This is a genomic window from Brevundimonas sp. VNH65, from assembly GCF_049445955.1.
Lineage (GTDB): Bacteria > Pseudomonadota > Alphaproteobacteria > Caulobacterales > Caulobacteraceae > Brevundimonas.
Window position 1 is genome coordinate 120,897 of sequence record NZ_JBMSDX010000002.1, and the last position, 223,541, is coordinate 344,437.

Genomic DNA, 223,541 nt, shown 5'->3' on the forward strand with positions numbered 1-223,541 from the left:
ACGCCACCGTGACGCGCGGGGCCTTCACCTCGGCCGATGCGGCGCGGACGGCGGACGCCCTGAGACAGTTCGCCTGGGGCGTGCCGGCCTTCGTCCTGGCCAAGGTGCTGACCCCGCCCTTCTTCGCGCGCCAGGATACGCGGCGGCCGATGATCTATGCCGTGACGGCGGTGGTGTTCACCGTCGTGGTCGGGGCGGGGTTGTTCTATCTGTTCCGCCGCAACGGGATCGACGGCGTGCTGGGCCTGGCCATCGCCACCAGCCTGTCGGCCTGGCTGAACGTGGGTCTGCTGGCCGGGACGCTGATGCGTGAAAACGTCTGGCGCCCGTCGCCGGCCTTCATCGGGCGGATGAGCCGGGTCCTGGCCGCCGTGGCCGTGATGGCCGGGGCGCTGCTCCTGGCCGGATGGCAGTATCCACTGCTCAGCCGGCTGTTCCTAGCCAAGGAGATGGCGGTGCTGGTCGTCTGCGGCGGAGGGGCGGTCGTCTACGCCCTGGCCCTGCTGGGTCTCCGCGCGACCAGCCTGCGCGAGCTGAGAGGCGTGCTGCGGCGCGAACCCGGCGCGGCACCGGCGATCGACCTCTGACCCGGCGCCCGCGCGACCGCATAGGCTGTGCGGGCGGCCATCAGGACACTGGAAAGGTGGTGCCGCTTAGGTGACTCGAACACCTGACCCCCTCATTACGAATGAGGTGCTCTACCAGCTGAGCTAAAGCGGCTCCGGCGCGGGCGTGGCCCGGCGTGAGAGGAGGGCTCTTTATACGTCGGCGGGCGGCTTGCCAAGCGCCGCCTTGAGCGCGGCGAACATCGCCGGTTCGTCAGGCCGTTCGGCGACGAAGAGGGTCGCGAATCCCAGGCTGAACAGGGGTTCGGCGGCGGCCGGGGAGATGGCGACGGCGGCGCACGCTCCGGCGTTCTGCAGCGCGAGACGTGTCGCCAATGCCTGGGCCGCGCGCGGCGAGTGGATCAGCACGGCGTCGAACGCCTCAGGCGCGGGCGCCGCCGTCGGCTCGGCGCGATAGACGATCAGCGGGGCGACCTCCGCCGCGCCGCCGACGAGCGCCGACAGGTCGGCGGCCGGGCGATCGGCGCCGGGCGCCAGAAGGCGGGGGCCCGCTCCCCGTCGCCGGATCAGGACCGCCAGGTCCCGGGCGTCGCCGTCGGCCGAAACGACGGTCCGGAAGCCTGCCTGGGTCGCGGCCCGGGCCGTGGCGGCGCCGACGGCGAAGACCGGATGATCCAGCGTCGCCTCCGCGCCCGCGAGCGCGACGAAGGCGGCGACGCCGTTGGCGCTGGTGAAGACCAGGCCGTCGAAATGGTTCACGACGGGCAGGGCCGGCGTGAGGGGGACGATGTTCAGAAGGGGGGCGACGATCGGCGTGAAGCCTGCCGCCGCCAGTCGTTCGGCCGTCCGCTCGGCGCCGGGGCGGGCGCGGGTGACCCAGACCTTCAGCCGCCCGGTCAGGTCGACAGCTCCGCGTCGGTGATCTCCTGATCCCCGGACGCCGCATGGACCTCGCCGCCCAGCCGCTCGCCCAGGGCGCGGGCCTCGGCCAGGGCGTTCGCCGAGGTCGCCTGGGCCATCGCGCCGGATCGCCGCCAGCGGGCCGCGCCGTTGGGCGCCAGGATTTCGGTGGTCAGGGTCAGGACGTCGCCGTCGATGCGGGCGTGGGCCCCCACGGCGGTGCGGCACGATCCCTCCAGCGCGACCATGGCGCCGCGTTCGGCCGCGACGGCCGTCGCGGTCGGGCCGTGGTTCAGGGCGGCGATCCAGTCGGCATGGCGTTCCCGATCGGCGGCGCGCCCCTGGATCGCCAGCGCCCCCTGCCCGGGCGCCGGGAGAAAGTCGTCGAGCGAAAGGCGCTCGCGGATCACCTCCGAAAGGCCCAGCCGGTTCAGGCCCGAGGCCGCCAGCAGGATGGCGTCGAAATCCCCTTCCTGAAGACGACGCAGGCGGGTGTCGACATTGCCGCGCAACATCTCGATCTTCAGATCGGGACGCAGGGCCAGGGCCTGGGCCTGGCGGCGCAGACTGGCCGTGCCCAGTCGCGCGCCGATCGGCAGGTCGGCGAAGCTCGCGACCGCATGGGAGATGAACGCGTCGGCGGCGTCTTCCCGCAGCGGGACCGCCAGGATGTCCAGGCCCTCAGGCTGGTCGGCCGGCACGTCCTTCATCGAATGGACGGCCAGATCGACGCGGCAGTCCAGCAGCGCCTCCTCGATCTCCTTGGTGAACAGGGCCTTGCCGCCGATCTCCAGCAGGCGGCGATCCTGCACCCGGTCGCCCGTGGTGACGATCTCGACCAGTTCCACCCGTTCGGGCTCGACCTGCAACGCGCGGGCGATGGCGCGCTGCATCATGCCGGACTGGGCCAGAGCCAGCTTCGAGCGGCGCGTTCCGATACGCAGGACGGGAGAGAAAGAGGCGGGCATCAGGCGTTGCGCAGACCGAAGGGGGTCGCTACCTCGACCCGATGACGATGGGCGCGGACTATAGCAGCGAACCGGGCGCGGCAACTGACCCAGGTCAAGGCCGGGCGCTGACGGTGCTGGGTTTCGAGACCAGCTGCGACGAAACCGCCGCCTCGGTGGTGCGGTTGTCGCCGGACGGCGAGGCCGCCGTACTGTCCTCGGTGATCCACAGCCAGGTCGAGGACCATGCCGCCTTCGGCGGCGTCGTGCCCGAGATCGCCGCCCGTAGCCATGTGGAGATGATCGACGGCGTCGCGCGCCGCGCCATGGCCGAGGCGGGCCTCGACTATGGGGCGCTGGACGGGGTGGCCGCCACGGCCGGGCCGGGCCTGATCGGCGGAGTCATGGTCGGTCTGGGGTTCGGCAAGGCCGTGGCTCTGGCGCGCGGCCTGCCCTTCGTGGGCGTGAACCATCTGGAGGGGCACGCCGTGTCGGCGCGTCTGGCGCGGCGGATCGCCTATCCCTTCCTGCTGTTGCTGGTGTCGGGCGGCCATTGCCAGTTGCTGGAGGTGCGCGGCATCGGCGACATGAGCCGGCTGGGCACGACGATCGACGATGCGGCCGGCGAGGCCTTCGACAAGATCGCCAAGGCCATGGGGCTGGGCTATCCCGGCGGTCCTGCGCTGGAAAAACTGGCTGCGACCGGAGACGGCGCCCGCTTCGACCTGCCGCGCGCCCTTCTGGGCCGCAAGGACTGCGATTTTTCGTTCTCGGGGCTGAAGACCGCCGCCTCGCGTCTGGCCCAGACCTGCGAGACCGACCAGGATCGCGCCGATCTGGCCGACGCTGTCCAGACCGCCATCGCGCGTCAGTTGTCGGAACGCTCCGCGCGGGCGATGCGCGACTACGCCGAGCGGCACGCGCAGAAGCTCTTCGTCGTCGCCGGGGGCGTCGCCGCCAATCGCACGGTGCGTGCGGTGCTGGAGAAGACGGCGGCCGACCATGGCTTTGATTTCCTCGCGCCGCCCATGGCCTATTGCACTGACAACGCCGCCATGATCGCCCTGGCCGGGGCGGAGCGGCTGGCCCTGGGCCTGACGTCGGATATCGATATGGCGGCGCGCCCGCGCTGGCCGCTGGACGAAGCGCGGGCGCTGGTTGATCCTGCGCACAAACCGGGCCGCAAGGGCGCGAAGGCGTAAGGGTGGGAAGACGCATGGAGTTCAGCAGCGCAGGCGTGATCGGGGCCGGAGCCTGGGGCACGGCCCTGGCCCAGACGGCGGGATGCGCGGGGCTGAATGTCCTGCTTCAGGCGCGCGAGCCGGAGGTCGTGGACAGCATCCGCGCCCGCCGCGTCAACGATGCCTTCCTGCCCGGCGTGGTGCTGGGCGACCGGGTGCAGGTCACGCCGGATCTGTCCGACCTCGCCGATCGCGACCTCATCCTGGCCGTGCCGCCGGCCCAGCATCTGCGCGGCGTCATGCGCGCCTTCGCGCCCCACTATCGGCCGGGGACGCCGATCATTCTCTGCGCCAAGGGGATCGAGCGGGGATCGCTGAAGCTGATGACCCAGGTGCTGGAAGAAGAGATTCCCGGCGCGACCGTCGCCGTCCTGTCCGGGCCCAGTTTCGCCGCCGACGTGGCGCGCGGCCTGCCGACGGCGGTGACCCTGGCTTGTGAGGACGCCGCGCTCGGCGAGGCCCTGATGACCGCCCTGTCCGCCCCGGCCTTCCGCCCGTACCTGGCCACGGACCTGATCGGGGCGGAGGCCGGCGGGGCGCTGAAGAACGTGCTGGCCGTCGGCGCGGGCATCGTCGAGGGCCGCAACCTCGGGCGCAGCGCCCACGCCGCCCTGATCACCCGGGGCTTCGCCGAGATGACGCGGCTGGCCGTCGCCCTGGGCGGGCGGGCCGAGACCGTCGCCGGCCTGTGCGGTCTCGGCGATCTGGTCCTGACCTGTTCCAGCCCGATGTCGCGCAACATGAGCCTGGGTCTGGCCCTCGGCCAGGGCCAGACGGTCGAACAGGCCCTGGCCGGCAAACGGTCGGTGGCGGAGGGCTATGAGAGCGCGCCCGCCGTACGGGACCTGGCGGCTCGCCTGGGGGTGGAGACGCCCATCTGCGAAAGCGTCGCCGCCGTGCTGGCCGGAGAGACCACGGTCGAACAGGCGATGGAGGATCTGCTGTCGCGCCCCCTGCGCGCCGAACGGGATTGATCGCCGCCCGTGACCGACCCCGCTCCCGCCGAACGCCAACGCGTCTGGAAGACTCCGCCCGGCGTGGCCCTGTGCGCCCATGACGACCTCGCCGAGCCGGGGTCGCGCGGTTTCGTGCTGCAGATCGGCGAGGCCTTCTTTCACGGCTTCGTGGTGCGCAAGGATGGAGAGACGGTCGGCTGGGTCGATCGCTGCCCACACGCGGGCTTTCCCATCGCCGTGGAGTTGGATCGCTATCTGACGCCCGACGGCGCCCTGATCCTGTGCGGCTGGCATGGGGCGGTGTTCGAACCCGTCAGCGGCGCCTGTGTCGGCGGACCCTGCGCCGGCGGAAAGCTGACGCCCTGGCCGGTCACGGTGACCGACGGGATCGTGCGCACGGCCTGACGCCTTGTCGTCTCCATCGCTTGGAAAGGCCGGGCGGGGCTGGCACCCTGTGACGCGATGACCGAACGCTCACCCTTTCCTCCCGCAGCCCCGCCGCCCCGCCCGGTGTCGCCCGGCCTGTATCTTGTGGCGACGCCGATCGGCAACCTGAGGGACATGACCCTGCGGGCGCTGGACGTGCTGGCGGCGGCGGACCTGGTGCTGGCCGAGGACACACGGGTGTCGGCCAAGTTGCTGCAGGCCTATGGGCTCAAGGCCAAACTGGAGCGGTGCGACGATCACGCCTCCGCCCGCGCGGCCGAGGGGGCCGTGCAGCGGATCGCCGAGGGCCAGGTGGTGGCCCTGGTGTCGGACGCCGGAACGCCCATGGTTTCAGATCCCGGTTTCGTGGTGGCGCGGGCAGTGGTGGAGGCGGGCCTGCCGGTCCACCCGATCCCGGGCGCCTCCAGCTTGCTGGCGGCGCTGAACCTGGCGGCCCTGCCCTCGGACCGGGTGCTGTTCGCCGGCTTTCTGCCGCCCAAGTCCGGCGCCCGCCGGACGATGCTGGCCGAGCTAAAGCCGGGGCGGCAGACCCTGGTGCTGTTCGAAAGCGGGCCGCGCCTCGCCGACAGCCTGGCGGATATGGCCGAGGTGCTCGGTGACCGCCCGGCCGCCGTGACCCGCGAACTGACCAAGCTGCATGAAGAGTGCGTGCGCGGAACCCTGGCTGAATTGGCCGCCAATCCGCGCTGTCAGGCTCCCAAGGGCGAGATCGTCGTCGTCATCGGCCCGGGGGCGGTCGAGGCGACCAGCGAGGCCGACGCAGACGCGGCCTTGAGAGAAGCCCTGACGCGTTTGCCGCCCGGTGAGGCGGCGTCCGAGGTGGCGCGGGCCTTCGATCTGAACCGCAAGGCGCTGTATCGCCGTGCGCTGGAGCTGAAAGAGGCCGGATGAAGCCGGCCCGGCTTCGCCCTGTGCGGCCGAAGCGCCCGCCGACGACGGGCTGGCGGCGCGATCGGGGCGGCCGGGCGCGGCAGGACGGTCGCGGCGCCGAATGGATCGCGGTGCTGTGGCTGATGCTGCGCGGCTGGCGAATTCTCGGCTTTCGGCTGAAGGTCGCCGGGGCGGAGATCGACATCCTGGCGGCGCGCCGCGGCGTCCTTGCCGTGATCGAGGTCAAGCGGCGCGCGACCCTCGACGCCGCCCTGCTGGCCCTCACCCCCGCCCAGCACGCCCGCCTGCTGGCCGCAGGCCGCGCGGTGTTGCGCGGACGCCCCAGTCTGGAGGGCCATGTGTTGAGAATCGATATGGTGGCGCTGGCTCCCCGGCGGCTTCCGCGTCATCTTGCCGGCGTGGGCCCGTCCGGGAGGGATGACAGGTGACGCGCGACGAGGCGGAGGCGCAGCTGCTCGCATTCGGCCAAGGGCCGGACGACGACTTTCCCTTGCTGGAGGCGGCCATCGCCTGCGCCCTCCATGATCATCCGTTCCGCGACCCGGAGCCGGTGCGACGCCTGGCGGCCGCGGCGGCGGCGCGGCTGAGCGAGCGCATGGGCTGGGAGTCGCATGACGACGCCCTGACCGAGACCCTGGCGTCCGACTTCGGACTGGACGGCGACCTGCTGGACGACGGGGCGCTGGACGGCGGCGATCCGGCCAACACCGACATCATCGCCGCAGCCGGGCGGCGACGCGGTCTCTCGGGAACACTGGCGCTGTTCTATCTGCACGCGGCGCGGGAAGCCGGAATCCAGGTCCAGGGCGTCGATTTTCCCAACCACTTCCTCCTGCGGGTGGAAACCGAGGTCGGCCCGGTGGCGCTGGACCCCTTCAGCCACGGTCGCATCGTCCTGCCCAGCGAACTGACGCGACGGGCGCTGCTCGCCGGCCTGACGCCCTATGTGGCGGGCCGGCTGGACCTGCTGATGGCGCCGGTGACCGATCGCCAAGCGCTGATCCGCCTGCATGGGCTGCAGTTTCATCGCGCCATGCGAAGGGGCGACCATGCCGCCGCCGAACGGTCGGCCGTGCGGCGCGCGCTGTTGGGGCCGGAGGACCATCGGCCCTGGCTGGATGTGGCGGCGGCGCGTGAACGCCAGGGGGCGCTCGCCGGGGCGTTGCAGGCGCTGGACCGCGCCCGCGCCACGGCCGGAGAAGCGGTCTTCATGCCCCCGCCGGGCGTCGAACGGCTGAGGCTGAGGTTGAACTGAGCGCCCGCGCCCCTTAGCTGAGCGGCGCAGGTTCAGGAGCTCCCCATGCTGAAGGTCGCGGTCCAGATGGACCCCATCGAGGCGGTCAACATCGACAGCGACACGACCTGGTTGATGATGACCACGGCCCAGGAGCGCGGCCACGCCCTGTGGGTCTATGATTTTCGCACCCTGGCGCTGGAAGAGGGGCGGCTGTTCTGCCGGGCGCGTCCGGCCAAGCTGCGCCAGACGAAGGGCGACCATGTCAGCCTGGGCGAAGAGGTGAAGCTGGATCTCGGCGCCGACGTCGACGTCATCCTGATGCGTCAGGACCCGCCCTTCGACATGGCCTATGTGACGGCGACCTATCTGCTGGAGACGGTCCACCCGAAGACCCTGGTGGTCAACGACCCGGCGGAGGTGCGCTCGGCGCCCGAAAAACTGCTGGTGACCCGGTTCCCAGGCCTGACCCCGCCGACCCTGATCAGTTCGGACCCGGTCGCCCTCGTCGACTTCCACAGGCGGCATGGCGATGTGGTGCTGAAGCCCCTGCACGGCGCGGCCGGTTCGGGCGTTGTGCGGTTGAAGGCCGACGATCCCAATCTTGAGGCTCTCATCGAGATTCACGCCACAGGTTCGCGCGATCCTCTGGTGATCCAGAAATTCATCCCGGCGGTCAGCAAGGGCGACAAGCGGATCCTGCTGGTCGACGGCGAACCGGTCGGCGCCATCAACCGCATCCCGGCCAAGGATCAGGTCCGGTCCAACCTGCGCGTCGGCGGCGTGGCCGCCCCGGTCGAGCTGACGGCGCGCGACCTGGAGATCTGCAAGGCCATAGGCCCGACGCTGAAGGAACGCGGCCTGATCTTCGTCGGCATCGATGTGATCGGCGACTATCTGACCGAGATTAACGTCACCTCGCCCACAGGCGCCCAGCAGCTGAAACAGTTCACCGGCGTCGATGCGACCGCCGCCATGTGGGACGTGATCGAGCGGAAACGCGCCGCATAACGCGGGTCTTGCATTTCAATCTTGTTCGTGGTTCGTTCTCTTTCGGGAGAACGATGATATGCTGGCGAGCATCGCGACGGTGGCGTTCGAGGGGGTCGAGGCGCGGCGGGTGGACGTTCAGGTCCAGCAGCTGAACAGCGACCACGGCCATTTCAACATCGTCGGCCTGCCGGACAAGGCGGTGGCCGAGAGCCGGGAACGGGTGCGCGGCGCCTTCGCCGGGATCGGGCTGGCGCTGCCGGCGCGGCGGATCATCGCCAACCTGGCGCCCGCCGACCTGCCCAAGGAAGGCAGTCATTTCGACCTGCCGATCGCCCTGGCCTTGCTGGCTTCCATGCAGGTGGTGGCGCCGGACGCTCTGGACGGCTGGGCGGCGCTGGGCGAGCTGGGGCTGGACGGCCGGATCGCGCCGGTGGGCGGCAGCCTGCCCGCCGCCGTCGCCGTCTCGGCCATGGGGCTGGGCCTGATCTGTCCGGAGGCCAATGGGCCCGAGGCGGCCTGGGCGGGCGACGCCCGCATCCTGGCGCCCCGGTCGCTGATCGCCCTGATCAACCATTTCAAGGGGACCCAGATCATGGCCGCGCCCCAGCCGGGGCCGATGGCGGCCGGGACGCACGGACCGGACTTGCGGGAGGTCAAGGGTCAGGAAAGCGCCAAGCGGGCGCTGGAGCTGGCGGCGGCGGGTGGCCACAATCTGCTGTTCGTCGGCCCGCCGGGTTCGGGCAAGTCGATGATGGCGGCGCGTCTGCCGGGATTGTTGCCGCCGCTGACCCCGCCGGAGCTGCTGGAGACCTCGATGGTCTGGTCGATGGCCGGGCTGATCGAGCGCGGGGCCCTGACCCGCGACCGTCCGTTCCGCAGTCCGCACCATTCGGCCTCCATGGCGGCCCTGACCGGCGGCGGCCATCGCGCGAAGCCCGGCGAGGCCTCCTTGGCCCACAACGGCGTGCTGTTCCTCGACGAACTGCCCGAATACTCCCCCCAGGCCCTGGACAGCCTGCGCCAGCCGCTGGAGACGGGTGAAATCGTCGTGGCGCGCGCCAACCACCATGTGAGGTATCCGGCGCGGTTCCAGCTGATCGCCGCGATGAACCCCTGCCGTTGCGGCCTGGGCGGGGCGGGCAAGGGCGCCTGCGGCAAGGCTCCGAGGTGCCAGAAGGACTATCAGAACCGTATTTCCGGTCCGATGTTCGACCGCATCGACCTGACGGTGGACACCCCGCCCGTCACCGCCGCCGACATGGCCCTGCCGCCGCCGGCCGAGGGCACGGCCGAAGCCGCCGCGCGGGTGGCCGCCGCCCGCGCCGCCCAGATGGAGCGGGCCGCCGCCGCCGGGCTCGATGCGTCCCAGGGCTTGAACGCCCGCGCCTCCGGCGACGCCCTGGATCGTTTCGCCGCGCCGGACGAGGCGGGAAAGGCGTTGCTGATGCGCGCGGGCGAGGTCGGAGGGCTGACCGCCAGAGGATGGACGCGCACCTTGCGGCTGGCCCGCACGATCGCCGATCTCGAAGGGTCGACCGGCGTCCTCCGCCGCCATATCGCCGAGGCCCTGATCTACCGCCGCGCGACCGGCGAGGCGCAGGCGGGTTTCGACCGTCAGGCTGCGAAGAACGAGGCCGGCTGGCCCGCGTTCTGAACAGCGGTGTCGCCGAAGCTGACTTTGGGGTACGGCAAGGCGTCTTGCAGCGAGCCGTGCACCCGGTGTCCCAGCGCCGACCTCAGGTCAGGCGCGGTCCAGCCCCTACCTCGCTCCCATCGTCCCAGATCGTGTTGTCGTTGAGTCGTCATTAACCCTTGGACAGGCACCTTGGGCTGTCATCCCTCAGCGTGCGAAGGGCATCCGGCGTGAGCGCCTCAGGCGGTTCCCCCAGCTATCCCCGCCCCGTCTATCCGAGCCCCCCGCGCCCGGCGCGCCCCGACGCCTATGTGGCGCCGGGCGCCGACGCCGCCCCAGGCGTCTCCCAGCCCTCCGCGCCGAGCCGCCCGGCGAGCCCGGCCTCCTGGACCCGCCGCCCGGCCGAACCGGTCCAGGTCCAGGCGCCGGAACAGTTCCTGCGGCTGATGAGCCACGAGATGCGCACCCCTCTGAACGGGGTGATCGGCATGTTGGGCCTGCTGTCCCGCACCCAGCTGAACGGGGCCCAGAAGGCCTATGCCGAGGCGGCGCGGGAATCGGCCGAACACCTGCTGGGCCTCGTCAACGATCTGCTGGATTATGCGCGCCTCGACGCCGGAAAGCTGGATTTCGACCCGGCGCCGGTCGATCTCGAAAGCCTCGCGCGCGGCGTCGCCGAATTGCTCAGTCCGCGCGCCCACGACAAGGGGCTGGAGATCGTCTGGTCGGTGGCCGAGGACGCGCCCGATATCCTCGCCGACGAGGGCCGGCTGCGGCAGATCCTGTTCAATCTCGCCGGGAACGCGGTCAAGTTCACCGAAGCCGGCGGTGTCTCCGTCGCCGTGGAGCGGGCGGGCGGGACCGACGAACGGCCGCGCCTGGCCTTCATCATCGACGACACCGGCCCCGGCGTGCCCGAAGAGGCGCGTGAGCGCATCTTCGAGGAGTTCGGCCACGTCGACGCCTCGGACGCCACCCGTTTCGGCGGCGCCGGCCTGGGCCTGGCCGTCGTGCGTCGCCTGGTCCACGCGATGGACGGCCAGATCACCGTCATGGACCGTCCGGTCGCGGAACAGCCGTTCGGACGCCGCGCCCGCGCGCCCTCGCCCGGGTCCCGGTTCCGTTTCGAGGCTGCGTTCGACGCCGTGGCCGAACCCACGCCCCGCAGCCGCCCGCTGGAAGGTATGGAGGTCGCGGTCGTCTCGCCGCATCCCTTCATCCTGGCCGCCGCCGGGCGCCAGATACGGGCGTCAGGCGGTGCGGTCGCCGAGACGGCGCCTGTGACGTTGATCGACCACGCCGCAGCCGCGCCGGGGCAGTTGGCGGAACGTCCGGCCGAGGGGCGCGCCGTCGTTCTGTTGAAACCGACCGAGCGCGATCTGATCGACCGTTACCGCGCCGCCGGATTCCGGGGCTATCTGATCAAGCCGCTGCGTCGCGCCTCCCTGGCCGAGCGCGTTCTGGCCGCCGCCGGCCTTTCGTCCGCCCCGGGCGCGGCGCCGACGCCGGCCGACGACGATCGCGTGGCGCCGGCCAAGTTCGCCGGGACGCGTGTCCTGCTCGTCGAGGACAATCCGGTCGGCGCCCTTCTCGCCAAGACCCTGCTGCGCCGCGAGGGCTGCACGGTCGAGACGGCGGCGACGGGCCATGAGGCGTTGCAGGCGCTGAAGCGCGCCCGCTACGACCTGATCTTCATGGACATGCGGATGCCGGGCATGGACGGCCCGACCGCGACGCGCGCCATTCGGGAGGGCGGGGACCAGACGCCGATCGTCGCCCTGACCGCCAACGCCTTCGCCGAGGACCGCCGCGCCTGTCTGGAAGCCGGGATGGACGACCATCTGGTCAAGCCGCTGGAGCCCGACGCCCTGCGCCAGGCCCTGACCCGCTGGACGAACCGCGACAACCGTTTCATGGTCGCCGTCTGATTTGGCGCCCATGGGGCGTCGGGAGACGTCGATGACCGAAAATCCCAGCACCGGGTCCGCGCCGCGCAAGGCGGGGGCCGGCGATGTGTTGCGGGCGCTGGGGCGGGCTCGCGTGCTCATCACTCTGTTGCTCGGCTTCGGGTCCGGCCTGCCCTTCCTGCTGACCGGGGCCACCTTGAGCATTTGGCTGGCCGAAGGCGACGTCGCCCTGTCGGCCATCGGCTTCATTTCCTGGGTAGGCCTGGCCTACTCCTTCAAATTCATCTGGGCCCCTGTCGTTGATCGCTTCGATGTGCCGCTGCTGGGTCGGCTCGGCCGGCGACGGGGCTGGATGCTTCTGTCCCAATTGGTCGTCGGCGGCGCCCTGATCTCCATGGCGTTGATCGGGCCTGAAGGCGGCTTGACCGCCCTCGGCGTCGCGGCTCTCGTGACGGCCTTCGCCTCGGCCACCCAGGACATCGCCGTCGACGCCTGGCGGATCGAAAGCGCCGAGAGCGACGAGGACATGGGTCTGCTGACCTCGGCGTATCAACTGGGCTATCGCTCCGCCATCCTCGCCGGCAACGCCCTGATCCTGTTCTTCGCCAGTTGGTTCGGATGGAATGGGGCCTATGCGATCTGGGGCGCGGCCATGGCCATCGCCATCGTCGCCACCCTTTGCGCCAGGGAGCCGGTGGACCGGCGAGAGATCGCCGCCGCCACCGGGGGCGCCCCGCCCTGGACGCCGCGCGGCCTGTTTGATGCGGTGGTCGGGCCCTTCATCAACTTCCTGAAGACCCACAAGGCCGCCGCCTTCCTTATGTTGGCGGCGATCAGCCTGTATCGCCTGCCGGACTTCGTGATGGGTCCCATGGTCGGACCGTTCTACATCGACCTCGGTCTGACCAAGGAGGCCATCGGCGCGATGCGGCTCAGCGTCGGACTGGTCGCCGCCTTCCTCGGCATCGCGGCGGGCGGGCTGAGCGCCGTCCGCTTCGGCTTCGGGCCGACGCTTCTGCTAGGCGCCCTGATCGGGCCGATGTCGAACCTCGGCTATACGCTGATGGCTCTGACCGGCCTGTCCACGCCGATGTTCGGGGCGGTGCTGTTCGTCGAGAACTTCTCGGAAGGTTTCGCCGGCTCGGCCCTTGTCGCCTACATGTCCAGCCTGACCGGCATCGGCTATACGGCGACGCAGTATGCGCTGCTGAGCTCGTTCTACGCCCTGCTCGGCAAGTTCCTGAAGGGCTTCTCGGGCGTCGTTGTCGAGAGCCTGGAACAGGGGCACGCCCTGATGACCGCCTATGCGCTGTTCTTCGCCGGCACGGCCCTGGTCGGCGTACCGGCGGTCATCCTCTGCTGGTTTCTGGAGCGTCGAAACCAGCGGCTGAAACGACAGGTCGAGGCCGGGGGCTGAAGCCCGGGCCCGGCGTCGAAACCTATTCCACCGGTCCCGTTACCCCGTCGTAGGCGGCGAAGGTGGCGGCGGTGATGATCTCGCTCACCGAGGCGCCCAGGCTGACGATCTGGACCGGCTTCTCCAGCCCGACCAGCAACGGGCCGATCACCGTCGCGCCGCCCAGAGACTGGACCAGGCGCGTCGAGATTGAGGCCGAATGGATGGCCGGCATGACCAGGACATTGGCGTGGCCGGTCAGGCGCATGAACGGATAGGCGTCGCGCTGTTCCGGCTCCAGCGCCAGCTCGGGCGGCATCTCGCCCTCGTACTCGAAATCGGCCCCGCGCTGGTCAAGGATGCGGATGGCCTCGCGCACCTTTTCCGCCCGGTCGCCGGGAGGGTTGCCGAAGGTCGAATAGGACAGAAAGGCCACGCGCGGCTGACGGCCCAGCTTCTTGACGGTCTCGGCCGCCTGGATGGCGATCTCGGCCAGTTCCTCGGCGTTGGGCAGTTCGTGGATCGAGGTGTCGGCGACGAACAGGGTCCGCCCCTTGGACAGCAGGATCGACAGGCCGATCATCCGCTCCTTGACGTCCAGGACGCGGCGGATCTCTTTCAGCACCATGTTGAAGTTGCGGGTGGCGCCGGTCACCACCGCATCCGCATCGCCATGCGCGACCATGGCGGCGGCGAAATAGTTGCGGTCCTGGTTGATCATGCGCTGGACGTCGCGCTTCAGATAACCGCGCCGCTGCAGCTTGGCGTAAAGCCAATCCGTATACTGCGCATTCTTGTGCGAAACCCGGGCGTTGACGATCTCGATGCCCAGATCGTCGAAGTTCAGTCCGGCCTCGGCGGCGTTCTGACGGATCAGCTCCTCGCGGCCGATCAGGACCGGCGTGCCCAGTTCCGCCTGCTTGAAGCCCCAGGCGGCGCGGATCACCGAGGTTTCCTCCCCTTCGGCGAAGACGACACGCTTGTCCGGCGCAGCGCGCACGGCGGACGAGATCTTGTGCATCAGGGCGGCGGTCGGATCGACGCGACGCCGCAGGGAGGCCCGGTAGGCCTCCATGTCCTCGATCGGACGACGGGCCACGCCCGTCTCCATGGCCACCTGGGCGATGAAGGGCGGAATGTACCAGATCAGGCGCGGATCGAATGGCGTCGGGATGATGTAGTCCGGCCCGAACTTCAGCTTGCGGCCCGAATAGGCGGCGGCGACCTCGTCCGGCACGTCCTCGCGCGCCAGGGCGGCCAGGGCCTGGGCGCAGGCGACCTTCATCTCGTGATTGATCCGCCGGGCGCGCACGTCCAGCGCGCCCCGGAACAGATAGGGGAAGGCGAGCACGTTGTTGACCTGGTTCGGATAGTCCGACCGGCCCGTGGCGATGATGGCGTCCGACCGGACCGACAGCACGTCCTCGGGCGTGATCTCCGGATCCGGATTGGCCATGGCGAAGATGATGGGGTTGGGCGCCATGGTCGCCACCATCTCCTTGGTGATCGCACCCTTGGCCGCCAGGCCGATGACGACGTCGGCGCCGACCATGGCGTCCGCGAGCGTGCGATGAGACGTGTCGGTGGCGTGGGCCGCCTTCCACTGGTCCATCCCGGTGGGGCGGCCCTTGTAGACCACGCCGTCGCGGTCGACGATGACGGTGTTCTCGGCCCGGACGCCCGCCGCCTTCATCAGGGCGATGGACGACAGGCCGGCCGCCCCGGCGCCCGCAAGGACCACCTTCAGGTCTTCCAGCTTCTTGCCGACGATATGAGCGGCGTTGATCAGGCCGGCGGTGGAGATGATGGCGGTGCCGTGCTGGTCGTCGTGAAACACCGGGATGTCGAGCAGGTCCTGCAGCTCGCTCTCGATGACGAAGCATTCGGGGGACTTGATGTCCTCCAGATTGATGCCGCCCCAGGTGTCGCCGATGTTCTTCACCACGGTGACGAACTCATCGGGATCGGTGGTCTTCACCTCGATATCGAAGCTGTCGACGTCGGCGAACCGTTTGAAGAGGACGGACTTGCCCTCCATCACCGGCTTGGACGCCATGTGGCCGAGGTTGCCCAGGCCCAGAATGGCCGTGCCGTTGGAGATGACGGCGACCGTATTGCCCTTGGCGGTGTAGTCGTAGGCCAGGTCGGCATCCTGGGCGATGGCCAACACCGGCAGGGCTACGCCCGGCGAATAGGCCAGGGACAGGTCCCTCTGGGTCGCCATCGGCTTGGTCGGGGCCATGGAGATCTTGCCGGGCGTCGGCAGGCGGTGGAAATCCAACGCGTCCTGATCGGAAAAAGTCTGCTTGTCGGTCAGGTCGGGCATGGAGGGTCCGTCGGGCGCGGCGAAGGGGATCAACCTCCGTTCCTAGTGCGCCCCTTCCGTCGCGACAACCGGCCGCGCGGCGCCTGAGAGATGACACCGGTAGACAATTCTGGAGACAGTGGCGTCGGCCGGCCCAGAAGCCTAAACCGGAGACCATGAACACCCACCACAGTCACGACGTCATCATCGCCGGCGCGGGCCTGGCCGGGGCCAGTTTCGCCCTGGCGGCGGCGCACGGCGGGCTGAGCGTCGTGGTGATCGACCCCCAGCCGTTCAGCGCGCAGTTGGCGCCGACCTTCGACGGCCGCTCGACCGCCATCGCCTGGTCGACCTTCCGCATGCTGGAGACCTTGGGCCTGGGCGAGGCGCTGCGTCCGCACGCCTGTCGCATGGACCATATTCTGGTGACCGACGGCCGCCGGCCCGGCGCGGCGTCGAAGCCGCCGTCGTCCGCCTGGCTGCGGTTCGACGCCGACGAGATCGGCGACAGGAACGGCGGCGAGCCGCTCGGCTATATGGTCGAGAACCGCCGCATCCGTGTCGCCCTGGCCGAGGCGGTGGGTCGCTCCGACGTCGAGGTCCGGGCGCCGGCTCGCGTGCAGTCGGTTCAGGCCGGGCCGGGCGCGGCGACCGTGACCTTGGACGACGGTTCGATCCTGACCGCCCCTCTGGTCGTCGGGGCGGAGGGCCGGGGCTCGACCGTGCGCCGTGCGGCGGGCATCGGGACCACGGGCTGGACCTACGACCAGTCCGGCGTGGTCGCCACCGTCCGTCTGGGTCGCGACCATGGCAATGTCGCCCACGAATATTTCCTGCCCGGCGGGCCGTTCGCCATCCTGCCCCTGACCGACCGGCGCGCCAGCCTGGTCTGGACCGAACCGACGCGCCGCGCCGAGGCCCTTCGCTCCGCCTCCGATCCGGCGTTTCAGGCCCATCTGATGCGGCGTTTCGGCGAATTTCTGAACGGGGCGACGCCTGAGGGGCCGCGCTTCGTCTATCCCCTGTCGCTGGAGCTGGCCGAACAGCTTACGGCGCCTCGGGTCGCCCTGATCGGCGACGCCGCCCATGGCGTCCACCCGGTCGCCGGACAGGGGCTGAACATGGGGCTGAAGGACGCCGCCGCCCTGGCCGAGGTCCTGATCGAGGCGATGCGTCTGGGCGAGGACATCGGCTCGGAGCTGGTGCTGGACCGCTACGCCCGCTGGCGCCGGTTCGACAACACCGTCCTGGCCGCCGGTTTCGACGCCTTCGTGCGCCTGTTCTCCAACGACATCGCGCCAGTGCGCCTGGCGCGCGGCCTTGGCATGGCGGCGGTCAACCGCATCGGCCCCCTGCGCCGCGCCTTCATGCGCGAGGCCGGCGGCGCCACGGGCGACCTGCCGAAACTGCTCAAGGGTGAGCTGGTCTAGGTGCGGCCTCAGCCCAGTTGCCGGGCCTCTTCCGCCAGCATGATCGGCACGCCCTCGCGGATCGGGAAGGCCAGCTTCGCCCCCTTCGACACCAGTTCATTGGCGTCGCGGTCGTAAGTCAGCGGGCCACGCGTGACGGGGCAGACCAGCACCTCCAGCAGGCGAGGATCGACGGTGTTCGGGGTGTGGAAGGCATCGCTCATGGACGAGTGATGTAGGGCGGCCCGCAGCGATTGGCGAGGGGGCGGACAGGAGTGAAGAGTGAGTGGTGAGCAGTGATGGGGCGGGGTCGTTCTGGCATGTGGTCGCCTTCCCCCCGCCAAGCTCGCTACTCACCACTCACTCTTCACTACTCACCAACTCACTGCATCGGCCCCGGCGCGTCTCCGTCGCCCGGTTCGGCCGCGTCGATCCGCATCATGGCGGTCAGGATTCCGGCCCGCGCCGTCAGGTCCGTCGCCTCGATCAGGGCCTGTTTCTCGGCCGGATCGAAAGGCAGGGCCATGGACAGGCTGTTGACCAGGGCCTCGCGCGGCGCGGCCTCCGCCATTTCCCAGTCGATCTCCAGCTGACGTCGCCCCAGATAGGCGCGCAGGGCCGCCATAAAGTCCGGGCGATCGAAATCCTCTTCGGCTGGGGGCGTCAGGTCGGCCTCGAAATCGGCGAAGGCGGCCCGCACCTGACGATAGGGCGTCGGCGCGCCCAGCTCATTGGTCACGCGGAACCGCGACACCCCCGTCAAGGTGATCAGATAGCGCCCGTCAGACGTCTCGGCGAAACTGGTGATCCGGCCGGCGCAGCCGACCGCTGCCAGCGCCGGCTGGTGCGGCGGTCCGCCCGCGCACTGGATCATGCCGATGATCCGGTCTCCGGCCATGGCGTCGTCGACCATGTTCAGATAGCGCGGCTCGAAGATGTTCAGCGGCAGCTGGCCGCGGGGCAGCAGGATCGCCCCGTCCAGCGGAAAGACGGGAATGACCTGCGGCAGGTCGGACGCCTTTACATAGCCCTGGGCCATGCCGCCGGCCTTAGGCGAAAAGGATGGATGACAGGCGGCGCCGGCCGTCGCGGGCGATGTCCGACGCGCCGCCGGCGGCCTCGAACACGGTCAGGAGCTGTTTGCGCGCCGCCTGTTCGTTCCATTCACGGTCGGCGGCGACGATGTGCAGCAGGTTGTCGACGGCCGACTTGAGATCGCCGGACGAGGCCTGGGCCTGTGCCAGGTCGAACCGGGCCTGATGGTCGTTCGGATCGGCCCGAACGGCCGCCTCCAGCGCCGCCTGCTCGCCGGTCGGGGCCGCCGACGCCAGACTGAGGCGCGCGCGCACCGCCTGGACGGCGGGCTCCTTGCTGTCGGCCGGGGCCATGGCCAGGGTCTGGCGCGCCTGGTCCTCGTCGCCCTGGGCCAGATAGACCTGGGCCAGGCCGGCGATCGCCTTCTGGCTGTCGGGCTCGATGGCCAGAATCTCGGCGAAGGCCTGGGCCGCGCCGCCGAGATCCCCCAGCGACAGGGATTCCTCGCCCAGCGACAGCAGTTGTTCGACGTCAGCGTTGACGCCTTCTCCGCCGGTCAGCCGGTCGATGAAGGCCTTGATCTGGCTTTCAGGCACCGCGCCCCGGAAACCGTCCACCGGCTGGCCGTTGACGAAGGCGTAGACGGTGGGGATGGACTGCACCCGGAGTTGCCCTGCATAGGCCGGGTTCTTGTCGACATCGATCTTGACCAGCTTCACCGCGCCGCGCGCACCGCGCACCGCCTTCTCCAGTGCCGGAGTCAGGGTACGGCACGGCCCGCACCAGGTCGCCCAGAAGTCGACGATGACCGGACGGCTTTTCGACGCCTCGATGACGTCGGTCATGAAGCCGGCGTCGGAGCCCTCGACGATCACGTGTTCGTGATCTGCAACATTCGGGTTCGACTTCGGGTCGGCGAAGGTCATGGAAAGATCCTGAAACGCTTGGATTCATGGGGAACGCTTGACGCCTGACATGGTCCCGATGGCGAGGAATCTCAAGGATTTCGCCTCGCTTGCGGCGCCACTCCCTCACCAGGCGAAAAATATCGACGGTTTTCCTCTTGCCGGGTGCAAGCCAAACCGTTCTCATTCATGCTTGAGTAAGGTTTGGGTGACTGGGGAGACCATCAACGTGAAAGCAACTCTGTTACTGGCGCTGGGCGCCACTCTTGCAGCCGCCGGCTCCGCCGTCGCTGCCGAAAACGGCGCCGGTTCTCCGGCGACCATGATCAGCGGACCGGCTCAGGCCACCGCGGTTTCGCTGGAAACCTCGCGCTGGGCTGGCCCCGGTCGTGGTCCCGGCGGTCGGGATTGCGAATGCACGATCACCGACGTGATCAACGTGCCGTTCTACACGGTGCGTCCGCCGGCTCCGCCGGTCCGTGTCCGCGCTCCGGGCATGCGCATCTCTTCGGCTCCGGTGTTCGCGCCGTCGCCTGCCATCTACATCCAAGGCCCGCCGATCTATGTCGACGCCCCGCCGGTCCAGGTCGCGCCCGCTCAGGTCTATCTGGAAGCGCCCGACGTCCACGTTCGTCCGTCCGACGTGACCGTGGCCCCGCCGGAAATCCACTTCACCCCGGCCGGCCCGTCGCACCCCGACGAGCACTGCTGCGAGGTTGTGTCGCCTCCGGCCCACACCCTGAACCTGCCGCCGCCCTCGGGTTCGCCGATGGCCGCCACGGTTCCGTCGTCGACCACGGTCGTGGCTCCGGCCGCCGCCTATCCGTCCTCGACGACGGCCTATCCGGCCCCGACCTACACCGCTCCGGTCTCGACCGGTTCGGGCTACCGTCAGGAGCCCGGCGAGCGCGGCTGATCCAGCCGACCGTCAGGTCATACAGACTATCGGAAGGCGGCCGGAGCGATCCGGCCGCCTTTTTCCGTTTCGGCCTGCGCCAGCAGCCAGTTTCGCCGTGACGGGAGGTCGCACCCCCGATAAGACCGGCGAACGTGACCGACACCCTCGACGCCGCCAAACCCGTCCCGCCGCGCCCGCCCGAAGGCGACCCTGAAAGTCCGTGGGGCATCCGCGATTTCCGCCTGCTGTGGTTCGGCCGCGTGGCCGCCGTCCTGGCCATCCAGATCCAGTCGTCGGCACTGTTGTGGCAGGTCTATGAGATCGCCCGACGCGATCATCCGATCGAACAGGCCAGCCTGTACCTGGGCCTGGTCGGCCTGTGCCAATTCCTGCCGCTGCTGGCCTTCACCCTGCCCGCCGGGGCCATGGCGGACCGGCACGACCGCAAGCGCACGGTGTGGATTTCGATTCTGGTCGAGGCCGGATGCGCGGTCGCCTATCTGCTGATGGCCCTGCACGGCGCCCCGCCGCTGTGGGGGCTCCTGACCACGGCGGCCGTTTTCGGCGCCGCCCGCGCCTTCCTCGCCCCGGCCAGTCAGGCCTTTCTGCCGATGGTGGTCGGGCGTCGCGCCCTGCCTCCGGCCATCGCCGCCCAGGCCATCGCCTTCCAGACGGGGGCCATCGCCGGCCCGGCCCTGGGCGGATTGATCGTCGCTCGCGCCGTGCCCCTGGCCTATGCCGTCGCCCTGTCCCTGTTCCTGGCGGCCATCGCGGCCTTCCTGCTGATCCGCACCTCGGGCAGGCCGATTCTGGTCGAGGCGCCGCCGCCCGCCGTCCAGGCCGTCAAGGAGGGGCTGGCCTATGTGTGGAAGACCAAGATCGTCCTCGGCGCCATCTCACTGGACCTGGTCGTGGTCATGCTGGCGGGCGTGGCCCTGCTGACGCCCATCTTCGCGCGCGACATCCTGCATGTCGGCGCCGTCGGCTTCGGCCTGTTGCGGGCGTCGTTCGGGGTCGGCGCCCTCGTCATGGCGGTCTATCTCAGCCGCTATCCGATCATCCGCAACGGGGGGCGATGGATGTTCGCGGCGGTGGCGGTGTTCGGACTGGCCACGCTTGTCTTCGGAATCTCCCGCGCCGCCTGGTTGTCAGCCCTGGTGCTGTTCATCGGCGGCGCCGCTGACATGATCAGCGTCAACATCCGCCAGACCCTGGTCCAACTCGCCACGCCCGATCACATGCGCGGCCGGGTGTCCTCGGTCTCGATGCTGTTCATCGGCGCCTCGAACGAACTGGGCGAGGCCTATTGCGGCCTGATGGTTCGCATGCTCGGCGCCGTGGGCGCGGCCGTCTTCGGCGGGGCCGGCGCCCTGGCCGCCACCGGCGCCTGGGCCTGGATGTTCCCCGGCCTCAGGAAGGCGGACAAGCTGAGCTGAAGAAGTGAGTGGTGAAGAGTGAGTCGTGAGTAGAAGCAGTCGGGTGAATTTCATCGTCAGCAACTCATGGTGGGGTCTACTGCCCCCACCATCACTACTCACTACCCGCCCAGACCGCTCACCACGGCCTGAAATGCTTCGACAGCTTCAGGCCCTGGCTCTGATAGTGGCTGCCGCTCTCGCCATAGAGGCGTGAGGGGCGTTCGGTCAGGGGTTCGTAGACCAGCCGGGCGACGATCTGGCCGTGCTCCAGCAAGAAAGGCGTGTCGTGGGTGCGGACCTCCAGCACCCCCTTCGACCCCGCCCCGTGCGCCTCGTCCGTGCCGAAGCCGGGGTCGAAGAAGCCGGCGTAGTGAACGCGGAACTCGCCGACCGAGGGGTCGATCGGGGTCATCTCGGCGGCCTGATCCACGGGGATCTCGACATCATCCGACGAGGCCAGGATGTAGAACTCGCCCGGATCCAGCAGCAGTTCGCCGCGCCGCAGGGCCAGGGGTTCCCAGAAATCGCGCGGGTCGTGGCCGTCGATATGGTCCAGATCGACGACGCCGGCATGGCGGCGGCCTCGGAAGCCGACGATCTCGCCGCCCATCAGGTCCACGCCGACGCTGCGGGTCTCCAGACGCGGCGGCTCCCCGGCCTTGAGCCGCAACTGGTTCAGTCGCGTGCCGGGGCGGACCAGAATGGAGAAGGTCTGGGGCGCCACCTCCATGTACAGCGGCCCCTCATAGCCCTCGGCCACATCGTCGAACACCGCCCCGCGATCGGTCAGCAGGCGCACGAACACGTCCACACGGCCGGTCGAGGACTTCGGATTGGCGCGCGCGATCAGACCCTTCGGCAGGGACAGCCGCTCCTGAAGCCGCACGATGTAGACGCAGCCCTTTTCCATCACATAGCCGCCCGACAGGTCGATGGCGTGCATGGCCACGTCCTTGATCCGGTCCTCGACCAGACGCTGGCCCGGCAGGAAGGAGGCGCGCACCCGCCAGGCCTGGTCCGACAGGCGGAGGTCCAGACTGGCCGGCTGCACCTGGTCGGCGTCGAACGGCGTGTCGGAGGTCACCGCGCCGGCGGCGATCAGGGCCTCAATGGACTGGGCGGGCAGGATGCCGGGGCGCGGGGCGTCGAAGAGGCTCATGCGGTCTGTCTCTGAATTCGCCCAGGCCGCGCCACGACAGGGTTGCGGCCCGCGCGCGGCGGGGCGAGCATATAGCCCATGCACGACGGTCCTGCCTATAGCGCCGAAAGCCACGGCATCCTGGTAAAGGTCCGGCCCAGCTATCTGGCCGGGCAATCCGATCCCGAGGCCGGTCGATGGGTCTGGGCCTATCAGGTCGAGATCGTGAACCTGTCAGGCGTGACGGTTCAGTTGAAGCGCCGCCGATGGATCATCACCGACGCCCTGGGCCGGGTGGAGACGGTCGAGGGGCCGGGAGTCGTCGGCGAACAACCGGTCATCGCGCCGGGCGAAAGCTACGCCTACGCCTCGGGCTGTCCCTTGCCCACCGACAGCGGCGCCATGGTCGGCGTCTATCTGATGACCGACGCCGAAGGTCGCGACTTTGAGGCCGAAATTCCGGCCTTCTCCCTCGACACGCCCGGTGTGCGGCGAACGGTGAACTAGGCCTACTCGGCATTCGGCAAAATTCACCGTTCACCCCGGCTAAGGCCGGGGTCCAGACGGAGAACACGTTCTGATGACGAGAACTCCCGGTGCGAAGTCCCGGCCGTCACGGCCTTTGATCTGGACCCCGGCCTTCGCCGGGGTGCTCGGTGGAAACGATCCGCGTCCGATCAGCCAAATGCCCATCGAACCTAACCGGCCAAGGCACGGCGCAAGGCGCTGAACTTGGCCTCGGTCTCCTGCAGTTCGGCGTCGGGATCGCTGTCGGCGACGATGCCCGCTCCGGCCTGGGCGCGCCAGGCCCATCCCTCGTCGTCGCGTGTGAAGGCGGCCGTCCGGATCAGCACTGAGGCGCTGAGGCGGCCGTCCGGGTCCAGCAGGAACAGGGAGCCGCACCATGGCCCGCGCGGGGGCTCCAGATCTGCGATCACCTTCATCGCCTGATGTTTCGGGGCCCCGGTGATCGACCCCGGGGGGAAGGCCGCCGTCAGCACATCCGCTGCGCCCAGACCCGCTTTCAGACGCCCGACCACGGTCGAGACCAGATGATGCACCGTCGGCAGCCGCTCCAGTTCAAACAACCGCTCCACCGTCACCGAACCGGGCCGCGCGACCCGCGCCAGATCGTTGCGCATCAGGTCCACGATCATCAGGTTTTCGGCCCGATCCTTGGCGCTGGCCAGCAGGGCCTCGGCCTCGGCGGCGTCCTCGGCCGGATCGGCGCGGCGGGGGCGCGTGCCCTTGATTGGCCGGGTCTCGATCCGACCGCCGGGATCCAGCGTCAGGAACAATTCGGGCGAGTTGGAAACCAGCGCCCGTTCGCCCAGTCGCCAGAAGGCGGCGAAGGGAGCTCCGCCGCCCTCGGCCAGCCGCAGAAAGACGTCGAACGGATCGGCGCCGGCCTTCAGCCGGCCCGTCCAGCCGCGCGCGATATTGGCCTGGAACAGTTCGCCGGCGGCGATCCGCTCGGTCACCTCGGCCACCGCGCGACGATAGGCGTCCGGCGGGGTCTCGACCTGGGGCGAATGCGAAGGCGGGGCGGGGACAACGGGGGAAGCGGTCTGGTCTAGCCAGGCCTCGGCGCGCGACAGGGCCGTCTCGGCCTCCGCCCGGGATCGGCCCCGCCCCACGGCCTCGACCGAGGCCGACGCCGGATCGAACACCAGAAGGGCCGGGTATCGGGCCAGGATCAGATCGGGCCAGACCGACGGCCGCTCGCCCGTGGCCGCTCGCGCGCCCGCGTCATAGGCCGCCAGACCGACCACCCCGCGCGCCAGCGCCGGCTGGTCCAGATCGGCGAAAAGCGATCCGTCGATCCGATCTGCGGCATGCGTCCAGTCCGGCTCGGCGGCGATGAAGGACCGCTGTTCCCCGGCGTGCGCCCCATCAGACAGCAGGCAGAGGGCGCCGTCCCGATGGGCCAGACCCGCCGCGACGGCCAGCGGCGCGCGCCAGTCCCGCCTGCGTCGCAGTTCGATCGGCAGGATGTCCGGCGTCACGCCGACAGTCGCTCTACGATCCGGTCGCGCCGCGCCGGGTCGACCCCCAGGGCCGTCTCCAGATAGGCGTCCAACGACCCTGACCGGGCCTCGATCGCGCGGATCGCCGCCTCCAGAAACGCCGGTTCGACGCCCATGAACGCCACGACGGCGTCATCGGACGGACGACGCCCGGTCACCCGCTCGAGTTGCGCCGCCATCTCGGGCGCGCGGCCGACCAGATCGACGGCCGTATTGGTCAGCAGATAGTCCTCGATCAGATCGTCCCGTCCGACGCCCAGCAGGTGGTGGGTAAGGGCGGCCAGAAGGCCTGTCCGGTCCTTGCCCGCCGCGCAGTGGATCAGCACCGGGCCGTCGCTGTCGGCCAGGGCCTGAAAATAGGCCGCGAATATCTCCAGGTGCGACGGCGCATAGGCCATTTCGCCATAGAGGCCGGTCATGAACCGGCGGCCCGAATCCGGCGTCAGGTCGCCGGACTTCAGAAACGTGATGTGCGGCGCCTCGCCGACGGCGTCGAGATCGGAGACCAGAACCTGACCCGCAAACCCTGCCGGTCGCCTGGACGGCTGTCTGGCGCGCTCAATGGGACGGCGCAGATCGACCACCGTCGCCAGACCCAGGTCGCCGATCCGCGTCAGGTCGGCGTCGCTGGCGCGGGCGTGATGCCCCGAGCGGAACAGGGCGCCGGACCGGATCCGACGCCCTGCGGCGGTGTGGTAGTCGCCGAAATCCCGAAAGTTCTCGACGGCGTCGTAGGCGTGCAGGCGCGAGGTCATGCGCCGAGCTATAGGGCGCCGCCCGCTCAGGCGGAACCGCCCCCCGTGACCAACCCCTGCATGGCGTCCAGATAGGCGATGAAGGCGTCGCGGCCCTGGTCCGTCATCGTGGCTCGCGTAAGGGGCTTGCGACCCTGAAAGCTTTTCTCGATGGCCACGAAGCCGGCGTCCTCCAGCTTTCGCAAGTGAACGGACAGATTGCCGTCGGTGGTCTGAAGCCTGTGCTTGAGCTCGTTGAAGTCGGCCGTCCCCGCACCGGACAGATAGGCCATGATCCCCAGGCGGATGCGGCCGTGGATGACCTCGTCGATCCGGCCGATGTCGAAATCGTCGGCCATGATCAGACGATCTCCGAGGGTTCCTGACGGGTCAGGACGATGCCGGGAACCAGGGCGACGGCGACCAGCAGGACGGCGAACACCAGATAGCCGATCGTCATGTGGGACACCGCGCCCAGGACCACCGCTCCGGCGTAGGCGAAAAAGGCCACGCCCTTCATCCAGCCCGTGCGGCCCATGGCGCCGGCGATCAGCCAGGCCGAGCCGTAGGCGGCGAAGACAAGGCTGGGCATGATCCGCATCGCCGTCCAGTCGCCGGTGGTGAAGCCCATGGCCATCAGGCCGAGCCAGACCGTGAAGATCAGCAGGCCCACGCCGAACCAGGCTTCGCCGATCGCCTCGTTGCGAACGTGGCCATAGCCCGGCTTCGACTTCATCCGGTTGATCAGCACGGCCAGGGCGACGGCGAAGATCACGCCCGCGCCGACCCATATCCAAAGCTGCGCCCAGGGCGTGACGTCCAGAACCCCGGACTGAATAGCCCACTGGCCCACGCTGGCCGCGCCGAAGATCACGGCGGCGGCGATCAGGATCGGGCCGTTCAGCGGCGGGGCCGTGCGGCCCTCCTCGGCAAGGGCGCGGATATAGGCGATGTCGGCGGCGTCGGGCTTGCCGGTCATGGGTCAGTTCTCCTGTCTGTGATCCGACTCATAGCAAGTTACTTTGGTTTGTAAAGTCATTTATCAGTGCGTCGCGCGACCTGACGTCTACGACGGTCCCATGCGCCTGAATTTTCACCGCATCGCCTACGAGGCGCTCGAGGTCTGCAACGCCGTCGGCATGGAGCGCATCGCGGCGGCGATCGATCTGGCGGGCGTTCCGACCGGCGGCCGCGCCCTGGACATCGGGTGCGGCAATGCGGCGGTGACGGTCATGCTGGCCGAGCGGTTCGGCCTGCGCGTCACGGCGGTCGAGGCCGACCCGGCCATGGCCGAACTTGCCGGCGAACGCATCGCCGCCTCGCCGTCCCGCGGCGCGATCGTTCTGCATCAGGGACGGTCCGACGCCGCCCTGGCGACGGGCGCGCCCTTCGACCTGATCGTGGCGCTGGGGACCACCGAACCGGTCGGCGGCGGCGTCCGCGATCCTGAGGGCATGCTGCGGGGACTGCACGCCGGCCTGGCGCCTGGGGGGCGGCTGCTGTGGGGTGACCTGGTGTGGACAGCAGAACCGGCCGAGCCGCTGCGGCGCATCGTGGAGTTGAACAACCTCTACACGGACGACGACGGCTGGCGTCGTGCGGCGAACGCGGCCGGGTTCGACGTCCTGTCCGGCGAAGTCTCGTCCCAGGCCGAATGGGACGCCTACGCCGCCCGGATGACCGGCGCGGTCCAGGCCTGGATCGCGGCCCATCCCCACCATCCGGACGCCCCCGCTCTCGCCGCACGCGCGGGCCAGGTGCGGATGATGTTCGACTTCGGCCATGGCGTCATGAGCTTCGGCCTCTATCTGCTGGCCCCCAGAGGCTGACGCCGCCGGTTCTCGCCTTGCCCTCGCCCTGCGCCTTGCCCTCTTCCCGCGACTGGGGCATGTGCCGTGCCCATGTCCGAGACTGAAATTCCCGCCTATTCCGGCCCGCGCCGCATCCTTTCCGGCATCCAGGCCTCCGGCGCCCTGCATCTGGGCAACTACCTGGGCGCGCTGAAGCGGTTCACCGCCCTTCAGGACACCGCCCCGACCTTCGTCTTCGTCGCCGACATGCACGCCATCACCGTCTGGCAGGACCCGGCTCTGCTGACCGCCCAGACGCGCGAGATCGCCGCCGCCTATCTGGCCTCGGGCCTCGATCCGAAGAAGACGGTCATCTTCCCGCAGTCGGCGGTTCGCGCCCATGCCGACCTGGCCTGGATCTTCAACTGCGTCGCCCGCCTCGGCTGGCTGGACCGGATGACCCAGTTCAAGGAGAAGTCGGGCAAGCACAAGGAACGCTCTTCGGTCGGCCTCTATACCTATCCGGTGCTCCAGGCGGCGGACATCCTGCTGTACAAGGCCACCGACGTGCCGGTCGGCGAGGACCAGAAGCAGCATCTGGAGCTGACCCGCGACATCGCCGCCAAGTTCAACAACGACTTCTCCGCCCCCGGCTACTTCCCCCTGCCCGATCCGGTGATCCAGGGGCCGGCGACCCGAGTCATGAGCCTGAGGGACGGGGCGGCCAAGATGTCCAAGTCCGATCCGTCGGACCAGTCGCGCATCAATCTGACCGATGACGCCGACACGATCGCGGCGAAGATCCGCAAGTCCAAGACCGACATGGGCGTAATGCCAGAGCCGGGCGAGAGCCTCGACGACCGGCCGGAGGTCCGCAACCTGATCGCCATCTACGCCGCCCTGTCGGACACGACGCGCGAAGAAGTCACGACCCGGTTCGCCGGTCAAGGCTTCGGCGCCTTCAAGCCGGCCCTGGCCGATCTGGCGGTCGAGGCCCTGGCCCCGGTCACCGCCGAGATGCGCCGCCTGATGGACGATCCGACCGAAATCGACCGGGTGCTGAAGGACGGGGCTGAACGCGCCGCCGCCGTCGCCGATCCGGTCGTGGCAGAGGTCAAGAAGATCGTCGGCTTCTGGCAGACCTGAAACGGGAGGCGCACATGAGCGCACACGGCGCGACCATCGAGTGGAGCCGGGGCGATCAGCCCTTTCTCGACAAGCGCTACAGCCGGCTGCACCGCTGGAGCTTCGACGGGGGCCAGATCGTGCCGGGTTCGTCGGCGCCGGCCGGGGTGCCGGTCCCGATGTCGGATCCCTCCGCCGTCGACCCTGAAGAGGCGATGATCGCCAGCCTGTCGAGCTGCCACATGCTGTGGTTCCTCGCCTTCGCGGCCGGCGCCGGACTGGTGGTCGACCGCTATGTCGATGCGGCCTCGGGCGAGATGGGCCGGAACGACGCCGGCAGCAGCTGGCTGGCGAAGGTGACGCTGAACCCCGTCACCACCTTCTCGGGTCGTCGCCCGGACCAGGCCGAACTCGATCACCTGCACCATCAGGCGCACGAGCACTGCGACATGGCCAATTCGGTGCGGACCGAGATTGTCGTGAAGGCGACGTTCGGCGACTGACGTCGGCGACGGCGATCAGACGGCCGTCGTCTCCTCCTCGATCAGGGAGCGGAACAGGGCGTGGGCGGCGGTCATGCCGTCGGACGTCGCCAGGGTGATGTTGGAGGCGGCCCGGGCCACGTCCCCGGCGGCGAAGACGCCCGGCTGGCTGGTCTGCTGCATGCCGTCAACCTTGATGACCCGGCCCATGGGTGTGTCGTTCATCTCGCAGCCGAGGCTTTCGGCGAACCCGTTGGCGACGCGGACATGGGCGCCGACGAAAATAGCTTTCAGCGGAATGAACCGCCCGTCCGCCAGCCGCGCCCCGGTCAGGGTCGGCGCCTCGCCCTCCAGCCGATCGATGGATGTGGGCTCGATCGTCACGCCGCGCCGGTAGAGGAGATGCGCCTCCTGCTGCGACAGGGGGAAGTCGGGATCGACGAAAAGGGTCACATCGCCCCATTCGGCGACGATCGCCGCGTACTGCACGGCATGTTCGCCGCGCCCCAGGACGCCGATCGGCCCGCCGCCGATCTCGTAGCCGTGGCACCACGGGCAGTGCAGCGCCGTGCGCCCCCAGCGTTCCCTGACACCCGGAATGTCCGGCGGCGTATCCTCGACCCCGTGGGCCAGGATCAGGCGCCGTCCTTGCGTCCGCGTTCCATCGGCGAAGGCGATGGAGAAGCCGTGCTCGATGCGCTCGACGTCGACCGCCTCGGCCTGTCGAAAGGCTACGGTCGGATAGGCGGCGACCTGGGCCCGGGCGGCGGCGGCGATCTCCGAGCCCGGGCGGCCGTCGTTGGCCAGGACGCCGTGGGCGCGGGCGGCGAAGCGGTTCCTCGGCCGGCCGTCGTCGATGATCAGCACCCGCCGACGCGCCCGCGCCAGCTGCAGGGCGGCCGACAGTCCGGCGTAGGAGCCGCCGATGATGACGGCGTCATGAGGCATGGGGGTGTCGCTTGTGGGCATGGATCGAATTCCAGTCGGGATGGGCGGCCATCCGGCGCGAGAAGTCCGCCGCCAGATCGGCCAGGGTGATGGCGTCGAGCCGCGCCAGCAGCAAGGCGCGCGCCTGGGCGTAGGTGTCGGACAGGGCGTCATTGACCGCCGCCTCGACCAGACAGCCTTCGGCCTCGACGGGCGAGGCGTCGGGGATCAGGCCCGTTCCGCCCAACGCGGCGTGAACCTGGCCCAAGGTCACCTGATCCAGCGGTCGGGCCAGCCGCCAGCCGCCGCCATGACCCTTTTCCGAGGAGACCAGTCCCTGCTCTCGCAGCCCCGCCATGGTGCGCCGGACGACGACCGGATTGGTGGAAAGGCAGACCGCCAGTTGGTCCGAGGTCATCGGCCGGCCGGTGCGCGTCTCCTGCTCCGCCATGTGCAGCAGGGCGTGGAGGATGTTTGAGAGACGGCTGTCGCGCTTCATGTAACTTCAATTGTTACTTGAAAGGTCGAGTGTCAAGCCCCGCGCGGATCAGAAGGCCAGAAACGATCAGATGTTTGGAGCCGCGTCGGTCAGGAAGGCCTGGAAACGTCGCAGCGATTCCTCGGTCAGCGCAGGATCATGGCGCATGGGACCGTTGTTGGTCGGCTCATCGAAGGCATGGGTGCCTTCGGCGACCCAGCTTTCCACCTCCGCCCCGCAGTTGCGGATCATGGCGTTGACGACCTCGGCGTTTCTGACCGTGGTCAGGTGGTCGCGGCGGGCCGTCAGAGCCAGAACCTTCGGGCAGTGTCGCCAGGGCTTCATCCGGTTGAAGGCGAAGGGGCCGATATAGGGATAGGCCAGCCAGGCGGCCTTCACGCCCGACAGGTCGACCGAGGCGGGGTCGGCCACGCCAAAGGCGCCGGGCCGCGGATCGCCGCTCATCATCTCCATCATGGCCCAGCCGCCGTGGCTCCAGCCGGCGAGGGCCAGGGTCGAGCCATCGACGTCAGGCCGCGCCGAAACGCCGTGGATCGCCGCCAAAAGGTCCCCGGCCCGCTCATATCCGCGCAGGGCCAGGCCGGTGCACACGGTCGCCAGGGTAAAGGCGCGCGCCCAGCCGCGCGGCGCATAGGAATCGACGATAAAGGCCCGCCATCCCGCCGCCGTCGCCGCCTGGGCGTAGCGGGGCAGATGATCCCGCATGCCGCCACAGCCGTGGAACAGCAGCACCGCCGGCCTCGGCCGGTCGTCCTCTGGTCCCACGACCACCACATGGGGCGCCAGCCAGGCCCAGCGTTCGGCGACGGATTTCATCCGGGACGCCTTAGCCGAAAAACCACGCCGCCGACAGGCTCCGCACCGCCAGCCGACGAGCGCGATCGGCGCGCGCCCGGACACCGCGCACAGTTCATCGACGGCCGCGCTGGCCTTTTGTCCTCATCCCCTGTATGAGGCGCCGCCTCCCCTCATTGCGCCCTCTTCGGAGCGGCACGGCGCGTCGCCGTGACCGAGCACAGTCCGCCCGAGCCTGAAATGAACCTTCGCAACGTCGCCATCATCGCCCACGTCGACCATGGCAAGACCACCCTGGTGGACCAGCTTCTCGCCCAGTCCGGCGTGTTCCGAGCCAATGAGGCGACGACCGAACGCGCCATGGACTCCAACGATCAGGAGCGTGAGCGCGGCATCACCATCCTGGCCAAGGCCACCAGCGTGCTGTGGAACGGCAAGGCCGGCGAAACCCGCATCAACATCATCGACACCCCCGGCCACGCCGACTTCGGCGGCGAGGTCGAGCGGATCCTGGGCATGGTGGACGGTTGCGTCATCCTGGTGGACGCCGAAGAGGGCGTCATGCCCCAGACCAAGTTCGTCCTGACCAAGGCCCTGAAAATGGGCCTGCGTCCGATCCTCTGCATCAACAAGGTCGATCGCGCCCACGCCGATCCCGACCGCGTGCATCTGGAGACGATGGAGCTGTTCGAGGCTATCGGCGCCACGCCGGAGCAGCTCGACTTCCCCCACATCTACGCCTCGGGCCGCAACGGCTGGGCGACCCTGGATCTGGCCCAGCCCAACGACAACCTGGCCCCGCTGTTCGACCTGATCGTCGACCACGTGCCGCCCCCGGCCGTGGCCGAGAACAAGGACAAGCCGTTCCGCATCCTGAACGTGCTGATCGAGAGCGACCCGTTCCTCGGTCGCCTGCTGACCGGCCGTATCGAAAGCGGCAAGGCGGTTCCCGGCATGCCGATCAAGGCCCTGTCGCGCGACGGCAAGGTGATCGAACAGGGCCGGATCACCAAGGTCCTGGCTTTCCGGGGCCTGAAGCGCCAGCCGGTCGACGAGGGCGCCGAGGCCGGCGACATTGTCGCCATCGCCGGCATGTCCAAGGCCACCGTGGCCGACACCCTGTGTGCGCTGGAGGTCACCGAGGCGCTGGACGCCCAGCCGATCGACCCGCCGACCATCTCCATGACCGTGGCCGTCAACGACAGCCCTCTGGCCGGTCGCGAAGGCGACAAGGTCCAGTCGCGCATCATCCGCGACCGCCTGCTGAAGGAAGCGGAAGCGAACGTCGCCATCCGCGTCACCGAGACGCCGGGCGCCGACGCCTATGACGTCGCCGGGCGCGGCGAACTGCAGCTCGGCGTGCTGATCGAGAACATGCGTCGCGAAGGCTTCGAGGTCTCCATCAGCCGTCCGCGCGTGGTCTATCAGACCGGCGAGAACGGCGAACGGATGGAGCCGATCGAGGACGTCATGATCGACGTCGACGACGAATACACCGGCGTGGTTATCGAGAAGCTGTCGGCCCGCAAGGCGGAAATGACCGACATGGGTCCGTCGGGCGCCGGCAAGACCCGCATCCAGCTGAAATGCCCGTCTCGCGCCCTGATCGGCTATCAGGGCGAGTTCCTCACCGACACGCGCGGCTCGGGCGTCCTGAACCGCGTCTTCTCCCACTATGAGCCGCACAAGGGCGCGATCGAGGGGCGCCTCAAGGGCGTTCTGGTCTCCAACTCCGACGGCGAGACGGCCGCCTACGCCCTGTGGAACCTGGAGGACCGCGGCGTGATGTTCGTCGGCGCCGGCGAGAAAACCTACCAGGGCATGATCATCGGCGAGAACAGCCGCTCTGACGACCTGGACGTCAACCCGATCAAGGGCAAGCAGCTGACCAACGTCCGGGCCTCAGGCAAGGACGAGGCCGTGCGTCTCACGCCGCCCCGGATCATGAACCTGGAACAGGCCATCGCCTATATCGAGGAAGATGAACTGGTCGAGGTGACCCCCAAGTCGATCCGCCTGCGCAAGGAGGTGCTCAACCCCTCCTTCCGCAAGAAGCGTGTTCGCGCCGACTGATCCGCGACGATTTCGAAAGGCCCGGACACCATCCGGGCCTTTTTCGTCGACGGCGGCTTCAGAAAAGATCGGGCCGCAGCGCCCTCAGCCGCAGGGCCAGGATCTGGGTCTTCATGTCGTTCATCCGGCCGCCGTCAACGGCGTCCGCCAGGTCCGCCAGGGAGAGTTGGACGACCTCGATCTCTTCGTGCTCCTCGGCCAGGCCGCCGCCGGCCGTGATCCGGTCCGCCGCAGAACAGGGCGCTAGGAACAGGGCGATCGTCTCCGTCGACACGCCCGGACAGCTGTAGGCCACGCCCAGATCGATCAGGTCGCCCAACCGAGCCCCGACCTCCTCCAGCGCCTCGCGCCGGGCGGCGTCTTGCGCCGTTTCATCAGCATCGATCAGGCCCGCCGGCGCTTCCAGCAACCGGGGCTCCGCCGCCCCGCCGACAAGAGGCCCCATGCGCAACTGCCGCACCAGAAGAACGGTCCGCCGTTCGGGATCAAAGGGCAGCACCGCCACGGCGTGACCATGATCCTCGACCTCGCGCACGATCCGCGCCCCGGCGTCGGTCTCGACCTCGACCCGACGCAGACTCATCCAGCCACGGTGGATATCCGTCGATCCGACCACGCGCGCCATGCCGCTCCCTCCGTCTTCCAACGCATCCCCGACGTGCGCCCCCGGATACGGGAGCGCCGACGGGCTGCATCGATATCAGGAAACGCCTGGTGGAGCCGAGGGGGAGGCTCCACCAAGTGTCCAAATCCTTGTGGGATATCAGGGCCTGATATCGGATCGGACGGCGACTTGGATGCTATGCGTAACAGGTGTGCGTAACAACCCGAGATCGGAGCATTGGCTGACGGATGAGCGATGGCTCGGCTGGAGCCCCAATTTCCCCAAGAGGCACGGCAAGCCGCGCGTGGATGATCGTCGGGTGTTGAGTAGGATCGTTTTCGTGAATGGCAACGGCTTGCGCTGGCGGGATGCGCCGGTGGCCTATAGGCCACACAAGAAGCTCGATACTCACTGGAAGCGATGGAGCGGCGCGGGCGTCTTCGTCAATATGATTGATGGGCCGTCGGGCGCTGAACCATGGTGTCGAACAAACCCATGATTTAACATCGAGGAGTGATCACTTTCTCGGCCTAGGCCACGATGGAGCAGCATTTTCAGTGGCGATCTCTAGGCGCAAACGGGAATTCAAGGCGCAACTGAGCCCTTCGCTGCTGCACGCCATAAACTTGTCGCGCCCCTATCTGATCTGGGCCGGGGCATTCAGCGCCTTGGTGAACGTGCTCTATCTCGCGCCGACCCTCTACATGATGCAGGTGTATGATCGGGTGGTCCCGACCGGGGGGCTGACGACCCTGGCGTTGCTTTCAGCCACGACCCTCTTCGCCCTTGCCACGCTCGCGGCTCTGGACTGGTTGCGCGTTCGTATTCTGCAGCGGCTTGGGCTCAGGCTGGACCGCGCCCTGTCGGCTGAAATCCTCGGCAGGGTCATCCAACTACGCTCCGCATCGTCCAGCGCTCAGGTCATGCGGGAGTTTGACGGCGTTCGGGGGGCGCTCAGCGGTTCCGGCGCACTCGCCGTTATGGATGCGCCCTGGACGCCGCTTTATGTGGCATGCACGTTTCTGCTCCATCCTGCGATCGGCTTTCTGACGCTGACAGGGGGCGCGCTTTTGTTCGGCCTTGCCTGGATCAATGAGCGAGACAGCAGGTCTCGGCTGCTTCAGGGCGCCACGCTTGGAAATGCCGCGTACGCCAGTCAGCAGGAGATCGGCTCTCAAGCGGAGGTCGCCCGCGCGCTGGGGATGCGTCGTGCGACTGTAGCGAGACAGGTTGCTCAGCGTCGCGAAGCCATCGATCAGCAGGTGCGCGCCCAACTCGCGGGGGGACGTTTCTCAAGCCTGATCAAGTTCAGCAGGTTGGGGCTTCAATCGGCTGCTCTGGGTCTCGCGGCCTATCTCGTTGTCAAAGGACAGGTGTCAGCGGGAGCCATCATCGCGTCTTCCGTGCTGCTGAGCCGAGCGGTCGCGCCGATAGAACAACTGGTTGCCGCCTGGCCTTCAATCACTCAGGCGAGGACCAGTTGGCGCGCTCTGGTGGATCTGTTCGCCCATACTGAAGACGCGCAACGCACTCGGACCCGGCTCCCCGATCCTGAGGGGCGGGTGGCGGTCGAGAACATTTCCGTCCGCCTGACGGGCGAACAAGCCCCGCAACTCGCGGGAGTGCGGTTCAGGTTGGAGCCGGGCCAGGTCCTCGGCATCGTGGGGGCGTCCGGCTCCGGCAAAACGACACTTGCGCGCCTGCTGGTCGGGGCACTGGTTCCTGACGCCGGTTCGCTGAGATTGGATGGAGCGGAATATGAAGCCTGGGAAGCCGATGATCTTGCCAGGCACATCGGCTATCTGCCGCAAAGTCCCAGCCTTTTCGAAGGGTCGATCCGCGAGAATATCTCCAGATTTCAGGCGTTCGATGGCGTCGTGATCGAGGCGTTGGACGAGCAGGTCATTTCCGCCGCCAAAGCGGCGGGCGCCCACGATCTGATCCTGAGGCTGCCTGAAGGCTATGATACCCGGCTTGGTCCTCAGGGTGCGGGCATTTCTGTGGGCCAGGGTCAGCGCATCGCCCTGGCCAGGGCGCTCTATGGGAATCCGATCTTGCTGGTTCTCGACGAACCGAACGCCAATCTGGATATGGAGGGCGAGGCCGCCTTGATGGCCGCCGTCGCGCAAGCTGCGGCGCGGGGCGCGGCGGTGGTCATCATAGCGCACAGGGCGGGGGTTCTCGCTCGCGTGGATCGATTGCTCATGCTCCGTGACGGTTCGATGCAAATGGAGGGACCGCGCGAAGACGTGCTGACCAAGCTTCGTGCGTCGCGAAGTGGTCCGCCTCTCAGTGACGGCGGGGCGCGGACGCAGGCGGTCTCGTGATACACGCTTCGGAAAAGCGGTCGCCGGGAGACCTGGCTGACATTGGCAGGTTCGAGACAGATTCTCCCCGACGCGAGCAGTTGCTCGGCGTGGCCATCGCTGTTGTCTTCTTCATAGTGTTTCTGGGCTGGGCGGCGTTCGCGCCTTTGGACGCCGGCGCCTATGCGACAGGACAGGTGGTCGTATCCGGAAATCGCCAGGCGGTGCAGCATCGCGAGGGGGGCGTGGTGCGGGCCTTGAGTGTGGCCGAAGGAGACCGGGTGGTACGCGGCCAGTTGCTCCTGGACCTGAACGTGGGTGACCTGGAAGCGGCAGAGCGAGGGCTGTCGGCTCAGGTGATTGCGCTCCTGGCGCAACGGGCGCGCCTGATCGCCGAGCGGGACGGAACGACGATAACGCCCCCGCGCGAATTTGCAGACTTGCAAGATCGGGATCGGGCGCTCGCCGACGAAGCGATGGTGATCCAGCACCGTCAGTTCAGCGCTCGCGGAGTGGGTCGGAGCACAGAGGCCGGAGTGCTCGAACAAAGGGTAAGCCAGCTTCGCGACCAGATGGACGGCTATGATCGACAGATCGATGCGAACATCGAGCAACAAAGGTTGCTGGTGGAGGAGCTTCAGGGCCTGCGTGATCTCGCGGCGAAGGGCTTTGCGCCTCAGAACCGTGTCCGAGCTCTTGAGCGGACAGCCGCCGCATTGAAGGGGGAGGAGGGAGCACTGCGCGCCCAGGTTGCCCGGGCCCAAGAACAGATCGGTGAAACACGCCTGCAGAGAACGGGCGTATCGACGCGCATGCAGGAGGACGTCACCGAGCAGCTCCGGCAGGTTGAAGTCCAGCTCAATGAGCTGCGGCCACGACTGATCGACCTGCAACGCCAGATCGAGCGAGCGAGAATTCGCAGCCCGGCGTCGGGTCAGGTTGTGGGCCTGGCTGTATTCACTCCTGGGGGGGTCATACAGCCGGGCCAGACCCTGATGGAGGTGGTGCCGGACAACGCCGCCCAGGTCGTTTCCGTTCATGTTGACCCCGCGGACATCGACAATCTGCGGATCGGGCAGAGGACGGAAGTGAAGTTCCCGGGGCTTCGAGAGTTCAACCCGCCGGTGGTTCAGGGTCGGGTGTCGCGGATTTCGGCGGATAGCTTCAAAGACGATCAGACCGGTCGCACACATTTCAGCGTCGAGGTCGTGGTGCCGCCAGAACAGATGGCCGGGCTGGGGGCGTCCGGTGCGACACTTCGCCCGGGCGTGCCGGTTGAGGTGGTCATCCTGACAAGGAAGCGGACAGCTCTGACCTATCTGATAGAGCCGCTGACGCGTTCACTTTGGCGCAGCGGGGCTGAGCAATAGGGGGAGGACGTCGATGCCGGGGGGACGATCGGCGTCGCATGTCTGCAGCATCATCGCCGAACGTCGATTTGTCGGATTGCGCTGACTCGTCATTCCGATAAAGTTGGCGAAACAACAGTTTATTTCCAGGGGAGCAAACATGGCCACCATCACCGGCACGTCGGGTAACGACACGATTGTGGGGACGAACGGCGCGGACACGATCTACGCGGGTGGTGGCCGGGACACTGTGACCGGAGGCGGCGGCGATGACGTCATCCATGGCGAAGACGGCGACGACACCTTGGATGGAGAGGCCGGCTCGGACACGCTGTATGGCGGAGCCGGTGACGATTGGCTGTCTGCAACGGACGAGGGCGGGGACGACGCTCTTTACGGAGGTGATGGAGACGATCGGCTCACATTGAGCCGAGCCAGTGGCGGTCACGTGATCCTGGATGGTGGTGCGGGTAACGACACCATCACCGTCCAACAGTATGGATCGACGGGCAGCGTCACGGTGTCGGGCGGAACTGGTGATGATCTGATCCGGCTCTGGTCGAGCGGAGCGACCATTTCGACCGGCGAAGGGCGAGACACGCTGGAATTCGCCGCCAGCGGAACCTCCACTGTAACGGATTTCACAGCCGGTTCAGGCGGAGATGTCCTGAGCCTTGCGGGGGTGCTTTCGTCTTCGTTCGGCTGGAACGGCTCTGCGAACCCCTTTTCCACGGGTCATCTGCGTCTGGTGCAGAGCGGAAGCGACACGCTGGTTCAGGCCAGCAACGGCTCAGGCGGGGCATTCACCACCCTGGCCGTCCTCCAGAACGTCACCGCCTCCACCCTCACCATCGATAACCTCGGGTTCGTTCCTTCCGCGGCCCCACCCTCGGCTCGCGTCAACGCCCCCGCTACGATCCGGGAAGGCGAATCCGGGGAACTGTCCGTCACCTTCCTCAACGTGTCCCAACTGACGACGACGATCACCGTCACCCTTTCCGGAACATCGAAGGCGACCGGGGCGGACGTCAGCTTCCCGATCGGCGTGCGACAGGTCAGCGTGTCCCAGGTTCCGGCGCGGGACTACACCGTCGATCTGGCGTCGATCCTCGCGCTGGACGATCTGGAGATCGAGGGACTTGAGAACCTGGTGGTCCAGGTTCGGGCGACCGGACAGGTGTTGGGCTCGGGCTCTGACACCATCCTGGTGAATATCGGCATCGTGGACAACGACACCAGAGGTACGAACGCCTCCGATCGGCTGGAGGGAGATGAGGGCCGCAACGCACTTGACGGCGGCGACGGCAATGACACGCTCTACGGCAACGGCGGCGCGGATTGGCTCCTCGGAGGCGCCGGCGATGATTTCCTGATTGGCGGCACCGGCGATGACAGGATCGACGGAGGCGCAGGCCATGACACGGCGGTGTTCTCCGGTGCCTGGGCCTCAGCGCGTATCGCTTATGACGCAGACCGAGTGATCGTTGAGGAGGGCGATGGGCGAGACAGTCTGTCCGGCGTGGAAGTCCTGCAATTCAGTGACGCTGTAGTCGATGTCATCGACGGCAGGGTCGCGGCTCAGGCACGCATGCGGCTGGAGGGAACCGAAAAAGCCGACACGCTGGTGGGCGGAGGGTCGAATGATCAGCTGTACGGCAATGCAGGGAACGACCGCCTGAGGGGCGGGGCGGGTGATGACTTGCTTGACGGCGGAGCGGGTGTCGATGCGGCGGAATACACGCACGTGCGGCGCGCCCATGAGATCGGCAAGCGGACCGGGGACGCTCAGTCGGTTGCGGGCCGTGAGGGCGCCGACCAGCTCGTCGGCGTCGAGAACCTGCGCTTCGCCGACGGCGTCCTGAGCTATGATCAGGAAGGCCTGGAAGCTCAGACCGTCAGACTTCTGGACACCTTGGGCCTCACGGCCAATCAGCGGGTATTCAACGAGTGGCTGAACCAGTTGGAGCGAGGCAAGTCGCTCGACGAACTGGCCGACGTCCTGCTTCAGACCACCGCCGGGGGCGCCGCGATCAACAGCCTGGCGTCGAACGCCGACTTCATTGCCCAGATCGCCCGCGTGGCCCTGAATCGCGAGTTCCCGCAGGACCTTTCCGCCTATCTCGGCGGCCTGATCGACAGCGGTCAGATCTCGCGCGCAGACGCCGTGGTGATGTTCTCGGAGGGGCTGGAGCACCGATTGATCGTCGCCCCGACCATTGACGCGGGCGTGTGGAACGAAAGCGAGAACGCACACATCGTCGCTCGTCTGTTCAATGCGGCCTTCAGCCGACTGCCGGACTCGGGAACCTTGTCCTATGTCACGAGCATCCTGGACAACGGGGGCAGCATGAAGAGCGTCCTCGACCTCTTCATGGGCTCTCTCGAATTCACGTCGCGGTATGGCGGCCTGTCGAATGCGGACTACGTCGCCAAGCTGTCGATGATAGCGCTAGGGCGCCCGATGGACAAAGGCACGGTTGGGTATCTGGCTAGTCAAATCGACAACGGAGGCATGACTCGTGCCGATATGCTGTTCGCCTTCTCGGAGTCGCTCGAACACCGTGTCAGAACGGCGTCCTGGTGGGAACAGGGTATTCGAACGACCGATACCGGCGGTCTAACGACCGCAACCGACGATGACTTCGTCCTGGTGGAGGCCGACTACGCGTCGCATCGATATTCCGAGGTTCAGGAGCCGGTTCTGCCGGCGTCAGCCGACCTGCACGGCGACCGGACTGGAGGCGGAGCCGCCGCTCCGTTCGATCTGGACCAACTGTTCGCACGCCACGGCCTGGAGCCAGACCTGGACCGGGCCCCGATGGACCACGTCTCGCCGCATCTGCTGCAGCTTCGCGTGGCCTCGGACGAATACCTGATGTGAACAGGAAAAATAATCTACGGACGTCGTAGACCCGAGCAATGTTATGTGAAAACATCCATTTCTATCGGATTGCGGAGGCAGGCATGAGAACGATTTTGATGAATGTCCAGATTCCAGACAACAGCTGGTCTCCATACCATTCCTGGACTTCGTTTCAGTCATCGCCAGCCATTCAGCATACGGATAATTTCAGTCTTTATCAGATTGCCATTTGGCCAGATGAGAGAAAGATAACTCTGTATAAAATTCCAAACGATTTCGACAATCTGCACGGATACAATCCCGCGCTACTGGATGGCGGACTGTCCGAATTTGTTGCGTACAGGGAAAGTTTTGCGTTGGCTAGCTTCCCCTTAAATGGTGATTTGTACTCTGATATTCAAAGTGAGTCTATAAAGGACGCTATGTCTGAATTTGTTCGGATTATATCCGAAATGGATACCGCAGATACATATGGAATGTCTTTTCAGGGTCACGGATCTCCGATTTCTACATTCTTTGAAAATAGAATGAACATTGATGATACAAGAGAATTATTGGAAACGTTCAGAGATATAATGGGCAAAAATATAGACTTCATAGATTTTTCGTCAAATTGCAACGTTGGATCTTTTGCGTTTCTAGATAGAATTGGAGATCTGGTAAGTTACGTACTTGCTTCAGATCTTCCTGTGGGTGGATATCTATCTTCAGATAACCCTAACGCTCTTGCATCCATACTTTCCCAGCCAAGACAGAATTACGCTGAAATATGGGGGTCGTCCGATTCTGTCGAAGACGGGCTAAAAAAGACTTTGGACTACCATGCAGGCGCATGGGCGTTGGCCGGTGCGGACGACCTTAAAGGAAGTGACCAAAAAGCTACAATTTACAATGCGGCCAGTTTCTCGATTTTTGCACAAGCTCTAGCGGAAAAACTTGCGTCGGAAAATATTGATCTGGCCGGATGGGGAGGCAGTCAGTCTACCTGGGAACAGCTCTTCGCCAGAATGAACGATGCGAGCGAAATTCGGCGCTTGTTTGAGGCAATCTTCGTAGAGTCCGTTGATACCTTTGGATTGACCGGCGGTGAACCAAGCAGCGGGCTGGCGGTCGCGCATGACAGTGTGCTGACTCCTCGCCAAGCGTCCGTGGTTAGACCCACTTCGGGAACGCCTGAAGACGATGTGGTTCACGGGACAGTTGGCGATGACATCTTGCTGGGGTTGGAGGGCGACGACACCCTCATCGGCGACGAAGGAGCCGATCAACTGTTCGGTTATCATGGCGATGATCTTTTGCTTGGGGGGGGCGGCGAAGACAGACTGTTCGGCGGTAACGGGAACGACCGCCTGGTTGGAGCGGCGGGCAATGACTATCTGCATGGCGGCGCTGGAGCGGATATCGCTGACTATGGAGAAGCGGCGAATGGCGTGAACGTCAATCTGACGACTGGCGTCGCCTTCGCAGGTGCCGACGGGACAGATCTTCTGGAGGGGATAGAGGGGGTCTACGGTTCCAGATATGCCGACACGCTGGTGGGCGGAGGGTCGAACGATCAGCTGTACGGCAATGCAGGGAACGACCGCCTGAGGGGCGGGGCGGGTGATGACTTGCTTGACGGCGGAGCGGGTGTCGATGCGGCGGAATACACGCACGTGCGGCGCGCCCATGAGATCGGCAAGCGGACCGGGGACGCTCAGTCGGTTGCGGGCCGTGAGGGCGCCGACCAGCTCGTCGGCGTCGAGAACCTGCGCTTCGCCGACGGCGTCCTGAGCTATGATCAGGAAGGCCTGGAAGCTCAGACCGTCAGACTTCTGGACACCTTGGGCCTCACGGCCAATCAGCGGGTATTCAACGAGTGGCTGAACCAGTTGGAGCGAGGCAAGTCGCTCGACGAACTGGCCGACGTCCTGCTTCAGACCACCGCCGGGGGCGCCGCGATCAACAGCCTGGCGTCGAACGCCGACTTCATTGCCCAGATCGCCCGCGTGGCCCTGAATCGCGAGTTCCCGCAGGACCTTTCCGCCTATCTCGGCGGCCTGATCGACAGCGGTCAGATCTCGCGCGCAGACGCCGTGGTGATGTTCTCGGAGGGGCTGGAGCACCGATTGATCGTCGCCCCGACCATTGACGCGGGCGTGTGGAACGAAAGCGAGAACGCACACATCGTCGCTCGTCTGTTCAATGCGGCCTTCAGCCGACTGCCGGACTCGGGAACCTTGTCCTATGTCACGAGCATCCTGGACAACGGGGGCAGCATGAAGAGCGTCCTCGACCTCTTCATGGGCTCTCTCGAATTCACGTCGCGGTATGGCGGCCTGTCGAATGCGGACTACGTCGCCAAGCTGTCGATGATAGCGCTAGGGCGCCCGATGGACAAAGGCACGGTTGGGTATCTGGCTAGTCAAATCGACAACGGAGGCATGACTCGTGCCGATATGCTGTTCGCCTTCTCGGAGTCGCTCGAACACCGTGTCAGAACGGCGTCCTGGTGGGAACAGGGTATTCGAACGACCGATACCGGCGGTCTAACGACCGCAACCGACGATGACTTCGTCCTGGTGGAGGCCGACTACGCGTCGCATCGATATTCCGAGGTTCAGGAGCCGGTTCTGCCGGCGTCAGCCGACCTGCACGGCGACCGGACTGGAGGCGGAGCCGCCGCTCCGTTCGATCTGGACCAACTGTTCGCACGCCACGGCCTGGAGCCAGACCTGGACCGGGCCCCGATGGACCACGTCTCGCCGTACCTTCTGAACCACCGCGACTTTTCAGAAGATTATTTCATCTGACGACGGAGGCAGCTTCGTTAAAATATTCGGTATTTCAGCGGTGTGCAGGTTCGAATATCGTTATGTCTGAATCGGTATTTTGACGCCTGCGGCGTCTGTGCGATCCCCTCTCTCTTCGCTCCGCTTCGAGCTTCGGCGATCACTCGTTTTCATTTTTTCTCTTCATATACTTTCTGGAGAAGGACTTCCCCCCGCAGACAGGATTCAGGCATCGCAAACCAACCCGGTCACCCAAGGGGCGTCGGGATTGGGCGATGACCATCTGCCTGTCTGCGGGAGGTTCAGCGACTTTCCGTCGAAGGGATGTGAAGAGCGATTTCGGCTTTGACGTGCCGAACGGGCGGAGGCGGAATCCATTGCCTGCGCTACGCTCCGAACCCGGACTTGCGTCCATTCGGTTATCCGCTGTTTGCGGAAGCACCTCGCGTTGCTCACATCTCTACGCGGCGAGGCAGAGGGTTTTGACGTGACCCCCTGAAACTCCTCCAGGAATAGCTAGAGTCCGCCCCTCGAAAGGACGGACGGAATGAAGCGATCAAGGTTCACGGATTGATGGGGTGGCGTATACGCCGCCCCGAAACAGATCATCGGGATCCTGCGCGAGCAGGAGGCCGGTGTTCCGGTGGCGGACCTTTGCAGGAAGCACGGGCTGAGCTCGCCGACCTTCTACAAGTGGAAGGCCAAGCATGGCGGCATGGACGTGTCGGAGGCGCGGCGCCTGAAGGCGCTGGAAGACGAGAACGCCAAGCTGAAGCGGATGCTGGCGGACTCGATGCTGGATAACGTCGCGCTGAAGGATCTGCTGGGAAAAAAGTGGTGACGCCCGCAGCCCATCGAGCGGCAGCGGCGCACCTGCAGTCGGCCTACGCGATGAGCGAGCGGCGGGCGTGTCGGGTGCTGGGCGTGGATCGGACGAGCGTGCGCTATCAGGCGACGCGAGCGGACGACGGCGCCCTGCGGGATCGGTTGAGGGCCCTGGCCCAAGAGCGTCGGCGGTTCGGCTATCGACGTCTGCACGTGATGCTTCGGCGCGAGGGGCACGCGGTCAACAAGAAGCGCGTCCAGCGGATCTATCGCGAGGAGAAGCTGACGGTGCGCCGGCGCGGCGGGCGTAAACGCGCCATGGGCACGCGGCGTCCGCTGGAGATTCCCCTGGCCGCGAACCAGCGCTGGTCGCTGGACTTCGTCTCCGACCAGATGACGGACGGGCGGCGCTTCCGCATCCTGACGGTGATCGACAACTGCACCCGTGAGTGCCTCGGGCTCGTCGCCGACACCTCGCTGTCGGGCCGGCGGGTGGCGCGCGAGCTGGACGCCATCATCCTGCGGCGCGGGCGACCCGAGACGATCATCAGCGACAACGGCACGGAATATACGTCCAACGCCATCCTGGCCTGGGCCGACGGCGCCGGCGTGGCCTGGCACTACATCGCGCCAGGCAAACCTCAGCAGAACGGCTTCAACTAGAGCTTCAATGGCCGCCTGCGCGACGAGCTGCTGAACGAGACGCTGTTCCGATCCTTGCCGCACGCCCGTGTCGTCCTCGAAACCTGGCGGCGCGACTACAACGAAACCCGGCCCCACTCGAAGCTGGGATGGCTGACGCCGCAGGCTTACGCAGATGCGCTCAACGGACAGATCGGCCGGTCCGCTGCGCTGGTTGAAGGCTGCGCTGACCGGCCTCTTGCCAACCCCCACAACCCAAGTTCAGATCACCAAAGGACTCTCGTTATGGCTGGATGAGAAACGGGGGTCACGTCCCTCCTTGCACCCATGATGGGTGCGATTTGCTCGACCTCTAGCCAATGTCTTTCGATTGGGGAAGGCGGCGAATGCAACGTGCCTGGGTCACGTCGTCATCTTACGAGATGGCAGTCGCCCTCTTGATCGAGACACGCTCGACCGCAGCCCTCTCCCAGCGAGATCTGGCTGACCGTCTTGGAAAGCCTCGATCTTTCGTGTCGAAGGTCGAGACCCGCGAGCGCCGGCTCGATTTCGTGGAGTTCGTCGCCTACGCACGCGCCTTGGGTCTCGACCCTGCGGATCTGATGATGATGGTGGCGCAGCGCGTTGGGCCAGATGTGGTTTTCTGATCGGCCGTCCACAGCCTTTCTCAGAGCGCATGTTCATTTTTTGTTCTCGCTTCTCTATCCAGCTTTTCGGGTCGATGGAAACGGAGAGCAGAGATGCACGAGGACGCGGCCGATCCCCACACCGGCAATCTGCGTGACCTAGCGGTCGCGCTGATGCAGCCCGGCTCTGACTGGCGCGCCGGCATCGGAGCCTTGATCCGTGAGGTCGAGACGATCGAGCCCGGGTTCATCCAGAAGATCGCTGCGACTGACCAACTTCGGCGGCTGGGGCTGCCAATCCGGGAAACTTGGTGACCCGGCACAAGTGCATGTCCCGAAAGATCGCCCTGACGGCCGCCGATCTGGAGCAACTCGACCATCTGCGCGTCCGGGACATGAACCGAGCGACGGAGCCGACAACGGCGCTACTGGCGGGCTCCGCCAAGCCTTGGCTGTCCGGTTGCCTGCGAGGCGCTTAGCCCTCCGCGCAGCGTCCGATCGCCAAATGAGGGGACCGACTTCCGCACTCCAAAAGCGAGCCGATGGTTTCTCGAAGGGTCGCAAGTCGAAGCGGCTTTTCGAGACTTGCATCGGCGCCGGCTGCCAGCGCCATCCTGAGCAATCCGCCAGCGTTCAGGAGTCCTCCGCTGGAGATCGCGATGATGCTGCAGCCGCTCTTCGCAGCACGTAGGGCGGCAATGGTTTCAAGGCCGTCCATCTTCGGCATCAGCATGTCGACGATGACAAGATCAATCGGCAGGTGCGCGGCAAGCGCAAGCGCTTCTACGCCGTCGACCGCCTCCACGATGGCGTGGCCGTCGGTCGCGAGCATTTCGGTCGCGATCGCTCGCACAGCGGGGTCGTCATCGACGACTAGAATCGCGGCCATGTCTGCTCCTGCCCGCCTATCCTGCGCTCAGAGTGCGACGAACCTCCTAAGCGACGTCCTTAACCCGGCCTGAGATCAGCGCGTCGATCTCTGACGCCGGCGCGGGTCTATGGAACAGGAAGCCCTGCAGCATGTGGGCGCCGGCGATGCGCAGGAAGTCGGCCTGTCGCTGGGTCTCGACCCCTTCGCAGACCACCTTCATCCCCAGCGCGCGACCGACGCTGGCGACTGCGTGGATGATGGCCGCCGAGCGGGCATCGTCGCAGCAGTCGTCGACAAAGCTCTTGTCGATCTTCAGCGCGCTGAAAGACAGGTCTCTGAGGGCATGGAGGCTGGTGTATCCGGCCCCGAAATCATCCAAAGCCACGCCGACGCCGAGGTCGGACAGAGCCGCGAGCGTGGCGGAGGCCGCCGACATCGACAGCATCGCCGTTTCGGTCACTTCGATCTCAAGACGGTCGGCCTCGGTCGCCGTAGCCGCGAGCAGGTTTCGGACGCGATCGCTGAAGGCCTGGTTCTGGAACTCGTCGGCGCCGACGTTCACCGACACGACCACGCCGGGCCAGCGCTGGACATCGTCCAACGCACGTCCCAGCACGAAATCGGTCAGGGCCGACAGCGCGCCCTCCGCCTCCAGGGCGGGCACGAACTCGCTGGGCGACCGCCAATCTCCGCTCTCCGATCGCCAACGGACCAAGGCCTCGACCTTGTTGGCGAACGCTCCGCGACTGTCAAACAGGGCCTGATACGCAACGGACATCCTCCCCTCGGCGATCGCTGCGGAAAGCTCCTGTCCGAGCGAGCCGGCGGTGACCGGAGCGGGCGCGCCGTCCATGGCCGCCAATGTCGCGTTCAGCGCCGTTTTCAGTTGCCCGAGCGTGTCCGCCTGCATCAGGCCATCACGAGCCTCCCTTTCGATGGCGCCCGCCAGATCGGCCACGCGCCGCGCGCCGAGGCTGAGGCTCATGGATTTCAGAGCGTGAGCTGCGCGGCTGACGCCGTCGCCGTCCTCGTCGCCCCAGGCGGCGGTCAGGGCCTCCAGCCGCTGCGGGGCGTTCTCGTGATAGAGTCGTTCGACCCGAGCGACGAAGCTGTCCGGCCCGTCGGCGCCCATCGCCAGCAGCTCGGCGCGAATGACCGGGTCGAACAACTCGTCGGAGAGATAACGGTCCGCGTCGGTCGGGCCTGCGACAGGGGCGGCGCCGTCCTGGCCGCGTTCGGCGAAATGTCGTTCCAGAACCTGAGCGAGGTCGTCCAGCGTGAACGGCTTGTGGATCACACCGTCCATGTCGGCGTCGCGCCAGCCCTCGGCCGCCGAGCCGATGACATGGGCGGTCAAGGCATAAATCAGGGCTCGGCTCGCTCCGGACTCCGCCTCGGCCGCGCGGATTCGACGGGTGGCCTCGAACCCGTCCAGGCGGGGCATGGAGCCGTCCATCAAGACGAGGTCGAAACGCTCGACCGCCAGTCGCTCGACCGCCTCCAGGCCGTCGTCAGCGGTCGCCACCTGCACGCCCAGTCGAGCAAGGGTCTCCCGCGCCACTTCGCGATTCACCGCGGAGTCGTCGACAACCAGAACGGTGACGCCCGGGAAGCATCGCTGCGCTTCGGTCCGTGAGGTCTGTCCGATATTCGGCCGACGTCCGACGGAGAGGGCCTCGATCACCTCGATCAGCATGCTGCGCCGCAGAGGCCTAACCAGCTCAGCCCCGTCGGAACCGCCGGCCTGAGACGTCAGGACGACGTCGTTCTGGCGACGGACCTCGGAGTCGCCCACAATCGCCCACGGGGCCTGATCCGGCGACACGACGCGGCCGCCGATCGCCTCGACGTATCGCACCAGGCTTTCCCGGGACAAGGGGCCAATGTCGCCCAGGCCTACATGGGCGCCTGCCAAATCGATCGACGGCGTCGACAGCTGTAAGGGAAGCGGCGCCTTGAAGGCGAAGGACGATCCCTCGCCGAGCCGGCTGTCGAGCACCCATACACCGCCCATCGCCTTGACCAGGCGATCGCAGATCGCCAGGCCCAGGCCCGTGCCGCCGTGAAGCCGTGTCGTGGACTGGTCGGCTTGAGTGAAGGCGTCGAACAGGGTCGGCAGGACGTCCGCCGGAATCCCCGGACCGGTATCGCGGACCTCGAACACCACATCGCTGCCGTCCGGACGGACGGACAGGAGCACGCCGCCCTCCTCCGTGAACTTGATGGCGTTGTTCAAAAGGTTGCTGATGACCTGCCGCAGCCGGGACGGGTCGCCGGTGACCTGGGCAAGGGCGGGATCAACATAGACAGCGAGATCCAGGCCCTTCTCCGTCGCCCGGGCCGCAAACAGCTCGGCCACATCTTCCATCAGGTCGGCGGGATCGAAGGGCAGCGCCTCCAACTCCATCTTGCCCGCCTCGACCTTGGAGAAGTCCAGAATGTCGTTGATCACATTCAGCAGCGACCGCCCCGAGGCCGCAATGACGTCGGCGTAGCGGCGCTCACGGGCAGGCAAGTCGCCGCGCCCCAACAGATCGCCCAAGGCGAGGATGCCGTTCAGGGGCGTGCGGATTTCATGGCTCATCACGGCCAGGAAGTCCGACTTGGCCGCGTTCGCCGCGTCGGCGGCGTGCTTGGCCTCGGCCAACTCGGCCGTTCGCATCGCGACCTTGTCCTCGAGGGTCCGGACATGCTCACGGATCTCTGCATCCCTTTCCTGGATGCCCTGGATCATGTCGTTGACCCCCGCCAGGAGGTCACCGACTTCGCCGTCGGTCTGAACATCTTCGACCGGCTCATAGGCCTGAGTGGTGCGGATCCTCCGCACGCTCGCAGCGAGACGCGCGATCGGGCGGCTGATGTTTCTGGCCATGCGAAGGGCGACGAGCAGCCCGATGCAGGTGGCCGCCAGCACGCCGAGGAGCGCGGGGACGACCGCCGTGGCGATCCGGGCGCGGAGTTGGGGCGTCTCTCCGAACAAAACCAGACGGCCGACCGGACGACCCTCGAACATCACCGGCGTGACGACCTCGATCGAGCCGGTCGTCAGGGTTCGCCACAGGTCGGCCTCGCCGCCGCCGCCGATCCGCATGTCGGACAACAGCCTTGCGCCGCCGCCGGTTTCCGCCAGGACGTCACCGCTGCGGCCTTCCAGCCGGGCGTAGCTCAGCCCCGGCATCTGACCGATGGCGCGCGCGGCCGCAAAGGCGCCTGAACGATCCTCCTGGGCGACGGCCTCGGCGGAGACGGAGGCGATGACGCGCGCCGTCTGCGTCAGTCGCTCCGTCTCGACCCTGGCCTGTTGGGTGGCGTCCAGCCAGACCGTCACGACGCTCGTGGCGAGAAACGCCGACGACAGGGCGGCCACGACCAGAACGGCAAGCTTCGCCGCGAGAGTCCTGGGCCGCACCTGTGATCCTCCTCGAATATTTCCTCTACGATACTGCGCGTTAATGACCCCCGGCTTAATGTCGCGATGAATATTCAGGCGAACCGGCGATGTGGGAGGCGGGGCGTGGCAAGCTTTAACTATGTCCTCGACGAGCCGGCCCGCGTGCTTTTTGTCGATGACGATCCGATTCTGCGTGAGTTCGCGAAGGTCAATCTTTCCAGCGAACTGGCGGTCGTTGATGTCGCGGAAGACGGGGTGCAGGCGCTCGAGTGTCTGCGGGGCGGCGGCTATGACCTGGTCGTCACCGACCTCGAAATGCCGCGCATGGGCGGCTTCGAACTGCTGGAGGCGCTCAGAGAGGCGCCCCTGACGCGGTATCTGCCTGTCGTCGTGGCGACGGGCCGCGAGGATGTGATCGCCATCGACCGCGCCTTCGCCGCCGGCGCCACGTCCTTCGTCGTCAAACCCCTGCACTGGCGACTTCTGGCCTATCAACTGCGCTTCGTGCTGCGGACCGCCCGTGTGGAGGCCGAGCTGAGACGTGCGCAGGAGTCGGCGGCGGCATGACCGGCCCCTTTCGGAGACGCCTGGCGTCCTTCCTTCGGTCCGAACGCGGGACCATCGCCCTGAAGTTCGCGTTGGCGGCGCCGTTCGTCGCCCTGATGACGGCGGGCTCCGTCGATCTGATGGCGGTGACCTCAGCCCGGAACCGGCTTCAGGACATCGCCGACACAGCCGCGCTCGCCGGGGCGCGGGAACTGGGCCTGGCCATAACGGATGACGCCGCGACCGCACGGGCCGCCGCCTATGTCGAAACGGCGCTGGACGAGTGGGCGCAGAAACCTGATGTTGTCGACGACATCGGGGTTGAGGAGATTGGGGGGCAACGGGTCCTGGTTGTGACCCTGAACGCCCACAGGACCTCCTTCTTCGTCAATATGCTCCCTCCGGGTGGATGGAACTTCAACGCCGTCTCACGCGCCACGGCCGTGAATCGCACGCCGCTCTGTGTCCTCGGCATCGGCGACAGCGGCACCACGGTGATCTCGGTTGCGGATCAGAGCCGCCTGGCGGCCCCGAAGTGCATGGTTCACTCGAACAAGGACGTCGCCGCCGGGGGGAGTATCGCGGCCGGCGCCGTTCAGGCCGTTACCAGCGCGACAGGGGTCATCTCGCCCAGCCCGGGCGTCGGGGCGGCTACCATCGAGGATCCGTTCAAGGCGATGGCCATGGATGAGGACCAGCCGTGTTCGGGGCCCAAGTCAGTCGATGTCGTCTCGTCTGGCGTGATCTATGTCGATCCGGGGGTGCATTGCGGCGGTTTCACCCTGATGGGCGATGCGCGACTGATGTTGCGGCCCGGCGAGCACTGGTTCCTCGGCGGGCAGCTGGCGTTGAGTCAGACCGCCGTTGTCGAAGGCGACGACGTAGTGCTGTTCTTCGACAAGCAGTCGCGCTTCGATTTCCGGGACCAGGCCTCGGTGCGGTTGCGAGGGCGTCGCGAGGGCGCCTATGCGGGGATGGTGGTCGCGGCCTCTCGCGGCAACACCCAGAAGTTCGTCATCGCCAGCGACAACGTCGATACCCTGTTGGGCGTGATCTATGTGCCCGAGGCCAGTCTGATCGTCGAAGGCCGGTCAGAGGTCGCCCGCGACAGCGCCTGGACGGTGGTCGTCGCCCGCTGGCTTCAACTCAAGGGCTCAGCCTCCCTTGTCATCAACGCCAACTACGGCGGTTCGAACGTGCCGGTTCCCGAAGGCGTCGGCCCCAACATCGGCGGCACGCGCCTTCTGGACTGATCTTCCGTGTCGGATGAAGGGTGGATCGAGCCTGGGTGCGTCCGGCCAGGCGATCGAGGCCGTGCTCGCACCGCTCGCGCCGTCGCGCGAGCAAGTGCTGCGAGGGCCGCAGTTCGACTGACCGGCCATCTTCGAATGGCATGTTGTCGGTCGTTTCTGTGAGCGAGGACCATGTAAGGGCAGGGTGAGTCTGGCCGTCCGCCATACACGGGTTGACCGCGTGGAATGCGGGGGCGGCCAGTTCCAACGGCTTTAACTTATATCGCCATCAAATCCTGTGCTGGCGTAACCACCAACTTCTAAACGGCCGCCCATAACGTCGGCCTGGAGCAGGATCGTCGGTTTGATGTGCCCATGAGCTGCACAGAAATGATCAGAAATGGCGGCTCTATAAGGCTAAGGCGTTTCGTCAGGTCGGACAGAATGGACCCTGATGCCAATGGCGCTCCCTTCCCTAAGACTTCGTCTTTTCGAGGGAGTGGTTGCCTTTGACGTGACCCACTGAAACTCCTCCAGGAATAGCTAGAGTCCGCCCCTCGCGGTCCTCCTCGGTCCGGCGACGAAGGTCGGCGTCCAAGTCCAGCTCTGCTCGGAGCCAATGATCGACAAGCGCCCGGATCTGATCGCGGGAGGGGGTGCTGCTTGGATTCGACATGATGCGCTCAAGATCGCGCATCAGCAGGTCAGTCAATAGAACTGCGACAGACGCTCGCTGACGCGCTTCTCGCGCATCCTTGGTCCGGAGCGACCTCCACAGCTCCTTTCGCTCCAATAACGCTGCGAAGCGTATCGGAACGCGCGTCCTAAAATAGTAGGAACCACCGCGCCGGAAGACGTTGGTGACTAGCGGCATGAGGCCTCGCGTAGCAAGCGTGCGTAGCAGCGCTGCTGAGCGAACCCTAAGTCACGGGGAGAAAACGCCTGGTGGAGCCGAGGGGAGTCGAACCCCTGACCTCGTCATTGCGAACGACGCGCTCTACCAACTGAGCTACGGCCCCATCTTCACGGGCCCGCACGGGGTGCGGGACGCAGGCGAGCGCGGGACATAGGCGGGGCGGGGCGGGGCTGTCAACGGAGAATGGCGGAGAGGTGAAGGCGGGGAGGGGCGGTCGGCGACCAACCGCCGCGCCGATCGGGCGCCGGCGCCTGTCGCTTCGACGCAAGATTCCCTCTATCAAGGCCGCGACCTCAGCCGGAGCATCGCCTTGGACCTCGCCGCCGCCGCCATCAATTTCCTGTTCTTCATCGCGGGCGCGATCCTGCAACTGCTGATCTTCGCGATCATCGTCAATGCGATCCTCAGCTGGCTGTTCGCCTTCGATGTGATCAACTACCGCAATCGTTTCGTCTATGGGCTGGCGCAGGCGCTGGAGCGGATCACCGGGCCGCTGATGGCGCCGTTCCGCCGCTTCATTCCGCCGCTGGGCGGGATCGACGTGACGCCGATCATCGTGCTGATCATCCTGTCGGGGGTTCAGCGCATCCTGCTGCCGGCGGCGCATATGGCGGCGTTGAACCTCACCTACGCCTTCTGACCCGAGCCCGGCGGCACGAAAGCCACAGTTTCACGCGCCGCCGGATTCCAGCCTTGCGCCCGCGCCACAGGTTTCTAAGGTGCGGCGCTCCGATCAACTGGCGTTTCGCGACCGCATGACCCCCATCGCCACAGTCTCCGTCATCGGCGCCGGCCAGATGGGCGCCGGCATCGCCCAGGCGGTGGCCGCCGGCGGCTATCGCGTGAAGCTGTACGACGTCGATCCGGACCGTCTACCCCTGGCCCTCGGCGAGATCGCCGCCCAGCTGGCGCGTCAGGTCGGCAAGGATCGGCTGGACCAAGCCCAGGCCGATGCGGCCCTGGCGCGGATCACGGCGGTCGACAGCCTGGCCGACGCCGGTCAGGCCGATCTGGTCATCGAGGCGGCGGTCGAGGACGAGGCGACCAAGAAGGCGCTGTACGCCGAGCTGACGCCGCTGTTGGCGTCGAACGCCATCGTCGCCTCCAACACCTCGTCGATCTCGATCACCCGACTGGCGGCGACGACCGATCGGCCGGACCGGTTCATCGGGCTGCATTTCATGAAGCCGGCGCCGGTCATGGGTCTGGTCGAGATCATCCGCGGCATCGCCACCTCGGCCGAGACCTATGAGGCGGCCGTCGCCTTCGCCGAGAGCCTGGGCAAGACCACCACCAACGCCGAGGATTTCCCGGCCTTCATCGTCAACCGCATCCTGGTGCCGATGATGAACGAGGCGATCTTCACCCTGTATGAAGGGGTCGGCGACGTGGCGTCGATCGACAAGGCGCTGAAACTCGGGGCAAACCACCCGATGGGTCCGCTCGAGCTGGCCGACTTCATGGGTCTGGACGTGGTCCTGGCCATCATGAATGTGCTGTACGACGGCCTGGCCGACAGCAAGTACAGGCCCTGTCCCCTGCTGGTGAAATATGTCGAGGCGGGCTGGCTGGGCCGCAAGAGTGGGCGCGGCTTCTATGACTACGCCGGGCCCGTCCCGGTCCCGACGCGCTGATCCGTCCGATGGCGCCGCGCTTTTCCCTGCCCCGCTACGAGACGCCCGAGGATCTGCCGGGTCAGGTCGCCGTCAAATGGCGGCGTGAACCGGGCGCACGCATCCTGGCGACCATCGCCGCCGTGTGCTGGCCCCCGCTTCTGACGCTGGCCTTCTGGCCGCCGAAGAACTGGGTCCCCGGTCTGGACATCGACTGGCGACTGGGCCTGCTGCTTGTGGGCCTGATCGCCGTGCCGACCGGGCTGCAACTGCTGGAACGGTCGCGAAAGGCGGCGGGCAAGCCGTCGACCCGGCTGGGCGTGATCTGGCGCTTCATCCTGTGGGGCGGCCTGCTGGCGGCGGGACTGCAGGTGCTGATCGCCCTGGCTGTCACCGTGGTCGGCTGGTTCGGGGCGCGCAGCCTGTTCGAAGGCCTGGGCGTGACCGAGACGACGCTGCTGATCTATGGCGTCGGCGGGCTGCCGGTCGCCATTCTGGTGGGCGTCAGCTACGCCCTCTGGGCCGGGCTTTGCGTGGCCTTCATCGCCTTTCGCAAGGCGCCCGAGCCGGTGAACGATCGTCTGGGGCTGATGCGCGGCCGCTGATCGTCGTTTGCGGGGTCGTTGCTCCGGGCGGGCGCATGGCCTATGCCGCGCGCCATGATAGAAGACGCCTCCATTCCCGTTGAAGACATCCGCCCTGAGGCGCGCGCGCCGCGCGGTTTCGCTGACCGGCGTGGGCCGGAGGCGCTGTCCGAGCGCCGTATCGTCCAGACCCTGGCCCCGGTCTATGAACGCTGGGGCTTCGAGCCGCTGGAAACGGGCGCGTTCGAATACGCCGACGCCCTGGGCAAATTCCTGCCCGACGCCGATCGTCCGAACGAAGGCGTCTTCGCGCTTCAGGACGATGACGACCAGTGGATGGCGTTGCGTTACGACCTGACGGCGCCCCTGGCCCGCTACGCGGCCCAGAACTGGGAGACCCTGCCCAAACCCTTCCGCCGCTACGCCTATGGGCCGGTGTGGCGCAACGAGAAGCCGGGCCCCGGCCGGTTCCGTGAGTTCTGGCAGTGCGATGCCGACACCGTCGGCTCCGACCGGCCCGAGGCCGACGCCGAGATCGTGGCGATGGCTCTGGAGGGACTGGACGCCCTGGGCCTGGGCGACCAGGCTGTGGTCAAGATCGCCAGCCGCAAACTGGTCAACGGCGTGCTGGAGGCGGCGGGCGTCTCGGGCGCGGCCCAGACCCTGACGGTGCTGCGCGCCGTCGACAAGCTGGACCGGCTGGGCATGGAGGGGGTGACCCTGCTGCTGGGCGAAGGGCGACTGGACGAGTCCGGGGACTTCACCAAGGGCGCGGGCCTGTCGAAATCCGGCATCGACGCGGTTCTGGCCTTCCTGTCCGTGCCTTCCGAGGCGGACAGGTCGGCCGTGCTGAACGCCCTGGACCCGGTGCTGGGCGGCACGCGGGCGGGCGCCGAAGGACTGGCGGACCTGCAGAAGATCGACGCGGCGCTGCGGGCCTTTGGTGTCGGGGCCGCGGCGCGGTTCGATCCGGCCGTGGTGCGGGGCCTGGAATATTACACCGGCGCCGTGTTCGAATCCGAGCTGGTGGCCGACACACGCGACGACAAGGGGCGGCCGGTCAGGTTCGGCTCCATCGTCGGCGGCGGCCGCTATGACGGGCTGGTGGCGCGTTTCACCGGCCAGGAGGTTCCGGCCACCGGCGCCTCCTTCGGCGTCTCGCGTCTGGCCGCCGCTCTTCGCGCCGCGAAACTGGACGGCGCCGAGGCCGCGCGCGGCCCGGTGGTGGTCATCGCCTTCTCGGACGAGGACATGCCCGACTATATGGCCGCCGCCGCCGACCTGCGCGCGGCGGGCGTCCGCGCGGAGGTCTATCTGGGTCGTGCCGGGATGAAGGCCCAGATGAAGTACGCCGACCGTCGCAACGCGCCGGCCGCCATCCTGCTGGGCGGAGACGAGATCGCCGCCGGCCAGGTGACGATCAAGGATCTGGACGCTGGCCGCGCCGCCGCCGTCGGCATAGCCGACAACGAAGCCTGGAAGGCCGCCCGTCCAGGCCAGCAGACGATCAATCGCGCCGACATGGTCAAGGCGGTGAAGGCCATTATCGAAGCTTCTTCGATAAAATAGGCGGCCGCTTCAAACTTATCGACGTTCAGTCGAAAAACCTTCATCTTTCGCGAGGGATCGCATTGACCCGGCCCGGCCGATTGGGTCATTTGGTCTCACTCGAACGGCGCGGCGCTGAGGCGCAGCCGCCCGACGGAGGCGTTTCGGGGAGGAAACGTCCGCTCCTTAGAGAGCAAAAAAGAAGCCCGCTGCGATGTATCCCCCGCAGCGGGCTTTTTTAATTCCCGCGCCTTGGAGTGAGACCACTTGGAGGCGGTCTCGGACAGGATTCAGGCCTGGGCGGGCGAAACGCCGGGTTCGGCCATATCCGATTCCTCCGCCGGGTCAGGATCGCGACCCTGGCTGCGGTCGAACCGCCGCATGACCGGAGTGACCGTGATTCCGTGGAGCAGGATCGACATCAGACAGATCAGCCCGACCAACGCCCAAAGGCGATCGCCTTCGTGGAACGGCGCGGCGTTCAGGCCATAGGCGAGATAGTAGAACGATCCCACGCCCCGGATGCCGAAAAAGGCCAGGATCACCTTCTCGCGCAGGGGCCGCTTCCAGCCGATGAAGCCGATCATCCCGGCCGCGGGCCGCACCACCAGCACGATGACCACGGCCGCCAGAACGTCCAGCGGCCTCAGCTGGGCCAGCAAACCTGACGTCAGCGCCCCGCCGAAGAGCACCAGCACCACCATCATCGCCATACGTTCGATCTGCTCGATGAAGTCATGCATCTCGACATGGAAATCGTGGTCGCGGTCGGCATGGCGGAAGGCCAGGGCGGTGATGAACACGGCCAGAAATCCGTAGCAGTGCAACATCTCCGTCACCGCATAGGACACGAAGGTGGCCGCCAGGACGATGAAGCCGTCGCGGGTCGTCGCCAGTCGCGCGCCGACCGGGATGTGAAAGGTCAGCCAGCCGAACACCCAGCCCACGACCCACCCGATGGCCAGCCCCGCGCCGATTTCCCAAACCACGTTGAGGGTCAGCCATTCGACGAACCAGTCCGACTTCTGGCCAGACCTGATCAGGGCGAGAGCGATGGCCAGATTGACGAACGGGAACGCCAGGCCGTCGTTCAGCCCCGCCTCCGACGTCAGGCCGAACCGCACCTCGTCTTCTCGGCCTTCCTGCGGCGCGCCCACCTGGATATCGGACGCCAGCACCGGATCGGTCGGCGCCAGGGCGCCGGCCAACAGGACGGCCCCGGCGAGGCTCAGGCCGAGGACGGTCATGCCCAACAGCGCGATCGCCAGGATCGACAGCATCATGGTCACGCCCAGCAACCGCCAGGTGACGCCCCACCGGCGGAGATTGAAAATCCGGTCGATCTTCAGGCCCGCGCCCATGAGGGCGACGATGACCACGAACTCGGTCAGCCGCTCGGTGATCTGCGGCCAGTCCCGGGGGAGGGGATCGAACCCGATCTGAGGCAGGTTGAACAAGCCGGCCCCGATGAGGACGCAGACGATCGGCAAGGAGAGGGGCGCGCGTCGGAAGATCAATGGCAGCCAGGCCACCATGGCGATCAGGCCGCCGGCCAGGAGCAGCGCGAGAATATAGGGGTCGGGCATGTCTCTCTCGACGATCGGCGACGCCTCTAGGAAATGCAGCAGAACGCCGAAGGTGTCGCGTGAGCGCCGGCTCCGAGTCGGAGCGGCCTATGTCAGGCGACCCGCAGAAGCGCGCCTTGCCCTTCCATGACGGGTTCTATATGAAACGTATGTGTAACGCATATGAAGTGAGGTCCCGTGGGCATCGTGAACATCGAGGACGACCTGCATGAGCAGCTGCGTCGGGCCAGCAAGGCGTCGTGTCGGTCGATCAACGGCCAGGCTGCTTTCTGGATCAGGATCGGCATGCTGTGCGAACTGAACCCCGGCGTCCCCTATCAGGAGCTGGTGGCGCGTGAGCTGAAGGCCGCCGGCGTGGACGCCGCGCCGCCGCTGGCCGCCTGACCGCGAGGGCCCGATGACCAAGACCCACGCATGACCAAGACGCAGGCATGACCAAGACTCAGGGCGAGATCGAGATCATGGCCGAGGCTGGGGGGCTGCTGGCACTGACCTTCGCCTATCTGGACGGCCTGCCGCTGGCGGGGATGAGCACGCTGGAGGTCAATGATCTGGTCGAGGCTTTCATCGTCGACCGGCTCGGCGCGCGGCCGGCCAGCAAGGGCCAGTACGGCTATGGCTTCGTGCTGAACAGTTCGCGCAACCAGGTGGTCTGTCATGGCGTGCCGTCGAAGGACGAGATCCTGGCGGACGGCGACATCGTCAACTTCGACATCACCCTGGAGACCGGCGGCTATATCGCGGATTCCAGCAAGACGTATCTGATCGGCGAGGTGGCCGGTCCCGCGCGTCGGCTGGTGAATACCACCTATGAGGCGATGTGGAAGGGGATCCGCGCCGTGCGGCCCGGCGCCACCCTGGGCGACATCGGCCATGCGATCGAAACCCACGCCAAGGCCAACGGCTATTCGATCGTGCGCGACTATTGCGGCCACGGCATCGGGCGCGAGATGCACGAGGAGCCGCAGGTGCTGCACTTCGGTCGGCCCGGCCATGGGCTGACCCTGCGCGAAGGCATGGTCTTCACCATCGAGCCGATGCTGAACCAGGGGCGACGCACGGTCCGCACCCAGGCCGACGGCTGGACGGTCGTCACCGCCGACGGAAAGCTGTCGGCGCAGTTTGAGCACACGGTCGCGGTGACGGCGGACGGAGTGCGGGTCCTGACGTTGCGGCCGGATGAGGCGCAGCGGGCGGCGTAGAACAGGCTGCATTTCCGCTGAGTCTCGGCATGCCGGCGCCCCGCCTTCCGTGCATCCCGGCGAAGGCCGCGATCCAGATCAAGGACAGGAGCGGTTGGGATTCAGCGCCGGGTCGAGAACCACGGAAGACGAGGTTCTCCATCTGGACCCCGGCCTCCGCCGGACGCTCGGTGAGTTGGAACGACACTGCCGAAATGAAAGGGCCGGCGGATCGCTCCGCCGGCCCCGTCTGCTCCTCAGGAAGGGGGTCCTGAAGCTCGGTTCGTCGTCACCAGATGCGGACGCGCTGATCGGACGGCAGATAGTATTTGTCGCCTTCCTGAACGCCATAGGCGTCGTACCAGGCGTCGACGTTGCGCAGCGGGCCGATCACCCGGAACATGGCCGGGCTGTGCGGATCGGTGGCGACCTGCTGCTTCAGGTATTCGTCGCGAGCCTTTGAGCGCCACACCTGGGCCCAGCCCAGGAAGAAGCGCTGGTCCCCGGTCAGGCCGTCCAGAACCGGCGAAGGCCGGCCGTTCAGCGACAGATGATAGGCCTCCAGACCCACGGCCACGCCCGCCGCGTCGCCGATGTTCTCGCCCATGGTCAGACCGCCCTGGACGTGGAAGCCCGGCAGGGGCTCATAGGCGTCGTACTGGGCGCCGAGGCGTTTGGTCAGGCCTTCGAAATTGGCCTTGTCCTCGGCCGTCCACCAGTTGCGCAACACGCCGTCGCCGTCGGACTTGGAGCCCTGGTCGTCGAAGCCGTGGCCGATCTCGTGACCGATGACCCCGCCGATGCCGCCGTAGTTGACGGCCGGGTCAGCGTCCGGATCGAAGAAGGGCGGCTGCAGGATGGCGGCCGGGAAGACGATCTCGTTGTTGGCCGAGTTGTAGTAGGCGTTCACCGTCTGGGGCGTCATGCCCCACTCGGCCTTGTCGACCGGGTCGTTGAGGCGGTTGAGCTGATAGTTCCACTGGAAGACGCCCCGGCGCTCGGCGTTGCCCACCAGATCATCGGCGCGGATTTCGAGGCCGGAATAGTCGCGCCACTTGTCCGGATAGCCGATCTTGACCGTGAACTTGCGCAACTTCTCCTGAGCCGCCGCCTTGGTTTCGGCGCCCATCCAGCTGAGGTTGTCGATCCGGTGAGACAGGGCCGTGCGCAGGTTGGCGACCAGTTCCTCCATCTTGGCCTTGGACTCGGCCGGGAAGTATTCGGCGACGTAGAGACGTCCGGTCGCCTCGCCCAGGGCCCCTTCGGCGAAAGAGATGGCGCGCTTCTCGCGGCTGCGCTGTTCGGGCTGGCCCGAGAGGTCGCGCGACCGGAACGCCCACTGGGCGTCCGAGAAGCGTTGGGACAGCATCGGCGCCATGTCGTCGACGGTGTGGAACGCCTGCCAGGCCTGCAGCAGCGCCACGGGCGTTTCCGCGTAGACGGCCGCGATCTTCGGCATGGCGGTGTCCTGGCGCACGATCAGGCGCGGAACCGATCCCAGCTGAGCGGCGTCGAAATAGGTCTGCCACGGGAAGCCGGGCGCATCAGAGGCCAGGCGGGCGATGGTGTAGTCGTTGTAGGTGCGGTCCCGGTTGCGGTTCTCGATCGGGGTCCAGTGCGCCTGGGCGATCCGGGTCTCCAGCTCCACGATGGCGGCCGCATTGGCTTCGGGCTCAGCCCAGCCGATCATGCCCAGCATGCGCGCGACATAGGCCTGGTAGAGGGTCTTCTTGTCGGCGTAGCGGGCGTCCAGATAGTAGTCGCGATTGGGCAGGCCGATGCCGCCCTGACCGGCTGAGACGGCGTAGCGGGTCGGCGCCTTCTGGTCGATGGTGATGCCCGTGCCGAAGAAGGACGAGCCGAACCGGCCCTGGGTCTGGCCCATGTAGGCGGCCATCTTCTCGTGGCTGTCGGCGGCGCGGATGGCGGCCAGATAGGGCTGCAGCGGCTGGGCGTCGAGGCGGTCGACCCGGGCCTGATCGATGTAGGAGCGATAGGCGTCGGCGATCTTCTGCTCGTCCGAACCCGCCGTCAGGTCCGACCGGGCGGCCAGTCCGGTGACCAGGGCCTTCATCCGGTTGTCAGACAGTTCGCGCAGCAGGGCGAAGGAGCCGTAGGAGGTGCGGTCCGAGGGGATGACCATGGTGTCGATGGCCGCGCCGTTGGCGTAGCGGTTGAAATCCTCGCCCGGCTTGACCGACAGGTCCCGTCCCGCGATGTCCACGCCCCAGGTTCCGTACTTCGGCGTCTCGACGCCCTGGTAGCCGCTCGCGCCTTCGCCGGTCTGGAACAGGGCGACCGTGGTGCAGGCGTCGTCGAGGCAGGCGTGGTCGTCGGCGGCGACGCCGAACAGGTCCAGCCCGTGGTCGGGCCCCGCAACGGCGGCGGCGGGGATGAGCAGGGCGCCGAGCGCGGCGCCGATGAGCAGCTTCTTCATGATGATCCTGCAACTGTGCGGCCTGCGACGCCCGGCCGCAGGTCTTGGCGGGGCCGGACCCTACGCCGCTGCTCCGTGGAGTCGCCTAAATAAATTGTCATGTTCGCCGCAGGGGCCTCGCCAGAACCCTCGCGGGCGGCGAAGGTGCCGTTGAAACGGGGGATCGATGACGACGGCGCACGGCGGGGCGGAGTTCAAGGACCTGGTCGTCTTTCTGGCGGCGGCGGGGGTCGTCGTGCCGTTGCTGAGCCGGTTCCGCATCAGTCCGGTTCTGGGCTTCCTGGCGGCCGGGGTGCTGTTGGGGCCGGACGGGCTCAATCGTCTGGCGGAGACGGCGCCCTGGCTGTCGTGGTTCACCATTTCCGATCGGGCGCAGATCGCCCAGTTGTCCGAACTGGGCGTCGCCTTCCTGCTGTTCATGATCGGGCTGGAGCTGTCGTGGGAACGGTTGAAGTCCATGCGCAGGCTGGTCTTCGGTTTCGGTCTGTCGCAGGTGGCGGTCTGCGCCCTGGTGCTGGCGGGCCTCTTCCTGATGATGGGGCAGTCCCTGGCGGCAGCGGCGGTGCTGGGCCTGGGTCTGGCCCTGTCCTCGACCGCCGTGGTCATGCCCGTCATGGCCGAACAGGGCCGGCTGAAGGGGGCGGTGGGTCGATCGACCTTCTCTGTCCTGCTGGCGCAGGACCTAGCCGTGGCGCCGATCCTTGTGACGGTTTCCGTGCTGGCCGGAGCGGCTCATCCGGGAGGCATGCTTGAGCCGTCGTCGATCGGACGGGCCCTGTTCACCCTGGCTCCGGCCGCGGTCGGTCTGGCCCTGATCGTCCTGCTGGGGCGGAGGGTTCTGCGACCGCTGTTCCGCTCGGTGGCGCGCAGCCGCAGCCGCGCAGGATCGGGAGCCGCCGAGGGCGGGCAGGAACTGTTCGTCGCCCTCTGCCTGCTGCTGGTCGTCGGCGCGGGGCTGGCGGCCCAGGCCGTCGGCCTGTCGATGAGCCTGGGGGCGCTGATCGCCGGCCTGTTGATCGCCGAGACCGAGTACCGCCGCGAGGTCGAGCTGAACATCGAGCCGTTCAAGGGGCTGCTGCTCGGCGTCTTCTTCGTCGGGGTGGGCATCGGCCTGGATCTGGACGCCGTCGCGGCCCACCCGGCCGAGATCCTGGGCGTCGCCCTGGCGATCACGGCGGTCAAGGTCGTGGTCATCGTCGGACTGGCGCGATTGTGGGGGTTGTCGTGGCGCACGGCGATCGAGACCGCCCTGGTGCTGGGGCCCGCCGGCGAGTTCGCGTTCGTCGTCCTGACCACCGGCATGGTGGAAGGGGTCGCCGAGCGGGGCTTCACCCAGGGCGTGTTGCTGTCGGCGACGATCAGCATGTTCATGGTGCCGGTCATGGCCTGGGTCGGTCGTCGGCTCAGCGACCGGTCGTCGCGCAAGCCCGGCGCATTGATGGAGCGCGATGAAGTCGTGCCGGCGCCCAAGGAAGGCGCGGTCATCGTCGTCGGCTTCGGCCGGGTGGGCCGGCTGGTCGGGGAACTGCTCAGCGAACACGGCGTGGATTTTCTGGCGGTGGATTCCGACGCCGCAGCCGTGGCTGCGGGCCGCAAGGACGGGCTGGACGTTCACTACGGCGACGCCGGTCGGGCCGAGATGCTGAAGCTGTGCGGGCTGATGTCGGCCCGGGCCCTGGTGGTGACGATGGACGCCCCGACCAAGGTCGACGAAGTGGTCAAGGCCGTCCGGACGCTACGGGCGGACATGCCGCTGATCGCCAGGGCGCGGGACGACCGCCATGCGGCACGCTTGTACGCCCTCGGCGCTACCGACGCCGTGCCGGAAACGACGGAGGCCAGTTTGCAGTTGGCCGAGAACGTGCTGGTGGACCTGGGCGTGCCCATGGGCCTGGTCCTGGCATCCATTCACGAAAAGCGCGACGTCTTTCGGGCCGTGTTCCAGGCCGCCGTGCCGGAGGACCGCCGCCATCGCCCTACGCGCGCCCTGCGGCGGTCCGGAGGGCCGTCGGAAGCATAGGCGTTCTCGCCGCGCCACTCGGGCGTTCATCTTTGCGACCCATTTTCGTCATTCTTGCGTGATGAAGACCCGGCTCCGGCGGTTCGTCCGCCGATCAAGACAGCCTCCCCGACGGCGCTGCGCCGTCCGATCCGAGAGTAGATCCGTTCATGACCCAGACCGCCGCGACCCTAGAGCAACCGCGCCTGAACCGTCGTCAGGCCGCCAAGGTCCGCACCCGGCAGAAGGTTCTCGACGCCGCCCGTGACCTGTTCGCCGAGCGCGGCTACGACCCCGCCACGATCCGCGACATCGCCAAGGGCGCCGGGATGTCGACCGGCGCCGTGTTCGCCAACTTCCAGGACAAGGCGGAACTGTTCGAGACGGTGCTGACCGAGGACATGGGGCGCCTGGCAGAGGTGCTGCAATCGGGCGCCGAGGGATCGACCGTTCGCGAAAAGCTGAACGCCGCCCTGGCCGCCGGCTATCATCAGACCCTGGACCATCTGCCGCTCTTCCAGGCGATCGTCGCCCGGTCCTGGTTCCAGCCCCTGGCCGCCGAGCAACGCGCCCGCAGCGCCACCGCGCGTCTGACCGGCGTGATCACAGAGGTGCTGCGCGCCGGCGTGGCCTCCGGTGAACTGACCCAGGACGCCGATGTGGTCCTGCTGACGGACATGATCTGGGACGCCTATCTGTCGAACTATCGCAAGGCCGCCTATGACGGCTGGTCGACCGAGCAGCTGGGGCAGCAGGTCTCGCGCCAGATCGACGTCATCCTGGCCGGCGCCCTCACGCGCAAATAAGCGTCTCCGATGATTGCTGACGCCCGTCGATCGCAAGGTCGGCGGGCGTTTTCACGACGGGGCCCCGCCGAGCGCCGCCTCAGCTTTTCCACCTGAGCGTCGTCGGCTTGACCGGATTGACGAACGGCCGGTCCTCGGCGCGGCTGTTGATCCATTCGCGCTTGAGCTGCTGATACCATTTGGCCTGTTTGTCGGCGTCGTCGATCCAGATCAGGGCCGGATCGTAGCGCAGGCCCTCGTTCTGCAGGTTCACCATGCCGCCGTCCTGTTTCAGGAAGGCGACGACCCCGGCGCGCAGGAAGGGCTTGGCCACGCCGAACACCCAGTGGTCGGACCAGAAGATCTGGGTGATCCGGGTCGAGGCGTCGGTCAGGGGCGTCAGGCAGGTGAGAGCCAGGACCTGTCTCTCGCCGACCTGGATATGCTCCCAGCGATAGCCGGGCAGGCGGAAGGTGATCTCGGTGGCCGGCGCGCCGCCGAGGATGCGATAGGCCCGGCTGTTGGACGAAGGCGCGTGGCGCACCATGGCCCAGCCGAAGTCTGCGGGTGCGAAGGCCTTGGCCTTCTCGTGCATCGAATGCTCGGACCGCCACCACCACTGCTGATGGACATAGGGTCCGTGGGCGGGATCCATCAGGCCCACGACCGCATGATCGATGTGGCTGTCGAACACCATGGATTCGACCAGACGGGCGTCGCCGCCGACCACGCCGGGAAATACCGGGGGCGGATGATCGGGCTCGGCGTCCGAGCGCGGATCGGCGCGCATCCAGACGAAGACCATCCCCTGGCTCTCGGCGATCGGATAGGGGCGCACGCGAATGCGATCGACCTCCATCGCCTGATCCTCGACAAGGGACGGGATGGCGGCGCAGACCCCGTCCGGGCGGAAGCGCCAGCCGTGGTAGCAGCATTCGACGGTTTCGCCCTCGCCCGGCTTGTCGACCAGCCGCCCGGCCGACAGCGGCGCGGCGCGGTGAGGGCAGATGTCGCGCAGGGCGAAGGCCTGGCCACCCTTGCTGCCGGCGCCGCGGGTTCGGCCGATCAGGACCGGTTCGCCCATCAGTTCGTGGCGCGTCAGGGAGCCGGGCGCCACATCGCGGGCCAGGGCGACAAAATACCAGGCGTCGCGCACGAAGCCCCTGCCGAACCCGGTCGGCGGTCCCTTGCCGGGCGTGGGAGAGGGCTGGACGGCGGCGGGTTCGGCTGGCTTCATGATCCCTGTCTATCAAGAGACGTCCCCGGTGTCGCGAGGTGGAAACGCAGGGCGAGCAGAGGACTTTACATTCCAAAGTGAATGTTTGTAGAAGCGTTGCAGACCCAAGGAGCTCACCCATGACCCGTCTCTCCGCCCTCGTCTGCCAGGCCGCCGCCCTGGCCCTGCTGGCGTCGCCCGTGCTGGCCCAGGACGGCCACGCCGGTCATGCGGCTCATGCCGCGGCCGGACACGGCGATCACGGCCACGAGCACGCCGATTTCCAGTCCGATCGCCTGCATGTCCGGGTCGACGGTCCGGCCGGGGCACCCGACATGATCCTGATTCCCGGTCTGTCCTCGTCGCCCGAGGTCTGGGATTCGACCGTGGCGCACCTGAACGGGCGCTATCGCGTGCATCGCGTCCATGTCCAGGGGTTCGCCGGCGCGCCGGCCAAGGGCAATGCGCCCGCCGCCGGGACGCATGCGCCGGTGGCGGCGCCGGTCGCCGAGGAGATCGCGCGCTATATTTCCGAGAAGGGGCTGACCAAGCCCGTGGTGGTCGGCCATTCCATGGGCGGGACCATGGGCATGATGCTGGCCGCGCGGCATCCGGACCTGGTCGGCAAGCTGATGGTCGTGGACATGGTGCCCTTCATGGGCGCGATGTTCGGCGCGCCCGGGGTGACGGTCGAACAGGTGACGCCGATCGCCGATCAGGTCTGGACCGGCATGGTCTCCGGCCCGGACGCCGACTATCAGGCCCGCGCCGCGGCCTCGGTCACCGGAATGATCAACACCGAAAGCCTGCGCGCCGGTCCGCTGCAGGACGCCGCGACCAGTGATCGCGCCGTCTCGGCCTCGGCCTTCCGCGAACTGATCGTCACCGACCTGCGCCCCGAACTGCCGAAGATCACCGCCCCGGTGGAGGTCGTCTATGTGAAGTTCAACGACGCCCGCATGACGCCGGAAATCACCGACATGGTCTATCGCGCCTCGTTCGCCAATCTGCCCGGCGCGACGCTGAAGCGGATCGATGACGCCGCTCATTTCGTCATGTTCGACCAGCCGGACGCCTTCTTCGCCCAGCTGGACGCCTTCCTGGCGCGATGAGCGATCAGGCGGCGGCGGATCGGATCGTCCCGCTCTATTGGGAAGGGGCGGACGACTGGATCGCCGCGCGCCGCGACCTGACCCCGGAGGAGAAGGTCTGGCTGGAGCGGTTCGCTGCGGCCCTGCCGCCGGGCGGGACGGTGCTGGACGTCGGCTGCGGATCCGGGCGTCCGATCGCCCAGTTCCTGACGGCGCGCGGGTTCAGGGTCACGGGCGTGGACGCCTCCGGACCGTTGCTGGTCCATGCGGCGCGGGCGATGCCTCAGGCGGAATGGATGGAGGCCGATATGCGTGACCTCGACCTAGGGCGAAGGTTCGACGGCGTCCTGGCCTGGTGCAGTCTGTTCCATCTGACCGGCGACGATCAGAGGCGCGTCCTGCCCCGGCTGATCGCCCACGCCGACCGCGTGATGATGTTCAACGCCGGTTCGGCCGAAGAGACCCGTCTGGGCGTCTGGCGCGGCGAACCGCTGCATCACGCCAGCCTCGCCCCGGAGGAATATCAGGCGCGGCTGGTCGCCGGCGGGCTTGATCCCGACCCGCAGGACGCCGCATCGATCAACGCCGATGACGGCCGCATCTGGCTGGCGCGCCGGCGCAGATGACCAAGGCGTAAGCCCGCCGCCCAGATTTCGGCGGAAAGCGGCTTCACGCTGGCGTGAGGTCTTCATCATCCGTTCACCGTAATGGGCGTTTCGATGGGGGCCGCGTCCGGCTATGGAAGCACGGGCGGTCGAGAGGGCACGATGGCGCAGACGGGTTTCGGCGGAAGATCGGGCGGCGCGGGCGGACCGGCGCCGCGACCGGCGCGGACGCGCATGCAGCAGATCGTCTACTGGGGCTCGGTCCTGGCGGTCTGGGGCCTGATCTTCGCGGTCGTCTTCCTGGCCGTCTTCGCGCGCGGTCTGCCGGACACGTCCAGCTTGTACAATGTCGAGCGCCAGCCCTCGATCACCTATCTGGACCGCAACGGCGCCCTGATCGCCACGCGGGGGACGCAGATGGCGCCGCCGGCCGACCTGGACGCCCTGCCCGACTATGTCCCGGCCGCCTTCATCGCCATCGAGGACCGGCGGTTCTGGTGGCATCCCGGCTTTGATCCCATCGGCATGAGCCGGGCGATGATGACCAATCTGCGCGCCGGGCGGGTGGTCCAGGGCGGATCGACCCTGACGCAGCAACTGGCCAAGAACCTGTTCCTGACCCCCGACCAGAACCTGAGGCGCAAGGCCCAGGAGCTGATCCTGGCGGTGTGGCTGGAGCTGAAATTCTCCAAGAAGGAAATCCTCGCCCTCTATCTGAACCGGGTCTATTTCGGCGCTGGCGCCTATGGGATCGAGGCGGCGTCGCAACGCTATTTCGACAAGTCGGCCAAGGAGCTGACCGTCGGCGAGGCGGCGCTGCTCGCGGGCCTGCTCAAGGCGCCGTCGCGGTATTCGCCCGTCTCCGAATCCGACCGGGCCGCCGGTCGGGCGACCGTGGTGCTGGACCAGATGGTCGAGACCGGCGTCATCACCCCCGAACAGCGCGCCCAGGCGGTGCTGGAGCCGGTGCGGGTGTCGCGCACCCTGGCCAGCCAGCACGCCCAGTATTTCATCGACTGGCTGGACAAGCAGATCCGCGGCATGGTCGGCGAACCGACCGAGGATCTGGTGGTCGAGACCACCCTGGACCTGACCCTGCAGACGGCGGCCGAGCGCTCGGTCAACCGCATCCTGACCCGCGACAAATCCAGAGGCGTCGAACAGGCGGCCCTGGTGGCCATGGACGGCGACGGCCGGGTGCGGGCCATGATCGGCGGCGCCTCCTACGCCGACAGCCAGTTCAACCGCGCCGTGGACGCCCGTCGTCAGGCCGGATCGGCCTTCAAGCCCTTCGTCTACCTGGCCGCGACCGAGGCCGGATATACGCCGGAGACCCCCGTGATCGACCAGCCGGTGCAGATCGGCAACTGGTCGCCCCGCAACTACTCCGGGACCTTCGCCGGGCCCATGACCCTGTCCCAGGCGGTGGCCCAGTCGACCAACACCGTGGCCGCCTATGTCGCCGACCAGATCGGCCGCGACAGCGTGGCGCGGGCCGCGCGACGGCTGGGGATCACGAGCCGGGTCGGCACCGAGCCGGCCATGGCCCTGGGCGCCGTCGAGGTCTCGCCGCTGGACATGGCGACCGCCTATGACGCCTTCGCCAACGGCGGACGGCGGGTCGAGGCGGCGGGGATCGAGCGCATCCGCACGCCGCGCGGGCGCATCATCTATCAGCGCGGCGGGGCCGCCCCGACCAGCCAGGCCATCAACAATCCTCCGCTCTACTACATGAACCAGATGCTGCGCGGCGTGGTGGCCGGCGGGACGGCCCGGTCGGCGGCCGTGTCCGGCTATGACCTGGCGGGCAAGACCGGCACGACCTCGGACTACAAGGACGCCTGGTTCGTCGGCTACACCGGCGGTTTCGTCGCCGCCGTCTGGGTCGGCAAGGACGACAACACCGCCATGCGCGGCGTGACCGGAGGCGGCGCGCCCGCCGCCATCTGGAAGGGCTTCATGGAGGCCGCCCTGCCGCGCCTGTCGGTCCAGACCATCCCGAACGGGCCGCCGATGCCCGAAGGCTGGACCCCGCCTCAGCCCGTGGCCGCCGATCCGGTGGGCGACCTGCTGGGCCAGCTGGACGACCCCTATGGCGGCGCGCCGAGCCGTCCCGTCGATCCGGACCAGGGCCGACCCTATCAGGCCGCTCCGGCGCAGGCCGCCCCGGCCGCCGCCCGCCCCGCGACCACGCCGCCGGCGCGGCCGCGCGACCCGGTGCAACGCGTCGATCCCGGACTGCAACCGGAAAAGAAGCCCGACGCCCTGTTCTTCTGAGGCGCGCCCAGTTTCCCGTCACCCTGGGGGCTTGTCTCGAGGGGCCATCCCGGACGTCGCATGCGCTTCTGAACGCGCGCGTCAAATCCGACATCCGCATTTCCGGACGTATGGGCCCTCGGGACAAGCCCGAGGGTGACGGGGTTTTTGGGATTGGGGGGCGTCGCCCCCTCCACCGCCTTCGGCGGTCCGGTCGTCGGATCGCATGCGATCCTTCTCCGGGCGGGGAGATTTGCCCCCTCCACCGCCCGCCGATCGCTGCGCGATCGGACCCCTCCACCGCCTTCGGCGGTCCCCCTCCCCCATGCGGGGGAGGAGAAGACAAGCGTGGTCGGCTTCACGGCGGGGGCCTGAAGGGTGCGGGAGGGGCGGAGCGCCGGGCCTCGCCCGGTCTGTAGGATAGAAGTACCGTTTTCGACGAAGGCCTGATGTCGCTCCGCGCGGGACCTGGACGGGAGGAGCGACGGGGGGCGCTGATTGGCGCCGGCGTCGAATAGCCCCCCGGCGGGCGGGTCGGCCGGCGCGGCCGATCCCCGGAACGGTCGGGATTTCAACTCCGACCCAGCCTCGGCTCCGAAAAGGTTCCCCTCCGCGGTCGAGGCGGCGAGGCCCGTGTGACCAGACCCCGCCCCCGCTGTCTCGCCTCCACCGCCCGCAGGTCGCCGGCCGACGGCCCTCCCGTGCGGTGAAGCGGGGGTATTATGGGGCAGGCTCCACCTGCGGCCGGAAGCGGGCCGCAAGTTTTGGGGAAAGGTGAGGGAAATCAGCGAATCCGGGTGTTGAAGTGTGATGGAAGACCGCCCTCTGCCAGACTCCTCCCTCTCCCGGTTGGGAGAGGGATTGAGCGCACGGCGGCGCAGCCGTCGTTCTGGCGCTCAAGGGAGAGGGGACAATCGCAGCAGTCGGCCTGAGCCGTGTCACGGGCGGTGCGACGGCTGTCGCCGACTTCGACACTGTCCCCTCATCCGGCCCTGCGGGCCACCTTCTCCCAACCGGGAGAAGGAATGGGAGAGCGTAGCGGTAGGAAGGAACGCCCTCACCCCTGCCGTCCGTCCCCGCCCCTCCGCCGCGCCGCCCGGCCCAGTTCGGAGACGTCGCGCGCGCTCGCGCGCGCCGCGATCAGGCGGCGGCCGCTGGAAGGTTCGGGTGCGCGGTTCAGCACCGCCTCCAGCGCCGACTGAACCTCGTCGATCAGCAGGTCCGACAGATCGGCCCGGCCCTCGGCGTCGGTCACGTAGAAGCTGTCCACCGCCCGCTCGCCGAAACTGGCGACATGGGCGGAGCGGATCGACAGCCCCTGATCCGACAGGGTCTGGGCCAGTTCGGCCAGCAGGCCGGGGCGGTCGGCGCCCGACACCTCGATGATGACGGCGTCAGCGCTGGAATGGGCGTCGATCATCACCACCGGCCGGACGTCGAACACGGCCCGGCGCGGACTGGCGGCCGGCGTCTCGGGCGCGCGGGGACGCGACTGGCCCCGCGCCGCCTTCTCCAGCGCCTTGACCAGCTGGGTCAGTCGGCGCGGCTCGGCCTGGCCATAGGGATCGCCGGCGCCGTCCTGGATCTGGAACACGTCCAGCGCCAGCCCCTCGGCCGTGGTCGCCACCCGCGCGCCCGTCACGTCCGCCCCCGCCGCCGCCAGGGTCGCGGCCAGGTCGGCGAACAGCATCGGCCGGTCGGTCGCCGCCAGGGCGATCTCGGTCGCCGCCCCGCCGCCCTCCTCGGACACCGAGCGCGCCTCGGCCGCCGCCCCGGTCGCCTGGGCGCGCGCCACCAGTTCGGCGTGATCGGCCAGGGGGTCGACGGCCTCCAGATCCTCGCCCCGGAACAGGGCCTCCACGCGGGCATAGAGGCTGCGCATCAGCTGGCCCTTCCAGCTGTTCCACACCCCCGGCCCCACGGCCCGGATGTCCGCCACCGTCAGCACCAGCAAAAGGCGCAGCCGCTCCGGATCGCCCACCAGTTCGGCGAAGTCACGCACCGTGCCGGGGTCGGACACGTCCCGCTTCTGGGCGTAGTCGGACAGGGCCAGATGGTTGCGCACCAGCCAGACGACCAGCTCGGTCCGGCGCGGATCGACCCCCAGCCGCTCGCAGGCCCGGCGCGCCGCGATGGCCCCGTCCTCCAGCTGACCCCGGTCGCCGCCCTTGCCGACGTCGTGCAGCAGCATGGCCAGCATCAGGGCGTCGGGGTCGGAGATCAGATGGATCACCTCCGTCGCCAGCGGATGGTCCTCCATCAACTTGCCGCGCGCGATGTCGTTGATGATGCCGATGGCGATCAGACTGTGCTCGTCCACCGTATAGGCGTGGTACATGTTGAACTGGGTCTGGCCGACGATCCGGCCCCATTCGGGCAGGAACCGGCCCAGCAGTCCCGTCTCGTTCATGATGGTCAGGACGCGATAGGGCCGTTGGCCGTGCGCCAGCACGTTCAGGAAGGCGCCGGTCGCCCGCGCGTCGCGTCTCAGCTTCGGCGTCACCAGATCCAGCGACCGCATCACGGCCGAGAAGGCGTCGGGGTGCAGGTCCAGGTCGTGCCGGTCCGCCGTGACGAACAGGCTGAGCAGCCGCGCCGGGTCCTGGCGGAAGACCTCGGGCGAGGCGATCGACAGTCGGCCGCCGTCTTCGATGAAGGCGCTGTCGCCCAGGTCGCGTTTTCGCACCGGCCGGAACAGGCGCGACAGCCCCTGCGGCTTCTTCTGATGCCGCGCCTCCAGGCTGGCGCTGAAGGCCCGCGTCAGGGCGCCGACGTCGCGCGCCACGATGAAATAGCGGCGCATGAACCGCTCCACCGCCGGCTCGTCCCCCCGGCCGCGCCAGCCCATGCGCCGCGCCACCTCCGGCTGCAGGTCGAACGTCAGCTTCTCCTCGGCCCGGCCCGCCGTCAGGTGGAGGTGCGCCCGCACCCGCCACAGGAAATCGAACGCGGTCTCGAAGCTGCGGCGTTCGCGCGCCGTCAGCATGTCGTCCAGCACCGCCGCGCCCAGCGGACTGTCCGGGGCGAGGGATCGGGCGATCCAGAACAGGGTGTTGAGATCGCGCAGCCCCCCCTTGCCGTCCTTGATGTTCGGCTCGACGCGGTAGCGGCTGGCGCCGGCCTTGGCGTGACGCCCTTCGCGCTCCTCCATCTTGGCGGCGATGAAGGGCCGCGGGTCGGCGTTGGTCACGATGCCCCTGAACCGCCAGAGGAAATCCCGGGCCAGCGGTTCGTCCCCCGCCAGGTACCGCGCCTCCAGCAGGGTCGTGCGCACCGTCATGTCGGTGCGCGACAGGGCCAGGCACTCCTCGACGGACCGCGCCGCCGAGCCGACCTTCAGCCCCAGGTCCCACAGCACATAGAGGACGAACTCGGCCACCGTCTCGGTCCGGGCCGTCGTTCGCCAGGGACGCAGGAACAGCAGGTCCAGGTCCGAAAAGGGCGCCAGGACGCCCCGGCCGTAGCCGCCGACGGCGATCAGGGCCAGTTTCTCCGCCTCGGTCGGATTGGGCGAGGGGTACAGGGTCCGGGTCGTGAACCGCCACAGGGCGGTCAGCATCTCGTCGGCCGCCTCGGCATAGAGGCGCGCCACCTCGACCCCGCCGAGGCCGGCCGCCAGCCGCTGGGCGATCTTCTCCCGCTGGGCGGCGTAGCGGTCCCGGAGGATTTCGGTCACTGCGCCGCGCACGTCGCCGTCGCCCGAAGGCGCGTCCAGGACGCCGTCCAGGGCTTGATCCAGGGGCGATCGGCTGTCGTCCGGAGCGTCGGGAGGGGCGGCGAGCGTCATTCGACGCCGACTATAGAGGCTGGACGCGCGCCCTGCGACCTCCTGTCATTCGCCGTCTGCGCGAGGCGTCTGGCGTCCGTCGCCGCCATTTGGCAGGTTTCGATCATGGGCAGGGGGTCCGAGTGAGACGGGGACTGGCGTTCTTGGCGATGGCGGCGGCCGTGCTGACGGCCGCTTCGACGTGGGCGAACGAAGCCCCGTATCGCGCCGCCACGCCCACCGCCAACGGCGCGGCGCGCCCGATGATCGGTCCCGGCCCGGTGGGCGGCGGCGGCCAGTTGTCGCGCGAGGTTCTGGACGAGATGAACCTGATGCGCACCGATCCGCAGGGCTACGTCAGATATCTGCTCGACTATCGCGCCCAGTTCCGCGGCGATCAGGTCATCCGGCCCGGCCGCATCACCATCCAGACCCACGAGGGCGTCGCCGCCGTCGACGAGGCCATCGCCTTCCTCAAGCGCCAGTCGCCCCTGCCGCCCCTGCAGCCCGACGGCCTGCTGGCCCTGACCGCCCTGGACCATGTCATGGATCAGGGGCCGACCGGCTTCGTCGGCCATTACGGCACCGACGGCTGGGACTTCGCCACCCGCGTCTCTCGCCGTGGCGGCGAACCCTACGGCGGCGAGAACATCTCCTACGGTTACGACACCGCGCGCGAGGTGATCATCCAGCTGCTGGTCGACGACAATGTCCGCGATCGCGGGCACCGGGTGAACCTGTTCCGCTCGGGCTTCGTGCGCGCCGGCGTCGGCTGCGGCCCGCACGCGGTCTTCTACTATATGTGCGTGATCGACTACGGCTATGAGCCCGTCATGCGCCGGACGGTGTCCACCCAGTAGATTTCAGCGCGGCGCGGCCTCGACCACCACCTCGGTGCGCCGCCGCAGAGGCTCAGCCACCCCGGCGGCGTCCGTCGCCCCCTGCGATCCCGCCGCCTCGACCTCGAACATCGGCGCCGGCCAGCCCGCAGCTTCCAGGGCCTCGGCCACGGCCTGGGCCCGACGTTGCGACAGCGTCAGATTCGCCGCCGCTCCGCCGCGCGCGTCCGACAGACCCGTCACCCGCACCGCCCGGATGTCGCATCCCTGCAGGGCCGTCGCGGTCAGGGAGATCGCCTGCCGCGCCGCCGGCGTCAGTCCGGCCTGGCTGTCGGCGAAATACACGTCGAACCGCTGCGTGCCGCAAACTGACGGCGCCGCGACCAGCGGCCTGGGCTCCGCGAAGGGATTGCCCGAACACCCCGCCGCCGCCAGAGCCGACGCGATGACCGCCGTCCCGATGATCGCCCGCTTCATCCCGAAACCCTCCATACCGGCTCAGCTTGGCGACCCGGTCGTCGCAAGTCACTCCGAAAACGGCTGTCGCCGCTGAAGACACGAAAGGCGGCGCGTCGATAGACGCGCCGCCTCCCGAAATCTCGGCCGTACCGGCTCGGGATCAATAGCGACGCTGGCCGTTCTCCCAGTAGCACTCGGTCTGGCGACCGTCGTAGCAGTAGTAGTAGCGGCCCTGGGAGTCGCGATACCGCTGCTGGTTGGCGCGGTCCTGGTTCGAGCCGCGGATGGCGCCGGCGGCGCCGCCGACGGCAGCGCCGATCGCCGCGCCGGTCGCCGCGTTGCCGCCGCCGACATTGTTGCCGATGATGGCGCCGGCGACGGCGCCGATGCCGGCGCCGATGGCGCCCTGGCGCACGGTCTCGGAGGTGGTGGGGTTGCCGTAGGGGTCGGTGGCGCAGGCGGAAGCCAGCAGGCCGGCGGCGCCGATGGCCAGAATTGCCTTGTTCATGGTGTCGTCCTTCATTCCGGATGGATCCGGACGCCGCACCCGCAGGATACGTCGTCCCGGAACAGATGTTCGCTCCGTGGGCGAGAACGCTGGATTATTGCCGAGGTTCCCGACCTATCCTAGTCGTTAACCGTGAAATACAGTTTCGGACGCCGGGGGGCGACCGGCGATCAGGAGGGGCTCATGCGTTTTTCACAACCGGTTCGTATGGCGGAGGACGCCGGGCCGTCCTGGGCGCGTCGCACCTCCGGCCGCCGCAAGCGCGGCCTCAACCTCGGCCCCCTGATCGGGTTCATCGCCACCCTGCTGGCCCTGTTCGGGGCCCTGACGGCCGTCATGTCGATCAAGGAAGGCTCGATCGCCTCGGGCGGCGCCGTGATCGACGGCTGGATCGACGAGGGGATCGCCTTCGTCCGCGAGGCCGCCGGTCAGGCGCCGGCCAAGGTCGAGGAGGCCGCTGACGTCGCCGGCGACAAGGCCGAGGCCGTCGCTGACCGCACCGGTACGGCGCTGAAGGCCGGCGCCGAGAAGACCGCCGAGGAATTTCGCGCGAAATAGTCGAGCTTGACGGGAACGCCCGCTCCGGCGCGACGTTCGCCCCGGGATGACCGAAGCCGCCAGTCCGACTGAACCGCTCGCCGAAGACGCTGCCACCGATGCGGCCGCCGAACTGCGCCCGTTGTCGCTCCACGTGGAGATCCGGAGGGTCGCCGTGCTGGTCAACGGCCTGTCCGGGTCGGTCGGGCCGCGGGCGGCGGCCGAGGTCGAGCGCATCCTCGCCGACTATCCGCTGGAGGGGCAGGTCATCGCCCTGGAGGACGGGGATTTCGACGGCCAGATCAGCGACGCCCTGGACGCGCGACCGGACGTCCTGTTCGTCCTGGCCGGCGACGGGACGGCGCGTTCGGTCGCCTCGCGCGCCGGGCCGCAGGGTCCGCTGATCGCCCCCCTGCCCGGCGGCACCATGAACATGCTGCCCAAGGCCCTGTACGGCACGGCGGACTGGAAAGCCGCTCTGCGCAAGGCGCTGGAAGAGGGCGCCCCCCAGCATGTCGCCGGCGGCGAGGTGCAGGGCCAGGCCTTCTATTGCGCCGCCATCCTGGGGACCCCAGCCCTCTGGGCCCCGGCGCGGGAGGCGATCCGCACCGGCAAGCTGTCCAAGGCCTGGAGCCATGCGCGCCGCGCCCTGAAGCGCGCCTTCACCGGCCGCCTGCGCTATCAGCTGGACGGCGGACGCCTCGGCAAGACCGAGGCCCTGGTCCTGATCAGTCCGATGATTTCGCGCGCCCTGGACGAACCCATCGGCCTGGAGGCCGCGGCCATGGACCCGCACGATACCGGCCAGGCCTTCCGCCTGGCGGCCACGGCCCTGTTCAGCGACTGGCGCTCGGACGCCTCGGTCACGACCCGGCCGGCGCGGCGCATCGAGGTCCGCTCACGCTCGCGCATCCCGGCGGTGATCGACGGCGAACCCGTCCAGCTGCCCCCCGAGGCGGTGGTGCGGTTCCTGCCCAAGGCCTTCCGCGCCCTGGCCCCCCTGCCGCCCGCCGCCGAGGACAGCGTGTGACGAGCCATCCGGATCGCGACGGGCGCCTGCTGCAGTTCTCGGACGTGCATTTCGGGGTCGAGCACAAGCGCGCCTGCGCCGCCGCCCTCGAGTACGCCCACGCCTCGGCCTGGGACCTGATCCTGATCACCGGCGACGTCACTCAGAAGGGGCTGCCGGACGAGTTCGCCGCCGCCGGCGCCTGGATCCGGGCCATGCCCGAGCCACGCTTCGTCATCGTCGGCAATCACGACGTGCCCTACTACAGCCTGTCGGCGCGCCTGTTCGCCCCGTGGAAGGCGTTCGAGACGGCCACGGGCCATCCCGCCCACGACGGAGAATTCGTCAGCGACGAGGTGATGGTGCGGGGCGTGACCACAGCGCGCGGCTGGCAGGCGCGGCTGAACTGGTCCAAGGGCGTCATCGACCTGGACCAGACCCGGCGCGCGGCCCAGGCCCTGCGTCAGGCCCCGATAGGGGCCCTGCGCATCCTGGCCTGCCACCACCCGCTGATCGAGATGATCGGCGCCCCGATGACCGGCGACGTCAAACGCGGCGACGCCGCCGCCCTGATCTTCGCCGAGGCGGGGGTCGACCTGATCATGACCGGCCACACCCACATCCCCTTCGCCCTGCCGATCGAACTGGGCGACCGCTGCTCCTATGCGGTGGGATGCGGAACCCTGTCGCATCGCGAGCGGGGGGCTCCGCCCAGTTTCAACCAGGTCGAATGGACGGCGCACGAAGTGGTGGTCACAGCCCTGGCCTGGGACGGACACGGCTTCGCCCCGTCGCGCACCTGGCGCCTGCCGCGCCGTCAGGACACGCGCCACGCCGAGACCGCCCCCGATCCCATCCGCCCCGGCGCGCGCGAGCGGGCCGGGACCTGACGCAGGGGCGTCGGTCCGCCCCACATCCCGGAAATGAAAAGGGCCGCATCCGAAGATGCGGCCCTTGTCGTGCGGTCTGACGCCGAGGTCAGATTCGCGTGCCTCGCCCCCTCAGGCCGCCCGCCACCAGCGAGACGACGAACAGGATCAGGGCGATGATGGCGACGAATTTGGCGATTTCCATCGACATGCCGGCGATGCCGCCAAAGCCGAGGACGGCCGCGACCAGCGCGACGACGAAGAAGATGATGGCCCAACGCAGCATGACAGGTCTCCTCAACGAGAAAGGGTGAGTATTCCGCTTCACGTCAGGACGCCCTGACGCCGTGATATTCAAACGTCATCACGGCCACGTCGTTCCCGATTGAGGCCTGGCTGAGTCGAAATCCGGCCACGTCTCAAACGAAATCGGCCCGATCCAGGGATCGGGCCGACGGGAGTCTTTTCCGGGCAAGAAAACTGTCAGCGACGGCGCTTGCCGTAGCCCCGGCTTTCCATCCGTTTCTCGGTGACCATGCTGGCCACGATCGCCGCCAGGGCCGGATTGCGGACCAGGAAGAACAGCGCCCCCAGACCCAGGCCGGCGCCGACGATCGGACGCTCGCGGATCAGGTGGACGGCGCGGCTGGCCAGGCTTTCCGGCTCATCCTCATCGTCATCGTCGTCGTCACCCACGATCCCGCCGTCCTTGAGGAAGACCAGGGCGATGACCAGGGCGACCAGTCCGAACAGCACGAACGTCAGGGACGCCGCGCCCAGCGGCGGCAGCACCAGGGCCAGACCGTAGAAGACGGCGGCGCCCAGGGCGACCACGGCCACGAAGGCGGCGCCGGCGGCGGCGAAGCCCGCCACCAGCTTGCGGATCAGGCTCTTGCCGATCATCAGCGACGGCGGCCGGCGAGCAGCAGGCCGATCACCACGCCGACGCCCAGGGCGATGGCCGTGGACTGAACCGGGCGCTCCTGCACCCGCTCGGTCAGATAGCGTTGCGCCTCGTCCAGACGCTCGGCGGCGTCGTCATAATATTCGCGGCCGCGCACGCGGGCGGTGTCGTAATAGCCGCGGGCGCGTTCACGCAGCTCGTCCGACTTCTCGCGGATGGCGGCCTCGGCCTCGGCGGCCTTGGCGCGAGCGCGGGCCTGGGCGGCGGTCGCCTTTTCCTTCAGGCGGGCGGTCTCCTCGCGCGCGCCCACCTTCAGATCCTCCTTGAGGGTCTTCAGGTCATTCTTGATGTCTTCGCGCGCTTTGGTGGTGGCCATGTTGAAATGCTCCTTGCGGTCAGCTTGACCGTAGATAGGCGACTATCGCTGTCAACGCCACCGCGGGCGGGCGGTTCCGAGGCGTCTTGCCGCGCACGCGCCCATCCCGCTTTCGGCGCACAGGGTTCCGCCGGTAAGGTTTGGCCAACTTTCGGGTGAGCCTCCCTTAAGCTTTGCCCGCCACTATGGCCGGGTGAGATCGTCCGCCGCCCCGTCCGTCGCCGCCAGGCTCGCCATCGCCGTGGTGACCGAGCCCGAGCGCGCCCAGATCGCGGCCGGCGGACCGCCGCCCGGCGTGCGCGAAGAGGCCCTGCGCGTCCTGCTGCAGACCGCCGCCGACGCCGGTTGCGCCATGGTCGCGACGCGGCCCGAGGGCGACAACGAGCGGCTTCTGGGCCAGGCCTGGCCCTTCCCTACCCCCTTCGCCGTCACCGCGCGCACCGTGCCCCTGTCCCAGGGCCTGGACCGGGTCGAGGCCCGCGCCCGGCGCTCGCTGGAACGTCTGGGCCTGCCGCGCGGTGAGACCCTGCTGGTGTCCAATCCGTCGGATCTGGCCGGCGCCGAGGGCCGCGCCCTGTGGGACCGGCTGAACGCGCTGAAGGACCGGGGGCTGTTCCGCAAGATCGGCGTCTGCGCCACCGTCGAGGACGGCCCGGCCCTGCTGGCGCGCCGGTTCCAGCCGGACGTCATCCAGATTCCCTGCAACATCCTGGACCAGCGGGCGGCCGAGGACGGCGTGCTCGACGCCCTGGCGGCCCTGGGCGTCGAGATCCACGTCGCGGCCCCCTTCGTCAGCGGCCTGCTGTTCATGGCCGGGGACGCCCTGCCGCCCGAATTCCAGCCCTACGCCGCCGCGCTGTCGCGGGTGAGGCGCCGGCTGGCCGAGGCGCGGATCGATCCGATGCAGGCGGCCCTCGCCTATGCGCTCAATCTTCCGGGCGTGGCCGCCGTCGTGGCCAGCGTCGCCTCGGCGGCCGAACTGCGCGCCATGCTGGCGGCGGCCCACGCCCCCCGGCCCGATCTGGACTGGGGGACCCTGGCCCTGCCCCAGGCCGCCGACCTGTCCCGCGCCCTGCACGGGACAGGCCTGACGCCGATGGACGACGTCCGCCGGATCAGTAGCGCAGCCTGACCCCGACATAGGCCGACCGGCCCGGCTCGCCGTAGCCGAGCACCTGCTGATAGTGTTCATCGGCCAGATTCTCGACCCGCAGCGTCGCCGCCACCTGATCCGACAGCCGCCAGGCCGCGTTCAGATTCGCCGTGACGAAGCCCTCGCGGGTCGGCGCCGTCGCCGTGTTGTTGTCCGGCTCGTCGCCTTCGGCCCGGATGGTCAGGGCGCCCGACAGGCGTCGGCCGGTCCAGCCCAGGGTCGCCGACCCCGAGTGTTCGGCCACGCGCGCCAGAGGCCGATCGTTGCTTTGATCCCGGGCGTCGGTCCAGGCATAGGCCAGGCTCAGGTCGAAGCCGCCCCCCAGACGCGCCCGGCCTTCCAGTTCGACCCCGTCCGTCCGGGTTTCGGCGATGTTGACGTAGTAGCTGTCCCAGGTGACCGGATCGGAGACATAGGTGATCTGGTCCTCGACATTCAGGCGATAGACCGTCGCCCGACCCTCGATGCGGCCGTCGGCCGAGGCCCAGCCGATCGCCGCCTCGACGCTGTCGGCCGTTTCCGGACGCAGGACGGGGAAGGGCGCGGACGAATAGCAGAAGTCGCAGACCGCCTGGCTGATCGACGGCGCCTTGAAGCCCGTGCCCCAGGCGCCCGACAGGATGAAGCCGCCGCCCGGTTCGAACGCCGCCGACAGGCGGCCCGTGGTCTCCGATCCGAAGTCGTCCGTGTCGTCCCAGCGCAGGGCGCCGGTCAGGTTCAGCCGCTCGGTCGCGTCCCAGTTGGCCACCGCGAAGACCGAGGTCGCGCCCAGTTCCTCGGCAAGCCCGGACGACAGGCTGCCGGACGTGTCCTCACGCTCGGCGCCGAAGGCGTAGCGCAGGCTGTCGCTCAAGGCCGCGCCATCCGCCTGCCAGCGCCACACCTGGCGGTCGGCCTCGAAGTGCGAAGGGAAGCTGGAGACCGTGTCGCGCACGATGTCCGAGGCTGCGAAGCTGAACTGATGATCCAGACCCAGCAGGTTCAGGCGCGCCCGCACCTGGCCCGACCACTGCTCGCTTTCGGTCGTGTCCAGGGTGTCGGCCAGGGCGTAGGTCGGGGCGGGGAAGCCGTCGATGTCCGCCCGGCTCTCGGACCAGCGCAGCGAACCGTCCAGGGTCAGCCCGCCGGAGAAGCCGTAACGCCCCTTGGCCCCCAGGGTGGTGTTGTCGAAGCCGTCGGCCTCGTCATTGCCGTCCGCCTCGTCGGCGGCCGAGATCCCGTCGGTGTGGAAGCGCGAGGCCCAGACCCCGAACGCGGAGGTCTCGTTGGCCGTGCCGACCGCCACCCGGCCGCGCAGGGTGGAGAAGCTTCCCGCCTCGCCCTCGGCGCGGATACCGTCCACCTCGCGGGTGGTGAAGGCGATCACCCCGCCGATGGCGTCCGACCCCCACAGGGACGACTGCGGACCCGACAGGACCTCGATGCGATCGACGTCGCCCAGCTCGAAGCCGGAGAAGTCATAGGCGCCGTTGATCTCGGCCGGATCGTTGACCGGAACCCCGTCGACCAGGACCAGGGTCTTGCCCGGCGTGGCGCCGCGCATCCGCACCTGGGCGACGCCGCCGAACGCCCCCGTGCGCACCACCGACAGGCCCGGCACGTCGGCCAGGATATCGGCGGCGAAGACCGCGCCGCGCTGCTCGATGGTCGCGCCGTCGATGACGCGGGCGCCCGGGGTTTCGGACACGACGGCGGGCAGGCGGGCGGCGGTGACGACCACATCCTCGACCTCGGTCGGGTCGGAAGACTGCGCGCCAGATTGCGCCTGGGCGGCGAAGGCGGTGAAGACGGCCAGGGCGGCCGTGGAGGCGAAGAGAGAACGCTTCATGGAGCGTGTTCCTTGACGGTCCGGGCGACCGCGCGCGCCGGGACGTGAAAGCGACCAATCCGCCCTGATCGGATCAGAACGGCGCAGAGATCGGGTCGCTTCGACGGAACATCCCTGCGGTCAGCAGGGGGCAGGCCCCACGCCTCTGTCTGGTCCCGGACAGCGGACGAGCGACGGGGGCGGCCAGGTCTCCTGGCTTGCGGGTCGCCGGATCGCCGTCCTCGCCTTCCCGCTTGCGCAGTGACGCCGGGATCGCTCCCGGATCGGACGACGGCCCTCGCCGCCTACAGTTGCGGGCACAGCCGCGGTGTCTGACCGCGTTCCCTTAACCGCCTGACCGCGCCTTTCGCAGATGCGAAGCGTCGCGGCAAGCCCGGACGAATCGCTTGAGCCGCCGGGTCCGATCCGTCACCTTGCGCCCTTCATGAACGCCCCTGTCGCTCACCCTCCCGCCATTGAAGGCGTGACCCCCGTCATGGGTCAGTATCTGGCGGCCAAGGCGGCCCAGCCGGACGCGGTGGTCTTCTTCCGTATGGGGGACTTCTACGAGCTGTTCTTCAAGGACGCGGAGATCGCCTCGGCCGCCCTCGGCATCGCCCTGACCAAGCGCGGTAAGCACCAGGGCGAGGATATCCCCATGGCCGGGGTGCCGGTCCATGCGCTGGACGGCTATCTGGCCCGGCTGATCCGCCTCGGCCACCGGGTCGCCATCTGCGAGCAGATCGAGACTCCGGCCGAGGCGAAAAAGCGCGGCTCCAAGGCCATTGTGGCGCGCGATATCGTCCGCGTGGTCACGCCCGGCACCCTGACCGAGGACAGTCTGCTGGACGCGCGGGGCGCCAATCGCCTGGCCGCCGTGGCCGTGCGCCGGGGGCGGGCCGCCGTCGCCGTGGTCGAGCTTTCGGCCGGCGCCGTCGACTGCCTGGCCTGCGACCTGGGCGACCTCGCCTCGGCCCTGGCCGCCTTCCGTCCGTCCGAGGTTCTGGTCCCCGACAAACTCTATTCCGACGAGGCCGTGCGTCCGGCGCTGGACGGCTCGGGCGGTCTGGTCCAGGCCCTGGCCTCGGCCGTGGCCGAGCCGACCGCCGCCCGGTCGCGGGTGGAGCGTCTGTATGGGGTATCGTCGCTGGACGGCTTCGGCGCCTTCGAGGAGGCGGAGGTCTCGGCGCTGGGTCTGATCGCCGCCTATCTGGAGACGACCCAGGCGGGCAAGGTCCCGGCCCTCGCCCCGCCTCGTCGCTCGACCGAGACGGGCCGCCTGGCCATCGATCCGGCCACCCGGACCTCGCTCGAGATCGACCGCAGCCAGAGAGGAGAGCGCGAAGGCAGCCTGCTGCACACCATCGACCGCACCGTCACCTCGGGCGGCGCCCGCGCCCTGGCCGAACGCATCTCCCGCCCGCTCAGCCAGCCCGCCGCCATCAACGCCCAGCTCGACGCCGTCGAATGGCTGCTGCAGCGGCGCGACCTGCGCCGGAACCTGCGCGACGCCCTGCGCGCCTCCGCCGACGTGGCCCGCGCCGTCTCCCGTCTGGCGCTCGGGCGCGGCGGCCCGCGCGATCTGGCGGCGGTTCGCTCCGGCCTTGCCACCGCCGAGACCGTCGGCGGGCTGTTTCTCACCGCCGGCCACCCCGTCGGCGATCCGCTCAATCCCCCGCCGGAGCGCCTTTCCGCCTGTCTGGACGGCCTGTCGCCGCCCGCCGAGGTCGGCCGCCTGCTGGCCGAACTGATCGACGGCCTGGTCGATGAGCCGCCGCATCTGGCCCGCGACGGCGGCCTGGTCCGGCCCGGTTACCGCCCCGAACTGGACGAGGCGCTCCGGCTCCGGGACGACAGCCGCCGCGTCGTCGCCGAACTGGAGGCCCGCGCCGTTTCCGACAGCCGCGTCCCGTTCAAGATCCGCCACAACGCCGTGCTCGGCTATTTCCTCGAAACCACGGCCAAACACGCCGAGGGCCTGCTGAGGGCCGGTCCCGAAAGCCCCTACATCCATCGCCAGACCCTGGCCGCCCAGGTCCGCTTCACCACCGTCGAACTGTCGGAGCTGGACGCCAAGATCAGCCAGGCGGGTTTCCGCGCCCTGGCCATCGAGGGCGAGACCTTCGAGCGCTGGCGCGCCGAGGTGCAGCGCCTGGCCGCCCCGCTGCAGGCCGTGGCCGAAAGCCTGGCCGAGCTCGACGCGACCGCCGCCCTGGCCGAATGGGCCGAGGAGGTCGGGGCCGTGCGCCCGGTCATCGACGACAGCCGCTGTTTCGAGGTCCGCGGCGGTCGCCACCCCGTGGTCGAGGCGGCCGTCAAGGCGGCGGGCGATCCGTTCACCCCCAACGACTGCGGCCTGGACGGCGAGGGCGCCGGTCATGCCAGGCTGTCCATCGTCACCGGCCCCAACATGGCGGGTAAATCGACCTTCCTGCGCCAGAACGCCCTGCTGGTGATCCTGGCCCAGGCGGGGGCCTTCGTCCCGGCCGCCGCGATGCGGTTGGGCGTGGTCGATCGGCTGTTCAGCCGCGTGGGGGCCGGTGACGATCTGGCGCGCGGCCGGTCCACCTTCATGATGGAGATGGTCGAGACCGCCGCCATCCTCAGCCAGGCGACCGATCGCGCCTTCATCGTTCTGGACGAGATCGGGCGCGGCACCGCCACCTATGACGGTCTGGCCATCGCCTGGGCCGTGGCGGAATATCTGCACGACCGGGCGCAGGCCCGCACCCTGTTCGCCACCCACTATCACGAGCTGGCCCAGCTCGAGGACCGGCTGGCCCATGTCTCCAACCTGTCGATGAAGGCGCGGGAGTGGAACGGCGACCTGGTCTTCCTGCACGAGGCCGGACCCGGCGCGGCCGACCGGTCCTACGGCGTCCAGGTGGCGCGGCTGGCGGGCGTGCCCGGCCCCGTCGTCGCCCGCGCCCGCGAGGTGCTGGACCGGCTGGAAGCCGAAAAGACCGCCCACGGCCGCCTCGACGACCTGCCTCTGTTCGCGGTCGCCGAAGCCGCCGTCGCCGCCCCCTCCGGCCCCTCGCCGACCGACCTGGCGCTCGCCGACATCGACCCCGACGACCTCACCCCGCGCGAGGCGCTGGAGGCGCTGTACCGGCTGAAGGCGCTGGCGAAGTAGCTCGCCTCTCCGTGCGCCACGGCGAAGGCCGGGGTCCAGTGGGCGAACGCCGCCTTCAAACATCCCCTCCCGAATCTGGCTCCCGGCCTTCGCCGGGATGGACGGGCATGTGATATCCGGTCCTCAGATCAGGGCGATGGCTTCCGCGATGGCCAGGGCCGCCGCGCGCGGATCGGCCGCCGCCGTGATCGGGCGTCCGACGACCAGATGGGTGGCCCCGTCCTTCAGGGCCTGTTCCGGCGTGGCCGCCCGGCTCTGGTCATCGAGCGACGCCCCCATCGGCCGCACGCCCGGCGTCACGATCAGAAAGTCCTGTCGCCCGGCAGCCGTCGCGATCTCGCGCACCCGCGCCGCCTCGTGCGGACTGGCCACCACGCCGTCGATCCCGGCGTCCAGCGCCTGACGCACGCGCAGTTCGACCAGTTCGGCGGGGGACAGGCTGTGGTCGTCGCCGGCCACATCCTCGGCCGACAGACTGGTCAGGACGGTGACGCCCAGCACCTTCAGGTCCGACCCCTCGACCCCGCGTCGCGCCGCCGCCATCACCTGGGGCCGGGCGTGGACGGTCAGCAGGTCGCATCCCGCATTGGCCAGGGCCGCCGCCGCCTTTTCCACCGTCGCGCCGATGTCATGCAGCTTCCAGTCCAGGAAGACCTGACGCCCTTCGGCCTTCAGCGCCCGGGCCAGCCCCATGCCGTCCGTGGCGAACAGCTGAAGCCCGATCTTGTAGAAGCCGACCGCGTCCTGAACCCGGTCCGCCAGGGCGCGCGCCTCGTCCGCCGTCGGCACGTCCAGGGCGCAGATCAGGCGCGGGTCGGGGACCCGGTTCGGGGTCAGATCGGCGTTGAAGGCATGGGTCATCGACGGACTCCGCGCGAACGGCTATGGCGGTTCCGGACGCGACTCGCGCCGCATCGGCCGCCGGGCCGGGTTCGATTTTCAGGCTGAGGGGGACAGATGAACGCGCTCGATCTCGGGGTCAACCTGTTCGTGACCCTGTTCGCCCTGCTGGACCCGCTCGGCAACATTCCGATCTTCGCGGCGGCCACGGCGGGGGCGAGCCTGCGCCAACGCATCTCGGTCTCGGCCCTGATCTGCCTGTTCGCGGCGGTCTTCCTCGGCTTCTTCTTCTTCACCGGCCTCGGCCTGCTGCAGTTCTTCGGCATCTCCCTGGCGGCCTTCCGCATCGCCGGCGGCGTCCTGCTGCTGCTGCTGGGTCTGGACATGGCGCGCGAGGACTTCCTCGCCAGCTTCGCCGACAAGGACGCGGCCACCGACGCCAAGGACGTGCGCGGCTATGCCAAACGCCGGTTCCAGCGGCTGGTCGTGCCCTTCGCCATCCCCCTGATGATCGGCCCCGGCGCCATCTCGGCCATCATCATCCAGGCGGGCGAGGCCGAGAAGATCGGCACGGCCGGCACGATCGCCTCCCTCGTCGCCATCGCCGCCGCCGCCCTGGTGTCCTTCGTCTGTTTCGCCCTGACCGGGCCGCTCAGCCGCATGCTGGGCGAGGTCGGCCTGGCCATCATCGTGCGTGTCCTGGGCCTGATCCTCTGCGCCCTGGCCATTCAGTTCATCCTGATGGGGCTGTCCGAAGCCCTGCCCGGCATGTTCGCCGGCTCGGTGACGACGCCCTATCCGGCGGGCGGACACTGAGGCGCGACGAACGGTTCAATCCCGACGACGGGCGGCGATCAGCAGTTCCAGCCGCCTGATCGCCGCCAGCAGGCGGTTGGCCTGCATGGGTTGCCAGAGCGCCAGCTTGATCATCAGCGAGACGATCAGCAGCACGGCGGACGGCAGGCCCCAGCGCAGGGCTTCAAGCACTTCCGTCGCCTGGAAGAACCTCCAGCCGGTCCAGACGGCCGCCACGAAGGCCGCGGTCTGGACGATCATCAGCACGATGCTGACCCAGGCGGATCGCCCGCTGAACAGGGCCAGAGTCTGCTGGATATGGCCGGGGTCCTCGCCGATGCGGCGCAGCAGATCGCGTTCCTCCGCGGCCAGGGCCCGGTCGATGTCGTGGTCATGAGAGGTCATGGTCATCTCCTTCCAGAACGGCGCGAAGGCGGCGTCTGGCGTGCATGAGGCGGGTCTTGATCGTGCCCGCGGGAACGTCGAGGGCCACGGCGATCTCGGGGATGCTGAGGTCTTCGAAATGAAACAGGGCCAGGGCGGCGCGCTGGGCCGGCGGCAGGGTTCGGATCGCCGCCCGCAGGCGACCGACGTCACCGGTCGGGTCGACGTCCGGCGCCGGGGTCGGATCGGGCGTCGGCTGGACCGCCAGGGCCCGGGCCAGCTCCCGACGGTCCTTCAGCCCCGAAATCTCTCGCGCGCAACGGCGCGTGACGATGCGATAGGCCCAGGCCGCAAACGCCCGCTCGTCCTTCAGGCGCGGCAGGCCTCGCGCGATTTCCAGCCAGGCCGCCTGCACCGCGTCGCTCGCCGCCTCGTCATCGCCCGTCAGCCGCCAGGCATGCGCCAGCAGCCGCCGCCGCCAGCGCCTGACTAGATCGGCGAACGCCCGCGCATCGCCGGCCTGGGCGGCGACGACCAGATAGTCGTCCAGCAGGCGACCGTTCGCGATATCGGGTGAGGCTTCAGACCGGGTCATCGCTCATAGGTGCGTCGGCGTGACCTGACGGTTCAATCCGGCGAGCGGAATCTAGATCCGTTTCAGCCGCCGCGCATGTCCTGCGGTGATCTTCAGCGCCAGGCCGTCCGGCAGAACCTTCGGGATCGCCGCCAGCATCCCGTTGCGCCAGCCGGAAACGACACGCGGCCGGTTCAACTCCGCCCCGGCGTATCCCGCCCGCGCCACCTCGTCGGCGGTCTGCCACATCCAGCGCGGATAGGCGGCCGAGACCTCGGCCCGCGAGCCGTTAACGTCGTGAAACTCGCTATAGGTATAGCCGGGGCAAAGGGCCGAGACATGGACACCCGTGCCCTGCATCTCCAGCCACAGGCCGGCCGAGGCCTTGATCAGGAAGCTCTTGATCGGCCCGTACAGGGTGTCGCCCCCGGTCGCCGGCATCAACCCGGCCAGGGAGGCGACATTGATGATGCGGCCGTATCCGCGCTGCACCATGCCGGGCGAGAACAGCCGCGCCAGTTCGACCGGCGCCAGCAACATGACCCGCAGCATCGCCGCCTGGTCGGCCGGGTCAGTGGCGATGAAGCCGGCCGTACGCGAGAATCCGGCGTTGTTGATCAGGCCGTCGACCGTCAGACCGCGCCGCGCGATCTCGGCTGCCAGGGTCTCGGGCGCGGCCGGATCGGCCAGGTCGGCGGGGATCACGGCCGAGACCGTCCCAAACCGCTCGCTCAGCTCCGCCGCCAGGGCCGCCAGGGCCGGCTCGCGCCGCGCCGTCAGGATCAGGTCCCAGCCGTTCTCTGCATAGACCCGCGCCAGGGCATCGCCGATGCCGGCCGAGGCTCCGGTGACCAGGACCGTGCGTCTTTGCCTCCCCACCCCGGATCAGGCCGCGACCGGACAGGCGGGGTGGGGCGCCAGTCCCGCCAGCGAGGGTGGATTTTCCGCCAGCAGGTCGGCGATGGTGATCTTGGACAGGGCCTCGGCCGCCGCCGTATCGGCGGCCGTCAGGGCGCGGGCCACCTGACGCGGGATATGTTCGCTGATCGGACAGCCCTTGGCCCCCTGGGGCGGCGATCCCAGGTGGGTGCAGCCGTTCACCGCCGCCAGCACCTGGTCCAGTCGGATGTCCTCGGGCGCGGCCAGCAGCCAGGACCCGCCCGAGGCGCCGGGCCGGGTCGCGATCAGCCCGGCCTTGGCCAGTTGCGCCGTCACACGGCGCACGACGACGGGATTGGTCGGGATCGAGGCGGCCAGGACCGCGCTGGGCGCCGCCTTTTCGGGTGAGGTCGCGCCCTTGTGGGCCATATAGGCCAGGGCGTGGGCGGCGACGGGAAAGCGTTGGCTGTCGGACATGGATCACCCGGTGAGGCCTGAAAATAGGCGCTCGCCCGACATTTCACAAATCCCCGCCCAAACCCGACGGCCGTGTCGCGGCGAACACCGTGCAACGGATTGGTGATGGGCGCGATTGAACCTCGAATGGAAAGGGCCTAAGGCAGCGCCGCTTTGATGGGTGCGTGGCAGACGCGACCCGGAGGATACTCATGGCAGGGGATGATCCCCGAGGCGACGGCGCTCCCCCCGCTCCGCCCTCCTCGACCACCGACACCGCCGCCCCTTCGCCCGCCCCCGCTCATGGCGGGGCGCGAAAGGCCGGATTCTGGGCACTGACCATCGGCGCCATCGGCGTGGTGTTCGGCGACATCGGCACCAGCCCGCTCTACGCCCTGCGCGAGGCGATCGACCACGCCCGCGACGGCGTGGGCGGCGACCTGGCGGTCGTGGGTGTCGTGTCCCTGGCCTTCTGGGCCCTGATGGTGGTGGTGACGTTCAAATACGTCTTCTTCCTGATGCGCGCCGACAACAAGGGCGAGGGCGGCACCCTGGCCCTGATGGCCCTGGCGCAGGGGGCGATCGGCCGGCGCAGCGCCTGGATCTTCGTCCTCGGCGTGTGCGGCGCGGCCCTGTTCTACGGCGACGGCATCATCACCCCGGCGATCTCGGTCCTGTCGGCCGTCGAGGGGCTGAAGGAGGCGCCGGGCTTCGGCGGCTCGCTGGATCCGTTCATCGTGCCCATTTCGGCCGGGATCCTGATCGGCCTGTTCCTGGTTCAATCCAAGGGGACCGAGGGCCTGGCCAAGTTCTTCGGGCCGGTGACGGCGGTCTGGTTCCTGTGCCTGGGCGGGCTGGGCCTGTACCACATCTTCGATGACATCTCGATCCTGAGGGCCCTGTCGCCTCACTACGGGGTGCAGCTGCTGATCAACGACGGCTTCCTCGGCTTCGTCATCCTGGGCAGCGTTTTCCTGGCCGTCACGGGGGCCGAGGCCCTCTATGCGGACATGGGCCATTTCGGAAAGGCGCCGATCCGCATGGGCTGGCTGGTCTTCGTCCTGCCCTGCCTGACCCTGAACTACCTCGGCCAGGGCGCCCTGATCCTGGCGCACCCGGCGGCGTCCGAGAATCCGTTCTGGAACATGGTGCCCCAGTTCGCCTACTGGCCGATGCTGCTGCTGGCGACCCTGGCGACCATCATCGCCTCCCAGGCCGTGATCACCGGGGCCTTCTCGGTCACGCAACAGGCGGTGCAGCTGGGCCTGCTGCCGCGCATCGACATCCGCTTCACCTCCGAGACCCAGGCCGGCCAGATCTTCGTCCCGGCGATCAACAGCCTGATGCTGGTCGGGGTTCTGGTCCTGCTCTTCGCCTTCCAGAGCTCGCACAATCTGACGGCGGCCTATGGGGTGGCCGTCACCGGCACCATGCTGGTCAACACCCTGATGAGCTTCTCGGTCATCACCAAGAAATGGCGCTGGCCGGTGTGGACGGCCCTGGCCGTGCTCATCCCGTTCGGCTTCATCGACACCGTCTTCCTGACCTCCAACCTGCTCAAGATTCCGGACGGCGCCTGGATGCCGCTCGTGCTCGGCGCCGGCCTGGTCCTGATCATGTGGACCTGGACGCGCGGCAGTCAGCTGCTGTCGGCCAAGGCCAAGAAGGACAGCCTGCCGCTGGAGGACCTGATCGAGATGCTGCGCGCCCGTCCGCCGCACCGGGCGCCGGGCACGGCGGTCTTCCTGACCTCCGACCCGGACGTCGCGCCGGTGGCCCTGATGCACAACCTCAAGCACAACAAGGTGCTGCACGAGAAGAACATCATCCTGACGGTCCGCACCACCGACCGGCCGCGCGTGCCCGACAGCGAGCGGATCGCCATGGAGCCCATCAACGAGGACTTCAAGAAGATCACCCTCAGCTACGGCTTCATGGAAAGCCCGGTAGTTCCGCGCGCCCTCGGCCTGTGCCGCAAGCAGGGGCTGAAGTTCGACATCATGTCGACCAGCTTCTTCCTGGGCCGTCGCTCGGTCGTGCCGGCCGCCCAGCAGGGCATGCCCCTGTGGCAGGACAAGCTGTATATCTTCCTGATGCGCAACGCCGCCAACCCGACCGACTTCTTCCACATCCCGCCCGGCCGCGTGGTCGAACTGGGTACGCAGGTGTCGGTTTGACCGGAGGGGCGAGGGGCGAGGGGCGAGGGCCCGAAGGCCAGAATTCCGGCGCGCGCGGACGACGCCTGGCCGAAAAGGGTCGTGGACCCCGAAAGCCCGACCGGTCCCCCATCAACCCTCATCCCTCGAACCTCGACCCTGCAACGGATATCGGCGTGGAGGCCCGCGTCGCCGCCGGCGCCCTGCTGAACGCCGCCCTGGCGCGTCGCAACGGCCTGGACGAGGCCATGGCGAAGGCCGAGATCGCCGCCCTGCCCCCGGCCGACCGGGCTTTCGCCCGTGCGGTCGCCATGGCCGCCCTGCGTCGGCTGGGCGAGATCGACCAGATCCTGGACCGCCGCCTGAAGAAGTCGCCGCCCGAGGTCGTCCGCACCCTGATGCGCGTGTCCCTGGCCCAGACCCTGGTGCTGGAGACCCCCGCTTTCGCCGCCGTCTCCACCGCCGTCAAACTGGCCGAACGCGACCCCAAGGCCCGACCCTACAAGGCCCTGGTCAACGCCGTCCTGCGCGGGATCGAGCGCGAAGGTCCCGGCCTGACGACCGCCGAGAGCAACTTCCCCGACTGGATCGCGGCCCGCTGGCGGGCCGCCTACGGCGAACCGGCCCTGATCGCCCTGGCCCTGGCCGCCCGGGAAGAGCCGCCGACCGACCTCAGCCTGAAGCCCGACGCCGACGCAGCCGCCGTCGCCGGGGCGCTGGACGGCCGGGTTCTGGCCGGCGGATCGGTGCGCACCGGACGTCGCGGCGATCTTTCGACCTGGCCCGGCTATGACGCGGGCGACTGGTGGGTCCAGGACGCCGCCGCCGCCGTCCCGGCCCGTCTGCTGGCCCCGCAGCCGGGCGAGACCGTGCTCGACATGTGCGCCGCCCCCGGCGGCAAGACCCTGCAACTGGCCGCCGCCGGCGCGGCGGTCACGGCTCTCGACCGTTCGGCCTCGCGCCTGAAACGGCTCACAGCCAATCTGGCGCGCACCGGCCTCGACGCCGAGATCGTCGCGACCACCGGCGAGGACTGGGACGACCCGCGCGCCTTCGACGCCGTCCTGCTGGATGCGCCCTGCACCGCGACCGGCACCTTCCGCCGTAACCCCGAGGCCCTTCGCGCCGTGCGTCCGGGCGACGTCGGCGATCTGGCCGACGTCCAGCATCGCCTTCTGGACGCGGCGGCCGAACGGGTGCGCCCCGGCGGCCGGCTGGTCTATTGCGTCTGTTCGCTGGAGCGCGAGGAGGGCGAGGCCCAGATCACCGCCTTCCTGCGCCGCCGCCCCGATTTCCGGACCGCCTCCGCCGATCCCGCCGCCGTGGGCGCGCCGCCCGAAGCCCTGACGCCCGAAGGCTGGCTCCGCATTCTGCCCTCCCTCTGGCCCGAACACGGCGGTCTGGACGGTTTCTTCATCGCCCGCCTCGAGCGAGATCAGTCCTGATCTCGGCGTTTGGCAGCTTTGCGTCCCTTCGGCAGCTTCTCGGTCGATTTTCTGAGCTCTGCATACTCCTGATCGACACGCGCCTTCTCAGCCGTGCGGCGCTCGGCGTCAAATATCCGATACTGCCGCCGCGCCTCTTCATCCGCACGCTCCTTCGAAACCTCGCCACCGTGGTTGAGAGGGATGCGCCCAAGCCCCCGAAGTTGGCGATCAAGCAAAGCTGACGCCTCCGCCATGGTGGTCAGTCGGCCGATCTCCAGCTGGTCCTCAAAGATCGAGAGCAGGATATCGGTCAGCCGGTTCAACTCACGAACCTCCGGCTCACGCAGGTAATTCTTGGCAACCGTGACGTCAGCGGAGCGAATGCGCTCACCTGCCCAAGCCTGCAATCCCAAGGTCTCGTTGTCCGCATCGACACGGGAAATGATCACCTGCGCCGGCGTCAGGCTGGTCACCGCATGGCAGAGCTTGGCCTGGGTGTTGCGATAGAACTCACGCCAGGCCTCCGACTTCGGATCATAGTCCTGGCAGAGGGCGCAGATGTTGCGAATTTCTGCATAGATGTTCGCTTCGCTGCTGCGGATGTCGCGAACGATCTCGCGCAGTTCGCGAACACGGTCCTGTTCGCCTCCCGCCTTCAAACGCTCCACATCAACAACAAAGCCGCGAGTTGCGAACCGCACCAGCACGGCCGTCGCCCAGCGACGAAACAGCGTCGCCTGGGCCGAACTGACCCGGTAGCCCACCGAAATCACCATATCGAGGCTGTAGATCGTGCCGGGTCTACCCAAGCCACTTGTTTGCATTTTCTGCAAAGAAGTGGCCTCGTCCAACTCGCCCTCTTCGAGAATCGCAGTGATGTGGCGGGAAATGACTGACACATCTCGACCGAACAGGGTCGCGATCTGCGCCTGCGTCATCCACAAGGCATCGCCGTCGAATCGCAGTTCCACGCGCGCACCCTTCGCCGTTCCGTAGATCAGGAAGCGGTCGCCCGTTTCCTGATCCTCAAACACGTGCACCGGTTCATGTCCGGCGAGATCATCCATGGACATCGACGACTTCCCCTTGGAACATTAGTAGAACACGATTGAGACGGCGTTCCAACCCGCCTTGCCCCCGCCTTCGACGCGCCTTATCCCCGGAGACCATGGCCGCGCCCCTGATCTGTCCGTCGATCCTCGCCAGCGATTTCGCCCGTCTGGGCGAGGAGGTCGCGGCGCTTGAGCGGGCCGGGGCGGACTGGGTCCATGTCGATGTTATGGACGGCCATTTCGTGCCGAACCTCACCATCGGACCGGATGTGGTGAAGGCCCTGCGGCCGCACACCTCCCTGCCGTTCGACGTCCACCTGATGGTCGCGCCGGTCGATCCCTGGCTGGAGGCGTATCGCGCCGCCGGGGCGGATGTTCTCAGCGTTCACCCCGAGAGCGGCCCGCACCTGCACCGCACCCTCGGCCGCATCCGCGATCTGGGCGCCAAGGCCGGGGTCGTCTTCAATCCCGGCACGCCCCTGTCGATCCTGGAAGAGGTGGTGGACCTGGTCGATCTGGTGCTGATCATGTCGGTCAACCCGGGCTTCGGCGGCCAGAAGTTCATCGACAGCGCCCTGAACAAGATCGGTCGCGCCCGCGCCATCCTGGACGCCGCCGGATCGCCCGCCCACCTGCAGGTGGACGGCGGCGTTGTGGCCGCCAACGCCGGGGCCTGCGTCGCCGCCGGGGCCGACGCCCTGGTCGCCGGCTCCTTCGTCTTCAAGGGCGGGCCGGACGCCTATGCGGCCAATATCGCCGCCCTGAAGTCGGCGGCCTGACCCCCATGGGGCCCTTTTCGCGCAAGACCGACGACGCCGACGCTCTTGTCGGAGGCGCCATTCCCGGACTGAAGGGCGCCCCGGTGCGCACCCCGGTCAAGACCGGCGCGCCGATGACCGGCCCCTCGCTCTGGCCCGCCCTGGCCGGGCGGGTGCTGACCCGGCAGATGTGGATCGAGCTGTACGGCGTGCCGGGCTACGGCCTGACGCTGAAGGGGCCGAAAATCCCGGCCCTCGCCGCAGGGCCGCGCGATCCGCGCCCGATCGACGCCAATGTCGGCAAGGCCATTCTCGGCGGCCGTTTCACCCTGGCCGGCGCCGGTCTGGAGCTCGAGCCCGACGAGATCCCCTGGGACCGTCCCAGCCCCAGCCGCGGCTTCGCGGTCGAACTGCACAGCTTCAACTGGCTGCCCGGCCTGATGAGCCAGGGCGAACGCGGCGCGCGCGAGGCGCTGCGCCTGACCCTGGCCTGGGGCGACCATTTCGCCCGCTGGTCGCCCTTCGCCTGGGGGCCGGACATTCTGGCCCGACGCACCTTCAACCTGGCCTGCTGGGCCCGCAAGATGGGCGCCGTCGCCGATGACCTCGAACGCCTGCGCCTGACCGACCTTCTGGCGCGTCAGGCCCGCCAGCTGCTGCGCCCGCCGGGCGGCCTGGCCTCGCGCGCCCAGAAGCTGACAGCGGCGGCCCTGGCCGGCTGTGTCCTGGCCGGGGCGCCGGGCGCCGCGATCCGCCGCCGCGCCCTGTCGCGTCTCGGCGGCGCGCTGAAGGTCACCGTCGACGCCGACGGCGGCCACGCCTCGCGCAGCGCCGAGGCCGGGCTGGAGCTGCTGCTCGATCTTCTGACCCTGACGGACGCCCTGGGCCAGGTTTCGGAACCGACGCCCGAACCCGTCGCCGCCGCCATCCAGCGGCTGACCGGCGGTCTGCGCACCCTGGCCCTGCCCGACGGTCGTCTGGTCAGCTTCCAGGGCGGGGGGCCGTCGCATGTCGAGCGCGTCGCCGCCGCCCGCGCCCATGACGAGGCCGCCGGCGTCGAAACCGCTCCCCACGCCGCCGGCGCCGAGGTGGCGGGGCTGCGCCGCCTGCACGGCGCCCTGCTGACCATCGTGGCCGACGTCGCGCCCGCTCCGCACGGCGCCTGGTCCGAGACCGCCTGCGCCCAGCCCGCCGCGCTCGAGATCGTCTGCGGCAAGGACCGGCTGATCACCGGATCGGGCTGGACGCCCCGCGCGACCGACCGCGCCGGACTGCGCCTCACCCCCGGCCATTCGACCCTGACCCTGGGCGAACAATCGCTGGGCGAACCGCTCGGCGGCTGGAAGGGCGAGATGCTGGGGCCGCGTCTGGTCGGCCGCCCGGTCCACGTCGGCGCCGAACATCGTCAGGCCGAGGGCGCCGTCTGGCTGGAGATCGAGCACGACGGCTGGGCCGTGCCCTTCGGCCTGATGCATCAGCGCCGCCTCTACGTGGACCAGAGGCTGGACGAACTGCGCGCCGAGGAGCGGCTGTTCCCCGCCCCCGGCCAGGAAGAGGTGGTCCGCGCCATCGCCGCCCCCTACGCCGTGCGCTTCCATCTGGAGCCGGGCGTCCAGGCCTCCCTGGCCCGCGACAAGCGATCGATCCTGCTGCGCGGCCATTCCGGCCGGGGCTGGTGGTTCCGCACCGACGGCCCCGACGTCGCCATCGAGCCCAGCGTCCACATCGACGACGGCCTGACCCGCCGCAGCCTCCAGATCGTCGTGCGCGGCTCGGCCCGCACCGACGCCGAGACCAAGGTCCGCTGGAAACTCAGCCCGGCGGGCGCGAGCGGCGATCCGGTGTAGTGGCGCGCTACTTCCCGCTCGAGCTACCGACTGCGCTTCAAGCGGTTCAAAGCGATCTGCTGACGATCGAATATGCGAGAGAGGGACTCTGGGCGACCTTCGCGACGGAGGTGGCTGGTCAGCATTTGGAAGTCTGGTTTCCGAGCATTCTGGTGTTTCGTGTTCTGGATGAGGTTTGGCTGAGCACCGAAGGCGATGTCGGCGGCGACGGACATCGACCAAATCACCTCGCTTACAGGATGGAGGACTCTGTTTTCGGCGCCAGTCAGTCGCGGTTGATCCGCGAGCTCAACCCGGAAGCTCGCGAGTATCTGTTCGTGACCGGCGGAGGCTGCCTGAACGTGATTTCGGAAGCAGAGCCGACTTTCGTGGTGGTCGTTCACCAAGGGTGACCAAGGCTCGTTGCGGTGCTAGACGCCCGCGCGTCTTCTCCCGCTCCCCGAATCCGAGGCCCCCATGCCCGCCGCTCCAGACTTTCCGCCCGCCCCGGACGCGATCACGCCTGTCCGCGCCCTGATCTCCCTGTCGGACAAGGCGGGTCTGGAGGACGCGGCGCGCGCCCTGCATGCGGCCGGCGTCGAACTGGTCTCGACCGGCGGCACCAAGGCGGCCATCGCCGGTTTCGGCCTGCCGGTGATGGACGTGGCCGACCTGACCGGCTTCCCCGAGATGATGGACGGACGGGTCAAGACCCTGCACCCCGTGGTTCACGGGGGCCTGCTGGGCGTGCGCAACGCCCCGGCCCATGCCGAGGCCATGACGACCCACGACATCGGTCCGATCGACATCGTCTGGATCGACCTCTACCCCTTCGAGAAGACGGTGGAATCCGGCGGCGGCTTCGAGGCGGCCATCGAGAACATCGACATCGGCGGCCCGGCCATGATCCGTTCCGGCTCCAAGAACCACGGCCATGTCGCTGTGGCCGTGGACGGGGAATCGATCGCCCTGATCGTCGAGGCGATCAAGGCCGACGGCGCCACCACCCTGGCCCTGCGCAAGAAACTGGCCGCCCGCGCCTTCGCCCGCACCGCCGCCTACGACGCCGCCGTCTCCGGCTGGTTCGCCGGACAGCTGGACGACGCCGCCCCCGCCCGCAAATCCATCGCCGGTTCGCTGGCCCAGACCCTGCGCTACGGCGAGAATCCGCACCAGACGGGCGCCTTCTATCGCACCGGAGAGCGCCGCCCGGGCGTCGCCTGGGCCGAACAGGTCCAGGGCAAGGAGCTGGGCTACAACAACATCGCTGACGCCGACGCCGCCTATGAGCTGGTCGCCGAGTTCGAACAGCCCGCCGTCGTCATCGTCAAACACGCCAATCCCTGCGGCGTGGCCGTCGGCAAGGACCTGTCGGAAGCCTATGCCCGCGCCCTGGAGTGCGACGCGGTCTCGGCCTTCGGCGGCGTCATCGCCGTCAACCGCCCGCTGAACGGCGCCGACGCCCGCGCCATCACCGAGATTTTCACCGAGGTGGTCATCGCGCCGGGCGCCGATGACGAGGCCCGCGCCGTCTTCGCCGCCAGGAAGAACCTGCGCCTGCTCATCACCGACGGCCTGCCCGATCCGCACGGTCCGGGCGAGGTGTTCCGCTCGGTCGCCGGCGGCTTCCTGGTCCAGTCGCGCGATCGCAGCCTGATCAAGCCCGCCGACCTGACGATCGTGACGAAGCGCCAGCCGACGCCGACGGAAATCCAGGACATGCTGTTCGCCTTCACCGTGGCCAAGCACGTCAAGTCCAACGCCATCGTCTATGCGAAGGATGGTCAGACGGCGGGCATCGGCGCCGGCCAGATGAACCGTCGTGACAGCGCCCGCATCGCCGCCATCCGCGCCCGCGAGGCCGGCGAGGCGAAAGGCCTCGCCCATTCCCTGGCCGAGGGCTCCGCCTGCGCCTCGGAAGCCTTCTTCCCCTTCGCCGACGGCCTGCTGGAGGCCGTTGCGGCCGGCGCCACGGCCGTCATCCAGCCGGGAGGTTCGATGCGCGACGCCGAAGTCATCGCTGCGGCCGACGAAAAGGGGATCGCCATGGCCTTCACCGGGGTCCGCGTCTTCCGGCACTGACCCTCATTCCCCCCGACGCGGTCGTTCGACCGCCCGTCATCTGATCCTTTCAGCCCCGGCGCCCGCGCGCCGGGGCTTTTTCGTTCGGCCCGTTGCGCCGCGCCGACCCCGGTCGAAGAGCGCGACCTCGTCACAGGACGGCGGATTGATGCGCCTGACCGGCCATCCGCAGCACGAAATCCCCCTCGGCGCCCTGATGCCGACAATCTCGCCACAGTTTCGCAACCCATCCGCAACGGATGACGCCGGAATCACAAAAAAGTGGCGACGCAACATCCGCGCCCATGAAACGCATGTTTTCGCAAAATCCTTCCATTTGTCGGCGATCCTTAGGCCGGGACTGGCATGCAAAGCCTGAAATTCTCCCACTCGAGATAGGTTTTGGTCCAATATCGCTGCATTGAGCAAAATCAAGGAACGCTCATTTCCGCTTGAGCCCCAAAATGGTGTCTTGATTTGTGAGAACGGGTCGATACTGGATGAATTTACCGCAAGCGGCGCCAAGCCGCGCGATGCAGGGGGAATTGCATGCGTCCAGGCCTCAGCGCCCGTCAGGAGGAATGTCTGCGTCTGACGGCGTTCCGCACCGATCGCGAAATCGCCGCCGTGCTCGGCATCTCGGAAGCGACGGTGAAGAAGCATGTCCACGAGGCGTGCCAGAGACTGGGCGTCAATCGGCGCAAGGCGGCCCTGGCCCTGCTGACGCCGGAGCCGGCGGCGCCCGCGATCGTGGCCACGGCTCCATCCGACCCCGCGCCGCAGATGGCGGCGGATCTCGGCCGCTTCGGCTATCGTCCGCCCCCGCGCAACGCCTACGCCCGGGTGCTGATGATGGCCGGGCTGTCGCTGGCCCTGGCCGTGACGACCACAACGGTGACGGTTCTGGTGGGCGACTACCACCGGCTGCTGGAGCAGCACCCGCGCGAGTTCGCCCTGGCCTCCCCCCTGCACCGGTCTCAGGCCCGACTGTCACGCTGAGGCCGCCGGCGGCCCGGCCCCGACAGGGCTGGCCAGGCGGCCTCACCGCGATCTAGGGTGAGGCATGGCGTTGCAGTATCCGGTGTTCGTGTTCGCGACCCTGTCCCTTGCGGTCGGTCTCGCCTGGTTTTTCGGCGGTCGCCCCGAACGGGCGGCCACGGCCGCCATTCTGATCGCCTGGGCGGTCGGCCTCGTGCTGTTTGACTGGAAGATCGGGCGGCTGTCCGCCGGCCTGGCGCTCAGCGACCTGGGTCTGATGCTGGTGCTGGGTCGTCTGGCCCTGACCCGCGACCGCTGGTGGCTGCTGGCCGCGACGGCGGCCCAGGCGCTGGCTGTCGCCTCGCATCTCGCCCGCCTGTTGCTGCCGGACATCAATGAGACGGCCAATCTGGCGGCGCTGGCGGTGTTCGATCTTCTGGTCGTCCTGGCGCTGGCGGGCGGGGTGGCCGAGCGTTGGCTGGCCCGCGAGGCGCCCGCGACCCATCGGTCGCATCAGGTTCCTGCTTGAACATATAAACATGTCTTTATATGTGTGCGGCTGACTTCAGCGGCCTGACGGAGCTTCCCTTGTCCCGCACCAGCTTCCAATTCACGTCCGAAAGCGTTTCCGAAGGCCATCCCGACAAGGTCGCGGACCGGGTTTCGGACACCATCGTCGACCTGTTCCTGTCCAAGGATCCGGAGGCGCGGGTCGCCTGCGAAACCCTGACCACCACCAACCGCGTGGTTCTGGCCGGCGAGATTCGCGGCAAGGGCATCTGGGAGAACGACAGCTGGGCGCCGGGCGTCGAGGCCGAGATCGAGGCCGCCGTCCGCGCCGCGGTCAAGGACATCGGCTATGAGCAGTCGGGCTTCCACTGGAACACCTTCGACTTCTCCAATCACCTGCACGGCCAGTCGGCGGACATCGCCGTCGGCGTCGATTCCACCGACACCAAGGACGAAGGCGCGGGCGACCAGGGCATCATGTTCGGCTATGCCTCCAACGAGACGCCCGAACTCATGCCGGCCACCCTGGCCTACAGCCACAACATCCTGAGGAAGCTGGCCGAGATCCGCCACGCCGGCGGCTCGATCCTGGAGCCGGACGCCAAGAGCCAGGTCACGCTCCAGTACGAAAACGGCCGGCCCGTGCGCGCCACCTCCATCGTCGTCTCGACCCAGCACGCCGCCGGAAAGACCCAGGCCGACGTCGCCGCCGTGGTCCGGCCCGTCGTCGAGAGCGTCCTGCCCGCCGGCTTCATCACCGACGAGACCGTGTGGCACATCAATCCGACCGGCATCTTCGAGATCGGCGGCCCGGACGGCGACGCCGGTCTGACCGGCCGCAAGATCATCGTCGACACCTACGGCGGCGCGGCGCCCCACGGCGGCGGCGCCTTCTCTGGCAAGGACCCGACCAAGGTGGACCGCTCGGCCGCCTACGCCTGCCGCTATCTTGCCAAGAACGTCGTGGCGGCCGGCCTGGCCGACCGCTGCACCATCCAGATTTCCTACGCCATCGGCGTGGCCAAGCCCCAGTCGATCCACGTCGATCTGCACGGCACGGGCAAGATCGCCGAGAGCGTCCTGGAAGCCAACATCCTGGCCCTGATCGGCGGCGCCACCCCGCGCGCCATCCGCCAGCACCTGGGCCTGAACAAGCCGATCTACGCCCGCACCGCCGCCTACGGCCATTTCGGCCGCACGCCGGACGCGGACGGCGGCTTCTCCTGGGAAAAGACCGACCTGGTCGATCAGCTCAAGGCGCTGGCCTGAAGGGACGAGGTTCCAGGTTCGAGGTTCTAGGGTAGAGGTCCGAGGCTTGGGTCGATCGATCGTTCCCTGAAACCTCATCCCTGAAACCTCGAACCTCGCCTCCAAACCATGGCTTCCGACCCCGCCTCTCCCCATCGCCCGCTGCGCACCTTCGGCCGCATCAAGTCGCGGCCGATCAAGCCGAAACAGGCGGCCCTTTTCGACACCCTGATGCCGCAGGTCGCCCTGCCCGACCCCAAGGCCGGGCCGATCGATCCACGCGCCCTCATGCCCGAGGCGACCGAGGTCTGGCTGGAGATCGGCTTCGGTGGCGGCGAGCACCTGGCCGGTCAGGCCGCCCGTCACCCCCAGGCCCTGATCATCGGCTGCGAGCCCTTTCTCAACGGCGTCGCTTCCCTGCTGCGCCACATCGACGAGGGCGGGCTGAAGAACGTCCGGGTCCATGCCGACGACGCCCGGGCGGTGGTGGACGCCCTGCCCGACGCCAGCCTGGACCGGGTCATGATCCTGTTCCCCGACCCCTGGCACAAGGCGCGCCACAACAAGCGCCGTCTGGTCCAGGACGACTTCACCGCCGAATTGGTCCGCGTCCTCAAGCCCGGCGGCCGCCTGCGCTTCGTCACCGACTGGAAGGACTACGCCGACTGGGCGCTGGAGCGGTTCGAGCGCAATCCCGATCTCGACTGGACGGCCGAACGCGCCGACGACTGGCGCATTGCCCCCGCCGACCACATCGTCACCCGCTATGAGGAAAAGAAGCTCGGCGACACCGCGCCGATCTTCCTCGACTTCGTCAGGGCCTGATCTTCCTCAGGCCGCGCCAGACGAGCCAGACCAGCCCCGACTTCACCACGGCGCCGATCAGGAACGGCATGAACCCGACCGCGGCCGCCTCGCCCCAGCCCAGCGATCGCGCCAGCCAGGCCGTCCCCAGGCCCAGCAGCAGTACATGGGCCGCACACGGGATCGCGATCCCGGCGGCGGGTCGCTCCATCCAGCCGCGCCGCGCCGCCTCGCCCGCCAGACCCGCCGCGACGGGAAAGGCGAACAGATAGCCGGCCGTGGGGCCGAGAAATCGGCCGGCCCCGCCCGCTCCTTCCGCCAGAACCGGCAGACCGATCGCCGCCGCTCCCAGATAGATCAGGACCGACGCCACGCCCCATGCGGGCCCCAGCCAGACCCCGGCCAGCAGCACCGCCGCGCTCTGCAAGGTCATGGGCACGGGGTGCATGGGCGCATTGATCTGGGCCGAGGCCGCCATGACCGCCGCCATCGCCAATGCGAGAAACGCCCTGCGCCGATCGAAACGGGTCTCGCTCATCTCGTCCGATGACCACGACCCGGCTTTCGCCGCAAGGACCGCCTGTCTTCGTGCGCCCCCTGATCAATATGTCTGCCCTTGATAGACACGGCCTTGGCCCAGGGCTTCGACGAAACGGCGCTGATGCAGGCGCGGCCGGCGCCCGACATGCGGCCCTTCCCCGCCCAGATTCAGCTGACGTCGGACTCCGCCGAGGGGCGGATGTCCTCTCAAGCGCTTGCTGAAAACGCGCTGAGCGACCTGCACAATCCCGTCAGGGACGCACCGTCCATGTGTGCGAACAGCGTCGCGCGGAACGCCTGCGCCAGCCCGACAAGCTCACGGGTGGCATCGCGGCCGGCCGGGGTGAGAAGCAGAAGATGGGCCCTGCGATCGCCGACAATCGTGCTCCGGACGATAAGCCCGCGCGCCTCCAGAACATCAAGCTGACGCACCAGCGCTCCGCTCGTGATGCCGATCTTGGCGGCCGGTTCCGACTGTTTCAATCCGGAAGGCGCATCCGCCAGGCAGACAAGCGCAGAATAGGTCGTCTCGGTGTGATGGGCGACGCGAAGTCGTTCGGCGAAGCGGGCGCGCCACTGGCGTGACACGGCGACGATGGCGCGCGCTGTGTCCAGCTCAAGCGCCGCGCGCTCGTCCGTCGGACGCAGCGAATTCTGCAGATCGTAAGGCATGACGCACGCCGGGAAGGTGTGTTTCGACTAGCCCGACTTATTTCGCCTCAAAATGATTTCCAGCAGGTTATCCTGCAAATCGCAATCATTGCGCCGGCAGCAGTTTGGACACCAACCATTGAACACTTCATTACCGGATAACAGGGGATAAACCGCCGCCACTTATCTCGCCGACTCGCCAAGAGACCATGTTGGATCTGGGGAGAGCCGAGCGGATGCTGAAGCGGTATTTTTTGATCGGCCTGGCCGGACTGAGCTTGCTGATGACGCTGTTCGCCGGCGTTGCGGCCTGGACGTTCCACACCGTCCGCATCGGAGGCGGCGCCTACGAGCAGATTATTTCCGACAAAGATCTCGAGGCGGACATCCTGCCTCCGCCCGCCTATGCGATCGAACCCTTTCTGGTCATCAACCAGATCATGGTCAGCCCGGATGAAGCTCGCGCCCTGCTGCCGTCGCTCCGCGCGCTGAGACAAGCCTACGAGGCGCGACTTCACGCCTGGAGGGTGTCCGACATCGGCCCGGAGGCGAGGACTGCCCTTTTGGACCAGGCCCATCCGGCGGCGGAGGATTTCTGGGCGCTCATCGACGACCGCTTCATTCCGGCGGTCGAAGCGGGCGATCGTCCGGCCATGGAAGCGGCATATGAAGAGATCAGCCAAGCCTATGCCCGTCACCGCCGAGGAATCGACGCCACGGTCCTGGCCGCTCGCGAGGCAAAAGACCGCCATGAGGCCGCCGCCTTCGCCCAGACGGACGCCGGCCTGATGGTGTTGGCCACTTTCGGAATCCTCATCTCTGTCGTTTTGGCCGTTGCAGCCTGGCTGATGTCGCAGCGGGTTTTTTATCCTCTGTCGAAGCTGGCCGAGGCCACTGCAGGTTTGGCGAACGGCGACCTCGAAACACAGGTCGAAGTCAGCCCAGGGCGGAATGAGATCGGTGCGATGGCCGGCGCATTGGCCAAGTTCCGCGCGTCCGGCCTGGAAGCGGTCAGGCTGGAGGCCCAGGCGGCCGCCGACCGCAACATGACGGACGCCGAGCGGGCCGCCAACGAGGCCGAGAAGGCGCGCATCGCCGCCGAGGACGCCGTGACGGTCGAGGCCCTGGGCAAGGGGCTGTCGGCCATCGCCGACGGCGACCTGACCCATCGCTTCACCGCCGACGTCGCGCCGCGCGCCCAACAGCTGAAGGACGACTTCAACCGCGCCGTGTCCCAGCTTCAGGAAGCCATGGGCGTTGTGGTTCAGAACGTCGCCGCCATCCGCTCCGGCTCCGGCGAGATCAGCCAGGCCGCTGACGACCTGTCGCGCCGCACCGAACAGCAGGCGGCGTCGCTGGAGGAAACCGCCGCGGCCCTCGACGAGATCACCGCCACGGTCAATCGCACCGCCTCGGGCGCGCGCCAGGCCTCGGACACCGTCCAGGCCGCCAAGAGCGACGCCGAAGCCTCCGGCGTGGTCGTCCGCGACGCCGTCAGCGCCATGGGCGACATCGAGAAGTCGGCCCAGGAGATCAGCCAGATCATCGGCGTGATCGACGAGATCGCTTTCCAGACCAATCTTCTGGCCCTGAACGCCGGGGTCGAGGCCGCCCGTGCGGGCGACGCCGGCCGCGGCTTCGCCGTCGTGGCCTCGGAAGTCCGCGCCCTGGCTCAACGCTCGGCCGAGGCCGCCAAGGAGATCAAGTCGCTGATCTCCCATTCCAGCACCCAGGTGAACTCGGGCGTCACCCTGGTCGGCCAGACGGGCGAGGCGTTGCAACGCATCGTCGGCCGTGTCGCCGAGATCGACGGCCTGGTGTCCGAAATCGCCGCCTCCGCCCAGGAGCAGGCCACCGGCCTCCAGCAGGTCAACACCGCCGTCAACCAGATGGATCAGGTGACCCAGCAGAACGCCGCCATGGTCGAGCAGTCGACGGCCGCCAGCCACTCCCTGTCGCAGGAAGCCCAGGTTCTGGCCCAGTCGGTGTCGCGCTTCCGCATCGGCGCCGAACGTTCGGCGTCGGCCGCCCGTCAGGCCCCGGCCCGTCCCGCCGAGCCCCGCCCGGCGGCCCGTCCGGTCGCGGCCCTGCGCACCACCGGTCGTGGCGGCGCCGCGCCCCGCTATGAGCCCGCCGCCGCCGAAGACGGCTGGGAGGAGTTCTGACCCTTCGGAGAAAGCGGGGGCTGACAAGCCTCCCTCTTTCGCCTATATGCCCCCTCACATCGTTAGACCGGCGTCCGACGACGCCGTTTCAAGCGGCGGCCGGACGGCTCGCCGCTTTTGTTTTTTCCAAGGACCGCTTCCGCCTTGCGCGCCAAGACCGCCCAGGACCGCCAGCTGATCGAGCTGATCGACCCCATCGCCGAAAGCCTCGGCCTGGAGGTCGTGCGCGTGCGCCTGATGGGCGGCACCCTGCGCCAGCGGCTGCAGATCATGGCCGAGCGGCCGTCGGACAACGACATCTCGGTCGAGGAATGCGCCCGCCTGTCGCGCGCGGTGTCCGAGGTGTTCGACGCCGCCGACCCCATCCCCGGCGAGTATCTGCTGGAGGTGTCGTCGCCCGGCATCGATCGCCCCCTGACCCGGTTGAAGGACTTCGACCTGTTCGAGGGCCTGGAGGCGCGCCTCGAGACCGACCGGATGATCGAGGGTCGCAAGCGGTTCAAGGGCGTCGTGGCCGGGACCGAGGAGCAGAATATCTGCATCGACCTGGACGGCGAGGACGACACCGCCCTGATCCCCTTCGACTGGCTGGTGGACGCCAAGCTGGTCATGAACGACGCCCTGCTGAAGCGCGGCGCCGAGATCCGCGCCCGCCGAGGCGAACCTGAAGACGACGGCCTGCCTTCCGCAGCGCCCGAAGACCGCAACACCAAGACCAAACCTTCTGAGGACAACGCCTGATGGCCGTCACCGGTATTTCCGCCAACCGCCTCGAGCTGCTCCAGATCGCCAATGCGGTCGCGCAGGAAAAGAACATCGACCGCGAGATCGTCATCGAGGCGATCGAGGAGGCGATCCAGAAGGGCGCCAAGTCGCGCTACGGCGCCCATCACGACATCCGCGCCAAGATCGACCACAAGACCGGCGAGCTCAGCCTGACCCGTCACGTCACCATCGTCGAGGACGACTGGCAGCCGGAGGATGAGCTGGAGGAGTTCAACGACTCGGCCATGGTGCGACTGACCGACGCCTCCAAGCGCGATCCCGAGGCGGTGGTCGGCAAGGAATATGTCGAGGAGCTGCCGCCGTTCGAATTCGGCCGCGTCCAGACCCAGATGGCCCGCCAGGTCGTGACCGGAAAGGTCCGCGAGGCCGAGCGCGCCAACCAGTACGAAGAGTTCAAGGACCGCGTCGGCGAGATCGTCAACGGCACGGTCAAGCGCGTCGAATACGGCAACACCATCGTCGATCTGGGCCGGGGCGAGGGCGTCATGCGCCGCGACCAGTCGATCCCGCGCGAGGTGTTCAACATCGGCGACCGCGTCCGCACCTACATCTACGACGTCCGGCCCGAGGCCAAGGGCCCGCAGGTCATGCTGTCGCGCGCCCACCCCGGCTTCATGGCCAAGCTGTTCGCCCAGGAAGTGCCCGAGGTCTATGACGGCGTGATCGAGATCCGCGCCGCCGCCCGCGACTCGGGCTCGCGCGCCAAGATGGCCGTCCTGTCCAACGACAGCTCCATCGACCCCGTCGGCGCCTGCGTCGGCATGCGCGGCTCGCGGGTTCAGGCGGTCGTGGCCGAGCTGCAGGGCGAAAAGATCGACATCATCCAGTGGAACCCGGACGAGCCGACTTTCATCGTCAACGCCCTGGCCCCGGCCGAGGTGTCGAAGGTGGTGCTGGACGAGGAAGCCGGCCGCGTCGAGGTCGTGGTGCCCGACGAACAGCTGTCGCTGGCCATCGGCCGTCGCGGCCAGAACGTCCGCCTGGCCTCCCAGCTGACCGGCTGGCAGATCGACATCATCACCGAGAGCCAGGACTCGGAGCGCCGTCAGCGCGAGTTCTCCGAGCGCACCGCCCTGTTCCAGGAAGCCCTGGACGTCGACGAGGTCATCGCCCAGCTGCTGGTCACCGAAGGCTTCGCCACGGTCGAGGACCTGGCCTATGTCGAGAGCTATGAGGTCGCCGAGATCGAGGGCTTCGACGAGGACACCGCCGAGGAACTGCAGGCCCGCGCCCGCGACTTCCTCGACAAGCTGGCCGCCGAGCAGGACGCCAAGCGCAAGGAGCTGGGCGTCGAGGACGGCGTGCTGGACGTGCCGGGCGTGACCCTGCCGATCGCGGTCGCGCTCGGAGAGGGCGGCGTCAAGACGGTCGAGGACCTGGCCGACCTGGCCACGGACGAGGTGCGCGGCGGCTATGAGGTGGTGAACGGCGAGCGGGTCAAGACGACCGGCGTGCTGGAAAGCTTCAACCTCAGCCAGGAAGACGCCGAACTGCTGATCCTGCAGGCCCGCGTGGCGGCCGGCTGGATCGACGCCTCCGAACTGCCCCAGCCGGAATACGAGGAAGAGGTCGAATACGCCGACGGCGAATATGACCCCGAGGCCGTGTTCGGCGACGCGCCGGCTGCGGAAGACGCCTCTGACGAGGTCGCGGCCGAGGCCGACGACCAGCCTCAAGACGCGTGATGGGAGCCCCGGCCGTCCATGACCCCGCGCGAGGCGAACGCATCGGATAGAGAGCGTCGCGACCTGGTCACCGGCCAGGTCATGGACGAATCTCGTCTGATCCGCTTCGTCGCGGGGCCGGACGGCGCGGTGGCGCCCGATCTCGGCCGCAAGCTGCCGGGTCGCGGCCTCTGGGTCGCGGCCGATCGCGCCTCGGTCCAGACGGCGGCGAAGAAGAACCTGTTCGCCCGCGCCGCCCGCGCGCCGCTCAAGCCGTCCGCCGACCTCGACGCGACGGTCGAAACCCTGCTGATGCGGCGTTGCCTTGAACAGCTGGGCCTTGCCCGGCGCGAAGGCGTGCTTATCTCGGGCTTCGAAAAGACCGGACAGGCGATCCGCGCCGGATCGGCGGCCTGGGTGATCGAGGCGGCCGACGGCGCCGCTGACGGGCGGGGCAAGATTCTGGGTCTGGCGCGGCACGCGCCGTCGCTGAAACAGGGCGCGCGCGTCTGCGGCCTGTTCGCCTCGCAAGATTTGAGTTTGGCCCTCGGGCTGGAAAATGTGATACACGCCGTCCTTCTCGCGGGCGGGCGGGCCGACCGCTTCACCGCCGAGATGGATCGACTGGCGGGATTTCGTCCGCTGCGGCCTCCGGAATGGGACCGGCGTCCGACGCCCCAGGCGTCTGCGGCGCCTCCCGCGGCGGGCCCGGATGAAGACCCGGGAGGCGAGCCTTGACGGGCTGATCGACGGGCGGGGCCGTTCCCACGACGGGAACGACCGCGCTCGGCTATTTGCGTTTGCGTGACGATAAAGAGATTGGGCGGACTTCCCCGCCACGAGTAAAGCGACCGGATGAACGACGAGAACGACAAGACCAAGGACGGCCAGGCTGGCGGAACTCCCTCCGGCACGGGGCCGCGCGCGCCCCTGAGCCTGAAGCCGCGCACGACGGGATCGGTTTCGACCGGCACCGTGCGCCAGAGCTTCAGCCACGGCCGCACCAAGACGGTGGTGGTCGAGACCAAGCGTCGCGCCGGTCCGACCGGCGGGCCGCAGCGTCCGCAAGGCTTCGACGTCGCGCGTCCGCGCGCTGACGCCCCGGCCGCCGCTCCGCGTCCGGCCGCGCCCCCGCGTCCCCAGCCCGCCGGCGGCAGCCTGTCGGGCGAGGAGCAGGAGGCCCGTCGCCGCGCCATCGAACTGGCCCAGCGCCAGCAGGCCGAGCGCGCCAAGGCCCAGGCCGAGGAGCAGGCCCGTCGCGACGCCGCCGCCCGCGAACAGGCCGCCGCCACGGCGCGCGCCGCCCAGGCCGCCGAGGCCGAGGCCGCCGCCGCCCGCGCCGCCGCCGAGGCCGCCCGCGCCGAAGCCGCCAAGCTGAGCGCCGCCGCGCCGGCCCCCGCCAAACCGGCCAAGCCGGCTCCCGCAGCGGCCGCCCCGCCGGTTGCGCCCGTCGCTGCGGCTCCCGCCGCCCCGACCCCAGCTGCTCCGGCGCGGCCGGCGGCCCCTGCGCGTCCCGTGGTCAACTTCGGCCAGCGGGCGCCCAAGCCAGGCAACCCGCAGCGCGCCGCTCTCGAACGTCCGGCCTTCGGCGGCCGCTCGGCCCGTGAAGAAGCCATGGGCGGCGGCGAGCGCAGCTATTCCGATCGTCCCTCGGGCGGTGATCGCGCCCCGGCCGCCCGCTCCGGCGAACGTCCGGCCGGAGGCCCCGGCGGTCGCGCCCCGCGTCCGGCCGAGCCCGTCCGCTATTCCGCGCTCAACCCCCGTCCCGCTCCCGGCGCCGCCCGCCCCGGCGGTCCGCGCACCGGTCCCGGCGGCCGTCCCGGCCCCAACCAGCCCCCGGCGACGCCCGAGGTCGCCCGACCCAGCCGCGCAGGCGCCGGTTTCGGCCGTCCTGTGGGCCGCGAGGACGACCGTGAGCGTCGCTTCTCGGAAAGCGCGCCCGGCAAGGCCGTCTCCCGCACGCGCGGCGAGCCCAAGCGTCGCGAAGGCCGCCTGACCATCCAGGCCGTGGCCGGAGGGGACGAGGACGCCGCCGAACGCATGCGCTCCCTGGCCTCGGTCCGCCGGGCGCGTGAACGCGAGAAGGAAAAGCGCAAGGGCGGATCCACCGACACGCCGAACCGTCCGCGTGAAGTCGTTATTCCCGACGTCATCACCGTGGGCGAACTGGCCAACCGCATGGCCGTGCGCGGCGTCGACATCATCAAGTTCCTGATGCGTCAGGGCCTGATGATGAAGGTCAACGACGTGATCGATTCCGACACCGCCGAACTGGTGGCCGAGGAATACGGCATGGCCGTCCGCCGCGTTTCGGATTCGGACGTGGAAGAAGGCTTCCTGGCCGAGGCCGACGACGCCGATGCGACCGAACAGCGCGCACCGGTCGTGGCCATCATGGGCCACGTCGACCACGGCAAGACCTCCCTGCTGGACGCCCTGCGCACCACCGACGTCGCAGGCGGCGAGGCCGGCGGCATCACCCAGCACATCGGCGCCTATCAGGTGCGCCTGGAAGACGGCCAGCGCGTCACCTTCCTGGACACGCCCGGCCACGCCGCCTTCTCGGCGATGCGGGCGCGCGGCGCCAATGTCACCGACATCGTGGTCCTGGTCGTGGCCGCCGACGACGGCGTCATGCCCCAGACGGTCGAGGCCATCCAGCACGCCAAGGCGGCCAATGCGCCCCTGATCGTGGCGGTCAACAAGATCGACAAGCCGGACGCCAACTCGACCAAGGTGGTCAACGAACTGCTGCAGTACGAGGTCATCGCCGAGTCCCTGGGCGGCGACACCCAGATCATCGAGGTCTCGGCCAAGGAGCGGCTGAACCTGAACGGTCTTCTGGACGCCATCCTGGTCCAGGCCGAGGTCATGGACCTGCGCGCCAACGCCGACCGTTCGGCCGAGGGCGTGGTCATCGAGGCCAAGCTGGACAAGGGTCGCGGCCCGGTCGCCACCGTCCTGGTCAAGCGCGGCACCCTGAACAAGGGCGACATCGTCGTGGCCGGCACCGGCTGGGGCAAGGCGCGCGCCCTGCTCAACGAGCGCGACGAACAGCTGACCGAGGCCGGCCCCTCCGTTCCGGTCGAGATTCTCGGCCTGTCCGAGGCGCCGTCTCCGGGCGACGTCTTCGCCGTGGTCGAGAACGAGGCCCGCGCGCGTGAACTGACCGAGTTCCGCGCCCGTCAGAAGCGCGAGAAGGCCACCGGCGGCATCAACCAGGTGTCGCTGGCCGACATGATGGCCAAGCTGGGCTCCAAGAAGATCTCGGAGCTGCCGGTCGTCATCAAGTCGGACGTCCAGGGCTCGGGCGAGGCGATCGCCTCGTCGCTCGAGAAGATGGGCAACGACGAGGTGCGCGCGCGCATCGTCATGTCCGGCGCCGGCGGCATCACCGAGAGCGACGTCCAGCTGGCCAAGTCGGCCGGGGCGCCGATCCTCGGCTTCAACGTCCGCGCCTCGAAACAGGCGCGCGAACTGGCCGATCGTGAAGGTGTCGAGATCCGCTACTACTCGATCATCTACGACCTGCTGGACGACATGAAGGGCGTGCTCTCGGGCATGCTGGCGCCGCTCCAGCGCGAAACCTTCCTGGGCAACGCCCAGGTGCTCCAGGTGTTCGACATCACCAAGATCGGCAAGATCGCCGGTTGCCGGGTCACCGAGGGCGTCGTCCGCAAGGGCGCCCGCGTCCGCATCATCCGCGACGACGTGGTGGTTCTGGAGCTGGGCGTGCTCAACACGCTCAAGCGCTTCAAGGACGAGGTCAACGAGGTGCCCTCGGGCCAGGAATGCGGCATGCAGTTCCAGGGCTTCCAGGACATCAAGGAAGGCGACTACATCGAGTGCTTCACCGTCGAAGAGGTCAAGCGCACCCTCGACTAGGACGAAATGGCGGACGCCCGTTCGCGGGCGCCGCCACCGTTTCGCCGCACTGGACGGAGAGCAAGGCCGCATGTCGCGCCCCATTCTGATCTCCACCCTGATCCTCGCTTCGGCCGTCGCCTTTCCGGCGGCGGCCGATGTACGTTTCCTGGCCTATGACGCTTCCGACCGTGTCACCAACGCCCTGACGCGGGGCGTCACCCTGGAGGTCGAGCGCGGCCTGTTCGGCGCGGTGGCCGTGCGGCGCATCATCTCGACCACGGCCCGCGGCGCCTCGCGCATCGAGCGCGGCGGCCCCGCCGAGGCGTTGAAGGCCCTGCCCGAAGAGGCGTCGGAACGCCGCATCTACACCATCCCGACCGAGGGCGAGGGCCGCCCGCTGGCCCGCGCCCTGTGCCCCGGCGCCGACCAGACCTTCCTCGTGGTCGGGCGCGTCCGGGCCGTCCGGCCGCTGACCATGCAGGCGGTCGGCCGCTGGGCCGATGGACGGTTCCGTCACTGCGTCCAGCTGTCCTACAGCTATCGGGGCGAATGGGCCCTGCCGTCGCGCGCCAACGGCGCCGCCGAGGCGGACCTGCCGCCGCCGGTAAGACCCTGATCCGGAACGCGGGGGCGATATCATGCGCGGGGCTTTCTTCGGCGGACTGATCGGCCTGTTGCTCTGCTTGCTGACCTGGGTGCGGCCCGGCCTGCCGCCGGCGCCCGACCTGGGCGGGCCGCCCGTCGAAATCCTCGTCCTCGACAACGGCTTCCACACCGACTTCGTCATGCCCCGCGCCGCCCTCGCCGCCCAGCCCGGTCCCCTGCGCGAGGCCCTGGCGGTGCTCGACCCCGGCGACCGTGTCCGGGTCGGCTGGGGCGACGCCCGGTTCTATGTCGACCAGAGCCCTATCACCGACCGTCTGCCAGACGGCGCCCGCGCCTTTTTCCGGCCCGGCGGCAATCCGTCGGTCCTGATGCTGCGCCCCGAGGCCGCCGACCCGGCCTCGGCCTATGCCGGCGAGGACGTCCGGATCCTGCGCCTGTCCGCCGCCGCCTTCGAGCCCGTTCGCCGACGGATCGAGGGATCGCTCGCCGCGCCCCGCGGCCGCCCGCACGTCGCCGCTGTCCGGCCGGGCGACCCCGTCCGCTTCTTCGCCTCGACCGAGACCTTCTCGATCCTGCACCTGTGCAACCACTGGGCGGCCGAGGTCCTGAACGCCGGCGGCGTGGCGATTCGGCCTGTTTGGAGCCTCCTGTCATCCGAGATCGGCGCCAGCGTCGACGCCCACGCTCTGGACAAGACCGCCGGACGGCCCTAGACCGCGCGCCTTTCGTTTCGGTGCCGGGTCCGATCCCCGGCGAACGAGTTCAGGAGTGGCCGCATGGCCCGCAAACAGCACACCCGCAACGCCTCCGGCCCCCAGGGTCCCTCCCAGCGCCAGCTCCGCGCCGGCGAACTGATCCGCCACGCCCTGGTCGACGTGCTGCGCGAAGAAGACATCCACGACGAGGCCCTGGCCGGCGTCTCGATCACGGTCACCGAGGTGCGGCTGTCGCCCGACCTGAAGCACGCCACCTGTTTCGTCGAACCTCTGGGCGCTGGCGTCGAGGTCGCCGAGACCACCGGCCATGAGAGCGAGATCATCAAGGCCTTGAACGCCCACGCCAAATTCCTGCGGGGCCGCATGGGCGCCAAGCTGGACATGAAGTTCACCCCCGACCTGCGCTTCCGCCACGACGAGAGCTTCGACGCGGCCAGCCGCATGGACCGCCTGTTCGACGACCCCCGCGTCCAGGCCGACCTGCACGCCCGCGACGAAGACGACGACGCCTGATGACCCGCCCTCAAGCAGCGCGAAGCGCGATAGGCCAGGCGATACGGCCTCAAGTAGCGCAAGGCGCGATAGGCCAGGCCCCGCAGCCTCAAGCAGCGCAAAGCGCGATAGGCCCCCAGTAATGGCCCGTCGCAAGAAGGGCCAGATCGTCAACGGCTGGATCTGCCTCGACAAGCCGTTCGAGATGGGGTCGACCGAGGCCGTCTCGAAGATCCGCCGCCTGTTCGACGCCCAGAAGGCCGGGCACGCCGGCACGCTCGATCCCCTGGCCTCGGGCATCCTGCCGATCGCGCTCGGAGAAGCCACCAAGACCGTCCCCTTCATGGTCGAGGCGGAAAAGGTCTATCGCTTCACCATCCACTGGGGCGTCTCGACCGACAGCGTCGACCGCGAGGGCGAGATCATCGCCCGGTCCGACGTCCGTCCGTCCGTCGACGCGGTCAAGGCCGCCCTGCCCGCCTTCGTCGGCGAGATCGATCAGGTTCCTCCCGCCTTCTCGGCCATCAAGGTGGACGGCCGCCGGGCTTATGACCTGGCGCGCGAGGGCGTCGAGGTCGAACTGGCCGCGCGCAAGGTCAGGATCCATGAGGCCGCCGTCACCGACACGCCCGACGCCGACCATACGGAAGTCACCATCCGCACGGGCAAGGGGGTCTATGTCCGCTCCCTGGCCCGCGATCTGGCGACGATGCTGGGCGCAGAGGGGCATGTCTCGGCCCTCAGACGCGAGCGGGTGGGGCCGTTTTCGGTCGATAACGCCGTCACACTGGATTTCCTGACCGATCTGGTGCATAGGGACGCCGCCTCGGAAGGCTTGCTTCCCGTCGCGACCGCTCTGGACGACATCCCGGATCTGGCCGTGACGGAACAGGACGCCTTCTCGCTTCGTCAGGGACGACCGATCGTTCTGATCCCCCGACAGGTCGAAACGCTCAAGGGCCGCCTTCGCGACGGCTCCCGCACCGTTTCCGCCTTTCAGGGCCAGACCCTCGTCGCTCTCGGTCAGTTGCGGGCCGGTCGCTTCGAACCCGACCGCGTTTTCAATCTTTCCTGACGCCCCTGAAAAGGCCGAGGGAATTCAGAACGCGCTCAAGCAGCGAGGCCTCGCAGGCCGAGCGTCAGCGCACAAAGGAGTCCTACGATGTCGGTTACTGCTGAACGCAAGTCTGAAATCATCGCCGATAACGCCCGCTCCGCTGGCGACACCGGCTCGGCCGAGGTCCAGGTCGCGATCCTGTCGGAACGCATCGCCAACCTCACCGAACACTTCAAGACCCACAAGAAGGACAACCACTCGCGCCGCGGCCTGCTCAAGATGGTCTCGCAGCGTCGTCGCCTTCTTGACCACCTGGTGAAGGTCGATCGCGAGCGTTACACCGCTCTGATCACCAAGCTCGGCCTGCGCCGCTAAGGCCGGGACGAGACGCGGAAGATTTTCGAGGCGCGGGCCATGTCCGCGCCTCTTTCCGCATACAGAGACCAAACTGCGCGTCGCAGCACGTTCGACGCACTACGCGAGGGCTCGATAGCAGTCCTCAACACTCCCGGATCGTTCGCCATGGGGCGGCGGTCCATGGACCGAAGGACTGAACGCCCGACGCTCCACCCACTGATGGGACCCCGTGTGGAATCCGCCCGCGGGACATGAAAGACGAAAATGTTCGATATCAAACGCAAGACGATCGACTGGGCCGGCCGCCCCCTCACCCTGGAGACGGGCCGCATCGCCCGCCAGGCCGACGGCGCCGTTCTGGCCACCTACGGCGAGACGGTCGTCCTCGCCACCGTCGTTTACGGTCGCGCCCCCAAGCCGGGCCTGGACTTCTTCCCCCTGACCGTCAACTACCAGGAAAAGACCTTCGCCGCCGGCAAGATCCCGGGCGGCTACTTCAAGCGTGAAGGCCGTCCGACCGAGAAGGAGACCCTGGTCTCCCGCCTGATCGACCGTCCGATCCGCCCCCTGTTCGTCAAGGGCTTCAAGAACGAGACCCAGGTCGTCGTCACCGTCCTGCAGCATGATCTGGAGAATGATCCGGACGTGCTGGCCATGGTCGCCACCTCGGCCGCCCTGACCATCTCGGGCGTGCCCTTCATGGGTCCGATCGGCGGCGCCCGCGTCGGCTACATCAACGGCGAGCTGGTCCTGAACCCGACCATCGACCAGATGCCGGACTCGGATCTGGACCTGGTCGTGGCCGGCACCTCGGACGCCCTGATGATGGTCGAGTCCGAGGCCAAGGAACTGTCGGAAGACACCTTCCTTGAAGCCCTGATGTTCGCCCACAAGGGCATGCAGCCGGTGATCGACGCCATCATCGAACTGGCCGAACACGCCGCCAAGGAGCCGTTCGACTTCCAGGCCGAGGACCACTCGGACGTCGTCACCGCCATCCAGAACCTGGTCGGCGAGGACATCAAGAAGGCCTACACCCACGTCGGCAAGTACGACCGCCGCTCGGGCGTGGACGCGGCCAAGAAGACCGCCGCCGCGGCTCTGGTGAAGACGGACGAGAACCCGGACGGCGTCGACGCCTCCAAGTTCGCCACCGCCTTCAAGGAATGCGAAGCCCACGTCCTGCGTCGCGACATCATCGACAACGGCCACCGCGTCGACGGCCGCGCCCTGGACAAGGTCCGCTCGATCGTCTCGGAAGTCGGCGTCTTCCCGCGCACCCACGGTTCGGCCCTGTTCACCCGCGGTGAGACCCAGGCCATCGTCGTCGCCACCCTCGGCACCGGCGAGGACGAGCAGTACATCGACGCCCTGACGGGGACGTACAAGGAGAAGTTCCTCCTGCACTACAACTTCCCTCCGTACTCGGTCGGCGAGACCGGTCGTATGGGCGGCGCGGGTCGTCGTGAAATCGGCCACGGCAAGCTGGCCTGGCGGGCCATCCGTCCGATGCTGCCGTCGAACGAGGACTTCCCCTACACCATCCGTCTGGTGTCGGAGATCACCGAGTCGAACGGCTCGTCCTCGATGGCCACGGTCTGCGGTTCTTCGCTGGCCCTGATGGACGCCGGCGTTCCGCTCAAGAAGCCCGTTTCGGGCATCGCCATGGGCCTGATCCTGGAGCCGTCGGGCGAGTTCGCCATCCTGTCGGACATCCTGGGTGACGAAGACCACCTGGGCGACATGGACTTCAAGGTCGCCGGCACCCGTGACGGCATCACCTCGCTGCAGATGGACATCAAGGTCGCCGGCATCACCGAGGAGATCATGAAGAAGGCCATCGCCCAGGCGTCGGCCGGCCGCATGCATATCCTCGACGAGATGGACAAGGCCATCGACGGCGCCCGCACCGAGCTGGGCGAGTTCGCGCCGAAGATCGAGTCCATCAAGGTCCCGGTCGACAAGATCCGCGAAGTCATCGGCACCGGCGGCAAGGTGATCCGCGAGATCGTCGAAAAGACCGGCGCCAAGGTCAACATCGAGGACGACGGCACCGTCAAGATCGCCGCCTCGGAACAGGAAAAGATCGACGCCGCCAAGGCCTGGATCCTGTCCATCGTGTCCGAGCCGGAAGTCGGAACCATCTACACCGGCAAGGTGGTCAAGGTCGTCGACTTCGGCGCCTTCGTGAACTTCTTCGGCGCCAAGGACGGTCTCGTCCACGTGTCGCAGATGGCCCTGGAACGCGTCGCCAACCCGGCCGACGTCGTCTCCGAAGGCCAGGAAGTGAAGGTCAAGTTCCTGGGCATGGACGATCGCGGCAAGACCAAGCTGTCGATGAAGGTCGTCGATCAGGAAACCGGTGAAGACATCACCGACAAGATCAACGCCGAACGCGCCGAACGCGGCGAGCCCCCCCTGTCGGAAGACACCGGCGGCCGTCCCAAGCGTGAAGGCGACCGCGAAGGCGGCCGCGGCCGTCGCCCGCGTCGCGACTAGGTTTCAGCCCGATCGCTGACTGAACGAGGCCCCGCTGGAAACAGCGGGGCCTTTTTCGCGCGCGGCCTCAGCCGCGCGCCTCACGGCCTGACGCCTTTACACACTCCCCTCCGAGGTCTTCACTGAGCGCCGGACGGATCTGCGGAGCCTCAGCGTGGGCAACGGTATGGGCGGCGATCACGGCGACCGGGTGCGTCGCATGCTGGATGACGGGGCGGACGCGGCGCGATCAGCCATCGCCGCCTCGTGGCGTCGCTCCATGACCCTGCATGGTCTTGATCCTGAGGATCGGGGCGGCGCCGCCACCCTGACGGCCAAAGAACTGCGTCAGGCGCAACAGGCGATGGAGCCCATGACCCGGGCGGCCCAGGGCGTTCTGGATCGTCTGTTCCTTGCGGTGGGCGACACGGGCTGCTGCGTGCTGCTGTGCAATGCCGAAGGCGTGGCCGTAGAACGGCGCGGCGCCTCAGCCGACGACGAGACCTTCCGTCGCTGGGGCCTTTGGACCGGCGCGGTCTGGTCTGAAGCCGCCGAGGGCACCAACGGCATCGGCACGGCCCTGGCCGAGCACCGCCCCCTGACCATCGACCGCGACCAGCATTTCCATTCGCGCAACACGGCCATGGCCTGCACCAGCCATCCGATTCACGACCCACAGGGACGGCTGGCCGGTCTTCTGGACGTTTCCTCCTGCCGCGCCGATGCGACGGAGGGCGTCATGCGTCTCATCGCCGGGGCCGTGGCCGACGCCGCCCGCGCCATCGAGGCCCAGACCTTTCGCCAGCATTTTCACGACGCCCGCATCGTCCTGGCGGGCGACGCCGCCGAGCGCAATACCGCCGCCCTGCTCGCCGTTGACCGTCATGATCTGGTCGTCGGCGCCACCCGCGCCGCTCGCCTGGCCCTGTCGATCACAGACGAGCGGATCGCGGGCCAGCTCGCCGCCGCCGAAGTCCTGGTCGCAGGCTCCGTCGAGACTGATCTTCTGGAAGCCGAGCGCGGCGCTGTCCGCCGCGCCCTGGCGCTGAACAGCGGCAATGTCTCCGCTGCGGCGAGGGCGTTGGGCGTCAGCCGCGCGACACTGCATCGGAAGATGAACCGGCTGGGCTTGTAGTCTCCTCCCTGTGCGCGCTGGCGCATGGGGAGGTGGCGGCGAGCCCTTCGCGAGCTGCCGGAGGAGTTCTTCCTGAACCCCTCTGTCTCTCCACTCCGCTTCGAGGCGCCTCCCCACGGCTACGGCGCAGGGAGGAGACCCACTGTCTCACCCCTGCGACAGGTGTGCGCCGCATCATTCCTCGCCCCCCTAGCCTCGCCGCACCCCCAGGCCCCCTTCTGTTCGCAACGACGACGCCCGTTCGGGGCGCGCCAGAAACGACCAATGGAAACGAACGGAGACAATCATGACCAAGCCCGAATTCATCCGCAGCGTGACCCCCAAATTCAAACCCCGCTACGACAACTTCATCGGCGGCGAATGGGTCGCCCCCGTCGCCGGTCGCTATTTCGAGAACACCTCGCCGGTGAACGGCCGCGTTCTGTGCGAAGTCGCCCTGTCCGACGCCGCCGACGTCGAGCTGGCGCTGGATGCCGCCCATGCGGCGAAGGCCGCATGGGGACGCACCTCGGTCACTGAACGCGCCATCCTGCTGAACAGGATCGCCGACCGTATGGAGCAGAACCTCCAGGCCATCGCCGAGGCCGAAACCTGGGAGAACGGCAAGCCGGTCCGCGAGACCCTGGCCGCCGACATCCCCCTGGCCATCGACCACTTCCGCTACTTCGCCGGCTGCATCCGCGCCCAGGAAGGCGGCATCTCGCAGCTCGACAACGACACTGTCGCCTACCACTTCCACGAGCCGCTCGGTGTCGTGGGCCAGATCATCCCTTGGAATTTCCCCATCCTGATGGCGGCCTGGAAGCTGGCCCCCGCGCTCGCCGCCGGCAACTGCGTGGTGATGAAGCCGGCCGAACAGACGCCCGCCTCCATCCTCCTGGTCATCGAACTGATCCAGGACCTGATCCCGGCGGGCGTGGTGAACATCGTCTCGGGCACGGGCAAGGAAGCGGGCGAGCCGCTGGCCACCAACCCCCGCATCGCCAAGATCGCCTTCACCGGCTCCACAGCCGTGGGCCAGAAGATCATGGAATATGCGACCCAGAACATCATCCCGGTCACGCTCGAACTCGGCGGCAAGTCGCCGAACATCTTCTTCAAGGATGTGATGGATCACGACGACGCCTTCCTCGACAAGGCGCTGGAGGGCTTCGCCATGTTCGCCCTCAACCAGGGCGAGGTCTGCACCTGTCCCTCGCGCGCCCTGGTGCACGAGGACATCTACGAGGCCTTCATGGCCAAGGCGATCGCCCGGGTCGAAGCCATCGTCGCCGGCGACCCGCTGGACCCGAACACCATGGTCGGCGCCCAGGCCTCCTCGGCCCAGCTCAAGAAGATTCTGGGCTATCTCGACATCGGCCGGGCGGAGGGCGCCGAGGTCCTGACCGGCGGCGACCAGCCGGAACTGTCCGGTGATCTGGCGGGCGGCTATTACGTCAAGCCGACCATCTTCAAGGGGACCAACGACATGCGGGTCTTCCAGGAGGAGATCTTCGGCCCGGTCCTGTCGGTCACCACCTTCAAGACGCTGGAAGAAGCCATCGCCATCGCCAATGACACCGAATACGGCCTGGGCGCCGGGGTCTGGACCCGCGACATGAACACCGCCTACCGCGCCGGTCGCGGTATCGAGGCGGGCCGCGTCTGGACCAACTGCTACCACGCCTATCCGGCGCATGCGGCCTTCGGGGGCTACAAGAAGTCCGGCATCGGTCGCGAAAACCACCGCATGATGCTGGACCACTACCAGCAGACCAAGAATCTGCTGGTCAGCTACAGCCCCGACAAACTGGGCTTCTTCTAGGACCGGCGCGCGAGCGGCCGCCCCGCGGTGGCCGCTCGTCCAGCCGGACGTCAGAAGACCTGGGCCGTCGGGGCGGCTTTTTTGCAGGCAGTCCGCGGCCCCTCTTCCCCTTGTCGCCGGCCTGGCTCACAAGCCGCCGATGACCTCGCCCTCCCCCTCCCCCGCCGTCCATGTCATCGGCGCCGGTCCCGCCGGACTGATGGCGGCCGAGCGGCTGGCGACGGCGGGACGCCAGGTCGTGGTCCATGAGCGCATGCCGTCCGTGGCGCGCAAGTTCCTGATGGCCGGACGGGGCGGCCTGAACCTGACCCATTCGGAAGACGCCGGGGCCTTCCTCGGCCGCTACGGCGACCGCAGCGCCGCCGTCGCCCCATGGCTGAAGGCCTTCACGGCCGCCGACCTGATCCGGTGGGCCGAAGGGCTGGGCCAGCCGACGTTTACCGGCTCCTCGGGCCGGGTGTTTCCCAAGGCGATGAAGGCTTCGCCCTTGCTGCGCGCCTGGCTGGCCCGGCTGACCGGTCTCGGCGTCGAGATCCGCACCCGCTCGATCTGGACCGGCTGGCGCGATGGCGCGCTCGTGTTCGACACGCCGGAGGGCGAACGGCTGGAACGCCCCGCCGCCACCGTCCTGGCGCTGGGCGGGGCAAGCTGGCCGCGCCTGGGATCCCAGGGCGAATGGACGTCCTGGCTTAAGGCGGCGGGGGTCGAGGTCGCCCCTTTCCAGCCCGCCAACGCCGGATTCGACATCGACTGGTCGCCGGTGCTGATCGCGCGCTTCGCGGGCCAGCCGCTGAAGCCCGTGACGCTGACCCATGCGGATGACCGGCCTCAAGCAGCGCGAAGCGCGGTAGGCCCACAAACAATCCGCGGCGAGATCATGCTGACCCGTTACGGCGTCGAGGGCGGGGCGATCTACGCCCTGTCGCAGCCGTTGCGCGACGCCATCGCCCGCGACGGCTCCACCGTCCTGAGCGTCGATCTGCGCCCCGACCTGTCGCTGGAGGCCCTGACCGCACGGCTGGCGAAACCACGCGGCAAGGACAGCGCAACCAACTGGCTGCGCAAGGCCGCCGGCCTGTCGCCCGCCGCCATCGGCCTCCTGCGCGAAATCCCCGGCGACCTGCCCCTGAACCCGGACAAGCTGGCCCGGCGCATCAAGGCCGTCCGCCTGACCCTGACCGGGACACAGGGGCTGGACCGGGCCATCTCCTCGGCCGGGGGCGTGGCCTTCGACGCGGTGGACGAGCGGCTGATGCTGAAGGCCCTGCCCGGCGTCTTCGTCGCCGGAGAGATGCTGGACTGGGAGGCCCCCACCGGCGGCTATCTGCTGCAGGCGACGATGGCGTCGGGCGTGGCGGCCGCGAACGGCGTGATGGCCTGGCTGGAATGATCGGTCCCAGACTTTCCGTCACCCTCGGGCTTGTCCCGAGGGCCCATGGCGGGTTCAAACACGGCTCTGAAGTTTTTCAGCGTTCATCGCGAGCCCATCCCGCCCGGGAGCGCGGAACGATGGGCCCTCGGGACAAGCCCGAGGGTGACTGATTGGAAGTTTGACACTCAGCATGACCGACATCACCGGAATCTGCCCCGATCGTTTCGTCGCCGTGAAGGACGCCTTCGCGGCCAACTTCACCGACGCCCCCGAGGGGCTGAACGAACAGGCGGCCCGCTTCTCGGTCGTCATCGGCGGCGAGACGGTCATCGATCTGATGGGCGGTCCGGCGGACCCGCGCGCCGGAACGCCTTACGGCCCGAACACCCTCACCCCCGTCTTCTCGACCGGCAAGGCGGTGATGGCGCTGCTGATCGCGACCTGCGTCGAGCGCGGCCTGCTGGACTACGACCAGCGTGTCGCAGACCTCTGGCCCGCCTATGGGGCGGCGGGCAAACAGGACGTCACCGTCGCCCAGATGATGAGCCATCAGGACGGCCTGCCCGGCTTCTCCGAAGGCGTCGAGCCGTCGATCTGGTTCGATCGTCAGGGCGTTCTGGACCGTCTGGCGGCCCAGGCGCCGATGTGGCCGCCCGGCACGGCCAGCGGCTATCACCCCATCACCATCGGCTATCTGGCCGGCGAACTGTTCCGCCTCGCCGACGGGCGGACGCTAGGGACGGCGCTCAAGGAAGACTTCCGCGACCGTTTCGGCCTCGACCTCTGGGTCGGCCTGCCCGAGAGCGAGCACGACCGCGTCGCCGTTCTGAAGAAGCCCTCGGCCGCTCCCGACCTCGGGGTCATCGACGACATCAAGCGCTCCGCCTTCCTCGACCGGGGCTCGGCGCCCGGCGGACGCGGATCGAAGGACTGGCGCGAGGCCGAGATCCCCTCGGCCAACCTGCACGGCACGGCGCTGGATCTGGCCCGGATTATGGGGATCATCGCCAATGACGGCGTGCTGGACGGCCGGGCCGTCCTGTCACCCGACGTCGTCGATCAGGCGACCACCGAACGCATCCGGGGCCAGGACAAGGTCCTGCCCTTCGTCATCAGCTGGGCCGCCGGCTTCACCCGCAACGCCGGGCTGGACATCTTCGGCCCCAATCCCGACGCCGTCGGCCACTGCGGCTGGGGCGGCTCCTGCGCCTTCGCCGACCCCGACGCCCGCGTCTCCGCCGCCTATGTCATGACCCGCCAGTCGTCCCACCTGATCGGCGACCCGAGGGCGCAGCGGCTGATCGACGCCCTCTATTCGGCGATCTAGGCCGGTTCGCTTTCGCGGATGGCCTCGCGGATCACCCGCGACCGCCGCCAGGCGCCCAGGGCGAAGACCCCCGCTCCGGCCCAGATGAAGGCGAAGCTGACGCCCCTCAGCAGGGTGAAGGCCTCGCCTGACCAGACGCCCACCGCGAACTGCAGCGTCGGCGCCAGGAACTGGATGAAGCCGATGGTCGACAGCGGCAGCCTGCGCGCCGCCGAGGAGAACAGCACCAGCGGCAGGACCGTGGCCAGTCCGCTGGACAGGGCCCAGACCAGACCCGACATCGAGGCGAAACCGACCCCGCCCTGACCATGAGTTTCCAGCCAGACCAGCAGGGCGACGCCGAACGGCAGCAGCACCAGGCATTCGACGAACAGGCCCGTCGCCGCATCCGCCGCCACCCGCTTCCGGATCACCCCATAGGCGCAGAAGCTGAGGGCCAGGATAATCGACAACACCGGCAGATGCCCCAGGGCCACGGTCTGCACCGCCACCCCCACCGCCGCCAGGGCGATGGCCGCGACGCCCCAGCGGTCCATCCGCTCACGGAACAGGGCCGCGCCCACGGCGATGTTCATCAGAGGGTTGATATAGTAGCCGAGGCTGGCCTCCAGCGTCGCATGATGGGTCGTCGCCCAGACATAGACACCCCAATTAATCGCGATCAGGGCTGCCGAAAGCGTCAGCCAGCCGAGCGTCCGCACGTCTCCCAGCACCTTCCGCGCCGCGCTCCACTGGCCCAGCACCAGCACCAGCGCCCCGGCCACGAACACCGACCACACCGCCCGGTGCGCCAGGATCTCGGGCGCGCCGAAGCCCGCATGGGCCATGGCCATGAACAGCAGGGGCATCAGCCCCCACAGGGAATAGCAGGCCACGGCCGTCAGAACGGCGCGGCCGTTCGGCGCGTCGGGGGAGGACATCAGATGGCTTCCTTGGACGTCGGCCGAACAACCCGACCGACGTCCGGAACAGGATCAGACGGTGATCGAGCGATAACCGCTGGAGGACTTGATCGTGCCGGTTTCATCCAGCAGCTGGGCGATCTGGACGGCGTTCAGGGCGGCGCCCTTGCGCAGGTTGTCCGACACCACCCAGAAGCTCAGACCGTTCTCGACCGTGTGGTCCTTGCGGATGCGGCTGACATAGACGGCGTGCTCGCCGGCGGCGTCGACCGGGGTGATGTAGCCGTCGTGCTCGTGCTTATCGATCACCAGGACGCCCGGCGCCTCACGCAGGATGGCGCGCGCCTCGTCGGGGCTGATGGGACGATCGAACTCCACCGTCACGGCTTCCGAGTGGCCGACGAAGACCGGCACGCGGACGCAGGTCACCGTCAGCTTGATCGACGGGTCCATCATCTTGTGGACCTCGTTCCACATCTTGGCCTCTTCATCGGTGTAGCCGTCGTCCTGGAAGGCGCCGATGAAGGGGATGACGTTGAAGGCGATCTGCTTGGGGAACTTCTTCGGCGTGGCGTCGCCCAGGCCGTAGATGGCCTTGGTCTGGTTCCACAGCTCGTCCATGCCTTCCTTGCCGGCGCCCGAAACCGACTGATAGGTCGCGACCACGACCCGCTTGATCTTCGCCGCGTCATGCAGGGGCTTCAGCGCCACGACCAGCTGGGCCGTCGAGCAGTTCGGGTTAGCGATGATGTTCTTCTTCTTCGCGTCCTTGACCGCGTCCGGGTTCACCTCGGGCACGATCAGCGGCACGTCCGGGTCCTTGCGGAAGGCCGAGGAGTTGTCGATCACGATGGGGCCGGCCTTGCCGATCTTCTCGGACCATTCCCTGGACACGCCGCCGCCGGCCGACATCAGGACGATGTCGACGGTCGAAAAGTCGAACTGTTCCAGATCCTGGCACTTCAGGGTCCTGTCGCCGAACGAGACCTCGGTCCCCTTCGATTTTCGCGAGGCGATCGCGTGAATCTCGTCCACGGGGAAGTTCAGTTCCTCGAGGATGGTCATCATCTCCCGGCCGACATTGCCGGTGGCGCCCACGACTGCGACGCGATAGCCCATTGCAGATATCCCTTTGTGCGCCACCGCTCGGCTCTCCCCGAATGAGGCGAGCCTCGCTGCTTCAGCGCGTTCTTGCCCGACCAGATGCCGGGTGCAGGGGATTTAGCCCTTCGCAGCCGCGAAGCAACGGCTTTCGTGCAAATACCGTCTCAAGTTCGGCGACCCGAGGCATGTGTGTTGCTTATGCGAAGGCGCGGGTTTCGCGTTTGACGACCCAAGGCTAAGTCCTTCCCATGACCTCCCGCATCCGATCCGCCTACGACATTCGCGTCGAGGAAGGCGTGCTGAACCCCGACCCGGCCCAGGCGCCGCTGATCGCGGAGCTGGAGCGGCTGGAGGAGGATCTGGCCAAGAAGGGCTTCTTCGGCGCCCAGCCGGAGGTGCGGGGCCTCTACATCTGGGGGCCGCCCGGCCGCGGCAAGTCCATGCTGATGGACCTGTTCGTCGCCTCCACCCCCGAACCGAGGAAGGAACGCGCCCATTTCCACGCCTTCATGGCCCGCATCCACGGCCTGGTGGATCAGTGGCGCAAGGGCGACGCCCGGGCGCGAAAGGCCGTCTTCGGCGCACATAAGGGCGACGACCCCATCCCGCCCATCGCCGCCCTGATCGCCTCGGAGGCGCGGCTGCTCTGTTTCGACGAGCTTCAGGTCACCGACATCGCGGACGCCATGATCCTGGGCCGGCTGTTCGACGCCCTGTTCGAGAAGAAGGTCGTGCTGGCCGTCACCTCCAACCGCGCGCCCGACGACCTCTACAAAAACGGGCTGAACCGCCAGCTGTTCGTCCCCTTCATCGAGGAGATCAAACGCCGCTGCGTCGTGGTCGAGATCGACGGCGCGCGCGACTGGCGTCTGGACCGGCTGAAGGGATCGCCCGTCTGGTTCGGCCCCGGACCGACCGAGCATGCGGCGTTCGAGGCCCTGTGGACCGACCTGCGCGGCGGCATGCATGAGGCCCCGACGCATCTGGAGGTTCTGGGCCGCGATGTGGTGGTCGAACGGACCGCCGGCGGCCTGGCCCGCGCGACGTTCGAGGCGCTGTGCGGCCGTCCTCTGGGGCCGCAGGATTATCTCGCCATGGCCGGGCGGTTCCACACCCTTTTCCTCGAGGGAGTGAAGACCCTGGGCCCGGAGCGGCGCCAGGAGGCCCGACGGTTCGTGACCCTGATCGACGCCCTCTATGAGGCGAAGACCCGGCTGGTGATCCAGGCCGATGCGCCGCCCGAAGCCCTCTATCCGACGGGCGACGGGGCCTTCGAATTCGAACGGACCGTGTCGAGACTGCAGGAGATGTCGAGCGCCTCATGGCTGGAGGCGGCGGCGCACGCCTGACCGTCTCGACTTCGCCGCAATCCCCGATACCTTGACCGGCATGAAACAGACCCTCGTTCTCTCCGCATGCCTCGCCGGTTTGCTGGCGACCTCCGTCCAGGCCCAGACGACGCCTCCCGCCGCCCAGACACCCGCTGCGCCGGCGGCCGCCGGGTCGATCGCGCCCACCCCGTCTCCGCTCGGCGTCTCGACGGCGGCCCTGTCGGCCTGGCTGACGTCCCAGGGCGCGACCGTCGCGCCTGAGGCCTCGGACGATGGCCGCCGCTATCTGCGCGTCACCACCGACGGCCTGCCCTGGCTGATCTTCCTGCAATCGTGCGAGACGGATGTCTGCTCCGACCTCCAGTTTTCCGCCGCCCTGTCCGACGCCTCCATCACGCTCGACAAGGTCAACGTCTGGAATCGCGACCGGCGCTTCGTCAAGGCTATCTACGAGCCGGCGGAGACCGGCGGCGTCGCCTCGGCCGTCGCCCAATTCGACGTCCTGGTCGGGGCCGGCGGACCCGGCCAACTGACCGATCACCTTGCGGTCTGGCGCGCCCTTCTGGCCGACTTCGTCCGCACCTTGATGCCGCGCCCCGCCCCCGCTGCAGCGCCAACTCCGGCGCCGACCCCGGCGGCCCCGCCCGCCGGAAACTGACCGGACATAGAAAAAGGGCCGCGGATCACTCCGCAGCCCTCTTTTGTTTCAGCCTGTCGGTCGCGATGCGATCCTGCGCTCAAGTCGTGAGGCTCCGCGAGCCGAACCTAGCGCGGCGCGCAGCGCCCCTGGAGTCACGCCAGCGACGGGTCCGCCGTCTTGCACGCCTCGATCAGGCCCTGAACGGACTCGACCGACTTGGCGAACATCGCCTTCTCTTCGTCGTTGGTGGTGAACTCGACGATCTTCTCGACGCCGCCGGCGCCGATCAGGGCCGGCACGCCGACGTAGAGGTCCGACAGGCCGTATTCGCCCGACAGCCAGACGGCGCAGGGCAGGACGCGCTTCTGGTCCAACAGATAGGACTTGGCCATGGCGATGGCCGATTCCGCCGGGGCGTAGAAGGCCGAGCCCGTCTTCAGCAGGGCGACGATTTCGCCGCCGCCCTTGCGGGTGCGCTCGACGATGGCGTCCAGATCGGCCTGCGACAGGAAACCGGCCGCGACCGCGTCGGGCAGGCTCAGGCCGCCGACGGTCGAGTGACGCACCATCGGCACCATGTCGTCGCCGTGGCCACCCAGGGTCCAGGCGTGGATGTCCTGGATCGACACGCCGGTCTTCTCGGCCAGGAACATGGCGAAGCGGGCGCTGTCCAGCACGCCGGCCATGCCGACGACCTTCTCCTTGGGCAGACCCGAGAACTTCTGCAGGGCCCAGACCATGGCGTCGAGCGGGTTGGTGATGCAGATGACGAAGGCGTTCGGGGCGTGCTTGGCGATGCCCTCGCCCACGGCCTTCATGACCTTCAGATTGATGCCGATCAGGTCATCGCGGCTCATGCCCGGCTTGCGGGGCACGCCGGCGGTGACGATGCAGACGTCGGCGCCCGCGATGTCGGCGTAGTCGTTGGCGCCCTTCAGGCTGACGTCCTGACCGAACACGGCCGAGCCCTGGTAGATGTCCAGCGCCTTGCCCTGCGGCGTGCCCTCGGCGATGTCGAACAGGACGACGTCGCCCAGGGCTTCACGCGCGGCCACATGGGCCAGGGTGCCGCCGATCATGCCGGCGCCGATGAGGGCGATCTTCGCACGAGCCATAGGGTCGTCTCCTTATGGGCCTGTCGCGCATTCGCGCTACTTGAGGCCGAGGTGGGGTGGCCGTCTGCCGCGGAGCGGCCAGGGCCGGTTTGCAGTTGCGAAATGAAACTTCGCGGCGCGGTCTAGACTCCTCGGACCGTCGGAGCAAGCCGGCAGGCGACGACGGTCCCCCGACCTTCGGCGAGACATGGCTTTACCCCCGCCGGACGGCGTCGCAATGTCGGCGTCCACAGTCCGGAGTTCGACGACCATGCGCCCGATCCGCTCGCTGCTCGCGCCCCTTTCCGCCGCCGCCCTGACCATTCCGGCCCTGGCCGCGCCGGCGACCGCCCAGACCCCGCCAGCGACCCTCGGCCACCAGTATGTCCCGGCGCCCTGGTGGATGCGCGACCCGGTCATCGCCTCGATCGGCCAGGTGCGCGTCGAGATTTCCGCCAACCGCGCCGGTTTCCGCGCCACCTTCCAGGCCTTGGACCGCTCGGCCGCCGAGGCCTCGCGCAAGGCCGCCGATCAGGTCCGCGCCCTCAGCCAGGCCCTCGCCGCGCATGGGGCCGACAAGGTCCGCGTCGAGACCGCCCTGAGCACCCGTCCGCTCTATGAGCAGTATCGCGACGAGGCCGGAAACCTCCGCGACAACGTCCGGCCGGACAAGATCCAGCGCTACCAGACCGAGGCCTCTGTTCAGGTGTCGATCCGCGACATCGCCCTGCTGGAGCGGGCCTACGCCACCGTCGTGGCGGCCCAGCCGACCTCCATCAGCCCCGTCTCTTTCCAGCTCGAGCCGGACAACGCCTGGAAGGCCAATCTGGCGGCCGAGGCCATGAAGGACGCCCGTCGCCGCGCCGAGGCGGCCACGACGAACGCCGGCGCCCGCCTGGGCACCGTGCGCGTCATCGATCCCACCGGTCGCGCCTGCCAGACCGACGTCCTGGCCGGCTGGCCGTCCTATCAGTCCGACGGAGGCCAGGCGACAACGCTGGACGAAATGGTGGTCACCGGCTCCCGCGCCTATGCGCCTCCGCCACCTGCGCCGCCGCCCCCTCCCCCGCCGCCGCGACCGGCGGGCGCCCCGCCCACCGAGGCCGAGATCGAGGCCGCGCGACTGGCCCTGCAACCGCCCCTGATGACCCTGACCGACAGCGCCTGTGTCGTTTACGGACTCAGCTGAACCGCATGGCTGATTTCGCCGTCGATCCGGCCTTCGAGGCCGGTTCCGTCGCCGTCGCCGACTGGCCCCTGTGCCATGTGCGGCTTCAGGACGACGGCCGGTTTCCCTGGCTGATCCTGATCCCGCGCGTCGAGGAGGCGACCGAGATCGAGGACCTCTCGCCGGCGGATCGGGCCCTGCTGATGGAGGAAACCGTCCGGGCCGGCGACGTCGTCCGCCGCCTCGGCGCGGCGCTCGACCGGCCGATCGACAAGCTGAACGTCGCCGCCCTCGGCAATGTCACGGCCCAGTTGCATGTCCACGTCGTCGGCCGCCGCCGCGACGACCCCCTGTGGCCGGATCCGGTCTGGGGGCGAGGTGAGGCCGAACGCCTCGGCGAGACATGGCGGTCACGGCTGATCGCCCTGGCGGCCGAACCATAAACGGGACCGCGCTCAAGCAGCGAGGCTCCGCGAGCCGAGCGATAGCGCGCTAAACAGCCGGCGGCGGACCGAACTTCCCGGCGTTGTAGTCCTCGATGGCCTGGATGATCTCTTCGCGGGTGTTCATCACGAACGGCCCGTGACTGAACACCGGCTCGCCGATCGGCAGGGCGTGCCCCAGCAGGACGACGGCGTCGGTTTCCGCCGTCATGTCCAGCCCGTCGCCATCGCCGAGAGCGACCAGATTCCATTCAGACGCGCGCGTCCCGGCGATCGAGACCGCGCCCTTCACGACATAAAGAAACACGTTCCGCCCCGCCGCGATCGGCGTCTCGAACCGCGCCCCGGCGGGCACTCGCACCACCGCCAGATGGATGTCGATCAGCGACCGGATCGGCGCCGGACGGCCCAGCCATTCGCCGGACACCGGCTCGACCGTCACCCCGGCTTCGGTCGTGAAACTCGGGATGTCCTCCGCCTGCAGGCCGACATAGTCCGGCTTCGTCATCTTCAGCCGCGACGGCAGATTGACCCAGAGCTGGAGGATTTCCATCGGCCCGCCGTCGCGCTTGAACGAGGCAGGCGACAGTTCGGCGTGGATCAGGCCCGAACCCGCCGTCATCCACTGGATGCCGCCCGCCCGGATGACGCTCTCGCCCCCGGCCGAGTCGTTGTGGGCCAGTTCGCCGTCCAGGATGAAGGTCACCGTCTCGAACCCGCGATGCGGATGCGGCCCGAACGGCAGGCCGCGATTGTTCGACGGATAAATCTGGGGCCCGTGGTGGTTCAGGAACAGGAAGGGATCGACCTGCTGGACCCCCGGCCCCGGCACGGGCCGCCGGGTGATCAGATCGCCGATATCGTCCCGGTGGGCGGGATGCAGGCGCAGAACGCGGCGAGGCTGATCGAAGGTCATGGGATCCATCTAGGGTCCGGCGCGCGCCCCGGCCACCCCCCTGCCCCCGCCTCAGGCCGCTTCAGCCCCCGATCGGCCGCAGGATCGCCGCGCGACGCCCGCCGCCCTCGACCAGATCGCCCCGCCAGCCCTCCGGCCCCCGCGTCAGCTCCAGCGCCAGACCCTGGCCCAGACCGATTCGGACGCGGTCGTCCGTCCGCAACAGCACCGTCACCGGCGTCGACCTTTGAGCCCCCGACGGCGTTCGGCCCAGCCAGACGCCGTCAAGGGCCCGGGCGGGACCGCGATCGGTCAGCGACAGGTCCAGCAGGTGGCGGTCGTCGGCGTCCATGACCCGCCACAACCCGTCCAGCGGCCCCATCAGGGCCTGGGCCTGATCGCGACGGGCGGCCACGGCGGACAGATAGTCGGATTCCGCATCCGGACGTCCGGCGCCTCGGCCGCTGCGGCCCACGGCGTCGCCCTCGACCGTCTTTCGACCAAAGTCGGACGGCGGCTCATACGGCGGGACCACGGGGCGGACATAGACTTCCTGGGGGACGTCGGTCATCGGCGCGACCCTCACCACGGTCTCCAGCGCCGGGCGCGGCGTGACGGCCGGCGGCGCAGGATCCGGAGCGACGGCTGACAGGAGAAGCGCGATCCACATGGCGACACCCTGCGGCGCCCCCGGTCGGCTCGCTAGTGCGCGCAGGTCACAATGTCCGGCGGTCTGCGGCCACGCTTTTCGCGCTTTATGCTGCGCTGCGTTGCGGCTTGCGTTGACACTCCGCCCGCCGGGTCACTAAAGCCAAGGCGCAAGAACGGACGCCTGTTTTTTCAGGGTTTTTGAGAACCATTCGCATGAGCCAGCCCCACGACGCCGCATCGAAGGGGGGGATGAGCGACCGGACCGGCCGCTTCGTCGTCCAGCCCAACGGCCGCACCACGCCCCTGTCCCCCCATATGTCGGTCTGGCGCTGGCACATCACCATGGCCGCCTCGATCCTGTTCCGCGCGACCATCATCGCCGCGACCTTCGGGAGCCTGTTCGTCCTCGCCTGGCTGGGCAGCCTCGCCTACGGGCCCGAGGCCTATGTCCGGTTCCTCGCGCTGGCGGCCTCGCCCCTTGGCCTGCTGATCGGCTTCGGCCTGACCCTGGTGCTGTTCTCCCTGCTGCTGAACGGCGCCCGCCACCTGATCAACGACATGGGCGCAGGCCTGTCGGTGCGGACCGCCAATCTCCTGTCCCAGATCGCCGTCTGGGGCCCTGTTGTCCTGGCGATCCTGTTCTGGGTCGCCCTGTTCTCCACCGGGAGGGTGTCGCTGTGAGCGGTCCGGCCAAGTTCAGGAACAACGTCAAGGTCTCCGAGCGCCACGGCGCGGCGGAATGGGCCACAGAGAAGCTGGCGCTTCTGCTTCTGATGCCGCTCGGCGTCTGGGTCGCCTCCACCGCCTTCACCCTCGCCGGTCGCGACGCCGCCGGCGCGGCCGCCTGGTTCGCCGACAAGATCAACGCCGGCCTGATGGCGGTGACGGCCGTCGTCTTCTTCGGCTTCGCCAACCTGGCCTGGAAGGTCGTGGTCGAGGATTATGTCCACAAGCCGGGAACCAAGCGCTTCCTGCTGGGCCTGCTGAACATCGTCTGCATCCTGCTGGCCGGCGCCAGCGTCTTCTTCATCGTGCGGCTGGCGCTGGGTTCCGCGCCGCTGCCGGCCGGGGTCTGATCCGCATGCCTGCCTATGAATTCGTCGATCACGCCTATGACGTTGTGGTTGTCGGCGCCGGCGGGTCCGGCCTCCGCGCCGCGCTCGGGGCCGCCCAGCAGGGGCTGAAGGTCGCCTGCGTCACCAAGGTCTTCCCCACCCGCTCCCACACGGTGGCGGCCCAGGGCGGCATCTCCGCCTCGCTCGGCAACATGGGCGAGGACAGCTGGCAGTGGCACATGTACGACACCGTCAAGGGGTCGGACTGGCTGGGCGACCAGGACGCGATCGAGTATCTGGTCCGCAACGCCCCCAAGGCCGTTTATGAGCTGGAGCACTGGGGCGTGCCCTTCAGCCGCACGGACGAGGGCAAGATCTATCAGCGCGCCTTCGGCGGCATGACCCGCAACTTCGGCGAGGGTCCGGTCCAGCGCACCTGCGCCGCCGCCGACCGCACCGGCCACGCCATCCTGCACACCCTGTACGGCCAGTCGGTGCGCCGCGAGGTGAAGTTCTTCGTCGAATATTTCGGCCTGGACCTGATCATGCAGGACGGCGCCTGCACCGGCGTCACCGCCCTGCAGCTCGACAACGGCCAGCTGCATCGCTTCCGGGCCAAGCTGGTGATCCTGGCCACCGGCGGCTACGGCCGGGCCTATTTCTCGGCCACCTCGGCCCACACCTGCACCGGCGACGGCAACGCCATGGTGTTGCGCGCCGGCCTGCCGTGTCAGGACATGGAGTTCGTCCAGTTCCACCCGACCGGCATCTACGGCGCCGGCTGCCTGATCACCGAGGGCGCGCGCGGCGAGGGCGGCTATCTGACCAACTCCGAGGGTGAACGCTTCATGGAGCGGTATGCGCCGACCGTGAAGGACCTGGCCCCGCGCGACATGGTCAGCCGCTCCATGACCATCGAGATCCGCGAAGGCCGGGGCGTGGGTCCCCGGAAGGACCACATCTTCCTGCACCTGGATCACCTGGATCCCAAGATCCTGCACCAGCGCCTGCCCGGCATCTCCGAGAGCGCCAAGATCTTCGCAGGCGTCGACGTCACCAAGGCGCCGATCCCGGTCCTGCCGACGGTTCACTACAACATGGGCGGCATCCCCACGAACTATCACGGCGAGGTCCTGACCCTGCGCGACGGAAATCCCGACAGCGTGGTGCCGGGCCTGATGGCCGTGGGCGAGGCGGCCTGCGTCTCGGTGCACGGCGCCAACCGTCTGGGTTCGAACTCCCTGACCGATCTGGTGGTGTTTGGCCGCGCAGCGGGTCTCCGCGCCGGCGAGATCGTCGACAAGGCCTCCGCCGTGCCGGACGCTCCGGCCGCCGCCACCGACAGCCATATCGGCCGTCTGGACCGCTTCCGCTACGCCAACGGCTCGACACCGACCGCCGAGCTGCGCCTGGCCATGCAGCAGGCCATGCAGGCCGACGCCGCCGTGTTCCGCACCGGCGAAACCCTGCAGCAGGGCGTGGACAAGCTGCGCGCCATCGACGCCCAGGGCTCGGACATCAAGACCACCGACCGCGGCCTGATCTGGAACACCGACCTGATCGAGACGATGGAGTACGACAACCTGATCGCCCAGGCCCTGGTGACGATCGAGGGCGGTCTGAACCGTACGGAATCGCGCGGCGCCCACGCCCGCGAGGACTATCCGGACCGCGACGACGTCAACTGGATGAAGCACACCCTGGCGTGGAAACGTCCGGGCCAGCAGGTCCAGATCGACTACCGTCCGGTGCACAACTACACGATGTCGGACGAGGTCTCGTATATCGAGCCCAAGGCGCGGGTGTACTGATCCTTCATGGCCAAGGCTCCCGGCGCAGTGATGGACTCGGCGACCCCCGCCCCCGCAACGGGCGCGGCGTCCCTGTTCGCGCCGCGTCGGTCGCTCGGTCTCAAGCTGTTGCTGGTCTGCCTACTCGCCTTCCTGATGAGCATTCCGGCCCTTTTCGTCTTCGGCCTGCTGATGGACCGGACCAACCGGGCCGAGACCGTGGCGACCGAGGTCGGCGGCCTGATGGGCGGACCCCAGACCTTCCTCGGCCCGGTCCTGGCCGTGCCCTATACGCGGACCGTCGGCGAAGGCCTGTCGGCCCGCAGCGAGGCCAGCGTCTGGCACGTCTTCCCGACCCAGGGCCGCATCACGGCCGCCACCGCCTCGGAGGTGCGCCGCCGTTCATTGTTCAAGGTTCCGGTCTATCAGGCCGAACTGGACTGGACCGCCCGCTTCGACCTGATCCAGGCGGGGCGTGAGGCGCCGCAGGGCGCCGTTCTGGACTGGAGCCGCGCCGAAATCCTCGTCGGCGCCTCGGACCCGCGCGGGGCTCGCGCCGACATCACCCTCAGCCTCGACGGCCGCGCGGTCGCCACCGGCCCGTCGATCATCAAACCGACGACGGGACTGATCCCGCCCGACGACGGCCGCAACGTCGCCGTGCGCGGCGACGGGCTGAAACTGTTCGGCGCCCCGCTGACCGGAGCGAACGGCGGCGCGATCGATCGCACCGGTCCCCTCGACGTCTCCGGCAAGGCGACCTTCACCGGCGCGCGTCGCGTCACCCTGCTGGCCTTCGCCGGCACGACCGAGGCCGTCATCAAGGGCGACTGGAAAAGCCCCTCGTTCAACGGCGGCTTCCTGCCGGCCAAACAGTCGGTGACGGCCGACGGCTTCAGCGCCGACTGGTCCGTGCCCTATGTCGCCCGCGGCGTCCCGGCCGAAGGCGGCGCCGACGCCCTCAGCCGACTGGGCGCCACCGAAATGGGCGTCAGCTTCGTCGAACCCGCTAATCCCTATCAGTCGGTTAGCCGCTCGCTCAAATACGCCCCGATGTTCATCGGCCTGGTCTTCCTGGCCTTCTTCCTGTTCGAGACGACGACCGGCCGCCGCGTCCACGCGGCCCAGTACATCCTGATCGGCCTGGCCCAGGTCATCTTCTACATGCTGCTGCTGTCGATCGGCGAACACCTGGGCTTCGATCCCGCCTTCCTGATCGCCGCCGTCGCCACGGTCGGCCTGATCTCGGCCTATGCCGGATGGACGTTCGACAGCCGCGCCCAGGGCCTCCGCGCCCTGATCGCCTTCACCTTCCTGTACGGCCTCATCTATGTGCTGATGCGGCTGGAGGATTACGCCCTGCTGGTCGGCGCCGTCGCCAGCTTCGCCGCCATCGCGGCGGTCATGTATTTCACCCGACGCATCGACTGGTACGGCGTGACGGGTCAGACGAACACCGAAGGACAAGGCTGATGGTCCAGCTCACCCTCCCCCGCGGCTCCGCCCCGACCACCGGCAAGGTCCACAAGGCCCCCGCCGGCGCCCAGAACGTCAAGACCTACAAGGTCTATCGCTACGATCCGGAAACGGATTCGGCGCCGCGCTGGGACGTGTTCGAGGTGTCATCCGACGACCACGGCCCGATGCTTCTGGACGCCCTGATCCACATCAAGAACGAGATCGACCCCACCCTGTCGTTCCGCCGCTCGTGCCGGGAAGGCATCTGCGGCTCCTGCTCGATGAACATCGACGGATCCAACGCCCTGGCCTGCACCAAGGGCTGGGACGAATGCCGGTCGTCCGACATCACCATCTCCCCCCTGCCGCACCAGCCGGTGGTCAAGGATCTGGTGACCGACCTCAGCCTGTTCTACGCCCAGTACGATTCCATCCAGCCCTACCTCCAATCGGACGAGCCCGACCCGGAGACGGAACGCCTCCAGACCCCGGAACAGCGCGCCAAGCTGGACGGCCTGTACGAATGCATCCTGTGCGCCTGCTGCTCGACCTCCTGCCCCAGCTACTGGTGGAACCAGACGGAGTACCTGGGTCCGGCCGCCCTGCTGCAGTCCTACCGCTGGATCGCCGACAGCCGCGACGACGCCACCGACAAGCGCCTCGACGACCTGGAAGACCCCTTCAAGCTTTACCGCTGCCACACCATCATGAACTGCGCCCAGGTCTGCCCGAAGGGTCTGAACCCGGCCAAGGCCATCGCCGAGACCAAGAAGCTGATGGTTTCGCCGGCCCGCAAGAAGACGGCGGCCTGAGTTCAAACGGACGATGGCCAGGATCACCTATATCGAGCACGACGGCCGCGAGCATGTCGTCGAGGTCAAGAACGGGCTTTCCGTCATGGAAGGCGCGATCCGCAACAATGTGCCCGGCATCGACGCCGACTGCGGCGGCGCCTGCGCCTGCGCCACCTGCCACGTCTATGTGGACGAGGCGTTCGCGGCCGAGACCGGTCGTCCGTCCGCCATGGAAGAGTCGATGCTCGACTTCGCCGACAACGTGCAGCCGAACAGCCGACTGTCCTGCCAGATCCGCGTCTCGGACGATCTGGACGGCCTGATCGTCCGCCTGCCCGAAAGCCAGCACTGACGGCGCGCCCTTTTCGGCTTCTGGGCGTTTGAGTCCCGAATGAACCCCTTTTCCCGCCCCTCCGCCACCGACGACCGCCGCGCCGAACCGCGGCGGCGCGTCGATGCGCGCGGCCTCATCCTGGCCGACGGCCAGGAGATCCTCTGCCTGATCGTCGACCAGTCAGACGGCGGCCTGAGGCTCCGGCTGGACCGGGCCATCGGCCTGCCGCCGGTGATCGTGGTCATCGACCTGGCGGCCGGCGCGGCCTGCGAGGCCGAGGTGCGCTGGATCCGGGGGCAGGAGCTGGGGCTGAAATGCTCGATCCGGGCCACGCCGCTGAACGGCCTGATCCCGGGTCGGCTGGCGGGCGCAAGGGACGCCTGGCTGAGACGACGCAGTCTTTGACGACACCCGGCGACGGGTTTCGGGCGTTGAGGCGTTAGAGAGTTCAGACGCCCGTCGCTCCCCGGAAGGCCGCCATGCGCTCAACGGACCGCCGCCTCAACGCCGCCGTCGCTCTGACCCGTTTCGGTCTCGGGGCCAGACCGGACGAGATCGACGCCGTCTCCGTCGACCCCGTCGCCTGGCTGGACGCCCAGATCCGACCCGAGGGCGCGCCCCCGCCCCAGGGCCGGTTCCCCGATACCGACGCGCGGCTGGCGCAGTTCGAGGCCTATCGCCGGTCGGCCGCCGAGGCGCGCCGTGCGCGCGCCCCGGCGACCGAAGGCGGCGTCGCCGCCCCATCTTCTCAGGCGGCCTCGCCGCAAGACGCGGCCCTCGCCGCCCGGGAGGCCCAGACCCAGGCGCGGCGCACCCTCTATCGCGAAACCTATCAGGAGTTCCTCGCCCGCGCCCAGCTCGGCGCGTCGACCCCGGACGGCTTCGCCGAGCGCTGGACCCTGTTCTGGGCCAACCTTCTGACCGTCTCGGTCACCAAGCTGCAGAGCGCCGTCCTTCTGGGCCAGTACGAGCGCGAGGCCATCCGGCCGCATGTCTTCGGACAGTTCGAGGACCTGCTGCTGGCGGCGGAGTCCCACCCGGCCATGCTGTACTACCTCGACCAGGCCCAGTCCGTCGGGCCGAACAGCCGTGCGGGACAGCGGCGCAGCGCGGGCCTGAACGAAAATCTGGCCCGCGAAATTCTGGAGCTGCACACCGTCGGCGCCGATGCGGGCTACAGCCAGACCGACGTCACGGAGCTGGCCCGAGCCCTGACGGGCTGGTCGGTTCCCGGCCCGGCCGCGCCGGCGCGCCGTCCCAATCGCCGCCTGGCCGCTCTCGCCGACCAGCCCGGCAAACGCGGCTTCGTCTTCCGCCCGATGCAACATGAGCCGGGAGACCGGACGATCTTCGGCAAGCGTTACGCCGACGCCGGGCGCGCCCAGGGCGAGACCGTGCTGCGCGACCTCGCCGGACGGCCGGAGACTGCGCGACGCCTGGCCAAGCGTCTCGCCGTTCACTTCGTCGCCGACGATCCGCCGCCGGCCCTCGTTCAAAAGCTCGAGACCGCCTGGACCCGCTCCGGCGGTCGCCTCGATGAGGTGGCGCGCGCCCTGATCACCGCACCGGAGTCCTGGGCGGCCCAGCCGGTGAAGGTGAAGACGCCGTACGAGTTCGTGATCTCCACCTACCGCGCCCTTGGAACCACGCCGCAACGTCCTCAGGCGCTTCAGGGCCCGCTGGCGACCCTGGGCCAGCCCGCCTGGGCCCCGCCGTCGCCCGAAGGCTGGCCCGACACCGCCGCCGACTGGGCCGGTCCGGACGCCCTGGTGAAGCGGATGGAATGGGCCGCCTCGGTCGCCGACGCCGCGCGTGGATCGCGCGAACCGCTGCAGGTGGCCGAGGCGGCGCTCGGCGATCGTTTGTCCGCACGCACCCGCACCGCCGTGGCCCGCGCCGAGAGCCGGCCCGAGGCCCTGACCCTGTTTTTGATGTCGCCGGAGTTTCAGCGCCGATGACCGATTTCACCCCCCGCATTCCCACCGGCCTGTCGGCCGCCCTGGATCGCCGCCGGTTGCTGCGCGGCCTCACCGTCGGCGGACTGGGCCTCGCCTTCGCCGGCCAGGCGCCGCTTCAGGCTCTCGCCCGATCGTCCGGCGAGCGCGCCAAGTTCGTCGCGATCATAGCGCGGGGCGCGATGGACGGCCTGTCGGTCACCGCGCCCCACGACGATCCGGCCTATGTCGCTCTGAGAGGCGGCCTGGCCCTCCCGCCGCCGACCGAGACGGGCGGGACCCTGGCCCTGACGCAAGGCTTCGGCCTTCACCCGGCGCTGAAGGGCCTGCATCAGGCCTATGGGGAAGGGCGGATGCGCTTCGCCCCCGCCGTCGCCATTCCCACCCGGGTCCGCTCCCATTTCGACGCCCAGGACATGCTGGAATCCGGCGGGGAACGCCTTCATCAGAGCGATACCGGGTGGCTGAACCGGGCCCTCGCCGCCGCCGGAGGCAGGGGACTGTCCATCGGCGCCCAGACCCCGCTGATCCTGCGCGGCCCGGCCGAGAGCTCCAGCTGGGCCCCCGGCGGGCGCATCGGCGGCGACGAGCGGCTGGCCGCCCTGCTTCAGGACCTCTACGTCGAGGACCAGCTGCTGGCCACCAGCCTGGCCCGGGGCCTTGAAACCGAGGCACTGGCCGAAAGCGGCCTGATGGCCGGCGCCGGCCCGAGACGAGGCGACGTCGCCGCACTGGCCGGCTCGGTGGCGCGGCTGATGACCGGCGAGACGGGCGCCGACGTGGTCGCCCTGTCCATCGACGGCTGGGACACCCACGCCCGCCAGGCGGGTCAGCTCCAGGCCAGGCTGACCCAGCTCGACCTGCTGATCAGCGGCCTGAAACAAGGGCTGGGCGAGGAGTGGGCGCGCACGATTGTGATGGTGGCCACCGAGTTCGGCCGCACGGCCCGCGTCAACGGCACCCAGGGGACCGACCACGGCACGGCCTCGACCCTGCTGCTGACCGGCGGCGCGGTGAAGCAGGGCGGTCCGATCGGAGACTGGCCGGGCCTGTCGGACGCCGCCCTGTTCGAGGATCGCGATCTGGCCCCGACCCTGGACATCCGGGGCGTGTTCAAGGGCGTCTTGCGAGATCATCTGGGCGTCGATCGCGCTGCCCTGGATCGCGCGGTCTTCCCCGACAGCGCGGCCGAGGCCCCCGCCGTCTCCGGCCTGGTCTGACGTTTACTCCGTCGCCGCCGGCATGACCCCGGCGTTGATGGCGATGCGGCCGATCAGGCCCTTGACGATCAGGTCCAGGGGCGAGCCTTCGCGATAGTCGGCGGCGGCGACGAAGTTGACCCGGTCCTCGGAGATCAGGCCGTAGATCTTCTGCTGGTCCCGCTCGGAGTTGCGCGGATCATAGACCGCGATCGAGAAGCCGCCCTTGGTGTGCATCATCTTCATGGTCGGCACGTCGGTGTCGCCGTCGCCGAGGAAGATCATCCGCTCGAACGGCACCGGTCGTTCGTCGTCGGGGATGAAGCGGTTGATCCGCTCGTGCTCATAGTGGTTGAACACACCCTTGTTGATGCGGAACAGATACTGGGTCTTGGTCGTGTAGTTGACGCCCACCGCCGGCCAGATCGCCCGGCCGTCGGCGTCATAGACGAACTTTGACGCGAACACGTGGCTGAAGGCCTCCCGGATCGGACAGCCGGCGATCATCTCCTCCAGTCCGGCCGAGATGATGTAGTGCTCGATCTCAAGCCCGTATCGCTCGCCGAAGGCGTTGATGCGGTCGAACCAGCCCGGCCCGGTCAGGTCGGTCTTCAGCCCGTCGAACAGTTTCACGTCCTGGCCGTGCTCGGCCAGCAGTTTGCGGGTGATCGGCTGGTCGTGCTCGCGGGCCCGCTGCAGCATCAGCTGCATGTACATCAGGATGTTGTCGCCGTCGGCCTCGCGCGTCAGCCGATCGGCCTCGCCCCAGAAATCGCCGATCCCCATGCCGACGGAGGGAATGAAGGTCACTTCCTGCATGTTGCCGCGCGCCAGGGTGCCGTCGAAATCGTAGATCAGGGCGGTCTTGAGAGGGGCGGTCATGGGCGGCTCGGAACAGGGGTCTGTGCGAAATGTGCTGGTGATTAGTGAATAGTGAGTAGCGGTGGTCGCTCGCCAAGCCTCTGACCGTCAGGGCCATGCCCACTATTCACTACTCACTAGCACTCTTCACCCAACCCGGCGACGTCAGCGGCCGATCTGGCCGAGGTCAGGCAGTTCGTCCGCCACATCACCGACCGGCAGATGCAGGATGAAGGCCGCACCCCGGCCCGGCTCGCTCTCCACCTCGGCCCAGCCGCCGTGCAGCTCGACCAGAGCCTTGACCAGGGCCAGGCCGACGCCCGGTCCGCCGCGTTCCCGCCGCACGAAGCGATCGAACACATGGGCCTGGAGATGATACGGAATGCCGCGCCCGGTGTCCTCGACCCGCAGACGGACCTCGGCGCCCACGCCCTCGGCGACCAGACGCACCCGCCCGCCTTCGACCACAGCCCGGGCGGCGTTCTCCAGCAGGTGATCCAGCGCCTGCCGGACACGGCGGGCGTCGGCGCGCACGGTCTCGGGCGCGTGCGCCCACGCCAGCTCCAGCGTCGCGCCCCGACCCTCGATCCGGGCCCGCACCGCCTCCCCGGCCTCCTCCAGCAGGGTGCGCAGTCGAACCGGCCCGATCGACAGCTCCATCTCCCCGGCGTCGATCTGGGCCATGTCCAGCACGTCGTCGATCGAGCGGGCCAGCTGGCTGGCCGCCGTCCGGATGGCGCCGGCGTGCTGGCGGCTGCGGTCGGGCAGATCGCCGAACGCCTCCAGCAGCTCGGAATAGCCGACGATCGTGGTCAGGGGCGTCCGCAGCTCATAGCTGACCGAGCCGACGAACTCGCGCTTCAGGGCCTGGCTTTCCTCGAGGGCGGCCGCCTTGGCCGCCAGCGCCTCCTCCAGCTCCCGCCGCGCCGTCACGTCCGAGAAGGCGACCAGGGTCGCGCCGTCGGGCAGGGGGCGGGTCTGCCAGGCGGCGATCCGGCCGTCGGCGGTGCGGCCTTCACCTGAGATCGGCACCCGGCTTTCCGGATCCGGGTCCGCCACGCGCGCCTTCAGGCCCAGCCACAGGGCCGGATCGGGCATGATCTTCTGCGCCAGTGCCGCCACGGCGTCGAAATCACCGGCGGAGGCCAACTGGTCGCCCGACACCCGCCAGAAGGCCTCGAAGGCGTCGTTGTGCAGACGCAGCCGTCCATCCGAACCGAACACGGCCACCGCGTCGTTCAGCTTGTCCAGGGTCGCCGTCTGGACCTGTATCTGGGCGTTGTAGCGGCTGCGCAGCTGCAGCTCGCCGGTGATGTCCGAAAACAGCAGCAGGATGCCGCCCAACGGATGCGGCTGGCGCACGACCCTGAGCGTCCGGCCGTCCGGCAGGGACCAGCTGTCGTCCGGCGCAGCCTCTGCGGCGCCATAGAAATCCAGCTCAGCCGCTTTCCATCCCGCATAGTCCACGACTTCCGGCAGCATCCGACGCTGGCGCAGGCGATCCAGCAACTCGGCATGCGTCGGGCGTTCGTCCAGCCAGGCCGGGTCGATGTCGAACAGCTGCTGGAAGGCCGTGTTATGAAAGGCCAGTCGCTTCCCCGGCCCGAAAATGGCCACGGCGTCGGCCAGATGGTTCAGGGTCTCGTCATGCGCCTCGACGTGACGCCGCAGGGTGTCGCGGGTTTCCTCCGCATCCGTCATGTCGATGGCGAAGGCCAGGACCAGGCCGGCCCCGGCCAGAGGCTCGGCCACGATGCGCCAGGCCCGGCGACGATCGCCGCCCGTGGTCCAGCGGAACCCCTCCTGCCGCACGCCGAGCCGCCGCGCCTCGTTCAGGATCGACTCCGCGCCGCGATCGAAGCTGACGCCCTCGGCGCGCGCCGCGTCGAGGTCCGGCGCGCCCACCTCGGCCAGCCAGGCTCGGTTGGCCCAGATCAGGGCGCCGGTGCGGTCCGCCACCCAGGTCGGGGCGGGAGACGCGTCGGTCAGCAGGCCCAGTCCCACATCGACCGAGGCCGCCGTGTCCTGGGCCGGCCCCAGCCGCAACCAGGCCAGACCCGCGCCCGGCCGGCCCTCGACCCGCCACGGCCCCGAAACCGTCTCCAGCGTGCGCTCGAACGGAGCGCCCTCGGTCAGCAGCGCCGCGACGGCGTCGTCACAGGCGGCGCGGATGGCCTCGGTCAGGCGCAGGGCGTCATAGACGCCCTCTTCCTCGCCCTTGACGCCCAGAGCCGTTCGCGCGGCCGCTAGCGTCTCGACCCCGCCCCAGCACCGCAAAGGCGCGCCATCCGGATCCAGGCCGATGCGAACGTCGTCGAAAGCGTCCAGGGCCCCCTCGGCGCCGGCGGCGACGCCGGCGATCGTTGAGGCGCACCTTTCCAGCGCCCCGACCGCCGCCGCGGTGCGGCGCTTCAGCCGCCAGGCCCAGGCGGTGACCGACAGGGCCAAGCCCGCCGCTCCCGCCGCCGCCACATAGGCGATTTCGGCCTCAGCCATTCCCTACACCCGCCGATTCGTCCGTTAACCATAGCAGAAGCGACGAATCCTGCGTCACGCGCAGTCAGAAAGCCGTGGATGCCTTGCGACGATCGGCCCGCGCGTTGGATACGTCGCCGCCTTGCGCCCTCCGCAGCGCCTCACCACACTCCGGCCAGACCGCCTTCACGGACCCCGATGACCCAATCCGCAGCCTGGACCGGACGCGCCGCCCCGTCGCTGGATGACTTCGCCGAACTGGCCGAGGCCGCCTTCGCCGCCCTTCCGGCCATGTTCCGTCATGCGGCGGGCGAGGTGGTGTTCCGCATCGACGATTTCCCGCCGGACGACGTCCTGGCCGACTTCGGCATGGAGGATCCGTTCGAGCTCACGGGCCTGTATCAGGGCGTCGACATCGGCCGTCGCGACACTCTTGGGCCAGCGGCCGAACCGTCACGCATTTTCCTGTATCGCCGGCCGATCCTCGACGAGTGGGCCGAACGGGGCGACACACCGCTGGACGAGTTGATCGCCCACGTCCTGATCCACGAGATCGGCCACCATTTCGGCCTCGACGACGATCAGATCCACGCCATCGAAGACGCGGCGGACTGAGCCTTACCGGAACGGCGGCTCGTCGAAGGCGCGCAGCTTGCGCGAGTGCAGCTTGGCGCCCTCGCTGCGCAGCAGGTCGATGGCGCGGATGCCGATCTGCAGATGCTCCGAAATTGAGCCTTCATAGAAGCGGTTGGCCTGACCCGGCAGTTTGATCTCGCCGTGCAGGGGCTTGTCCGACACGCACAACAGCGTGCCGTAGGGCACCCGGAAGCGGTAACCCTGGGCCGCGATGGTGGCGCTCTCCATGTCGATGGCGACAGCGCGGCTCTGGTTGAACCTCAGCGCCGACTTGGAATAGCGCAGCTCCCAGTTCCGGTCGTCGGTGGTCACCACCGTGCCGGTGCGCAGGCGGCGTTTGACCTCCTCGCCCGGCGCGCCCGAAACGATCTTGGCCGCGTCATAGAGGGCGCGCTGGACCTCGGCGATCGACGGGATGGGGATGTCCGGCGGCAGGACCGCGTCCAGCACATGGTCGTCCCTCAGATAGGCGTGAGCCAGGACATAGTCGCCGATGGTCTGGGTCGGACGCAGGCCGCCGCAGTGGCCGATCATCATCCAGGCGTGCGGGCGGGTGACCGCCAGGTGGTCGCAGATGGTCTTGGCGTTCGACGGACCGACCCCGATGTTGACCAGGGTGATGCCCGTGTGCCCCGGCGCCGTCAGGTGATAGGCGGGCATCTGGTGCTTCTTCCAGGCCGCGTCCATGACGGCGACCTCCGGATCGGCGGTCTCGGCCGTGATCACCACCCCGCCGGCGCAGGACAGGCTCTGATAGGGGGTCGAGGGGTCACGCACCTGCTCCACCGCCCAGCGCACGAACTCGTCCACATAGCGGTTGTAGTTGGTGAACAGGACATAGGACTGGACGTCCTCGACCGGCGTGCCGGTGTAGTGCCTCAGGCGAGCCAGAGAGAAGTCAGTGCGCAGGCCGTCGAACTGGGACAGCGGAAAGTCCTCGTCGGCGTCCCACAGGCCGTCCGAGATCTCGTCGCCGATATGGGCCAGGTCCGTCGTCGGGAACCAGCGGGCGATGGCGGCGGTCATCGACCGGTCCAGCACCACGTCCGACCCGTCCAGCACATAGGGGAAGGGGATTTCCTGTTCCGAGGGAGACACTTCGAAGGTCGCGCCGTAGTCCTGCTCCAGCAGGGTCAGCTGCTCGATCAGATACGGGCGGAAAAGATCGGGCCGGGTGACGGTGGTGGAATAGACGCCCTGGCGCGACAGCCGGGCGTAGGCGCGGGCTTCCAGATTGGCGGGGCGGTCGCCGAACCAGCTGACCTTCAGTTGGGGATAGGCGAAGAGCCCCCTTGCCCGGGTCTCGGCGTCGACGCGCTCGCCGGTGTCGAGGAAGGTTTTCACCGCGTCGCGGAGGTTTGCGACCGATTGGGTGTAGAGGGTTTCAAGGCGGTCCAGCGCCGCCGATGCGTTCATCTGTTCTGTCATGGCCTCCCATATCGGAAGATCATGACCTTGGCGAGACGGTGACGCTTCAGTCCGCCCCGCCCAGCATCTTGACCTCCTGCAGGGTCAGCCTGTCGTCGACGATGTCGAACTCCAGAAGGGCGACGCCGGCCTCGCCGCAGCACTGGGCGTCCGACGGATTCCACAGCGGCGTGACGGCCCGCATGCCGTCGTGGAAGCTCCAGTAGGGCCGATGCCGGACCTCGCGACCCTTCAGCAGGTCGCCCGCGCGGCCCTGCCAGTTCGTGTCGATCTGACGCCAGGCGCCGTTCCTGAAGCGCAGCATCCGCAACATGTCGCCCGCGCCCGTCCCCCGTGACACGCCCGACAGAACCAGCAGCCACTCGCCGTCCCCATTGGGAACCAGGATCGGCGCCTCATAGGTTCCACCCTCGGAGGTCCAGATCAGCGGCGCAAGCGGTCCCGATCCGCCGCGCCGTTCCAGCACCACGACCCCGGCGCCGACGCCGTCCTCGTCGGTGAACCCCTCCTGGGTCTGCCAGTACAGCACATGGCCGTCGTCCAGGGGCAGGAAGCCGCCGCCGGACACGCCGCAGCCCTTCAGCTCAATCTCCAGACATCCCTTCTCGAGGTCGGACGGTTGCGCCCGCAGGGCCCTCGCCCGGCGGTCATAGGTGATCCGTCGTTGCAGACGTTCCAGATGGTATTCGTCCGAGGCGCTGTCGCCGCCCTCCCGCCAGTCCGCCTGCTCCGCCTCGACGTCGCGCGGCAGGGGCGACAGACGCAGGGCCTCGCGATAGGCGGCGTCGATCGTCGTGGGCACGGCGCCCCCGTTCGCCTGACCGCCGGTCGCCTGACTGCAGGCCGGGCCCGCCGCCAGAATCGCCGCCGCCATCGCCATCGTCGCCGAACGCATCACCGGATCCTCGTCTGTTCCGCCGGGAGACTGCCCGACGAGAGAGCGCCTCGCCACTGACCGTCCCTGACGGGAGGTCAGCCGAGCCGACGGTGCAGAAAGGCCGCCAGATCGTCCAGCACCGGCGCCTTCTTGCGAAACAGCGGCGAGAAGGTCGCGATCAGATCGGCATGGTTCAGTCCGGGATAGAGCTTCAACTCCGACGACGCCCCCGCCTGTCGCAACGCCCGATCCAGCAGGAGGGAGTCCTCGTCATGCACCACCACGTCGTCGCGTCCGTGACCCAGCCAGATCGGCGGCGCATCACGGCGCACGAAGGTGATCGGCTGCGTCAGGGTGGGGTCCGGCGCGCGTCCGAAGGCGTTGATCGCCGACGGGACGTTGAAGGGCAGAAACTCATAGGGCCCGGCCAGCCCCGCCGCCGCCCGGATCAGGTCCGGCCGTTCGACCGCCGCCATATAGCGCCGATCCAGGGCGATCATCATGGCCAGATGCGCCCCGGCGGAATGCCCCGCGACGGCCAGTCGATCCGGATCGCCGCCATAGTCCGCCGCCAGGTCGGCCGCCCGCGCCGTCGCCTGGGCCGCGTCCTCGACGAAGGCGGGAAAGTGCACCTGGGGGACCAGGCGATAGTCCGGCAGGAAGACGACGAACCCCCGGGACGCCAGGGCCTGGGCCGCCCAGCCATAGTCGGCCTTGCGCCCGTCCTCCCAGCCGCCGCCATAGAAGAACACCACCACCGGCGCCGGAGCCGCGCCGCGCTCGCGCGGACCATAGACGTCCAGGGTCTGTCGGGGATCATCGCCATAGGCGAGATCACGCGCCAGAAGCCCCGCGCCCCGATCTCGCGGCCCCAGCCGGTTCAGCAGCGCCAGGGGCGAACACGCTGCAGCCAGGCCCGCCAGAGGCCCCGCGATCAGCGGCGCCAGCAATCGTCTGCGCGTCATTAAAGGAACCTGGGCCACATCGGATCAATCTCCCGCCGATACGATGGGCGCAAGGCCCCGGATCGCCGTCAGCGGGCGCCGGCGATCAAGCGGCCGCAATCGGCGTCTTCGGCCAGACCGGGCTCGACGAAGCCCAGGACGGCGGCGACCGGCGCGACGACGGCGGCCAGAAGTCCGGTCAGGCCGACCTGGCTCGCCACCGCCCCGGCGTCGACCCCGACGCCGGGCGCCGTCAGCGGTCCCCGCACGCGGATCGGGGTCCAAAGCCGCAACAGGCGGGGTTTCTTGGATTCGCCGTCGATCGTCAGGTCCAGCGTTTCAGAGCCCAGATTGATCGTGCCTGATCCCTTGGCCAGGACCACGTCCGTATCGACCACCAGGGTCCGCGCCGTCGCCACCCCGCCCGCCACGGCGAACTCGGCCACGGCGCAGCGGATCGGCGTTTCGGACTGATCGCCGCTGAGCAGCTTGAGCAGCCCGGCCGAGGCGTTGATGCCCAACAACTCGGCGAAGGCCGCGCGCATCCGACCCTGGGGCACGACCAGGCTCAGCCGTCCCTTGGACGCCCCGGCGAAGTCGGCGATGGAGGCGCCCGGCCCTTCAAGCTGCGCCCGGCCCAGCGCACGGCCTGTGATCGGCTGCGCGCCGCCCCGCGCCGGCACGATCGACTCCAGCGGATAGCCGGCGAGACGGAAGTCGACGGCGCTATAGGGCGTCGCCTCGCGGGCGTCGATCCGGGCGGTTCCATTCAGTTCGCCGCGATTGAAGGCGAAGGCGACGGGATTGAGGTTCAGAACGCCGTCCTTCAGCACCGCCCCCAGGCTGACACGGCGCACATCCAGATCATTCGCCTTCACCTCGGCCGCGCGATAGGTCAGCCGTCCATCCATCGACCGCAGCCGCTCGGTCTGCAGCGGGGCGTCGGGAAACAGCTTTCCGGCGACGCCGGAACTGACCGTGGTCGTGTTTTCGCCTGAGGCGGAGGTCTGGGTGCGGGCGCCGAGAATGGCCATCAGATCATCCAGATCGAGCCGACGGGACGCCAGTTCGGCCTCCACGTTCAGGCGCTCGCCCGCCTCAACCCGCACGTCCCCGCTCAGGTCCGAGGCGCCCACACGCCCGTTGAAGTCGTCGAACGTCCAGGTCGACCGATCACGCCTCAGGTTCCCGGCCAGACGATACGGCGGTGTGTTCGGCAGGGTGACCCCGGTCAGCAGATACAGGTCGGCCAGATCACGCCCTTCCAGGCTCAGATCGGCCTCGAACCGTCCCAGGTCGAACGGTCGCGTGATCCTCCCGTCCGCCACCAGCCGCGATCCCGCCCCCGCCAGGGTGGCCTTGAATCCATAGGGCCGATTCCGGCGAATGTTGATGAAAGGGCCGCCCTCCACCCGCAGGGTCAGGGGCGACCGGTTCAGACTGCCGCGTCCATCCAGCAGGAAGCCGCTCGCCGTATCGTCCGGCCCGGTCGTCTCCCGCGCATTGATCGTGGCGTCCAGGGTCAGTCCCCTCCGCCGATCCGCAAAGACGATATCCCCGTTCCGGATGATCAACTGCTGGATCACGGGCAGCTTCAGGCCCTCGCCGGTATCCGGACGGTCCGGGTGTAGCGCCCAGCTCTGACGGCCGTTTTCGTCGGACAGCAACACGACATCCGCCTGATCGAAGGCCAGACGCGGCATCTCGATCTGACCCACAAGCAGTTTTCTCAGCCGGATCGAGGCGTCGATCCGCGCCACTTCCGCCGTCGGCCTGTCTCGCGCCCAGTCCGGTCCGCCGAAATACAGGCCCCGCACCGTCACCGACGGCGTCCAGCTGAACAGGCGGACGTCCAGATCGCCACGCAGCTCGACCTGGCGATCGTACTCCGCCGAGGCCCAGCGCCCGATCGGCCCCCTCAGCCAGTTCCAGTCGAACAGGAGAAGAAAGATCACGATCGCCGCGACCAGGGCCAGCACCGCCCCGCCCGCGCCGTACTCGACCGGTCCGGGCCGGCGGAAGGCCAGGAACACGGGGTCCTGCGTCCGAACATGATCCGTAAAGCCGCGCCAGCGCGCCCGCGCCCCGGAGCGGACCGCCGTCCAGCGGTCATTCAGCGATGTTCGGGCCTGGCTCAGCAGCGTGATCTCCGTCGAGCGAAGGCAACGTCTCAGGACCGAATTGGTTGGAATTCGCCTCGTCCGCACACGAAACGGCCATACTCCGTGAACGCATTATCGTCCGTTTTCTGAGTGTTTTTCATGGTTTCGTATTATGACAGTCATCGAACCTTTACACGGTCGAATTTGCGCGCATTCTTGCTCCGAACCCTGAGTGAATTCGGGAGATTTTTTGGAGTTGAAACGCCTATGACCGTTCTCGCCTTTTCCGCCCGCCTCGGCCTCGCCACCGTCGCCGCCGTCGCGGTCGCCCTGCCGGCCTTCGCCCAGACCCAGACTGCGCGCACGACGCAGGCCCCCCGTGCGGAAGCCCAGGTCTGGCGCACCGCGTCCGTCGAAGCGTCTGCGGACGCCCCGCGCGTGGTTCTGGTCTGCGAGCAGGGCGCCATCGCCCGTCGCAACTTCGAGCGCCGCTTCGGTCAGGAGCCGATGTTCATCACGGCCGATCAGGCCCTGGCCGCGCGCGACCGCAACGAAGTCTGGGCCGCGCCGCGCTGCATGACCCAGCGCCAGCTGGATCGGCTGGTCGACCGCCTGAACTGACGACCCCTCGGCAAGACGAAGGCCCGATCCGGCGACGGATCGGGCCTTTTGTTCCTCCGGGATCCGGATCGCCCTACTTCGGCGCGTCGAGGTGGCGGTCCAGCCAGCCGAACACCTCATTGTGCCACTGCAAGCTGTTGGCCGGACGCAGGACCCAGTGGTTCTCGTTCGGGAAGAAGACCAGTCGGCTCTCGACGCCGCGCCGCTGAAGGGCCGTGAAGGTCGCCAGTCCCTGGGCCGTGGGGATGCGGAAATCGCGATCGCCCTGCACGACCAGCGTCGGCGTCTTCCAGTTCTGCACATGGTTGGCCGGATTGAAGGCCTGATAGCCTTGGGGGTTTTCCCACGGCGTGCCGCCGTTCTCCCACTCGGTGAACCACAACTCCTCGGTCTCATGGCCCATGGCGAAGGTGTCGAAGACGCCGTCGTGATTCACCGCGCATTTGAAGGCGTCCGGCCAGTTCCCGGCGATCCAGTTGATCATGTAGCCGCCGTACGAAGCGCCCAGGGCGCAGGCATTGGTCCCGTCCAGGAACGGATACCTCTGCTGGGCCGCCGTCCAGCCCTTCTGCAGGTCCTCCAGCGGCCGGTCGCCCCAGTGCTGGCTGATCGAATCCGTGAAGGCCTGGCCGTAGCCGGTCGACCCATGGAAATCGACCATCACCACCGCATAGCCGGCGCCCGCATAGGTCATCGGGTTCCAGCGATAGGACCAGGCGTTGCCGAACGAGCCCTGCGGCCCGCCATGGATCAGGAAGGCGACGGGATACTTCTTCCCTTCCTCATAGCCGGCCGGCTTGATGACATAGGCGTGGACCGTCTCGTCGTTCCAGCCGGGGAAGTTGAACTGCTCGGCCTCGCCGAACGACTTGGCGTCCAGCTGCGGGTTCACATTCGTCAGGCGGCGCGGCATTTCACGACCGCGCCAGGTCTTGAAGAACAGCTCCGACGGCCGCGTCAGCGTATCCTGGGCGAAGACGAAACCCGACGACGTCTGGCCGAAGGCAGAGACATGGCCCGGGCCGGTCAGGGGCAGGACCGATCCGCGCGCCACATCGATCTGGAACAGGCGCGTCTGGCCGACGTCGCCGGCCGTCACATAGACGCTGCGCCCGTCCGCCGACCATTGCAGACTGTCGGCCGACCGGTCCCAGTCCCCCGCGATCCGGCGCGTCTGGCCGGTCGCCACATCCCGCAGGAAGACGCCGTACTGGTCGGCCTCGAACCCCGGCCGGGCCATGGCGCGATAGGCCAGGGTCTTGCCGTCCGGAGAGAACACCGGCCCCGTGTCCCAGGCCTTGTTGGCCTCGGTCAGATTGGTCAGTTGGCCCGGCGCGGCGATCGACACCTGATACAGGTCGAAATTGGTGCTCCACGGCTCGGTTCGGCCCGCCCGGCGCGCCGAAAACACCAGGCCCTGGCTGTCCGGGGTGAAGGTGAACTCGCCCTCGTCGCCGAACGGCTTGGACGGGGTGTCGCCGTCGAAGCCCTTTGTCACCCAGACCGCATCGCCGCCGGCCGTCGGCGCGACGAACAGATGATTCTGCGTCCCGTCCGCCCAGGTGTCCCAGTGGCGGACGAACATCCGGTCGTAGATCTGGGCGGTCGTCTTGCGCTCCGACACGGACCTGGCGCGGTCCACCGTGCAGGCGAGGTCGGCGCAGTCGGGATAGACCGACAGCGACACAGCGACATTCGCAGCGTCCGGGCTGATGCGATAGGCGTTGACGTCCAGCGGCAGGTCGGTGACCTGCACCGGCGTGGTCAGGTCCGGCCCGACCGACCAGACCTGGCTCGACCCCGACTTGCCGGACAGAAAATACAGCCGGCCGTCCGAACCCCAGCGCGCGGTGCTCGCGCCGTCATCCGAGATCGCCAGCCGCTGCGGCTCGCCGCCCGCCAGGTCCAGCACGAACAGGGCCGATTTGCGCCCGTTCGCCGCCACATCGGTGGTCGTCACCGAATAGACGACGCGCTTGCCGTCCGGCGACACCTGCGGGTCGCCCAGCCGATTGGCCACGATCATGTCGGAATAGGTGAAGGCGTTCGCCGTCGCCGGCGCATGAACCCCGGCCCACGGCGCGTTCGCGGTCGGCTCGGCCGAGGTTGGAACGGCGGCGGTTTGGGCCAGGGCCGGCGCGGCCAGCGAAAGGGCGACGGCGGCGCAACCGGCCAGGAGGGAGCGATGACGCATGGAACGATCCTCGTGAACTGAGCTGGCGCAGGCGTAGCACCCGAGCGGCGGACGTGAAAGTTGCGGCCCTTCTTTTGATTAGCTAAGACACTTGGACCAAGGAGAATGTGATGACCACCGTCACCGTCCATCAGGCCAAGACCCATCTGTCGAAGCTCATCGCCGCCGCCGAGCGCGGCGAAGAGGTGGTGATCGCTCGCGGCGATAAGCCTGCGGTGCGAATTGTCCCATTCAAACCCGTCCATCCCGTCGTTCCGGAGCGACGCTTCGGACGCTTCAAAGGACAGGTCAGTGTTGACGACCGCTTCTTGGAGCCTTTGCCTGAGGAAGAACTGCGACTCTGGGAGGGTCGGAACGATTGAACCTCCTGTTGGACACCCACGCCCTGCTGTGGCTTGCCATGGGCGACGAAAGGCTTCCCGAAAGATTGCGCTTGCGCCTCGAGGACCGCTCTGTCCCGATTTTCGCCAGCGCAGTATCGGCGATGGAGATCACGACAAAGCATAGGATCGGCAAGCTACCGCAAGCCGGTCCACTGGCTCGGGATTTCTCGGGCTCAATCATCCAGCTAGGACTGGCGCCCCTTCCAATTACGGTCGCAGAAGCCGAACTGGCCGGGCGCATGATGGGCGATCACCGTGACCCCTTCGACCGCTTGCTGATCGCCCAGGGGCTGCTGAACAATCTGACCCTGGTGTCGAACGAAAACGTCTTCGACGTCTTCGGCGTCGCCCGCCTCTGGTAGGGCGCTTGCTCCCGGATCATGATCCGGCGACAAGCGGATGGAATGAACGCCGCCTCGCTCCCCGCCGCCATGCCTCAGCCGCACATCGTCGATGTGCTGATCGCCGAGCGTGCGCCGCGTCTGACGCGGTCGGCGCTCTGGCCCCTGGTTCGGCCGCCGCTTCACGGCCTGCTCCACTATCGGGCGGCGCGACGCATGGCGGATGCGGTGGCCGACCTGTCCGGGCGAGAGGCGCTGGAGCATGTCTCGGCCCTGCTGTCGCTGCGGACGACGGCGACCGGAACCGACAACCTGCCAGCAACCGGTCGCTGCATCGTGGTGTCCAACCACCCGACCGGCATCGCCGACGGCCTGGCCATGTTCGATGTGGTCGAGACCCGCCGATCGGACTCGATCTATTTCGCCAACGCCGACGCCCTGCGCGTTTCGTCCCGACTGGACGAGATCGTCATCCCTGTCGAGTGGGTGCTGGACAAGCGGACCCGGGAGAAGACACGCCACACCCTCGACGCCGCCCGCGCCGCCTTCGAGGCCGAACGCTGCGTCGTCATGTTTCCGGCCGGACGGCTCGCGCGGCTCGAGAAGGGACGGCTGACCGATCCGGACTGGGCGCCGACCGCGATCTCCCTGTCCCGAAAGTACGGCGCGCCGATCGTGCCCGTGCACATGACCGGCCCCGCCTCGACCCTTTTCCACCTGTTCGACCGGTTCTCGCGTGAGCTTCGGGACATCACCCTGTTCCACGAGATGCTGAACAAGACCGGCAAGCCTTTCCACCTGACAGTCGGCCGGCCGATCCCGCCCCAGACCTTCGGTCCGGATGCGGCCGCCGAAACCCAGCGCCTGAAGACCTTCATCGAGCGCGCTCTTGTCCACGATCCAGAGGCCGTGTTCGCGTGAGCAGCATCGTCCTCTATCTGGCCGACGCCGCGGCCACCACGGCCCTCGGCGAGCGCATCGCCCCCCTTCTCGAACCCGGCGAGACGGTGTTGCTGTTCGGTCCGCTGGGCATGGGCAAGTCGACCCTGGCGCGTGGCCTGATCCGCGCCCTGACCACGCCGGACGAGGACGTGCCCTCGCCCACCTTCACCCTGGTCCAATGGTACGACAGCGATCCGCCCGTCGCCCACTTCGACCTCTATCGCCTGACCCGGCCGGAGGAGGCGTTCGAGATCGGTCTGGACGAGGCCCTGGATATCGGCTGCGCCCTGATCGAATGGCCCGAACGGCTCGGCGAAGACCCGGCTCGCTGGTTGGGGCCGGACCATCTGACCGTCGTCCTCGCCGAAGACGGCGCTTCGCGCCTTGCGACCGTTTCCGGCGCAGGGGCGTGGGAGGCGAAGCTCGAGAGATTGAATGACTGACCGCGAAACCGAACGTCTGGAGTTCCTTGCCGCCGCCGGCCTGGCCGACGCGGCGCGCGCCCCCTTGCCCGGCGACGCCTCGACCCGCCGCTATGAGCGACTGACGCCGCCGTCGGGTCCCACCCTGATGCTGATGGATCAGGTCGCCGCCGCCGAAAGCCCGCCCTGCGATCCGTCCTGGACGCCGCAAGAGCGTATCGCCCACGGCTGGAACGCCACCGCCCGTCTGTCGGCCGGTCGCATCGAGGCCTTCGCCGCCGTCGCGAAACATCTGAGGTCGGCCGGCCTGTCCGCCCCCGCCCTGCCCGCGCTCGATGCGCCCAAGGGGTTGGCCCTTCTGGAAGACTTCGGCGACGCCCTGTTCGCCCGCGTCATCGAGGCCGGACAGGACGAGACGCCGCTGTATCTGGCCGCCGTCGAGGCCCTGGCCCAGCTCCACACCGTCTCCACGCCGGAGGTGCTGCACGGCCCGGCCGGCGACTGGCCCCTGCTCACCTATGACGAGACGGCGCTTCAGGGCGGCGCGGACCTGTTTGTCGACTGGCTGCCGAGACTGGACGACCGCCTGGCTTTCGACGACACCGCCATCGCCGAGTGGCGCGCCGTCTGGGCGCCGATCACCACCGAAGGCGCCGCGAGGGCCTCGGTCATGGCGCACCGCGACTATCACGCCGAGAACCTGATCTGGATGCCGGAGCGCGACGGCGTGCGACGGGTCGGCATGATCGACTTCCAGGACGCCGTTCGCGCCCATCCGTCATGGGACCTTCACTCCCTGCTCCAGGACGCCCGGCGGGACGTGCCCCCCGAACTGGAGACCCTGGCGCTGGACCGCTATTTCGCCCTGCGGCCGGAGCACGACCGCGACGACTTCATGCGTCTCTACGCCGGCCTCGCCGCACTCAACCAGGCTCGCATCCTGGGGATTTTCGCCCGTCTGATCGCGCGCGACGGCAAGCCGCGCTACCGTCAGTTCATGCCGCGCATGTGGGCCCATCTGAACCGCAACCTGACCCGGCCCGGACTGGAAGGCGTCGCCGTCTGGTTCGACAGACACGTCCCCTCGGAGTTGCGCGCATGACCGGTCCGAAGACGGCGATGGTGCTGGCGGCTGGTCTCGGCACCCGGATGCGTCCCCTGACGGACGACCGGCCCAAGGCCCTGGTCGAGGTCGACGGCCGCGCCCTGATCGACCATGTGCTGGACCGGCTGGCCGACGCGGGCGTCGAGAAGGCCGTGGTCAACGTCCACTGGTTCGCCGATCGTCTGGAAGGCCATCTGGCCGCGCGCGGACGCGGTCCCCGGATCATCATCTCCGACGAACGCGCCGAACTTCTGGAAACCGGCGGCGGTTTGAAGAAGGCCCGCGCCCTGCTCGGCGACGATCCCGTCTTCGTCGCCAATATCGACAGCGTCTGGATGGACCGGAGCGAGACGCCGGGAGGCGCCCTCAACGACCTGATCCGTCTGTGGGACCCGCGACGCATGGACGCCGTCCTGCTGTTGGCCCGACGCCAGGGCTCCATCGGCTTCGAGGGCGACGGCGACTTCTTCCTGGGCGACGACGGCGCCCTGACTTTCAGGGGCGAGGCTCCATCCGCGCCCTACGCCTATATGGGGGTCCACATCACCCGGCCTGACTATGCCGACGGCGGGCCTGACGGTCCCTTTTCCCTGGCCGGCCTGTGGCGGGCGTCGGCGCGCCAGGGACGCCTGTTCGGCTGCGTTCTGGACGGCGACTGGATGCATGTCGGCGACCCCCAGGCCCGCGACGAGGCCGAGGCGAGGCTGGCGACCGCGCCGTGACCCGCGCCTTCGATCCTTTTGCGGGCGACGGCCCGTGCTGGTTCTCCATTCCGGCCCACCGGCCGTTCCTCGACGACCTGGCCGCCGGAGTTCTGGCCTGGCTGGGCGAGGCGCCGCCCGAGACCCTGTCGGATGCGGTCATCCTCCTGCCCAATCGCCGGGCCGCACGATCGTTCGCGGCCGCCTTGTCGAAGCAGGCGGGCGACCGGCCCATTCTGCTGCCTCAGGTCCGGCCGCTGGGGGATCTGGAAGAGGACGAACCGCCCTTCTCGCCCGGCTCCGTGGGCCTCGACCTGCCCCCCGCCATCAGCCCGCTGAAACGCCGGTTCGAGCTGGCGCGGATGATTGTCGAGGATTTCGACCGCGATCTCGGCCCGATGCGCGCCCTGGAACTCGCCGACAGTCTCGGCGGCTTCCTGGACAGTTGCGCCCTGGAGGAGGTCACGGACTTCAGCCGCCTCGACGACCTGGTCGACGCCGACCTCTCGCGGCACTGGCAGGACAGCGCCCGCTTCCTCGGGCTGGCTGTCGAAGCCTGGCCCAGGCGACTGGACGCCATGGGCCTGATCGACCCCTCCCGGCGACGGGCGAAACTGCTGCGCCTTCTGGCTGACCAGTGGAAGTCCGATCCGCCGACCGGTCCCGTCATCGCCGCCGGCTCGACCGGCACGGCGCCGGCCGCCGCCGATGTGCTGAACGCCGTGGCCCGCGCGCCCCAGGGCTGCGTCGTCCTGCCCGGTCTCGACCTCGATCTGGACGCCGACGCCTGGACCCTTGTGGCGGAGGACGAACAACATCCCCAGAGCGCCCTCCATCGCCTGCTGGACCGGCACGGAACCCCGCGTGAGGCCGTCCGCCCCTGGTTCCGCGAGCCGGTCGATTCGTCCGTGGAACGCCTCGGCGTCGCGCGCCAGAGGCTGCTCAACGAGGCCCTTCGTCCGGCCGACGCCACGGCCGACTGGCGCGATCGCATCCGCCTGCTGCGGGACCAGGCCGCGCCCGAGACCGGGGTCGACCCCGTCGCCGCGGGGCTTCAGGGCCTGTCCGTCGCCACCCTCCGCACCGAAGAGGACGCCGCCGCCGCCATCGCCCTCATGATGCGGGAGACGCTGGAAGCACCTGGTCGAACCTGCGCCCTCGTCACGCCCGATCTCGACCTCGGCCGCCGCGTCGCCGCCCGGCTGGAACGCTGGGGGATCACGGCCGACAGTTCCTCCGGCGCCCCGCTGCTGCGGATGCCCGCCGGCGTTCTGATCGACCTCTGCGCCCGGTTCATCGCCGATCCGCTCAAGCCCCAGACCCTGCTCGGCCTGATCAAACACCCGCTGGTCAAACTGGAAGAGAACACGTCGCGCGCCGCCTCGGCCTTCGAGCGCCATGCCTTGCGCGGGCCTCGCCGTCGGCGCTGGAGCGACCTCTCCAAACGTCTCCTCGCCGCGGCCCAGCCTCGCGAGGGCCAGGATCCGCCCTCTCCCGCCCGGCTGGAGCGCCTGGCAGATGCTCGCCGCCTGACGGAGAGGCTGGAGGCGCTTTCAACCGCCGCCCGCGCCGCCTTCGCCATCGACGACATCGCCACGACCGACGCGGCCGCCTCCGACCTGGTCCGCCTCACCGAAGTCCTTTGCGGGACGGAACTCTGGGCCGGGCCCGACGGCGAGGCGGCCGCCGCGCTTCTGACCGGACTGATCGAGGCCGGTCCGTCCCTGGGACCCGTCACCCGCGCCGAATTCGCCGAACTGATCCACGGCCTGCTCGGCGACCAGACCATCCGCACCGGCGGCGCCGACCAGCCGCGCCTGCGTATCCTCGGGGCCATCGAGGCCCGTCTCGTCCGCGCCGACCGCATGATCCTGGCCGGGCTGGAGGAGGGCGTCTGGCCCCAGGCGGCCCCGACCGACCCCTTCCTGTCGCGGCCGATGCGCAGGGCCTTGGGCCTGCCCCCGCCCGAACGCCGCCCCGGCCAGTCGGCCCAGGATTTCGTCCAGGCCGCCTGCGCCGAAGAGGCGATCCTGGTCCACATCGAACGTCGGGGCGGCCAGCCCGCCGTCCGTTCGCGCTGGCTGTGGCGGCTCGACATGCTGGTGCGCGGCGCCCACGACCCGGACAGGACGCCAGTCGCCCTGAACCGCCCCGTCGGTCTGGCCGAGACCGCCCGCGCCCTGGACGCCCCGCCGCCCGGACAGGCTCGCTACGCCCGCCGGCCCGCGCCCACACCCCCGGTCGACCGCCGTCCCCGCGAGATGCCGGTCACGGGCGTCGAGCGCTGGGTGCGCGACCCCTACGCCGTCTACGCCCAGCGCATCCTCGGCCTTAAGGTGCTGGAGCGGCCAGGCGCCGACGCCGAGGCGATGGCGCGCGGAAACGCCATCCACGCCGCCGTCGAACGGATCGTCCTGACCTGGCCCCACGCCCTGCCCGACGGGTGCGAGGACCAGATCGAGACTTTCATCCTGGACGCCATGCAGGAGGCGGGCTTCGAGGATCACGCCATGGCGCGCGAGGCCCCGCTGGCGCGCAACTGCGCCCGCTGGCTGGCCGTATGGGAGCGGGAGAGGCGCGCGCGAGGCGCCGACCTGCTGATCGAAAAATCGGGCCGCATCACCCTCGACGCCCCGGCCGGTCCCTTTGTCCTGACCGCCCGCGCGGACCGGATCGAACTCGACGCCGCCGGAGCCGCCGTCATCGATTTCAAGACCGGCTCGACGCCCAGCGTGAAGCAGGTGGTCCAGGGTTATTCGCCCCAGCTGACCCTCACCGCCGCCATTCTGGCCGCCGGCGGGTTCGCCGACGCCCCGCCCACGCCGGCGACGGACCTCCTCTATGTGAAGCTGACAGGCCGCAAGACGCCCGGCGTGGTGCTGGATGTGTCAAAGACGTCCAAGACCCAGCCCCTCGGCGCCGCAGACCTGGCCGAGACCGAGCTGGAAAATCTCTGTCAGTGGGTCGCCCGTTTCGATGAGGAGGCGACGCCCTACGCCGCCTGGCTGGCCCCGCAGTTCATGGGGACGTTCGGAGGCAACTACGACCATCTGGCGCGGGTCTGGGAATGGCACGTCGTCGGCGGCGAGGACGAGGCGCCCGAATGATCCGCTCGCCTTCCGACCTCATCGCCGAGGCCCGTGATCATCAGGTGCGGGCGGCCGATCCCGACCTGTCGGTCTTCGTCACGGCCAACGCCGGATCGGGCAAGACGACCACCCTGGTGGACCGGGTGGCGCGTCTGCTGCTGCGCAACGTCCGCCCCGGCGAGATCCTCTGCGTCACCTACACCAAGGCCGCCGCCGCCGAGATGCAGGCGCGGCTGTTCGAGAAACTGGGTCTGTGGGCCGTGGCCGACGACCGGGAACTGGCCGCCTCACTGGCCCGGCTGGACGGACGCGATCCAGCGAGCCTCAGCGGCGCCGACCTCTCCGAAGCGCGCCGCCTGTTCGCCCGCGCGCTGGAGACGCCCGGCGGGCTGAAGATCCAGACCATCCACGCCTTCTGCGAAAAGCTGCTGAAGCGGTTCCCGCTGGAGGCCGGGGTCTCCCCCAGCTTCCGCGTGCTGGAAAACGAAGCCGCCGTCGCCCTGTCGCATGAAGCGCGCGAGGACCTGGCCCGCGAAGCGCTGAAGGACGCCGACGGCGCCATCGGCCGGGCCTACGCCCATTTCGCCGTCGAACTGGACTGGGGCGCCTTCCACGACCTGCTGGCGAAGATCGAGGCCGAGCGCGGAAATCTCGGAGCCTATATCGACCGGGTGGACGCCGGGACCGCCCCCGGCCCCCACGCCCTGACCGGCGCGGATCCCGACCGCAGCCCGGCCGATATCGAAGGCGATTTCCTGGACTGGATCGACGGCGCCGAATGGGAACGGGTGGCCGACGCCATGGCGACCGGCTCGTCCAACGACCAGAAGCTGGCCGCCGCCATGGACGGGGTCTCGCCCGGCGGCTGGTCTGTCGCCGCCATGGCGCCGGTCTTCCTGACCACGGCGGGCGAGCCGCGCAAGTCGATGGGCACCAAATCCGCTCCGTCCTGGGCCGTGGATTTCCTGACCGACCTCCAGCTGAAATACTTGGCCGTCCGCGACGCCCTGCGCGCCGCAAAAGTCGCCGACGACACCGTCAAGGCGCTGACCCTCGCCCGCGCCCACGCGGCCCTCTATGAGGCAGCCAAGCGCCGGACCGGGGCGCTCGACTTCGCCGACCTGGTGGCCCGGACGGTCGAGCTGCTGACCCGGAAGGCCAACGCCGCCTGGGTCCTGTTCAAACTGGACGGCGGCATTGAGCACGTCCTGATCGACGAGGCCCAGGACACCGCTCCCGAACAATGGGAGATCTTCAAGGCCCTGACCGAGGAATTCTTCGTCGGCGCCGGAGCCGAACGCCGCCGGCCGGCCCGCGAGGACACGCCCGCCCGCAGCGTCTTCGTGGTCGGGGATCAGAAACAGTCGATCTACTCCTTCCAGGGCGCCCGCCCCGAACGGCTGTTGAAGGAAGCCCAGACCTACGACCTCCAGATCAACGCGGCGGGCGGCGTCTTCCAGCAGGTGCCGTTGGCGACCTCCTTCCGGTCCACGCCGGAGGTCCTCGGGTTTGTCGATGCGGTGTTCGACAATGAGACCCGCGCCATCGCCGTCTCGGGCGATCAGGCTGACCGTATTCTCCATGCCGGGGCCCGCGCAGGGCAGCACGGCGCGGTCGATCTGTGGCCCCTGTTCGAAGATCCTGCGACCGAGGACCGGCCGGCCTGGAACGCGCCGGTTGACAAGGAATCCCGTTTCAGCGGCCGCAAGCGTCTGGCCCAGGCCCTGGCGCGCGACATCAGGCGACAGGTCCAGACCGGCGTCGCCGTCCATGATCGAGGCCCAGACGGTCCGTGCCGACGCGCCGCGCGCTACGGCGACTATCTGGTTCTGGTCCGTCGCCGCGACGCCACCTTCGAGGAGATCATCCGGGCCCTGAAGACCGAAGGCGTGCCGGTCGCCGGCGCCGACCGGCTGAAACTGTCGAGCCACATCGTCTTCGACGACCTGATTTCCGTGGCCCGCTTCGCCCTCTATCCCGAGGACGATCTCAGCCTGGCGGAGGTGCTGCGCAGCCCCCTGTGCGACGTCACCGACTTCGGCAATCCGCACAGCCTCTATCCGCTGGCCGACGCCGCCGAACGCCAGGGGCGGTCGCTGTGGAGCGAACTGACGCGCCGCGCCGATGAGCATCCGGAATGGCGCCTCGCCCGTGACCTGCTGCAGGCGGCGATCGACGATCGCGAACGCGATCCCTTCGCCTTCTTTTCGGGCGTGTTGAACCGGGTCGATGCGACCGGCCTGTCGGGGCGCGGCCGCATCCTGATCCGTCTCGGCCGTGAGGCCGAGGAGGCGATCGACGAAACCCTGGCCCAGGTCCTGGCGGCCGAGGGACGAGGGGGCGTGGATCTGGAGACCTGCCTGTCCCTGCTCGAAGCGGCCGACGTCGAGGTCAAGCGCGAGATGGAGGGCGCGCGCGACGAGGTTCGCGTCATGACTGTGCACGGCGCCAAGGGGCTCGAGGCGCCGATCGTCATCCTTCCCGACACCACCTCGCGGGCCAAGCCGCAGGGGCCGAGCCTGATGCCGGTCGCCCTGGGTCCCGACCCGGATGACGGCGAGGGCTGGCTGATGTGTCCGGGCGCCAAGGGCGACGATTGCGCCGCCTCGACCGGGGCGCGTCAGGCGCGGATCGACCGCACCGACGCGGAGTCCCTGCGGCTGCTCTATGTCGCCCTGACCCGCGCCCGCGACCGGCTGGTGGTCATGGGCCGCGCCCTGAAGCGACCCGACACAGGGTTCGAGGAGGGCAGCTGGTGGGCCGTCATCTCGGAAACCCTGCAGCGTCTGGCCGACCGCGAGCCGGGCGCGGTGCGCGACATCGGCGACGGCGTCCTGCGCTTCGGCGTCGATCCCGGCGAGGCCCCGCGCAGCACGCCCGTCGTCACGGAAGCCGTCGCCGTTCCGGCCTGGGCGCAGACCCCGCCGCCGCCCGACGCCTCGGCCCGTTTCGCCTCACCGTCGAAGATGGACGAGACCTTGAGGATCGCGGCGCCCTCGCCCTTGGCCGTCGCGGCCGGGGGACTGGGCCGGTTCCGGCGCGGCGACCTGATCCACCGCCTGCTGGAGCGGCTGCCCGACATCGCGCCCTCCGACCGGCCCGACGCCGCCCTGCGTCTGCTGGCCCGCGAGCGCGACCTGTCCGACGACCAGAGGGCCGAGATGATCGCCGCCGCCTTCGGCGTCCTGGACGACGCCCGGTTCGCCCCCGTCTTCGGCCCCGGCTCCCGCGCCGAGGTCGCCCTGACCGGAACCGCGCCGGAATTGCCGCCCGGCGTCTCCGTCTCGGGCCGGATCGACCGGCTGGTCATCACGCCCGACCGGGTCCTGGTCGTCGACTTCAAGTCCAACCGCCCCGCCCCCGACCGCATCGAGGACGCCGACCCCGCCTATGTCACCCAGATGGCGGTCTATGCCGCCGTGCTGCATCGCCTCTACCCCGACCGCCCCGTCGAGGCCGCCCTCGTCTGGACCGACGGGCCGAAACTGATGGCGGTTCCGCAGGCGCTGATGGACGCCGCCCTTGCAGTGCGCTGACCGTCCCCCACATCTGCGACGAACCGGTGGAATCAGATACGATGATCCATCCCTGAGAAACGATCGCGCTCAAGTAGTGAGGCTCCGCGAGCCGAACGTAGCGCCCAACCTGCGCCTCCGAAGGAGCAAAAACATGCCCACCGTAAAGATCACTGACGACAGCTTCGACGCCGACGTCCTCAAGTCCGACAAGCCGGTGCTGGTCGATTTCTGGGCCGAGTGGTGCGGTCCCTGCAAGCAGATCGGCCCGGCCCTGGAACAGCTGTCCGACGAACTGGCCGGTCAGGTCACCATCGCCAAACTGAACATCGACGACAGCCCGATGACTCCGTCAAAGCTGGGCGTGAAGGGCATTCCGACCATGATGCTGTTCCGCGACGGGCAGCTGGCGTCGCTCAAGGTCGGCGCCATGCCCAAGGGCAAGATCGCCGAATGGCTGGCCGAGGCCGGCGTCTCGGCCTCCGCCTGAGGCCGCTGGGCCAAAGTCAGAAGGCGGCGGATCGCTCCGCCGCCTTCGCCAATTCGATCAGAACTCGCGCCAGCTGTCGCCCGGATCCCGCTCGCCGGGCGTCGCCTGCTGCTGGCCCCAGGAGATGATCATCAGCACCTTGTGGCTGCGGATGCGGTATTCGCCGATCATCGGCGTCACGGCCCCCAGCGGCGCCCCGGTCTTGCCGTCATAGAGAAAGCCCGAGAACTCGGCCACGCCGATGCGGTCGCGCCGGCTGTAGACCGACAGCTCGGGGATCGAGACGATGTTGAAGGCCTCGTTGATCGGCACCCGCATGTCCGGCAGGCCGACCACCCGCCGCATCTGCTCCAGCGACAGGGCCCCGGCCCGAAGCTCGAAGATCGCGTCGGCGTCCTCGCGCCGGCTGGTCAGGGCGAACCCGGCCTCCGACAGGGCCGAACGGATGGAGCTGACCGCATAGGGCGAGTTCTCGCCGCGGAAATAGACGTCGTCCACATAGATGCGCGTCCCCGGCGGCACCGGCAGGATCAGCCCCTCGACCGCCCGATCCGCCGCCCGCGACAGCAGAAGCTGCTCGGTCGCGGTGCGGCCGATGTTGCTCTCTGTCGTCGAGGCGCATCCCGCCAGGACCAGGTTCGCGGCCGCGACGGCCGCCCAGGCTCCAGAACGCATGCCTACCAGCTTCCGGTATTGGGCATGGAGGCCCAGGGCTCGGCCGGCGGCAGGGGCGCGCCCTCCTGCAGCAGTTCGATGGAGATGCCGTCCGGCGACCGGACGAAGGCCATATTGCCGTCGCGCGGCGGCCGGTTGATGACCACGCCCGCGTCCATCAGCGTCTGGCACAGGGCGTAGACGTCATCGACCTTGTAGGCCAGATGGCCGAAATTGCGCCCGCCCGTATAGACTTCCGGATCCCAGTTGTAGGTCAGCTCCACCTCGGGCGACCGTTCGGCGGCCGATCGCGCCTTGTCCTTGGGCGCGGCCAGGAAGACCAGGGTGAAACGCCCCTTCTCGTTCTCGGTGCGCCGCACCTCCTCCAGCCCCAGCAGGGTCCAGAAGCGGAGCGAGGCGTCCAGATCGGCGACGCGGACCATGGTGTGCAGATAGCGCATGACGGCTCGTGGAGAGGCGGGGGGCGGAAAGGCTGTTGCATAGCCTAAGCGGCCGAGGATGTCGAAATCCGGGCCTGCGTCCCGGATTTTGCCGCCTATTCCCCGATCAGGCCGCCGCCCTCGACCCGGACGAAGGCGGCCCGCCCGTTCAGGCCGTCGAACAGGGCGCGCTCGGTGCCGGTCATCACCGCCTGGACGCCCCCGTCCTGTCCCAGCGCCTCGATCTCGTCGAACAGGGCGGCGCGGCGTCCCGCGTCCAGATGCGCCGGCGCCTCGTCCAGCAACAGGATCGGCCGGGCCGCTGTCCCGGACGCCGCCAGCCGCCCGATCTGGGCCAGGATCAGGTTCAGCACCAGCGCCTTCTGCTCGCCCGACGACCCTTCGGCGGCGGGCCGGTTCTTCTGGCGATGCAGGGCCGTCAGATCGGTGCGATGCGGCCCGAACAGCGACCGCCCCGCCGCCCCGTCCCGGGCGCGGGCGCGCCGGAAACCTTCGGCCAGCAGGGCCGCGACCGTCTCGGCCGCCTGCCCCGCGCCCGCCGCCCTCTCGGCCTCTCCGTCCAGCGCAAGGTCGGCCTGGGGGAAGGGCCGATCGTCGCGCGCGTCAATGCCCGCCTGCAGGGTCGCCAGGGCCGTCGCCCGCGCCGTCGCCGCCCGCGCGCCGCTGTCGGCCAGCCGCGTCTCCAGCGCCTCCAGCCAGACCTCGTCCGGCGCCCGCCCGTGCTCGGCCGCCTCGGTCAGCAGCCTCAGCCTTTCCTTCAGCGCCCGCTCATAGATCGCCACCACGGCCGCATGGTCGGGATCGGCGGCGAACACCAGCCGGTCGAAAAACTTCAGCCGCTCGGCCCGCGCGTCGGAGAAGAGCCGATCCTGTTCCGGCGTGGCCCACACCGGCCTCAGCCAGTCCAGCAGCCGCCCCGGCGCCGCCGTCTCGCCTTCGATCCGCACCAGCCGCCGGTTCGACCCCGGCTGCACCCCCGTGCCCAGCCGCACCGGCTCGCCGTCCGCATCCTCGATCGTCAGGGCCACGGCCCACGGCCGTCCCGCCGCCTCGCCTGGCTCCCGCCGCCCCATCTCGGCCGCCGTCGCCCCGCGCAGCCCCTTGCCTGGCGTGAACAGGCTCAGCGCCTCCAGCACATTGGTCTTCCCCGCCCCGTTCGGCCCATGCAGCACCGTCGTCCCCGCCGCGAGCGGCAGAGCGGCGGCTGCATAGGAGCGGAAGTCAGTGAGGGTGAGGGAAGTGATCACGCGCCGATCGCCCGCCAGCGCTCAACTTCGCGGGCCACGGCGGCAACGTCGAGCCAGAAACCCAGTCTGCGCAAACGACCGCCCTCGTCTCGATACGTTAGAATGCCCGCCGCGTAGTCGATGACAGAATAATCGACACGCCTCACGTCCTTCCAACGCACGAAGCGTCCACGGCCGACGACAGGCCGATACAGCATCCCTTCCGGCGACAACAGGAGCCGCTTGGGCCGCAGCATTCCCCCGACATTGAACAGGCCGTAGACGACGGCAACGCCAAGCAGAAGCAGGGAAAAAACTCCTCCTCCCGCGCCAAACACCGCACTCGAAACGAACGCCCCGCTCAAGCTGAAGCCGGCCAGCACAGCATAGCCAACCCGGTTGTCGCCAATGACCAACCGCGCGTCGGGAACGGGTGCCTGACTGTCCAAGATTCCGCTCATCCCGCTGCCTAGCGGAAGATTGGGGTGGGAGAGTGAAGAGTGCTAGTGAGCGAGGCGTGAGCGCAGACCGATCCAACAGCCAGCCGCCCGCTCACTCCTTTGCTCACTGGCACTCCTCACTAATCACCCAAGCTCACACCCGCAGCGGCATCAGCACATACTGGACGCCCGGATCGCCCGGATCGAGCACCAGGGTCGGAGACGCCGGATCCGCGAAGCGGAAGGCCGCGTTCTCGCCGGTGATCTGGCCGGCCACGTCCAGCAGATAGCGGGCGTTGAAGCCGATCTCGAACGGTTCGTCGGAATAGCCGATCTCGACCTCCTCGACGCCCTGTCCGGCCTCCATGTTGCGCACCGTCAGGGTGACGCGGTCCAGCTCGAACGCCAATTTCACCGACCGGCTCTTCTCGGCCGAGATGGTGGCGACGCGGTCGACGGCCGAGGCGAAGACCACCCGGTCGATGTCGGCCTGTTTGTCGTTCCCCTTGGGAATGACCCGGGCGTAGTCGGGGAAGGCGCCGTCGATGACCTTGGACGTCAGGCTGGCGTGGCCCAGTTCGAAACGGATCTTCTGCGGGCTGACCTGAACCTCGACCGGGCCGGAGGCGTCGTCCAGCAGGCGGCGCACCTGATCCACGGTCTTGCGCGGCACGATCACGCCGGGACCGCCCGCCGCCCCCTCGGGCGCCGGGGTCTCGGCCAGGGCCAGGCGGTGGCCGTCGGTGGCCACGGCGCGCAGCAGGGCCGCGCCGTTCTCGGCCACGGTGTGCAGATACAGGCCGTTCAGATAGTAGCGCGTCTCCTCCGTCGAGACGGCGAACCGGGTCTTGTCGATCAGCCGCGCCAGATCGTCCTTCATCAGGGCGAAGCGCACGCCCGAACTGTCGGCCGACATCACCGGGAAGTCGCCCGCCGGCAGGACCGGCAGGTTGAACTTGGACCGCCCCGCCTGGACGGTCAGGCGCGGATCGTCGCCGTTGTAGGTCAGGGACACCTCGGCGCCGTCCGGCAGCTTGCGGACGATTTCATACAGGGTGTGGGCCGGGGCCGTGATCTGGCCCTCGACCTGGACCAGGGCGTCGGCCTCGTCGACCATCTCCATGTCCAGGTCGGTCGCCGCGAACGACAGCCGGTCGCGCCCCGCCGACAGCAGCACATTGGACAGGATCGGAATGGTGTTGCGACGCTCGACGACGCTCTGGACGTGGCCGAGGGCCTTGAGCAGGGCGGAGCGTTCGATGGTCAGTTGCATGTCGTCTTATGGCCCGGGCGCGAGGCTGCTGTCAGCGTCGCCTTTCAGATTGGCCCAGGACACTAGCGCATTGGCGCGCAGGGGCAACGGCTGACGCGTCTCCTCCCCATCGAAGATGGGGAGGGGGACCACGAAGTGGTGGAGGGGTTCTGACCGCTCGCACCTCGTCTGCGGCCAGGAGCCCCTCCGTCTCCTCGCCGAAGAGGCTCGGACCCACCTCCCCGTCGCTGCGCGACAGGGAGGAGACTGCGCGATCTAGCCCCGCAGCTTGCGCGTCAGGGCCTCGACGTCGCGGGCGACCTGTTCGTCGGTCGGGATCAGCTCCTCGATCTTCCTGACCCCGTGCAGCACCGTCGTGTGGTCGCGCCCGCCGAAACGACGGCCGATGTCGGGATAGGACCGGGTCGTGTGCTGTTTGCACAGATACATGGCGATCTGGCGCGGCCGGGCGATGGCGCGGGTGCGGCGTTCGCTCAGCAGGTCGGCCTGTTTCATGTTGAAGTGGTCGGCCACCGTCTTCTGGATCTCGTCCACGGTGATGCGTCGCTCGGGCGCCCCGCGCAGGGCCGACCCCAGCAGGGTCTGGGCCTCGTCCGCGCCCAGGCCCGACAGGCGCGGACCGGCGGCGGCGGCCAGGGTGTTGATGGCGCCTTCCAGCTCGCGCATCGAACCGGGCGTGCGGTCCACCAGATGCTCCAGCACCTCGCGCGACGGACGGCCCGAGACCACGCCCAGCCGGGCGAAGGCGTCCAGCCGGTTCTCGGCCACGGCGATCTTCAGCAGACGATCGCCGGGCTCGACCGGGCAGGTCAGGCCCGCGGCCAGATGGCTGCGCAGGCGCGGCTCGACCTCGTTCAGGGCGGTCGGCGGACGATCCGCCGCCAGGACGATGCGTTTGCCGTCCTCGATCAGGGCCGTCAGGGTCGACAGCAGCTCCTCCTGGGACGCCGCCTTTCCGCCGATGAACTGGACGTCGTCCAGCAACAGCATGTCGGCCGACCGCAGACTGTCCTTGAAGGCGGCGGTGGACCGGTCCTGGACCGCGCGCACGAAGGTCGACAGGAACCGCTCGGCGGTCAGATAGACCACCTTGGCGTCGGGTCTCAGCCGCTGGGCCTCCCAGGCGATGGCGTTCAGCAGGTGGGTCTTGCCGTAGCCATAGGGGCCGCAGAAGAAGATCGGGTTGAAGTGGCCGTCGGCCCAGGCCGCCGTCTGTCGGGCAATGGCCAGGGCGAAGGCGTTGCCCTGCCCTTCCACGAAGCTGTCGAAGGTCAGGCGGTCCTGCAGACCGGCGGCGCGCACCGCACGGGCGCCGTCGGCGACCGGGGCCACCGTGGCGACGGGGGCGGCGACCAGCGACAGGGCCGACGGGGCCTGCAACGACGAGGCCTGGGCGGCCAGGGCCGCCGACGGCGGCGCCGAGCCCAGCTCCGCCCGGCACCGCACTTCCAGCCGGCGCGACAGGCCGTCCAGGCCCAGCCACAGCTCGTTCATGCGGTTCAGGGCGTTCTTGCGCACCCAGTCGCGGGCGTAGGCGGTGGGGGTCACCAGGATCAGCCGGCCGGCGCCGTCGGCGCGCACGGCCGAGGGCGCGATGTAGGAGCTGAACGGCCCTTCGCCGATCTCGGCCCGCAGACGGCCCGAGGCCTCGGTCCAGATACGATCCGGATCCGTCATGCCCGACGCCGACATGCTCGCCACTGCTGCGCTCCTGCTCATTCTGAGACGACCCCCCACTGATTTCCACACACGCAGGGGGACGGGATCGGAGACGACTTCGCCTGCCCCGCGAAGCATGCGCTTGCGCGGGCCGGGTGTGGCCGATCGATCTGAACGTCTCCCGCCGACACGCGAATTCCTCCGCGCGCCGCCCTTCATCCGCCAGGGACTGAAGTGCGTGAGAGCCCAAAACTTACGCCGGGGGCGGATACGGTCAACGCTGATTCGTTCGCCGATTCGCACTTAAATTGGTTGACTCCGCTAAAGGCGGATCAGGCTTGGAGAAATGCCGATTTCGGCCGAAATGCGGCGGCCGAATTCGGGTCGCCGAGCAATGGCCACTTATCCGCACACGGCAAAACGGCGAGAGAGCTTTTGCCCTCTCGCCGCTGAATTCACTGGCTTTTTATTGCAACAGGGTCGTGACGACCCTGTGACGTCACCCGGTGTCAGGCCGCCGACATCTTCTTCAGCTGGGCCGCCAGACGGCTGACCTTGCGCGAGCCGGTGTTCTTGTGGACCACGCCCTTGGACACGGCGCGCATCAGCTCCGACTGGGCCTCGATGAAGGCCGTCTTGGCGACGCCGGCGTCGCCCGCCGTCACCGCTTCCTGGAACTTGCGGAGGAAGGTGCGGACGCGCGTGCGGCGCGCCTTGTTCACTTCGGTGCGGGCGGCGATCTTGCGGATCGCCTTGCGGGCGCCGGGGTTGTTGGCCATGGAAGAACCTTCGAACGGAAAACGCCGCAGACGACCTGCCCGCAGCGCGGAAATCTCAAGAGCGCGCGGCTATAGCCGAAAGCTCGCAGGGGATCAAGGCGAGGCGCGAAGGAATCCGAACGGGCCTCAGCGCGTCGCGCCCGGACGCCATTTGACGTCGCCCTGGCCGTTGGCGTTGGCCCGTCGCGCCGCGACGAACAGATGGTCCGACAACCGGTTCAGATAGCGCACCGCCTCGGGCGTGACCGCCTCGCCCGCCTCGACCAGTCGGATCGCCTCGCGTTCGGCCCGCCGCGCCACGGTGCGGGCCAGATGCAGATGGGTGGCCAGCGGCGAACCGCCCGGCAGGATGAAGCTGTCGAGCGGTTTCAGGCTCTCGTTCATCCAGTCGATCTCCGCCTCCAGCCGCTCCACCTGCGAGGCGACGATCCGCAACGCCTCCCACTTCGGCGCGGGTTCCAGCGGCGTGGCGAGGTCGGCGCCCAGATCGAACAGCTCGTTCTGGATCTTCGCCAGCATGGCGTCGATGCGATCGTTCTGGCCCGAATGCAGCCGCGCCATCCCGATCATGGCGTTCAGCTCGTCCACCGCCCCATAGGCCTCGACCCGGACATCCGACTTCGACACGCGCCGGCCCGTCGCCAGTCCGGTGGAGCCGTCGTCTCCGGTGCGGGTGTAGATCTTGTTGAGGACGACCATGCGACGCGGCGATCAGCCGGCGACCGATCGCTTCCAGGCCACGAAGGCCAGAAGCAGGATCACGGCCGCGGCCTGGAACAGGACCCGCCACCGCATCAGCCGGTTCGACCAGGTCCGGCCGAACTCGCCGCCGCGATAGAGGGTGTAGACGCCGAAGCCCATCGTCAGCACGACGGCCAGCATGGCGAGAGGAATGGTGATGCCGAAGAACAGGGCCATGCGGCCAATCTAGTCCGCCCCGAGGCCGCGCGCCAGCATCCGCCCACGCCATCCTGTGAATGCGACGAATTCGCACATGCGACATGCCGCCGCCTTGCGGCTCAGGTTGGCTCGCTATTGAGAGGCGCTCGCATTCTCAATCTCCTCCCCAGGATCGCCATGACCGCCCGCCTCCTTGATCTTCGTCGCCGCCTGATGCTGGGCGCCGCCGCCTGCGCCGTGGCCGCCTGCCCCGCCGTGGCCAACCCCGTCGCGGCGCCGGGCGCGGAGGATCAGGCGACCCAGGTCGCCGATGTGGTGGTCACCGCCGCCGGCTTCGAACAGAAGATCACCGACGCCCCCGCCTCGATCAGCGTCATCACCCAGGAAGAACTGGCCAGCCGCCCCTATATGACCCTGCTGGACGCCGTGCGCGATCTGGAAGGCGTCGACATCGGCGAGACCCGCGACAAGACCGGCCAGGGCACGATCTCGATCCGGGGCATGGGTTCGGACTACACCCTGATCCTGGTCAACGGCCGCCGCCAGAACAATCACGGCGACATCTATCCGAACAACTTCGGCGGCAACCAGTTCAACCACATCCCCCCGCTGGACGCGATCGAGCGGATCGAGGTCATCCGCGGTCCGGCCTCGACCCTCTACGGCGCCGACGCCATGGGCGGGGTGATCAACATCATCACCAAGCGGTCGCTGGACCGCTGGACCGGTTCGGCGACCGTCGCCCGCACCTTCGAGACCCATGACGAATACGGGGACGACATGACCGTCGACCTCTATGCCACGGGTCCCCTGGTGCGTGGCCTGCTGAACGCCACGGTGCGCGGCAGCTGGTATGACCGCGCCGCCTCCAACCCCATCTACGATACGGTCACGGACCCCGCCGGCGCGACCCGCACCCGCTCGCTGGGCTTCGGCGGCGGCGGCAAGACGGTGGACAACACCAACTGGTCCGGCGGCGTCAGCCTCGTCTTCACCCCGACCGAGAGCCAGACCCTGACGCTCGACTACGACGTCTCACGCCAGGAATACGACAACAGCATCCAGACCAATGACGCCGGCGGGCTGGAGTATCCGGTCGGCACGGTCGACAACATCAACTCGATCTTCAGCGCCGGCAACTTCTGCCTCGGCGCCACGGGCGCCAACGCGGCGGCCTGCGGAACGAACGGCGGCGTCTGGACCCGTCGCGCCAACCCCCAGGTCGGCTACGCCGCCGCCCAGGAGTTCACCCGAGACAGCTGGGCCCTGACCCATCAGGGCCGCTGGAGCTTCGGCAACAGCCGCATCTCCCTGTCCCATGTGGCGACGAACAACGAGGGGCGGACCATGCCCTTCACGGTGGCCGAGCGCGAACTGCTGCTGACGATGATCGACGGCACGGGCGCTTACGCCGGCCAGACCCTGGCCCAGCGTCGCGCCGCCGCCGAGGCGACCTTCCTGCCGCGTCCCAAGCGCACGCTTGAAAGCGCCCAGTACACGCTGGACGCCCAGCTCGACATGCCGTTCCAGCTGGCCGGCGAGCAGGTGGCCGTCATCGGCGCCCAGGTCATTCGCGGCGAACTGACCGACGGCGTCTTCGGCATGGAGAGCGGAAATCCCGGTCAGGCTCAGGACCACAACATGTGGTCGGTGTTCGCCGAGGACACCTGGCAGGCCCTGCCCGGCCTCGCCGTGACCGGCGGCCTGCGCTACGACAATCACGAGGTGTTCGGCGACCACGTCAGCCCGCGCCTCTACGGGGTCTACACCCTCAACGACCAGTGGACGATCAAGGGCGGTGTCTCGACCGGCTTCAAGACGCCCAAGACCACCCAGCTGTATGACGGCATCACCGGTTTCGGCGGTCAGGGCACCTCGCCCATGTTCGGCAATCCTGACCTGCAGCCCGAAACCAGCGTCAGCACCGAACTGGCGGTCTACTGGCAGCACCCCGATCGCCACAGCGTCAATGTGACCGTCTTCAACAACGCCTTCGACGACAAGATCGCCAATCAGCCGTGCGGCGGCGGAACCAGCCTGCCCTGCGCCAGCGCGGGCGAATATGCGGACCTGGGCTACGGCTCCAGCAGCCGCGCGACCAATATCGACGAGGTCGTCATCCGCGGCGTCGAGGTGGCCGGCCGCTGGCAGCTTCTGTCCACCCTCGGCCTGCGCGGCAACTACACCTACACCGACAGCGAACAGAAGAGCGGCGCGGAGATCGGTCGCCCCCTGGGCAACAGCGCCAAACATATGGCCAACGCCGGCGTCGACTGGCAGGCGACGGACAAGCTCAGCGTCACCCTGTCGGGCGAGGCCCGCACGGACCGCTATCGCGGCCTGCACGCCATCACCGGCGAAGAGCTGGTCTTCAAGGGCTACACCGTGGTCAACCTGGGCGCCGCCTATGAGCTGACCGGCTGGCTTCGGCTCAACGCCCGGATCAACAACCTGCTCGATCGCGATTTCACCAGCTACGACACCGAGTTCCGCGACCTGAACTCGGACGGCGACTACGTCGACACCAACGAGACCCTGTTCTTCGATCACTACAACAACAAGGACAAGGGCCGCAGCTTCTGGGTCAGCCTGAACGCCCGCTTCTGAGCCCGTCTTGAGGTCAGGGACGCGACGGTCCGCCGCCGCGTCCCTTCACCTTCCCTTCACCTTGTCCGCTCGCCGAATCTTAGCCTGACCGTGACAGAACGATCGGACGCCATGTCCACTGATCGTTCCTTCCGCAACCTCAGCCACCTGGAGAAGTCGGCCTCGACGGCGCGACTGCTCAACCTGTTGCGGGTCTGGCGAGAGCATGACCAGACCGACGACTGGCGCGACCGGCCCCTGTTCCGGACCCGGGCCCTGAACCAGTCCCTGGTCATCAAACACCGTCTGCGCCGCGACGAACTGGATCTGTTCCGCAGCCGCCGGCACATCGCCACCAAGATCGTCCTGCCCATCGACACCACCGACCTCAAGGCCGGGGGGCGCTACTTCTTCGTCAACGAGGTCGCGTTCGAACGCATGATGCGCAGCGCCTTCGGTATCGGCCCCGATCATCCGGACGTCATCCTGATGCGGCTGATCGACGAACTGCCGTCTCTGGATCCCTTCCTGTTGCGCGAACAGCTGCGCCGCAACGGACGCGACCCCGCCGCCTGCTACTTCGGCATCAGCGACGCCGACCTCGACCGGATGATGCAGTTCGTCGAGCGCGAGATCTCGCCCCTCGTCGCCCTCACCCTCGGCGAGGGCCAAGCGTCCGGCGCGTCTATCCAGCGGCTGGCCTCCAAGATCCTGTCGAACGACCCCGGCGACCGGATGGAGGCCCTGGGCGTCACCCTCAACCTTCCCCCGGACCAGTATCAGGAGGGCGTCTTCTGCTGGAAGGGCTTCCTCTACTACAAATGGAGCCTGGGCGAGTTGCTGCCCGACGCCCTGCGCGTGGCCGACGCGGTCATGCGCGTCAAGCCGCAGGGTTCGACCACGCCCAACGTCCGGGCCTATCTGGCCCACAGCCGCGCCTCCCTGCGCCGGCGCATCCTCGGGGCCTGCCGTTCGGTCTCGAGAAAGCTCAAGGTCTATGACGAGGCCTATGCGGCCCTGACCGTCCAGGCCAACCCCAACGCCTTCCGCGACTTCCTGCTCGAGGCGCCGGCCACCTTCCGCACGCTGGGCGAGCAGCTGGGCGTGCTCCAGCACATCGTCTCCTACTGGGCATTCCGCTTCGGGCCCGGCGCGCCCCTGACCACGCCTGAAGAGCTGATGGACGTGCTGATGGATTTCGAGGCCGGCCTCGCGGGTCGCGACGAGCCCGCGCCCGAACCCGACGCCGCCCGCGTCAGCCTGGCGGCCTGAGAACCACACCCGACACCGGCCGACCGCACTCAGGCCGGCGGGCTTTCACTTCACCCTCCGAGCATCCCGGCGAAGGCCGGGATCCAGATCAGGAGCGGCGCCGGCCCAGACAAAAGGCCCCGGATCGCTCCGGGGCCTTCGTTGTTCGGTAGACAAGGCGCTCAAGCCGTGAGCATCGCGAACATAGCGCGTCGCGCAGCGGCCAAGAAAAACTGCGCTTAAGCAGAGAGCCGCCGCGCGGCGGACGATAGCGCGGCGCGAAGCGCCCTTAGTACCGGTAGTGCTCGGGCTTGAACGGGCCTTCGGTCGGGACCGAAATATACTCGGCCTGCTCCTTGGACAGGGTCGTCAGCTTGGCGCCCAGCTTGGCCAGGTGCAGGAAGGCGACCTTCTCGTCCAGGTGCTTGGGCAGGGTGTAGACCTTGTTCTCGTACTTCGACGCATTGGTCCACAGCTCGATCTGGGCCAGGGTCTGGTTGGTGAACGAGGCCGACATCACGAACGACGGGTGGCCCGTGGCGTTGCCCAGGTTCACCAGACGGCCCTGCGACAGCAGGATGATCTTGTTGCCGTCCGGGAACTCGATGTGGTCGACCTGGGGCTTGATCTCGTCCCATTTGAAGTTGCGCAGGCCAGCGACCTGAATCTCCGAGTCGAAGTGGCCGATGTTGCAGACGATGGCGTTGTTGCGCATCCGGCGCATGTGATCGACGGTGATCACGTCCTTGTTGCCGGTGGCGGTGACGAAGATGTCGGCCTTGTCGGCGACGTCGTCCAGGGTCTGGACGTCATAGCCTTCCATCGCGGCCTGCAGGGCGCAGATCGGGTCGATCTCGGTGACGATCACGCGCGCGCCGCCCTGGCGCAGCGAGGCGGCCGAGCCCTTGCCCACGTCGCCGTAGCCGCAGACCACCGCGACCTTGCCCGACAGCATCACGTCGGTGCCGCGACGGATGGCGTCGACCAGCGATTCCCGGCAGCCGTACAGATTGTCGAACTTGGACTTGGTGACGCTGTCGTTGACGTTGATGGCGGGGAACGGCAGTTCGCCGCGCTCGGCCATCTGATACAGGCGGTGGACGCCGGTGGTCGTTTCCTCCGACACGCCGCCGATGGCGTCGCGGATGGCCGAATAGAAGCCGGGCTTCTCCTTCAGATACCGCTTCATGACCTTGTAGAGGGCTTCCTCTTCCTCGTTCTGCGGATTGTCGAGAACCGAGGCGTCCTTCTCGGCCTTGGGCCCGAGCACGCACAGCAGGGTGGCGTCGCCGCCGTCGTCCAGGATCAGGTTCGGATAGCCGCCGTCGGCCCATTCGAAGATCTTGTGGGCGTAGTCCCAGTATTCCTCCAGCGTCTCGCCCTTGGTGGCGAACACCGGGGTGCCGTTGGCGGCGATGGCGGCCGCGGCGTGGTCCTGGGTCGAGAAGATGTTGCACGAGGCCCAACGCACGTCCGCGCCGAGGGCTTCCAGCGTCTGGATCAGAACGGCCGTCTGGATCGTCATGTGCAGGCTGCCGGCGATGCGGGCGCCCTTCAGCGGCTGGGCCGCGCCGAACTCTTCGCGCAGCGCCATCAGGCCGGGCATTTCGGTTTCGGCGATGGCGATTTCCTTGTTGCCGAACGGGGCAAGCGAAATGTCGCGGACGATATAGTCGGCCAAGGGAGGCTCCTGATCGGAATGGATTTGCCCGCCGCTATAGCCGTCCCCGGCCGCTGCGGCAAGAAACCCATAAGGATGTCTTTATATGTGGCGCTTTGGCTGCGTTCCGTCCCATAGTTCCGGCGAAGGGGAGGAGGCACATGAAACGGTTTCTGGCGACGGCGGGGGCCGTCCTTTTCCTGGGCCTGGCTCCGACCCTGTCGTCGAGCGCGAACGCCGCCCCGGCGGACGGGCCCGTGACCCTGATCCACGCCGGACGCCTGCTCGACCGGCCCGGCGAGACGCCGCGCGGACCGTCCACGGTCGTGGTCCGCGACGGCCGCATCGCCGAAATCCGTGACGGCTTCGTCGGCGTCGAGACCTATCCCGGCGCCGCCGTCATCGACCAGCGCGATCGTTTCGTCCTGCCGGGTCTGATCGACAGCCACGTCCATCTGGTCTCCGACCTGGCCGGTCAGGCCTGGCTGGTGTCCTCCGTGACCGAAAGCCTGCCGGCCCAGGCCTATCACGCGGCCGAAAACGCCCGGAAGACGCTGCTGGCCGGCTTCACCACCGTTCGGAACCTCGGCGACGACGGCGGCGTGACCCTGGCCCTGCGCGATGCGACCGCCGATCATCGCCTTCCCGGCCCGCGCATCGTCGACGCCGGGACCAGCATCTCGACCACCTCCGGCCATATGGACGGGCGGCTGGGCTTCAGCGATGACATCCGCGCCCACATGAACCACGACAATGTCTGCGACGGCGTCGAAAGCTGTCGCGAGGCGGTGCGCCTGCAGGTCGGGCGCGGTGTGGACGTCATCAAGATCGCCACCACCGGCGGGGTCAACAGCCGCGTCGGCGCGGGCGTCGGCGCCCAGATGTTCGAGGACGAGGCCAAGGCCCTGATCGACACGGCGCACCTCTACGGCAAGAAGGTCGCGGTCCACGCCCACGGCGCCGCAGGCATCGACCTGGCCCTGCGGATGGGCGCCGACTCCATCGAGCACGGCACGGTCTTCGACGACCAGACGATCGATCTGTTCCGTCGCTCCGGCGCCTATTACGTCCCGACCCTGTCGACGGTGAACGGCTATCGGGAGCGTCTGGCCGCGGATCCGAACGCCTATCCGCCCGATGTGCTGGAAAAGGTCCTCTGGCGCATCGACGTCACCGGCCGGTCCCTGCGGGCCGCCGTTCCCGCCGGGGTGAAGATCGCCTTCGGCACCGATGCGGGCGTTTCCAAACACGGCCGCAACGCCGACGAGTTCGCCCTGATGGTCGAGTTCGGCATGACGCCGGCGGCGGCGATCCACGCCGCGACGGTCAACGCCGCCGACCTGCTGGGCCTGGGGCAAGAGATCGGCGCCCTGACGCCCGGCCGCCGCGCCGACGTCATCGCCGTGGACGGCGATCCCCTGGCCGATGTCGCCGTGCTCCGGACGGTCCGTTTCGTGATGCGCGACGGCCGTACCTATCTGGACGAAAAATCTACTCGCGAGTAGACCTTGGCCATGGCCGACGACGCACCCGCCTTTCCCGCCCTCGCCCGTGACGCCGCCCAGCCCCGTCACGACTGGACCCTGGACGAGGTCGAGGCCCTGTTCGCCCGACCGTTCATGGAGCTGGTCTTCGACGCCGCGACCGTGCACCGTCACTGGTTCGATCCCTCCGAGGTTCAGAAATCCCAGCTGCTGTCGATCAAGACCGGCGGCTGCGCCGAGAACTGCGGCTACTGCTCCCAGTCGGCCAGCTTCAAGACCGGGCTCAAGGCCGAGAAGCTGATGGAGACCTCCGCCGTCCTCGCCGAGGCCATGGCCGCCAAGGCCGGCGGCGCATCGCGCTTCTGCATGGGCGCGGCCTGGCGGGAACTGAAGGACCGTGACACGCCGAAACTGGCCGCCATGATCTCGGGCGTGAAGGCCCTGGGGCTGGAGACCTGCGCGACCCTCGGCATGCTGACGGCGGATCAGGCGAAACAGCTCAAGGCCGCCGGTCTCGACTATTACAATCACAACCTCGACACCGGCCCCGACTACTATGCCGAGGTCGTCACCACCCGCACCTATCAGGACCGTCTCGATACCCTGGAGCATGTCCGCGACGCCGGCATGTCCACCTGCTGCGGCGGCATCGTCGGCATGGGCGAGGCGCGGCGAGACCGGGCCGGACTGCTGCACGCCCTGGCGACCCTCCCCGCCCATCCCGACAGCCTGCCGGTCAACGCCCTCGTGCCGGTGACCGGCACGCCCCTGGGCGAGCGCGTCCTGCAACAGGGTGAAATCGATCCGATCGAATTCGTCCGCACGGTCGCCGTCGCCCGTCTGGTCTGCCCGCGCGCCATGGTGCGGCTCTCGGCCGGACGCGAGACCATGAGCCCGGAGATGCAGGCCCTGTGCTTCCTCGCCGGCGCCAACTCCATCTTCGTCGGCGGCAAGCTGCTGACGACGCCGAATCCGGAACAGGACGAAGACGCCCGACTGTTCGCCCTGCTCGACCTTCGGCCGCTGGTTCCGGCCTAACCCGGCCTTAAACCCTGTCGTGGCAGGATGGCGACATGAACCGTCGCGCCCTTTTCGCCCTCGTCCCCGCCGCCGGCGCCCTGGCCGTCCAGGCCCTGCGCGCCACGCCCGCCGCTGCGGCCGGCGCCAAGAGCGGCGGCGCCCCGGCCAACAGCTATATCCGCCTGCCCACCGTCACGGCGACGGTCACCCGCCACGACGGACGGCGCGGCGTCCTGTCGGTCGAGGCCGGGATCGACGTCAAGGATGAGGAGCTGCGCGCCCGAGCGGTTCAGGAGACGCCGCGCCTCCGCGCCGCCTGGAACGACGTGGTCCAGCGCGCCGCAGCCGGCGTCACCCCCGGCGGTCCGCCGGACGTGGAGCGGCTGCATCGCGATCTCCAGCGCGCCACGGCCCGCACCCTCGCCCGGGGCGGCGCGGTCTTCCTCATGGGCTCCATCACCATCAGCTGAGCCGCAGCCCGCTCGCGGACGCGTCTGGCCTGGAGCGCCGTCCCCGCCGGTGATCGCGGCTTGACGCGCCTGCGGCATGGGGCATGAAGGCGGGCGGGCCGCGACGGTCCGCCGCAGCCTCACTGACGAAAGCCTCCCCGATGTCCTCCGGTCTGATCGCCCTCCTCGACGACGTGGCGGCCATCGCCAAGCTGGCCGCCGCCTCAATCGACGACGTCGGGGCCGCCGCAGGCAAGGCCGGCGCCAAGGCGGCAGGCGTGGTGATCGACGACGCCGCGGTCACCCCCCGCTACGTCGTCGGCCTCAGCCCTCAGCGCGAACTGCCGATCATCGGCAAGATCGCCGTCGGCTCGATCCGCAACAAACTGCTGTTCCTTTTGCCGGCGGCCCTCCTCCTGGCGGCCTTCGCGCCCTGGGTGATGACGCCGCTGCTGATGCTCGGCGGAACCTATCTGGCCTTCGAAGGGGCGGAGAAAATCCTCCACGGCCTGCTGCCGCACGAGGATCTCGCCGAGGCCGAGACGGCGCCCCAGGATCCTGCCCATATCGAAAAGACCACGGTGGCCGGCGCCGTGCGCACCGACTTCATCCTGTCGGCCGAGATCATGGCCATCGCCCTGAACGATGTCGCCGACCGTCCGCTGACCGTCCAGGCGGCCGTTCTCGTCGTCGTGGCCCTGGCGATGACCGCCGGCGTCTACGGCGCCGTCGCCCTGATCGTGAAGATGGACGATGTCGGCCTGCACCTGGCCGAGGGCCGCAACGGCCTGCTGCGTTCGGTGGGCCGGGGCCTGGTCAAGGCCATGCCCGTGGTCATGTCAGGGCTCCAGACCCTCGGCACGGCGGCCATGCTGTGGGTGGGCGGCGGCATTCTGGTCCACGGCCTGCACGACCTGGGCGTCCACTGGCCGTCGGAACCGATCGAGCATCTGGCCCACGCCGTCGGCTCGGTCCTCCCCCTGGGCGGGATCGTCGCCTGGCTGGTCACCGCCCTGGCTTCGGCCGTGGTCGGACTGATCGTCGGCGCGGTTGTGGCGGGCGCCCTGCAACTAGTCCGGTCCGCGCGCGGCGGCGGCGCCCAGGCTCACTGAACCACGCGGTCAATCCGGGGGCGGGGTCGACTGAACGGGGAGCGTCGGCCGTCTCGACCGCGTCAGCAACCCCGTCCCGGTCCGCCGTCGCTCGAACAGGTCGACGAAGAAGATGCCCACGGGGATCAGCCAATAGGCGAAACCCGGCGCCCAGGGCACGACCCGCATCGGCAGGGCCCAGGCCAGGGCCGCCGAGAACAGCCCCGCCAGGGTGATGAACCCCCAGACCGCGCGGGATTCGGCCGCTTCGTCGCGATCCTCCTCCGCCAGGCCCGCCACGGCCCCGCGTTTCAATGCGTGGCCATACAGCAGGAAATACAGCCAGCAGATCAGGGCGAAGCCGACGCCATAGATCGTATAGACGTCCCGCAACTGCTCATACGAGGTGATCAGCCCCTTCCCCGGCAGCCTCCCGCCCGAGAAATAGCTGACCCCCGCCTCGGTCAGCAGCCGCAGCGGGAAGACGTAGATCAGGATCATGAACACGATCATCAGGCTCAGCGTCGCCGACCAGCTGTCGCGGATCGGCGCCAGCCGCCCATAGTTCCGGTGCCCCAGCCAGAACATGACCACCAGGCCGAACCCGGCGGCGAAGGCCGGGATCCGCCCCAGCGCCCGCAACAGATCGCCGAAGTCGTTCAGCGGCTCCGCCCCCGCGATGATCAGCAGGGTGACGGCGAAGGCGAAGGAGGCGTCGACGAAGGCATCCAGCCTCTGCGTCTCCACCGGCCGGACCGATGACCGTCTGACGAGAACCGTATCGCTCATTGTGACCGTCCTTCCCCTGTGAAGAACGGTGCTCGCTTTCCCCCGTCTCGGCAACGGGGTCAGCGATCGTCCTGATACGAAAAAGGGCCCGGTGCAAACCGGGCCCTTCCGATGTCGTCAGGAACCTGCCGTTCAGGCGGCGAGGGCCGCCTCGGACGCGATGATCCGGCTGGCGGCGTGAACCACGGCGGCGATGCGCAGGGCGGCCTGGATGTGGGTGGACGGCACGGCGTGCTTCTTCAGTTCGCCTTCATGGGCGTCGATGCAGGCGCCGCAGCCGTTGATGGCCGACACGGCGGTGGACCAAAGTTCGAAATCGATCTTGTCCACGCCCGGATTGGCCAGGATGTTCATCCGCAGACGCGCCGGCAGGGTCTGGTACTCCGGATTGTGCATCAGGTGCAGCGACCGGTAGTAGATGTTGTTCATGCCCATGATGGCCGCCGCCGCCTTGGCCGCGTTCATCGCCTCGGGGCTCAGCACCGTGGCGGCCTGGGCCTCCAGGGCGCGCACCACGGCCGGCGTGCCGACGGCATGGACCGAAGCCAGGAAAGTTCCCCACTTCTGCTGCTCGGTCAGAAGGGTCTCATTGGCCAGGGAGGACAGGTTCAGCGAGATGTCCTTGGCGTAGGCGGGCAACAGATCACGGACGGCGTCGATGGACATTGTTGGAGTTTCCTTCGGAAACGCGGCTGACGCTCGCGACGCGGTCGCTCGCTGTTTGAGCCGCAATAATCCTCCCCCGTCGGGGGAGGGGGACCGCGAAGCGGTGGAGGGGGCCAGCCACACACGCCTGTGTCTGACTTCAGCCCCCTCTGTCACGGCGCGAAGTCGCGCCGCGCCACCTCCCCCAATGGGGGAGGAACAGGCCTTACGCCGCCAGCGTCTCGCCGCCGACCGGGCGGTTGCAGGCGCACAGTTCGTCGGTCTGCAGGGCGTCGACGACCCGCAGGGTGTCTTCCGGCGAACGGCCGACGTTCAGGTTGGTGACATAGACGTGCTGCACGACGTTGTGCGGATCGACGACGAAGGTCGCGCGCAGGGCGACGCCTTCTTCTTCATCCAGCACGCCCAGGGCGCGGGCCAGTTTTCCGCCATTGTCGGCGAACTGCCAGATCGGCAGCTTGTTCAGGTCGGCGTGGTCGCGGCGCCAGGCCAGCTTGGTGAACTCGTTGTCGGTCGAGCCGCCCAGAACGACCGTGTCGCGGTCCTCGAAATCGCGGCCCAGCTTGGCGAAGGCGGCGATTTCCGTCGGGCAGACGAAGGTGAAGTCCTTCGGATAGAAGAAGATGACCTTCCACTTGCCTTCAAAGCTGTTCTGCGTGACGGCTTCGAACGCCGAGACGCCGTTTTCTTCGTGGCTGTTGAAGCCCGGCTTGACGCCGATGATCTTGAAATCAGGCAGTTTTTGACCGACGCCCAGCATGAGGGTGCTCCTAAAAAGTCAGATTGCGATTGGGCGGCGACGAAGGGGGAGGACGTCGCCTGAGGCCGCTCATGCGCCCGCACTGCAGCGAAGTCAAATCGATCATTTCGCAAGTGCGAATAGATTGAATTTATCGATAGCCCAACCATTCCTGATCGCCCCGAACGCAGGCGGCCATAGATTTCCTTGTTGGAACTAAAAAAGTTTATCGATTTTCCTTCGCTGACTTTTGGGTCCACCGTCAGGAATACCCCTGACGCCAAGGAGGACATCATGGACGGAAACGCCGGCGGACCCTCGCCCCTGAACGACCCGAAGAAACAGCCTGCGGCCCTGCGCTCCCTTGTGGGACGCACCAACCGCGACTGGTGGCCCAATCATCTGTCGATGGACATCCTGCATCAGCAGGGCAAGTCGGGCGATCCGATGGGCGACGACTTCGACTATGCGGAGGCCTTCAAGTCGCTGGACCTGGCCGCCGTCAAGCGCGACCTGACCGCCCTGATGACCGACAGCCAGCCCTGGTGGCCGGCGGACTACGGTCACTACGGCCCCTTCTTCATCCGCATGGCCTGGCACTCGGCCGGGACCTACCGGACGGGCGACGGCCGCGGCGGCGCGGGCGCCGGCCAGCAGCGTTTCGCCCCGCTCAACTCCTGGCCCGACAACGGCAACCTCGACAAGGCGCGTCGCCTGCTGTGGCCGATCAAGCAGAAGTACGGCTCCAAACTGTCCTGGGCCGACCTGATGATCCTGGCCGGCAATGTCGCCATCGAGTCGATGGGCGGGCCGGTGTTCGGCTTCGGCGGCGGCCGCGCCGACGTCTGGGAGCCGGAAAAGGACGTCTACTGGGGCACCGAGGAAAACTGGGTCGGCGACGCCGACAACCAGACCCGCATCCGCCCCGATGACGGCGTCGAGCTGGAGAGCCCTCTCGCCGCCATCCAGATGGGCCTGATCTATGTGAACCCCGAAGGCCCCGGCGGCGTGCCCGAGGCCCTGCAATCGGCCCGCGACATCCGCGAGACCTTCGCCCGCATGGGCATGAACGACGAGGAGACGGCCGCCCTGACCGCCGGCGGCCATACCTTCGGCAAGGCCCACGGCGCCGGCGACGCCAAGCTGGTCGGCGTCAGCCCTGAGGGCGGCGACATTGCACAGCAGGGTCTGGGCTGGATCTCCGGCCATGAAAGCGGGATGGGCGATCACACCATCACTTCGGGCATCGAGGGCGCCTGGACGCCCACGCCGATCACCTGGGACATGACCTATTTCGACATGCTGCTGGACCACGAATATGAGCTGGTCCGCTCGCCCGCGGGCGCCAAGCAGTGGCAGCCGGTCGGAAACCCGGAAGAGACCCTGGCCCCGGCCGCCCATACGCCGGGCAAACGCGTCCCGACGATGATGACCACAGCCGACATGGCCTTCAAGATCGACCCGGCCTACCGCGTCATCATGGAGAAGTTCCGCGCTGATCCGGCCTATTTCGGCGACGCCTTCGCCCGCGCCTGGTTCAAGCTGTGCCACCGCGACATGGGACCCAAGGCCCGCTACCTCGGGCCCGACGTCCCGGCCGAGGACCTGATCTGGCAGGATCCGATCCCGGCCCACACCGGCCCGGCCCTGACCGACGCCGATGTCGCGACGCTGAAATCCTCCATCGCCGCCTCCGGCCTGTCCGTGGCCGAACTGGTCACGACCGCCTGGGCCTCTGCGGCGACCTATCGCGGCTCGGACCATCGCGGCGGGGCCAACGGCGGTCGCCTGCGCCTTGCCCCGCAGAAGGACTGGGATGTCAACGAACCGGCCAAGCTGGCCAGGGTTCTCAAGGTCTATGAGGACATCAAGGCTTCGTCCGGCCTGAACGTCTCCATCGCCGACCTGATCGTGCTTGGCGGCTCCGTCGGCGTCGAACAGGCGGCGAAGGCCGGCGGCCATGCGGTCCAGGTCCCCTTCACCCCCGGCCGCACCGACGCCTCGGCCGAACAGACCGACGTCGAAGGCTTCGCGGTTCTGGAGCCCAAGGCTGACGGCTTCCGCAACTATCTGCAGGTGCGGTTCAACGTCCCGACCGAGGAGCTTCTGATCGATCGCGCCCAGCTTCTGGGCCTCACGGCGCCGGAGATGACGGTTCTGGTCGGCGGCCTGCGCGTCCTGGGCGCCAACCACGGCGGATCGAAACACGGCGTCCTGACCGATCGTCCGGGAACCCTGTCCAACGACTTCTTCGTCAACCTGCTGGACATGAAGACCGGCTGGAAACAGGTCGACGACAGCGCCGACGAGACCTTCCTCGGCACGGACCGCATCACCGGCGAACAGCTGTGGACCGCCACCCGCACCGACCTGGTGTTCGGCTCCAACTCCCAGCTCCGCGCCCTGGCCGAGGTCTACGCCTCGGCCGACGCCGGGGCGAAGTTCGTGAGGGACTTCGTCGCCGCCTGGGTCAAGGTCATGAACAACGACCGGTTCGACCTCAAAGGGTGAGGAGTGCTGGTGAGCAAGGGGTGAGCACGATCACGGACGTTTCGCCGTCCCGCTCACCTCTTCGCTCACTAGCACTTTTCACTAACCTTACCCGATAGCCTTTGCCCGCTCGATAGGGACCGCTTATGTCCCACGTCATGCTCCCCACCCTGCGCCAGCTCCAGTATCTCAAGCTCCTGGCCGAGCACGCCTCCTTCAGCCGCGCCGCCGAGGCCGCCCATGTCAGCCAGCCGGCGCTCTCGGCCGGGGTGCAGGAACTGGAGAAGATCCTCGGCGCCCCCGTGGTCGAGCGCACGCGCGGAAACGTCCAGCTGACGGCCGTCGGCGCCGAGGCGGTCAAGCGCGCCCATGACGTCCTGGCCCGCACCGAAGATCTGGTCGAGGCCGCCCGTAACGCCGGCAAGCCCCTGTCGGGCCGCTTTCGCCTCGGCGTCATCCCCACCGTCGCCCCATTTCTCCTCCCCACGGCCTTGCCGGACCTTAAGGCGCAATACCCGGCCCTGCGCCTGTTCATCCGCGAGGACCTGACCCCCCGCCTGATCGCCGCGCTCAAGGCGGGCCAACTGGACGCCGCCGTCATCGCCCTGCCCTATGGCGCGGCGGGGATTTCGCACGCCCGCATCGGCGACGACGCCATCCTGGCCGCCGCCCCAGCCGACCACGCCCTGGCCGCCCCCGGCGCCATCAAGCCGGGCGCCCTGAAGTCGGAGGACCTGATCCTGCTGGAGGACGGCCACTGCCTGCGGGACCACGCCCTGGCCGCCTTCGACCTCGACCCGCCCAAGGGCGACGACGTCTTCGCCGCCACCAGTCTGCACACTCTGGTCCAGATGGTCGGCTCCGGTCTGGGCGTCAGCTTCCTGCCCGAGATGGCGGTCAAGGCCGGCCTGGCCGACAACCCCTCCGTCGTCGTCCGCGCCATCACCCCCCTGAACGGCGCCCCGCCCCCTCGCCGCGAAATCGTCGTCGCCTGGCGCACCGGCTCCAGCCGAGCGGCGGAAGCCAAACTCCTGGCCGAGGCCATGGCGGTTGAATGAGAGTAACGGACGCTCCACGGATCACACCGCCTTGCTCTGAAGCGGGACGCTGGCCAAGGCTTCGGCGAGGCTATGCCGATCTTTTCAGTCGAGCCTCAAGCGTCTGAGCATCAAGGTCGAGACAATAGGTCGATACGACGACCTCATTGCCCTTGGCGTTGCGGATGAACAGTTGTTCGTTCCGACCAAGGAACGAACGCCGTGTCTGTGTTCTGAACGTCAAAGGAAGGTCGAGCGACAGTCGGCCTCTGAAAGGTGCGCGGACAAACAGAACCGAACCCTCAATCCAGACGGCAGGAGCCGCGAGATCACGCAGATTCCGCAAAGCCAAGCCGGTCATTGAGCATATGACCAAGGCGGCCAGCACGCCCCATAGTCGCGCCAGTGTTCTGGCAACAAGCTCCCCTTCTGAAGATACGGGCCAGATAGCCCATCCCGCCACGAGGAAGACGGCGATCGCCAGCGCTACACAGATGACCACATAGCAGATGCGGACCAATCATCGGGAGCGCTTCGGATCGTAACCGGCCAGCCGCACCATTCGTCGAACTCCTTTCAAGGTCGAGCCTGAACAAGGAGTTGCAAAAGTAAAGGACCGGCGAATCGCTCCGCCGGCCCCTTCAAGTTCATTCCGGCGCCCCAGCCTATTCGGCCGCGACAGCCGCCTCGCCGCCGGCCAGGTTGCGCAGGACGTAGGGCATGACGCCGCCGGCGCGCAGGTATTCCAGCTCGGTCTGGTTGTCGATGCGGCAGCGGACCGGGAAGCGGGCCATCTTGCCGTCCGACGGGCGGAACATCTCGACCCACAGGTCCTGACGCGGCTTCAGACGGCCGGTGTTGGCGTCGGTCAGGCCGCGGATGGTGACGATCTCCTCGCCGGTCAGGCCCAGCTTGTGCCAGCCGTCGGCCTTGAACTGCAGCGGCACCACGCCCATCCCGATCAGGTTGGAGCGGTGGATGCGCTCGAAGCTCTCGGCGATGACCGCGCGCACGCCCAGCAGGTTGGTGCCCTTGGCCGCCCAGTCGCGCGACGAGCCAGTGCCGTATTCCTTGCCGGCGAAGACGACCAGCGGACGGCCTTCCGACTGGTACCTCATGGCCGCATCATAGATCGACATCACGTCGCCCGACGGGAAGTGCTTGGTCACGCCGCCCTCGATGTCGGGCGTGATCTTGTTGCGGATGCGGATGTTGGCGAAGGTGCCGCGCATCATCACTTCGTGGTGGCCGCGACGCGCGCCGTAGGAGTTGAAGTCCAGAGCGTCGACGCCGTGGTTCGTCAGCCAGACCCCGGCGGGCGAGGTCTTCTTGATCGAACCGGCCGGGGAGATGTGGTCGGTCGTGATCGAGTCGCCGAAGATGGCCAGGACGCGGCCCTCGACGATGTCGGAAACCGGCTTGGGCTCCATCGACAGGCCCTCGAAATAGGGCGGATTGGCCACATAGGTCGAGCTGTCGTCCCAGGTATAGGTCTGACCGCCGGAGACCTTGATCGCCTGCCAGTGCTTGTCGCCCTTGAAGACGTCCTTGTAGCGTTTGGCGAACATGGCCGGGGTGACCGACTTCTTCTGGATGTCGGCGATTTCCTGGGCGGTCGGCCACACGTCCTTCAGGAAGACGTCATTGCCCTTCTTGTCCTGGCCGATCGGATCCTTGGTGATGTCGATCCGCATCGAACCGGCCAGGGCGTAGGCCACGACCAGCGGCGGCGAGGCCAGATAGTTGGCCTGGACGTCCGGGTTCACCCGGCCCTCGAAGTTGCGGTTGCCCGACAGGACCGAGGTGGCGACCACGCCGTTGTCATTGATCGTCTTGGAGATGGCCGGGTCCAGCGGACCGGAGTTGCCGATGCAGGTGGTGCAGCCGTAGCCGACCAGGTTGAAGCCGATCGCGTCCAGATCCTTCTGCAGGCCGGCGTCGGTCAGATAGTCGGTGACCACCTGCGAGCCCGGGGCCAGCGAGGTCTTGACCCAGGGCTTGGGCTTCAGGCCCAGGGCATGGGCCTTGCGCGCCACCAGACCGGCGGCGATCAGCACCGACGGGTTGGAGGTGTTGGTGCAGGAGGTGATCGCCGCGATCACCACGTCGCCGTCGCCGACGGTGAACTTTTCGCCTTCGACCTCATAACGGGGCGCGTCGGCGGGACGGGCGAAGGTGCCGGTCAGGTGACCTTCGAACTCGGGGGCGGCGGTGGTCAGTTCGACCTTGTCCTGCGGGCGCTTGGGTCCGGCCAGCGACGGCACGACCGAGGCCAGGTCCAGCTCCAGGGTGTCGGTGAAGACGGGATCTTCCGAGGTCTCGTCGATCCACAGGCCTTGCGCCTTCGCATAGGCCTCGACCAGGGCGACGCGCGCCTTGTCCCGGCCCGTGGCGGTCAGATAGGCGATAGTGGCGGCCGAGACGGGGAAGAAGCCGCAGGTGGCGCCGTATTCCGGGGCCATGTTGGCGATGGTCGCCTGGTCTTCCAGGGTCATGCCGGCCAGGGCGTCGCCGAAGAACTCGACGAACTTGCCGACCACGCCCTTCTTGCGCAGCATCTGGGTGACGGTCAGGACGAGGTCGGTCGCCGTGGCGCCTTCCGGCAGCTTGCCGGTCAGCTTGAAGCCGATGACCTCGGGGATCAGCATCGGGATCGGCTGGCCCAGCATGGCGGCCTCGGCCTCGATGCCGCCGACGCCCCAGCCCAGAACGGCCAGGCCGTTGATCATGGTGGTGTGGCTGTCGGTGCCGACGACGGTGTCGGGATAGGCGACGGTCTTCTTGCCTTCTTCCAGCGTCCAGACGGTCTGGGCCAGATTCTCCAGGTTCACCTGGTGGCAGATGCCGGTGCCGGGGGGCACGACGCGGAAGTTGTTGAAGGCCGACGAGCCCCAGCGCAGGAAGTTGTAGCGCTCGATGTTGCGCTCGTACTCGCGCTCGACGTTCTGGCCGAAGGCCTTGGCCGTGCCGAAGTGATCGACCATGACCGAGTGGTCGATGACCAGATCGACGGGGACCAGCGGATTGATCTTGGTGGCGTCGGCGCCCAGGGCGGCCATGGCGTCGCGCATCGCGGCCAGGTCGACGACGGCGGGCACGCCGGTGAAGTCCTGCATCAGGACGCGGGCCGGGCGGAAGGCGATCTCGTGCTCGACCGAACCCTTGTTCTCGACCCAGGCGGCCACGGCCTTGAGGTCGGCCTCGGTGACCGAAACCCCGTCCTCGTTGCGCAGCAGGTTCTCCAGCAGCACCTTCATCGAGCGCGGCAGGCGGGAAATCCCGGCCAGACCGGCTTCCTCGGCGGCGGGAAGGCTGTAATAGGCGTATTTCTTGCGCCCGACGGAAAGGTCCTGACGGGTCTTGAGGCTGTCGATCGACGGCATGGAGAGTTTTCCTCTGGTCAACGCCGCCCGACAATTCGGTTGCGCCTTCGCGCGCTGGACGCCGGGACTCACAGGTTCCCGACGCGCGCGGCGAAAGCCTGCTGCGGCCAGCGCCGCTATAAACCCGGTCGCGGGGCGCGTCCATGTATCCACGCCGCCCGCAAGGACATTGAGAAAGGTTCTCAAATCCGGGGCTTGGGCGGATGTGCGGGCGTTGCGGCCATGATCCACGGCCTGACGCTGTCGAACCTGGCGTTGCGACGCGGAGAACGCACGCTTTTCCGCGATCTGGACTTTGGTCTAGCGGCTGGGGAGGCCGTGTCGTTGACCGGCCCGAACGGGGTCGGCAAGACCTCCTTGCTGCGGGCCGTCGCCGGCCTGATGCTGCCCGAGGCCGGAGACATCCTGTTTCACGACGGCGACGATAATCGCATCGATCCCCATCTGGCCCGCGCGCGCGAAGTCCACCTGGTCGGCCATCTCGACGGCCTGAAAGGGTCTCGCACGGCCCGCGAGGAACTCGGCTTTCAAAGCGACTGGCTGGGCCACACCCAAGACGGCTTCGACGACGCCGTCGCCGCCTTCGGCCTGAAGCCCCTGCTGGACCTCGAGGTCCGACGCCTGTCCGCCGGCCAGCGTCGCCGCCTCGCCCTCGGCAGGCTGGTCGGTTCGCCGCGCGCCCTCTGGTTGCTGGATGAACCCATGGCTCCGCTGGACGCCCGCTGGCGCGCCGCCTTCGCCGAAGTCATGGCCCGCCACCTGTCGGCGGGCGGGCTGATCCTGGCCTCGGTCCATGACCCGTTGCCGCTTCCGACCCGGGCCCTCGATCTGAACGCCTTCGCCGGAGGACGTGGATGAACCGCCTCTCTCCCTGGCCGAAACGCGATCCCGACACGCCCGAGCCCGGCGCGCCGGAGCCGCGCCCGCCCGGCATGCGGGGCGCCACCCGGGTTCTGTTCGAACGCGAGCTGGACCTGGCCTGGGGCGGAGGCGGCGGACCTCTGCTGGCCCTGGCCTTCTTCGCCGGACTGACCGCCATCCTGCCCCTGGCCGCCGGCGGCGATCCGGCGACCCTGCGGCCGGTCGCGGCGGGATCGACCTGGATCGCCCTGGCCCTGGCCTCGCTGCTGTCGCTGGAGCGGCTGTTCGAGCGCGATCTCGAGGACGGCGCCCTGGACCTTCTGGCGACGGGTCATCTGTCGATGGCGGCGGTGGTTCTGCTCAAGGCCCTGGCCCAGTGGGTCGCGGTCGGCCTTCCCCTGGCCCTGGCCGCCCCGATCGCCGTCCTCGCCCTGGGCCAGCCGCCCGAGCTGTCCGGCCTGACCCTGGCTGTCGCCGCGATCGGCGGGCTCGGCTTCGCCCTGACCGGAACCCTCGGCGCCGCCATGGCCCTGGGGTCCCGGCGCGGGGGACTGTTGATCGCGGTGATCGTCCTGCCGCTGTTCATTCCGCCGGTGGTGTTCGGCGCCGGCGCCCTGGACCGCGCGGCCCAGGGCGGGGATCCGCTGTCCGCCGTCGCCCTGCTGTCCGCCTATGTCCTTTTCGCCGGGGTCATCGCTCCGGTCGCCGGGGCGGCGGCGGTGCGCGGCGCGCTGGATTAGCCACGACGGTTCAGACTCAGAACCCAGGCCCGCAGCGCCGCCTCGTCCTTCAAATCGCCGTCGAAGACATGGGCCGGGACCTGGGGTTCGTTGTTGCCCCGCGCCCGCCCGCGATAGACCTTCATCGGGATCCAGACCTTGGCGAGGCCGCTGGGCAGAGCCGCCTCGCGCAACTCCATATAGACCGTGTCGGCCGAGGTCTCGCGCCCGATCTGGATCGCGCCCATGGCCTTCCAGATGTCCACGGCGTCCAGGCAGGCCGAAGCGCACCCCGGGTCGGTCAACACATAGACCCGGCCGCGCATCGGATTGACCGGCGCAGCCCCCGGATCAAGGCCGGGACGGGGCTCGTTCATGGCGCGCCAAAGGGGCTCGCCGGCGGCCATCGCGCCGCGCATGCCGGCGATGGCCGTGTCCGCCCAGGCCAGCATCCGTGCGTCGCCATCGGCCGCCGCCAACTGGTCCCGGAACGCTTGGACCTCGGCGATATTGGCTTCCGACGCGCGCCAGTCGACGCTCTCGACCTGCGGCAGGCGATGCGCGACCTGCCAGTCGTGGCCCCACAGGATATCGGCCAGGCGCGAACTCCAGTGCGACGACCCGCCCCCGTTGCCGCGAAGGTCCAGCACGACATAGGGCGCCGCGCGCAAGGCCGCCTGCGTCTCGGTCGCCTCCGCCAATAGCGTCGTCAGGGCCTTGTAGGCGTCCGACGCGGGGTCGCCGTTGAACGACGGCATCGACAGCCACCAGCCGCCGTCATCGGCCGCCTTCATCCCGAAATCGGGAAAGGCCCGCTGCGCCAGGGCGGTCCCTCGCGCGCCCAGGTCTTCGCTGGAGATTTCACGCCAGCTCAAGGCGTAGGCTGCGGCTCGGCCGTCGACCTCGAACCGGCACGCCGACATCTCCGGTATCCACGGATTGGCCGCGCTCATGAACACCCAGTCTCCGTTCTGGACCTTCTGGGACTCCAGGAACCAGCGTCCGCGAAAGGCCCCCACCCGCCGCTCGGCCAGGGTCGCGGCGTCCACGCCGTCGCAATCGATCAGCCGGGCGCCCAGCTGCGGGGCGTCATCATCCGCATCGTCTCGACTGGCCACCACCTGGTCGGCGCCGCGATAGGTGGTCAGGAAGCCCGGCCAGCGACTGGGCAATCCGCCCGAGGGCGCGAGCCCGATCTGAACATGGCCGTCGTCGAAGCCGGCGATCAGGCCACGCATGGCCCACCACCAGCCGCCCGCATCCCGGGTCGTCTCGGCCCGACGCCGCGCCTCGGCCAGACCCGCTTCGGCGCGCGGCCTGAAATCGGGATTGCGGTCATCGAACATCCCCGGATGGCTGTCTTCCAGGATCCGGCCCAGGGCCTCGACATCGGCTTTCAACGTCGCCGACCAGTCGCGCGGCTGCGTCATCCACTCACGGGTCGGCTCCTGCGCCCAGACCGGCGCCGCCGACAGCCAGACGGCCGCGGTCCAGAATGCCATGCGCCTGACCTTCATCATCCTCCTCCCTGCAAGTGCGTACATGTGAAGCTAGGCGATACGGGCGGAGCGCGCCAAATGAAGCTTCGGTAAGCCGACTTGCGTCCACGGCCGACGCGTTTAAACGGCGGGCCATGCCCTCATCCGAAGCCTCCTCTGCCGTCGCCTCTCCCGCCGGCCAACTGGTCGGCCGGGTCATCGCCATGCCGGCGGACACCAACCCGGAAGGCGACATCTTCGGCGGCTGGCTGCTGGCCCAGATGGACCTGGCCGGCTCGACCCCGGCCTTCGACATAGCCCAGGGGCGCTGCGCCACCATCGCCGTGGACGCCATGGTCTTCCATCAGCCGGTCTCGGTCGGCGACGAAGTGTCGCTCTACGCCCGCATCCTCAAGGCCGGTCGCACCTCGATCCGCGTCCATGTCGAAGCGTGGAAACGGGCCCGCGCCGCCGACCACAGCGTGCGCGTGACCGAGGGAGTCTTCACCTATGTCGCCATCGACGCCGACCGGAAGCCCCGCCCCTTGCCAGGTCGCGAGTAGGTCGGGCCAAGTCCCACCGCCCGGGTCGGAAATCTTGACCCGCGCCGCGCCTCAGCCTACCTGATCCGGATGGCCGTCAAGCGCATTCTGACCATCGACAACGCCGCCGATCTGGCGATCCTGAAACAGGTCTCGACCCCCGTCGCGTCCGTGGACGACGATGTCCGCGCCCTGATGGATGACATGCTGGACACCATGTACGACGCTCCGGGCATCGGACTGGCGGCGGTCCAGATCGGCGATCTGCGCCGCGTCGTGGTGATGGACCTGGGCGACGGTCCCGCGCCCGAAGGCGAAGAAGACGGCGAACCCGAGACCGAGGAACAGGCGGCGCGGCGCGCCAATCCGCGCTTCTTCGTCAACCCGGAGGTGCTCTGGGCCTCCGACGAGATGTTCAGCTACGAGGAAGGCTGCCTGTCGATTCCCGAGTATTTCGACGCGGTGGAACGCCCTGCGCGCGTGCGCGTCGCCTATCTCGATCGCGAAGGCGAACGAATCGAGGAAGAGATTTCCGGCCTCTACGCCGTCTGCTTCCAGCACGAACTCGACCACCTGAACGGCGTCCTGTTCATCGACCACCTGTCCCGCCTGCGTCGCGACCGGGCGGTCAGCAAGGTCAAGAAGGTCATGCGCCAGAGGGAGGCCGCCTGATGGCCCGTCGCCGCAACACCATCATCGACGCCTCGGGCCGTCGCCGCCTGACCCGCTCCGAGCGCGTCGGGGTCGCCAGCCTGGGCGCCCTGGTCGGGGTGGCTGTGGTCGGGCTGATCGCCGGCCTGGTCATCGACCGCCTGCTCGACTTCGACAACGCCCTGGACGCCGGCGGCGAATGGGACGAAGGCGGCGGCGTCTCCTCCCGCTGGTACGATCCTTACTGAATTGGGGGCGCTGACGCGCCGCGCTATGCTCGGCTCGCGGAGCCTCGCGACTTGAGCGCGAACGGCTTGCGGCGCTAAAAGTCCGCTTGATTGCGCGTGAGGCAGCGTCGAAACGACCACATATCTCGCGCTCAAGTCGTGAGCGACCGCGTCGCGAACATAGCGCGGCGCGCCAGCGCCCAAAGGAATAGAGATGCGCCTGGCCTTCATGGGCACGCCCGACTTCGCCGTGCCGTCCCTGGCCGAACTGATCGCCTCGGGTCATGAGATCGTCGCCGTCTATTCCCAGCCGCCGCGCCCCAGGGGCAGAGGCCGGACGGTGACGCCGTCCCCGGTCCACGCCTTCGCCGACTCCATGGGCCTGCCCGTCTTCACCCCGGAATCGATGAAGGCGCCCGAGGCGATCGAAACCTTCGTCAGCCTGAACCTCGACGCCGCCTGCGTGGTCGCCTACGGCCAGATCCTGAAGGCCGAGGTGCTCGACGCGCCGACGCTCGGCTGCTTCAACCTGCACGGCTCCCTGCTGCCGCGCTGGCGAGGCGCCGCCCCGATCCAGCGCGCGATCATGGCCGGCGACGCTCGCACCGGCGTCCAGATCATGCGCATGTCCGAAGGCCTGGACGAGGGCCCCATCCTGCTCAGCGAGGTCATGGACATCCGCGCCGACGACACCGCCGCCAGTTTGTCGGAGCGCATGTCCCACGTCGGCGCCGCCCTTTGGTCCCGCGCCCTGGCCGCCATCGAACGCGGCGGCGCGACAGAAACGCCCCAGACGGGCGAACCGACCTACGCCCGCAAGATCACCCCCGCCGAGGCCCGCATCGACTGGACCCGACCGGCCGCCGAGGTCGACGCCCATATCCGCGGCCTGTCGCCCTCCCCCGGCGCCTGGTTCTCCGGCCCGGACGGCGCCCGCATCAAGGCCCTGATGTCGACGGTGGCCGAGGGGACCGGAGCTCCCGGCACGGTGCTGGACGACGCCCTGACCGTGGCGTGCGGGTCCGGCGCCGTCCGCCTGATCCGCGTCCAGCGCGAAGGCAAGGCGGCCCAGGCGGCGGATGAGATGCTGCGGGGTCATCCCCTGCCCGTCGGAACCGCCCTCGCCTGATGCCCCGCTATCGCCTGACGATCGAATACGACGGCGGCCCCTACAATGGCTTCCAGGCCCAGGCCGGACAGCCGACGGTCCAGGGCGCCATCGAGACCGCCATCACGGGCTTCTGCGGGCAGCATGTCCGGATCGCCGCCGCCGGCCGCACCGACACCGGCGTGCATGCCACGGGACAGGTGATCCATGTCGATCTGGAGCGCGACTGGCCGGCCGACACGGTGCGCAACGCCCTGAACGCCCATCTGCTCGGCGAACCGGTAAAGGTGCTGGCCGCCGCAATCGCCGCCGACGACTGGCACGCCCGCTTTTCGGCGACGGGCCGCAAATATCTGTATCGCATCCTCAACCGCCCGGCGCCTCCGGCCCTGCTGGACGGCCAGGTCTGGCACGTGAAGAGACCGCTCGATGTGGCGGCCATGCAGGCCGGGGCCGCCCATCTGGTGGGGCGGCATGACTTCACCACCTTCCGCGACGCCCTGTGCCAGGCCAAGTCCCCGGATCGCACCCTGGATGTCGCACGCGTCGAGGCGATCGGCGAAGAGGTGCATCTGGTGTTCGAGGCCCGATCCTTCCTGCATCGCCAAGTCCGGTCGATGACCGGAACCCTGGTCCAGGCGGGACTAGGCCGCTGGACGCCCGACGACGTGCGCACCGCGCTGGAGGCCAGAGACAGAACGGCCTGCGGACCGGTCGCCCCGTCCACAGGCCTGTACCTGACCGGCGTCGACTACGACGCCTGAACCATCCGGACTATTTCTTCAGCAGTCCGCCGAGCAGGTCGCCCAATCCGCCGCCCAGCGGGCCGCCGCCGGAACCGCCCGATCCGCCGAGGATGTTCCCCAGAGAGCCGCCGAGCGCCCCACCCAGCAGGTCGCCCAGACCCCCCGGCTGCACCGGGCCGTCCTCGACCTGGCCTTTCGGCGTCAGGTGGTTGATGACCAGCGGCAGGACCATGGCCAGAACCGCCGCCGCCTGCGCCGGATTGACGCCCAGCTTCTCGGCGAAGCCCGCGATGGGGCCCTCGCCGAGGATGTTGGTCAGCTGGTTCGGGGCGATCTCGGCGTTGGCGCCGTTTCCGACCCAGGACGCCGCGACGTCGCCCAGCCCGCCCTGGGTCAGCTTGCCGACCAGACCGCCCACGCCGCCCTGCTGGTTGATCAGATCGGTGACGCCTTCGACGGCGCCGCCCGACAACATCGACCCCAGCCCGTCCTTGCCGCCCAGTTGGCCGACGATCGAATCCAGGAAGCTCATGACCTGCGTCTCCACGCCGGGGCCCGTCTCGGCCCGGCTTCACCGGTCAAGCTAGGCCTTTCGGCCGACCGCGCCCAATCGCGAATTGTTAAATCTTCCGCGACCGGGGCGTCACAAATACGGCCGACGGGGTCAGTTCCTGGCGGACTCGGCGCCCGAGGTCACGGCCTGGCCGGCGGCCTTCACGTCGCGACCGACGCCGGCGACGGTGTTGCAGGCCGAAACCGCCATGGCGGCAGCGACAAGGGTGAGGGCGATGATCTTGCGCATGGGGCGCTCCCGATGAATGTTGAACCGTGGCCGTAACGACAAGCGTGGCCATACGGTTGCATGGTCAAGGTCGCCGACGATCTGCTAATCGGGCGGCATGACAACCGCACCCCGCACCGCCGCCCAGCGCCTCGTCGACGTCCTGGTCGCCAATGACGTCAGCCACGTCTTCTGCGTGCCGGGCGAGAGCTATCTGGCGGTGCTGGACGCCCTCGGCGACGTCGCCGACCGGATCCAGGTCATCACCTGCCGGCATGAGGCGGGCGCCGCCAACATGGCCGAGGCCTACGGCAAGCTGACCGGCAAGCCCGGAATCTGCATGGTCACGCGCGGTCCGGGCGCGACCCACGCCTCCATCGGAGTGCATACGGCGCACCAGGACTCCACCCCGATGATCCTGTTCGTCGGCCAGATCGCCGTCTCCGACCGGGGCCGGGGCGCGTTTCAGGAGGTCGACTATCGCGAGGTCTTCGGCGGCCTGGCCAAATGGGCCACCGAGCTGGAGAGCGGCGAACGCACCACCGAGGTGCTGGAACGCGCCTTCGCCACGGCGCTTCAAGGTCGGATGGGACCGGTGGTCGTCGCCCTGCCCGAGGATGTGCTGGTCGCCGACGGGGGCCCGGCGCCGATCCGCCGGGTGGCCCCCGCCCGCGCGGCGCTGGACCCGGCCGTCGCCGCCGAGATCGAGCGCCGTCTGGCCGCCGCCGAACGGCCCCTTCTGGTGCTGGGCGGCTCCGGCTGGACCGACGCAGCCACCACCGCCATCGGCGACTGGGCCGAACGTCTGGGCCTGCCCGTCGCCCTGTCCTTCCGGCGCAAGGACCTGATCTCCAACGACCGGCCCAACTATGTCGGCGACCTCGGCCTCGGCCCCAATCCGAAACTGCTGCAGCGGGTGCGCGAGGCCGACCTGATCCTGACGATCGGCGCCCGCCTCGGCGAAAACCCGACCCAGGGCTACACCCTGCTGGACCGGGATCGGACCGCGACGACCCTGATCCACATCCATCCCGGACCGGAAGAGGTCGGCCGCGTCTGGGCGCCCCTGCTGGGCGCGACAGCCGACAATTCGCTGGCGGCCATCGCCCTGTCGAAGCTGGAGCCGGGCCGGACCTGGAGCGATCAGGCCGCCGCCGGTCACGCCGACTTCCTCGCCTTCAACAGCCGGGTCGAGGTCACCGGCGATGTGAACATGAGCGAGGTGATCGCCCACATCGACGCGGCCACGCCCGAGGATGTCGTCTTCACCAACGGCGCCGGCAACTACGCGGCCTGGCTGCACCGGTTCGTGCGTCACCGCGCCCGGCGCACCCAGCTGGCCCCGACTTCGGGCGCGATGGGTTACGGCTATCCCGCCGCCGTGGCCGCCAAGGCCATCCAGCCCTGGCGGGAGGTGATCTGCATCGCCGGGGACGGGGAATATCTGATGACGGGTCAGGAACTGGCCACCGCCGTCCAGTACGGGATCGCCACCCTGACGGTGATCGTCGACAACGGGACCTACGGCACCATCCGCATGCACCAGGAGCGGGACTATCCCAACCGGGTCGTGGCCACAGACCTGAAGAACCCCGACTTCGTCAGATACGCCGAGGCCTTCGGCGCCTTCGGCGTCCGTTGCGAACGGACCGGGGACTTCCCCGCCGCGTTCGAGGCCGCCCGCGCCGCGACACGGGCGGGTCAACCCGCCATCGTCCACCTGATCACCTCGGCCGAGGACATCGCGCCGGGACGCACCCTGACCCAGCTGCGCGGCGGATAGGTTGCTGTCTTTCGGCGCCCACTCCCGCGATAGCGGGCTTCGATCCGGCGACTGAGTTCATCACAACGCGCACAGCGAGCACGACGAACACGGCGAGGTCGTTCTCATCCCCGTCGTGGTCGCTGTGAAATCGTCGTGCGCGTTGTGATGAACCGAACGTTCAACGATCGCGGATCGTGCGAAACTTCATGCCCCTCCGACGCGGAAACGATCGGTCAGAACTCGCCGCAGAAGCAGCCTTCGTCTTGCGCGGGGGCCCGGGCCGGGGAAAGGTGCGCCCCTGTTCTGTAACGGGGGTTCCATGCGCCGTATCCTGATCTCGTCCGCCGCCGTCCTGGCGCTTGCCGCCGCTGCATTTCCGGTCACGGCCCAGACCGGCCCGACAACGCCCGCCGCCGCCCCGGCCGAGACCGAGGACGCCCGCCTCAACGCCTTCTTCGAGCGCGCCTTCCAGGCCCGCATCGCCCTCAGCCCGCAGCAGATGACGTCGCTGGGCCTCAAGACCGACTACGACAAGTTGGACGACGTCTCCGACGCCGCCGCCGCCCGCGCCCTGGCCCTGCAGGAGGCCCAACTGGCCGAGATGAAGGCGAGCTTTGACCCCGCGAAGCTGGGGCCGCAGGCGAAGCTGTCCTGGCGTCTGTTCGAGTACGGCGTCGATCAGGCCCGACTGTCGAACCAGTGGCGGGACTGGGGCTTCCAGTTCGCGGCCAACGGCAATCCGACGACCTCCCTGCCGGTCTTCATGATCAATAACCACCGGGTTTCCAGCGTGTCGGACGCCGAGGCCTATGTCGCCCGCCTGACGGAGGCCGAGCGGTATATGGGTCAGGTGGCCACGACGCTCCGGGCCCGCGCCGACGCGGGGGTGGTCTCGCCCCGTTTCGTCTTCCAGCCTTCGATCGAGAACACGCGCAATGTCATCTCCGGCGCACCGTTCGACGACGGCGCCGACAATCCGGTCTGGGCCGACTTCCAGAGGAAGGTCGGGGCGCTGGAGACCGATCAGGCGACAAAGGACCGTTTGCTGGCCTCGGGACGCGCGGCGCTGACCGGCCCGTTCAAACGCGGCTTCGACGGCGTCCTCGCCGCCTTGTCCGAGGTGCAGACGAAGGCCGACAGCGACGGCGGCGTCTGGCGGCTGCCGGACGGCGAGGCCTATTACAATGCCCGCCTGCGGCTCTCGACCACCACCGACCTGACCGCCGACCAGATTCACCAGATCGGTCTGGATGAGGTCGCCCGCATCCAGCGCGAGATGGAGGTCATCAAGGCCCAGGTCGGCTTCACCGGCTCGCTGCAGGACTTCTTCGCCTTCCTGAAGACGGACGCCCGCTTCCAGTATCCGAACACGCCGGAAGGCAAGGAGCAGTATCTGACCGACGCGCGCGCCTTCATCGCCCAGGTGATGGACGTCGCGCCGCGCTGGTTCTCCAACCTGCCGAAAGCGGCGCTCGAGGTCCGCGCCGTCGAGCCGTTCCGCGAGGCGACCGCCTCCATCGCCTTCTACAACTCGCCCGCCCCGGACGGCTCTCGCCCCGGCATCTACTACGTCAACCTGTCGGACATGACCCAGGTGCTGAAGCCCCAGATCGAGGGCATCAGCTATCACGAGGGCGCGCCCGGCCACCATTTCCAGATCGCCTACGCCCAGGAGATCGACGGCCTGCCCCGCTTCCGCCGCTTCGGCGGCTACGGCGCCTACGCCGAGGGCTGGGGCCTCTACGCCGAACAGCTGGGCAAGGAGATGGGCTTCTATCAGGACCCCTATTCCGACTTCGGCCGCCTCTCGACCGAGTTGTGGCGGGCGGTGCGGCTGGTCACCGACACCGGCCTGCACGCCAAACGCTGGAGCCGGGAAGACGCCATCGCCTACTTCCGCCAGAACTCGCTCCTGTCCGAGCGCGACGTGGTCAAGGAGGTGGAGCGCTACATCACCAACCCCGGCCAGGCGACCAGCTACAAGATCGGCGAGCTGAAGATCGAGGAGCTTCGCGCCCGCGCCGAGGCCGCCCTGGGCGCCCGCTTCGACATCAGGGACTACCACGCCGTCGTCCTCGGCTCCGGCTCGGTGCCGCTCGACGTCCTGGAAGATCAGGTCGACGCCTGGATCGCGGCGGGCGGCGGCGCGCCGGCGACGTAGTCGCGAGCGGCAATCGAATGAGCCGGGAGGGGCTGTGCGACTGATTTTGGGACAGATCAACGGTCGTTACCTGAGGGAAATCACAGACAACGCAGCCAAGGACACGGAATACGTCGAGGCCGCCGTCGCTTATGCGTCGGATCAAGCGTTGCTATTCGACTGGTGCTGGGACCAGAAAATCCCTCTCTATTACTGGGGCCGCTTTGACGATGGCGTACCCGTAGCATTGCCGATCCTTGAACGGTTCCTAGCGCGCCGGTCGCCGACTTTTGTCTGCAAGTTGGTCCGACACCACCACGCGAAGGTTATCTGGTGGCACGGTTTCGGGGCCTATATCGGATCGGCCAACCTGTCCGCAAAGGCGTGGTACAATAATATCGAGGCCGGGATTTTTCTGACCGAAGACGAACTGGTCTCAAATGGATTTGCCGACGACTTGAGAAAAACGTTCGTGGAAATGGACAAGGTCGCCTCACCGTTGTCCGACGAGGTTATGAATGTTCTCAAGCAACGGCAGCGCGATCTGAACCGGCGCGACGAGGCCGACGCCGCTTCAGCAGATGCCGTTCTCAATTCCGAGGCCGTGCATCAATGGCCCGGACTAACGCACGTTTCCCGGAAGTCGGCGAGCGAAGCGGGACGTGTCGAGTTTCTTCGTGAATGGCGCGAGACGTTACAAATTCTCAGAGATATCGGGGCCATCGTGTCGCTTCCCGAGAACCGCCCGGCTTGGCTTAGAGCGGATGCGCCTCTTGGGACACAAGCTGACCAGTTCCTGCACGCCTATTACTATAACAGAACGATGGATGGCCGCCGGGCGGATTGGCCTGCGCACTACGAGCGGAACAAGCTTGATCCTGGACAGGCGCTTGCGGAGGCGGTCGGGTGGTGGAGACGGCAGCACACACCGCCAAGTAACGAAGACCGCACCCTCAACGACTGGGCGCCCTTGCTTCAAGAGCGGCTTTCAGAGGCTTCGTTGCGGGCATTGGGAGAGGCGGAATTCATTGAAGTCTTTGAGCGTGTCCATTCAATCATCGAATATGCGAGGCGCGTGCCCAACAAGGCCATAGGGCTCGCCGAGAATGTGGGCGTTCATTCGATGGAGGTGAAGATCAAGGCGCTGGCCCGGCATGTCTACAGCGCCCGTTCCGCCAGCGGCCGCAGTGCGGTCGAAACGTTGCATTATGTCCTTTACGGCGGCTCGCAGGACGATACGCCCTTGCGGCTTTGGAACGCGATGCACGATCCGCAATGGAAAATCGACCGCCTCGGGGTGAGCGGACTGGGCGAACTTGTAGGCTGGGCCTTGCCTGATCGCTTCCCTCCGAGAAACGGGAGGACCAGTAAGGCGCTGAGGGCGCTAGGTCGGAATGTCACGATTCACAACTGAGTCTGCGGCGCGCAATTGCCTCATCATTCCGCTATAGGCCGCCGCCATGCCCTTTTCCGTCTCCGTCCTGACCATGTTCCCCGAGGCCTTTCCAGGGCCGCTGGGCGTGTCGCTGATCGGCACGGCCTGGCGCGAGAAAGGCCTGTGGAGCCTGGATACGGTTGACATTCGGGCCTTTTCCACAGATACGCGCGGCTTCCTGGACGACACCCCTGCGGGCGGCGGTCCGGGAGCTGTGTTGAAGGCGGACGTTGTGGCTCGGGCGGTCGATAGCCTGTCGGGTCCGGAACGGCCGCTTTTGTACATGAGCGCCCGGGGTCGGCCCCTGAGCCAGGCGCGCGTCAAGGAATGGGCCAAGGCGGACGGCATCGTCGTGCTTTGCGGCCGTTTCGAGGGGGTGGACCAGCGGGTGCTCGACGCCCGGGGGTTCGAGGAGGTCTCCGTCGGGGACGCGGTGCTCGCCGGAGGCGAGGCGGCGGCCATGGTGGCGATCGAGGCGTGCGTACGACTGATCCCCGGAGTGCTCGGCTCAGGCGAAAGCCTGTCGTCCGAAAGCTTCGAGGACGGGCTTCTGGAGCATCCGCAGTACACGCGACCGCGGACGTTCGAGGGGCTCGACATTCCCGAGGTGCTGCTGTCGGGCGACCACAAGAAGGTCGCGCAATGGCGTGAGGCGCAGCGGGAAGAGACCACGCGAGAGCGGCGTCCGGACCTCTGGGCGGCCCGTCTCGCCAATTCACAGCTAAGGGGCGCAAAAGCCCGAGGAGATTGAAATGGCTAACATCCTTCAGACCCTGGAAGCCGAGGAAAAGGCCCGCTTGGTCGAAAAGCGCGCGATTCCGGACTTCCAGCCCGGCGACACCCTGCGCGTCATGGTCAAGATCAAGGAAGGCGAGCGCGAGCGCATTCAGGCGTTCGAAGGCGTCTGCATCGCCCGTGACGGCGGCAGCGTCAACGAGACCTTCACCGTCCGCAAGATCAGCTTCGGCGAAGGCGTCGAGCGCAAATTCCCCATCCTGTCGCCGAACATCGACGCCATCGAAGTCAAGCGTCGCGGCGTCGTCCGTCGCGCCAAGCTCTATTATCTGCGCGATCGTCGCGGCAAGTCGGCCCGTATCGCCGAGCGCCAGACGGTCCGTTCGACCAAGGGCGCCGTGGTTCCGGTCACCGGCGCCGCCGAAGAGGCCAAGACCGAAGAGTCCTGATCCCTTCGATCGCTCGAATGAACAGGCCCCCGGAACCCCGGGGGCCTTTTTCATGTCCGGAACGGTGCGAAGGCCGGACGGAAAAAGATCAGGCGGGAAACAGCGGCGAGGCCACGTCGCGACGGCTGTCCAGGCTGAGCCGGAGCGCGTGAAGATCTTCTCGATGTTCGCCCAGCATCGCCCGCGCCCGGCGCACCGCCGCGCGCGCCATGTCCGAGAGCTCCGGGTCCGCCAGCGCCTCGTCCAGACGCCCGACCAGCGCCTGTTCTCCGTCATCGGCGACGTCCGTCGCGTGAGTCTCGTCTCCGAGCAGCGCATGGCCGATGTCGGTCATCGCGCGCCGGGCCTTGGTCAGGATGGAGCCGCCGTCTCCCTCGACCGGTCCGCCCAGGGCCACCAGGGTGGCGCGCAGATCCCGCACCATTCGGCCTCGCTCCTCGGCCAGACTCTCGAACAGCCGGCGACGTCCGTCGCTCTCCGCGTCCTGAGCGGCCTGCTCGAAGCGGGTCTCGCTGTCCTGCGCTGCAGCCAGCAGCCGGCCCAGCACCTTCACGTCATGCGCGTGGGTTTCATGGCGGACCGGGTCCGCCGCCTGTGTCAGGCCATGTTCCTCGGCCATGGAAATCTCCGCTTCCGCTCGCCCAGCCCGCTGCAACAACGGTCACGCTGATCTTCGGTTGCGGCTGGACGGGGGCGACGAGGCGACCCGGCGATCAAAGCTTCGTGCGCAGGGACCACAGTTCGGGGAAGCATCGCTTCTGAAGCGTCGTCATCAGATAGGCGGCGCCTTCGGTCCCGCCGGTGCCGGCGCGGCGACCGATGATCCGCTCGATCGTCACCACATGCTTGTGGCGCCAGGTCAGAAGGGCGTCGTCCAGATCCATCAGCTTTTCGCCCAGCTGATAGAAGGCCCACCACCGCTCGGTGTCGCGGTACACCTCCAGCCAGGCCGCCTCCACCGCTTCGTCGGCCGCATAGGGCACGCTGACGTCGCGGGACAGGATGTCGGCCGGGATCGGCAGGCCGGCCTCCGCCATGCGCGCCAGCACCTCGTCATAGACGCTGGGCTCCTCGATCGCGGCCTTCAGCGCGGCATGCGCTTCCGGCCGGTCCTCCTGAAACCTCAGGAACCGCGCGTCTTTCAACCCCAGAAGGCATTCCAGCCGCCGGAACTGATCGCTCTGGAACCCCGAGCTGGTTCCCAGAACGGACCGGAACCGCAGATAGTCGGCCGGCGTCATGGTCGACAGCACGTCCCAGCTCTGGGTCATCACCGCCTGGATCCGACTGACCCGCGCAAGGGATTTGTAGGAGGCCGACAACTCCCCCGCCCGGATCAGGGACCGCGCCAGCACCACCTCGTGCAGGATCTGCTTCAGCCACAGCTCCTTGGTCTGGTGGATGACGACGAACAGCATTTCGTCGTGCTCATCGCTGATCGGATGCTGGGCCGACAGCAACCGGTCCAGGTCCAGATAGCGGGCGTAGGTCATGTCGGCGACGTCAGTCATGCCCCTCCTTCCCGCGATCCGCTCCTTGGCGCAACCGCCTGGGCCTGGGGCCTTCGGGCCACAACCTGTCCGCGATCGTCGCGTCCGCGACAAGGTGACCGGTTTCCGGCCGAAATGGGGCCTTTACGCGGCCGTTGGTCCGGCTACAGACAGGATGTCCGTTTCAGTAACGAGGATTGTCTGCATGTCCGCATCGTCACGCCCGCTCCGCCGTCGCCACTGGCTGAACGCCGCTTCGGCAGGAGGGCTGGCGGTCGCCGCCGCTCTCGCCGGCGCGCCGGCCCTCGCCGAGGTGCCGAACAACAACCTGAACCGCAATGCGCCGCCGACGCTGGCGGGGCCCAATGACGTCAACGGCGTGGGGATCATCTACAGCGACTACGGCCCCCTGGGCGGCGGGGTCTGCACCGGCACACTCATCAACCCGCGCACGGTCCTTTTCGCGGCTCACTGCGTCAACGATGCGGCGGCGTCCAGCTACGGCGCGGCGTCCGGCGGCACCCCCATCGCCGTGGGCTTCAAGGGCGACGCCCGCGCGGGCCTGATCGCCTGGCTGAACGGCTATCGCAGCAACTACGCCAACCAGACCTACAACATCAGCCAGGTCCTCTATCACCCGGATTCGCTGAACCAACCCCTGGGCAATTTCTACGAGGCGGACATCGCCCTGGGCGTGCTCGACGCCCCCACGCGCGGCGTCCCGACCTGGGCCATGCTGTTCAGCCCCCTGACCGGCGATGAAGACCGCCACGTGACCATCGGCGGCTATGGCCGCTCAGGCACCGGCACCACCGGACAGTCCGTCGGCATCGACTTCCGTCGTCGCGCCGGCGAGAACATGCTGGGCGCTCTGGCCTCCATCGACGACATCAATGTCTGGTTGTTCGGCAACGGCAGCCAGCGCGGCCTCGGTCAGAATCTCTATCTGGTCGATTTCGACGATCCGGCCCGCACCAACATCTACGACTTCAACCTTTTCGGCGACGACGACGCCCTGCCGGGCGAGGGCCTGACCGCCCAGGGCGATTCCGGCAGCGCCCTGATCCTGGACCGCGCCTTCGACATTCCTGTGATCGCCGGCGTCCTGTCGCTGGGCACGCGCTACTACGCCAATCAACCGGCGGCCAGCTACGGCACCACGGCCGGATACCAGCCGCTGTATCTGTTCTGGGACTACATCGTCGCCAACAACCCGTACAAATACGTCTCGGCCAACGCCGGCGACGCGGACTGGTTTGACGCCTCCCATTGGACCCAGACGATCGACCCCAACTACAAGATCATCGTCAACGGCCAGCTGACCACCGGCGTGCCCTCCACGCCTGGGGCCGGCGTCGGCGGCGGCGGCGGGGAATTCGGCTCGATCTGCTTCCGCGACGACTGCATCGACGCCGACACCCTGGCGCGCTTCAATGAACAGTTCGGTCTCGACGCGGACGGAACGCCGGTCCAGGGCTCGGAATCGACCGGCGGCGCTCTCCTGGTCAGCCGCGATGACCTGCTCCAGGGCCTGGACACCGCCGGCGACGACGTCGTCGCTTCGACGGGCGGAGTGTCCTATGCCGCAGTGGCGGCCGACGCGCCGGTCGGATCGCTTGAGCAGCCCCAGGCCGTCACGCCCAACAACGCCGCCGCCTCCTCGGCCAACGGCAACAAGGCCAGCTACTATGACGTCACCCTGGCGGCGGCCGGTCGGACCCGTCTGAACGCCGCGGCTGTCATTGATCGCCTGACCATCGGCGGCTCGGGCGCCATCCTCGACATCGGCGCGACCGGCGCCCTGACCTCGCTGATCGACACCACGGTCACCGCCGGCCAGCTGAACGTGGACGGCGCCTTCAGCACCTATGAAATGTTCGTCCTCGGCGGCCTGATCAGCGGTCGCGGCCAGATCAACGCCACCGCCCTGACATCGGTCATGGGTACGATCGCACCGGGCGGCCAGGGCTCGATCGGCAATCTGACGCTGAACGGCGACCTGATCCTGACCTCGGGGTCACGACTGTTCGTCGATGTGTCCGGCGTGTCGTCCGACCGCCTGATCGTCCGGGCCAATCCGGTCACGGGCGCCACGGGCGGCGCCTCGGTCGGCGGCCTCTTGAACCTCAACTTCCTGGCCGCTCCGACTTTCGGCCAGACCTTCACCGTCCTGACGGCGGAGGGCGGCGTCAGCGGCCGCTTCACGGCCGCCAACGATCTCCCGGGCGTCCTCTATCCCTTCATCAGCTACACCTCCTCGGCGGTGAACGTCTCGATCGCCGCGGAATCCTTCACCCGCTTCCTGGACACGACGTCGTCGGCCCAGGTCGGGGTCGGCGCCCTGCTGGACAATGCTCGCGGCTTCACCGGCTATGCGGCGCTGAAGAGCATCTACGACACGGTTGACGTCCTCGAAGGCGCGGCCCTCGGCGGCGCTCTCGAAAGCCTGGCGCCCTATTCCGCCTGGTCGGCCGGCAATCTCGGAACGGTTCAAACCGAGAGCTTCCAGTCCGTGCTTTCCAGCAGAATCTCGGCCCCGCGCGTCGGCGCCGAGGCGCCCCAGGGCCTCGCCTTGATCGGAAGCGGCGTTCAGGTCGCCGCTCTCGACGTCACGCCCTTCGCCGCCTCCGCCGTCACCGCGGCCCAGGCCGAACGCGCACGCTGGACCGGCGACTGGAAACAGGGCATGGCCGGGTTCCTCGCGGCCGGAGCCTCGACCGGCGAGGCGGGTCAGCTGTCCGGCGCGATCATCGCCGGCCAGAAGGACGACATCGACAACTGGTATGTCGCCGGCGGCCTGGAACGCACCGTCGATCGCCTGACCCTCGGCGGCGCCCTCGGCTACGCCCAGGGCGAGGCGGTGTACGCCGGCGGCCTCAGCGACACCGAGTCCCGGCAGCTTCAGGTGTCCGGGTACGGATCGGTCCGCCTCGGCGACACCGGCTATATCGGCGGCCATGTCGGCTGGAGCACGCTCGATTTCGAGAGCGAGCGCAACGTCATGCTGGGCGGCTCGACCCTGCGGGCGGAGGGCGCGTTCGACGGCGACGTGATGTTTGGCGGCGCCGAGGTCGGCGTCCGCACCGGAACCGGCGGCCTGCGCATCACCCCCAGCTTCGGCTTCAACGCCTACAAGCTCGAGATCGACGGCTATTCGGAGACCGGCTCCGCCGCAGCCATGACCGTCGAGGGCCGTGAACTGAAGTCGCTTCAGGGCTTCTTCGGCGTCCGATTCGACGGCGAGACCGCCCTGGGCGGCCTGACCGTGCGTCCCGCCATCGGCATGCGCGCCGTCACCGAAGTCGAGAAGGACGGTCCGGACGGCGTCTCCGCCGCCTTCGCCGCGACCGGCGGCGCCCCGGCGACCTTCGTGGGTCTGAGCCGCGACAAGTCCTGGGGCGAGATCTCGGGCGGGGTGACCTTCTCCAACGGCGGGCGCGCCAGCCTGGCCCTCGAAGCCGCCTCGATGGTCGACCGCGACGACGTCGACTACCAGACCTACCGCGCCACGGTTTCGATCAAGTTCTGATCCGACCCACGCGAAACAAGGGCCCCGGCGGAGCGATCCGCCGGGGCCTTTTGTTTGCGACGAACGTCATGACGGCGGGCGCTTGGCCTTCTATGCTGGCCACATGACCGAGCCCGCACCTCTTCGCCTTTGGCTGATCGACGCCTCGGCCTACATCTTCCGCGCCTACCACGCCCTGCCGCCCCTGACGCGCAAGTCGGACGGCCTGCCGGTCGGGGCGGTCCAGGGCTATTGCAACATGCTGTTCAAGCTGTTGCGCGACATGAAGGGCGCGGACGGCCCGACCCATCTGGCCGCCATCTTCGACCATTCGGAGAAGACGTTCCGCAACGACCTCTACGACGGCTACAAGGCCCACCGCCCGCCGCCGCCCGAGGATCTGGTGCCCCAGTTCGCCCTGGTGCGCCAGGCGACGGCCGCCTTCGGCGTCCATTGCGTCGAACTGCCCGGCTACGAAGCCGACGACCTGATCGCCACCTATGCCTGCCAGGCGCGCGAGGCGGGGGGGCAGGCGGTCATCGTCTCGTCCGACAAGGACCTGATGCAGCTGATTGGCGACGGCGTGGTCATGTACGACCCGATGAAAGACCGCGTCCTGGCCGAGGAGGCTGTGTTCGAGAAATTCGGCGTCACCCCCGACAAGGTCATCGAGGTTCAGGCCCTGATCGGCGACAGCGTCGACAACGTGCCCGGGGCCCCCGGCATCGGTCCCAAGACCGCCGCCCAGCTGATCCAGGAGTTCGGCGACCTCGATACCCTGCTGGCTCGCGCGGGAGAGATCAAACAGCCGAAGCGTCGTGAGACCCTGATCGAATACGCCGACCAGATCCGTCTCAGTCGCCAGCTGGTCACCCTGACCTGCGACGCCCCGGCGCCCGAGCCGATCGCCGACTTCGTCGTGCGAGATCCCGACGCGGACACCCTCTCGGCCTTCCTCGACGAGATGGAGTTTCGTTCGCTGGCCCGCAGGGTCGGCGGGGGCGGATCGATGGCGGCGTCCGATCCGGCCGGGCCCTCCCTGCTGTCGCGTCCCCGCCCGGCGCCCCTGACCGCGCCGGTGGCCGGCCACCGTCATGCGCCCCAGCCCGTCGCCGCCGATGTCGCCAAACAGCCCTTCGACCATTCGGCCTATCGCTGCGTCCAGACGCTCGAGGAGCTGGACGCCTTCCTCGGCCGGGCAAGGTCCCAGGGGGTCGTTGGCTTCGACACCGAGACCGACGCCCTGTCCTCCAGCCACGCCGGCCTGTGCGGCGTCTCCCTGGCGCTGGGGGCCAATGACGCGGTCTACATCCCCCTGACCCACGAGCACGCCCCGGTCGAAGGCGCAGGCGGGCTGGATTTCGGCGAGCCGGTCGAGGCGCGCGAGCCCCTCGTCCAGATCGACAAGCCGACCGCCCTGGCCCGGCTCAAGACCCTGCTGGAGGACCCGTCGGTCCTCAAGGTGGTCCAGAACGGCAAGTACGACATCGCCGTCATGGCCCGTCGGGGCATCGCGGTCGCGCCGATCGATGACGTCATGCTGATCTCCTACGTGCTGGAGGGCGGCCTGCACGGCCACGGCATGGACGAGTTGTCGCGCCTTCACCTCGGCCACGACCCGATCCCGTTCAAACAGGTGGCGGGCGTCGGCAAGAAGCAGCTCAGCTTCAAGCACGTCGAACTGGCCCCGGCCACGACCTACGCCGCCGAGGACGCCGACGTCACCCTGCGTCTGTGGCGCCTTCTCAAGCCTCGCCTGGCCGCCGAAAGGCTGCTGACCGTCTATGAGACGCTGGAGCGCGGCATGCCGGCCGTCCTGGCCCAGATGGAGCTGGCCGGCATCCGCGTCGATCCCGACCGCCTGACCCGGCTGTCGTCCGAGTTCGGCCTGCGCATGGCCGAGCTGGAGACCGAGGCGGAGAAACTGGCCGGTCGCCCGTTCGGCATCTCCAGCCCGAAACAGATCGGCGAACTGCTCTTCGGCGAAATGAATCTGCCGGGCGGCAAGAAGACCGCCACCGGCCAGTGGGAAACCGGCGCCGCCACCCTGGAGACCCTCGCCGCCAGCCACGACCTGCCGCGCGCCATCCTGGACTGGCGTCAGCTGTCGAAACTCAAGGGCACCTACACCGACGCCCTGGCCGCCGCCGCCGATCCCGCGACCCACCGGGTGCATACGTCCTATCAACTGGCGGCCGCCTCCACCGGCCGCCTCGCCTCCTCAGACCCCAACCTCCAGAACATCCCGGTCCGCAACGAGATCGGCCGCCAGATCCGCCAGGCCTTCATCGCCTCGCCCGGCCATGTCCTGATCTCGGCCGACTACAGCCAGATCGAGCTGCGCCTGCTGGCGCATATCGGCGACATCGCCGAGCTGAAGCGCGCCTTCAAGGCGGGGCTGGACATCCACGCCGCCACGGCCTCCGAGATGTTCGGCGTCCCGGTCGAGGGCATGCCCGCCGAGACCCGCCGCCGCGCCAAGGCCATCAACTTCGGCATCGTCTACGGCATTTCCGCCTTCGGCCTGGCCGCCCAGCTCGGCATCGACCAGGGCGAGGCCGGGGCCTACATCAAGACCTATTTCGAGCGCTTCCCCGGCATCCGCGACTATATGGATCGCATCAAGGCCGAGGTGAAACAGGCGGGTTATGTCTCGACCCTGTTCGGCCGCCGCATCCACATCCCCGCCATCCATTCCAAGTCCGGCGCCGAGCGGCAGTTCGGCGAACGCGCGGCCATCAACGCCCCCATCCAGGGCGCCGCCGCCGACATCATCCGCCGCGCCATGATGCGTATGCCAAGCGCGCTCGCCGACGGCGGCTTTGAGACCCGCATGCTGCTGCAGGTGCACGACGAACTGGTGTTCGAGGCCCCCGAGGCCGAGGCCGAACGGGTCATCCCCCTGATCCGTCAGGTCATGTCGGGCGCCGCCGAACCGGCCGTCGCCCTGACGGTGCCCCTCGACGTCGATGCTCGCGCCGCCCCTAACTGGGACGAGGCGCACTGACGACGGATCAGCCTTTCGCCGGGATGTTCAGTCCCCGCTGCACCGCCGGCCGGGCCAGACCGCGCTCCAGCCAGGCCGCGACGCGCGGGAAGTCGTCGAAACCGACGATCTCGGCCGCCTCATAGAAGCCGATCAGGTTGCGCACCCAGCCCAGGCTGGCGATGTCGGCGATCGAATACGACCCGCGCTCGCCCTCGCCGGCGATCCAGTCCCGACCCTGGCCGTCGTCTCCGCCCAGACGTGTCTCCAGCACGCCCAGCAGACGGCGGCTTTCGGCGGCGTAGCGATCGCGCGGCCGCTTGTCCTCATAGTCCCGCCCGGCGAATTTGTGGAAGAAGCCCAGCTGGCCGAACATCGGCCCCAGCCCGCCCATCTGCCACATCACCCACTGGATCGTCTGATAGCGTTCGGCTGGATCCAGCGGCAAAAGCTTGCCGGTCTTCTCGGCCAGATAGATCAGGATGGCGCCGGATTCGAACAGGGCCAGCGGCCTTCCGCCCGGACCGTCCGGATCGAGGATCGCCGGAATCTTCCCGTTCGGGTTCAGCGACAGATAGTCCGGCGTCCAGGTCTCGTTCTTCATGATGTCGACCAGATGCGGCTCATAGGCCAGGCCCACCTCCTCCAGCATGATCGAGGCCTTCACCCCGTTGGGCGTGTTCAGCGAATAGAGCTGCAGCCGGTCGGGATGCTGCGCCGGATACTGGCGGGTGATCGGAAAGGCGGAGAGATCGGTCATGGGGTCCTCGGCGGGTTGGCCCCGCATGTCGGAACCGGTCGCAAGGGCGTCAAGCGCCGCTCACGCCCCCGTGTGGTCCGCGGCCCCGGCTCCGGTCGTTTCCTGGTTGACGCCCGCCCTTCGTCTGGCCAGCTTGGCCGTGGTCCGCATCCCCGGCGGACGCATGCAGGAGGTCGCCCCGTGGCGCACAAGTTCGAAATCTACAAGGACAAGGCCGGCGAATTCCGGGTCCGCTTCAAGTACAATTCCGAGACCATGTTCTCGACCGAGGGCTACGCCTCCAAGGCTTCCGCCCAGAACGCCATCGACTCGATCAAGAAGAACGGGCCGGACGCGCCCGTCGAAGACAACAGCTGATCCGGCGCTTCGGGGGCCGGCCTCAGTCCGGCTCCCGCTCGCCGATCTCCGTCGGCCGCACCACACGCAGCCAGCCCTCGGCGATGTGCAGCTCGGGGGCCGCCTCTCGCGTGAAGGGCAGATACCAGGTCGGCCCGCCCGCCGCAGGCGCGATTTCCAGCATGTCGTCCGCGCCGAAGTTCTGAACCGACTTGACGGTCCCCAGCACCGTATCGGCCGGATCGCGCGCCTCCAGGCCAATGAGGTCCGTCAGATAGAATTCGTCCTCGTCCGGCTCGGGCAGCCGGTCTCGCGGCACGAACAGCTTCAACCCGCGCAGGGCGTCCGCCTGTTCCTTGGTCGCGACCTCCCTGGCCCGCCCGACGACGCCCTTCTTGTCCGGCCGCGCCGCGGTCAGGGTCAGACCGACCGAGCCGTCCGCCCGCAACAGGACGCCATAATCCATCAGGGCCATGGGCTCGGCGGTATAGGCTGTCACCTTGACCTCGCCCCGCACCCCGAAGGCGCCGCCGACCTGGCCGACGAGCACGAGTTTGTTGTCCTGGATCATGAGCGAGCGAACCTCGATAAACCCGTCACCCTCGGGCCTGTCCCGAGGGCCCATCCTTCCACCCGCCTCGCGTTCGAAGCGAGGACAGGCGCCAACTCACGTTCTCGCCGCGCGTGACTACCCAACCGTAGGCCCTCGGGACAAGCCCGGGGGTGACGGGATCGAAGGGAAGCGCGGCGCACAACAGAAAAGCAGCGTCCGCGAGGACGCTGCTTTCCGTGATCCGATCCGGCCCCAGCCGGTTTCGAAGGCCTCAGCCCTCGGTCTTTTCTTCCTCGGCGGCGCCTTCGGCCGGAGCCTCTTCGACGCTGACCTCGGCCGAACCCTCGGCTTCAGCGGCGGGAGCCTCCTCAGCGGCCGCGGCCTCTTCGGCCGGAGCGTTCTTGGCGGCTTCGGCGGCGGCGGCGGCCTCTTCCTTGGCGCGGGCGGCGGCTTCGGCGGCCTCGGCCTTGGCAGCGGCTTCAGCCTCGGCGCGATCGGCTTCGCGCTGGGCGCGCTCGGCGGCGCGTTCCTGGGCCTTCTTGCCCGGCTCGCCCTTCTTCGGGTTGTTGCCTTGGGTCCACTTCACCTTGGCGCCGAGCGTCTCGTCCTGCGACAGGAAGCGGGCCACGCGGTCGGTCGGCTGGGCGCCCTTACCCAGCCACTCGGCGATGCGCTCGACCTTCAGCTTGACGCGCGGCTCGGCGGCGTCCTTGGCCAGCATCGGGTTGTAGCTGCCGACCTTCTCGATGAACTTGCCGTCGCGCGGGGCGTGCGAGTCGGCGACGACGATGTGGTAGTAAGGGCGCTTCTTGGCGCCGCCGCGGGACAGGCGAATCTTCAGCATTTTCAGTCTCTTTCTAGGAAGTCAGATCAGTTTTTCTTGGGAAGTCCGGGCAGGCCCGGCAGACCTCCCGGCAGTTGTCCGCCGCCCAGTCCGGCGAGCCGGTCCTGGACAGCCTTCAATTCGTCGGCCGAGGGTTCGGGCATCCGCCCCCCGCCCATGGCCTTCAGGCGGGCCATGTCCGGCCCTCCCATTCCGCCCCCGCCGAGACCGCCCAGCATGGCGGCCATCTGCTGCATCTTCTTGGGGCCGCCGCGCGCCATGGTCTTCACCATGTCGGCCATCTGGCGGTGCTGTTTCAGCAGGCGGTTGATGTCCTGAACCTCGACCCCGGCGCCGGCGGCGATGCGCTTCTTGCGGCTGGCGTTCAGCAGGTCGGGCTTCTTGCGCTCGGCCTTGGTCATGGAGCTGATGATGGCTTCCTGGCGGGCGATCATGCGGTCGTCGACGCCGCTGTCCGCCATCTGGTTCTTCATCTTGGCCACGCCGGGCAGCAGGCCCATGATCCCCTGCAGACCGCCCATCCGACGCATCTGCTGGAACTGGGCGGCCAGGTCGTTCATGTCGAACTGGCCCTTGGCCAGTTTGCGCGCCATGGCCTCGGCCTTGGACTGGTCCAGCTCCTGGCTGGCCTTCTCGACCAGGGCGACGATGTCCCCCTGCCCCAGAATGCGGCCGGCGACGCGACGGGCGTCGAACACATCCAGCGCATCGACCTTTTCGCCCGCGCCCAGATATTTGATCGGCAGGCCCGTGACGGCCCGCATCGACAGCATGGCGCCGCCGCGACCGTCGCCGTCGGCGCGGGTCAGGACCAGGCCGGTCAGGGGCAGACGTTCATGGAAGGCCTTGGCGGTGCGGACCGCGTCCTGACCCGTCAGGCTGTCGGCGACCAGCAGGGTTTCCACCGGCCTGGCGATGGCGGCCACCTCGGCCACCTCGTTCATCAGCCCCTCGTCCAGGGTGATGCGGCCGGCGGTGTCGAGGATCAGGACGTCGAAGCCCTGGAGTTTCGCAGAGGTCAGGGCCCGCCTGGTGATCTGGACCGCGCTCTCGCCCGCCACGATCGGCAGGGTGGCGACCTCGATCTGCCTGCCCAGGGTGGCCAGCTGCTCCATGGCCGCCGGACGCCGGGTATCGAGGGACGCAAGCATGACCTTCTTGCGATCGAATTTGGTCAGACGCAGCGCCAGCTTGGCCGAGGTCGTCGTCTTGCCCGAGCCCTGCAGACCGGCCATCAGCACCACGGCCGGCGGCGTCGCATTGGTATTGAGCGGGACCGGCTCCTCGCCGCCCAGCATCTCGATCAGGCCGTCATAGACGATCTTGACCACCTGGTCGGCCGGCTTGACCGAGCGGATGACCTCTTCGCCGGTGGCCCGTTCGGTGGCGAAGGCGATGAAGTCCTTGACGACCGGCAGGGCGACGTCGGCCTCCAGCAGGGCCACGCGCACCTCGCGCATCGCCTCGGCGACGTCCTTTTCGGACAGGGCGCCGCGCCCGGTGATCCGGTCGAAGACGCCTGTCAGCCGCTCGTTCAGAGCCTCGAACATTCACTACCTCGTCAGCCCATTTTCGCTTCAGGTCGGGACGACCTGAATCCAGAACAACGGGCCACCAAATCCTTCGCTGGAACTGGTCTCCATAGCGAAACGACCTCTGGCGACGATCACGTCGGCAGAGGGTTCTCGCCATCCTCGTCCGGCACAGACCGGGGTCGTGATGGTGGAGACGCAGGATCAATTGCGTCGGAAGCGGCGGCTTATGACGGAAAACCCCCTCCAAGACAAGCGCAGGACAGGTCGATGGCCCGAGACTGATCGATACCGCGCCCGTTCATCGGACGCCGTCACATGGAACGAATTATCAGCCAGGCATCGGTCCGCCCTGCCGCGTGACACGTTTCGTGCGTTGACGTAACCGGGACACCCGTCTTCACCTGATGTCCCGCCTCCCCGCTGGAAGATTTTCGCATGTCGCCTGCTCCCGACTCCCCCGCCGCCGATGATCGCCTGAGAGACGAGGTGCGCCTGCTGGGCGCCCAGCTCGGCGAGGTCATTCGCGATGAGGGCGGACAGGCCCTCTACGACAAGATCGAGGCGGTGCGTCAGGCCTCGGTGGCCTATCACCGCGACCCGGCCTCCCACCCGGCCAAGCGGCTGGAGCGGCTGCTGACCGAACTGGATCTGGATGAGGCGGTCGGCCTGGCCCACGGCTTCGCCGTCTTCTCCCTGCTGGCCAACATCGCCGAGGACCGGGCCGGCAAACGCCGCGCCCAGACCCAGACCCTGGCGGCGCTGGATCCCGGCAGCGCCCGCGCCGACACCCTGGAGGGCGCGCTGGCCCGGCTTGCCGCGGCCGGCAAGACCCCGGCGGACGCCCGCGCGCTGCTGGCCGACGCCCTGATCTCTCCGGTCCTGACCGCCCACCCGTCCGAAGTCCGGCGCAAGAGCGTCATCGACCGGATCGCCGCCGTCTCCGACCTGCTGGACGCCTGCGACGCCGCCGGCGCCGACGCCATCCCGGCCTGTTCGCCCGAGGCGTTTCAACGCGGCCTGCGCCGCCAGACGGTGATCCTGTGGTCGACCCGGCTGGTGCGCGGCGCCGGCCTCGTCGTTCAGGACGAGATCGACACCGTCGTCTCCTTCCTGGAACGCATCTTCCTGAAGGTGGCGCCGGAGCAGCTGGCCGACTGGCGGCGTCGGCTGGACGCCCCAGATCTCCAACCCTTCATCCGCGTCGGCGCCTGGGTCGGCGGAGATCGTGACGGCAATCCCAATGTCGACGCCTCGACGCTCGCCGCCGCCATGTCCACGTCCGCCCGCGCGGTGCTGCGCTTCTATCTGGAGGAAGTGAACGCCCTCGGCGCCGAGCTCAGCCTGTCCGCCTCCCTCGCAGAGGTGACGCCGGAACTGGCCGCCCTCGCCGGCGCGTCCGAGGACGATTCCCCGCATCGCGCCGACGAGCCCTATCGACGCGCCCTGACCGAAATCTACGCCCGACTGGCCGCGACCCATCAGTCGCTGACCGGCCTGCCGGCCCCGCGTCCGGCGCGCTTCCCGGCCGAACCCTACGCCGGGCCCGATGTGTTCCGCGCCGAACTGGCCATTCTCCAGGACAGCCTCGTCAGCCGCCACGGCGAGGCCTTCGCCGACGATCGCCTGGCCCATCTGATCACGGCAGTGGACATCTTCGGCTTCCACATGGCCACGCTGGATCTGCGCCAGAACGCCGACGTGCACGAACGGGTGGTGGCGGATCTGCTCCGCGTCGCCGGGGTCGCTGGCGACTACGCCGCTCTCGACGAGGAGGCGCGCATCGCCCTCCTGTCCGCCGAACTCGCCTCGGCGCGTCCCCTGTTCAACCCCTACGCCGCCTACGCCGAAGAAACCCTGAAGGAGCGCGCCATCCTTCAGGCGGCCGCCCAGGCGCTCGCGACGTTCGGCCCCCAGGCCATCCGCACCCATATCGTCTCCAAGACCGATGCGGCCTCGGACCTGCTCGAGGTGTATCTTCTGCTCAAGGAGGTCGGCCTCTATCGCCCCGACGCGCCCGGCGAATGCCCGATCCAGGCCGCCCCCCTGTTCGAGACCATCGACGACCTGCGCGCCGCCAGGCCGACGCTGGAACGCCTGCTGAAGGAGCCCGCCGCCATGGCCGTGGCCCGAGCGCGGGGCGTGCAGGAGGTGATGATCGGCTATTCGGATTCGAACAAGGACGGCTCCTACCTGACCTCGACCTGGGAGCTGCATGAGGCGTCCCGCGCCCTGCTGGACGTCACCCGGGCGCACGGGCTGAAGCTTCAGCTCTTCCACGGTCGCGGCGGCGCCGTCGGACGCGGCGGCGGCTCCAGCTTCGCCGGCGTGGTCTCCCAGCCCAAGGGCACGGTGGCCGGGCGCATCCGCATCACCGAACAGGGCGAGGTCATCGCCAACAAATACGGCGAGCCCGGCGTGGCCCGGCGCAACCTCGACGCCCTGACCGCCGGAACCCTGATCGCCTCGCTCGCGCCGCCGCCGGACGACGAGCTGACCGCCCGTCACGGCAAGACGGCCTCCGCCCTGTCGCAGGCTTCGATGAGCGCCTACCGCAAGCTGGTCTATGAGACCGAGGGCTTCGTCGACTACTTCCGCGCCGCGACCCCGATCGCCGAACTGTCGGAACTGAAGATCGGCTCCCGACCGGCGTCGCGCACGGCCTCGACCCGCATCGAGGATCTGCGCGCCATTCCCTGGGTGTTCAGCTGGTCCCAGAGCCGGGTCATGCTGCCGGGCTGGTTCGGTTTCGGCTCGGCGGTCGCCGAGGTGCGGGAATCGGGCGTCGACCTCGAAGAACTGCAGACCATGGGACGACGCTGGCCCTTCTTCCGGACCCTGATCCAGAACATGGAGATGATCATGGCCAAGGCGGACATGACCATCGCCCGTCGCTACGCCACCCTCGTCCCCGACGCTTCCCTGGCCGCACGGATCCACGGCGCGCTCAAGGCCGAGTTCGACCGCACGGAGGCGGCCGTCCTCGCCATCACCGGCCAGGATCGACTGCTGGGCGGCCAGCCCGAACTGGACCGGTTGATCCGCCTGCGCATGCCCTATGTCGAGCCGCTGAATCACGTACAGGTCGAACTGATCCGCCGCCGTCGGGCCGGCGACGACGACCCCCGCGTACGCGAGGGCATCCTTCTGGCCATCAACGGCGTGGCGGCCGGACTGCGCAACAGCGGCTGAGCCGCACATGACCGAAAGGTCATGACGTCGATTTAAACGGGCGCCCCGATTTCGCCGCGGCCCGCACACAGGGCGGCAAAGAAGCGCGGCCATTTCTGGATGCGTCGCCGAACCGGGCGACGTCCTCAAGGAAACCCCGCCATGACCGTGCTCGCCCTCATCGCCGCCGCCCTGGCCGCGACCTCTCCCCTGCCGACCCCCTCAGCCGCTCCGGCCGAGCCCCCGATCGCCCGCATCGCCTTCGGCGATCTCGACCTGGGATCGACGGCCGGCGCCCGGGCGCTGGACGCCCGCATCGCCCGCGCGGCCTCCCAGGCCTGTCGCACCGTGACCGGGCCCAGCGTCGCCGGCCGCGCCGACTGCCGCGCGACGTTCCGGGAAGAGGCCCTGGCCCGCCTGCCCGTCGCCGCTCGCCAGGACTACGCCCAATCCAGCGCCCGTCGTCTCGACCTGTGATCGCCCGCAGCCGGAACGAAAACGGCCCGGAGAGCGATCTCCGGGCCGTCGTCGTTTTCAGATGTCTTGGTCAGGCGGTGGGAAAGCCGCGCACCTTCAGCAGGGCCGCCACGTCCGGATCGCGCCCGCGGAAACGACGATAGGCCTCTCCGCGATCGGTGGTGTTGCCCTCGGCCAGGATGATGGCCTTGTAACGGCGGGCGATATCCGGATTGAACACGTCGCCCGAGGCCTCGAAATAGGCCCAGGTGTCGGCGTCCATGACCTCGGACCACAGATAGCTGTAGTAGCCGGCCGAATAGGCGTCCGACGTGAACAGGTGATTGAACTGCGGCAGCCGGTGCCGCATCACGATCTCCTTCGGCATGCCGATCCGCGCCAGGCTCTGGCGCTCGAAGGCGTCGATGTCCGTCGGCGGCGTCGCCTGGGTGTGCAGGTCCATGTCCACGATGGCCGAGGACAGGTAGCTGACCGTCGCATAGCCCTGGTTGAAGGTGGACGCCCGTTCGATCTTGTCGACCAGGGCCTGAGGCATGGGCTGGCCGGTCTCCACATGCTTCATGAAGCCGTCCAGGATCGGCCGCGACAGCACCCAGTGCTCATGCACCTGGGACGGATATTCGACGTAGTCGCGCGGCGTGCCGGCCAGGGCCGGATAGGTGACCTGGGACGACAGCGAGTGCAGGGCGTGTCCGAACTCGTGGAACAGGGTCTCGGCGTCGTCCAGCGAGATCAGAAGCGGCTGACCCGCCTCCGCCTTGATGAAGTTGTTGTTGTTCGACGACAGCACGTTCTTCGGACCGTCATAGGTCGAATAGCCGCGATAGGAGGTCGCCCACGCGCCCGAACGCTTGCCGGTGCGGGCGAAGTCGTCGGAATAGAACAGCCCGACCTTGCGGCCGGTCGTCTTCTCATTGACCTCGAACACCTCGACGTCCGGGTGGAAGACCGGAACCGACCCGCGCGCCACCGGGGTGAAGGTGAAGCCGTACAGGCGCTCGGCCATGTAGAAGGCGCCGCGCTTGACGTTGTTCAGCTCGAAGTAGGGCTTCAGCTCGTTCTGATCGAGGTCGTACTTCTGCTTCTTCACCTTCTCGGCGTAGTAGAGGTAGTCCCACGGCTCGATGTCGTGCCCGGCCAGTGCCTTCATGTCGGCCACCTCCTCGGCGACCCGCGCCTTGGCCGGGGCCCAGACACGCTCCATCAGCTCCATCGCCGCCGCCGGCGTCTTGGCCATGGTGTCCTGCATCCGCAGTTCGGCATGGTTGCGATAACCCAGCAGCTTGGCCCGCTGGTCACGCAGCTTCACGATCTCGGCGATGACGGTGTTGGTGTCGTTCCCGTCCCCGTTGTCGCCCCGGTTGACGAAGGCGCGCCAGACGGTCTCGCGCGTGCCCCGATCATCGGCGAAGGTCAGGAACGGATCGACGCTGGAACGGGTATTGACGATGGCCCAGCCCGACAGGTTGCGAGCACGCGCCGCCGCAGCCGCCGCCGCCTTGTTGGACTCGGGCAAACCCGCCACGCCCGACTCGTTCGGGATGTGGGTCCAGGTCTTTTCGTCCTCGACCACCTTCTGGCCGAAGCTGGTGAAGGCGTTGGCCAGGGCTGTGTTGATCCGGCCCAGCTCCGCCTTCTTGCCGGCGTCCAGCGCCGCGCCGCTACGCACGAAACTGTCGCGGCTGCGTTCCGCGATCCGGGTCTGCTCGGCCGTCAGCCCGGCCGCCCGCGCCCCGTCGGCCACGGCCTTGACCCGGGCGAACAGTTTTTCGTTGAACGTCACTTCGTCGCCGGCCGCCGACAGCAGGGGCGACACCTCGCGCTGCACCGCCTGATAATCGGCCGAGCCGATATTGCCGGTCATGACGCCGAACAGGCTCATGGCGCGGCCCAGGGGTTCGCCGGCCATCTGCATGGCGACCTGGACGTTGGCGAAGGTCGGGGCGTCGGGGTTGTTGGCGATGGCCAGATATTCCGCCCGGCGCAGTTCGATCCCTTCCAGAATCGCGGCCTTCAGCTTGTCGGCCGTGACCTTGTCCCAGGGCGGAACACCCTCATAGGGCCCGGTCCATTCCTGCAGCAGTTCGGCGCGCGGCGTCTGGACCGGCAGGACGGCGCGGGCGATCGCGGCGTCGGCGGCCAGGCTTGACGCTCCCGAGGCGCCTGAGGCGCCCGAGGGGCCGGTCGTGGTCGTGGCGCAGGCCGAAAGGGCCATCAGGCTGCCTCCGGCGATGAGAAGCTGGCGTCGATGCATCTTGGGCTCCGGATGAATATCTGGGTTAAGCCTTCCTATGCCCGTGTCGCGCCGTCGTCACATGAACGCCGCGTAATATTCCGTTGGAAACGCCGACTTTGCGCGGATTTGCCGCGACGCGCCCGCCCCGGATCGGCTAATCGAACCCGCATGGCGATTGGCGTTTTCGACAGCGGCGTGGGCGGACTGACGGTTCACCGCGAACTCACCCGGCGGTTTCCCGAACGGAACTTCATCTATCTGGCCGATCAGGCTCACGCGCCCTACGGCGGCCTGGCCGGGGAGCGGATCGTGGAGCTGACCCGCGTCGGCTGCGAGCGCCTGTTCGAGGCGGGGGCCAGCGTCGTCGTCCTGGCCTGCAACACCGCCTCGGCCATCGCCCTGCGTCGTCTGCAGCAGACCTGGATTCCCGAGGTGCGCGAACGGCTCGGCCGCCCCGTCAATGTGCTGGGCATCATCGTGCCCACCATCGAGGCCGCCACGGGCCTGCCCTGGACCTATGAGGCGGACCGCAAGGGCGACAAGATCGAGGCCATAGACGTCACCGGCGTCTTCTGCACCGCCGCCACGGCCATGAGCCGCGTCTATGAGATCGAGATCGACAAGCGGCGTGAGGATCTGGCCGTTTTCTCCGAACCTTGCCCCGGCTTGGCCGGGCTGATCGAACTCGGCGCCTCTCCCGAAGAGCTCAAGGTCGTGGTGGACGAGCATGTCGACGCCCTGCGCCGTCGTATCGGCCGCCACCCGGACACCGCCATCCTGGGCTGCACCCACTATGAAATCGTCGCCGACCTTTTCGCCGCCGCCCTGCCGTCGGGCGCCAAGGTGATCCATCAGCCGACCGCCGTGGCCGACGCCCTGGAACGCTATTTCCAGCGTCACGGCGAGTATGAGCTCGGAGCTGCGGGCCGTCGCGACTTCCTGACCACCGGCAAGGCCGGCCCCCAGACCGACCTCGTCAGCCAGTTCTGGGGCGCCCCCCTGGTGTTCGACCCGGCCTGACCGGCTCAGGTGTCGGCGGGATCGCCGTTCAGCGCCTCGAACATAACCTCGGCCTCGTCGAAGGTGTCATAGGTCAGGATCTCCGGCGGATTGACGATCACAAACCGGCTCAGGATTTCGTCCGGCCCGGCGACCTCATCCTGCTGCCACATCTGGCGGCCGAACATGTCCTGCAGAAGGGTCCATTGGCCGGGGCCTTCCGGCGGAATCGGGGCGGTCATAGGCGTCTCCGACAAGCTGTTGGCTCGGAACCTGAGGTCGCCGCCCGTTCTCGACAAGGGCGCCGATTGACGCCGGGCCGCTTCGGTCGTTCCCTGCGCGCCGGGAGAACCTTCATGACCTCGAACCGGATCGCCGTCAGGGCCGCCTTCGTCTTCGCCGCCCTCATGCCCAGTCTCGCATCCGCCGAGGTGGTGGAGCGAGGAGCGGATCATTTCGTGCTGCGCCGCGCCGTCGCCTTGGCGGGATCAGGTGAACTCGCCTGGCGGGCCGTGGGCGACGTCGGCCGATGGTGGGACAGCGCCCACACCTACAGCGGCGACGCCGCCAATATGTCGATCCAGCTCGAACCCGGCGGCTGCTTCTGCGAAGCCAATGTGAACGGCGGCGTCTTTGAACACGGCCGCGTCGTCGAGGCCGACCCGAAGACCGGTGTCCGGCTCAATGCGCCCTTGGGGCCGCTCAAGGGCAGGGCTACGCAGGCGGACCTGTCCATAGGCTGGAGCGGGGGCGACCGCGGCCAAGACCTGGTCATGTCCTATGTGGTCCGCGGCCCCGGCATGGGCGCCTTCGCCGACGGCGTCGACGGCGTCATGACCATCCAGTTCGATCGCCTCGTCCGCTTCATCCAGCACGGCGAACCCGCCGCCGACTGAACTACGGCTGCACGCCGGTCGTGCGCAGGATTTCGGCTCGCAGTTCGGCCAGGCCGTCGCCCTTTTCCGACGAGGTCAGGGCCACCGCCGGATAGGCGGCCGGGCGCTTGGACACGGCCTTCAGCGTCTTTTCGCGCATGACCTCGCCCTCCCCCTTCTTCAGCTTGTCGGCCTTGGTCAGGACGATCTGATAGGAGACGGCCGCCAGATCGAGCGCATCCAGCGCCTCGTCATCGACCTTCTTCAGACCGTGGCGGGCGTCGATCAGCAGATACACCCGCTTCAGGGTCACACGGCCGCGCAGATAGTCGCGACCCAGATCCTGAAACTTCTTCACCGTCGCCTTCGACGCCTTGGCCCAGCCATAGCCGGGCAGATCGACCAGCCGCAGCTTGCCGTCCAGATCGAAGAAATTGACCTCGCGCGTCCGGCCCGGCTCGTTGGACGCCCGGGCCAGCTTCTGCATGCCGACCAGCCCGTTGATCAGGCTGGACTTGCCGACATTCGACCGTCCCGCGAAGGCGATCTCGGGCAGATCGGGATCGGGCAGTTGCTCGATCTTGGCGCAGCCCATGACGAAGGTCGCCTGCCGTGCGAACAGCAGGCGACCCGCCTCGATCTCCTCGGGATCGTAGTCGTCCAACTAGGCGGCCTTCTTCTTCTCGCCCTTCAGCCGGGCGATGAAATCGTCGATCGGATTCTCGGCCCCGAAGCGGTGCATGATGAAATACTGCTGGGCGATCGACAGGATGTTGTTCCACGCCCAGTAGATCAGCAGACCCGCCGGGAAGACGGCCATGATGAAGGTGAAGACGATCGGCATCAGCTGGAAGATCTGACGCTGGACCGGATCGGGCGCCGGCGGGTTCATCGCCGTCTGCAGCCACATGGTGAAGCCGTAGAAAATCGCCAGAACCGACAGGCCCAGGGTGAAGCCGGAGCCGGCGCCGGACAGCAGGCCGCCGATCAGCGGCGCCGTCGCCGGATCCCACGGGATCAGGCCGAACAGGTTCCAGATGTTCGTGGGGTCGCGCGCCGACAGATCCTCGATCCAGGCGAAGAAGGGCGCATGCCGCATCTCGATGGTGACGTACAGCACCTTGTACAGGGCGTAGAAGACCGGGATCTGGACCAGGATCGGCAGACAGCCCGCCAGCGGATTGATCTTCTCCCGCTGATACAGGGCCATGGTCTCCTGCTGGATCTTGGCCGGCTCGTCCTTGTGCTTGGCCTTGATGGCTTCCATCTGCGGCTGGAGCTTCCGCATCTTGGACAGGCTCTCGTAGCTCTTGTTCGCCAGCGGGAACATGATCAGCTTGATCGTCAGCGTCAGCAGCAGGATGGCCACGCCGAAGTTGCCGACCAGGCCGTAGAAGAACTCCACCAGCAGGAAGATCGGCCGCGTCAGGAAGAACAGGAAGCCCCAGTCGATCGCATAGATGAAGCGCGGCAGATTCAGCGACTTCTCATAGGCCGACAGGATCTCGTTGCGCTTGGCCCCGGCGAACAGGCGTTGGGTCTCGACGATCTGGCCGCCCGGCTGAACGGTGCGGGGCTCGCCCAGAAACTCGGCCGAATGGATGTCCTGGGCGGCGTCGGTGACGCGGAACAGGGCCTGGATCTTCTCGGCCTGATCCGGGATCAGGGCCGCCATCCAGTATTTGTCGGTGATGCCCAGCCAGCCGCCGGTCGAGGCGAAATCCTCGCGCGGCTTCTTGGCCCAGTCCTTGTACTTCAGTTGTTCGGAGACGTACTTCTCGCCGTCGCCGAACGCGCCGATGCCGCCCTCGTGCAGGATCTGGTTCTTGCCCAGGGTTTCCGGCACGCCCTGGCGCTCGACCCGGCCATAGGGGGCCAGGGTGATAGCCTGGGTCCCCAGGTTCTGGACCGTGTCCTTGAGCGTGAAGACATATTGGTCGTCGATCGAGACCACCCGCGTGAAGCGCAGCCCCTGACCGTTGTCCCAGGTCAGGGTGACCGGCGTGGTCGGGGTCAGGGTCTGGCCCTGGGTCAGGCTCCAGACAGTGTTGGGGCCGGGAACCCCCCCGGCGATATTGGCGCCGCGCCAGCCGAACTGGGCGAAATAGGCGTGCTCCATCCCCACGGGCCGGAACAGCTCCACCGCCGGCGAATCCTTGGCCAGGGTCTCGCGATAGGTGCTCAGATACAGGTCGTCGATCCGGCCGCCCTGTAGCGAGAGCGAACCCTCGACCATCGGGTTCTTGATCGGCACCCGCGCGGCCGAGCCCAGGGCCCGGGTCCGGTCCGTGATGAAGACGGTTCCTGTCGGTGTCGCCGAAGCTCCAACGGCGACGTCTCCCTCGGCGATCTTTTCAGCGGCGGGCGCCTGGGCGGCCAGCTCGGCGCGACGCTTCTCGGCCTGCGGCCCCAGGACGAAGACCTGATAGCCGATCAGGATCGCCACCATGCACACGACGAAGATCACCGTGTTGCGGGTATTGTCGGGTTTCATTCGGTTCCGTCGTCCTGGGCGGCGG

Annotated in this window: 200 protein-coding genes, 2 tRNA genes, 2 pseudogenes and 1 riboswitch (2 of these 205 cut by a window edge); of the genes and pseudogenes, 125 read left to right on the top strand and 79 right to left on the bottom strand. The window is 68.4% G+C overall.

Annotated features, from left to right (window positions below):
- Positions 1-587: the 3' portion of a murein biosynthesis integral membrane protein MurJ gene (gene murJ / locus ACO2Q1_RS04470; RefSeq protein ID WP_423328345.1), read on the top strand. It extends 1,006 nt beyond the left edge of the window; 587 of the gene's 1,593 nt are visible here — the last part of the coding sequence; its start codon lies beyond the left edge, outside the window; it ends in the stop codon at positions 585-587.
- Between the two features lie 57 nt (positions 588-644).
- Here murJ and ACO2Q1_RS04475 read toward each other — a convergent pair.
- The 3 genes from ACO2Q1_RS04475 to hemC form a co-directional block, all read right to left on the bottom strand.
- Positions 645-720: transfer RNA gene (locus tag ACO2Q1_RS04475), tRNA-Thr, on the bottom strand.
- Between the two features lie 38 nt (positions 721-758).
- Entirely contained in the window at positions 759-1,466 is a 708-nt protein-coding gene (locus ACO2Q1_RS04480) for a uroporphyrinogen-III synthase (protein ID WP_423328754.1), read from the bottom strand.
- A complete protein-coding gene (hemC, locus tag ACO2Q1_RS04485) occupies positions 1,463-2,434 on the bottom strand; it encodes a hydroxymethylbilane synthase (protein WP_423328346.1) in 972 nt (323 codons plus the stop codon). Before hemC ends, ACO2Q1_RS04480 begins: the two co-directional genes overlap by 4 nt.
- 47 nt (positions 2,435-2,481) lie before the next feature.
- On the opposite strand from hemC, the gene tsaD reads away from it, so the two are divergent.
- From tsaD to ACO2Q1_RS04535, 10 genes are all read left to right on the top strand, one after another.
- Positions 2,482-3,615, top strand: a complete 1,134-nt coding sequence (gene tsaD / locus ACO2Q1_RS04490) for a tRNA (adenosine(37)-N6)-threonylcarbamoyltransferase complex transferase subunit TsaD (protein WP_423328347.1) — start codon at positions 2,482-2,484, stop codon at positions 3,613-3,615.
- Between the two features lie 14 nt (positions 3,616-3,629).
- Complete coding sequence (locus ACO2Q1_RS04495) at positions 3,630-4,628, top strand: NAD(P)H-dependent glycerol-3-phosphate dehydrogenase (protein ID WP_423328348.1); 999 nt, start codon at positions 3,630-3,632, stop codon at positions 4,626-4,628.
- Between the two features lie 9 nt (positions 4,629-4,637).
- Positions 4,638-5,015: a Rieske (2Fe-2S) protein gene (locus ACO2Q1_RS04500; protein WP_423328349.1), complete on the top strand. Its 378-nt coding sequence runs from the start codon at positions 4,638-4,640 to the stop codon at positions 5,013-5,015.
- 57 nt (positions 5,016-5,072) lie between these two features.
- Entirely contained in the window at positions 5,073-5,948 is an 876-nt protein-coding gene (gene rsmI, locus ACO2Q1_RS04505) for a 16S rRNA (cytidine(1402)-2'-O)-methyltransferase (protein ID WP_423328350.1), read from the top strand.
- On the top strand, positions 5,945-6,376 hold the full coding sequence (locus ACO2Q1_RS04510; protein ID WP_423328351.1) for a YraN family protein: 432 nt from the start codon (positions 5,945-5,947) through the stop codon (positions 6,374-6,376). Before rsmI ends, ACO2Q1_RS04510 begins: the two co-directional genes overlap by 4 nt.
- Entirely contained in the window at positions 6,373-7,203 is an 831-nt protein-coding gene (locus ACO2Q1_RS04515) for a transglutaminase family protein (protein ID WP_423328352.1), read from the top strand. Before ACO2Q1_RS04510 ends, ACO2Q1_RS04515 begins: the two co-directional genes overlap by 4 nt.
- Before the next feature lie 45 nt (positions 7,204-7,248).
- Positions 7,249-8,193 (top strand): glutathione synthase, encoded by a 945-nt coding sequence (gene gshB, locus ACO2Q1_RS04520; protein ID WP_423328353.1) that lies wholly within the window; start codon positions 7,249-7,251, stop codon positions 8,191-8,193.
- A gap of 58 nt (positions 8,194-8,251) precedes the next feature.
- On the top strand, positions 8,252-9,829 hold the full coding sequence (locus ACO2Q1_RS04525) for a YifB family Mg chelatase-like AAA ATPase (RefSeq protein ID WP_423328354.1): 1,578 nt from the start codon (positions 8,252-8,254) through the stop codon (positions 9,827-9,829).
- Between the two features lie 209 nt (positions 9,830-10,038).
- Positions 10,039-11,736 (top strand): response regulator, encoded by a 1,698-nt coding sequence (locus ACO2Q1_RS04530; RefSeq protein ID WP_423328355.1) that lies wholly within the window; start codon positions 10,039-10,041, stop codon positions 11,734-11,736.
- Positions 11,737-11,767: 31 nt separating this feature from the next.
- Positions 11,768-13,132: an AmpG family muropeptide MFS transporter gene (locus ACO2Q1_RS04535; protein ID WP_423328356.1), complete on the top strand. Its 1,365-nt coding sequence runs from the start codon at positions 11,768-11,770 to the stop codon at positions 13,130-13,132.
- A gap of 22 nt (positions 13,133-13,154) precedes the next feature.
- Here the strand turns inward: ACO2Q1_RS04535 and ACO2Q1_RS04540 are convergent, their stop codons facing one another.
- Positions 13,155-15,437 carry an NADP-dependent malic enzyme gene (locus ACO2Q1_RS04540; RefSeq protein WP_423328755.1) on the bottom strand — a complete coding sequence of 761 codons (2,283 nt, stop codon included), beginning with the start codon at positions 15,435-15,437 and terminating at the stop codon, positions 13,155-13,157.
- Positions 15,438-15,592: 155 nt separating this feature from the next.
- Here ACO2Q1_RS04540 and ACO2Q1_RS04545 point away from each other — a divergent pair, with 155 nt between their 5' ends.
- The gene (locus tag ACO2Q1_RS04545) at positions 15,593-16,846 is read left to right on the top strand and encodes a UbiH/UbiF/VisC/COQ6 family ubiquinone biosynthesis hydroxylase (protein WP_423328357.1); all 1,254 of its coding nucleotides are present in this window, start codon (positions 15,593-15,595) and stop codon (positions 16,844-16,846) included.
- 8 nt (positions 16,847-16,854) lie between these two features.
- Here ACO2Q1_RS04545 and ACO2Q1_RS04550 read toward each other — a convergent pair whose 3' ends face one another.
- The 3 genes from ACO2Q1_RS04550 to trxA (ACO2Q1_RS04560) all read right to left on the bottom strand — a co-directional run bounded on the left by ACO2Q1_RS04550 (position 16,855) and on the right by trxA (ACO2Q1_RS04560) (position 18,786).
- A complete protein-coding gene (locus ACO2Q1_RS04550; RefSeq protein WP_423328358.1) occupies positions 16,855-17,049 on the bottom strand; it encodes a Trm112 family protein in 195 nt (64 codons plus the stop codon).
- A 158-nt stretch (positions 17,050-17,207) separates the two neighbouring features.
- Positions 17,208-17,864: an LON peptidase substrate-binding domain-containing protein gene (locus ACO2Q1_RS04555; RefSeq protein WP_423328359.1), complete on the bottom strand. Its 657-nt coding sequence runs from the start codon at positions 17,862-17,864 to the stop codon at positions 17,208-17,210.
- A gap of 10 nt (positions 17,865-17,874) precedes the next feature.
- The gene (gene trxA, locus ACO2Q1_RS04560) at positions 17,875-18,786 is read right to left on the bottom strand and encodes a thioredoxin (protein WP_423328360.1); all 912 of its coding nucleotides are present in this window, start codon (positions 18,784-18,786) and stop codon (positions 17,875-17,877) included.
- A gap of 208 nt (positions 18,787-18,994) precedes the next feature.
- Between trxA (ACO2Q1_RS04560) and ACO2Q1_RS04565 the strand changes: the two genes are divergently transcribed.
- Together ACO2Q1_RS04565 and ACO2Q1_RS04570 are read left to right on the top strand one after the other, a co-directional pair.
- Positions 18,995-19,681, top strand: a complete 687-nt coding sequence (locus tag ACO2Q1_RS04565) for a hypothetical protein (protein ID WP_423328361.1) — start codon at positions 18,995-18,997, stop codon at positions 19,679-19,681.
- 134 nt (positions 19,682-19,815) lie between these two features.
- Positions 19,816-21,099, top strand: a complete 1,284-nt coding sequence (locus tag ACO2Q1_RS04570) for an MFS transporter (RefSeq protein WP_423328362.1) — start codon at positions 19,816-19,818, stop codon at positions 21,097-21,099.
- Positions 21,100-21,217: 118 nt separating this feature from the next.
- On the opposite strand, the gene ACO2Q1_RS04575 is transcribed toward ACO2Q1_RS04570, so the two are convergent.
- Positions 21,218-22,240 carry a 2'-deoxycytidine 5'-triphosphate deaminase gene (locus ACO2Q1_RS04575; RefSeq protein WP_423328363.1) on the bottom strand — a complete coding sequence of 341 codons (1,023 nt, stop codon included), beginning with the start codon at positions 22,238-22,240 and terminating at the stop codon, positions 21,218-21,220.
- Between the two features lie 78 nt (positions 22,241-22,318).
- Between ACO2Q1_RS04575 and apaG the strand changes: the two genes are divergently transcribed.
- Positions 22,319-22,726, top strand: a complete 408-nt coding sequence (apaG, locus tag ACO2Q1_RS04580) for a Co2+/Mg2+ efflux protein ApaG (protein WP_423328364.1) — start codon at positions 22,319-22,321, stop codon at positions 22,724-22,726.
- Positions 22,727-22,917: 191 nt separating this feature from the next.
- On the opposite strand, the gene ACO2Q1_RS04585 is transcribed toward apaG, so the two are convergent.
- Genes ACO2Q1_RS04585 through ACO2Q1_RS04600 form a run of 4 tightly spaced genes read right to left on the bottom strand, consistent with a single transcriptional unit; the run spans position 22,918 to position 25,959 of the window.
- Positions 22,918-24,225, bottom strand: a complete 1,308-nt coding sequence (locus ACO2Q1_RS04585) for an anthranilate synthase component I family protein (RefSeq protein WP_423328365.1) — start codon at positions 24,223-24,225, stop codon at positions 22,918-22,920.
- Positions 24,222-25,001 carry a tyrosine-protein phosphatase gene (locus ACO2Q1_RS04590; protein ID WP_423328366.1) on the bottom strand — a complete coding sequence of 260 codons (780 nt, stop codon included), beginning with the start codon at positions 24,999-25,001 and terminating at the stop codon, positions 24,222-24,224. Before ACO2Q1_RS04590 ends, ACO2Q1_RS04585 begins: the two co-directional genes overlap by 4 nt.
- A gap of 26 nt (positions 25,002-25,027) precedes the next feature.
- Positions 25,028-25,339 (bottom strand): winged helix-turn-helix domain-containing protein, encoded by a 312-nt coding sequence (locus ACO2Q1_RS04595; protein WP_423328367.1) that lies wholly within the window; start codon positions 25,337-25,339, stop codon positions 25,028-25,030.
- A gap of 2 nt (positions 25,340-25,341) precedes the next feature.
- Positions 25,342-25,959 carry a hypothetical protein gene (locus ACO2Q1_RS04600; protein ID WP_423328368.1) on the bottom strand — a complete coding sequence of 206 codons (618 nt, stop codon included), beginning with the start codon at positions 25,957-25,959 and terminating at the stop codon, positions 25,342-25,344.
- Between the two features lie 100 nt (positions 25,960-26,059).
- On the opposite strand from ACO2Q1_RS04600, the gene ACO2Q1_RS04605 reads away from it, so the two are divergent.
- The 3 genes from ACO2Q1_RS04605 (at position 26,060) to ACO2Q1_RS04615 (ending at position 28,398) form a co-directional block, all read left to right on the top strand.
- The gene (locus tag ACO2Q1_RS04605) at positions 26,060-26,809 is read left to right on the top strand and encodes an SAM-dependent methyltransferase (RefSeq protein WP_423328369.1); all 750 of its coding nucleotides are present in this window, start codon (positions 26,060-26,062) and stop codon (positions 26,807-26,809) included.
- Positions 26,810-26,881: 72 nt separating this feature from the next.
- The gene (gene trpS / locus ACO2Q1_RS04610) at positions 26,882-27,916 is read left to right on the top strand and encodes a tryptophan--tRNA ligase (RefSeq protein ID WP_423328370.1); all 1,035 of its coding nucleotides are present in this window, start codon (positions 26,882-26,884) and stop codon (positions 27,914-27,916) included.
- A 14-nt stretch (positions 27,917-27,930) separates the two neighbouring features.
- Complete coding sequence (locus ACO2Q1_RS04615; RefSeq protein ID WP_423328371.1) at positions 27,931-28,398, top strand: OsmC family protein; 468 nt, start codon at positions 27,931-27,933, stop codon at positions 28,396-28,398.
- Between the two features lie 15 nt (positions 28,399-28,413).
- Here the strand turns inward: ACO2Q1_RS04615 and ACO2Q1_RS04620 are convergent, their stop codons facing one another.
- The 3 genes from ACO2Q1_RS04620 to ACO2Q1_RS04630 form a co-directional block, all read right to left on the bottom strand.
- Positions 28,414-29,325, bottom strand: a complete 912-nt coding sequence (locus ACO2Q1_RS04620; RefSeq protein WP_423328372.1) for an NAD(P)/FAD-dependent oxidoreductase — start codon at positions 29,323-29,325, stop codon at positions 28,414-28,416.
- Positions 29,315-29,803 carry an Rrf2 family transcriptional regulator gene (locus ACO2Q1_RS04625; RefSeq protein ID WP_423328373.1) on the bottom strand — a complete coding sequence of 163 codons (489 nt, stop codon included), beginning with the start codon at positions 29,801-29,803 and terminating at the stop codon, positions 29,315-29,317. Before ACO2Q1_RS04625 ends, ACO2Q1_RS04620 begins: the two co-directional genes overlap by 11 nt.
- Before the next feature lie 66 nt (positions 29,804-29,869).
- Complete coding sequence (locus ACO2Q1_RS04630) at positions 29,870-30,619, bottom strand: dienelactone hydrolase family protein (protein ID WP_423328374.1); 750 nt, start codon at positions 30,617-30,619, stop codon at positions 29,870-29,872.
- Between the two features lie 219 nt (positions 30,620-30,838).
- Here ACO2Q1_RS04630 and typA point away from each other — a divergent pair, with 219 nt between their 5' ends.
- On the top strand, positions 30,839-32,671 hold the full coding sequence (typA, locus tag ACO2Q1_RS04635; RefSeq protein ID WP_423328375.1) for a translational GTPase TypA: 1,833 nt from the start codon (positions 30,839-30,841) through the stop codon (positions 32,669-32,671).
- A 58-nt stretch (positions 32,672-32,729) separates the two neighbouring features.
- Here the strand turns inward: typA and ACO2Q1_RS04640 are convergent, their stop codons facing one another.
- Positions 32,730-33,296, bottom strand: a complete 567-nt coding sequence (locus ACO2Q1_RS04640) for an NUDIX domain-containing protein (RefSeq protein WP_423328376.1) — start codon at positions 33,294-33,296, stop codon at positions 32,730-32,732.
- Between the two features lie 172 nt (positions 33,297-33,468).
- On the opposite strand from ACO2Q1_RS04640, the pseudogene ACO2Q1_RS04645 reads away from it, so the two are divergent.
- From ACO2Q1_RS04645 to ACO2Q1_RS04685, 9 genes and pseudogenes are all read left to right on the top strand, one after another.
- Positions 33,469-33,735: pseudogene (locus tag ACO2Q1_RS04645) on the top strand (transposase); the annotation flags it as partial.
- Complete coding sequence (locus ACO2Q1_RS04650) at positions 33,731-35,602, top strand: type I secretion system permease/ATPase (protein WP_423328377.1); 1,872 nt, start codon at positions 33,731-33,733, stop codon at positions 35,600-35,602. The pseudogene ACO2Q1_RS04645 and the gene ACO2Q1_RS04650, both read left to right, overlap by 5 nt.
- Positions 35,599-36,951, top strand: coding sequence for an HlyD family type I secretion periplasmic adaptor subunit (locus ACO2Q1_RS04655; protein ID WP_423328378.1), 1,353 nt, complete (start codon positions 35,599-35,601; stop codon positions 36,949-36,951). Before ACO2Q1_RS04650 ends, ACO2Q1_RS04655 begins: the two co-directional genes overlap by 4 nt.
- A gap of 139 nt (positions 36,952-37,090) precedes the next feature.
- Positions 37,091-39,811 (top strand): DUF4214 domain-containing protein, encoded by a 2,721-nt coding sequence (locus tag ACO2Q1_RS04660; protein WP_423328379.1) that lies wholly within the window; start codon positions 37,091-37,093, stop codon positions 39,809-39,811.
- An 83-nt stretch (positions 39,812-39,894) separates the two neighbouring features.
- Positions 39,895-42,585, top strand: coding sequence for a DUF4214 domain-containing protein (locus tag ACO2Q1_RS04665; RefSeq protein ID WP_423328380.1), 2,691 nt, complete (start codon positions 39,895-39,897; stop codon positions 42,583-42,585).
- Between the two features lie 583 nt (positions 42,586-43,168).
- Positions 43,169-44,328 (top strand): annotated as a pseudogene (locus tag ACO2Q1_RS04670) (IS3 family transposase).
- Between the two features lie 89 nt (positions 44,329-44,417).
- Positions 44,418-44,678, top strand: a complete 261-nt coding sequence (locus ACO2Q1_RS04675; RefSeq protein ID WP_423328381.1) for a helix-turn-helix domain-containing protein — start codon at positions 44,418-44,420, stop codon at positions 44,676-44,678.
- A gap of 93 nt (positions 44,679-44,771) precedes the next feature.
- Positions 44,772-44,972, top strand: coding sequence for a hypothetical protein (locus tag ACO2Q1_RS04680; protein WP_423328382.1), 201 nt, complete (start codon positions 44,772-44,774; stop codon positions 44,970-44,972).
- Between the two features lie 14 nt (positions 44,973-44,986).
- Positions 44,987-45,136, top strand: coding sequence for a hypothetical protein (locus ACO2Q1_RS04685; RefSeq protein WP_423328383.1), 150 nt, complete (start codon positions 44,987-44,989; stop codon positions 45,134-45,136).
- On the opposite strand, the gene ACO2Q1_RS04690 is transcribed toward ACO2Q1_RS04685, so the two are convergent.
- Positions 45,133-45,546 carry a response regulator gene (locus tag ACO2Q1_RS04690; RefSeq protein WP_423328384.1) on the bottom strand — a complete coding sequence of 138 codons (414 nt, stop codon included), beginning with the start codon at positions 45,544-45,546 and terminating at the stop codon, positions 45,133-45,135. The genes ACO2Q1_RS04685 and ACO2Q1_RS04690 overlap by 4 nt on opposite strands.
- Positions 45,547-45,592: 46 nt before the next feature.
- A complete protein-coding gene (locus tag ACO2Q1_RS04695) occupies positions 45,593-48,937 on the bottom strand; it encodes an EAL domain-containing protein (RefSeq protein ID WP_423328385.1) in 3,345 nt (1,114 codons plus the stop codon).
- Between the two features lie 105 nt (positions 48,938-49,042).
- Between ACO2Q1_RS04695 and ACO2Q1_RS04700 the strand changes: the two genes are divergently transcribed.
- Positions 49,043-49,486 (top strand): response regulator, encoded by a 444-nt coding sequence (locus ACO2Q1_RS04700; protein WP_423328386.1) that lies wholly within the window; start codon positions 49,043-49,045, stop codon positions 49,484-49,486.
- Positions 49,483-50,718, top strand: coding sequence for a TadE/TadG family type IV pilus assembly protein (locus tag ACO2Q1_RS04705; RefSeq protein WP_423328387.1), 1,236 nt, complete (start codon positions 49,483-49,485; stop codon positions 50,716-50,718). Before ACO2Q1_RS04700 ends, ACO2Q1_RS04705 begins: the two co-directional genes overlap by 4 nt.
- A gap of 454 nt (positions 50,719-51,172) precedes the next feature.
- Here the strand turns inward: ACO2Q1_RS04705 and ACO2Q1_RS04710 are convergent, their stop codons facing one another.
- Together ACO2Q1_RS04710 and ACO2Q1_RS04715 are read right to left on the bottom strand one after the other, a co-directional pair.
- Positions 51,173-51,571, bottom strand: a complete 399-nt coding sequence (locus tag ACO2Q1_RS04710; protein WP_423328388.1) for a DUF6538 domain-containing protein — start codon at positions 51,569-51,571, stop codon at positions 51,173-51,175.
- Between the two features lie 69 nt (positions 51,572-51,640).
- A tRNA-Ala gene (locus ACO2Q1_RS04715) sits at positions 51,641-51,716 on the bottom strand.
- A gap of 207 nt (positions 51,717-51,923) precedes the next feature.
- On the opposite strand from ACO2Q1_RS04715, the gene ACO2Q1_RS04720 reads away from it, so the two are divergent.
- The 4 genes from ACO2Q1_RS04720 to hisS all read left to right on the top strand — a co-directional run bounded on the left by ACO2Q1_RS04720 (position 51,924) and on the right by hisS (position 55,379).
- Positions 51,924-52,253: a YggT family protein gene (locus tag ACO2Q1_RS04720; RefSeq protein ID WP_423328389.1), complete on the top strand. Its 330-nt coding sequence runs from the start codon at positions 51,924-51,926 to the stop codon at positions 52,251-52,253.
- 115 nt (positions 52,254-52,368) lie between these two features.
- The gene (locus ACO2Q1_RS04725) at positions 52,369-53,247 is read left to right on the top strand and encodes a 3-hydroxybutyryl-CoA dehydrogenase (RefSeq protein WP_423328756.1); all 879 of its coding nucleotides are present in this window, start codon (positions 52,369-52,371) and stop codon (positions 53,245-53,247) included.
- A gap of 8 nt (positions 53,248-53,255) precedes the next feature.
- On the top strand, positions 53,256-53,831 hold the full coding sequence (locus ACO2Q1_RS04730; protein ID WP_423328390.1) for a phthalate transporter: 576 nt from the start codon (positions 53,256-53,258) through the stop codon (positions 53,829-53,831).
- A 54-nt stretch (positions 53,832-53,885) separates the two neighbouring features.
- Complete coding sequence (gene hisS, locus ACO2Q1_RS04735; RefSeq protein WP_423328391.1) at positions 53,886-55,379, top strand: histidine--tRNA ligase; 1,494 nt, start codon at positions 53,886-53,888, stop codon at positions 55,377-55,379.
- A gap of 269 nt (positions 55,380-55,648) precedes the next feature.
- On the opposite strand, the gene ACO2Q1_RS04740 is transcribed toward hisS, so the two are convergent.
- Positions 55,649-56,944 carry a cation:proton antiporter gene (locus tag ACO2Q1_RS04740; RefSeq protein ID WP_423328392.1) on the bottom strand — a complete coding sequence of 432 codons (1,296 nt, stop codon included), beginning with the start codon at positions 56,942-56,944 and terminating at the stop codon, positions 55,649-55,651.
- 177 nt (positions 56,945-57,121) lie between these two features.
- Between ACO2Q1_RS04740 and ACO2Q1_RS04745 the strand changes: the two genes are divergently transcribed.
- Together ACO2Q1_RS04745 and map are read left to right on the top strand one after the other, a co-directional pair.
- On the top strand, positions 57,122-57,328 hold the full coding sequence (locus ACO2Q1_RS04745; protein WP_423328393.1) for a ParD-like family protein: 207 nt from the start codon (positions 57,122-57,124) through the stop codon (positions 57,326-57,328).
- 47 nt (positions 57,329-57,375) lie between these two features.
- Positions 57,376-58,146, top strand: a complete 771-nt coding sequence (map, locus tag ACO2Q1_RS04750; protein WP_423328394.1) for a type I methionyl aminopeptidase — start codon at positions 57,376-57,378, stop codon at positions 58,144-58,146.
- Positions 58,147-58,414: 268 nt separating this feature from the next.
- On the opposite strand, the gene ACO2Q1_RS04755 is transcribed toward map, so the two are convergent.
- Positions 58,415-60,562, bottom strand: a complete 2,148-nt coding sequence (locus ACO2Q1_RS04755) for a M13 family metallopeptidase (protein WP_423328395.1) — start codon at positions 60,560-60,562, stop codon at positions 58,415-58,417.
- 166 nt (positions 60,563-60,728) lie between these two features.
- On the opposite strand from ACO2Q1_RS04755, the gene ACO2Q1_RS04760 reads away from it, so the two are divergent.
- Positions 60,729-62,582, top strand: coding sequence for a cation:proton antiporter (locus ACO2Q1_RS04760; RefSeq protein WP_423328396.1), 1,854 nt, complete (start codon positions 60,729-60,731; stop codon positions 62,580-62,582).
- 149 nt (positions 62,583-62,731) lie between these two features.
- Complete coding sequence (locus ACO2Q1_RS04765; RefSeq protein ID WP_423328397.1) at positions 62,732-63,367, top strand: TetR/AcrR family transcriptional regulator; 636 nt, start codon at positions 62,732-62,734, stop codon at positions 63,365-63,367.
- A gap of 79 nt (positions 63,368-63,446) precedes the next feature.
- Here the strand turns inward: ACO2Q1_RS04765 and ACO2Q1_RS04770 are convergent, their stop codons facing one another.
- Positions 63,447-64,583: a Rieske 2Fe-2S domain-containing protein gene (locus ACO2Q1_RS04770; RefSeq protein WP_423328398.1), complete on the bottom strand. Its 1,137-nt coding sequence runs from the start codon at positions 64,581-64,583 to the stop codon at positions 63,447-63,449.
- A gap of 119 nt (positions 64,584-64,702) precedes the next feature.
- On the opposite strand from ACO2Q1_RS04770, the gene ACO2Q1_RS04775 reads away from it, so the two are divergent.
- The 3 genes from ACO2Q1_RS04775 to ACO2Q1_RS04785 all read left to right on the top strand — a co-directional run bounded on the left by ACO2Q1_RS04775 (position 64,703) and on the right by ACO2Q1_RS04785 (position 68,535).
- On the top strand, positions 64,703-65,674 hold the full coding sequence (locus ACO2Q1_RS04775) for an alpha/beta fold hydrolase (protein WP_423328399.1): 972 nt from the start codon (positions 64,703-64,705) through the stop codon (positions 65,672-65,674).
- A complete protein-coding gene (locus ACO2Q1_RS04780) occupies positions 65,671-66,279 on the top strand; it encodes a class I SAM-dependent methyltransferase (protein WP_423328400.1) in 609 nt (202 codons plus the stop codon). Before ACO2Q1_RS04775 ends, ACO2Q1_RS04780 begins: the two co-directional genes overlap by 4 nt.
- A 141-nt stretch (positions 66,280-66,420) precedes the next feature.
- Complete coding sequence (locus ACO2Q1_RS04785) at positions 66,421-68,535, top strand: transglycosylase domain-containing protein (protein WP_423328401.1); 2,115 nt, start codon at positions 66,421-66,423, stop codon at positions 68,533-68,535.
- 1,036 nt (positions 68,536-69,571) lie between these two features.
- On the opposite strand, the gene glnD is transcribed toward ACO2Q1_RS04785, so the two are convergent.
- Positions 69,572-72,301 (bottom strand): [protein-PII] uridylyltransferase, encoded by a 2,730-nt coding sequence (gene glnD, locus ACO2Q1_RS04790; RefSeq protein WP_423328402.1) that lies wholly within the window; start codon positions 72,299-72,301, stop codon positions 69,572-69,574.
- Between the two features lie 161 nt (positions 72,302-72,462).
- Between glnD and ACO2Q1_RS04795 the strand changes: the two genes are divergently transcribed.
- Positions 72,463-73,140 (top strand): CAP domain-containing protein, encoded by a 678-nt coding sequence (locus ACO2Q1_RS04795; protein WP_423328403.1) that lies wholly within the window; start codon positions 72,463-72,465, stop codon positions 73,138-73,140.
- A gap of 3 nt (positions 73,141-73,143) precedes the next feature.
- Here ACO2Q1_RS04795 and ACO2Q1_RS04800 read toward each other — a convergent pair whose 3' ends face one another.
- Together ACO2Q1_RS04800 and ACO2Q1_RS04805 are read right to left on the bottom strand one after the other, a co-directional pair.
- A complete protein-coding gene (locus ACO2Q1_RS04800; protein ID WP_423328404.1) occupies positions 73,144-73,596 on the bottom strand; it encodes an OmpA family protein in 453 nt (150 codons plus the stop codon).
- Between the two features lie 142 nt (positions 73,597-73,738).
- Positions 73,739-74,086 (bottom strand): YMGG-like glycine zipper-containing protein, encoded by a 348-nt coding sequence (locus ACO2Q1_RS04805; RefSeq protein WP_423328405.1) that lies wholly within the window; start codon positions 74,084-74,086, stop codon positions 73,739-73,741.
- A gap of 183 nt (positions 74,087-74,269) precedes the next feature.
- On the opposite strand from ACO2Q1_RS04805, the gene ACO2Q1_RS04810 reads away from it, so the two are divergent.
- Genes ACO2Q1_RS04810 through ACO2Q1_RS04820 form a run of 3 tightly spaced genes read left to right on the top strand, consistent with a single transcriptional unit; the run spans position 74,270 to position 76,522 of the window.
- On the top strand, positions 74,270-74,644 hold the full coding sequence (locus tag ACO2Q1_RS04810; RefSeq protein WP_423328406.1) for a hypothetical protein: 375 nt from the start codon (positions 74,270-74,272) through the stop codon (positions 74,642-74,644).
- Positions 74,645-74,690: 46 nt separating this feature from the next.
- Positions 74,691-75,653 carry a diacylglycerol/lipid kinase family protein gene (locus ACO2Q1_RS04815; RefSeq protein ID WP_423328407.1) on the top strand — a complete coding sequence of 321 codons (963 nt, stop codon included), beginning with the start codon at positions 74,691-74,693 and terminating at the stop codon, positions 75,651-75,653.
- Positions 75,650-76,522: a metallophosphoesterase family protein gene (locus ACO2Q1_RS04820; protein ID WP_423328408.1), complete on the top strand. Its 873-nt coding sequence runs from the start codon at positions 75,650-75,652 to the stop codon at positions 76,520-76,522. Before ACO2Q1_RS04815 ends, ACO2Q1_RS04820 begins: the two co-directional genes overlap by 4 nt.
- An 88-nt stretch (positions 76,523-76,610) precedes the next feature.
- On the opposite strand, the gene ACO2Q1_RS04825 is transcribed toward ACO2Q1_RS04820, so the two are convergent.
- The 3 genes from ACO2Q1_RS04825 to ACO2Q1_RS04835 all read right to left on the bottom strand — a co-directional run bounded on the left by ACO2Q1_RS04825 (position 76,611) and on the right by ACO2Q1_RS04835 (position 77,781).
- The gene (locus tag ACO2Q1_RS04825; RefSeq protein ID WP_423328409.1) at positions 76,611-76,787 is read right to left on the bottom strand and encodes a DUF1328 domain-containing protein; all 177 of its coding nucleotides are present in this window, start codon (positions 76,785-76,787) and stop codon (positions 76,611-76,613) included.
- A 197-nt stretch (positions 76,788-76,984) separates the two neighbouring features.
- The gene (locus ACO2Q1_RS04830) at positions 76,985-77,404 is read right to left on the bottom strand and encodes a hypothetical protein (RefSeq protein WP_423328410.1); all 420 of its coding nucleotides are present in this window, start codon (positions 77,402-77,404) and stop codon (positions 76,985-76,987) included.
- Positions 77,404-77,781, bottom strand: coding sequence for a DUF883 family protein (locus tag ACO2Q1_RS04835; protein WP_423328411.1), 378 nt, complete (start codon positions 77,779-77,781; stop codon positions 77,404-77,406). Before ACO2Q1_RS04835 ends, ACO2Q1_RS04830 begins: the two co-directional genes overlap by 1 nt.
- A gap of 193 nt (positions 77,782-77,974) precedes the next feature.
- On the opposite strand from ACO2Q1_RS04835, the gene ACO2Q1_RS04840 reads away from it, so the two are divergent.
- Entirely contained in the window at positions 77,975-78,913 is a 939-nt protein-coding gene (locus ACO2Q1_RS04840) for an aldo/keto reductase (protein WP_423328412.1), read from the top strand.
- On the opposite strand, the gene ACO2Q1_RS04845 is transcribed toward ACO2Q1_RS04840, so the two are convergent.
- A complete protein-coding gene (locus tag ACO2Q1_RS04845) occupies positions 78,897-80,762 on the bottom strand; it encodes a TonB-dependent receptor plug domain-containing protein (RefSeq protein ID WP_423328413.1) in 1,866 nt (621 codons plus the stop codon). The genes ACO2Q1_RS04840 and ACO2Q1_RS04845 overlap by 17 nt on opposite strands.
- Positions 80,763-80,926: 164 nt before the next feature.
- Positions 80,927-81,119, bottom strand: a riboswitch (cobalamin riboswitch).
- Between the two features lie 67 nt (positions 81,120-81,186).
- Between ACO2Q1_RS04845 and mutS the strand changes: the two genes are divergently transcribed.
- The gene (mutS, locus tag ACO2Q1_RS04850) at positions 81,187-83,877 is read left to right on the top strand and encodes a DNA mismatch repair protein MutS (RefSeq protein WP_423328414.1); all 2,691 of its coding nucleotides are present in this window, start codon (positions 81,187-81,189) and stop codon (positions 83,875-83,877) included.
- A gap of 123 nt (positions 83,878-84,000) precedes the next feature.
- On the opposite strand, the gene pyrF is transcribed toward mutS, so the two are convergent.
- Positions 84,001-84,738, bottom strand: a complete 738-nt coding sequence (pyrF, locus tag ACO2Q1_RS04855; RefSeq protein WP_423328415.1) for an orotidine-5'-phosphate decarboxylase — start codon at positions 84,736-84,738, stop codon at positions 84,001-84,003.
- 96 nt (positions 84,739-84,834) lie between these two features.
- Between pyrF and ACO2Q1_RS04860 the strand changes: the two genes are divergently transcribed.
- Positions 84,835-85,533: a MarC family protein gene (locus tag ACO2Q1_RS04860; protein WP_423328416.1), complete on the top strand. Its 699-nt coding sequence runs from the start codon at positions 84,835-84,837 to the stop codon at positions 85,531-85,533.
- Positions 85,534-85,548: 15 nt separating this feature from the next.
- Here ACO2Q1_RS04860 and ACO2Q1_RS04865 read toward each other — a convergent pair whose 3' ends face one another.
- From ACO2Q1_RS04865 to ACO2Q1_RS04880, 4 genes are read right to left on the bottom strand one after another with little or no spacing between them, the layout of a single operon-like run.
- Entirely contained in the window at positions 85,549-85,917 is a 369-nt protein-coding gene (locus ACO2Q1_RS04865; RefSeq protein WP_423328417.1) for a DUF6768 family protein, read from the bottom strand.
- Entirely contained in the window at positions 85,904-86,491 is a 588-nt protein-coding gene (locus tag ACO2Q1_RS04870) for an RNA polymerase sigma factor (protein ID WP_423328418.1), read from the bottom strand. The genes ACO2Q1_RS04865 and ACO2Q1_RS04870 overlap by 14 nt, the downstream gene beginning before the upstream one ends.
- Before the next feature lie 51 nt (positions 86,492-86,542).
- Positions 86,543-87,349, bottom strand: coding sequence for an SDR family NAD(P)-dependent oxidoreductase (locus tag ACO2Q1_RS04875; RefSeq protein ID WP_423328419.1), 807 nt, complete (start codon positions 87,347-87,349; stop codon positions 86,543-86,545).
- A gap of 6 nt (positions 87,350-87,355) precedes the next feature.
- A complete protein-coding gene (locus ACO2Q1_RS04880) occupies positions 87,356-87,826 on the bottom strand; it encodes an Rrf2 family transcriptional regulator (protein WP_423328420.1) in 471 nt (156 codons plus the stop codon).
- A 191-nt stretch (positions 87,827-88,017) separates the two neighbouring features.
- On the opposite strand from ACO2Q1_RS04880, the gene ACO2Q1_RS04885 reads away from it, so the two are divergent.
- Both ACO2Q1_RS04885 and ACO2Q1_RS04890 read left to right on the top strand, forming a co-directional pair.
- Complete coding sequence (locus ACO2Q1_RS04885; protein ID WP_423328421.1) at positions 88,018-89,982, top strand: potassium transporter Kup; 1,965 nt, start codon at positions 88,018-88,020, stop codon at positions 89,980-89,982.
- A 149-nt stretch (positions 89,983-90,131) separates the two neighbouring features.
- Positions 90,132-91,406: an RsmB/NOP family class I SAM-dependent RNA methyltransferase gene (locus tag ACO2Q1_RS04890; protein WP_423328757.1), complete on the top strand. Its 1,275-nt coding sequence runs from the start codon at positions 90,132-90,134 to the stop codon at positions 91,404-91,406.
- Here the strand turns inward: ACO2Q1_RS04890 and rhuM are convergent.
- The gene (gene rhuM / locus ACO2Q1_RS04895; protein ID WP_423328422.1) at positions 91,397-92,455 is read right to left on the bottom strand and encodes a RhuM family protein; all 1,059 of its coding nucleotides are present in this window, start codon (positions 92,453-92,455) and stop codon (positions 91,397-91,399) included. The two genes, ACO2Q1_RS04890 and rhuM, sit on opposite strands and share 10 nt — an antisense overlap.
- 101 nt (positions 92,456-92,556) lie before the next feature.
- Between rhuM and rpe the strand changes: the two genes are divergently transcribed.
- From rpe to trmB, 9 genes are all read left to right on the top strand, one after another.
- A complete protein-coding gene (rpe, locus tag ACO2Q1_RS04900; protein WP_423328423.1) occupies positions 92,557-93,219 on the top strand; it encodes a ribulose-phosphate 3-epimerase in 663 nt (220 codons plus the stop codon).
- A gap of 5 nt (positions 93,220-93,224) precedes the next feature.
- Positions 93,225-95,045 (top strand): heparinase II/III family protein, encoded by a 1,821-nt coding sequence (locus ACO2Q1_RS04905; RefSeq protein ID WP_423328424.1) that lies wholly within the window; start codon positions 93,225-93,227, stop codon positions 95,043-95,045.
- Positions 95,045-95,437: a hypothetical protein gene (locus tag ACO2Q1_RS04910; protein WP_423328425.1), complete on the top strand. Its 393-nt coding sequence runs from the start codon at positions 95,045-95,047 to the stop codon at positions 95,435-95,437. The genes ACO2Q1_RS04905 and ACO2Q1_RS04910 overlap by 1 nt, the downstream gene beginning before the upstream one ends.
- 64 nt (positions 95,438-95,501) lie before the next feature.
- The gene (gene purH / locus ACO2Q1_RS04915; RefSeq protein WP_423328426.1) at positions 95,502-97,106 is read left to right on the top strand and encodes a bifunctional phosphoribosylaminoimidazolecarboxamide formyltransferase/IMP cyclohydrolase; all 1,605 of its coding nucleotides are present in this window, start codon (positions 95,502-95,504) and stop codon (positions 97,104-97,106) included.
- Between the two features lie 145 nt (positions 97,107-97,251).
- The gene (locus tag ACO2Q1_RS04920) at positions 97,252-97,464 is read left to right on the top strand and encodes a hypothetical protein (RefSeq protein ID WP_423328427.1); all 213 of its coding nucleotides are present in this window, start codon (positions 97,252-97,254) and stop codon (positions 97,462-97,464) included.
- Between the two features lie 170 nt (positions 97,465-97,634).
- Positions 97,635-98,084: a helix-turn-helix domain-containing protein gene (locus tag ACO2Q1_RS04925; RefSeq protein WP_423328428.1), complete on the top strand. Its 450-nt coding sequence runs from the start codon at positions 97,635-97,637 to the stop codon at positions 98,082-98,084.
- A gap of 64 nt (positions 98,085-98,148) precedes the next feature.
- Positions 98,149-98,592 carry a hypothetical protein gene (locus ACO2Q1_RS04930; RefSeq protein ID WP_423328429.1) on the top strand — a complete coding sequence of 148 codons (444 nt, stop codon included), beginning with the start codon at positions 98,149-98,151 and terminating at the stop codon, positions 98,590-98,592.
- Between the two features lie 59 nt (positions 98,593-98,651).
- Positions 98,652-99,842 carry a methionine adenosyltransferase gene (gene metK, locus ACO2Q1_RS04935; RefSeq protein WP_423328430.1) on the top strand — a complete coding sequence of 397 codons (1,191 nt, stop codon included), beginning with the start codon at positions 98,652-98,654 and terminating at the stop codon, positions 99,840-99,842.
- 108 nt (positions 99,843-99,950) lie between these two features.
- A complete protein-coding gene (gene trmB, locus ACO2Q1_RS04940) occupies positions 99,951-100,646 on the top strand; it encodes a tRNA (guanosine(46)-N7)-methyltransferase TrmB (protein ID WP_423328431.1) in 696 nt (231 codons plus the stop codon).
- On the opposite strand, the gene ACO2Q1_RS04945 is transcribed toward trmB, so the two are convergent.
- Both ACO2Q1_RS04945 and ACO2Q1_RS04950 read right to left on the bottom strand, forming a co-directional pair.
- Entirely contained in the window at positions 100,636-101,163 is a 528-nt protein-coding gene (locus ACO2Q1_RS04945; protein WP_423328432.1) for a biotin transporter BioY, read from the bottom strand. The two genes, trmB and ACO2Q1_RS04945, sit on opposite strands and share 11 nt — an antisense overlap.
- Before the next feature lie 209 nt (positions 101,164-101,372).
- A complete protein-coding gene (locus ACO2Q1_RS04950; protein ID WP_423328433.1) occupies positions 101,373-101,837 on the bottom strand; it encodes a MarR family winged helix-turn-helix transcriptional regulator in 465 nt (154 codons plus the stop codon).
- 188 nt (positions 101,838-102,025) lie between these two features.
- Here ACO2Q1_RS04950 and ACO2Q1_RS04955 point away from each other — a divergent pair, with 188 nt between their 5' ends.
- The 15 genes from ACO2Q1_RS04955 to ACO2Q1_RS05025 all read left to right on the top strand — a co-directional run bounded on the left by ACO2Q1_RS04955 (position 102,026) and on the right by ACO2Q1_RS05025 (position 121,642).
- A complete protein-coding gene (locus tag ACO2Q1_RS04955; protein ID WP_423328434.1) occupies positions 102,026-103,981 on the top strand; it encodes a methyl-accepting chemotaxis protein in 1,956 nt (651 codons plus the stop codon).
- A gap of 144 nt (positions 103,982-104,125) precedes the next feature.
- On the top strand, positions 104,126-104,722 hold the full coding sequence (gene rimP, locus ACO2Q1_RS04960) for a ribosome maturation factor RimP (protein ID WP_423328435.1): 597 nt from the start codon (positions 104,126-104,128) through the stop codon (positions 104,720-104,722).
- On the top strand, positions 104,722-106,452 hold the full coding sequence (nusA, locus tag ACO2Q1_RS04965; protein ID WP_423328436.1) for a transcription termination factor NusA: 1,731 nt from the start codon (positions 104,722-104,724) through the stop codon (positions 106,450-106,452). The genes rimP and nusA overlap by 1 nt, the downstream gene beginning before the upstream one ends.
- Before the next feature lie 18 nt (positions 106,453-106,470).
- Complete coding sequence (locus ACO2Q1_RS04970; protein ID WP_423328437.1) at positions 106,471-107,169, top strand: RNA-binding protein; 699 nt, start codon at positions 106,471-106,473, stop codon at positions 107,167-107,169.
- Between the two features lie 117 nt (positions 107,170-107,286).
- Positions 107,287-110,316: a translation initiation factor IF-2 gene (gene infB / locus ACO2Q1_RS04975; RefSeq protein WP_423328438.1), complete on the top strand. Its 3,030-nt coding sequence runs from the start codon at positions 107,287-107,289 to the stop codon at positions 110,314-110,316.
- 70 nt (positions 110,317-110,386) lie between these two features.
- On the top strand, positions 110,387-110,914 hold the full coding sequence (locus tag ACO2Q1_RS04980; RefSeq protein ID WP_423328439.1) for a hypothetical protein: 528 nt from the start codon (positions 110,387-110,389) through the stop codon (positions 110,912-110,914).
- A gap of 22 nt (positions 110,915-110,936) precedes the next feature.
- Entirely contained in the window at positions 110,937-111,617 is a 681-nt protein-coding gene (locus ACO2Q1_RS04985; protein WP_423328440.1) for a DUF2459 domain-containing protein, read from the top strand.
- Positions 111,618-111,680: 63 nt separating this feature from the next.
- On the top strand, positions 111,681-112,133 hold the full coding sequence (gene rbfA, locus ACO2Q1_RS04990) for a 30S ribosome-binding factor RbfA (RefSeq protein ID WP_423328441.1): 453 nt from the start codon (positions 111,681-111,683) through the stop codon (positions 112,131-112,133).
- Positions 112,134-112,254: 121 nt separating this feature from the next.
- Positions 112,255-113,187 (top strand): tRNA pseudouridine(55) synthase TruB, encoded by a 933-nt coding sequence (gene truB, locus ACO2Q1_RS04995; RefSeq protein ID WP_423328442.1) that lies wholly within the window; start codon positions 112,255-112,257, stop codon positions 113,185-113,187.
- An 87-nt stretch (positions 113,188-113,274) separates the two neighbouring features.
- Positions 113,275-113,544, top strand: a complete 270-nt coding sequence (gene rpsO, locus ACO2Q1_RS05000; RefSeq protein WP_423328443.1) for a 30S ribosomal protein S15 — start codon at positions 113,275-113,277, stop codon at positions 113,542-113,544.
- Between the two features lie 246 nt (positions 113,545-113,790).
- Complete coding sequence (gene pnp, locus ACO2Q1_RS05005) at positions 113,791-116,025, top strand: polyribonucleotide nucleotidyltransferase (protein WP_423328444.1); 2,235 nt, start codon at positions 113,791-113,793, stop codon at positions 116,023-116,025.
- Between the two features lie 166 nt (positions 116,026-116,191).
- Positions 116,192-117,139: a GAF domain-containing protein gene (locus ACO2Q1_RS05010; RefSeq protein WP_423328758.1), complete on the top strand. Its 948-nt coding sequence runs from the start codon at positions 116,192-116,194 to the stop codon at positions 117,137-117,139.
- A 286-nt stretch (positions 117,140-117,425) separates the two neighbouring features.
- The gene (locus ACO2Q1_RS05015; protein WP_423328445.1) at positions 117,426-118,943 is read left to right on the top strand and encodes an aldehyde dehydrogenase family protein; all 1,518 of its coding nucleotides are present in this window, start codon (positions 117,426-117,428) and stop codon (positions 118,941-118,943) included.
- 139 nt (positions 118,944-119,082) lie between these two features.
- Positions 119,083-120,333, top strand: coding sequence for an NAD(P)/FAD-dependent oxidoreductase (locus ACO2Q1_RS05020; protein ID WP_423328446.1), 1,251 nt, complete (start codon positions 119,083-119,085; stop codon positions 120,331-120,333).
- A gap of 172 nt (positions 120,334-120,505) precedes the next feature.
- Positions 120,506-121,642 carry a serine hydrolase domain-containing protein gene (locus ACO2Q1_RS05025; RefSeq protein WP_423328447.1) on the top strand — a complete coding sequence of 379 codons (1,137 nt, stop codon included), beginning with the start codon at positions 120,506-120,508 and terminating at the stop codon, positions 121,640-121,642.
- On the opposite strand, the gene rarD is transcribed toward ACO2Q1_RS05025, so the two are convergent.
- Positions 121,639-122,562, bottom strand: a complete 924-nt coding sequence (gene rarD, locus ACO2Q1_RS05030; RefSeq protein ID WP_423328448.1) for an EamA family transporter RarD — start codon at positions 122,560-122,562, stop codon at positions 121,639-121,641. The genes ACO2Q1_RS05025 and rarD overlap by 4 nt on opposite strands.
- Before the next feature lie 54 nt (positions 122,563-122,616).
- Positions 122,617-123,663, bottom strand: a complete 1,047-nt coding sequence (locus tag ACO2Q1_RS05035; protein WP_423328449.1) for an aspartate-semialdehyde dehydrogenase — start codon at positions 123,661-123,663, stop codon at positions 122,617-122,619.
- Positions 123,664-123,896: 233 nt separating this feature from the next.
- Between ACO2Q1_RS05035 and zapE the strand changes: the two genes are divergently transcribed.
- Both zapE and ACO2Q1_RS05045 read left to right on the top strand, forming a co-directional pair.
- Complete coding sequence (gene zapE, locus ACO2Q1_RS05040; RefSeq protein ID WP_423328450.1) at positions 123,897-124,997, top strand: cell division protein ZapE; 1,101 nt, start codon at positions 123,897-123,899, stop codon at positions 124,995-124,997.
- Positions 124,998-125,037: 40 nt separating this feature from the next.
- Positions 125,038-125,637, top strand: coding sequence for a YbjN domain-containing protein (locus ACO2Q1_RS05045; RefSeq protein ID WP_423328451.1), 600 nt, complete (start codon positions 125,038-125,040; stop codon positions 125,635-125,637).
- 134 nt (positions 125,638-125,771) lie between these two features.
- Here the strand turns inward: ACO2Q1_RS05045 and mdh are convergent, their stop codons facing one another.
- Positions 125,772-126,734: a malate dehydrogenase gene (gene mdh, locus ACO2Q1_RS05050; RefSeq protein ID WP_423328452.1), complete on the bottom strand. Its 963-nt coding sequence runs from the start codon at positions 126,732-126,734 to the stop codon at positions 125,772-125,774.
- 250 nt (positions 126,735-126,984) lie between these two features.
- Here mdh and ACO2Q1_RS05055 point away from each other — a divergent pair, with 250 nt between their 5' ends.
- Both ACO2Q1_RS05055 and ACO2Q1_RS05060 read left to right on the top strand, forming a co-directional pair.
- Positions 126,985-127,902: an SIMPL domain-containing protein gene (locus ACO2Q1_RS05055; RefSeq protein WP_423328453.1), complete on the top strand. Its 918-nt coding sequence runs from the start codon at positions 126,985-126,987 to the stop codon at positions 127,900-127,902.
- A gap of 5 nt (positions 127,903-127,907) precedes the next feature.
- The gene (locus ACO2Q1_RS05060) at positions 127,908-128,324 is read left to right on the top strand and encodes an HIT domain-containing protein (RefSeq protein ID WP_423328454.1); all 417 of its coding nucleotides are present in this window, start codon (positions 127,908-127,910) and stop codon (positions 128,322-128,324) included.
- Positions 128,325-128,373: 49 nt separating this feature from the next.
- On the opposite strand, the gene ACO2Q1_RS05065 is transcribed toward ACO2Q1_RS05060, so the two are convergent.
- Positions 128,374-129,240, bottom strand: a complete 867-nt coding sequence (locus ACO2Q1_RS05065) for a pirin family protein (protein ID WP_423328455.1) — start codon at positions 129,238-129,240, stop codon at positions 128,374-128,376.
- A 61-nt stretch (positions 129,241-129,301) separates the two neighbouring features.
- Positions 129,302-129,889, bottom strand: coding sequence for a hypothetical protein (locus tag ACO2Q1_RS05070; RefSeq protein WP_423328456.1), 588 nt, complete (start codon positions 129,887-129,889; stop codon positions 129,302-129,304).
- A 194-nt stretch (positions 129,890-130,083) separates the two neighbouring features.
- On the opposite strand from ACO2Q1_RS05070, the gene sdhC reads away from it, so the two are divergent.
- From sdhC to ACO2Q1_RS05115, 9 genes are all read left to right on the top strand, one after another.
- A complete protein-coding gene (gene sdhC, locus ACO2Q1_RS05075) occupies positions 130,084-130,551 on the top strand; it encodes a succinate dehydrogenase, cytochrome b556 subunit (protein WP_423328457.1) in 468 nt (155 codons plus the stop codon).
- Complete coding sequence (locus ACO2Q1_RS05080) at positions 130,548-130,946, top strand: succinate dehydrogenase (protein ID WP_423328458.1); 399 nt, start codon at positions 130,548-130,550, stop codon at positions 130,944-130,946. The genes sdhC and ACO2Q1_RS05080 overlap by 4 nt, the downstream gene beginning before the upstream one ends.
- Positions 130,947-130,951: 5 nt before the next feature.
- Positions 130,952-132,736, top strand: coding sequence for a succinate dehydrogenase flavoprotein subunit (gene sdhA / locus ACO2Q1_RS05085; RefSeq protein WP_423328459.1), 1,785 nt, complete (start codon positions 130,952-130,954; stop codon positions 132,734-132,736).
- A gap of 6 nt (positions 132,737-132,742) precedes the next feature.
- Positions 132,743-134,188: a cell envelope integrity protein CreD gene (creD, locus tag ACO2Q1_RS05090; RefSeq protein WP_423328460.1), complete on the top strand. Its 1,446-nt coding sequence runs from the start codon at positions 132,743-132,745 to the stop codon at positions 134,186-134,188.
- Positions 134,188-134,985, top strand: a complete 798-nt coding sequence (locus ACO2Q1_RS05095; protein ID WP_423328461.1) for a succinate dehydrogenase iron-sulfur subunit — start codon at positions 134,188-134,190, stop codon at positions 134,983-134,985. The genes creD and ACO2Q1_RS05095 overlap by 1 nt, the downstream gene beginning before the upstream one ends.
- Before the next feature lie 13 nt (positions 134,986-134,998).
- Positions 134,999-135,319 carry a 2Fe-2S iron-sulfur cluster-binding protein gene (locus ACO2Q1_RS05100; RefSeq protein ID WP_423328462.1) on the top strand — a complete coding sequence of 107 codons (321 nt, stop codon included), beginning with the start codon at positions 134,999-135,001 and terminating at the stop codon, positions 135,317-135,319.
- Positions 135,320-135,358: 39 nt separating this feature from the next.
- Positions 135,359-135,706, top strand: a complete 348-nt coding sequence (locus ACO2Q1_RS05105) for a PilZ domain-containing protein (RefSeq protein WP_423328463.1) — start codon at positions 135,359-135,361, stop codon at positions 135,704-135,706.
- 74 nt (positions 135,707-135,780) lie between these two features.
- The gene (locus tag ACO2Q1_RS05110) at positions 135,781-137,259 is read left to right on the top strand and encodes a DUF1800 domain-containing protein (protein WP_423328464.1); all 1,479 of its coding nucleotides are present in this window, start codon (positions 135,781-135,783) and stop codon (positions 137,257-137,259) included.
- A complete protein-coding gene (locus tag ACO2Q1_RS05115) occupies positions 137,256-138,476 on the top strand; it encodes a DUF1501 domain-containing protein (RefSeq protein ID WP_423328465.1) in 1,221 nt (406 codons plus the stop codon). Before ACO2Q1_RS05110 ends, ACO2Q1_RS05115 begins: the two co-directional genes overlap by 4 nt.
- Positions 138,477-138,479: 3 nt before the next feature.
- Here the strand turns inward: ACO2Q1_RS05115 and ACO2Q1_RS05120 are convergent, their stop codons facing one another.
- Entirely contained in the window at positions 138,480-139,337 is an 858-nt protein-coding gene (locus tag ACO2Q1_RS05120) for an HAD family hydrolase (RefSeq protein ID WP_423328466.1), read from the bottom strand.
- Between the two features lie 144 nt (positions 139,338-139,481).
- Positions 139,482-141,812: an ATP-binding protein gene (locus ACO2Q1_RS05125; protein ID WP_423328467.1), complete on the bottom strand. Its 2,331-nt coding sequence runs from the start codon at positions 141,810-141,812 to the stop codon at positions 139,482-139,484.
- 177 nt (positions 141,813-141,989) lie between these two features.
- Here ACO2Q1_RS05125 and ACO2Q1_RS05130 point away from each other — a divergent pair, with 177 nt between their 5' ends.
- Positions 141,990-142,406 (top strand): metallopeptidase family protein, encoded by a 417-nt coding sequence (locus tag ACO2Q1_RS05130; RefSeq protein ID WP_423328468.1) that lies wholly within the window; start codon positions 141,990-141,992, stop codon positions 142,404-142,406.
- 3 nt (positions 142,407-142,409) lie between these two features.
- Here the strand turns inward: ACO2Q1_RS05130 and ACO2Q1_RS05135 are convergent, their stop codons facing one another.
- The 4 genes from ACO2Q1_RS05135 to ACO2Q1_RS05150 form a co-directional block, all read right to left on the bottom strand.
- On the bottom strand, positions 142,410-143,855 hold the full coding sequence (locus ACO2Q1_RS05135) for an AMP nucleosidase (RefSeq protein ID WP_423328469.1): 1,446 nt from the start codon (positions 143,853-143,855) through the stop codon (positions 142,410-142,412).
- Between the two features lie 46 nt (positions 143,856-143,901).
- Positions 143,902-144,750: a hypothetical protein gene (locus ACO2Q1_RS05140; RefSeq protein WP_423328470.1), complete on the bottom strand. Its 849-nt coding sequence runs from the start codon at positions 144,748-144,750 to the stop codon at positions 143,902-143,904.
- 77 nt (positions 144,751-144,827) lie between these two features.
- Entirely contained in the window at positions 144,828-145,697 is an 870-nt protein-coding gene (locus ACO2Q1_RS05145; RefSeq protein WP_423328471.1) for an alpha/beta hydrolase, read from the bottom strand.
- A gap of 68 nt (positions 145,698-145,765) precedes the next feature.
- A complete protein-coding gene (locus ACO2Q1_RS05150) occupies positions 145,766-147,709 on the bottom strand; it encodes an AsmA family protein (protein ID WP_423328472.1) in 1,944 nt (647 codons plus the stop codon).
- A gap of 336 nt (positions 147,710-148,045) precedes the next feature.
- Between ACO2Q1_RS05150 and ACO2Q1_RS05155 the strand changes: the two genes are divergently transcribed.
- Positions 148,046-148,399 carry a hypothetical protein gene (locus ACO2Q1_RS05155; protein WP_423328473.1) on the top strand — a complete coding sequence of 118 codons (354 nt, stop codon included), beginning with the start codon at positions 148,046-148,048 and terminating at the stop codon, positions 148,397-148,399.
- Positions 148,400-148,472: 73 nt separating this feature from the next.
- Here the strand turns inward: ACO2Q1_RS05155 and ACO2Q1_RS05160 are convergent, their stop codons facing one another.
- Positions 148,473-150,593 (bottom strand): prolyl oligopeptidase family serine peptidase, encoded by a 2,121-nt coding sequence (locus ACO2Q1_RS05160; RefSeq protein WP_423328474.1) that lies wholly within the window; start codon positions 150,591-150,593, stop codon positions 148,473-148,475.
- Positions 150,594-150,703: 110 nt separating this feature from the next.
- On the opposite strand from ACO2Q1_RS05160, the gene ACO2Q1_RS05165 reads away from it, so the two are divergent.
- The 9 genes from ACO2Q1_RS05165 (at position 150,704) to trxA (ACO2Q1_RS05205) (ending at position 161,581) form a co-directional block, all read left to right on the top strand.
- A complete protein-coding gene (locus tag ACO2Q1_RS05165) occupies positions 150,704-150,955 on the top strand; it encodes a type II toxin-antitoxin system Phd/YefM family antitoxin (protein ID WP_423328475.1) in 252 nt (83 codons plus the stop codon).
- A gap of 8 nt (positions 150,956-150,963) precedes the next feature.
- Positions 150,964-151,338, top strand: a complete 375-nt coding sequence (locus ACO2Q1_RS05170; RefSeq protein ID WP_423328476.1) for a type II toxin-antitoxin system VapC family toxin — start codon at positions 150,964-150,966, stop codon at positions 151,336-151,338.
- A gap of 42 nt (positions 151,339-151,380) precedes the next feature.
- The gene (locus ACO2Q1_RS05175; RefSeq protein WP_423328477.1) at positions 151,381-152,238 is read left to right on the top strand and encodes a 1-acyl-sn-glycerol-3-phosphate acyltransferase; all 858 of its coding nucleotides are present in this window, start codon (positions 151,381-151,383) and stop codon (positions 152,236-152,238) included.
- On the top strand, positions 152,235-152,702 hold the full coding sequence (gene tsaE / locus ACO2Q1_RS05180; RefSeq protein WP_423328478.1) for a tRNA (adenosine(37)-N6)-threonylcarbamoyltransferase complex ATPase subunit type 1 TsaE: 468 nt from the start codon (positions 152,235-152,237) through the stop codon (positions 152,700-152,702). Before ACO2Q1_RS05175 ends, tsaE begins: the two co-directional genes overlap by 4 nt.
- The gene (amgK, locus tag ACO2Q1_RS05185; RefSeq protein WP_423328479.1) at positions 152,695-153,783 is read left to right on the top strand and encodes an N-acetylmuramate/N-acetylglucosamine kinase AmgK; all 1,089 of its coding nucleotides are present in this window, start codon (positions 152,695-152,697) and stop codon (positions 153,781-153,783) included. The genes tsaE and amgK overlap by 8 nt, the downstream gene beginning before the upstream one ends.
- A complete protein-coding gene (gene murU, locus ACO2Q1_RS05190; RefSeq protein WP_423328481.1) occupies positions 153,780-154,508 on the top strand; it encodes an N-acetylmuramate alpha-1-phosphate uridylyltransferase MurU in 729 nt (242 codons plus the stop codon). Before amgK ends, murU begins: the two co-directional genes overlap by 4 nt.
- Entirely contained in the window at positions 154,505-157,594 is a 3,090-nt protein-coding gene (addB, locus tag ACO2Q1_RS05195) for a double-strand break repair protein AddB (protein ID WP_423328482.1), read from the top strand. The genes murU and addB overlap by 4 nt, the downstream gene beginning before the upstream one ends.
- A complete protein-coding gene (addA, locus tag ACO2Q1_RS05200; protein ID WP_423328483.1) occupies positions 157,591-161,112 on the top strand; it encodes a double-strand break repair helicase AddA in 3,522 nt (1,173 codons plus the stop codon). The genes addB and addA overlap by 4 nt, the downstream gene beginning before the upstream one ends.
- A gap of 133 nt (positions 161,113-161,245) precedes the next feature.
- Positions 161,246-161,581: a thioredoxin gene (trxA, locus tag ACO2Q1_RS05205; RefSeq protein ID WP_423328484.1), complete on the top strand. Its 336-nt coding sequence runs from the start codon at positions 161,246-161,248 to the stop codon at positions 161,579-161,581.
- Between the two features lie 57 nt (positions 161,582-161,638).
- Here trxA (ACO2Q1_RS05205) and ACO2Q1_RS05210 read toward each other — a convergent pair whose 3' ends face one another.
- The 9 genes from ACO2Q1_RS05210 to ACO2Q1_RS05250 all read right to left on the bottom strand — a co-directional run bounded on the left by ACO2Q1_RS05210 (position 161,639) and on the right by ACO2Q1_RS05250 (position 168,991).
- Positions 161,639-162,256 carry a DUF6655 family protein gene (locus tag ACO2Q1_RS05210; RefSeq protein WP_423328485.1) on the bottom strand — a complete coding sequence of 206 codons (618 nt, stop codon included), beginning with the start codon at positions 162,254-162,256 and terminating at the stop codon, positions 161,639-161,641.
- Between the two features lie 2 nt (positions 162,257-162,258).
- Entirely contained in the window at positions 162,259-162,696 is a 438-nt protein-coding gene (locus ACO2Q1_RS05215; protein ID WP_423328486.1) for a VOC family protein, read from the bottom strand.
- Between the two features lie 95 nt (positions 162,697-162,791).
- Positions 162,792-163,943: a DNA replication/repair protein RecF gene (recF, locus tag ACO2Q1_RS05220; RefSeq protein ID WP_423328487.1), complete on the bottom strand. Its 1,152-nt coding sequence runs from the start codon at positions 163,941-163,943 to the stop codon at positions 162,792-162,794.
- Positions 163,940-164,371 carry a hypothetical protein gene (locus tag ACO2Q1_RS05225; protein WP_423328488.1) on the bottom strand — a complete coding sequence of 144 codons (432 nt, stop codon included), beginning with the start codon at positions 164,369-164,371 and terminating at the stop codon, positions 163,940-163,942. Before ACO2Q1_RS05225 ends, recF begins: the two co-directional genes overlap by 4 nt.
- Positions 164,372-164,516: 145 nt before the next feature.
- The gene (gene dnaN, locus ACO2Q1_RS05230; protein ID WP_423328489.1) at positions 164,517-165,635 is read right to left on the bottom strand and encodes a DNA polymerase III subunit beta; all 1,119 of its coding nucleotides are present in this window, start codon (positions 165,633-165,635) and stop codon (positions 164,517-164,519) included.
- A gap of 255 nt (positions 165,636-165,890) precedes the next feature.
- Positions 165,891-167,327: a chromosomal replication initiator protein DnaA gene (dnaA, locus tag ACO2Q1_RS05235; protein WP_423328759.1), complete on the bottom strand. Its 1,437-nt coding sequence runs from the start codon at positions 167,325-167,327 to the stop codon at positions 165,891-165,893.
- Positions 167,328-167,803: 476 nt separating this feature from the next.
- On the bottom strand, positions 167,804-168,073 hold the full coding sequence (rpsT, locus tag ACO2Q1_RS05240; protein WP_423328490.1) for a 30S ribosomal protein S20: 270 nt from the start codon (positions 168,071-168,073) through the stop codon (positions 167,804-167,806).
- A 126-nt stretch (positions 168,074-168,199) separates the two neighbouring features.
- Entirely contained in the window at positions 168,200-168,772 is a 573-nt protein-coding gene (locus ACO2Q1_RS05245) for a cob(I)yrinic acid a,c-diamide adenosyltransferase (RefSeq protein ID WP_423328491.1), read from the bottom strand.
- 12 nt (positions 168,773-168,784) lie between these two features.
- Positions 168,785-168,991: a twin transmembrane helix small protein gene (locus ACO2Q1_RS05250; protein ID WP_423328492.1), complete on the bottom strand. Its 207-nt coding sequence runs from the start codon at positions 168,989-168,991 to the stop codon at positions 168,785-168,787.
- A gap of 159 nt (positions 168,992-169,150) precedes the next feature.
- On the opposite strand from ACO2Q1_RS05250, the gene ACO2Q1_RS05255 reads away from it, so the two are divergent.
- Positions 169,151-171,580 (top strand): TonB-dependent receptor domain-containing protein, encoded by a 2,430-nt coding sequence (locus ACO2Q1_RS05255; protein ID WP_423328493.1) that lies wholly within the window; start codon positions 169,151-169,153, stop codon positions 171,578-171,580.
- Positions 171,581-171,691: 111 nt separating this feature from the next.
- Complete coding sequence (locus ACO2Q1_RS05260; protein WP_423328494.1) at positions 171,692-172,831, top strand: hypothetical protein; 1,140 nt, start codon at positions 171,692-171,694, stop codon at positions 172,829-172,831.
- A 268-nt stretch (positions 172,832-173,099) separates the two neighbouring features.
- On the opposite strand, the gene ahcY is transcribed toward ACO2Q1_RS05260, so the two are convergent.
- Positions 173,100-174,491 (bottom strand): adenosylhomocysteinase, encoded by a 1,392-nt coding sequence (gene ahcY / locus ACO2Q1_RS05265; RefSeq protein WP_423328495.1) that lies wholly within the window; start codon positions 174,489-174,491, stop codon positions 173,100-173,102.
- Positions 174,492-174,631: 140 nt separating this feature from the next.
- Between ahcY and ACO2Q1_RS05270 the strand changes: the two genes are divergently transcribed.
- From ACO2Q1_RS05270 to ACO2Q1_RS05285, 4 genes are all read left to right on the top strand, one after another.
- Positions 174,632-175,975 (top strand): amidohydrolase family protein, encoded by a 1,344-nt coding sequence (locus tag ACO2Q1_RS05270; protein ID WP_423328496.1) that lies wholly within the window; start codon positions 174,632-174,634, stop codon positions 175,973-175,975.
- A 9-nt stretch (positions 175,976-175,984) separates the two neighbouring features.
- Positions 175,985-176,992, top strand: a complete 1,008-nt coding sequence (bioB, locus tag ACO2Q1_RS05275) for a biotin synthase BioB (RefSeq protein ID WP_423328497.1) — start codon at positions 175,985-175,987, stop codon at positions 176,990-176,992.
- A gap of 35 nt (positions 176,993-177,027) precedes the next feature.
- Positions 177,028-177,444 (top strand): Tat pathway signal protein, encoded by a 417-nt coding sequence (locus ACO2Q1_RS05280; RefSeq protein WP_423328498.1) that lies wholly within the window; start codon positions 177,028-177,030, stop codon positions 177,442-177,444.
- A 140-nt stretch (positions 177,445-177,584) separates the two neighbouring features.
- On the top strand, positions 177,585-178,535 hold the full coding sequence (locus ACO2Q1_RS05285) for a DUF808 domain-containing protein (RefSeq protein WP_423328499.1): 951 nt from the start codon (positions 177,585-177,587) through the stop codon (positions 178,533-178,535).
- 9 nt (positions 178,536-178,544) lie between these two features.
- Here ACO2Q1_RS05285 and ACO2Q1_RS05290 read toward each other — a convergent pair whose 3' ends face one another.
- The 3 genes from ACO2Q1_RS05290 to ACO2Q1_RS05300 all read right to left on the bottom strand — a co-directional run bounded on the left by ACO2Q1_RS05290 (position 178,545) and on the right by ACO2Q1_RS05300 (position 180,729).
- Positions 178,545-179,303, bottom strand: coding sequence for a TMEM175 family protein (locus ACO2Q1_RS05290; RefSeq protein WP_423328500.1), 759 nt, complete (start codon positions 179,301-179,303; stop codon positions 178,545-178,547).
- Positions 179,304-179,435: 132 nt separating this feature from the next.
- Positions 179,436-179,969, bottom strand: coding sequence for a carboxymuconolactone decarboxylase family protein (locus ACO2Q1_RS05295; RefSeq protein ID WP_423328501.1), 534 nt, complete (start codon positions 179,967-179,969; stop codon positions 179,436-179,438).
- A 205-nt stretch (positions 179,970-180,174) separates the two neighbouring features.
- A complete protein-coding gene (locus ACO2Q1_RS05300) occupies positions 180,175-180,729 on the bottom strand; it encodes a peroxiredoxin (protein ID WP_423328502.1) in 555 nt (184 codons plus the stop codon).
- Between the two features lie 273 nt (positions 180,730-181,002).
- Between ACO2Q1_RS05300 and katG the strand changes: the two genes are divergently transcribed.
- Together katG and ACO2Q1_RS05310 are read left to right on the top strand one after the other, a co-directional pair.
- Entirely contained in the window at positions 181,003-183,219 is a 2,217-nt protein-coding gene (gene katG / locus ACO2Q1_RS05305; protein WP_423328503.1) for a catalase/peroxidase HPI, read from the top strand.
- A gap of 137 nt (positions 183,220-183,356) precedes the next feature.
- Positions 183,357-184,256 (top strand): hydrogen peroxide-inducible genes activator, encoded by a 900-nt coding sequence (locus ACO2Q1_RS05310; RefSeq protein ID WP_423328760.1) that lies wholly within the window; start codon positions 183,357-183,359, stop codon positions 184,254-184,256.
- Between the two features lie 70 nt (positions 184,257-184,326).
- Here the strand turns inward: ACO2Q1_RS05310 and ACO2Q1_RS05315 are convergent, their stop codons facing one another.
- Both ACO2Q1_RS05315 and acnA read right to left on the bottom strand, forming a co-directional pair.
- Positions 184,327-184,755, bottom strand: coding sequence for a hypothetical protein (locus ACO2Q1_RS05315; protein WP_423328504.1), 429 nt, complete (start codon positions 184,753-184,755; stop codon positions 184,327-184,329).
- Between the two features lie 145 nt (positions 184,756-184,900).
- Complete coding sequence (gene acnA / locus ACO2Q1_RS05320; protein ID WP_423328505.1) at positions 184,901-187,618, bottom strand: aconitate hydratase AcnA; 2,718 nt, start codon at positions 187,616-187,618, stop codon at positions 184,901-184,903.
- Between the two features lie 222 nt (positions 187,619-187,840).
- Here acnA and ccmA point away from each other — a divergent pair, with 222 nt between their 5' ends.
- Positions 187,841-188,476, top strand: a complete 636-nt coding sequence (ccmA, locus tag ACO2Q1_RS05325; protein WP_423328506.1) for a heme ABC exporter ATP-binding protein CcmA — start codon at positions 187,841-187,843, stop codon at positions 188,474-188,476.
- Positions 188,477-188,550: 74 nt separating this feature from the next.
- A complete protein-coding gene (ccmB, locus tag ACO2Q1_RS05330) occupies positions 188,551-189,219 on the top strand; it encodes a heme exporter protein CcmB (protein WP_423328761.1) in 669 nt (222 codons plus the stop codon).
- On the opposite strand, the gene ACO2Q1_RS05335 is transcribed toward ccmB, so the two are convergent.
- Positions 189,216-190,700 (bottom strand): S41 family peptidase, encoded by a 1,485-nt coding sequence (locus ACO2Q1_RS05335; protein ID WP_423328507.1) that lies wholly within the window; start codon positions 190,698-190,700, stop codon positions 189,216-189,218. The genes ccmB and ACO2Q1_RS05335 overlap by 4 nt on opposite strands.
- Positions 190,701-190,831: 131 nt before the next feature.
- On the opposite strand from ACO2Q1_RS05335, the gene ACO2Q1_RS05340 reads away from it, so the two are divergent.
- The 5 genes from ACO2Q1_RS05340 (at position 190,832) to truA (ending at position 193,968) form a co-directional block, all read left to right on the top strand.
- On the top strand, positions 190,832-191,239 hold the full coding sequence (locus tag ACO2Q1_RS05340; protein ID WP_423328508.1) for an acyl-CoA thioesterase: 408 nt from the start codon (positions 190,832-190,834) through the stop codon (positions 191,237-191,239).
- 69 nt (positions 191,240-191,308) lie between these two features.
- Complete coding sequence (locus ACO2Q1_RS05345; RefSeq protein ID WP_423328509.1) at positions 191,309-191,890, top strand: peptide deformylase; 582 nt, start codon at positions 191,309-191,311, stop codon at positions 191,888-191,890.
- Positions 191,890-192,117, top strand: coding sequence for a hypothetical protein (locus tag ACO2Q1_RS05350; protein WP_423328510.1), 228 nt, complete (start codon positions 191,890-191,892; stop codon positions 192,115-192,117). Before ACO2Q1_RS05345 ends, ACO2Q1_RS05350 begins: the two co-directional genes overlap by 1 nt.
- A 193-nt stretch (positions 192,118-192,310) precedes the next feature.
- Positions 192,311-193,225 carry a methionyl-tRNA formyltransferase gene (fmt, locus tag ACO2Q1_RS05355; RefSeq protein ID WP_423328511.1) on the top strand — a complete coding sequence of 305 codons (915 nt, stop codon included), beginning with the start codon at positions 192,311-192,313 and terminating at the stop codon, positions 193,223-193,225.
- On the top strand, positions 193,225-193,968 hold the full coding sequence (truA, locus tag ACO2Q1_RS05360; RefSeq protein WP_423328512.1) for a tRNA pseudouridine(38-40) synthase TruA: 744 nt from the start codon (positions 193,225-193,227) through the stop codon (positions 193,966-193,968). Before fmt ends, truA begins: the two co-directional genes overlap by 1 nt.
- 10 nt (positions 193,969-193,978) lie before the next feature.
- On the opposite strand, the gene ACO2Q1_RS05365 is transcribed toward truA, so the two are convergent.
- Both ACO2Q1_RS05365 and ACO2Q1_RS05370 read right to left on the bottom strand, forming a co-directional pair.
- Entirely contained in the window at positions 193,979-194,482 is a 504-nt protein-coding gene (locus ACO2Q1_RS05365; RefSeq protein WP_423328513.1) for a YidB family protein, read from the bottom strand.
- A 132-nt stretch (positions 194,483-194,614) separates the two neighbouring features.
- A complete protein-coding gene (locus ACO2Q1_RS05370; protein ID WP_423328514.1) occupies positions 194,615-194,752 on the bottom strand; it encodes an entericidin A/B family lipoprotein in 138 nt (45 codons plus the stop codon).
- Positions 194,753-194,849: 97 nt separating this feature from the next.
- Here ACO2Q1_RS05370 and ACO2Q1_RS05375 point away from each other — a divergent pair, with 97 nt between their 5' ends.
- The 5 genes from ACO2Q1_RS05375 to rplS all read left to right on the top strand — a co-directional run bounded on the left by ACO2Q1_RS05375 (position 194,850) and on the right by rplS (position 201,255).
- Positions 194,850-196,514: a thiamine pyrophosphate-binding protein gene (locus ACO2Q1_RS05375; protein ID WP_423328515.1), complete on the top strand. Its 1,665-nt coding sequence runs from the start codon at positions 194,850-194,852 to the stop codon at positions 196,512-196,514.
- 301 nt (positions 196,515-196,815) lie between these two features.
- Entirely contained in the window at positions 196,816-198,657 is a 1,842-nt protein-coding gene (locus ACO2Q1_RS05380; RefSeq protein ID WP_423328516.1) for a DUF885 domain-containing protein, read from the top strand.
- 34 nt (positions 198,658-198,691) lie between these two features.
- Positions 198,692-200,050 (top strand): phospholipase D family protein, encoded by a 1,359-nt coding sequence (locus ACO2Q1_RS05385; protein WP_423328517.1) that lies wholly within the window; start codon positions 198,692-198,694, stop codon positions 200,048-200,050.
- Positions 200,051-200,096: 46 nt separating this feature from the next.
- Positions 200,097-200,822 (top strand): tRNA (guanosine(37)-N1)-methyltransferase TrmD, encoded by a 726-nt coding sequence (gene trmD, locus ACO2Q1_RS05390; protein WP_423328518.1) that lies wholly within the window; start codon positions 200,097-200,099, stop codon positions 200,820-200,822.
- A gap of 1 nt (position 200,823) precedes the next feature.
- Positions 200,824-201,255 carry a 50S ribosomal protein L19 gene (gene rplS, locus ACO2Q1_RS05395; RefSeq protein ID WP_423328519.1) on the top strand — a complete coding sequence of 144 codons (432 nt, stop codon included), beginning with the start codon at positions 200,824-200,826 and terminating at the stop codon, positions 201,253-201,255.
- 88 nt (positions 201,256-201,343) lie between these two features.
- Here rplS and ACO2Q1_RS05400 read toward each other — a convergent pair whose 3' ends face one another.
- Positions 201,344-201,874 (bottom strand): PA2169 family four-helix-bundle protein, encoded by a 531-nt coding sequence (locus ACO2Q1_RS05400; protein WP_423328520.1) that lies wholly within the window; start codon positions 201,872-201,874, stop codon positions 201,344-201,346.
- Between the two features lie 94 nt (positions 201,875-201,968).
- Complete coding sequence (locus tag ACO2Q1_RS05405) at positions 201,969-202,766, bottom strand: tryptophan 2,3-dioxygenase (protein ID WP_423328521.1); 798 nt, start codon at positions 202,764-202,766, stop codon at positions 201,969-201,971.
- 184 nt (positions 202,767-202,950) lie between these two features.
- Here ACO2Q1_RS05405 and ACO2Q1_RS05410 point away from each other — a divergent pair, with 184 nt between their 5' ends.
- Both ACO2Q1_RS05410 and polA read left to right on the top strand, forming a co-directional pair.
- Positions 202,951-206,274, top strand: coding sequence for an autotransporter domain-containing protein (locus ACO2Q1_RS05410; protein WP_423328522.1), 3,324 nt, complete (start codon positions 202,951-202,953; stop codon positions 206,272-206,274).
- Between the two features lie 103 nt (positions 206,275-206,377).
- Positions 206,378-209,260, top strand: coding sequence for a DNA polymerase I (gene polA, locus ACO2Q1_RS05415; RefSeq protein ID WP_423328523.1), 2,883 nt, complete (start codon positions 206,378-206,380; stop codon positions 209,258-209,260).
- 7 nt (positions 209,261-209,267) lie between these two features.
- On the opposite strand, the gene ACO2Q1_RS05420 is transcribed toward polA, so the two are convergent.
- A complete protein-coding gene (locus tag ACO2Q1_RS05420) occupies positions 209,268-209,999 on the bottom strand; it encodes a glutathione S-transferase N-terminal domain-containing protein (protein WP_423328524.1) in 732 nt (243 codons plus the stop codon).
- 180 nt (positions 210,000-210,179) lie between these two features.
- Here ACO2Q1_RS05420 and ACO2Q1_RS05425 point away from each other — a divergent pair, with 180 nt between their 5' ends.
- Positions 210,180-210,356 carry a YegP family protein gene (locus ACO2Q1_RS05425; RefSeq protein WP_292086132.1) on the top strand — a complete coding sequence of 59 codons (177 nt, stop codon included), beginning with the start codon at positions 210,180-210,182 and terminating at the stop codon, positions 210,354-210,356.
- Positions 210,357-210,378: 22 nt separating this feature from the next.
- On the opposite strand, the gene rimM is transcribed toward ACO2Q1_RS05425, so the two are convergent.
- The 3 genes from rimM to ffh all read right to left on the bottom strand — a co-directional run bounded on the left by rimM (position 210,379) and on the right by ffh (position 213,282).
- The gene (gene rimM / locus ACO2Q1_RS05430) at positions 210,379-210,906 is read right to left on the bottom strand and encodes a ribosome maturation factor RimM (protein WP_423328525.1); all 528 of its coding nucleotides are present in this window, start codon (positions 210,904-210,906) and stop codon (positions 210,379-210,381) included.
- A gap of 253 nt (positions 210,907-211,159) precedes the next feature.
- A complete protein-coding gene (gene rpsP / locus ACO2Q1_RS05435; protein ID WP_423328526.1) occupies positions 211,160-211,732 on the bottom strand; it encodes a 30S ribosomal protein S16 in 573 nt (190 codons plus the stop codon).
- Between the two features lie 26 nt (positions 211,733-211,758).
- Positions 211,759-213,282 carry a signal recognition particle protein gene (ffh, locus tag ACO2Q1_RS05440; protein WP_423328527.1) on the bottom strand — a complete coding sequence of 508 codons (1,524 nt, stop codon included), beginning with the start codon at positions 213,280-213,282 and terminating at the stop codon, positions 211,759-211,761.
- Between the two features lie 420 nt (positions 213,283-213,702).
- On the opposite strand from ffh, the gene ppc reads away from it, so the two are divergent.
- Both ppc and ACO2Q1_RS05450 read left to right on the top strand, forming a co-directional pair.
- A complete protein-coding gene (ppc, locus tag ACO2Q1_RS05445; protein ID WP_423328528.1) occupies positions 213,703-216,456 on the top strand; it encodes a phosphoenolpyruvate carboxylase in 2,754 nt (917 codons plus the stop codon).
- A gap of 141 nt (positions 216,457-216,597) precedes the next feature.
- The gene (locus ACO2Q1_RS05450) at positions 216,598-216,912 is read left to right on the top strand and encodes a UrcA family protein (protein WP_423328529.1); all 315 of its coding nucleotides are present in this window, start codon (positions 216,598-216,600) and stop codon (positions 216,910-216,912) included.
- A 70-nt stretch (positions 216,913-216,982) separates the two neighbouring features.
- Here ACO2Q1_RS05450 and ACO2Q1_RS05455 read toward each other — a convergent pair whose 3' ends face one another.
- Entirely contained in the window at positions 216,983-219,166 is a 2,184-nt protein-coding gene (locus ACO2Q1_RS05455; protein ID WP_423328530.1) for a M3 family metallopeptidase, read from the bottom strand.
- A gap of 150 nt (positions 219,167-219,316) precedes the next feature.
- Between ACO2Q1_RS05455 and ACO2Q1_RS05460 the strand changes: the two genes are divergently transcribed.
- The gene (locus ACO2Q1_RS05460; protein ID WP_423328531.1) at positions 219,317-220,168 is read left to right on the top strand and encodes a glutamate racemase; all 852 of its coding nucleotides are present in this window, start codon (positions 219,317-219,319) and stop codon (positions 220,166-220,168) included.
- A gap of 5 nt (positions 220,169-220,173) precedes the next feature.
- Here the strand turns inward: ACO2Q1_RS05460 and ACO2Q1_RS05465 are convergent, their stop codons facing one another.
- Positions 220,174-220,389 (bottom strand): hypothetical protein, encoded by a 216-nt coding sequence (locus tag ACO2Q1_RS05465; protein ID WP_423328532.1) that lies wholly within the window; start codon positions 220,387-220,389, stop codon positions 220,174-220,176.
- Positions 220,390-220,503: 114 nt separating this feature from the next.
- Here ACO2Q1_RS05465 and ACO2Q1_RS05470 point away from each other — a divergent pair, with 114 nt between their 5' ends.
- Complete coding sequence (locus tag ACO2Q1_RS05470) at positions 220,504-221,043, top strand: hypothetical protein (RefSeq protein WP_423328533.1); 540 nt, start codon at positions 220,504-220,506, stop codon at positions 221,041-221,043.
- A gap of 1 nt (position 221,044) precedes the next feature.
- On the opposite strand, the gene yihA is transcribed toward ACO2Q1_RS05470, so the two are convergent.
- The 3 genes in view from yihA to rnpA are tightly spaced (each overlapping or abutting the next) and all read right to left on the bottom strand, a layout consistent with a single transcriptional unit that may run on beyond the window.
- Entirely contained in the window at positions 221,045-221,686 is a 642-nt protein-coding gene (yihA, locus tag ACO2Q1_RS05475) for a ribosome biogenesis GTP-binding protein YihA/YsxC (protein WP_423328534.1), read from the bottom strand.
- Positions 221,687-223,516, bottom strand: a complete 1,830-nt coding sequence (gene yidC / locus ACO2Q1_RS05480; RefSeq protein ID WP_423328535.1) for a membrane protein insertase YidC — start codon at positions 223,514-223,516, stop codon at positions 221,687-221,689. It lies immediately after the preceding gene.
- On the bottom strand, positions 223,513-223,541 hold the 3' portion of the coding sequence (rnpA, locus tag ACO2Q1_RS05485) for a ribonuclease P protein component (RefSeq protein ID WP_423328536.1). The gene runs 409 nt beyond the window's last position; only the last 29 of its 438 coding nucleotides appear in the window; its start codon lies off the right edge, out of view; the stop codon is at positions 223,513-223,515. Before rnpA ends, yidC begins: the two co-directional genes overlap by 4 nt.

What these genes read in the sequence shown, in the direction of transcription:
- ACO2Q1_RS04785 (WP_423328401.1), top strand. Translation starts at nt 66,421, where the DNA reads ATGGCGCAGACGGGTTTCGGCGGAAGATCGGGCGGCGCGGGCGGACCG.
- katG (WP_423328503.1), top strand. Translation starts at nt 181,003, where the DNA reads ATGGACGGAAACGCCGGCGGACCCTCGCCCCTGAACGACCCGAAGAAA.
- infB (WP_423328438.1), top strand. Translation starts at nt 107,287, where the DNA reads ATGAACGACGAGAACGACAAGACCAAGGACGGCCAGGCTGGCGGAACT.
- ACO2Q1_RS05345 (WP_423328509.1), top strand. Translation starts at nt 191,309, where the DNA reads ATGGCCGTCAAGCGCATTCTGACCATCGACAACGCCGCCGATCTGGCG.
- ACO2Q1_RS05340 (WP_423328508.1), top strand. Translation starts at nt 190,832, where the DNA reads ATGCCCTCATCCGAAGCCTCCTCTGCCGTCGCCTCTCCCGCCGGCCAA.
- ACO2Q1_RS04955 (WP_423328434.1), top strand. Translation starts at nt 102,026, where the DNA reads ATGTTGGATCTGGGGAGAGCCGAGCGGATGCTGAAGCGGTATTTTTTG.
- ACO2Q1_RS05310 (WP_423328760.1), top strand. Translation starts at nt 183,357, where the DNA reads ATGCTCCCCACCCTGCGCCAGCTCCAGTATCTCAAGCTCCTGGCCGAG.
- ACO2Q1_RS04595 (WP_423328367.1), bottom strand. Translation starts at nt 25,339, where the DNA reads ATGGCCGACGATTTCGACATCGGCCGGATCGACGAGGTCATCCACGGC.
- ACO2Q1_RS05160 (WP_423328474.1), bottom strand. Translation starts at nt 150,593, where the DNA reads ATGCGTCATCGCTCCCTCCTGGCCGGTTGCGCCGCCGTCGCCCTTTCG.
- rhuM (WP_423328422.1), bottom strand. Translation starts at nt 92,455, where the DNA reads ATGGATGATCTCGCCGGACATGAACCGGTGCACGTGTTTGAGGATCAG.
- sdhC (WP_423328457.1), top strand. Translation starts at nt 130,084, where the DNA reads ATGAGCCAGCCCCACGACGCCGCATCGAAGGGGGGGATGAGCGACCGG.
- ACO2Q1_RS04550 (WP_423328358.1), bottom strand. Translation starts at nt 17,049, where the DNA reads ATGAGCGATGCCTTCCACACCCCGAACACCGTCGATCCTCGCCTGCTG.
- ACO2Q1_RS05055 (WP_423328453.1), top strand. Translation starts at nt 126,985, where the DNA reads ATGCGCCCGATCCGCTCGCTGCTCGCGCCCCTTTCCGCCGCCGCCCTG.
- ACO2Q1_RS05410 (WP_423328522.1), top strand. Translation starts at nt 202,951, where the DNA reads ATGTCCGCATCGTCACGCCCGCTCCGCCGTCGCCACTGGCTGAACGCC.
- ACO2Q1_RS04690 (WP_423328384.1), bottom strand. Translation starts at nt 45,546, where the DNA reads ATGGCCGCGATTCTAGTCGTCGATGACGACCCCGCTGTGCGAGCGATC.
- ACO2Q1_RS05450 (WP_423328529.1), top strand. Translation starts at nt 216,598, where the DNA reads ATGACCGTGCTCGCCCTCATCGCCGCCGCCCTGGCCGCGACCTCTCCC.
- ACO2Q1_RS04740 (WP_423328392.1), bottom strand. Translation starts at nt 56,944, where the DNA reads ATGCCCGACCCCTATATTCTCGCGCTGCTCCTGGCCGGCGGCCTGATC.
- ACO2Q1_RS05070 (WP_423328456.1), bottom strand. Translation starts at nt 129,889, where the DNA reads ATGTGGATCGCGCTTCTCCTGTCAGCCGTCGCTCCGGATCCTGCGCCG.
- trxA (WP_423328360.1), bottom strand. Translation starts at nt 18,786, where the DNA reads ATGACCTTCGCCGACCCGAAGTCGAACCCGAATGTTGCAGATCACGAA.
- ACO2Q1_RS04730 (WP_423328390.1), top strand. Translation starts at nt 53,256, where the DNA reads ATGGCGCCGCGCTTTTCCCTGCCCCGCTACGAGACGCCCGAGGATCTG.
- ACO2Q1_RS05120 (WP_423328466.1), bottom strand. Translation starts at nt 139,337, where the DNA reads ATGACCGCCCCTCTCAAGACCGCCCTGATCTACGATTTCGACGGCACC.
- ACO2Q1_RS04675 (WP_423328381.1), top strand. Translation starts at nt 44,418, where the DNA reads ATGCAACGTGCCTGGGTCACGTCGTCATCTTACGAGATGGCAGTCGCC.
- trmB (WP_423328431.1), top strand. Translation starts at nt 99,951, where the DNA reads ATGGCTTCCGACCCCGCCTCTCCCCATCGCCCGCTGCGCACCTTCGGC.
- hemC (WP_423328346.1), bottom strand. Translation starts at nt 2,434, where the DNA reads ATGCCCGCCTCTTTCTCTCCCGTCCTGCGTATCGGAACGCGCCGCTCG.
- nusA (WP_423328436.1), top strand. Translation starts at nt 104,722, where the DNA reads ATGGCCGTCACCGGTATTTCCGCCAACCGCCTCGAGCTGCTCCAGATC.
- fmt (WP_423328511.1), top strand. Translation starts at nt 192,311, where the DNA reads ATGCGCCTGGCCTTCATGGGCACGCCCGACTTCGCCGTGCCGTCCCTG.
- ACO2Q1_RS05400 (WP_423328520.1), bottom strand. Translation starts at nt 201,874, where the DNA reads ATGGCCGAGGAACATGGCCTGACACAGGCGGCGGACCCGGTCCGCCAT.
- yidC (WP_423328535.1), bottom strand. Translation starts at nt 223,516, where the DNA reads ATGAAACCCGACAATACCCGCAACACGGTGATCTTCGTCGTGTGCATG.
- ACO2Q1_RS04950 (WP_423328433.1), bottom strand. Translation starts at nt 101,837, where the DNA reads ATGCCTTACGATCTGCAGAATTCGCTGCGTCCGACGGACGAGCGCGCG.
- ACO2Q1_RS04905 (WP_423328424.1), top strand. Translation starts at nt 93,225, where the DNA reads ATGGGGCCCTTTTCGCGCAAGACCGACGACGCCGACGCTCTTGTCGGA.
- ACO2Q1_RS04775 (WP_423328399.1), top strand. Translation starts at nt 64,703, where the DNA reads ATGACCCGTCTCTCCGCCCTCGTCTGCCAGGCCGCCGCCCTGGCCCTG.
- ACO2Q1_RS05110 (WP_423328464.1), top strand. Translation starts at nt 135,781, where the DNA reads ATGCGCTCAACGGACCGCCGCCTCAACGCCGCCGTCGCTCTGACCCGT.
- ACO2Q1_RS04810 (WP_423328406.1), top strand. Translation starts at nt 74,270, where the DNA reads ATGCGTTTTTCACAACCGGTTCGTATGGCGGAGGACGCCGGGCCGTCC.
- purH (WP_423328426.1), top strand. Translation starts at nt 95,502, where the DNA reads ATGCCCGCCGCTCCAGACTTTCCGCCCGCCCCGGACGCGATCACGCCT.
- ACO2Q1_RS05175 (WP_423328477.1), top strand. Translation starts at nt 151,381, where the DNA reads ATGAACGCCGCCTCGCTCCCCGCCGCCATGCCTCAGCCGCACATCGTC.
- ACO2Q1_RS05465 (WP_423328532.1), bottom strand. Translation starts at nt 220,389, where the DNA reads ATGACCGCCCCGATTCCGCCGGAAGGCCCCGGCCAATGGACCCTTCTG.
- ffh (WP_423328527.1), bottom strand. Translation starts at nt 213,282, where the DNA reads ATGTTCGAGGCTCTGAACGAGCGGCTGACAGGCGTCTTCGACCGGATC.
- sdhA (WP_423328459.1), top strand. Translation starts at nt 130,952, where the DNA reads ATGCCTGCCTATGAATTCGTCGATCACGCCTATGACGTTGTGGTTGTC.
- ACO2Q1_RS05215 (WP_423328486.1), bottom strand. Translation starts at nt 162,696, where the DNA reads ATGCGCTATCTGCACACCATGGTCCGCGTCGCCGATCTGGACGCCTCG.
- ppc (WP_423328528.1), top strand. Translation starts at nt 213,703, where the DNA reads ATGTCGCCTGCTCCCGACTCCCCCGCCGCCGATGATCGCCTGAGAGAC.
- tsaD (WP_423328347.1), top strand. Translation starts at nt 2,482, where the DNA reads ATGGGCGCGGACTATAGCAGCGAACCGGGCGCGGCAACTGACCCAGGT.
- rbfA (WP_423328441.1), top strand. Translation starts at nt 111,681, where the DNA reads ATGGCCCGCAAACAGCACACCCGCAACGCCTCCGGCCCCCAGGGTCCC.
- murU (WP_423328481.1), top strand. Translation starts at nt 153,780, where the DNA reads ATGACCGGTCCGAAGACGGCGATGGTGCTGGCGGCTGGTCTCGGCACC.
- ACO2Q1_RS05350 (WP_423328510.1), top strand. Translation starts at nt 191,890, where the DNA reads ATGGCCCGTCGCCGCAACACCATCATCGACGCCTCGGGCCGTCGCCGC.
- ACO2Q1_RS05455 (WP_423328530.1), bottom strand. Translation starts at nt 219,166, where the DNA reads ATGCATCGACGCCAGCTTCTCATCGCCGGAGGCAGCCTGATGGCCCTT.
- ACO2Q1_RS05255 (WP_423328493.1), top strand. Translation starts at nt 169,151, where the DNA reads ATGACCGCCCGCCTCCTTGATCTTCGTCGCCGCCTGATGCTGGGCGCC.
- ACO2Q1_RS04615 (WP_423328371.1), top strand. Translation starts at nt 27,931, where the DNA reads ATGAGCGCACACGGCGCGACCATCGAGTGGAGCCGGGGCGATCAGCCC.
- ACO2Q1_RS04830 (WP_423328410.1), bottom strand. Translation starts at nt 77,404, where the DNA reads ATGATCGGCAAGAGCCTGATCCGCAAGCTGGTGGCGGGCTTCGCCGCC.
- ACO2Q1_RS04860 (WP_423328416.1), top strand. Translation starts at nt 84,835, where the DNA reads ATGAACGCGCTCGATCTCGGGGTCAACCTGTTCGTGACCCTGTTCGCC.
- ACO2Q1_RS04710 (WP_423328388.1), bottom strand. Translation starts at nt 51,571, where the DNA reads ATGCCGCTAGTCACCAACGTCTTCCGGCGCGGTGGTTCCTACTATTTT.
- mdh (WP_423328452.1), bottom strand. Translation starts at nt 126,734, where the DNA reads ATGGCTCGTGCGAAGATCGCCCTCATCGGCGCCGGCATGATCGGCGGC.
- ACO2Q1_RS05105 (WP_423328463.1), top strand. Translation starts at nt 135,359, where the DNA reads ATGAACCCCTTTTCCCGCCCCTCCGCCACCGACGACCGCCGCGCCGAA.
- rarD (WP_423328448.1), bottom strand. Translation starts at nt 122,562, where the DNA reads ATGTCCTCCCCCGACGCGCCGAACGGCCGCGCCGTTCTGACGGCCGTG.
- ACO2Q1_RS05300 (WP_423328502.1), bottom strand. Translation starts at nt 180,729, where the DNA reads ATGCTGGGCGTCGGTCAAAAACTGCCTGATTTCAAGATCATCGGCGTC.
- ACO2Q1_RS04540 (WP_423328755.1), bottom strand. Translation starts at nt 15,437, where the DNA reads ATGCCCGACCTGACCGACAAGCAGACTTTTTCCGATCAGGACGCGTTG.
- rsmI (WP_423328350.1), top strand. Translation starts at nt 5,073, where the DNA reads ATGACCGAACGCTCACCCTTTCCTCCCGCAGCCCCGCCGCCCCGCCCG.
- ACO2Q1_RS05010 (WP_423328758.1), top strand. Translation starts at nt 116,192, where the DNA reads ATGGGCGGCGATCACGGCGACCGGGTGCGTCGCATGCTGGATGACGGG.
- ACO2Q1_RS05250 (WP_423328492.1), bottom strand. Translation starts at nt 168,991, where the DNA reads ATGGCCCTGTTCTTCGGCATCACCATTCCTCTCGCCATGCTGGCCGTC.
- ACO2Q1_RS04945 (WP_423328432.1), bottom strand. Translation starts at nt 101,163, where the DNA reads ATGAGCGAGACCCGTTTCGATCGGCGCAGGGCGTTTCTCGCATTGGCG.
- ccmA (WP_423328506.1), top strand. Translation starts at nt 187,841, where the DNA reads ATGATCCACGGCCTGACGCTGTCGAACCTGGCGTTGCGACGCGGAGAA.
- truB (WP_423328442.1), top strand. Translation starts at nt 112,255, where the DNA reads ATGGCCCGTCGCAAGAAGGGCCAGATCGTCAACGGCTGGATCTGCCTC.
- gshB (WP_423328353.1), top strand. Translation starts at nt 7,249, where the DNA reads ATGCTGAAGGTCGCGGTCCAGATGGACCCCATCGAGGCGGTCAACATC.
- ACO2Q1_RS05155 (WP_423328473.1), top strand. Translation starts at nt 148,046, where the DNA reads ATGACCGTTCTCGCCTTTTCCGCCCGCCTCGGCCTCGCCACCGTCGCC.
- ACO2Q1_RS05045 (WP_423328451.1), top strand. Translation starts at nt 125,038, where the DNA reads ATGAAACAGACCCTCGTTCTCTCCGCATGCCTCGCCGGTTTGCTGGCG.
- ACO2Q1_RS05145 (WP_423328471.1), bottom strand. Translation starts at nt 145,697, where the DNA reads ATGACGCGCAGACGATTGCTGGCGCCGCTGATCGCGGGGCCTCTGGCG.
- dnaN (WP_423328489.1), bottom strand. Translation starts at nt 165,635, where the DNA reads ATGCAACTGACCATCGAACGCTCCGCCCTGCTCAAGGCCCTCGGCCAC.
- ACO2Q1_RS04800 (WP_423328404.1), bottom strand. Translation starts at nt 73,596, where the DNA reads ATGAAGCGGGCGATCATCGGGACGGCGGTCATCGCGTCGGCTCTGGCG.
- ACO2Q1_RS04930 (WP_423328429.1), top strand. Translation starts at nt 98,149, where the DNA reads ATGGCGTTGCAGTATCCGGTGTTCGTGTTCGCGACCCTGTCCCTTGCG.
- bioB (WP_423328497.1), top strand. Translation starts at nt 175,985, where the DNA reads ATGGCCGACGACGCACCCGCCTTTCCCGCCCTCGCCCGTGACGCCGCC.
- ACO2Q1_RS04535 (WP_423328356.1), top strand. Translation starts at nt 11,768, where the DNA reads ATGACCGAAAATCCCAGCACCGGGTCCGCGCCGCGCAAGGCGGGGGCC.
- ACO2Q1_RS05035 (WP_423328449.1), bottom strand. Translation starts at nt 123,663, where the DNA reads ATGGGCTATCGCGTCGCAGTCGTGGGCGCCACCGGCAATGTCGGCCGG.
- ACO2Q1_RS04620 (WP_423328372.1), bottom strand. Translation starts at nt 29,325, where the DNA reads ATGCCTCATGACGCCGTCATCATCGGCGGCTCCTACGCCGGACTGTCG.
- ACO2Q1_RS04970 (WP_423328437.1), top strand. Translation starts at nt 106,471, where the DNA reads ATGACCCCGCGCGAGGCGAACGCATCGGATAGAGAGCGTCGCGACCTG.
- ACO2Q1_RS05405 (WP_423328521.1), bottom strand. Translation starts at nt 202,766, where the DNA reads ATGACTGACGTCGCCGACATGACCTACGCCCGCTATCTGGACCTGGAC.
- ACO2Q1_RS05020 (WP_423328446.1), top strand. Translation starts at nt 119,083, where the DNA reads ATGACCTCGCCCTCCCCCTCCCCCGCCGTCCATGTCATCGGCGCCGGT.
- ACO2Q1_RS04525 (WP_423328354.1), top strand. Translation starts at nt 8,252, where the DNA reads ATGCTGGCGAGCATCGCGACGGTGGCGTTCGAGGGGGTCGAGGCGCGG.
- ACO2Q1_RS05245 (WP_423328491.1), bottom strand. Translation starts at nt 168,772, where the DNA reads ATGGTCGTCCTCAACAAGATCTACACCCGCACCGGAGACGACGGCTCC.
- ACO2Q1_RS04805 (WP_423328405.1), bottom strand. Translation starts at nt 74,086, where the DNA reads ATGAACAAGGCAATTCTGGCCATCGGCGCCGCCGGCCTGCTGGCTTCC.
- ACO2Q1_RS05125 (WP_423328467.1), bottom strand. Translation starts at nt 141,812, where the DNA reads ATGGCTGAGGCCGAAATCGCCTATGTGGCGGCGGCGGGAGCGGCGGGC.
- ACO2Q1_RS05270 (WP_423328496.1), top strand. Translation starts at nt 174,632, where the DNA reads ATGAAACGGTTTCTGGCGACGGCGGGGGCCGTCCTTTTCCTGGGCCTG.
- ACO2Q1_RS05375 (WP_423328515.1), top strand. Translation starts at nt 194,850, where the DNA reads ATGACAACCGCACCCCGCACCGCCGCCCAGCGCCTCGTCGACGTCCTG.
- ACO2Q1_RS04495 (WP_423328348.1), top strand. Translation starts at nt 3,630, where the DNA reads ATGGAGTTCAGCAGCGCAGGCGTGATCGGGGCCGGAGCCTGGGGCACG.
- truA (WP_423328512.1), top strand. Translation starts at nt 193,225, where the DNA reads ATGCCCCGCTATCGCCTGACGATCGAATACGACGGCGGCCCCTACAAT.
- ACO2Q1_RS04630 (WP_423328374.1), bottom strand. Translation starts at nt 30,619, where the DNA reads ATGAAATCCGTCGCCGAACGCTGGGCCTGGCTGGCGCCCCATGTGGTG.
- ACO2Q1_RS04825 (WP_423328409.1), bottom strand. Translation starts at nt 76,787, where the DNA reads ATGCTGCGTTGGGCCATCATCTTCTTCGTCGTCGCGCTGGTCGCGGCC.
- trxA (WP_423328484.1), top strand. Translation starts at nt 161,246, where the DNA reads ATGCCCACCGTAAAGATCACTGACGACAGCTTCGACGCCGACGTCCTC.
- hisS (WP_423328391.1), top strand. Translation starts at nt 53,886, where the DNA reads ATGATAGAAGACGCCTCCATTCCCGTTGAAGACATCCGCCCTGAGGCG.
- ACO2Q1_RS04510 (WP_423328351.1), top strand. Translation starts at nt 5,945, where the DNA reads ATGAAGCCGGCCCGGCTTCGCCCTGTGCGGCCGAAGCGCCCGCCGACG.
- ACO2Q1_RS04600 (WP_423328368.1), bottom strand. Translation starts at nt 25,959, where the DNA reads ATGACCGGCAAGCCCGACGCCGCCGACATCGCCTATATCCGCGCCCTT.
- ACO2Q1_RS05370 (WP_423328514.1), bottom strand. Translation starts at nt 194,752, where the DNA reads ATGCGCAAGATCATCGCCCTCACCCTTGTCGCTGCCGCCATGGCGGTT.
- ACO2Q1_RS04685 (WP_423328383.1), top strand. Translation starts at nt 44,987, where the DNA reads ATGTCCCGAAAGATCGCCCTGACGGCCGCCGATCTGGAGCAACTCGAC.
- mutS (WP_423328414.1), top strand. Translation starts at nt 81,187, where the DNA reads ATGAACGCCCCTGTCGCTCACCCTCCCGCCATTGAAGGCGTGACCCCC.
- dnaA (WP_423328759.1), bottom strand. Translation starts at nt 167,327, where the DNA reads ATGTCGGCGTCGGGCATGACGGATCCGGATCGTATCTGGACCGAGGCC.
- ACO2Q1_RS05135 (WP_423328469.1), bottom strand. Translation starts at nt 143,855, where the DNA reads ATGACAGAACAGATGAACGCATCGGCGGCGCTGGACCGCCTTGAAACC.
- rimM (WP_423328525.1), bottom strand. Translation starts at nt 210,906, where the DNA reads ATGATCCAGGACAACAAACTCGTGCTCGTCGGCCAGGTCGGCGGCGCC.
- ACO2Q1_RS05095 (WP_423328461.1), top strand. Translation starts at nt 134,188, where the DNA reads ATGGTCCAGCTCACCCTCCCCCGCGGCTCCGCCCCGACCACCGGCAAG.
- zapE (WP_423328450.1), top strand. Translation starts at nt 123,897, where the DNA reads ATGACCTCCCGCATCCGATCCGCCTACGACATTCGCGTCGAGGAAGGC.
- ACO2Q1_RS05280 (WP_423328498.1), top strand. Translation starts at nt 177,028, where the DNA reads ATGAACCGTCGCGCCCTTTTCGCCCTCGTCCCCGCCGCCGGCGCCCTG.
- trmD (WP_423328518.1), top strand. Translation starts at nt 200,097, where the DNA reads ATGCCCTTTTCCGTCTCCGTCCTGACCATGTTCCCCGAGGCCTTTCCA.
- pnp (WP_423328444.1), top strand. Translation starts at nt 113,791, where the DNA reads ATGTTCGATATCAAACGCAAGACGATCGACTGGGCCGGCCGCCCCCTC.
- ACO2Q1_RS05130 (WP_423328468.1), top strand. Translation starts at nt 141,990, where the DNA reads ATGACCCAATCCGCAGCCTGGACCGGACGCGCCGCCCCGTCGCTGGAT.
- glnD (WP_423328402.1), bottom strand. Translation starts at nt 72,301, where the DNA reads ATGACGCTCGCCGCCCCTCCCGACGCTCCGGACGACAGCCGATCGCCC.
- ACO2Q1_RS05460 (WP_423328531.1), top strand. Translation starts at nt 219,317, where the DNA reads ATGGCGATTGGCGTTTTCGACAGCGGCGTGGGCGGACTGACGGTTCAC.
- ACO2Q1_RS04765 (WP_423328397.1), top strand. Translation starts at nt 62,732, where the DNA reads ATGACCCAGACCGCCGCGACCCTAGAGCAACCGCGCCTGAACCGTCGT.
- ACO2Q1_RS04760 (WP_423328396.1), top strand. Translation starts at nt 60,729, where the DNA reads ATGACGACGGCGCACGGCGGGGCGGAGTTCAAGGACCTGGTCGTCTTT.
- pyrF (WP_423328415.1), bottom strand. Translation starts at nt 84,738, where the DNA reads ATGACCCATGCCTTCAACGCCGATCTGACCCCGAACCGGGTCCCCGAC.
- ACO2Q1_RS04680 (WP_423328382.1), top strand. Translation starts at nt 44,772, where the DNA reads ATGCACGAGGACGCGGCCGATCCCCACACCGGCAATCTGCGTGACCTA.
- ACO2Q1_RS04590 (WP_423328366.1), bottom strand. Translation starts at nt 25,001, where the DNA reads ATGACCTCGCGCCTGCACGCCTACGACGCCGTCGAGAACTTTCGGGAT.
- ACO2Q1_RS04770 (WP_423328398.1), bottom strand. Translation starts at nt 64,583, where the DNA reads ATGAAGCCAGCCGAACCCGCCGCCGTCCAGCCCTCTCCCACGCCCGGC.
- ACO2Q1_RS04925 (WP_423328428.1), top strand. Translation starts at nt 97,635, where the DNA reads ATGCGTCCAGGCCTCAGCGCCCGTCAGGAGGAATGTCTGCGTCTGACG.
- apaG (WP_423328364.1), top strand. Translation starts at nt 22,319, where the DNA reads ATGCACGACGGTCCTGCCTATAGCGCCGAAAGCCACGGCATCCTGGTA.
- ccmB (WP_423328761.1), top strand. Translation starts at nt 188,551, where the DNA reads ATGCGGGGCGCCACCCGGGTTCTGTTCGAACGCGAGCTGGACCTGGCC.
- ACO2Q1_RS04835 (WP_423328411.1), bottom strand. Translation starts at nt 77,781, where the DNA reads ATGGCCACCACCAAAGCGCGCGAAGACATCAAGAATGACCTGAAGACC.
- ACO2Q1_RS04870 (WP_423328418.1), bottom strand. Translation starts at nt 86,491, where the DNA reads ATGACCCGGTCTGAAGCCTCACCCGATATCGCGAACGGTCGCCTGCTG.
- ACO2Q1_RS05100 (WP_423328462.1), top strand. Translation starts at nt 134,999, where the DNA reads ATGGCCAGGATCACCTATATCGAGCACGACGGCCGCGAGCATGTCGTC.
- ACO2Q1_RS04705 (WP_423328387.1), top strand. Translation starts at nt 49,483, where the DNA reads ATGACCGGCCCCTTTCGGAGACGCCTGGCGTCCTTCCTTCGGTCCGAA.
- polA (WP_423328523.1), top strand. Translation starts at nt 206,378, where the DNA reads ATGACCGAGCCCGCACCTCTTCGCCTTTGGCTGATCGACGCCTCGGCC.
- ACO2Q1_RS04815 (WP_423328407.1), top strand. Translation starts at nt 74,691, where the DNA reads ATGACCGAAGCCGCCAGTCCGACTGAACCGCTCGCCGAAGACGCTGCC.
- ACO2Q1_RS05335 (WP_423328507.1), bottom strand. Translation starts at nt 190,700, where the DNA reads ATGGCATTCTGGACCGCGGCCGTCTGGCTGTCGGCGGCGCCGGTCTGG.
- ACO2Q1_RS05290 (WP_423328500.1), bottom strand. Translation starts at nt 179,303, where the DNA reads ATGAGCGATACGGTTCTCGTCAGACGGTCATCGGTCCGGCCGGTGGAG.
- ACO2Q1_RS04575 (WP_423328363.1), bottom strand. Translation starts at nt 22,240, where the DNA reads ATGAGCCTCTTCGACGCCCCGCGCCCCGGCATCCTGCCCGCCCAGTCC.
- ACO2Q1_RS04640 (WP_423328376.1), bottom strand. Translation starts at nt 33,296, where the DNA reads ATGGCGCGCGTGGTCGGATCGACGGATATCCACCGTGGCTGGATGAGT.
- ACO2Q1_RS04980 (WP_423328439.1), top strand. Translation starts at nt 110,387, where the DNA reads ATGTCGCGCCCCATTCTGATCTCCACCCTGATCCTCGCTTCGGCCGTC.
- ACO2Q1_RS05065 (WP_423328455.1), bottom strand. Translation starts at nt 129,240, where the DNA reads ATGACCTTCGATCAGCCTCGCCGCGTTCTGCGCCTGCATCCCGCCCAC.
- ACO2Q1_RS05115 (WP_423328465.1), top strand. Translation starts at nt 137,256, where the DNA reads ATGACCGATTTCACCCCCCGCATTCCCACCGGCCTGTCGGCCGCCCTG.
- ACO2Q1_RS04865 (WP_423328417.1), bottom strand. Translation starts at nt 85,917, where the DNA reads ATGACCTCTCATGACCACGACATCGACCGGGCCCTGGCCGCGGAGGAA.
- rpsP (WP_423328526.1), bottom strand. Translation starts at nt 211,732, where the DNA reads ATGCTGAAGATTCGCCTGTCCCGCGGCGGCGCCAAGAAGCGCCCTTAC.
- ACO2Q1_RS05165 (WP_423328475.1), top strand. Translation starts at nt 150,704, where the DNA reads ATGACCACCGTCACCGTCCATCAGGCCAAGACCCATCTGTCGAAGCTC.
- ACO2Q1_RS04605 (WP_423328369.1), top strand. Translation starts at nt 26,060, where the DNA reads ATGCGCCTGAATTTTCACCGCATCGCCTACGAGGCGCTCGAGGTCTGC.
- acnA (WP_423328505.1), bottom strand. Translation starts at nt 187,618, where the DNA reads ATGCCGTCGATCGACAGCCTCAAGACCCGTCAGGACCTTTCCGTCGGG.
- ACO2Q1_RS05365 (WP_423328513.1), bottom strand. Translation starts at nt 194,482, where the DNA reads ATGAGCTTCCTGGATTCGATCGTCGGCCAACTGGGCGGCAAGGACGGG.
- ACO2Q1_RS05420 (WP_423328524.1), bottom strand. Translation starts at nt 209,999, where the DNA reads ATGACCGATCTCTCCGCCTTTCCGATCACCCGCCAGTATCCGGCGCAG.
- ACO2Q1_RS05210 (WP_423328485.1), bottom strand. Translation starts at nt 162,256, where the DNA reads ATGCGTTCTGGAGCCTGGGCGGCCGTCGCGGCCGCGAACCTGGTCCTG.
- ACO2Q1_RS04555 (WP_423328359.1), bottom strand. Translation starts at nt 17,864, where the DNA reads ATGGCCCAGGGCTATGTAAAGGCGTCCGACCTGCCGCAGGTCATTCCC.
- ACO2Q1_RS05060 (WP_423328454.1), top strand. Translation starts at nt 127,908, where the DNA reads ATGGCTGATTTCGCCGTCGATCCGGCCTTCGAGGCCGGTTCCGTCGCC.
- rpe (WP_423328423.1), top strand. Translation starts at nt 92,557, where the DNA reads ATGGCCGCGCCCCTGATCTGTCCGTCGATCCTCGCCAGCGATTTCGCC.
- ACO2Q1_RS05140 (WP_423328470.1), bottom strand. Translation starts at nt 144,750, where the DNA reads ATGCGTTCGGCGACGATGGCGATGGCGGCGGCGATTCTGGCGGCGGGC.
- ACO2Q1_RS04625 (WP_423328373.1), bottom strand. Translation starts at nt 29,803, where the DNA reads ATGAAGCGCGACAGCCGTCTCTCAAACATCCTCCACGCCCTGCTGCAC.
- trpS (WP_423328370.1), top strand. Translation starts at nt 26,882, where the DNA reads ATGTCCGAGACTGAAATTCCCGCCTATTCCGGCCCGCGCCGCATCCTT.
- addA (WP_423328483.1), top strand. Translation starts at nt 157,591, where the DNA reads ATGATCCGCTCGCCTTCCGACCTCATCGCCGAGGCCCGTGATCATCAG.
- ACO2Q1_RS05025 (WP_423328447.1), top strand. Translation starts at nt 120,506, where the DNA reads ATGACCGACATCACCGGAATCTGCCCCGATCGTTTCGTCGCCGTGAAG.
- ACO2Q1_RS04880 (WP_423328420.1), bottom strand. Translation starts at nt 87,826, where the DNA reads ATGTCCGACAGCCAACGCTTTCCCGTCGCCGCCCACGCCCTGGCCTAT.
- ACO2Q1_RS05285 (WP_423328499.1), top strand. Translation starts at nt 177,585, where the DNA reads ATGTCCTCCGGTCTGATCGCCCTCCTCGACGACGTGGCGGCCATCGCC.
- typA (WP_423328375.1), top strand. Translation starts at nt 30,839, where the DNA reads ATGAACCTTCGCAACGTCGCCATCATCGCCCACGTCGACCATGGCAAG.
- ACO2Q1_RS05470 (WP_423328533.1), top strand. Translation starts at nt 220,504, where the DNA reads ATGACCTCGAACCGGATCGCCGTCAGGGCCGCCTTCGTCTTCGCCGCC.
- ACO2Q1_RS04665 (WP_423328380.1), top strand. Translation starts at nt 39,895, where the DNA reads ATGAGAACGATTTTGATGAATGTCCAGATTCCAGACAACAGCTGGTCT.
- ACO2Q1_RS04545 (WP_423328357.1), top strand. Translation starts at nt 15,593, where the DNA reads ATGAACACCCACCACAGTCACGACGTCATCATCGCCGGCGCGGGCCTG.
- ACO2Q1_RS05380 (WP_423328516.1), top strand. Translation starts at nt 196,816, where the DNA reads ATGCGCCGTATCCTGATCTCGTCCGCCGCCGTCCTGGCGCTTGCCGCC.
- creD (WP_423328460.1), top strand. Translation starts at nt 132,743, where the DNA reads ATGGCCAAGGCTCCCGGCGCAGTGATGGACTCGGCGACCCCCGCCCCC.
- ACO2Q1_RS04755 (WP_423328395.1), bottom strand. Translation starts at nt 60,562, where the DNA reads ATGAAGAAGCTGCTCATCGGCGCCGCGCTCGGCGCCCTGCTCATCCCC.
- ACO2Q1_RS05015 (WP_423328445.1), top strand. Translation starts at nt 117,426, where the DNA reads ATGACCAAGCCCGAATTCATCCGCAGCGTGACCCCCAAATTCAAACCC.
- ACO2Q1_RS04780 (WP_423328400.1), top strand. Translation starts at nt 65,671, where the DNA reads ATGAGCGATCAGGCGGCGGCGGATCGGATCGTCCCGCTCTATTGGGAA.
- rpsT (WP_423328490.1), bottom strand. Translation starts at nt 168,073, where the DNA reads ATGGCCAACAACCCCGGCGCCCGCAAGGCGATCCGCAAGATCGCCGCC.
- ACO2Q1_RS04650 (WP_423328377.1), top strand. Translation starts at nt 33,731, where the DNA reads ATGGGCCGTCGGGCGCTGAACCATGGTGTCGAACAAACCCATGATTTA.
- map (WP_423328394.1), top strand. Translation starts at nt 57,376, where the DNA reads ATGACCAAGACTCAGGGCGAGATCGAGATCATGGCCGAGGCTGGGGGG.
- ACO2Q1_RS04885 (WP_423328421.1), top strand. Translation starts at nt 88,018, where the DNA reads ATGGCAGGGGATGATCCCCGAGGCGACGGCGCTCCCCCCGCTCCGCCC.
- ACO2Q1_RS04725 (WP_423328756.1), top strand. Translation starts at nt 52,369, where the DNA reads ATGACCCCCATCGCCACAGTCTCCGTCATCGGCGCCGGCCAGATGGGC.
- ACO2Q1_RS05295 (WP_423328501.1), bottom strand. Translation starts at nt 179,969, where the DNA reads ATGTCCATCGACGCCGTCCGTGATCTGTTGCCCGCCTACGCCAAGGAC.
- rplS (WP_423328519.1), top strand. Translation starts at nt 200,824, where the DNA reads ATGGCTAACATCCTTCAGACCCTGGAAGCCGAGGAAAAGGCCCGCTTG.
- ACO2Q1_RS04845 (WP_423328413.1), bottom strand. Translation starts at nt 80,762, where the DNA reads ATGAAGCGTTCTCTCTTCGCCTCCACGGCCGCCCTGGCCGTCTTCACC.
- ACO2Q1_RS04985 (WP_423328440.1), top strand. Translation starts at nt 110,937, where the DNA reads ATGCGCGGGGCTTTCTTCGGCGGACTGATCGGCCTGTTGCTCTGCTTG.
- ACO2Q1_RS04660 (WP_423328379.1), top strand. Translation starts at nt 37,091, where the DNA reads ATGGCCACCATCACCGGCACGTCGGGTAACGACACGATTGTGGGGACG.
- amgK (WP_423328479.1), top strand. Translation starts at nt 152,695, where the DNA reads ATGACTGACCGCGAAACCGAACGTCTGGAGTTCCTTGCCGCCGCCGGC.
- rpsO (WP_423328443.1), top strand. Translation starts at nt 113,275, where the DNA reads ATGTCGGTTACTGCTGAACGCAAGTCTGAAATCATCGCCGATAACGCC.
- ACO2Q1_RS05260 (WP_423328494.1), top strand. Translation starts at nt 171,692, where the DNA reads ATGTCCACTGATCGTTCCTTCCGCAACCTCAGCCACCTGGAGAAGTCG.